Source organism: Mesorhizobium sp. M0816 (assembly GCF_040320005.1).
In the GTDB taxonomy this organism is placed as follows: Bacteria; Pseudomonadota; Alphaproteobacteria; order Rhizobiales; family Rhizobiaceae; genus Mesorhizobium.
The window spans coordinates 229074-459262 of the sequence record NZ_JAMYOT010000002.1 but is presented as its reverse complement, the minus strand read 5'-3'; the positions used below and the strand labels follow the sequence as shown (position 1 = coordinate 459262).

Below are 230189 nucleotides of genomic sequence, written 5' to 3'. Positions count from 1 at the left end.
GGAGCGTGGTGTGACGGTTTCGCTCTATGTCGAGGATATGTTTTCGACCGGGTATGATCTGGCCAACCGCGCCGTCTTTGCCGAATTTGCGCCGGAGGATGCCAAGGTGGTCGGCATCGCGCTTCGCGCCGAAAAGAAGCTCGTCGACAAGATCACCAAGGGCGCCCGCATGCACGCCTGAGTCGTCGGCCACTAGGTCGGCCACTGGGAAACAAACTGAGCCTGTCGGCGGCTGTCGTTGTGCCAGACTGTTTTGGCTTGCCCGCAGGCGACAATTGCCGCATTGGTGAGGGACCGCCTTGCTTCCCGTCCGGCCTGAAATTGAATGCTCCCCCAAGACAAGACGAAAGCGCGACATCGCCGGCGGCGATCCTGTGCATGCTTTCCGTCTATGTGTTTTTCACCTTCCTCGACACCAGCAGCAAGTACCTTGTGCTGGCCGGCGTCTCGGCGCTGATCGTCGCCTGGACCCGCTTCGCGGTCCATGTGCTGATCGTCGGCGTCTTTCTGCACGGATGGCGTGAGCCGCTGCGCTTTCGTCCCGCCAACCTGCCGGCGCATCTCACGCGCGGTCTGCTCCTGTTCGGATCGACGATATGCAACATTCTCGCGCTGCGGACGCTGCAGCTGGCGGAAACCACCTCGATCTACTTCTTCGGCCCGATGGTGATCACCGCGCTTGCCGGTCCGTTGCTAGGGGAATGGGCCGGCTGGCGGCGTTGGCTGGCGATCATGAGCGGCTTTGTCGGCGTCCTCATCATCACCCGGCCGGGCATCGGGGTTTTTGGCGTCGGCCATCTCTTTGCGCTCGGCTCGATGCTATCGAACAGTTTCTACGTCATCATGACGCGCCGCATGTCGGCTACGGAAACCTCGGAAAGCCTCATCCTGTTTTCGGCGCTGGCGCCGGCCGTGCTGCTGCTGCCGACACTGCCGTTTTCGCCTTCGCTGCCGCAGGATGGCTGGCACTGGTTCATATTGCTGATGCTTGGCGTCTTCGGCGCCATCGGTCATTGGCTTCTTGTGCAGGCCTATCGCCTTGCCACCACCACGGCCCTGGCTCCCTATCCCTATTCGCAGATGATCTGGATGATCATCTCCGGCCTGATCGTCTTCAACCAGTTTCCCGATCGCTGGACGCTGGTCGGTGCCACAGTCATCGTCGCCAGCGGCCTCTACATCGTTCACCGCGAGCACCGGCTTCGCTTGCGCAACCGCGCGACGCTGGACGCGGAGGCGGAAGCGCTGGCAAAAAAACTTTGATTTGCGCGGGATCGATGGCATAAGAGCCGGCCTTTAAACAGTTTAAATTGCTTCGGGAGCGCAGGCCGCTGGCACAGAAGATCAAGCTTTCCACCATCGCGGATGCGCTCGGCGTGTCCACGGCCACGGTCTCGCTGGCCTTGCGCGACAGCCCGCTGGTCGCCGGCGGCACCCGCGATCGCATCAAGGAACATGCCCGCGCCATCGGCTATATCTACAACCGCCGCGCCGCCAGCCTGCGCACCTCGCGCTCGGGTATTGTCGGCGTCGTCGTCCATGACATCATGAACCCGTTCTTTGCCGAGATATTGCGTTCGATCGAGAGCGAACTCGACCGCAGCCGGCAAACCTTCATCCTGTCGAACCACTACGACCAGCTCGAGAAACAACGCACCTTCATCGACACGCTTCTGCAACTCGGCGCCGACGGCGTCATCATGTCGCCGGCCATCGGCACGCCGCCCGAAGACATAATCATGGCCGAGGAGAACGGTCTCCCGGCAGTGCTGATTGCACGCACCGTCGAAGGTGCCGACGTGCCGGTGTTTCGCGGCGACGATGCCTATGGCACCGGGCTTGCTACCAATCATCTGATCTCGCTTGGCCACAAGCGCATCGCAATGATCGGCGGTACCGACCAGACCTCGACCGGCCGCGACCGCTATCAGGGATATGTCAACGCCATGGAGGCGGCAGGGCTTGAGGTCAGGCCGTCCTGGCGCATCGCCGGCCCGCGCACCAAGCAGGCCGGCTTCGAGGCTGCCGGGCAGTTCCTGGCGCTGAAGGACAGGCCGACCGCGGCCTGCTGCTGGAATGACCTCGTCGCCATCGGCCTGATGAACGGCATCGCGCGCGCTGGTCTGGTGCCGGGCATCGACATCTCCGTTACCGGCTATGACGACCTCGAGGAGGCGGCGATCGCGACGCCTGCGCTAACCACCGTCTGGAACGGCCAGCGCGAGGTTGGCCGCCGCGCCGCCAGCGCGCTGCTCGACAAACTCAACGGACAGACGGTGCGGCCGTCGCAGGAACTGATCAAGCCGGAACTGCATGTGCGCCAGTCGACCGGCAAACCGGTGGAACGTGCATGACAAAAACCAAACAGCAAGCTGTCGCCATTCTGGTGCCGGGCCAGTTCAACGATCATGCGGTCGGCCGCATCGACGGGGTGTTCAGCCGCGTCCGGATCGAACGCGCCGATCCGTCGCTGGTCACCGACGAGATGCGCCTTACGGTGCGCGGCATAGCCGCCTTTGGCGGCATAAGCGCCGCGTTAATGGACGCGCTGCCAAAGCTCGAGATTATCGCCAATTTCGGCGTCGGCTATGATTCGGTCGATGTCCGCCACGCCGCACAGCGCGGCATCATGGTCACCAACACACCGGATGTGCTGACCGAAGAGGTCGCCGATACGGCGCTCGGCCTGTTGATCAATACCATCCGCGAACTGCCGCGCGCCGAGGCCTGGCTACGCCACGGAAGCTGGCTGCGCAACGGCAACTATCCGCTGAGCCGGCTGACCTTGCGCGGGCGCCATGTCGGTATCTTTGGCATGGGCCGCATCGGCCTCGCCATTGCCCGCCGGCTCGACGCTTTTGGGCTGCCCATTGCCTATCACAACCGGCGCCGCGTCGAAGGCCTGTCCTATGACTATCACCCGACGCTGAAAGGTCTCGCCGAGGCGGTCGACACACTGATCTCGGTGGCGCCCGGCGGGGCTTCGACGGAAAAGGCCGTCAATGCCGAAATTCTCTCGGCTCTTGGGCCGAACGGCGTCTTTGTCAACATCGGCCGGGGCAGCACGGTCGACGAACCAGCCCTTGCCGCCGCACTTGCCAGCGGCAGCATCGCCGCTGCCGGGCTAGACGTCTTTGCCGACGAGCCGAATGTGCCAGCGGCGTTGCTTGCCGCGCCCAACACCTCGCTTTTGCCGCATGTCGGCTCAGCCTCGCAGCACACCCGCCGCGCCATGGCGGACCTGTGCGTCGACAATCTGGTCTCGTGGTTTTCGCAGCGAAAGGCGCTGACGCCGGTGCCGGAGACGGCAGACGTTGAAGCGCGAGTTTAAGCTGCGGTCCGCCACATTTATTAACGCCGGCTTAACGCTTTGGAAACATTCTGCATACTTCGTTAGGCATGTAACCTGAACTGCGCAGCGGTTTTGGGCAACATGCAGGAGAGCAGGATTTGAAGCGCCGCGTGAGCCTCTTTAGACGCGATGCGCTTCTAGGATGCGGAGAAACAGGATGAAAACGCTTCCTGCATTGATTGTGGCAGCGGCGCTTTTCGGCGGCTTTCAGCTGTTTCACGGCGGCACCGGCGAAAGCCGTGCGGCCAATGAGGCAGTGCCTTCCAGCAATTATCGGCTGACCGCCAACGGCGACGAGGCGGATTGCGCGGTCAGGCGCGGCGCCGAAGTCTCGGCCGGCCTGTCGCTGCTGACCGTCGCTTCGAATTGCCGTCGGCTTCTGCCCGGCATCGAGCGGGCGAAATTCTGGCGTGAGCAGGAGGACGGCACGGTGTCCCTCAGCGCCAATGGCAGCGATCCGATCGTCACGTTCGCGGTTGCCGACGGCGATGGCTATGAATCCTACGCGCCGGCGCTGCCGCTGCTATCGCTAGCGGCCAGACCATGAGCAGAACAAGCCGCCGGATGTTAGAAACAGCTAATGACAGGACCGGCTAGAGGCCATCGCAAGTTGACTGCGACCGCATGCCCGTCAAACTGGGGAGCCGTGCTAAAGATCGCTCCGGTTGAATAGCGCCTGCTGTTGCGAGGTCCCATTGACTAAACAACTATCGGAGTTCGACATCGGCTTGCTGCTGACACTCGACGCGCTATTGAAGCACCAGAACGTCACCCACGCAGCGACGGGATTGAACATCACCCAATCTGCCTTGTCGGCCCGCCTGATGCGGCTGCGTCAGTTGTTGAACGACCCACTCTTCACCACCGCGGCGTCCGGACGGGGGATGACCCCGACGCCTCACGCCTTGGCACTTGAGGCCGAGCTCACGCGGCTGCTCGAACGGTTGAGCGATTTCGTGAATACTGCCCATCTGTTCGACCCTGCGACAAGCAAACGTGTCTATCGCATTGCCGCAACGGACAATCCGGCGGCAATCTTGGCTCCGGACCTCATTCCGCAGTTTAAATCCCAAGCTCCCAACGCAAAGGTCGCCTTTACGGTGCCCAACAAGCCGAGGATCGTGGAGCACCTGGAGCAAGGCGACGTCGATCTCTTCATCGGAGCCGCAGAAGACGGTTCGGGTGGTCTGATCGGACAAAAACTGTTCGAAGAGGAATTCGTCACGGCCCAGCGGCCCGGCCATCCACGCGGCAAGGGACCAATTACCCTGGACGAATTCTGTGCCCTCGACCATCTGCTCATTTCGACGAGCGGCGGGCACTTTGCAGGAATGATCGACGACGCGCTTGCCGAGATTGGCCGCGAGCGCAACGTCACGGTCTCCATCCAGAGCTACGCCCTGGCCCCGCTCGTTCTAGCGAACAGCGATCTGATCTGCACCCTGCCCCGGCGCTTTCTGAAGCGCTTCGCTGAGGTCCTCGATCTGTTCGAAGCCCCCTTGGAGCTCTCGCCGTTCGCCATGAACCTGTTCTGGCACCCGCGGATGCGGAGTGACCCGGCCCACATATGGCTGCGCAAACTGGTGATGCAGAGCGCTCGTAATAGTCACGAAGAGTAGCGGCCGGACGCCACGCAACCGTTCCGGCCACCACATGTCGCGCAATCAGAACTTCTGAAGCAGGTAATCGCCGACCTTGTCGGCAGCGGGATCGAACAGCGTATCGAGCCGCGAGTTCAGCACGTAGATGACGTCGCCCATGATCGCCGCGGCCGTTGGCATCGACATGACGCTGCGCTCCTGCTGGACGATCGTTGCCGATGTCCACCCGTCGGTGGAAACCAGTTCGACGGTGCGATCGACGCCAAGGTTCTGCACGACGACGAGATGCTGGTCATCGATCAGCTGAATGCCGTCGGCACCCGTCAGGGCCTCGGGCAGTTTCACTAGCTCGACCTCGCTGGGGTCGGCGATGCTGACCCGAAACAGCTCACCCGTATTGTATTTGCCCACGAGCAGATAGCCGTCCTTGTGCCAGGCGATGCCATTCAGGTTGAAGCCACCGCCATCCTTGAAGCGCGGGTCCTGCGCAAAGATCGTCGCCTTGCCCGCTGTATCGATCCGGTAGACGATCGGGGCAAAGCTGTCGGTCACATAAGCGTTTCCGCCGGCGTCGAGCGCGATATCATTGGCAAAATGCGTGCCTTCGCTGAGGCTGCCGAGGTCATGATAGGCAAGAGGCTGGCCGGTCGTGGCATCATATGTGGCCACGCCCGCAAGCTTGCCCTGGCTCGCCGCATTGGTGCGATCGCCGACGCCCGGATCGGAGTTCGTCACCCAGAGCGTATTGCGCTTGTCGTCGACGAGCAGGCCCGCGGTGGAAATCAGTTTCGCGTCGTGGACGAACACCGTGTACTTCCCGGCTTCGTCGACCTTGCCAACCAGGCCATGACGCACCGAGCCGACCATGAAGGTGTCCTGCTTGGCCGACCACGTAATGCTTTCCGGATAACTCTGGTCGGAGGTAAACGAAATTCCATGAGCCGTGCTGTCGGCCATCGATGGCGATACAAGATTGAAAAAAGCTATAGCGGCGACGCCAGCCATTAGAGAGCGAGAGATCATGATTGGTTCCTTTCGATCGGTTGATGTCACCGCTCTAGAACCCCGCGCGCCCCTCGAGAAATCGCCTTTCATGATGAGACCGATCGATAGTGTTCATGGGTTTGGCGCTTGCTGAAATCCAAATCCATCCCATCGCCCGACCTGCCATGAACGGGCTCGATGCCACCAATCCGCGAGATCGATTGGCGCGTTGGTGCGCAAGCCAGCATGTTCTGATTCCAACATCGGCAGACGGCCAATTGGGTTGACTGGGCAGATGTTCAACGATGAGACAGAAAAAATGCTCAATTTATATTTTCATGCCACGCCGAATTCCATGAAGGTGGCGGTGCTGCTGCAAGAACTGGAATTGCCCTTCGACATCTCGCCGGTCGATATCTTCAAGGGCGAACAGCACACGCCGGAATTCAGGGAGGTCAATCCAAACGGCAAGGTTCCGGCGATGGTGGACGGGGATGTGACGATATTCGACTCTCATGCCATCCTCCTCTACCTCGCCGAGAAGCACGGAAAATTCATTCCCGCCGAACTGAAGAACAGGGCTGTCATGCTGTCATGGCTGCAGTTCGTGGCAACGGGCCTGTCGCCGTTTTCCGGCCAGGCGATCCACTTCCTTCACTATGCGCCGGAAGATATCGCCTATGCGAAAAATCGTTACGTGAAGGAGCTTGAGCGCCACTACGCGGTTCTGGACCGTCGCCTCGGGGAGGCCCGATATCTGGCAGGCGACGAGTACACGATCGCAGACATGGCACTTTGGGGTTGGGCCGCCTCCGCCGGATATGTATTCGGCGCCAAAGGTCTTGGCGACTATCCCAATGTCATGCACTTCATGAATGAAGTGACCAAGCGCCCTGCTGTCCAGCGCGCCTTGGATATGAAGGCGAAGCATGCCTTCAAGACGGAGCTCGATACCGAAACACGTCGCGCCATGTTCCCGCAAAACGAGACAGCTGCCCTATGAACTGTGCCACCGGCAGTTTCTGCTGTCGGCGGTTTATTGAGCGCCTTCTGTTGGCCGGCCGAGTGCAACGTCAGCGTCGGGTGACCTCTGCGATTGACCTATTCCGCGGCTGCGCGCGCACCCGATTTCGCCGCCTGATGCAGGCGCACCGCATCGCCGAATGCGCGAAATATCTTTACCGAGATACTGTCCGATTTGACCCAGTATTCGGGATGCCACTGGACGCCGACGGCGAAAGCCCGTGCATCGCGCACCGAAACCGCCTCGACAGTGCCGTCGGCGGCGACCGCTTCGACCTGCAACTTTGGGCCAAGCCGGTCGATGGCCTGGCGATGCACCGAATTGACCATGATGTCGCCGGCGCCGAAGACCCCGGCCAGGCAGCTGCCGGGTTTTATTGACACGCTCTGGCGGATGGCGAAGCGTTCGTCCTGTTTGTCGCTTGCCGGCGCACGATGATCGAGCGAACCGGCGCGTTCCTGGATTTCGGTGGCCAGCGTGCCACCCAGCGCCACATTCATCTCCTGGATGCCGCGGCAGATGGCGAGCAATGGCACCCCGCGCTCCACCGCCCGGCGGATCAGCGGCAACGTCGTCGCGTCGCGGGCGGAGTCGTAAGGACCATTGGCTTCGCTGGCGTCACCGCCATAGAGCGAGGGATGGACGTTCGATTTGGAACCGGTGACCATGACGCCGTCGACGGCGGAAAGCAGTTCGTCGAAGTCGAGCCGGTCGCCGAAGGATGGTACCAGCAGCGGGAACACGCCTGCACCCGAAAGCGCCGCTTCAAGATATTGCTGTGGCGTGGCATGCCAGGTGTAATTGTCGAACTGGCGGACGTCGGTCGATATTGCGACGAGCGGCTGGTGCATTGGTCCGGATCCCATCGGGTGCAACGAATTATCTGCCTGCAAAATAGGCGATCCGAAGGCGCATTTCCATGGCAAGTTTCGGCGTGTCGCGTAGGCCAGTTAATCGACCTTAGACTATAGTTGCAAGATCTGCCCCAACGCCGTGAATTTCCCCGAAATGCGCCGCTCAAACCGGGCTGCCGTGCTGGACTCGACTCCTTGCCTGTGTATTGTCGGCTCGAAGCCGATCCGGGCGCCGAAGTGTCCCGAATGTCGGTCAGTGGATCCAAAAGGGAGGAACTTCATGGATCGTCGTTCGTTCATCCGCAAGGCCGGCACCGCCGGCGTTGGCGCCGCGGCCGCTGCCGCGACACTTGCCGCCCCGGCCATCGCTCAGTCCAATCCGAAAGTGACCTGGCGGCTGGCGTCGTCCTTCCCGAAGTCGCTCGATACGATCTATGGTGGCGCCGAAGTGTTTTCCAAGATGCTGTCGGAGGCGACCGACGGCAACTTCCAGGTCCAGGTCTTCGCCGCCGGCGAACTCGTTCCCGGCCTGCAGGCCGCCGATGCCACCACTGCCGGCACCGTCGAGGCCTGCCACACGGTGGCATACTATTACTGGGGCAAGGACCCGACCTGGGCGCTGGGAGCGGCGGTTCCGTTTTCGCTCAACGCGCGCGGCATAAACGCCTGGCACTATCATGGTGGCGGCATCGATCTGTTCAACGAGTTCCTGGCGACGCAGGGTCTGTTTGGGCTGCCGGGCGGCAATACCGGCGTGCAGATGGGCGGCTGGTTCCGCAAGGAGATCAAAACGGTCGCCGACCTTTCCGGCCTCAAGATGCGTATCGGTGGTTTTGCCGGCAAAGTGGTGCAAAGGCTCGGCGTGGTTCCTCAGCAGATCGCCGGTGGCGACATTTATCCGGCGCTGGAAAAAGGCACGATCGATGCCGCCGAATGGGTCGGCCCCTATGACGACGAGAAGCTCGGCTTCTACAAGGTTGCGCCCTATTACTACTATCCCGGCTGGTGGGAAGGTGGACCGACTGTCCATCTGATGTTCAACAAGGCGAAATACGACGAACTTTCGCCGGCTTACAAGTCGCTGGTGCATACTGCCGCTCAAGCGGCCGACGCCAACATGCTGCAGAAATACGACTATCTCAATCCGGCGGCGGTTAAGCGGCTGGTTGCCGGCGGTGCCAAGTTGAGCCCGTTCAGCCAGGAGATCATGGCCGCCTGTTTCGAAAAGGCCAACGAAGTCTATGCCGAGATGGAAGCCTCGAACGCGCCGTTCAAGAAGATCTGGGATTCGATCAAGGCGTTCCGCAAGGAGCATTATCTCTGGGCGCAGGTGGCCGAGTACAACTATGACACCTTCATGATGGTCCAGCAGCGCAACAGCAAGCTCTAGAACATTCTGCGACGCCGAGTGGCTCCACTCGGCGTCGCAGAATGGGCTAAAACAAAGCGGATGCCCGGTTTTATTTGAATGCATTCCGCTCCAGGAAGACGTGGTTCTTGTCAAAGAACCCTGAGCACGCCCCGTGTTCCTTCCTGTCAGCCTCGGACGCACTGACTTCCACCGGTATTCCCGCCCGGAGCATGGCAATCGAACACTGTCGACTTGATGCGGCCACGCATCAGTTGCTGGACCTCACCCGGTTGTAGGCCGGCGTCGGCATAGGTGGCGGGGTCGCCTTTCCCCGGCTTCATCAGCCCGGCTTTATCAGATTGAGGATGAAGCCATCGATGCGACGCAGAACCGCGAAGCCTGGCGGTGGCAACTGGCCCGATGGATCAGCTCTGAGGCACTACCAGGACTTTGACCTCACCTGGCGCCGGCGGGTTGGCAATGATCGCCACCGCCTCGTCGAGGCTGACTTGTCGTGATATCAGCCGATCTACTTCGATCGCCCCCGAGGCGATAAGATCGGCGGCCCGGCGATGGGTAAAGGGGTTGAGGAAGGAACCCAGGACCTTCAACTCACGGAATAGGAGATCGAACGGTTCGAACGCCACTTTCATGCCTTGCGGCATCACGCCGACGACGACGACGGTGCCGCCCGCTTTGGCCAGCCGCATCGCCTGCTCAACAGTGTCTTTCACGCCGGCGCATTCGAACACCACGTCGACGCCGCCCGGCATCAAACCCGACCGGCCGACGATCGCATCGATGACATCGAAGGCGCTGGGATCGAGCGTCGCCGTTGCGCCAAATTGCTCGGCAAGAGCCCGCCGCGAGGCCTGACGGGTCGACAAGATAATGGTCGTCGCACCGGCGAGCTTTGCCAGCTGAACGGTGAGCAGGCCGATCACGCCGCCGCCGAGCACCGCGACCGACGAGCCTGGTTTGATCGCGGCAAGGTCCACGCCATGCAGGCAGCAGCCGAGCGGCTCGCAGAAAGCACCATGCGTAGGCTTCAGATCGCCTGGCAAGACGAAGGCCTGTTTCTGTGGCAGGACAAGATATTCGGCAAAGCCGCCATCGCAATGGATGCCGATGGCGCGTAGATTGCCGCAGAGATTGACCCGGCCGGCCTGACAATGCTCGCATCGGCCACAGGCAATGTTGGGATCGCCGGTGACGCGGTCGCCGACGGAAAAGCCGGATACGCCAGGTCCGACCCCCTCGACGATGCCGGAGAATTCATGCCCGAGCGTCACCGGCGGCGTGCACGGGAATTCACCATGGAAAAGATGCCTGTCGGTGCCGCAGACGCCGCACGCCTCGATGCGCACCAGCAGATCGTTCGGCCCGGCGGTCGGTTTCTCGGCCTCGCACACGGCGAGGCTGCCCACTCGGCCCAACCGAACCGCCTTCATGGCTGCCGGGCCTTCCTCAGTTGAAACTCGGTGGTTGCGACAGATCGATCGCCGGCGCCGCCGGTTTCGCGGGCGGCTTTTCGTCGAAGCTCGGCGGCTGCGACAAATCCGGTGTGGAAGGTGAGGCCGGGGCAGTGCCGCCGTTGGCCGGCGGCGTGCCAAGCGGCGACAAGCCGATGCCAGGCGTTTCCGGCACCTGGTAGTTGATGGTGCCAGGATCGACGACAGTGCCTTTGTAGTGCATCACCATCTGCGGGAAGGCGATGGTCAGGCCGATCATGATCACCTGGATGCAGACGAAGGGCACTGCGCCCCAATAGATCTGCCCTGTGGTGACGGGCGCGATCTGCTTGCCGGTGAGTCGGTCGAGATAGGGCACGCGCGCGGCGACCGAGCGCAGATAAAACAGCGCGAAACCGAAGGGCGGATGCATGAAGGAGGTCTGCATGTTGACGCCCAAAAGCACGCCAAACCAGATCAGGTCGATGCCGAGTTTGTCAGCCGCTGGCGCCAAAAGCGGCACGATGATGAAGGCAAGCTCGAAAAAGTCGAGGAAGAAGGCGAGCACGAAGACGAGGATGTTGACGCCAATCAGGAAACCGACTTCACCGCCCGGCAGCGACGTCAACAGGTGCTCGACCCAGATGTGGCCATTGACGCCGTAGAAGGTCAGCGAGAACACCCGCGCGCCGATCAGGATGAACAGAACGAAGGACGACAGCCTGGTCGTCGAGGCCAGCGCCTGCTTGACCACGTCGAGCGACAGCCGCCCCTTCATCGCCGCCATTGCCAGCGCGCCGACGGCGCCCATGGCGCCGCCTTCCGTCGGCGTGGCGATGCCAAGGAAGATGGTGCCCAGCACCAGGAAGATCAGCGCCAGCGGCGGGATCAGCACGATGATCACCTGCTGTGCCAGTCTGGACATCAGGCTGATCTTCAGGCGCTGGTCGACGATCGCCACGACATAGATGAAGATGACGCCGATGGTGGCGCCGAGGATATCGGCGTTGCCGCCATGGTTCGGCGCAAGGTAGCGATACGCCGCATAGGAAACCACCACCGCCGCCAGCAGCGCCGCCAGCAGCGACAGCACGCCGTGGCCGAGCGTGCGGGCCTCCAGCGGCAGGGCCGGCATCGACTTCGGCCGGAAGATCGACATGAGCAGAATGTAGAGCATGTAGATGCCGGTCAAAATGAGCCCGGGGATCAGCGCTCCCTTATACATATCGCCGACCGAGCGGCCGAGCTGGTCGGCCAGGACGATCAGCACCAGTGACGGCGGGATGATCTGGGCGAGCGTCCCGGACGCGGCAATGACGCCGGATGCCAGCCGCCGGTCGTAGCCGTAGCGCAGCATGATCGGCAGCGAAATCAGACCCATGGCAATGACGGAGGCCGCCACCACGCCGGTCGTCGCGGCGAGCAGCGCGCCGACGAAAATCACGGCATAGGCGAGGCCACCACGGACAGGTCCGAACAACTGGCCGATCGTGTCGAGCAGGTCTTCGGCCATGCCGGATCGTTCGAGCACGATGCCCATGAAGGTGAAGAACGGGATCGCCAGCAGCGTATCGTTCGACATCACCCGGCTGCCATAGAAATTATCCGGCAACGCGTGCAGCAACGGCCAGGCGAGATTGATCGAGCCGCCCGAATAGGGCGACAGAAGCACGCCGATGAAGAAGAACATCAGGCCGTTGGCGGCGAGCGAGAAGGCGACGGGATAGCCGATCAGCAGGAAGACGACCAGCGAGGCGAACATGATCGGCGCCATGTTCTGGGCGATGAACTCGATCACGAGCGCACCTCTTCGACGAGCGCCTTGGCTTCTAGCTCGGCCTGCTCATGCACCGATATGAACGGAGTGGGATCGTCCATCTGACCGCGCATGATGGCGATTTTCTTGATGATTTCTGAAATGCCCTGCAGCGCGAGCAGAAAAAAGCCGACCAGCAGGATCGCCTTCGCCGGCCAGATGATCAGCCCGCCGGAATTGTTCGACATCTCCCCGCTGCGATACGACAGCGACACATAGGGAACGAAATAGACCACCATCAACGTCACGAACGGCATCAGGAAGAAGACGTGACCGAAAAGGTCGATCCAGTGCTGCACGCGGCGCGAGAACATGCCGTAGACGATATCGATGCGGATATGGTCGTTCTGCTTCAGCGTGTAGGCGGCGGCCAGCATGAAGGCGGCGCCGAACAGATACCATTGCAATTCCAGCCAGGCGTTCGAGGACATGTCGAACACCTTGCGGATGACGGCGTTGGCGGCGCTTACCAGGATCGCCAGCAGGATCAGCCACGAAACCCATTTGCCGATGAATTCGTTCAAACGGTCAATGGTTCTGGAAAGAGCGAGAAGCCCTGCCATGCATTCCTCCCTTGTGTCAGAGCGCGGCGGTTCCCTGTCCGTCGCGTCGCTGTGGACCAACGGTATGCAGTGCGTGGTCCGGCGGGTCAACACGGGACAGCCCGCATAAACACAGTTGTGAGATGACGGGCGGCAAAATGCTGCCGCATCCTTTGCATGTCCAAGGACATGCGGCGCTTTCACCCAAGCAAAGTCGGGTGCGGCTCAGGCGATCTTCTGTTGGTCGCGGCCGGCGCCGATCAGCACAAGCATGGCGACGAGGAACAGGTACATCCAGCCGTCCCGCCATTCGAGCGGAAAATAGCCGGCCCATAGCGATTCGGCCATGCCGAAAGCGGCGGCGCCCAGTGCCGCCCGCAAAGGCGAAAGATAGCCGCCCACTGCGGTCACGAACAGGATTTTCAACCCGTAGACCAACCCTGTGCCGAAGCTGATGTTACCGTAGTAGAAGGCGGCGAGCACGCCAGCCAGTGCCGCGCAAAGGCCGCCGAAAAGCACCGCACGCCGAAACACCGCACGGACATCGACGCCGCACATCGCAGCCGCCTTGGGATCGTCGGATACGGCGCGCCAGCTCCGGCCGAAGCTCGAATATGCGAAGCCCCAAGCAGCCAGCGCTATGGCCGCCAGTACGGCGGCGCAATCGAGCAATTGGATCAGCGTCAACGTCGCCTTGAAGCTGGCATTCTGCGCGAAGACGATGGTCTGGGCCAGCATTGGCGGCAACCATAGGTCATGGGTATCGGCGGCGATGCGGCTGGCTTCCGACAAGACCAGCAATATGCCGAGCGTCGTCACCACGATGGCGTTGGGCGAGCGGTCGGCCAGCGGTTCGAAGATACTTCGCGACAGGACATGGCTGAGCAGCGCCGCATAAAGGAATGCCGCAGCTACGCCGAGCGCGACCGATGCAAACAGCGTCAGCCACAGCGCCTGATAGCCGAACGCCGCGGTGAGGATCATCGTATGCCCGCAAAAGGCGAACAGCGCGCCATAGGCAAGATTGGTACGGTGCAGGATGCCGTTGGTCAGCACGTAGCCGAAGGCAAGCAATGCGTAGAGCGCGCCCGAATGCAGCCCGTTCAGAACCTGCTGGAAGAAATAGAGCATGCAAGACCCTCTATGCATGCCCCGCAATCGGGGCAGAGGTTTGGGACGAACGATATTCTCAGTACGGCGATCGCCTCAGTGACGAGCGTTGCACCCGGAATCTAACTTGTCAAACGCGAGTTATCAGTTAGATTCGCCATATGACAGTATCCTGGACTCCGCACCGCTTTACCGGTGGCATGCTGGCGCTCGATACGGCGAACACCGTCGTTTTGCGGAACGATCCGGAGAAAACTTTCGACCGTTTCGACGATCCGGCCGAGATCGCCCGCTTTGCCGAAGCGGCGAGTGCCTTTCGCGCCGCCGAGCTCGGCGGCAGGCGGCTCGTAGCGCCGGCGCCTGAAAAGATCGCACCGGTGGTGCTGTCGATTCGCGAGACGACCGATCGGCTGTTTCGCGGCGCGGTATCGAAAGGTGCGATCGACACCGCCGATATGCCTGAATTCCTGGAAGCCTGCGCCGACGGCCTCGCCCATGGCCACACCGAAATCGGCACGCCTGGAAAACCGTTCGGTGATCCGGCAACGCCGATCGCCTTCGAGGCGGCGCTCGCGGTCTCGGCGCTGTCGCTGCTGCGTAGCGACACCATCGCCAGGCTGCGGATATGTCCGAACTGCAGCTGGCTGTTTGTCGACAAAAGCCGCAATTCCAGCCGCCTCTGGTGCGACATGGCGGTGTGCGGCAACCGCCAGAAGGCAAACCGACACTATCGCCGCCGGACCGCGGCCAGGGAGGTCACCAATGTCTAGAAGATTCTCACGCGCGATGATTGTCGTCGCGGCGTTGTTCGCGGCGGCCGCGCTCGGCGCCTGCCGTGATTCCGGCAAGGACCAGCTGTTCGCCATTTCCGGGAAGCTGTTCGAGTTCAACTACCGGCTGGGTATCGCCACCTATGTCATCACCCTCAATCCGCTGCGGCCGGTGGGTGAGGGGCAGGTCGCTGTGGTCTCCTTCCAGAACCCGGCCGGTGGTGATCCGATCATCGTCACCCAGAAAATATGGCCGAAGCTGCCGCATGTGACGCTCACCAGCCCGCCGCTTACCTGCGTTGTCAAGGACAAGCCCTATGCGGTGTCGATCCGCATCGAGGATTCCAGCGGCAAGTTGCTGCAGAGTTTCGCGACCACTCTGACGTCCTCGCTCGACCAGTCGGTCCTGCCCGACCGGCCTCTGGTGGTCGGGCCAGTCTACGAGCTCAACAAGGACTTGGCCGGCCATGTCGACGGCAAGCTGCCCGGTGAACCGAAGCCCAGTTGCCCAAAGGCTGCATGATGCATCACCAGCGGCACTGACCGCCGCCGGAATTTTTCATGCTCGGCCATCCTCCCCGACAGGCGTTTCGTGGCGCCACACGGCCGCGCACGGATCGTTTGTTGCGGACCGCCTGGCACCTTCGATTTTGTTTGACCTCCCCGGCAAGGGAAGAAAGACTGTGGGCACTCGACTCCGACGTTGGCCGCGCACCACCAGGCGCGGCCTCCGCACAGGAAATGCCTGATGACGCTGCACAATGTCGCGCTCGACGACAAGTTCGACCTGGCAAAGGAGCGCATCTTCCTGTCGGGTGCCCAGGCAGTCATCCGCATGCTTCTGATGCAGCGCGAGCGCGACCGCCGGGCTGGCCTGAACACCGCCGGTTTCGTCTCCGGCTATCGCGGCTCGCCGCTCGGCGGCCTCGACATGCAGCTGTGGAAGGCCAGGAACCAGCTCGCGCAGTCGGACATCGTCTTCCAGCCCGGTCTCAACGAGGAGCTCGCCGCCACCGCCTGCTGGGGCTCGCAGCAGGCCGAATTGCTGGGCGAGGGTACCCATGACGGCGTTTTTTCGGTCTGGTACGGCAAGGGTCCGGGCGTCGACCGCTCCGGCGACGTGTTCCGCCACGCCAATCTCGCCGGGTCGTCGAAACATGGCGGCGTGCTGGCCCTGATGGGTGACGACCACATGGCCGAATCCTCGACCAACGCGCATGCCACCGAGTTCCTGTTCGTCGACACCATGGTGCCGATCCTTAATCCGGCCGGCGTCCAGGAGATCATCGACTACGGCCTCTACGGCTTTGCCATGTCGCGTTTTGCCGGCACCTGGGCGGCGATCAAATGCGTCAAGGACAACATCGAATCGACGGCCTCGGTCGATGCCGCGCTCGAACGGCTGAACATCATCGTGCCGGACTTCGACATACCGCCCGGCGGCCTCAATATCCGTAACGAGATCGACATGCTCGGCCAGGAGGAGCGGCTGCATGAACACAAGCGCGCCGCCGCTTCGGCCTTCATCCACGCCAATGGGCTGAACCGGATCGTCTATTCGGGCGGCAGCAGCGCCAAGCTTGGCATCGTCACCATCGGCAAGAGTTATCTCGATGTTCGCCAGGCGCTGGAGGATATCGGCATCGACGAAGCGGCCGCCAGTCGCATCGGTATCAGGCTGTTCAAGGTCGGCTGCCCGTGGCCGCTCGACCTGCAGCACATCGCCGACTTTGCTCGCGGCCTCGATACCATCGTCGTCGTCGAGGAGAAACGCTCGCTGATCGAGGTGCAACTGCGCGAGAACCTTTACGGCACCGCGACGCAGCCGATCATCGTCGGCAAGAAGGACGAGCGCGGCGACTGGCTGTTCCCGGCCAAGGGCGCGCTCGACCCCAACGATATTGCCATCGCGCTCGGCGAGAGGATTTTGCGAACGATCGGCCCGTCGGAAGAAATCGCCGCGCGGGTGGCGAAGTTGCGCCAGTTCCAGGCGATGCTGGCCGACACGTCAGACATCGCCTCGCGCACGCCCTTCTTCTGCTCCGGCTGCCCACACAATTCCTCGACCAAGGTGCCGGACGGCTCGCTCGCCGCCGCCGGAATCGGCTGTCATTTCATGGCGCTGTGGATGGACCGCAACACCGTCGGCTTCACCGCCATGGGCGGCGAGGGCGCGCAGTGGGTCGGCCAGGCGCCGTTCTCGAAGCGCGAGCACATCTTCCAGAATCTGGGCGATGGCACTTACAACCACTCGGGTGTGCTGGCGATCCGCTTCGCGCTGTCGACCGACGCCAACATCACCTACAAGATCCTCTACAATGACGCCGTCGCGATGACCGGCGGGCAACCGCACGAGGGCGGCCTGACGGTGGACATGATCGCAAGGCAGGTGCGCGCCGAGGGCGTGGAGCGCATCGCCATCGTCACCGACGAGCCGGACAAATATACCGGCAAGGTGGAATTTCCCGCCGGCGCCACCATCCATCACCGCGACGACCTCGATCTCGTCCAGCGCGAGTTGCGTTCGGTCAAAGGCGTCTCGGTGCTGCTCTACGACCAGACCTGCGCCGCCGAGAAGCGTCGCCGCCGCAAGCGCGGCACCTTCCCCGATCCCGACAAGCGTATCTTCATCAACGAGCTGGTCTGCGAAGGCTGCGGCGATTGCGGCGTGCAGTCGAATTGCGTCTCGATCCAGCCGGTCGAGACCGAATTCGGCCGCAAGCGCAAGATCGACCAGTCGAGTTGCAACAAGGACTTCTCGTGCGTCAACGGTTTCTGCCCCTCCTTCGTCACCGTCCACGGCGCCAAAATCAGGAAAGCCGAAGGCATAGCCGGCGCGGCCGACCCGCTCGCGGGGGTGCCGGCGCCGGCGCAATTTACGCTCGGTGAACAAGGCTGGGCGGCGATCATCGACGGTGTCGGCGGCACCGGCGTCGTCACAATAGGCGCGGTGCTCGGCATGGCCGCGCACTTGGAAGGCAAGGGCTGCGGCATGATCGACATGGCCGGCCTCGCCCAGAAGGGCGGCTCGGTGTTCACCCATGTCCGCATCGCCCGCACGCCGGACGACATCCACGCCATTCGGCTATCGGCCGGCAAGGCCGATCTCGTGCTCGGCTGCGATCTCGTCGTTTCGGGTGCCAAGAAGGTGTTGGCCGCGGTGCGCGAAGGCCATACCATCTTCCTCGCCAACACTGCCGAGATCATGCCGGGCGAGTTCGCCCGTTCGGCCGATTTCTCGCTGCCCGTCGAGCGGCTGAAGAAAGCGATAAGAACGGCCGCGGGCGACGACAGGACGCATTTCTTCGACGCTACCCGCACCGCCACCGCGCTGTTCGGCAGCTCGCTTGGCGCCAACATGTTCATGCTCGGCTTCGCCTTCCAGCACGGCGGCTTGCCGCTGTCGGCGGAGGCGGTCGAGAAGGCGATCGAGCTCAACGGCGAGGCGATAGCGATGAATATCGCGGCATTTCGCTGGGGCCGCCGCGCCGCCCACCAGCCGGATTTCGTGCGCAGCCTTCTTGCCCAGCCGGGCAAGGCCACGCAGCATGCCGCCATTGCCGAGACGCTGGACGATATCATTGCTCGCCGCGTCGCCTTCCTGACCGCCTATCAGAACGCCGCCTATGGCAAGCGCTATGCCGACAGACTGGCGGCGCTGCGCAAGGCCGAAACCAATGCTGTGCCCGGGTCGACCGTGGTGACCGAGGCTGCCGCAAAGAACCTGTTCAAGCTGATGGCGATCAAGGACGAATACGAGGTGGCGCGGCTTTATACGGACGGCTCCTTTGCCGCAGAGATCGCAAAGCAGTTCCAGAGCTACGGCAAGCTTGAATTCCATCTCGCACCGCCGATCATGGGCAGGCGCGGCAGTGACGGCAAGCCGAAGAAATCGAGCTTTGGCCCGTGGACGATGAACGGGTTCCGCCTGCTGGCGGCGATGAAGGGCCTGCGCGGCACCGCTTTCGACCTGTTCGGCTACAGCGCCGAGAGGCGTATGGAGCGGCAGCTTCTTGCCCTCTATGAAGCCGACCTGGAGCTTGTCGCCGGCGCGCTGGCGCCGGGCAAGATCGAGGTTGCTGCCGCGCTTGTTTCGGTGCCGGCGCTCATCCGCGGCTTTGGCCACGTCAAGCAGGCCAGTGCCGAAAAAGCCGCCGGCGAACGCCAGCGTCTGCTCGACCGCCTCTCGACGGCGCCGCTGCGGCCGCAACTTCAAGCCGCCGAATAATTCAGCGCTGTGATACGCCTTGTTTACCTGAACTGTAGTTTCCCTGCTTCCGCTGCGTCACCAATGAATGCCAATAGAGCCAGAACCGCTGCTCTAAACCTTTCTTAAGGCCAATGTGACACTGCTGGGTTCCCCAGGGTTGGGATCCAGGCGTGAATCTGAGACGAAAAAACGAGATTCCGGTCGACGTTTACATTCCGTTCGTGGAAACGCTGTTTCGCGACGGGTTCACGCTGTCGATCGGCCTTGTTGCGCAGACGCTCCTCGTCATTCTGGTCTATTGGAAGACCATGGACTTGGCGTATCTTCTAGTTGCCGCTGGGCTCATCATTGTCGGTACTCTGCGCCTTCGCAACATCCGAAAATACGGGCGACTTCCTTCCCCGACGACGTGGGAAGAAGCCCATGATCGCGAAAACGATTACATAATTTTCGGTTCGATGCATGGTTTCATGCTTGGCGCGTTCTGTTTCGTCAGTATCTATCTGGCAAATGACAGCCACGACAACTATGCCGAAATAGCCTCTGTCTGCGTCACTCTGGCATCGGTCACGTCGATTGCCGGCCGCAATTATGGGTCGCCGCGCATGGTTATGATTTTTATCATAACCACCACATGGCCCATATCGCTTGGCTTTATCCTGCGCGGCGATATCTACCACATCATCCTCGGTCTGATGTCGGCCCCTTTTCTGTTTGCGATCAAGCGGTTCGCCGACATCGTCCGCGAAGTCCTGTTTACCGCCCTGTCGGAGGAAAAGAAGGCGAACCGCATCGCGCAGCGTTTCAACCGCGCGCTCAACACCATGTCGCATGGCCTTGTCATGCTTGGTCCCGACGGCCGGGTGGCGGTGGCCAATGCCGAAGCCGCGCACCTGATGTCGCTCAAATCGGCCGATGCGCTGCTAGGCCGCTCGATCCACGGTCTGCTGATGCGCGGCGCTGCAGGCGGCATGCTGGCGCCGAAAGATTGCCGTTACATCGAAGCCCAGCTGACGCGTGCGTTGCGCGAGGGCCGCGACCGCAAGGTCCTGGTCTCGCTCACCAACGGCCAGCACTATGAATTTTCGGCGCGCGAAGGCAGCCAGGAACTGGGCGTCGTCACTTTCGAGGATGTGACCGCCCGGGTCGAGGCGGAAGACAAGATCCGCTTCATGGCGCGCTACGACAGTCTCACCGGCCTGCCCAACCGCGCCTACTTCCACGAGTTGGTGGTGGAAGCCATGGCCTCAGGGGATCCCGAGCGTCTCTGCGGGCTGGTGGTGCTCGATCTCGATGATTTCAAGAGCGTCAACGACACGCTCGGCCATCCGGTCGGCGACGGATTGATCTACGCCGTTGCCGAGCGGCTGGCGGCAGTCGCTGGGCCAGGCATCACCGTTAGCCGCTTTGGCGGCGACGAGTTCATGATCTTCTTCGAGCGCATCGAGGATGAAAGCCACCTGACCGGCCAGGTTGATGAGATCTTTGTCAATCTACAGGGCGAGGTCGATGTCGCCGGCCACGGATTACGCATCCAGGCCAGCGGCGGCGCGGTGCTGTCGCGGGTCAAGGATACCGACGTTGACGCCATGATCGTCAAAGCCGACCTTGCACTCTACAAGGCCAAGGAGCTTGGCAAGAACGGTTGGCGGCTGTTCGAGGCCTCCATGGATGCTGCCTTCCGCAGCCGTCAGCTGATGAAGGCGGACCTGCGCAGCGCCGTGGAAAACAAAGAATTGCGGGTGGTCTATCAGCCGATCGTGGCGATGAGCACGATGCGTATCGCCAGTTGCGAAGCGCTGTGCCGCTGGGATCATCCCGATCTCGGGCCGATTTCCCCCGGTATCTTTATTCCGCTGGCGGAGGAAATGGGGATTATTTCCGACATCAGCACCTTCGTCCTGCATGCGGCCTGCACGGAATGCGCCAAATGGCCGGCCCAGACCAGCGTGTCGGTCAATCTCTCGGCCAAGGATTTCCGCAACCGTGATGTCATCCAGAAGGTTCGCGACGCGCTGGCTGAATCCGGTCTCTCCGCCGGACGTCTGGAGATCGAGGTCACCGAGACGGCGCTGCTCGACGACAAGTCGCTGACACGCCAATATATCGAGGAGTTGAAGCGGCTCGGCGTGCGCATTGCGCTCGACGATTTCGGTACCGGGTATTCGAGCCTCAGCTATCTCCACAAACTGCCGCTCGACAAAATCAAGATCGACCGCTCGTTCCTGATGGATGTCACTCAGAACAGCCGGTCGCTCGAATTGCTCAAGGGCATCGTCAACCTGTCACGGCCGCTGGGACTTTCGGTTACCGTCGAAGGTGTCGAGACCTTCGAACAGCTCAAGATCCTGGCATTGCAGGTCAAGCCGGACCTGGTCCAGGGCTTTCTGTTCGGGTCGGCACTCAGCGCGTCCGGCATCGAGACGATGTCGAGCACCGTCTGGCCCTTCGCCAAGGACATCCAGACGGCAAGGAAGGCGCCGCGGCGCTGACTTCGCGCTGAAAGACCGCGTATTTTAGTATAATTTTATTAATTGTTAACCTTAATGACCGGTAAACGAGCTCCTACTTATTTTCATCTTTACATCTCATGACCCGTCCGTAGTGTCGGCTGGTGGCGGTAATCGCGGGGAATAGAGTTCATGTGTGCCCAGTTGAGTTCGCTCGGCCATGCGGCGGGCGCTGGTGGGAAAGATGCGTCCGAGACCATGTCCAGCTTCGCGCAACATGTTTATGCGCTGCTTGACCGGACGGAGTACCGACGCTGTGAAAGCGGCGAGGACTTCGAAAGCATTTACAGGCTGCGCTACAATTCCTATCGGATGAACGATCTCGTGCCCGAGAATGCGTCCCGTCAGGTCCATGACGAGTTTGACGAACTGCCCAATTGCCATACGTTCGGAATCTACATCGAGGGGCGGCTGGTCAGCACAATGCGCCTGCATAACGTGTCTGCTGATAACGCCACATCACCAGCGCTCAGCGTCTACAAGGACTTGTTGATGCCGCGTCTGGCGGCCGGCGAAGTCTTTATCGACCCGAGCCGTTTTGCCGTGGACGCCGAATGGTCACGGCTTTACCCGCAGATCCCGTATGTGACGCTGCGCCTTGCGGGCATGGCTTGCTTCCATTTCGGCGCGCCTTATTGCATATCCATGATCCGCGAGGACCATGCGGCTTTCTACAAGCGCATCTATCGGGCGCGACCGATCGGCGATGCGCGGCCCTATGCCGGCGTGATCAACTGTTTCGCGCTGCTTTATCAAGCCGATGTCCTGGCGATCAAGAATGAAACCTACGCTCGCTTTCCGTTCTTCCGTTCGACGCCAATGGAGCAGCGCATGTTGTTCGATACGCCCGGTGCCGGCGAACTCGCCCCGCTGACCATCCTGCCCACCGCCAAGTATTTTCGCGAAGCCGCCTGAACGAGCCCATGGAGCCTTCCGGTCGCTTCGGCGTTCTGGGCAAGGGTGCTGGTGGTAGGTCGGCATCGCCGGCGTCCGCCAAGCATCGCTTCGATAGCGATCCGATCAAAGGAACCGATATGACCATTTCCACGCTCGCCCTTACCCCGCTTATCTCGCTGATTGCAGGCGTGCTGATCCTGGTGATGCCGCGGCTGCTCAATTATATCGTCGCCCTTTATCTGATCGTTGTCGGCCTGCTCGGTCTGTTCCCGCATCTCGCCGGCTAACGACATTGGCAATAGCGGACCTGCCGTCCATTGTGATTGGTATCGCCGCGCTCCGCTCCGCCTCGTTTTCAGGCTCGGGTCAGTCATAACCGCTGCGCATGTTGCGCCACATCATTGACGCAGCGATTTCCAGTTTCGCTTGAGACAGTTGGCTGCGGCGATGCGGCAATAGCGCCATTGCCCTTAACGCGGCTTTTCGCTATGTGCCTGAAAGATGTCTTCGAAGGGGTATTCCTATGGCTGAACACACGCCGACCGGTCCTGTCGAACTGGGCGCGAAGATGGACTATGCCGAGCACGACCGCACCTATGCCGGCTTTGTGATGCTGGCCAAATATGGGTCGCTATTTTGCGCCGCCGTGCTTCTGGCCATGGCGTTCGGCTTCTTTGTGGGCGGCTTCTTCTCGGGGACTATCCTGTTCGTGCTGATCCTGGCCGTCGGCGCCTTTATTCTCCGATAGACTCCTCCAACCTTTGTCGAGGGCGCCGCCGGTGGCCGGCCGGCGTCTTGGGTAACGGGTTCCGGCCGAAAGGATCATGCGGTGGGACAGACGGTTTTCATCCCTCGTGAGCTCGACGCGAACGAGCCGCGCGTCGCGGCCTCGCCCGACACGGTGAAACGGCTGGCGGCGCTGGGTTTCGGCGTGGTCGTCGAAGCCGGCGCAGGCACTGCTTCGCGCATTCCCGACGAGGAGTTTGCCAAGGCCGGCGCCGCGATCGGCAAGGCCGGCGATGTTTCCAGGGCTGATGTCGTGCTGAAGGTGCGCCGGCCGAGCGATGCCGAGCTGAAAGCCTATCGGCCGGGCACTGCCGTCATTGCCATCATGGATCCATATGGCAACGATGCTGCCGTCGCCGCGCTGGCCAAGGTTGGTGTTACTGCCTTTTCCATGGAGTTCATGCCGCGCATCACCCGTGCCCAGTCGATGGACGTCCTGTCCAGCCAGGCGAACCTCGCCGGCTATCAGGCAGTGGTCGACGCGGCTGCCGAATATGACCGGGCACTGCCGATGATGATGACGGCCGCCGGCACGGTACCGGCGGCGAAGGCCTTCATCATGGGCGTCGGCGTCGCCGGTCTGCAGGCCATCGCCACCGCGCGCCGCCTCGGCGCCGTGGTCACCGCCACCGATGTGCGCCCGGCCGCCAAGGAGCAGGTTGCCTCGCTCGGCGCAAAATTCCTGGCGGTCGAGGACGAGGAGTTCAAGGCGGCCGAGACGGCCGGCGGCTACGCCAAGGAAATGTCAAAGGAGTATCAGGCCAAGCAGGCGGCGTTGACCGCCGAGCACATCGCCAAGCAGGACATCGTCATCACCACCGCGCTGATCCCCGGCCGTCCGGCGCCGAAGCTGGTCTCGGCGGCGATGGTCGCCTCGATGAAACCCGGCTCTGTGATCGTCGACCTCGCGGTCGAGCGCGGCGGCAATGTCGAGGGCGCCGAAGCCGGCAAGGTGGTGACCACGGCCAACGGGGTAAAGATCGTCGGCCATCTCAACGTTCCCGGTCGCGTCGCCGCCTCCGCTTCGCTTCTCTATGCCAGGAACCTCTATGCCTTCCTCGAGACGCTGGTCGACAAGGCGGCGAAGACGCTTGCCATCAACCACGACGACGAACTGGTCAAGGCGACGATGCTGACCGATGCTGGCAAGATCGTGCATCCGGCTTTCGCAAAGGCTGAGCAGGAGCCGCCAAAGGGCCAATATGTCGAACCACCGGCCATTCCGGCCAGGACGATGGTTGCCGAGGCTTCGGCGAAGCCGGCTGCGAAGAAAACGGCCGCTTCGAGGAAGCCCAAGACCACCGGAGGGATCGCGTGATGGACCAGACCCTGCAGAAAGCCCTCGACCAGCTCGACGAGGCGACAGCTGCCGTGCGGCTCGCGGTGCAGAACCTGGCGGCCGCGCCCGGCACCGAGGCGGCGGGTGACGCCGCTCACGCGCTGTCCGGCGGTGCCATCGATCCCTTCGTCTTTCGCTTCGCCATCTTTGTCCTGGCGATCTTCGTCGGCTACTACGTCGTGTGGTCCGTCACGCCGGCACTGCACACGCCGCTGATGGCGGTCACCAACGCCATTTCCTCCGTCATCGTCGTCGGCGCGCTGCTGGCCGTCGGCATCTCGGCCTCAGGGCTTGCCACCGGCTTCGGCTTCGTTGCGCTGATGCTGGTATCGGTCAACATCTTCGGCGGTTTCCTCGTCACCCAGCGCATGCTGGCCATGTACAAGAAGAAGGAAAAGTAGGCCGCTATGAACGCCAACTTCGCCTCCTTTCTCTATCTGGTCTCCGGCATACTGTTCATCCTGGCATTGCGCGGCCTGTCGCATCCGACCACCAGCCGCCAGGGCAACATGTACGGCATGATCGGCATGGGCATCGCCATCGCCACGACGCTGGCGCTGGCGACCCCTTCGGCCGGGCGCTTCGGCCTCATAGTGCTCGGGCTGCTGATAGGCGGCTCGGCCGGTGCGGTCACGGCACGGCGCATTGCCATGACCTCGATGCCGCAGCTGGTCGCCGCCTTCCACTCGCTGGTCGGTCTTGCCGCGGTCATGGTGGCGGCCGCCGCCATCTATGCACCGGAAAGCTTCGGCATCGGCACCGTCGCCGATATTCATGCCCAGGCACTGATCGAGATGAGCCTCGGCGTTGCCATAGGTGCCATCACCTTCACCGGCTCGGTCATCGCCTTTTTGAAGCTCGACGGCCGCATGTCGGGCAAGCCGATCATGATCGGTGGCCGCCACTTCATCAACGCGGCCCTGGGCATTGCGCTGATCGTGCTGATCGTGCTGCTCGTCACCGCCGAGTCCAAGGTGGTGTTCTGGCTGATCGTTGCCGCCTCGCTGGTGCTGGGTGTGCTTCTCATCATCCCGATCGGTGGCGCCGATATGCCGGTGGTCGTGTCGATGCTGAATTCCTATTCGGGCTGGGCCGCGGCCGCCCTGGGCTTCACGCTCGGCAATCTGGCGCTGATCATCACCGGCGCGCTGGTCGGCTCGTCGGGCGCCATCCTGTCTTACATCATGTGCAAAGGCATGAACCGGAGCTTCATCTCGGTCATCCTCGGCGGCTTCGGCGGCGAGACATCAGCCATTGCCAACGACGGCATCGAGCGCACGGTCAAGCAGGGCTCGGCCGAGGATGCCGCCTATCTGATGATGAATGCGCAAAAGGTCATCATCGTGCCGGGCTACGGCATGGCCGTCGCCCAGGCGCAGCACGCGCTGCGCGAGATGGCCGACAAGCTCAAGGCCAACGGCGTCGACGTCAAATACGCCATCCACCCGGTTGCCGGCCGCATGCCCGGGCACATGAACGTGCTCTTGGCCGAAGCCAACGTGCCTTATGACGAAGTGTTCGAGCTGGAGGACATCAACTCTGAGTTCGCGCAGGCCGACGTCGCCTATGTCATCGGGGCCAATGACGTCACCAATCCCTCGGCTCGTGACGACAAGTCCTCACCTATCTACGGCATGCCAATTCTCGACGTCGACAAGGCGCGCACCTGCCTGTTCGTCAAGCGCTCGCTCGGCTCCGGCTATGCCGGCATCGACAACACGCTGTTCTACAAGGACGGCACCATGATGCTGCTCGGCGACGCCAAGAAGATGACCGAGGAGATCGTCAAAGCGATGGATCACTGAAACGGCGTCGCTGCCAACTCACTGCCGATCGTCGAATACAGCCAGGCTCCGCGCCGGGCTTTTTCTTGGCTGTTACCGGTTCTGAAGCTACGATGCCGACCCGTCGTCTTGCTAACGGAGTCATCGTGGAGGTGCTGGTGCCCGACCCTGGTTCTGCTGCATCGCCGGCCGCCGATCTGACCGCAGCAGAGAAGGCGCCACGCAAGCGCAGCCAGGCGGTAGTGGTCGTGCACGGCATGGGCGAGCAGCGGCCCATGGACACGTTGAGGGAGTTTGTCCAGGCCGTATGGAGCCACGATCCGGCCCGGGCACCGTTCTATGCCCATGTCCCCGATCCGGCCGACCCGATGGGTGCGAAGATCAACCAGAGCTGGATCACGCCCGACAGCCGGACCAATTCGCACGAACTCCGCCGGATCACCACGCCCTATGATGTCGATGGCCGCCGCACCGATTTCTACGAGCTTTACTGGGCCGACATCACCCAGGGCACGACCCGAAGCCGCCTTGCTGCCTGGGTGACGACCCTGCTCTGGCGCAAGCCGGCCGATATTCCGCGCGATGTGCTCAAACTCTATGTCGTCACGCTTTTGGCCACCATCGTCGTCCTCGGCGCGGCGCTGGCGCTCGCAACGTCGACCTGGCAAGGCTACATCTCCTGGACGACCGGTGTGCTTGTCACGGTTCTGGCGTCGTTCGTCATCTGGTCGGTGGACCAGTTTGGCTTGCCTTATTTCGGCGACGTCGCCGCCTATGTGCGGGCCGAAGCGGCAACGGTCGAGAAGCGGGCGCTGGTCCGCGAGCGTGGCCTCAAGCTGCTGAAGCGTCTCATGATGGACGATGCCTATGACCGCATCGTGCTGGTCTCGCACAGCCTCGGGTCGATCATCGCCTATGATCTGTTGCAGATATTGTGGGCCGATTTCAGGCCTAGAAAGTTGGAAGCCATTCGCGACAAAGCGAGGCTGAAGGCGATCCACGCCGTCGACAAGGCGACGCTGGCCGCCGATGCCTCCGCTTGGCCCGACAGCCTCGATGACCTCCCCGCATTCCGGCGCAGCCAATGGGAGCTCTACCGGCAGCTTCGCGTCGGCGACGCCGATCATCCGCTGCCGTGGAAGATCAGCGATTTCGTCACGCTCGGCAGTCCGCTGACCCACAGCGAGTTTCTAGTGACCTACAACCTCGCCGAACTCAGGCGCGGCATCGCCGAGCGCCTGTTTTCGGCATGCCCGCCGATCGCCGACAGGGCGGCGGGCGGGACCATGCTCTACCAGGAAGGGCGCAGCCATTCCGGCAAGCCGCAGCGGGCGGTGCATCATGGCGCGGTGTTTGCCGCGACGCGCTGGACCAATATTTTCGACAGGGGCAATGGCTGGCTGACCGGCGACCCGATTTCAGGGCGGATGACGGAAAATTTTGGTCCCGGCGTGGAAAACATCCAGGTCGAGCTGCGCGGCTCGGGCGGCCGCGTCTTCACGCACAGGCTCTACTGGTCGCTGACGGCGAGCGGCGTCGAGGTCAACGCGCCGGCCGGCGTACAGCCGCGCTCGCACCTTGCCGTGCTGCGCGATGCGGTCGATCTCGGCCGCAAACTGGAAGCTGAGCTGTAGGCGGCGAGCAGCGCACGACAATGCCGCGGCGGCAGTTCAAAGCAAGGTCCCCTTCGGGCGTAATCTTCCCGAAGCGGACCGAGTTCGCTTAGTCACCGATCAACGACTGGTCAGGAAAATCGCTTCCTCGTCGTCGCGCTGCCTGCCGCCAAGTGCTGCAGCCGCGCTGGCAATGAAGGCCCCGACGACCAGCGACAGCGCGCCAATCAGCGAGAAGGTGGCGCCTGCCTTTCTGGCGGTGTCGGCCGCCTGCTGGGCCTTGACCTTGGCGTCCTGCGCTCTGGCGATTACCGCATCGACGCGAGCGGTGGCATCCGCTTCGGACAGGCCTGTGCGGGCGGCCACCAGCCGCGACAGATAGGTCTTGTCGTCGGCCGATATTTCGCCTGCTGCGGCACTCGCGATCAGAATGCGCGATGCCTGCGCCGTTGCCGCGGCGTCGCTCTCCGGATTGGCGGCAGCGAGCCTTGCCGGATCGGCCGGGCGGAACAGCGTATCGACGAAATACGATGTGGCGTTGTCAGTCGAGGCGCTACCCGCGTTTGCAGCAGCACCTGCCGAAGCGCCCATTGCCGCGCCCGATGCCACAGTCGAAGCAGCCTGGACACCGGTACCTATCGCGGCCGAAAGCGCCGTGCCGAGCACGCCGGCGACGAGCAGCGTCGCCAGCGCCCAGGCCAGGAAGCCGTGAGCGGTATCGCGGAAGAAGACTTCATCGGTGTGGATGCCGACCCATTTGGTGCGCAGGCGTCCGGCGAGGTAGCCGCCCAGGGCCGACGACAGCCACTGCACGACGATCAGCCAGACGGCGGTGGAAACGGCGAAAGTGGTGACTGACGCACCCGAGCCGGACCATGGCGACACCATGCTCAGCCCAAGCCCGGAGCCGAGCAGCATCAAGATGAAGGTAAGCGTCGACGCAGCAAAGGCGCCGGCGACGATTGGCCCCCAGCTGACAGCAGTGGAAGCGGATTCCGTCGGGGCGGAAACGTCGACAGCTGTTACGGTGGACTGCATCGAAGCCTCCCTACCGTGCGAACAGCATGATCAGAATAATGATCGGAATTGGGACTCCGAGAAGCCAGAGCAAAATGCCACGTCCCATGGATGCCTCCTGCGGCGATTGTGATCGACTACAATGCCTTGAAAGCCTTTCCGTTCCGGCGGTCCTGGTGATCTTTGTTGCGTTGCAGCAGTCGTATTGGTGCGCCTTGGCGCACCAATACACTTCATGCCTGCTGGCTGGGTATCTGGATGGCGGCTCAGATGTCCAGATTGGCGACCGACAGTGCGTTTTCCTGGATGAATTCGCGCCTTGGCTCGACCTCGTCGCCCATCAGCCGTGAAAACAAGCTGTCCGCATCAGTCGCGTCATTGACCTTGACCTGTAACAGCGAGCGCACATTCGGGTCGAGCGTCGTTTCCCAGAGCTGCTCGGCGTTCATTTCGCCAAGGCCCTTGTAGCGCTGCATGGTCAGGCCCTTGCGGCCGGTGGCAAACACGGCATTGAGCAGTGCCAGCGGCCCCGAAATGGTTTCCGAGACATCCTTGCGGCGCAGCACCGGCGGCTCGCCGTAGATTTCCGCCAGGCGCGGCGCATAGCGGTCGAGCTGGCGTGCGTCGGCGGAATTGATCAGCGCCAGGTCGAGATGCGCGAACTCCTTGACGCTGCGCACCGTTCGCTCGAAGACATAGCCGCCAATGCCCTCGTTCGAGGTCGACATGCGGCCGATCCAGCCGCGCTCGGTATCCTCGGCGATAATGTCGAGACGACGGGCAACACGCTCGGCCGTCTCGTTGGCGCGGCGGAGGTCGGTGAAGATCTCCGGGTTGAGCGCGCCGGCAATCGCTGCCTGCTCGACCACGCCTCTGTTATAGCGCGTGTGCAATCCGTTGATGAGCTGGCGGACAGCCAAGGCGTCGTCGATGGCACTGCGCAGGTCCTGCCCGGCCCGCACCTCGCCTGTGCTGAGCGCAAGCGACGCTTCTTCCAGCCCGGAGCCGATCAGGAATTCCTCGAAGGCGGCTTCGTCCTTGATGTATTGCGAGCTCTTCCCGCGCGTCACCTTGTAGAGCGGCGGCTGCGCGATGTAGAGATGACCGCGTTCGATCAGTTCCGGCATCTGGCGGAAGAAGAAGGTCAGCAGCAAGGTGCGGATGTGGGCGCCGTCGACATCGGCGTCGGTCATCAGGATGATCTTGTGGTAGCGCAGCTTGTCGGCGTTGAACTCGTCCTTGCCGATCGAGGTGCCGAGCGCGGTGATCAGCGTGCCGATCATGTCGGAGCCGAGCATGCGGTCGAAGCGGGCGCGCTCGACATTGAGGATCTTGCCGCGCAGCGGAAGAATGGCCTGGTTCTGGCGCGAACGGCCGCCCTTGGCCGAGCCGCCGGCGCTGTCGCCTTCGACGATAAAGATCTCGGATTTCGCCGGATCGCGCTCCTGGCAATCGGCCAGCTTGCCGGGCAGCGAGGTGACGCCGAGCGAACTCTTGCGGGTGATGTCGCGTGCCTTGCGCGCGGCTTCCCGCGCGGCAGCGGCCTGGATGACCTTCTCGATGACCGCCTTGCCCTCGGTCGGGTGCTCCTCGAGCCAGGTGCCGAGCGCTTCGTTGACAAGCCCTTCGACCACCGGGCGGACCTCGGACGACACCAGCTTGTCCTTGGTCTGCGAGGAGAATTTCGGGTCGGGAACCTTGACCGACAGCACCGCGGTCAGCCCTTCGCGGCAATCATCGCCGATCAGCGCCACTTTTTCCTTCTTGGTCAGGCCCGAGGAGTCGCCATAGCCGGTTATCTGGCGCGTCAGCGCACCGCGGAAGCCTGCCAGATGCGTGCCGCCGTCGCGTTGCGGGATGTTGTTGGTGAAGGCCAGCACGTTTTCATGGTAGCTGTCGTTCCACCACATGGCGACTTCGACCGTGATGCCGTCGCGCTCGGCGCGGATCGAGATCGGCTTGTCGAGCAACGGCTTCTTCGTCCGGTCGAGATATCGGACGAACTCTTCCAGCCCGCCATCGTAGTGCAGTTCATGGCGCACGATGTCGGCATGGCGGGCATCGGTCAAAACGATGCGCACGCCGGAGTTCAGGAAGGCGAGCTCGCGCAGCCGATGCTCCAGCGTACCGTAGTCGAATTCGACCATGGTGAAAGTCTCGGACGACGGCAAAAACGTGATTTCGCTGCCGCTGCGCCCTTCATAGGTGCCGGGGACCTTGTCTTGTTCATAACTGCCGGTGATGCGCAGCGGCGCGTCGGCATTGCCATGCGTGAAACTCATCTCGTAGATATGGCCGTTGCGGCGGATCTTCAGTTTCAGCCAGGCCGACAGGGCGTTAACGACCGACACGCCGACGCCGTGCAGGCCGCCTGAGACCTTGTAGGAGTTCTGGTCGAACTTGCCGCCGGCATGCAGCTGCGTCATGATCACTTCGGCCGCTGAAATGCCTTCGCCGGTGTGGATATCGGTCGGAATGCCGCGGCCATTGTCGATGACCGTCACCGATCCGTCCGGATTGAGCGTCACCGTCACCAGGTCAGCATGGCCGGCCAGTGCTTCGTCGATGGCGTTGTCGACCACCTCATACACCATGTGGTGCAGGCCCGAGCCGTCGTCGGTATCGCCGATATACATGCCCGGCCGCTTGCGAACGGCATCCAAGCCCTTCAAAACCTTGATGGAATCGGCGCCGTATTCGGCTTCAACGCCGTTGGCGATGTCGGTCTGGTCGCTCATGAAAACCTGTCTGATTGATGCCGTGTGCAGAGCGCGAAAAATCGGCTTCGAATCGCGCATTTCTAATGTCGTAGATATAGGCGCAAAAGGCGGTTTTTCCAAGGTTTGCAGGCATTTCGGAACGGAATGGCCATCGCGTGAGCCGGCTACCGGCGCCTGGCTTCGATCCTGGCCAGCCGCTCACGTAAAAACTTGATCATGAACTTGTGGCGCGGTGCCAACCGGCCGCTCCGGTCGAGCTCGAGCGTCATGTCGAGCGCCTTGGAAAGCACAGCCTTCGGGTCCTTTGCGACTTGGGCGTAGTCGATATAGGCGACCACCAGGTCGCGCTGCCAGGTGGCGTTGTCCGGATCGGACCGGGCAAGTTTCTGACGAATGGCCAGGCTGTCCTGAAGGGCTTGCCGGGCGCCCCTGACGTCGCGCTGCCTGAGGCGCACCGTGGCGACTTCGGACAGCGTTATCGACAAGTCCCGTTGCCAGTCGGAATTGGCGGGATCGAGCTTGGCCAGCCTCTGCGCAATCGCGTAGCTGTCCAGATAGGCTTTCAGCGCGCCTTTGTGGTCGCCCTGTATCGCCAGGACGCCGGCGACTTTCTCGATGCACACGGACAGGTCGCGCTGCCATTCGGTGTTGTTCGGGTCGCCGGCGGCGAGCACGCTGGCCTGCGAAAGTGCCTCACGATAAGCCGAAAGTGCCGCCGGCCAGTTCTGCTGGTCGCTTAGCGCATTGCCGATTTTGGCGTTGCCGACCGACAGGTCGCGCTTCAACTCGGTGTCGTCCGGATCGCGTTTCGCCAGTTGCTTGACGATCGCCAGACCTTCCTTGTAGGCCGCCAGCGCCCCGGCGGCGTCGCCGCGTTCGCGCAGCAGGTCGCCTATCGTATCGTGGCTGACCGAGACGTCACGCTGCCGGTCGGCGTCTCCCGGTTTGTCCGCCGCCAGCGCCAGCCGCACCTTCAGGCTCTCTTTATAGGCCGCCTGTGCGTTGTCCAGTTGGCCTGCGATATGGGCAAGGTGACCGATCTCATCGTAGGTGATGGTCAGGTCGCGCTGCAGTTCGGCACGGTCGGGCTCTCCGGCGGCGAGCTGCTTCTTGATCGACAGGCTTTCCTGGTAGACCTCTGCGGCGCCGGCCAGATCGCCTTGCGTCGCCAATACGTTGCCGATCTTGTCGTCGGCCATGGCGAGGTCGCCGAACCACTCCAGATTGTCCGGTTCTGCCTCGGTCAGGCCCTGCAGAATGGTCTTGGCGGTCTCATAATTCTGCAGCGCTGACGGCAGATTGCCTTGCGCCATCCGCACGTTGCCGAGCTTGACGTGGCTGACGGCGAAGTCGCGCTTCACGTTGGGATCGGTTTCATGATGCGACCGCCGCTCGAGATCGGCTTGCAGCGCCTCGAAGGCACGGCCGGCCGCATCGATATTGCCGACCGTGGTATAGAGCTTGCCGAGCTCGTCCAGCGTGCGGATCAAGCGGTCGGCGTCGTCGAGCGACAGCACCACCTGTCCGGCTTCGCCATAAAGCGCCAGCACGGATTCATAATCCTTGATGGCTGTGGCGTAGTCGAGGTCGGCGCGCGCGGCCCCGCCGGACAGATAGCGCGTTGCGGCCTCGGAGAGCGTGCGGCTGACGAAATTGGCCTTCAGCGCGTTGCGCGAGACATTGTCGATCTCGGCTGCTTCGGCGAGCTTTTTCCGCGCGGCATCGAACGCTCCCAGCGAAAGCTGCTCTTCGGCCTGCCGGCGCAACGCTGCCACCCGCAGATCGTCGGAGCCAAGGGTCTGCATTTCGCTCCGCACCTTGACGAAGGCGTCGGCTGCCTCACGCAGCCTGGTGTTCAGACTGTCTGCGGAGAGATGGCCGGCATCGGAACTGATCAACGCGCCATAGAGCGGCGCCAGCGGCATATCGGCGTCGCTGGCGATCTTTTCCACCTCGCCGCGCATCGCGGGCGTCACCTCGGCCATGGCAAGCAACAAGCGTTCGCGCTCCGGCAGTTTCTCCTGGGCTGTCGTGGCGAAGAACAGCTGCGGCAGGCCGCTCTCGACATAGGGCAATTGCTTGCCGCGCGAGAGGTCGTAGACCTCCTGTTGCACGAGCGTCAGTACGGAGCGTATCTCGAGCCCATCGGTGCTGAGATATTTCGTCAGCGCCGCGGTGAACGGCGAATTCTGGCCCGTCCCATCCGCTGCGGTCTCGCCCGGCGCCGCCGAAAAGGCAAACAGGATGTTTTCTGCCCGCCCGATGCGGCCAAGGCCCGGCCGGACCTTGTCGCTGACCTCTTTTACCAGCGCCGTTGCGCCGCGGCCTTCGCCGCCCGTAGCCGCAAACGGATCGCTGCGGCAGGCATCGAGCACGATCAGTCCGACCTTGCTGGTGGCGGCGACGGTCGCGCGGATCTCCTCCAGCGGCAGGCTGGTCCTTTCCAGCGTAGCGAGCGACGACGCGTCTGCATCGACCGGCAGGAGCCGATTCTCGCCGGCGATCTCGACGCCGTGGCCGGAGAAGAACACCAGTGCCACGTCGGCGCCTTTGGCATCCTCGCGGAAATCGTCGAGCGCCCGGCGCATGCGCCGCAGGTCGCGGTTGGTTTCGAGGAAGACCTCGAAACCAAGCTTCCTCAGCACCGTTTCCATAACCTCACCGTCATTGACGGGATTGGCGAGCGGCCGGATCAGCCGATAGTCGTTCTCGGCGATGACCAGCGCAACGCGCCGCTCCGCCACGGCAGCGGAGGCCGTCGAGAGGATCAGCAGCAAGGCAAACAGAAAACGCAAATCGAACCGCCCCGGCCCGGTCATTTGCCGGAGCATTCCATCTCTTTATGGCATGAGCAAGTTACGGCATCGGCAAGCCCGGCCGTTCGCGTTGTCAGCCGACCCGCATCGGCTTCAGCGCTTCGCTCCAGCGGAACAACTCGTCCAGCATGGTCCTGGCCCCGCCGAGCACCTGCTCGCTGGGCAAGAAGGCGCCGGTCTCGTCGAGCAGCTTCTGGTACATCGGCAGCGCCACGCCTTCCGGGATCGGCATGACGCCGACGGAGGTCAGCAACGGTTTGACCGCCTGCGCCGCCCGCAGGCCGCCGGAGACACCGCCGTAGCTGAGGATGGCGGCCGGCTTGTATCGCCATTCCCTGAGCAGGTAGTCGACCGCGTTGACGATCGCGGGGGCGGCGAAATAATTGTATTCCGGCGCCACGAAGACGAATGCGTCGGCGGCGTCGATTGCCTTCGACCAGGCTTTCGTGTGGCTGTTTTCGTATTTGCCCAGTCTCGGATGATGCGGCTCGTCCAGCACCGGCAGGTTGAAGGCCGCGATGTCGGTGAGCACCGGCTCGAATTTGCCGTGCTCGCGCGCAAAGCTCTCCAGCCAATTTGCGAAAACCGGCCCGGCGCGGCCCGGCCGCGTGCTGCCGATGATGACGTTCAACTGGTGCTTCAAGGCAGGCTCCCGCCGGTTAGTGGCATCTGTGGTGCTGCCACCTAAGACACGCAGCCGGACACAGCAAGCAGGCACTTTCCGGTGCCCCGGTCACATTCCAGAGAGCGGATGCTTCGCCTTGTCGTCCGGTCACATGGACGCCTGCCTTGCCCGCCACTACATTGAGGTGTCAGCGGAGCAAGCCATGGACAGTCAGCCCGTCCCCTTCGTCCCGCCGGCGCCGAAGCCGCGCACAGCGCCGCCCTCGACGCTGGAGATGATCCGCATCGTCTACCGCAATCCGCTCGAACTGTGGGGCGAGCCGACCTATAACGAGCCCTGGATTTCGGTGACCGGCGTCGGCGGGCCGCTGGTCATCGCCAACGATCCCGGCCTCATCCGCCATGTGCTCGTCGATAACGCCAAGAACTACAAGATGGCGACGGTGCGTCAGAAGATATTGCGGCCAATCCTGCGCGACGGCCTGCTGACCGCCGAAGGCGAAGTGTGGCGGCGTTCGCGCAAGGCGATGGCGCCGGTGTTCACGCCGCGCCACATCTTCGGCTTCGCCGAGCCGATGCTGAAACGCACGCTCGAATTCGTCACCCGTTACGAGCAAGGTGGCACGTCGGACATCGCCCACGACATGACGCTGCTCACCTTCGACATCCTGGCCGAGACACTGTTTTCGGGCGAGATATCGGGCGAGCCCGGTAGCTTCGCCAAGGAGATCGATCGCCTGTTCGAGACCATGGGCCGGGTCGATCCGCTCGACCTTTTGCGTGCGCCCGACTGGCTGCCGCGCCTGACCCGCATCCGCGGCCGCAAGACCATGGCCTACTTCCGCAAGATCGTAACCGACACGGTGCAGATGCGCGAGGCGCGGCTGAGGCGCGCTCCGGACACCGTGCCGCAGGATTTTCTCACGCTGCTGTTGAAGGCGGAGGGACCGGGCGGGCTGACCCGGGCCGAGGTCGAGGACAACATCATCACCTTCATCGGTGCCGGCCACGAGACTACGGCCAGGGCGCTCGGCTGGACGCTCTACTGCCTTGCCGAAGCGCCGTGGGAGCGCGAAAAGATCGAGCACGAGATCGATGCGGTGTTGGCGCGTGAGCCCGACCCGACGAAATGGCTCGACGCCATGCCGCTCACCCGCGCCGCCTTCGACGAGGCGCTCAGGCTCTATCCGCCGGCGCCGTCGATCAACCGCGAACCGATCGAGCCCGAAACCTGGAACGGCCTCTACATACCGCGACGTGCCGCGGTGCTGGTGATGCCGTGGGTCGTCCACCGCCATCGGAAATTGTGGGACCGGCCGGACGCTTTCATGCCGGAACGCTTCCATCCGGGAAACCGCGAAAAGATCGATCGTTTCCAGTATTTGCCGTTCGGCGCCGGCCCCCGCGTCTGCATCGGCGCCAGCTTCGCCATGCAGGAGGCGATCATCGCGTTGGCGATCATGCTGTCGCGCTACCGTTTCGACGCCACCGCGGAAACCCGCCCCTGGCCGGTGCAGAAGCTGACGACGCAGCCGCAAGGCGGCCTGCCGCTGCAGGTCACCCGGCGCGGCTCGTAGGCAACCGCACGTCCGCTCGTGTTATGCGGCGGACTTGCGTTGGAACTGGCCGGCGGCGCGGTAGCGCCAGAGATAGCTTGGCAGGATGGTTCCGATCGAACGCGGCTGGATACCGAGGCCGGCGAGCGTCCTGTTGTCCTTGACGGCGGCATCCGACACGACATTGTGCTGGCGCAACAGCAGGACCTGGTCCTTGGTCAACAACGGATTGGGCAGCAGCCCGAGAATTGATGCCTGGAGGTTCGCCAGCCACCATGGCACGGGCAGCAAAAACCGCTTGCGTTCGATGATGACAAGCAGCTCTTGCATGCATTCCTTGAAGGTAAGCACCTGCGGCCCGCCGAGTTCATAGATCCGGCCGCCCTGGACCTTGCCGTCGACCGAGTGCGCCACCGCTTCGGCGACGTCGCCGACATAGACCGGCTGGAATTTCGTCTGCCCGCCGCCGATCAGCGGCAGCACTGGGGAAAAACGGGCCATGTTGGCAAAGCGGTTGAAGAAACCGTCCTCCGGCCCGAAATTGATCGATGGCCGCAAGATCACGGCGTCTTGGACCGTCTCAAGAACGGCCTTTTCGCCGAGCGCCTTGGTACGCGCGTAGTCCGATTGCGCGTGGAGGTCCGCTCCCAGAGCCGAGATGTGGGTGAGGCCGGCGCCGACGGCGCGCGCCGCTTCGGCAATAGCGCGCGCGCCGAACTCGTGGACGGCAGTGAATTTCTGCCGGCCGGCCTCATGCGCGATCGCCACCAGATTCACGACATGGTCGGCGCCTTGCACGGCGCGGTCGACCGACCAGCGCACCCGGACATTGGCCTGCACCGGCTGGATCTGCCCGACATTGCCAAGCGGCTGCAGGTGCCCGGCGAGATCGGGCCGACGGCAGGCGACCCGGATGCGGTAGCCGCGCTTGGCCAGCGCCCGCACGACATGACGACCGACAAAGCCGGAGCCGCCGAACACGACGACGAGCTTTGGGGTCTGCAGGATTTCGGTCATGGCTGGCTCCGGCGGGCTATCCAGATGGCTTGATTGAAGCCGTTTCATAGTCGGTTTCGCGCCAAAGGCAAAGGGCGACCATAGGTCGCCCGGCACTGTTGAAGCATGATTTTCCGGATCCGTTCGAAACGGCAGAAAACCCGCCGACGTAACGCCATTCGGGACAGGAACCTTTGTTCCGGCCGGCGATTTTAGATGTATGATTTGATTCCGAATGGAGGATATTGCCGATGACGACAAAACGCGTTGCGATCTTCGCTCTGGCTTTCGCAACAGGCTGCAGCATTGGTGCCTCGGCATTCGCGGCAAATCGGCATCACCACCAAGCTCAACCCGAACGCTACGTTCCTGCCAACGGCGACATCATCGACATTCTGTTCGGTGGCCCGCGCTACTATGACAACCACCTGTTCACGACGGCCGCCGAACCCTGCTCCTACAACAGGGTAGGACCGGACGCGAATGCGGTGAACGTCATCAACGATCATCATTGCGGGAAGTAGGCTCGCGCTGCCGGATCGGCCGGCCTCGTCAGCCGCTCATCGGACAAACGAATTTCTTCAGGACGAATAGCGCGCGGCGAATTCGGAAATGCGTTGCACCACGGCTTTCGGCGCGCTTATACCGCGCGCCGCCGCCTTCTCCGCGGCCTCGGCCCGGGCACGTCCCGGCACATGCACGCCATAGCGCCGCCGCAGCCGGTCGAGCTGGTCCTTCATCCGTTTCTCGAAGTCCGGATCGAGCAGCTTGGGCTCGACGGCGAGCACGAACAGGCCGGTCCCCGGACTGTCCGGCCCGCCGCTGAACCATGGCGCATCGAGCGACCAGTTGGCGCCCGACAGGCCCGCAGCCAGCACCTCGACCATCAGCGCGATGTTGGCGCCGCGCTGGCCGCCGAAGGCAAGCATGGCGCCCTTCATGGCAGCTGCCGGGTCCGTGGTCGGATTGCCGCTGGCATCCAGTGCCCAGCCTTCGGGTATCTTCTTGCCGTCCTCGACCGCCTTGCGGATGTTGACGAAGGCGGTGGCGCTCGACGACTGGTCGATGACCAGCGCCGCCCCGTCCGCGGCGGGTGCCGCAAAGGACATCGGGTTGGTGCAGTAGACCGGCTTGACGGAGCCCGAGCCGGCAAGCACGGCCGGGCCGTTGGTGGCGGCGAACGACACCAATCCCTGCGCGGCCAGCCGTCCGGTGAAATAGCCGAGCGCGCCGCACGTATAGGCATTCTTCTGCGAAAAGATGGCGACGCCGAACAGCCGCGCCGCCTTGGCGAGGTCATCGATCGTGCGGTCGAAACCGGTATGCGCTAAGCCGCCGCGCGCATCGGAGAGATAGACCGCGAGCGCCGGCCTGGTGATCACCGGATCGGCGTTGCCGTCGATACGGCCGGCCTCCAGTGCTTCAAGATAATCGATAAAGTGCGACAGCCCGACGATCGACAGTCCTTCCGCCTCGGCCGCGACGATCGAGGCAGCCAGCGACTGCGCCGCCTCTTCGTTGGCGCCGGCGCCAAGTGCGGCCATCCGGCACAGCCCTGTCGCCTGGTCGAGACTGAGTTGCATTGTGATTGCCATGGATATCTGAGAGGGAATGGGTGAATGGTGAATGGTGAGTGGGATTTAGCCGGTAACACTACGGGCTACTCACTACCGACCATTCACCATTCACCATTCACCTAACCAATCTTGTTCGGAATCCGCGCCTCGATCTTGCCCAGGGTGAAGACGAGGATGCCGGTGATCGCCATATAGATCAACGCCAGGAGCAGCAAGGGTTCATAGGTGAGGTAGGTATCCTGACGCACCTTTGAAGAGACGGCGAATATATCGATCACGCTGATGGTCGCCACCAGCGGCGTCGATTTCAGCTGCAGCACGGTTTCGCCCGTCAGTGTCGGCAGCGCGCGGTAGAAGGCCTGCGGCAGCCAGATTCGCTGGAAAATCCTCCAGCGGCTCATGCCGAAGGCGCGGGCGGCTTCCAATTGGCCTTTCGGCACGCCGGCGAAAGCGCCTCGCATCACCTCGCCCTCATAACCGGCGAAGGACAGCGTCAGCCCGAGGACGCCATAGGGCCATGCCTGCCTCAGATAGGGCCACATCCAAGACTCGCGAATCCATGGATATTGTGGAAACAGCGAGCCCAGCCCGTAATAGAGCAACCAGAGCTGCAGCAGCAGCGGCGTCCCTCTGATGACGGTGCAGAAGACCTTGGCGGGTGCCGCGAACCAGAACGAGCCGGCAGCCTGCGCCAGACCGAGCGGCACGGCGAGCAGGAAACCCAGCGTGCAAGTGACGGCAAGAATCCACAGCGCGCGCCAGATGCCGAGCAGTCCTATCCCATAATATTTCGGCAGCCAGTCCCAGCGCATGAAGACGGCCGCCGCCAAAACCAGCCCCAGCGCGATCAGGATCAGCACGATACGATGCGGCTTCAGCCACAGCGAAGCGCGTGCGGCTATCTCGACGGCCGCCGCTTCGCCAGTCATCGCCGGGTCAGCCATCACCGGGCCTCCTTGAGCGACGGCATGCCGCGGCGGGCCCATGTCTCGATACGGCCGATGATCAGATTCGAAACCAGCGTCAACAGAAGGTAGATCGCGCCGGCGGCGATAAAGAATGTCAGATAGGCTTTGGTGACGCCGGCCGCCTGCCGTGTCGCCAATGTCAGCTCGAAAAAGCCGACGACCGCCAGCAGGGCGGTGTCCTTGGTGGCGATCAGCCAGAGATTGGCAAGGCCGGGTATGGCGAACGGCAGCATCGCCGGCAGCGTGATGCGCCGCAGCAGCAGGCCGGGAGACATGCCATAGGCGCGCGCGGCTTCGATCTGGCCCTGCGGAATGGCAAGAATCGCGCCGCGGATCACCTCGGTCGAATAGGCGCCCTGGACGAAGCCGAGCACGGCAATGCCGGCCGCCAGCCCGCTAATGTCCATGCGCTGATAGCCCATTGCCGTCAGCATCTGATTGATCAGGTCGGTGCCGGCGTAATAGAGCAGAAGGATCAGCACCAGCTCCGGCACGGCGCGCACGACGGTCGTATAGACTGCCAGGAGATCGCGCACCACCGGACCACCATACAGCTTGCCGGAGGCGCCGCCGATGCCGATCAAAAGGCCGAGACCGGTGGCGCCGACCGCGATCTCGATCGTATGGAGCAGCCCGACGATGAGCGTTCCACCCCAGCCCGGCGGCACGGGCGAGAGAAGCGCGATGGCAGAGGCGGCCCAAGCCGGAACAAATGCGTCGATCAGCGTCGCCCTCGAATTGCTGGCGCTAAAACCGCCGGCGATCTCCGCCCGCGGAAGCTCGCGTCGATGGATTTCGACGAACCACGCGGCTCTATCGGGGCCGCGTGGTTAATCGCTCATGGATGAGGCCGTCAGTTCGACTGCGTGTCGGCACCGTAAATGTCGAAGTCGAAGTACTTCTTCGAAATCTCGTCATATTTGCCGTTGGCGCGGATGGCCTTGATGCCGGCGTTGATCTTTTCCTTCAACTCGGAGTCTTCCTTGCGGACGCCGGCGCCGACGCCGGGCCCGAGAATGGCCAGATCCGGCGCGACCATCCCTTTCAGATCGCAGCATTGCTTGCCCTGGTCCGATTTCAGGAAGGCGTCGAGGGCGATGGAATCGGCCTGCACCGCGTCGACCCGGCCGGCGGCAAGATCCTGGTTGGCCTCGTCCTGGGTCTGGTATTCCTTGATTTCCGCCGCGTCGGCGAAGTGCTTCTTGGCGTAGTCGGCGTGTACGGTCGAGACTTGGACGCCGATGATCTTGCCCTTGAGGTCCTCCGGTGTTGAGCCGAACTTCTGGTCCTTCGGCCCGATGATCGCAGTCGGGGTGTTGTAATATTTGTCCGAGAAGGCGATCGTCTTCTCGCGCTCGGCGGTGATCGACATCGAGGCGGCGATAAGATCGATCTTCTTGGTCGTCAGCGCCGGAATGATGCCGTCCCAGGCGACGGGGGTGATGACGCAGTCGAGCTTCTCCTCGGCGCAGACGGCATCGATGAATTCGATCTCCCAGCCGACCCATTTGCCGGAAGCGTCCGGCGAGGCGAAGGGCGGATAGGGTTCGGCGGCGACGCCGATCTTGACCGGATCGGCCTTGGCCACGCCCATCGCGGCAACGCCGAGCAGCAGCGCTGCGGCAAAGGTCTTGAGAATAATCTTCATCGTCATGACTCCCAGTTTTGTTGTTGTTCCCGGTTTTCGTCCGCCCACAGTTTAACTGATGTTGCGGATGAACTGCTTCAGCCTTTCGGATTTCGGCGCGCCGAAGATCTGTTCCGGCGGCCCTTCTTCCTCGACCAGCCCGTTGTGGAGGTAGACGACATGCGTCGCGACCTCGCGGGCAAACTTCATCTCATGGGTGACCAGCACCATAGTGCGGCCTTCGCGCGCCAGGTCGCCGATCACCTTCAGCACCTCGCCGACCAGCTCCGGATCGAGCGCCGAGGTCGGCTCGTCGAACAGCATGACGCGCGGGTTGATGGCCAACGCCCTGGCAATCGCGGCGCGCTGCTGTTGGCCGCCTGACAGATAGGCGGGATAGACGTCGCGTTTTTCGGCCAGGCCGACGCGGGCGAGCAATTGTTCCGCCTCGCCGATCGCCACATCGCGCTTGACGCCGAGCACATGCACGGGAACCTCGATGACGTTCTCGATCAACGTCATGTGGCTCCACAGATTGAAGTTCTGGAAGACCATGCCGAGCTTGGAGCGGATGCGTTCGATCTGCTTGCGGTCGGCGGGCACGGTGTGGCCGTAGCTGTCGGCCTTCAGCTTTATCTCTTCGCCATTGACCCGGATGATGCCGCTGGTCGGGTTCTCCAGGCAGTTGATGCAGCGCAGCAGCGTCGATTTGCCCGAGCCGCTGCCGCCGATGATGGCGATCACCTCGCCATCGCGCGCCGACAGCGAAACGCCCTTCAATACATGCAGCTTGCCGAAACTCTTGTGCAGGTTCTCGACGTGGATGGCTTCGGCAGCGCCGTTCTGCGCCGTATGCTTCAGGGCGGTGGCCGGCGCCGTCATCGTCGCGGCGCCCCGCGGAGCAGCCGAGGCAGTGCTTGCTGGAATTTTTTACCCATTACCCGTCACTGGACAGCGTTCCGATTCTCAAGATGGACCGTTCCGCTTGCCTCCGTCAACCGCAGTTTTTGGACCATTGATCACGGCCTGCCGAGTGGCTATTGGCAGGAGGGGCGCGTTTCAGGAGAACTTAGTGGGCAAAGCATACGGGTCGCAGTCGATGGCCGGGCCGCTGCAGCGCGTGCTGATGCGCTCCGCCGCCAGCGCCATGCGTCGGGCCGAAGCGCTGGAGTGGCACTATGGCCCCGGCTTCGATCCACAAAAAGCGGCAGCCCAGCATGATGCACTGGCCAGGCTGATTTCTGTCTCAGGCGCCGAAATCGAATGGCTGAGCGACGCCGATGACGGGCTTGCCGATTCGGTCTTTACCCACGATCCGTCACTGATGACCGACCATGGCGCGGTCATCCTTGCCATGGGCAAGGCGCTGCGCCGGCCAGAGCCCGGCCTGCACGAGACAGCCTACCGGCGGATGGGCATCCCCATCCTCGGCCGTATCGAGGCTCCCGGCCAGGTCGAGGGCGGTGACTGCGTGTGGGTGGATGCAAACACGCTGGCCGTCGGCCGCGGCGTGCGCACCAATCAGCACGGCATCCAGCAGCTCTCCAACCTGCTTTCACCCAAGGGCATCCAGGTCTATGGCTTCGACCTGCCGCTCTGGCAGGGCGAGGAGGCCTGCCTGCATCTGATGTCGGTGATCAGCCCGCTCGCAGACGATCTGGCGCTGGTCTATGCGCCCCTCCTGCCGGTCGCCTTCCACCAGATGCTGCGCGAACGCGGCATTCGGCTGGTCGAGGGCGACGCCGACGAATTCTTCGCCTCGAATGGGCTCAGCCTGAACGTGCTGCCGACCGCGCCGCGCCAGGTTATCGCCGTTGCCGGTTTTCCGAAGACGGCGGCTGCCATGCAAGCCGCCGGCTGTACGGTCTCGACATTCGAGGCCGATGCGCTGTGCATTGCCTGCGAGGGCGGCCCTACCTGCCTCACGCGCCCGGTGCTAAGACAATGACGACCATCGGCGAAGCGCTCATCACCTTGCTCGAAGCGCACGGCGTCGACACCGTCTTCGGCATTCCCGGCGTACACACGGTCGAGCTCTATCGCGGGCTTGCGCGATCGAAGATCCGTCACGTCACGCCGCGCCACGAGCAGGGCGCCGGCTTCATGGCTGACGGCTATGCGCGCGCCAGCGGCAGGCCGGGTATCGCCTTCGTCATCACCGGGCCGGGGCTGACCAACACCATCACCGCCATGGGTCAGGCGCGCGCCGATTCGGTGCCGATGCTGGTAATCTCGGGCGTCAACGCCACACCGACGCTGGGCAAAGGCCTTGGCCATCTGCATGAACTGCCGGACCAGCGCGGCATGATGGAGAAGGTGGCGCTGTTTTCGCACCGTGTCACCGAGGCCGGCGAACTGCCCGGCGTGCTAGCCCGCGCCTTTGCGCTGTTCTCATCCTCGCGTCCGGGTCCGGTGCATATTGAGATCCCGACCGATGTCATGACCATGCCGGCCAACGGCATCGTGCCGCTGCTGCGGAATTCAGCGCCGCCCGGGCCGGATGTGGCGGCGATTGCCGAGGCGGCAAGGCTGTGCGCGTCTGCCCGCCGGCCGCTTATCCTGGCCGGCGGCGGCGCCAAAGCGGCCGAAGCGCCGTTGCAGCGCCTTGCCGAGAGGTTGGGAGCGCCGGTCGTCCAGACCGCCAATGCGCGCGGCCTGCTCTATCGTCATCCACTTGGCGTGCCGGCCAGCCCCAGCCTGAAGGCGGTGCGTGCGCTGATCGCCGATGCCGACCTGGTCATTGCCGCCGGCACCGAATTCGGTCCGACCGACTATGATGGCTATGGCGACGGCGGTTTTGTCCTGCCCGCCAACCTGATCCGCATCGACATCGGCGCCGACCAGCTTGCCCGCCGGCCTGCGCGGATTTCGATCCAGGCCGATTGCGGAGCGGCGCTCAAGGCGCTGCTTGCCGAAATCGGCACGCACGAGACGCCATTGGATGATGGTTCAGCCCGCGCCGCCGCGACGCGGCAGGCGGCCTTTGCCGAGATTGGCCCGGCCATGCAGGCGCAACTGCGCGCCGTCGAGACGATCCGCGATGCGCTGCCTGGCGCGATCATCGTCGGCGATTCGACCCAGCCGGTCTACGCCGCCAACCTCTATTACGATCACGACCGGCCGGGCGGCTGGTTCAACGCGGCCACCGGCTTCGGCGCGCTCGGCTATGGCCCGCCGGCGGCGATCGGTGCCGTCCTTGCCAGGCCTGAGGCGCCGGTCGTTTGCCTCACCGGCGACGGCGGCTTCCAGTTCACCCTGCCGGAACTGGGCGCCGCGCTCGACGCTGCGGCGCCGGTGATCTTCACAGTCTGGAACAATCGTGGCTACCGCGAGATCGAAACCTCGATGCTCGACGTCGGCGTCGAGCCGGTCGGCGTCTCCCCGGCACCGCCGGATTTCTGCAAATTGGCCGAAGCCTACGGCATTGCCGCCGAGCGGATTTCCGGCACCGGCGGCTTGGCGGACGCGCTTGGGCGCGCGCGGGCGACTGGACGACCTTACGTCATCGAGATTTCGGTTGAGTGATCGCGCGAAAGGCGCGACCTTCCGCATCGGCGGCGCGCAATGACGGAGCGGTCGAATATGACGGAAACACTGGACGGCAGACATATCGTGGTGACCGGCGGCACCGGTGCCCTTGGCGGCGCGGTCGTAGGAAAACTGCTGGAGCAGGGCGCGATCTGCCATGTGCCCAATGCCCACGCTGCCGCGCCTGCGCATTTTCCCTTTCCGGCGCATGACCGCGTCAGGCTGGCGCACAATGTCGACCTTGCCGACCCTGCCAAGGTCGACGCCTTCTATGCCAGCGTTCCAGATTTATGGGCATCGGTGCATCTTGCCGGCGGCTTCACCGCGGCGCCGGTCGAGAAGATCGAACCCGCCTCCTTCGCCGAGATGATGGACACCAATGCCCGCACCACCTTTCTGTGCTGCCGCGCGGCGATACGCTCGATGCTGGGATCTTCCGTGCCGGGCCGCATCGTCAATGTCACCGCGCGAGCCGGGCTCGATCCGCGGCGCGGCTCCGGCAAGGTGGCCTACGCCGCCGCCAAGGCGGCAGTCGCCGCGATGACCGTGGCGATAGCCGAAGAGCTGAAGGGCAACGGCATCCTGGTCAACGCCGTGGCGCCTTCGACGCTCGACACGCCGGCCAACCGGGCTGACATGCCGAACGCAGATTTCAGTAGATGGGTCAGCCTTGAAGCGGCGGCCGAGGCCATTGCCTACCTTGCCTCGCCGGCCAACATGGCGATCAGCGGCACGCTGGTGCCACTCTACGGCCGGGCCTGAGCCTGCGATCCGTCGCAAGCAAAGGTCACAAGCAAAAGCCCCGCCGGATCGTTCCGGCGAGGCTTTTTGTTTCGTTTATAACCCGCGCGAGGCGCGGTGTTGGCTTAGCTGCCCTGCTTCTTCAGCGCGGCACCCAAAATATCGCCCAGCGAAGCGCCGGAATCGGTTGAGCCGTACTGAGCGACCGCTTCCTTCTCTTCGGCGATTTCCAGCGCCTTGATCGAGACCTGCAGCTTGCGGGTCTTCTTGTCGAAGGCGATGACGCGGGCGTCGACCTTCTGGCCGACGGTGAAGCGCTCGGGGCGCTGCTCGTCGCGGTCACGGCTGAGGTCGGAGCGCTTGATGAAGGTCTCGATGCCGCTGTCGACCAGCCGCACTTCCAGACCGCCATCCTTCACGCCGATAACCTCGCAGGTGACGACTGCGTTCTTGCGCAGTTCGCCTGACGTCGCTGCTTCGCCGACCGTGTCCTTGGCCAGCTGCTTGATGCCGAGCGAGATGCGCTCCTTGTCGATGTCGACGTCGAGCACCTGCGCCTTGACCATGTCACCGCGATTGTACTCCTCGATCACCTGCTCGCCCGGACGGGTCCAGTCGAGGTCGGAAAGGTGGACCATGCCGTCGACGTCGCCTTCGAGGCCGATGAACAGGCCGAACTCGGTCTTGTTCTTGACCTCGCCTTCGACCTGGCTGCCGACCGGATGGCTGCGCGCGAAGGCCTCCCACGGGTTCTCCAGCGTCTGCTTGAGGCCGAGCGAGATACGGCGCTTGGCCGGATCGACTTCGAGCACCACCACGTCGACTTCCTGCGTCGTCGACAGGATCTTGCCGGGATGCACGTTCTTCTTGGTCCACGACATTTCCGAAACGTGGATGAGGCCTTCGATGCCCGGCTCCAGCTCGACGAATGCGCCGTAGTCGGTGATGTTGGTGACGGTACCCTTGATCTTCTTGCCGATCGGGAACTTGGTGCCGATCTCGGACCACGGATCGCTCTCGAGCTGCTTCATGCCGAGCGAGATGCGGTGGGTTTCCTGGTTGATGCGGATGATCTGCACCTTGACCGTCTGGCCGATGTTGAGGATTTCGGTCGGATGATTGACGCGGCGCCAGGCCATGTCGGTGACGTGCAGCAGGCCATCGATGCCGCCGAGGTCGACGAACGCACCATAGTCGGTGATGTTCTTGACGACGCCTTCGACTACTTGGCCTTCTTCGAGGTTCTGCACGATTTCCGAACGCTGTTCGGCGCGGCTTTCCTCGAGCACGGTGCGGCGCGACACCACGATGTTGCCGCGGCGGCGATCCATCTTGAGGATCTCGAAGGGCTGCGGGTTGTGCATCAGCGGCGAGACGTCGCGGATCGGGCGGATGTCAACCTGGCTGCGCGGCAGGAAGGCCACAGCGCCGTCGAGGTCGACGGTGAAGCCGCCCTTGACCTGGTTGAAGATGACGCCTTCGACGCGTTCGCCCTTGGTGAACTTCTCTTCGAGACGGACCCAGCTCTCTTCGCGGCGGGCCTTCTCACGCGACAGCATGGCTTCGCCAAGCGCATTTTCGATACGCTCGACATAGACCTCGACCGTGTCGCCGACCTTGAGCGTCGTGTCCTTGCCCTTGACGCCGAATTCCTTCAGCGGCACGCGGCCTTCGACCTTGAGGCCGACGTCGATGATGGCCATGTCCTTCTCAATGGCGGTGATGATGCCCTTGACGACCTGGCCTTCGCCGGAATGGCCGGCGGAAAATGATTCTTCGAGCAGGCTCGCGAAATCATCGCGAGTGGGATTTGCAACTGACATAGTTTCTCCTGGAATGCCCCGCAATCTGTCGCGGGGCGGGCGCCGTGGGTTAGCGTTGCGTTGGCCTGCCGGCGTTCCGGGCAAAAAGCCCTTGGCCGCCCTTGAGCGGCAATTCCGGCGCATGAAGAATGCTGGCAGGCTGGTTCATACCCGATATGGGAAGTCTTTTTGTCGCCGGCAATCGGCGGCGGCAGGAAAACCCGGCTCAGGCTTCGTTTCTCTTGGCCAGGACATCGTCGATGATCGCCTGAGCTGCCAGAAACGCGGCCTCTATAGCCATTTCCGACGTGTCGAGCAAGTGCGCATCGGCCGCCGGCTTCAAGGGCGAGTCCATGCGGCCCATGTCGCGCTCGTCGCGGCGCACGATATCGGCAAGGATTTCATCGAAATTGGCAGTGCCGCCGATGCTCTCGATTTCATCCAGCCGCCGCTTTGCCCGCACCTCGGCACTGGCCGTGACATAGAGTTTTACGTCGGCATCGGGACAGACGACGGTGCCGATGTCGCGGCCGTCGAGCACCGCGCCAGGCGGTGTTCTTGCGAAGTCACGCTGTTTCTCGACCAGGATGCGCCGCACCGACGGGATCACTGCCACTTTCGAAGCCGCCTCGCCAACGGCGTGTGCCGAAAGCACTGCGCGGTCGAGCTTTGCCAGATCGACCTGCCGGGCCGCGGTTTCGGCGGCCGAAACATTGTCGAGCGGCAGGCCGAGCCGGAGCAGCGAATGCGCCACCGCGCGATAGGTAAGGCCGGTGTCGAGCAGGTTCAGCCGGTAGTGATCGGCCAGCCGCCGGGCAAGGGTGCCCTTTCCGGCGCCGGCAGGGCCGTCGATGGCTATTGTGAAGGTCGGGATCATGGACGACAACAAGCCGAGAACCGGCCTCATTGCAATATGGCACTATGCGGTTTGAACCCATCAACGCGAAATGGGCCGCGCAAATGCCCTAAGCAGATAGAATACCCATCCCAGCACATGGCTGAAAAAATATACGCTAAGGATCGCATAGCCACCAACTACGATAAATATCGCATTTGAGGGTATGTCGGCTTTGATTAAGTCAAGCACCCAGCCGAAATGCAGGCCGTATGCGCAACCTATCGGTCCACATGAGGACCCTATGCTTGGGATGGTAAGCCCGACCCAAGATGCCCCGATCAAACCGAAGCACACGAGTGAATAGTTCCGTCCATTGATCATCTTGGCGACGGACATCGCCTTTGCGATGGTCAAAACGACACCTGCTACTATCGCCAGTAAAATCGAGGCAAGAATATTCATGGCTCTCCCCAATGCTCGCTTGAGCTTGAAGCGCCAGCCTTAAAGAACAATTGAGTTGATAACCAAATTTGGCGACAATCTGGAGTTTTAGGAAATCTCCGCGCCCAGCCCCTTCATCAGTCCCATGAATTCCGGAAAGCTCGTTGCGATCATCGCCTGATCGTCGATGGTCACCGGTTTTTCCGTTGCCAGCCCCATCACCAGAAAGCTCATGGCGATGCGGTGATCGAGATGGGTCTGGACGATGGTGCCCTGTCCGTTGGGATGCTGGCCGAGGCCCTTGCCGCCGGGTTTTCCGCGCACGACAAGCGAGGCCTCGCCTTCGCTGCAGTCCACGCCGTTGAGCTTCAGCCCTTCGGCCACTGCCGACAGCCGGTCGGATTCCTTCACGCGCAGCTCTTCCAGCCCGAGCATCAGCGTTTCGCCCTCGGCGAAGCTGGCCGCCACGGCAAGCACCGGATACTCGTCGATCATCGTCGGCGCCCGTTCCGGCGGTACGGTGACGCCTTTCAGCTCGGAGTAACGCACACGCAGATCGGCAACATCCTCGCCGCCTTCGTTGCGCGGATCGATTATGTCGATGCGCGCGCCCATTTCCTGCAGCGTCAACAGAAGTCCAGTGCGGGTCGGGTTCATCAGCACGTTTTCGATGGTAATGTCCGAGCCCGGCACGATCAGCGCCGCCACCAGCGGAAAGCCGGCCGAGGAGGGGTCGCCCGGCACCGCGATCGTCTGTCCCGTGAGCTTGCCCTGGCCTTCGATGAAAATATGGCGCACGCCGCGCTCGTCGGTCTCGACCGACAGATTGGCGCCGAACCCCTTGAGCATCTTTTCGGTGTGGTCGCGCGTCATAACCGGCTCGATGACGGTGGTGATGCCCGGCGTGTTCAGCCCAGCCAGCAGCACCGCCGACTTGACCTGCGCCGATGCCATCGGCACGCGGTAGGTGATCGGCGCGGCGTGCTTGGGCCCGTGCAGCGCGATCGGCATGCGGTCGCCGGGCGTCGCCTTCAGCACCTGCACGCCCATCTGGCGGAGCGGTTCGAGCACCCGGCCCATCGGCCGGCCCGACAGCGAGGCGTCGCCGATGAAGGTGGTTTCCATGTCATAGGTGCCGACCAGGCCCATGGTGAGGCGTGAGCCCGTGCCGGCATTGCCGAAATCGAGCGGGCCTACCGGCTGCAGCAGCGCGCCGTTGCCGGTACCGCGGATCACCCACTCAGCGCCATGCTTCTCGATATGGGCGCCCATGGCCTTCATGGCAGCGCCCGTACGCATCACGTCCTCGCCTTCCAGCAGCCCGGTGATGCGGGTTTCGCCGGAGGCCAGGCCACCGAACATGAACGAGCGGTGCGAGATCGACTTGTCGCCCGGCACCCGTGCCGCGCCTGAAAGGCCAGATGATTTGCGGGCGGTGGCCTGCTTCGGGGCGGCAGTGTGCGACATGGTTCTTTCCTGGAAACGCCGGCGGCCGGCCATTTTCTGCTGGTTTGCGGGGTCTCCTATCATGGCGTACCGAAATGGTCATCCCCTTGGTATGAAGGCCTTCGAATTCAAGCTTTTTGGGACGCCGGCTTTTCGCTTTGACAGCGCCGTAAACTCTGGTTAAGGGGACCAAACTTTCATCGACGAGGCTTGCTGTGGCAAAACCCGAACTTGGCACCAAACGCATCGACCCGGAGACGGGTCGAAAATTCTATGACTTGAACAAGGACCCAATCGTCTCGCCTTATACGGGCAAGAGCTATCCGCGCTCCTATTTCGAGGAAGGCAAGATCGCCGCCCTCGAGGAGGAAGAGGAAGTTGCCGAGAAGGAAGTGGACGCCGAGGAGGAAGAGGGCGTCGAGGTTGTCTCGCTCGAAGAGGCGGACGAGGACGCGAAGGCCGACGAGCTTCCCGATCTCGGCGATGACGAAGACGACGTTGACCTTGGCGATGACGAGGATGACACGTTCCTCGCCGACGAGGAGGAAGAAGACGACGACGTTGCCGACATGATCGGCGTCGGCGAAGACGACGACGAAGTCTGAGCGAACCGCATTCGCCGGCTTTCGCGGCGCTGCCTAGAAAAAGCGGTTCTTGAAGGCTTGATATTGACTGAAGGCGGGGTTAGAAGCCGCCTTCACTAACGGCGCGGTCTAGAACCCGCGCCGGATCTCTTCGCCGGAAACGGCGCCGGTGAACTGCCGGAGTGGGGCCATAGCTCAGTTGGGAGAGCGCTTGAATGGCATTCAAGAGGTCGTCGGTTCGATTCCGATTGGCTCCACCAGTTCTCTCCGCGAAAATCAGCAGAACGGCCGCCCGCCCGTCCGGGCTGGCCGCCGCTTATCGCAGAACCTAGCTGAGACTAGTTAATCGGCCGCCCGGCTTGGGCTCGCCGATCCATTCAGAAGTAATGGGCCCGTGCCCGGTCAGTGCATGTTTCTGGCTGTGGTTTGAACCGCGAGCACCGGTCTGGACCAGGCAGCGGGCTGAAATGACGGCTGAGCAAAACTCCGTTACTTGTTGCAGTTCTGCATATCCGACGTCATGGCGCCGCTGGGGGTATTGTTGTCGGTATCGCTGCTCGCCGTATCCTTACAGCGGTCCTCCATACCGTTTGTTTGCGGCGTGGTAGCGTTCGTTGCGTTCGGATCGATCGTGTTCGGGGTAGTTGCGCTGCCGGTCCCGGTGTTGCCGCCGGAAGTGCCTGTGTTGACGCCGGTATTGGGGTCATTACCGGTCCCGGAGCCCATGGATTGTGCCATGGCAGATGTGGCCAGGCCGATAGCAAGTAGGGATGCAGAGAGAATTTTCATCATCTTAGTGTCTCCATCGAGTTGCATCGCTGGATCGCGATCTATACCAACGAGAGTTTTTTCGAGATGTTCCGTTGGGCAGAAATATTGATCGATACAATCATTATGAATCTTTGTTGCTCGTCGTTTCGTGAATGCGGCTGCGAAATTCCTGCCGCATAGCGGCAATTTCGTCTGGAACCAAATCGAGCATGCCGCGTTCTTGCGCTTGCGGGGAGTTGTGTCGGCCGCAGGGGACAGTTTCACCAGGACATTCAAGAAATCCGTGAGCTGGGAGGGGCGCTGTGAGCGTGCTTGCATCCACAAGGCAGTTGGACCACCGTCAAGTACTGAACGCGCTGAAGGCTTTTCGGAGCGGTGATTTCTCCGTTCGTATCGACAATGTCTACGCCGGCCTTGATTCCGAGATCGCCGACACCTTCAACGAAATCGTCGAACTCAACGATCAGGTCACGCGCGAGTTCGAACGCCTCAGCAAGGTCGTCGGCAAGGATGGCCGGATCGGCGAACGCGGCCGTGTCCGCAACGCCACCGGCAGCTGGGAATCGAGCGTCCGTTCTGTCAACGATCTGATCGAGGACATGGTTCAGCCGACGGCCGAAGTGGCGCGCGTCATCGGCGCGGTCGCCAAAGGCGACCTGTCGCAGACGATGATGGTCGAAATCGACGGCCGGCAGCTGCGCGGCGAGTTTCTGCGCATCGGCAAGATCGTCAACACCATGGTCGGGCAACTGGCCTCCTTCGCCTCGGAAGTGACGCGCGTGGCGCGCGAGGTCGGCACCGAAGGCAAGCTCGGCGGCCAGGCCCGCGTGAAAGGTGTGGCCGGGACCTGGAAGGACCTGACCGACAACGTCAACGCGATGGCGACGAACCTGACCGGGCAGGTGCGCAACATCGCCGAGGTGACGACCGCCGTCGCTTCCGGCGACCTGTCGAAGAAGATTACCGTCGACGTGAAAGGCGAAATCCTCGAACTCAAGAACACCATCAACACGATGGTCGACCAGCTGAATTCCTTTGCCTCGGAGGTGACGCGCGTCGCGCGCGAAGTCGGTACAGAAGGCAAGCTCGGCGGCCAGGCGCGCGTCGAAGGTGTCGGCGGCACCTGGAAGGACCTGACCGACAACGTCAACCTGATGGCCGAGAACCTGACCGGCCAGGTGCGCAATATAGCCGAGGTGACGACGGCTGTGGCGCTGGGCGACCTGTCGAAGAAGATCACCGTCGACGTCAAGGGCGAGATCCTCGAGCTGAAATCGACGATCAACACCATGGTCGACCAGCTGAACTCCTTTGCCGGCGAAGTGACGCGTGTCGCCCGCGAGGTCGGCACCGAGGGCAAGCTCGGCGGCCAGGCGCAGGTGCGCGGCGTTGCCGGCACCTGGAAGGACCTGACCGACAACGTCAATTCGATGGCCGAGAACCTGACCGGCCAGGTGCGCAACATCGCCGAGGTGACGACTGCGGTCGCTTCGGGCGACTTGTCGAAGAAGATCACCGTCGCCGTGCAGGGCGAAATCCTCGAGCTCAAGGACACCATCAACACGATGGTCGATCAATTGAACTCCTTCGCCTCCGAAGTGACGCGCGTCGCCCGCGAGGTCGGCACCGAGGGCAAGCTCGGCGGCCAGGCCGAAGTGAAGGGCGTCGGCGGCACCTGGAAGGACCTGACCGACAACGTCAATCTGATGGCCGCCAACCTGACCGGCCAGGTCCGCAACATCGCCGAGGTGACGACCGCCGTCGCCCGCGGCGACCTGTCGAAAAAGATCACCGTCGACGTCAAGGGCGAAATCCTGGAGCTCAAGGACACCGTCAACACGATGGTCGACCAGCTGAACTCCTTCGCCTCCGAAGTGACGCGTGTGGCGCGCGAAGTGGGTTCGGAAGGCAAGCTCGGCGGCCAGGCGCATGTCGAGGGTGTCGGCGGCACCTGGAAGGACCTGACCGACAACGTCAACGCCATGGCCGGCAATCTGACCGTGCAGTTGCGCGACGTCTCCAAGGTGGCGACGGCAATTGCGACCGGCGATTTGACCCAGAAGATCACCGTCGATGCGCTGGGCGAGATCCTGCAGATCAAGGACGTCATCAATACGATGGTCGACCAGCTGAATTCCTTCGCCTCCGAGGTGACGCGCGTGGCGCGCGAGGTCGGTTCGGACGGCAAGCTCGGCGGCCAGGCGCAGGTGCGCGGCGTTGCCGGCACCTGGAAGGACTTGACCGACAATGTCAATGCGATGGCTGCCAACCTGACCGGCCAGGTGCGCAACATCGCCGAGGTGACGACGGCAGTGGCGCTGGGCGACCTGTCGAAGAAGATCACGGTCGATGTGCGCGGCGAGATCCTCGAGCTCAAGGACACTATCAATACGATGGTCGACCAGCTGAATTCCTTCGCCTCCGAGGTGACGCGCGTGGCGCGCGAGGTCGGCACCGAGGGCAAGCTCGGCGGCCAGGCGCAGGTGCGCGGCGTTGCCGGCACCTGGAAGGATCTGACCGACAATGTGAATTCGATGGCCGAGAACCTGACCGGCCAGGTCCGTAACATCGCCGAGGTGACCACCGCTGTGGCGCGCGGCGACCTGTCGAAGAAGATCACCGTCGACGTCAAGGGCGAGATCCTGGAGCTGAAATCGACGATCAACACCATGGTCGACCAGCTGAACTCCTTTGCCGGCGAAGTGACGCGTGTCGCCCGCGAGGTCGGCACCGAGGGCAAGCTCGGCGGCCAGGCGCGGGTCGAGGGCGTCGCCGGTACCTGGAAGGACCTGACCGACAACGTCAACCTGATGGCGACGAACCTGACCAACCAGGTGCGCGGCATCGCCGATGTCGTGACCGCGGTCGCGCAAGGCAATCTCAAGCGCAAGCTGACGGTCGATGCCAAGGGCGAGATCGCCTCGCTCGCCGACACCATCAACGGCATGATCGAGACGCTGGCGACCTTCGCCGACCAGGTGACCAACGTCGCCCGCGAAGTGGGCATCGAAGGCAAGCTCGGCGGCCAGGCCCGGGTGCCCGGCGCTGCCGGCCTTTGGCGCGACCTGACCGACAACGTCAATCAGCTCGCGGCCAACCTGACCACTCAGGTGCGCGCCATCGCCGAGGTGTCGACGGCGGTGACCAAGGGCGATCTGACCCGCTCGATCAGCGTCCAGGCCTCCGGCGAGGTGGCGGCGCTGAAAGACAACATCAACGAGATGATCCGCAATTTGAAGGACCAGACGCTGAAGAATGCCGAGCAGGACTGGCTGAAGACCAATCTCGCCCGCTTCTCGCGCATGCTGCAGGGCGAGCGCGACCTGGCCACGATCTCGCGCCTCATCATGTCCGAACTCGCCCCGCTGGTGAATGCGCAATATGGCGTGTTCTATGTGACCAACCGCGACGAGGATGAATTCTATCTGGAGCTCGCCGCCTCCTATGGCGCCGAAAGCAAGGCGGAAATCAAGCAACGCCTCGATCTGCGTGAAGGGCTTGTCGGGCAGAGTGCCGCCGACAAGCGCGCCATCATGCTGGACAATGTGCCGCCGAATTTCCTGCGCGTTACCTCCGGCCTTGGCAATGCCGCGCCGGCGAACGTGATCATTCTTCCGGCTCTGTTCGAGGACGAGGTGAAGGCCGTCATCGAACTCGCCTCGTTCAGCGAATTCCGCGACACGCACCAGTCGTTCCTCAACCAGCTGATGGAATCCGTCGGCATCGTTCTCAACACCATCGCCGCCACCATGCGCACCGAAGGCCTGCTCAAGCAGTCGCAGCTGCTGACCTCGGAATTGCAGGCGCGTCAGACCGAACTGACCAAGAAGCAGGAGGAGCTGCACGCCACCAATGAGGAGCTGCAGGAAAAGGCGCAGCTGCTCGAGAACGAAAAGAAGCAGGTGGAGAACAAGAACCTGGAAATCGAGATGGCGCGGCGGGCGCTGGAGGAGAAGGCCGAGCAGCTGGCGCTTACCTCGAAATACAAGTCGGAATTCCTCGCCAATATGAGCCACGAACTGCGCACGCCGCTGAACTCGCTGCTCATCCTTTCAAACCTGCTCGCAACCAACCAGCAGGGCAATCTCAACGACAAGCAGGTCGAGTTCGCGCGCACCATCAATTCGGCCGGCACCGACCTTTTGAGCCTCATCAACGACATCCTCGATCTGTCGAAGATCGAATCGGGCACCGTCTCGATCGATATCAACGATATGCCCGTGGTGCATCTTCGCCAGCATATGGAGCGAACCTTCCGGCAGCTGGCGACCGACAAGGGGCTTGGCTTCACCATCAATGTCGACCGCGAGCTTCCGGAAACCGTCCGCACCGACGAGAAGCGGTTGCAGCAAATCGTGCTCAACCTTTTGTCGAACGCGTTCAAGTTCACCTCGCAAGGCGAGGTCCGCTTGAATTTCCGGGCCGAAACGACGGGCCGTCACAACGGCTCGGCGCAACCGATGGAGGCGCTCGCGATCGTGGTCAGCGATACCGGCATCGGTATTCCGCAAGACAAGCAGAAGCTGATTTTCGAGGCCTTCCAGCAGGCCGACGGCACCACCAGCCGCAAATATGGCGGCACCGGGCTTGGGCTCTCGATCAGCCGGGAGATTGCCCGGCTGCTCGGCGGCGAATTGCGGGTCGAGAGCACGCCGGGCAAGGGTTCGACGTTCACTCTGGTCATTCCATTCGACGGACCCCGGATGGCCTTGGCCCCGCAAGCGGCGTTGCTGCCGGCGATGGAGGTGGCCGCGACGACAGCGCAGCCGAGCCCGCCGTCCTCCGAATTGCTCGATGACCGCGACATGATCTCGTCTGAAGATCGGGTCGTGCTGATCGTCGAGGACGACCCGACCTTCGGCGGTTTGCTGCTCGGCCTTGCACGTTCGGCCGGGCTGAAAGGCGTCCTGTCGACCGCGGGCTCCGGCACGCTGGCTTTGGCACGCAAGCTGGTTCCCGACGCGATTACGCTCGATCTCGGACTATCGGATATCGACGGCTGGGTGTTGTTCGATCTGCTTCGCCATGACCCGAAAACCAAGGACATTCCCGTTCATGTCATCTCGGGCGCCGAAGACATCGAGGTGCTTGCCCGCAAGGGTGCATCCAGCATTTCAACCAAGCCCGTATCGTCGGACGAACTGATGAAGGTCTTCCAGGATATTCATTCCAGAAAGCTCCGCGTCCAGAGCCGCGTCCTGATTGCCGATCCCGATCCCGAGCGCCGCCTTTCGCTGATCGAGGCGATCCGCGACGGCGTCACCTCGGTTACGGCGATCGGCCGCGTCGCGGCGAATGCGGACGAAATCGGCATCGCCAACTATGATGCCGTTGTGCTCGGCTTTGGCCGCTCGGCCAAGGACAACGCCCAGATGCTGGATGAGATTGCCGTCCTGTTCGGGCAGTCGGTGTCGCGACTGCTGTTCTTTGCGCCTCATCCGGAAGCGCTGCAACAGTCGCTCGCCTTGCATCCGGCATTGGCGGATGTTCCGCGGGCGGAGAATTTCGCGCAGCTGGCTCTCCTGATGTCGGCAACACTCCCCGGGCGAGGCCACGAAAACGATGGTGCGGCAGCCGAACAGCCGGACAAATTCGACCTCGCCGGCGCAAAGGTCCTCATCGTCGACGACGACATCCGCAACATCTATTCGCTTACTAGCGTTCTCGAGACCTATGACATCCAGGTGCTGCATGCGGAGCGCGGCCGGGAAGGTATCGCGCTTCTGGAGCAGAGCCCGGACATCGATGCGGCACTGATCGATATCATGATGCCGGAAATGGATGGCTACGAGACGATGCGGCAGATCCGCAGCATGCCGGCGATCGCCCATATCCCATTGATCTCGGTCACAGCCAAGGCAATGAAGGGCGACCGGCAGAAGTGCCTCGACGCCGGCGCCTCCGACTACATCGCCAAGCCTGTCGACCTCGATCTGCTGTTGGCATTGCTGCGTGTCTGGATCGGCCGTTCGCGATCCCGTGTCCATGGTCCGGAAAAGACGCTCATGGCAGTGAACTGACGGCCGCTCGATGCAGAAGCTGTCGAGAAACGGAGCAAGGAAGCTGGAGGTCATGGCGCCGGCAGCGGGGCCGGCAAAGGCGCGCATCCTGGCCGTGGATGACGACGAGCGCAATCTGCTGGCGATCGGCGAGGTTCTGGCCCCTATCGGTGAAGTCGTCTGCGTGCAGTCGGGCGAAGAGGCGTTGCGCGCACTGCTGAAGGAGGATTTCGCAGTCATCCTGCTGGACGTGCTGATGCCCCGGCTGGATGGCTACGAGACCGCGGGATTGATCCGCCAGCGCGAGCAATCCAGGCGAACGCCGATAATTTTTCTCACCGCCATCAACAAGGAAGACGCGCACATGCTGCGCGGCTACGACGCCGGCGCGGTGGATTACGTGTTCAAGCCTTTCGACCCGGCCATGCTGCGTTCCAAGGTTGCCGTGTTCGTCGAACTTCATGAGAAGACGCTCGAAATCCAGCAAAAGGCGGCTGCCGAGCAACGGCTGCTGGCCCAGGCACTGCAGGCGCAGAAGGAAAAGCTCGAGGCCGAGCGGGCGCTGCGCAGCGCACAGGAGCGGCAGCATGCCATTTTGAGCTCTCTTCCGGTCTGCTTCCACGCAAGGGCGGCGGAGCCGCCGTTCGGCGCCAGCTTTGTCACCGAAGGGGTCGAACGCCTGACCGGCTTTCCTGCGGAACGGCTGACCGCCGATCCAGGCTTCGGCCTGAGCCGCGTTCATCCCGACGATCTGCCGAGAGTGAGGGAGGTCCTGCTCGCAGCCAAGGCCACCGGCTCCTACACCTGCGAATTCCGCTGGCAATGCGCCGACGGCAATTACCGGATTTTTCTCGACCAGGGCGTCCTGTCGAATGGCTCCGACGGCCGGAACCCCGAGATCCTCGGCACATTGCTGGACGTTACCGAGCGGCGCGAGCTTGAGGACCAGCTGCTGCAGTCGCAGCGCCTCGACGCGATCGGCAAGCTTACCGGCGGCCTGGCGCATGATTTCAACAATCTGCTTGCCGCAATTCTCAGCGGATTGGGATTGCTCGAGCGCCATGCCGAGTTCGACGGACAGACCAGGCAGGTTCTGGAACTGACACGCCGGTCGGCAAAACAAGGCGCCGAGCTCGTCAACCGCATGCTTGCCTTCTCGCGCCGCCAGACGCTGCGGCCGCAGGCCGTGCGCCTCGCCGCGCTCGGCGATACAATGAACGGGTTGGTGGCCCCGGTCCTGGGCGGCCTGATCCGTTTCGATTGGCTTGTCGACGACACTGTGTGGCCGGCGCATGTCGATGCCAGCCAGCTGGAGCTCGCGCTGATGAACCTGGTCTTCAACGCGCGCGATGCCATGCCGTCCGGCGGCACGATAATCGTGGAGGCGCAAAATCGAACGCTAGGCAGTGCAGCCGAGGATATTTCGGCGGGCGACTATGTCGTGGTCACGGTCAAGGACACGGGGTCGGGCATACCGGCTGACATTCTCGCCAAGGTCGTAGAACCGTTCTTCACCACAAAACCGGTCGGCAAAGGCACTGGCCTCGGTCTGAGCACGGTGCATGGTTTCGTCAAGCAATCGGGCGGCACGCTTCGCATTGAAAGCACCGTCGGCAGTGGAACATCCGTCCAGCTCTGGCTGCCGCGTTCAATCGAGCGCCCGGTGGAAATCGCCGAGAAGTCCGATGCCGACGACAGCGTCGGGAATGCCGGCGAGGACTATCCATCGGTCCTGCTGATCGACGACAGCAATGTACTACGGGAACTGACGGCGCAATCGCTTCGCCAACACGGCTTTGCGGTTACCTGTGCCGGGGGCGGTGCCGAAGCGCTGGCGATGATCGAGCGGGCGCCGTACGATTTCGATGTCATCGTCACCGATTTTGCCATGCCGCTCGTCTCGGGCCTGGAGGTCATTCGGTTCGCCCGGAATCTGCGGTCCGATTGGCCGGCGGTGATGATAACGGGATATGCCGATGCCGACGCGATCGCCGACCGGCCCCCCGACGTGCCGCTGCTCGGCAAACCGCTGCGCGAAAAGGACCTGATGGAGAGCATTCTTGCGGCGGCCGCGCGCGCCGGCTCGCAGAAAGCCAGGCAGGCCCAGCCGGTGAAAGGCGGGTACCGGTTTTCGACCTGAAGAGACAAGCCTTATCGAATCGAAACGGTACGTTCCGTATCCTCGATCGTCCGCGACATCCAGCCTGTGCGCAACACGGAGCGCCGGCCATGGCGCGCTCGACGGGCTGTGATGCGGTTGATAAGCCCTCTCCGCAAGGAGAGTCGAGACATGACCGTTGCGATCGAGATGGGCCAGACGAGCGCAGGCGCCCCGGCGGCGCTGGATCTTGAGGAACTGCTGGCGACGCGGCTTCTGGTGCAGGGCAATTCGGGCTCCGGCAAGTCCCACCTGCTGCGCCGGCTCTTGGAGCAGAGCGCGCCCTGGGTGCAGCAGACCATCATCGACCCCGAAGGCGACTTCGTGACGCTGGGCGACCGTTTTGGCCATCTGGTGATCGACGCCGAGGAGCATACCGAGCGCGGCCTGCAGAGCGCCGGCGAGCGGGCGCGCATCCACCGCGTCTCCACGGTGCTCAATCTCGAGGGGCTCGACGCCGAGAACCAGATGCGGCGCGCCGCCGCCTTCCTCGGCGGGCTTTTCGAGGTCGCCCGCGACCACTGGTACCCGATGCTGGTGGTGGTGGACGAGGCGCAGCTGTTCGCGCCGGCCGTCGCCGGCGAGGTTTCGGACGAGGCGCGCAAGCTCTCGCTCGGCGCCATGACCAATCTGATGTGCCGTGGCCGCAAACGCGGGCTGGCCGGGATCATCGCCACCCAGCGGCTGGCCAAGCTTGCCAAGAACGTCGCCGCCGAGGCTTCCAATTTCCTCATGGGCCGGACTTTTCTCGATATCGACATGGCGCGCGCCGCCGACCTTCTCGGCATGGAGCGGCGCCAGGCCGAGGCCTTTCGCGACCTCGAGCGCGGGCAATTCATGGCGCTCGGCCCGGCGCTGTCGCGCCGTCCGCTCGGCTTGCGCATCGGCCCGACAGATACAAGCCCGCGCAACGCGACCCCGCGCCTGATGCCGCTGCCGGAATCGGCGTTGGAGGATGCCCGTGCGATCATCCTGGCGGCCCCGCCGCCGGAAACCGTCCGGCCGCAGCGCCGCTCGTCGCCGGATCTACTCGATCAGCTGATGGCGGCGAAGTCGGCGGCGCTGGAAATCCGCCCGGAAGCAGCGGAGGCGCAAATCAGCGCCGAGGATTTGGCGGAGCGGCGCGAGCGCGTCGACCGGGTGCTGCGCGCCGTGCTGGCGCAACCCGATGCCGGCTTCCGGGTCATCGGCGTGCTTTATCAGGAGTTCGTGGTCCGCTGCCGCATCGAGGGCCTCGCCTCGGTCGTGCCGGACCTGCCCGAGTTCCGCCGCATGCTGACCCGCGCCCGCGCCGGCCTCGGCTCCGACATGGCGGGCGACGACGCCTGGCAGGACGTCTCGGCGCGCGCCTCGCTGCTGCCCGAGGACATGCAAGGCGTGTTCATGATGATCGCTCGCGCCGCCAAGGAGGGCTGGCCCTGCCCGAGCGACGCGGCAATCGCCCGCGCCTACGGCTCGCACTCGCTGCGCCGCGCCCGGCGCCTGCTGACCTATATCGAGGAGCAGGGGCTGATCGTATGCCAGCTCGACGGAGCCGGCCGGCGGACGGTGACGCTGGTGGAGCTCGCCTGGGCAACGGCACCGGGGGATCCCAATGCGGAGGAGGCGGAGCAGGGGAGTTTGGTGTGATGGGGGGACGAACTCACACTGAGAAAGCACCGCTCATCAGGCAGGGGCTAAGTCTGTTTTGCGCCATATCCGGACCTTGCCAGTGATGCCGTGAATGTTAAGTCTCGGCTCCGATGCGGACGTTCCGCCCGAGTTCGAAGACTGACCGCGACCGTTCTGCGGCCTTCGCATCGATAGCGCCAATGAGCGGCGTCCCACATCCCACTCCTTGTGTCCATTGGGAGGGGTCGTTGTGGACCAAGCCCTACTACCCAGGCTTGTGACGAAGCCGATCCAGCGCGTCTCGAAGTGCATTGGCGGCATCGCCACGCTCGTCAGGGGACATCAGCTCCGGTTCAAGTTCCAACCTGAAGTGCGGCAGCTCGGTTCGAACAGCACGACGAGCGGCCGCCAGATTGGCCTTCAGATCGATGACGCGGTAGGTGGCGACGGGATAGGCGATCCCCTTGACCTGGACTTGCCCCAGTTCCTCACAGTCGATTGCGTCCTTCACTTGCGCAAACGTCTCGTAGGAAATGAGGATGGCCCCCGGCGGCGCCTCCTGCTCCAGGCGCGAGGCGAGATTCACGGCGCCGCCGATTATCGTGTAGTCCATCCGGTCCTCGCTGCCGAAGTTACCGACGGTGCAGTAGTCGGTATGGATGCCGATGCGACAGCGCAGCGGTGTTTCGATCCCCATGTCCCGCCAGACTTCGGCAAGCTCGCTAATCCGCTTTTGCATTGCAAGTGCCATCTGCGCGCAAGCCAGCGCGTCCTCCTTGACGCCGCGAGTCTCGGGATCGCCGAAAAACATCAGGATCGCGTCGCCGACATATTTGTCGATCGTCGCGCCGTGATCCGAAGCAATTTTCGACATTTCCGTCAGATAGTGATTGAGGAGTTGGGTGAGATCCTCGGATTCCATTTTGTCAGTGGTCTCGGTAAAGCCGGCGATATCGGAGAAGCATATTGTCAGTTTCTTCCGCTGGCTGGCGATCCTGACCTCCTGGCGGCCGGTGAATATCGAGCGATACACCTGGGGCGCCAGATACTTCGCCAGCTTGCTGGAAAGCGCCTCCAGAACCACGGATTTCTCGGCGAGGTTCTCCTCCCTTTGCTTCAGCTCAGTGATGTCCGAATAGACGGCGACCGTGCCGCCGGCGCTGATCCGCCGCTCGCTGACCATGACCCATCGCCCGTCGCCTCGCCTCTGCACCCAAGGTTCGCCAGGGTTGCGGTGCCGCGAGAGGCGCTCGGCGACCCACTCCTCGACCCGCCCCTCGGCGTCCCTGATGTAGCCGCGCTCAGCGGATCGGCGAATGATTTGCTCGAATGTCGTGCCGGGCGTCAGTTCGGTCTCCAGACCGGTGTAGAGCAATTCGCGGTAGCGGCTGTTGCTGAGGACGAGCCGGTCCTCCCAGTCGTACAGAGCGAATCCTTCGGAGATGCTTTCGATGGCATCGATGAGCCGCTGACGAGCTTCCGCAACGTCGCGCAGGTTCTTTTCCTCGACCTCGACAGCAGTATCCCGGAAGAGTCTCAGCGCTTCGGCCATGCGCCCGATTTCGTCGCTGCCCGCGGCTGGCAGCGGCGCACGAAGATTGCCCCCCGCAATCGCGAGCATGCCTTGGCTCACGGCCCCCAGTCGGGCGAGGAGGCTGCGGTCGACATAGAGCCAGACAACCAGAACCGAACTCAGGAGGCTGAGAAAGGCGGAGCCGAGTACAACCGCGGTGCCGTAGCGCTGGACGAGCGCGGCTTCGCGACCGGACGCAGCGATCTCCTGATCTGCCGTGGCGACCAGGCGATCGACGCCAGCGGTGAGATTGCGCGACAGTCGATTGTTCTCGGCCAGAAGCCTTTCGCCCTGTGCCAGGACAGCAAACTCGTCCTCCCGCACCTTGGGGATGCTGTCCTCGCCGTCGGTCAAACCCCTGAACTCGTCAACACGCTGCCGGAAGCGGGTCCGCAGCTTTTCGTCGATCTCCGTGGAAACCTTTTCAAGAGCAGTGAGCGAACGGCGTAGCGGAAAAAGGATCAACGCCAGGTCGCCCGGCGTCGGCGCGTTCGCGACCTTCACCAGCGCGTCGTTGACCGCCGAGATCTCCAGCTGCGCCTTCTGCTGGGGAATGTAAGCCGCAATCGCCTGGACCAGGTCGGCCATCGCCGCTGCGCGTCGATCGGGCGACAGCGACGTGTCGGCCGCGACCGCCCGCCATTGCGGGAGCCTGGAATCCATTACTAGGATGCCGGTGGCCACAAGGCGCTGGCTTCCGGTCGTCGTCGCGGCGAGGCGGTTCAGGAGCTCCTCCTTGCGGGCGACCACGTCGAGCCGGGCGACAACAAGAGAGTCGAGCTCCTTCAGGTTGCGCCTCAGAACAATCGCGGCTTCCTCGATCTCGGCCAAAGGCACTGTGCCCAACGTGGCATCCCGGAGGTCCGTGCGCAGGGCCTCGAGGCGGGACATCTCGAGCGCGACGGCAGCCGAGACCTCGCTGTGCTGAGCCCTGCTTGTCGCTGCCAGCACCGATGGCGCGGCAGCAGCGACCCGTTCGGCCTGGCGCGACAGCTGGAGGGAGGCGAGCGCCGACGGCACTCGATCCGTGGTAATTCGGTCCACGACGTCGCCAACCTGGAGGAAGGCATAAAGCGCCGCAGCGGTTGCCAGCACCGCAAGGGCGCTGATCCCGAAAAAGGCGAGCAACAGCCGGCCGCGTATGCCGAGGCGTTCAAGCTCGGCGAGTCGGAACAGTCCGGCCACACTGGTCTGCATCAGACTAGACATCTCAGCCGGCACGCCGGCGATCAGCGAACCCTATTCAACCGGCACGTACTCTCCGCCGCGCCAGACGTACCAAACCCAACTCTGCTTCGTGAGGTCGCCCTTGTCGTCGAAATCGACCCGGCCGATGACGGTGTCGAATTCCTGTTCGTGCAGTGCCGCAATGATGGCCTTCTGCTCCAGCGAACCTGCCTTCGAGACTGCCTGGGCCCAAACCTGGACCGCGCAGTAGCTCAACAGCGTGTAGCCCGCGGGTTCGAAATTCTCCGCACGGAACTGCTCAACGACCGCGGCCGCTTCGGGGCTTCGCCTCGGGTCCGCCGGGAACGTGAAGAGGGTCCCCTCCGCCGCGGGGCCGGCGATCAGGGCAAATTCCTCGGTCGCCAAAGCATCTCCGGATATGAGCTGAACCGTGTAGCCACTGTCGTGTGCAGCGCGAGCAATCAGCGCAACCTCGGCATGATACCCACCCACATATAAGGCGGAGACGCCGGCGGTCTGCAACGTAGCGACCTCGGCCGAATAGTCGTCCTTCCCGGGAATGTATGCGTCGTAAACGGCCTCAGTCACGCCCCGCTTGTTCAGCTGCTTCCTGGTCTCGTCGGCGAGACCCTTCCCATAGGTCGAATTGTCGTGGAGGATCGCAATCTTCTTGTTGCCCCAGCGATCGGCAAGGTAGTTGCCGGCGATGAAACCTTGCGCGTCGTCGCGGCCAATGGTGCGAAAGACATTGGCACGGCCCTGTTCGGTCAGCTGCGGATTGGTCGAGCCTGGGGATATCTCAACGACGCCTGCCTCCTCGTACACTTTTGATGCGGGGATCGAGGCCCCGGAGCAATAATGCCCGACGACGAGCACGACCCCGTCAGCCACCAGCTTCTTGGCGGCCGCCACAGCTTGCTCGGGATCGCAGAAGTCGTCGACCGAGATGAGCCTCACCTTCTGGCCGAGCACGCCGCCCGCCGTGTTGACGTCGGCCACTGCCATCTCCGCGCCGCGCTGTCCCTGCTCGCCGATCCAGGCGAGCCGTCCCGTCATCGCAGCCGAGACGCCGATCAGCACCTCCGCCCGCGCGGAGCTGAACACGGCCGCGAGAACTAAGATCGCTATGGCGATGATGCGGTGCATGTGTGCACCCCCTTAACTGTAGCTTACGCCAATCCCGTCAAAGCCGACAGCCCCTTCGGCAAGCGCGACTGTCTCGGGCTGCTATTGCAGCGCACACCCAATTTGGCGAAGCAAGCATACACTGGAATGGCGTGTCATAACTTCGTTCGCTGAGGTCGGAATCGCGCGCCAAATCCGGACGTTACCACTGACCGGAGTGAGCGTCGTGATTGGGTCAAAGCAGCCCCCGCCTCAGCTTCCCCCTATCTCTCCTCCACAATCCGCAAATAGGCCGCCGTCACAAACAGCACGATTAACCCAAACAATATCCACCACGCCCCTTCCGGCATCTGCAAAATCGTCAGCAGCGTCGTCAGCGCGGTAGGGATCAGCGCCGTTGATTGTGCCGGTGCAGCCGCCGCGGCCGCCGAAGATCGAGGTGCCGCCGACGACGGCGGCGGCCACCCAAGGCAGCACCAGCGGGTCGGCGAGCGACGGCCTTGATCAGGCCGATGTAGTGCAGTGCCGACGAGCACGCTCGAGATAACGTAGAGCGCGGTGATCACCTGCCAGCAGCGTACGCCGGACAGGCGCGTTGCCCGTTCGTTGTCGCCGACCGCCCCAGCACCACCGCCGCGACGCTGGCCGTCGCGTCCAATTCCTCAGGCGGCGCCTGGACGCCGGCTTTGTTTCCGTGAATCTCGCGATGCCGCATTGCACAATCGTCTCGCCTGCGCAAAATGCGGCATGATCCGCAAATCCCTCACTGTCCTGGTGATCGATGAGAACCACATCCGCGCTTCGATAATCGAAGCGGGATTGCGGGAGGCCGGGCATCAGCAGGTCACGGTCATCCATGACGTCGCCGGCATAGCGCGGCGGATAGCCGAGATCGAACCCGACGTGATCGTCATCGATCTCGAAAATCCCAATCGCGACATGCTCGAAAACATGTTCCAGCTGTCGCGCTTGGTGAAGCGGCCGATCGCCATGTTCGTCGACCGCTCGGATCAGGCTTCGATCGAAGCAGCGGTGGAAGCCGGAGTGTCGGCCTATGTCGTCGACGGCCTGCGTCAGGAGCGGGTCAAGCCGATCCTCGACATGGCAATCAGCCGCTTCAATGCGTTTTCGCGCATGGCGCGCGAACTGGAAGAAGCCCGCAGCGAATTGGAAAGCCGCAAGGTGATCGATCGCGCAAAGGGCATCCTGATGAAGTCGCGCGGCCTGTCGGAGGACGCGGCGTATACGCTGCTGCGCAAGACCGCCATGAACCAGAACCGCAAGATCGCCGAGATCGCCCAGAGCCTGGTAACGGCGGCAGGCCTGCTGGATCCCGAGGAGAGTTGAGAATGGCGGCCGAGCACCGGATCAATGCTGGCTTCATGCCGCTCTTCGACAGCGCTGTCCTTGTCGCGGCGAAGGAAATCGGCTTCGCCCTGCGTGAAGGCATCGACCTGACGCTCAACCGGGAAACATCCTGGGCCAACATCCGCGACCGCATCGCCATCGGCCATTTCGATCTGGCGCACATGCTGGGGCCGATGCCGATCGCCTGCAATCTGGGGCTGACGCCGCTCGCCTCCGATACCGTCGTGCCGTTTTCGCTCGGCCTCGGCGGCAATTGCGTGACGGTTTCGAACGCGGTCTGGGCCGGCATGGCCGCGCACGGCGCCCAACCCGATCTCGATCCGGCGCGGGCCGGCAAGGCGTTGGGAGCGCTGATTCGTGAGCGGGCGAATGGCGGCGGCGATCCGCTTCGCTTCGCCGTCGTCCATCCGCACTCCGGGCACAATTACGAATTGCGCTACTGGCTCGCCGCCTGTGGCATCGACCCGTCGCGTGAAATCGAGATCGTCATCGTGCCGCCCCCCTTCATGGCCGACGCACTCGCCGCCGGCAGGATCGACGGCTACTGCGTCGGCGAACCCTGGAACAGCGCCTCGGTCGTCGCGGGCACCGGCCATATCGCCACGGTCAAGGCGGCCATCTGGAAGACCAGCCCCGAGAAAGTCGTCGGCGTGCGCAAGGCATGGGCGGAAAGAGAGCCGGACGCGCTTTCAGCCCTGCTGCGTGCGCTTCATCACGCGGCGCGCTGGTGCCAGGATCCGGCAAACCGTGACGAACTCGCGGCCCTTATGGCGCAGCCGGCCTTCCTCGGGCTTGCGCCGGCGCTGCAGATGCCGATCCTCAGCGGGCATCTGGCGCTCGGCGGCGGCGCCGAACTGAGTGTCGGCGACTTCTTTCTGCCCTTCAACAAGGCGGCGAACTTCCCGTGGAAGAGCCATGCGCTGTGGTTCTACACGCAGATGGTGCGCTGGGGGCATGTCGCGCACACGCCGGAAAACCTCGCTATTGCCCGCGACTGCTACCGCCCCGATCTCTACCGCTCGGCGTTGAAGCCGCTTGGCGTAGCGCTTCCCGGTGCCAATGCCAAGGTCGAGGGCGCGCTGAAGGCCGCGACTCCGGTCGGTTCGGCGGGGGCAAGCCTGGTGCTCGGTCCCGATGGTTTCTTCGATGGCCAGATCTTCGATCCCGACGAGATCGACGCCTACATTGCCGGCCAGAAATTGGCGCGCGCCGAAGTCTGATCATTTCGGCGGCATTCTTGTGCGCTGCACAAAAAATGTGCGTGCAACTGCGCTAATGAACAATCTTTGGCTTGCTCGCCCAGCGGGCCGGCGCGCCGACGATTTTGGCATGTCGTTGATCTCGTTGATGTTTGTCATCCATTCCGAAACTGGCACGGTTCCTGCGTTGCAATAGGCAGACTCTTCTCGGGTCACGGAATAGGCGTCCAATGGCGGGCGCTACAGGCAACGCTGCCGCTCAGGTCAACACGCGATCCCGGATGGACGGACGCGCGCGGCCTGGCCGGCGGCTTTTTTGTTTTGGTCGAACACGCAATCGACGGCGCCGATCCCAAGCCGCGCCCAACCGGAGATGACGATGACGAAAAGCACCAATAGCCATTCCGCCCAAACGGCGATCAGCCGCCGCGATTTCCTGAGGATCAGCGCGGCCACCGCGGCAACGCTGGCCGCGGCGCGTGCGCTGCTGCCCTCCGGCGCCTATGCGGCGCCCGCCGCGCCGGAAGTCACCGGCGCCAAGCTCGGCTTCATAGCGCTGACCGATGCGGCGCCGCTGATGATTGCCAAGGAGAAAGGCCTGTTCAAGAAATTCGGCATGCCCGACGTCGAGGTGCTCAAGCAGGCCTCCTGGGGGGCGACGCGCGATAATCTGGTGCTCGGCGGCGAAGCCAACGGCATTGACGGCGCCCATATCCTGACGCCGATGCCTTATCTGATGCACACCGGCAAGGTGACTCAAAACAAGCAGCCGCTGCCGATGGCGATCGTGGCCCGGCTCAACTACGACTGCCAGGGCATTTCTGTCGCCCAGGAATATGCCGGCACCGGTGTCGGCCTCGACGCCTCCAAGCTGAAGGACGCCTTCGCTGCGAAAAAGGCCGCAGGCAAGGAGGTGAAGGCCGCCATGACCTTCCCGGGCGGCACGCACGATCTTTGGCTGCGCTACTGGCTGGCTGCCGGCGGCATCGATCCCGACAAGGACGTCTCGACCATCGTCGTGCCGCCGCCGCAGATGGTCGCCAACATGAAGGTCGGCAACATGGACGTGTTCTGTGTCGGCGAGCCGTGGAACGAGCAGCTCGTCCACCAGGGCGTCGGCTTCACCGCCGCCACCACCGGCGAACTGTGGAAGGGCCATCCGGAAAAGGCGCTCGGCCTGCGCGCCGCCTTCATCGACAAGTACCCGAACTCCACCAAGGCGATCCTGATGGCCGTCATGGAAGCCCAGCAATGGTGCGAAGCCAAGGAAAACAAGGACGAGATGGCCGCCATCATCGGCAAGCGGCAATGGATGAACGTGCCGACTGCCGACATCATCGGCCGCCTCAAGGGCGACATCAATTACGGCAATGGCCGCGTCGCCAACGGCACCGATCTCTACATGAAGTTCTGGCAGGGCGGCGTGTCCTATCCCTTCAAGAGCCACGACAGCTGGTTCCTCGCCGAAAACATCCGCTGGGGCAAGTTCGCGCCGACCACCGACATCAAGGCGCTGGTCGCCCAGGTCAATCGCGAGGATCTGTGGCGAGAAGCGGCCAAGGATCTTGGTGTCGCCGCGGCCGATATCCCGGCGTCTTCATCGCGCGGCGTCGAGACCTTCTTCGACGGCAAGGTCTTCGATCCGGAGAACCCGTCCGCCTATCTCGACAGCCTGAAGATCAAGGCATCGGCCTGAACGGTGCAAACGGCGCTCGCGCCGTTTGTCGCCACAAGCGCAACGGCGCCGCTTGTCGCCAAATGCCAAAGGAACGTTCGAGAAATGTCTATCCAAGCCATCGAGGACCGCAAGGTGAAGCCGTTCCCCGCGCCTGCCAAGCCCGCCGAAATCATCGCCTTCACCGCCAGGGCGCGGCGCCGCTTCGACCCGGCCGCGATCGCAGGCAAGCTGGCCAGCACGCTGGTGCCGCCGGTCATCGTCATCACCATTATGCTCGTCGTCTGGCAGGTCGCCTGTTCGTCGCCCACAGCCAGCCTGCCACCGCCAAGCCAAGTTTGGAACGAGGCCTATGACCTGATCGCCCATCCGTTCTTCAACAATGGCCCGCAGGACATTGGACTCGCCTGGCGGGTGCTGATCTCGCTGCAGCGCGTCGCCATCGGCTTTGGCCTTGCGGCTGTCGTTGGCGTCGCGCTCGGCGCGCTGGTTGGCCAGTCGATCTGGGCGATGCGCGGTCTCGATCCGGTGTTCCAGATCCTGCGCACGGTACCGCCGCTCGCCTGGCTGCCGCTGTCGCTGGCGGCGTTCCGCGATTCCAGCCCGTCGGCGATCTTCGTCATCTTCATCACCTCGATCTGGCCGGTGATCATCAACACCGCCGTCGGCGTCCGTAACATTCCAGAGGACTATCGCAACGTCTCCCGCATCCTCAGGCTCAACCAGCTCGAATTCTTCGTGAAGATCATGGTGCCGGCCGCGGCACCTTACATCTTCACCGGCCTGCGCATCGGCATCGGCCTGTCGTGGCTGGCCATCGTCGCCGCCGAAATGCTGACCGGCGGCGTCGGCATCGGCTTCTTCATCTGGGATGCCTGGAACTCGTCGCGGCTGCCCGACATCATTGTCGCGCTCGCCTATATCGGCGTCACCGGTTTCTGCCTCGACCGCCTGGTCGCGGCGGTCGGCGCCTTCGTCACCCGCGGCACAACGGCAAAGTGAGGAGAGGGACGATGACGGCCTATCTGAAACTCGACCATATCGACAAATCCTTCGCCCGCGGCAGCCAGGTCAGCGACGTGCTGAAGGACATCCGGCTGACCATCGACAAAGGCGAATTCGTCTCGATCATCGGCCATTCCGGCTGCGGCAAGTCGACCTTGCTCAACCTGATCGCCGGCCTGACCAAGGTCTCGGCCGGCGCGGTTCTGTTGGATGACAAGGAGGTCGATAGTCCCGGCCCGGAACGCGCCGTGGTGTTCCAGGACCACAGCCTGCTGCCATGGCTCACCGTCTACGAAAACATCAATTTGGCAGTCACGAAGGTCTTTGGCCGGAGCAAGAGCCGGGCCGAGCGGCATGAATGGATCATCCGCAATCTCGATCTCGTTCAGATGGCGCATGCCAAGGACAAACGTCCGGCCGAGATTTCGGGCGGCATGAAGCAGCGCGTCGGCATCGCCCGGGCGCTGGCCATGGAGCCGAAGATCCTGCTGCTCGACGAGCCGTTCGGGGCGCTCGACGCGCTGACGCGCGCGCATCTGCAGGACGCGGTGATGGATATCCATTCGAGGCTCGGCTCGACGACGATCATGATCACCCATGATGTCGACGAGGCGGTGCTGTTGTCCGACCGCATCGTCATGATGACCAACGGCCCGGCGGCCACCATCGGCGAGGTTCTTGCCGTGCCGCTGGCCCGGCCGCGCCGGCGCATCGAGCTTTCCTCCGACCGCACCTTCCTGCGCTGCCGCGAGGCGGTGCTGAAATTCCTCTACGAACGCCACCGCTTCGTCGAAGCCGCGGAGTAAGGCCATAACGGGAAAACTCGTCATCATCATTGGCAATCTGCATCGGCAATGGGCAATCTACCGCATTGCACAAATATTATGCTGCTGTGCAAGGCATTTTGACTAATCTTTGATCCGCTGCCGAGCTTGGTCAAAAGTCGCGCGGCTGCGGTTCATATTGATTTCATTCGATAATTAAGAGCGCTGTCGAATTGGCACGCTTCCTGCTTTCCAAAATGTAGGGTCCGCAAGGGCCAAGTGAAACGGCGTCCAATGGCGGGCGCCACAGGCAAAGCTGCCGCTCAGGTCCACACGCGCTCCCGGAACCCCGGACGCGAAGACCTGGCCGGCGGCTTTTTTGTTTTGACGCAATCGACGGCGCTGGTCCCAAGCGGCGCCCAACCGGAGACGACGATGACGAAACGGATTGGAACTGGCGCTTCCCTCGCGGACTTCACGCGCCGCGATTTTCTGGCCGTCAGCGCGCTGACGGCGGCGCTGTTCACCGCCGCGCTCCTCCTCTTTCCCGCCGGCGCCAAGACTGACGGCAAGGGTCTCGAAGTGACCGCGCAAAGGTCGGTTTCAACCAGTTCGCCGATGCTGCGCCGCTGACAGTCGCGAACGAACAGACAAGGGCGGTGCCTCCCACGCCGCAAACCGGAGCCAGAAAATGACCGCAAATCTCCCAGCCGCGCCCAGCCAGGACAGCGCTCCCCGGCAGGCGCTTGCCATGTCCACCATCGCCTTCACCGTCTGCTTCGCGGTGTGGACGATCTTTTCAATCATCGGCGTGCGCATAAAGCAGGAGCTGGGGCTGAACGAGACGGAGTTCGGCCTGCTCGTCGGCACGCCGATCCTCACCGGCTCGCTCGTGCGTATGGTGCTCGGTGTCTGGACCGACCGTTTTGGCGGACGGCTGGTATACACCGCGACCATGCTTGCGGCGGCGGTCGCGACCTTTCTGCTCGCTTTTGCGCACACCTACGGGCAGATGCTGGTCGCCGCACTAGGCGTTGGGCTCGCCGGCGGTTCCTTCGCCGTCGGTGTCGCCTATGTCTCGCGCTTCTTCCCGGCCGGCAAGCAGGGTACGGCGCTTGGCATTTTCGGTGTCGGCAATGTCGGCGCCGCGGTCACCAAGTTCCTGGCACCGTTCGTGCTTCTCTCCTGGGGCTGGCAGTCGGTCGCGCTGATCTGGGCGGCAGCACTCGTCGTCATGGCCGCCGTCTTCTGGTTCACGACCGGCGACGATCCAGTCATCCGCGAGCGCCGCGCCGGCAAGGCAGCGCCCGCGAGAAGCTTCTTGCAGGAATTCGCGCCGCTCAAGAACCTGCAGGTCTGGCGCTTCGCCTTCTATTATTTCTTCGCCTTCGGTGCATTCGTGGCGCTCTCGCTGTGGCTGCCCCGCTACCTGATCGGCGTCTACGGCTTCGGGCTTGCGACCGCCGGCATGATCGGGGCGGCCTATTCAATTCCGGCAAGTATTTTCCGCGCCTATGGCGGCGTGCTTTCCGACCGGATCGGCGCCCGGACCGTGCTCTACTGCACCTTCGCTGTCAGTGCCGTCGCGACTCTCGTTCTGTCTCTCCCCTCGGCAGACTACGTCGTGCGCGGTATCAGCGGGCCGATCGCCTTCCATTTCGAGATCGGCCCGCTGGCCTTCATAGCCGTTGCCTGTGTGCTCGGCTTCTTCATGAGCCTCGGCAAGGCCGCCGTCTACAAGCACATCCCGGCTTACTATCCGCAGAGTGTCGGCGCGGTCGGCGGCGTTGTCGGCATGATTGGCGGGCTCGGCGGCTTTATCCTGCCAATCGCCTTCGGCGTGCTCAACGACCTCACCGGCGTCTGGTCGAGCTGCTTCATGCTGCTCTTCGTCATCGTCGCCACCTGCTTTGCCTGGATGCATTCTTCCATCCGGCGGATGGAGCGCACGGCGTCTGACGAAGCTTCAGGCCTTTCCTACGCGGCTGAGTGAGACCGGAGTGGATCAGGACATGACCGAGAAACTCGTTATCATTGGCAACGGCATGGCCCCCGGGCGCATGCTGGAGCACCTCCTGGAAAAGGCGCCTGGGCGCTACCAGGTCACCATCTTCAACGCCGAGCCGCGCGTGAACTACGACCGCATCATGCTCTCGCCGGTTCTGTCGGGCGAAAAGGCCTATGAGGAGATCATCATCCATGGCGACGGCTGGTACATCAAGCACGGCATCACCCTCTACAAGGGCCACAAGATCGTCGCCATCGACCGGCAGGCAAAGACCGTCACCTCCGATCATGGCGTGACCGAGCCCTACGACAAGCTCGTCATCGCCACCGGCTCGGTGCCGTTTATCATTCCGGTGCCAGGCCATGATCTGCCCGGCGTGCTCACGTATCGCGATCTCGATGACGTCCGGGCGATGATGCTTGCCGCCCAGTCGCGGGCCAAGGCGGTGGTCATCGGCGGCGGCCTGCTCGGCCTGGAAGCGGCTGCGGGTCTGAACGCGCAAGGGATGGACGTCACCGTGCTGCACGTCATGCCGACGCTGATGGAGCGTCAGCTCGATCCGGCCGCCGGATATCTCCTGCAGCGCGCCGTCGAGCAGCGCGGCATCAAGGTCATCACCAAGGCCAACACCCAGGCGATCACCGGCAACGGCAAGGTGGAGCGGGTGGAGCTTGCCGACGGCACAGTCATTCCCGCAACGCTCGTCGTCATGGCGGTGGGCATCAGGCCGAATGCGGCGCTGGCGAAGGAAGCCGGCATTGCGGTCAATCGCGGCATCGTCGTCGACGCCGGCATGCGCAGCAACGATCCCGATATCTACGCAATCGGCGAATGCGCCGAGGTCAACGGCCAGGTCTACGGGCTGGTCGCGCCGCTTTACGAGATGGCGCGCGTCGCCGCCAGCCATCTGGCCGGCAATGAGGCGGCGGCTTTCGTCCACATGGACACGCCGACCAAGCTCAAGGTCACCGGCATCGAGCTGTTCTCGCTCGGCGACTTCGCCGAGGGCGATGACCGCCAGGAGATCGTGCTGCGCGATGCCGCGGCCGGCGTCTACAAGCGCCTGGTACTCAAGGACGACCGCATCATCGGCACCGTGCTCTATGGCGAGACGGCGGACGGCGCCTGGTTCAACGACCTCAAGAAGAAGCAGACCGACATATCCGAGATGCGCGATACGCTCATCTTCGGCCAGTCCTACCAGGGAGGCGCCCCACTGGACCCTATGGCGGCCGTTGCAGCCTTGCCGGATGATGCGGAAATCTGCGGTTGCAACGGCGTATGCAAGGGAAAGATCACCGGCGCGATCACGGCCAGGGGCTTGACCTCGCTCGACGACGTGCGCGCCCACACCAAGGCGTCGGCGTCCTGCGGCTCCTGCACCGGGCTGGTCGAAAAGCTGATGGTGCTGACCATCGGCGACAAATACAACCCCGCGGCGGTCCAGCCGATGTGCAGCTGCACCGCGCTTGGCCATGACGAGGTCCGCCGGCTGATCAAGGCCAAGGGCTTGAAGACCATTCCCGCCGTCATGCAGGAACTGGAGTGGAAGACCTCCTGCGGCTGCGCCAAATGCCGGCCGGCGCTCAACTATTATCTCGTCTGCGACTGGCCCGACGAATACGCCGACGATTACCAGTCGCGCTTCATCAACGAGCGCGTCCACGCCAACATCCAAAAGGACGGCACCTATTCGGTAGTGCCGCGCATGTGGGGTGGCGTCACCAACGCCGCCGAATTGCGCGCGATCGCCGACGTCGTCGACAAGTTCGAGATCCCGATGGTCAAGGTCACCGGCGGCCAGCGCATCGACATGCTCGGCATCCGCAAGGAAGACCTGCCGGCGGTATGGGCCGATCTCGGCCAGGCTGGCTTCGTCTCCGGCCACGCCTACGCCAAGGGACTGCGCACGGTGAAGACCTGCGTCGGCTCGGACTGGTGCCGCTTCGGCACGCAGGATTCGACCGGCTTGGGCATCCGTATCGAAAAATTCATGTGGGGCTCGTGGACCCCGGCCAAGGTCAAGATGGCGGTGTCGGGCTGCCCGCGAAACTGTGCCGAGGCGACCTGCAAGGATGTCGGCGTGATCTGCGTCGATAGCGGCTACGAGATCCATTTCGCCGGCGCCGCCGGTCTCGACATCAAGGGCACCGAAGTGCTCGGCCTGGTCAAGACCGAGGACGAGGCGCTGGAGCATATCGTGGCGTTGACGCAGATGTATCGCGAGCAGGGCCGCTATCTCGAGCGTATCTACAAATGGGCCAAGCGCGTCGGCATAGCTGAGATCAAGCGTCAGATCATGGACGATGGCGAGAAGCGCAAAGCCTATTTCGACCGCTTCGTCTTTTCGCAGAAATTCGCCCAGGTCGACCCATGGTCGGAACGTGCTTCCGGCAAGGACAAGCATGAATTCCGGCCGATGGCTTCGGTCGGCTTTGCCCAGGCGGCGGAGTAGGCGCGTGTTCCCGAAAAGTGGAATGCGTTTTCGGACAAGAACACGCGCAAAAGAGGAATAGCCACATGAACTGGGTATCGATAGGCACGCTCTCGGACATTCCGCGTCGCGGCGCGCGCTGCGTCGCCACGCCCGAAGGCAAGATCGCCGTCTTCCGCACGGCCGACGATCAAGTCTTCGCCATCGACGACCATTGCCCGCACAAAGGTGGGCCGCTCAGCCAGGGCATCGTCCATGGCACGGCGGTGACCTGTCCCTTGCACAATTGGGTGATCTCGCTGGAGACAGGCAAGGCGCTCGGCGCGGACGAGGGCGCGGTGCGCACCATTGCGGTGCGGATCGACGGCGAGCGGCTGTTCATTGCGCTGGAAGCGCTGGCCAGCCGCGCGGCGTGAACCATGCAGATTGATGAAGCGCGCGAGGTGAGGACCACCTGCCCCTATTGCGGGGTGGGTTGCGGCGTGCTGGCGAAGGTCGCCGCGGACGGTGAACTAACCGTTCGTGGCGACCCGGACCACCCGGCGAATTTCGGCCGGCTCTGCTCCAAAGGCTCGGCGCTGGCTGAGACCATCGACCTCGACGGCAGGTTGCTATACCCGGAGATCCGCGGTCGCCGCACCGACTGGGACGAAGCGCTCGACCTTGTCGCTTCGACCTTCTCGCAAACCATTGCCGAACACGGCCCCGGTTCGGTCGCCTTTTATGTTTCCGGCCAGTTGCTGACCGAGGACTATTACGTCGCCAACAAGCTGATGAAAGGCTTTATCGGCTCGGCCAATATCGACACCAATTCGCGCCTGTGCATGGCCTCGTCGGTCGCCGGCCACCGCCGCGCCTTTGGCTCGGACACCGTTCCGGGAAATTACGAGGATCTGGAACTTGCCGACCTGATCGTGCTGGTCGGCTCCAATCTCGCCTGGTGCCATCCGGTACTCTACCAGCGCATTGCCGCTGCCCGGGAAAAGCGGCCCGAGATGAAGGTGGTGCTGATCGACCCTCGCCGCACGATGACCTCAGACATCGCCGACATGCATCTGGCGATCGCGCCCGATGGCGACGTCGCTTTGTTCACCGGGCTGCTCGCCTATCTCGGCCAGCACAACGCGCTGGACCGCACCTATATCACGGCGCACACGACCGGCTTCGGGCAAGCGCTTTTCGCCGCCTCGGCGCTCGATCTTGCCGGCATCGCGGCTGCCACGGGTCTCAGTGAGGACGAACTGGCCCGCTTCTACAGCCTGTTTGCCGCGACGGCGAAGACGGTGACCGTCTACAGCCAGGGCGTGAACCAGTCGTCTTCGGGCACCGACAAGGTCAACGCCATCATCAACTGCCATCTAGCCACCGGCCGCATAGGCAAGCCCGGCGCCGGGCCGTTCTCGGTGACCGGCCAGCCCAACGCCATGGGCGGCCGTGAGGTCGGCGGCATGGCCAACATGCTGGCCGCCCACATGGAGATCGAAAACCCCGAGCACCGCGAACGCGTGCAGCGCTTCTGGAATGCCCCAACCGTCGCCGAAAAACCCGGCCTGAAAGCGGTCGAGATGTTCCAAGCGGTGGCCGACGGACGCATCAAGGCGCTGTGGATCATGGCCACCAACCCGGTCGATTCGATGCCGGACGCCGATGCCGTCGAGGCGGCGATCAGGGCCTGCCCGTTTGTTGTGGTCTCGGACGTGCTGGGCGAGACCGACACGGTCCGCCACGCCCATGTCCGGCTGCCGGCCACCGCATGGGGCGAAAAGGATGGCACCGTCACCAATTCGGAGCGCCGCATCTCGCGCCAGCGGGCTTTTTTGGCCAGGCCCGGCGAGGCAAGGCCAGATTGGTGGATCATCGCTGAAGTCGCCAAGCGGATGGGCTTCGGCGAGGCTTTTTCGCATGTGTCGCCGGCCGACATCTTCGCCGAGCACGCGGCGCTGTCGGGCTTCGAGAATGATGGCGTTCGCGATTTTGATATAGGCGCGTACGCCGGGATTGATGCACGGACGTATGAGGAGTTGGCGCCATTCCAATGGCCAGCGCCGAGCCAAGGCACCCCCCTCTGGCCTGCCGGCCATCTCCCCCTCAAGGGGAGAGATTGGATGTCGCCACCGGTTTCGCCAATCGTTGCCATTGCTGAAAAGGCGGTGCCGGCAAAGCCGCCAATCTCCCCCCTTGAGGGGGAGATGGCCGGCAGGCCAGAGGGGGGTGTTCAGGCTGGACATAGCTCAGCCAGCACCCGCTTCTTCGCCAACGGCAATTTCTACACGCCCGACGGCAAGGCGCGCTTCATTGCCATCCGCCCAGCCGCACAAACCCGCACCAACCCGGACTACCCGCTCGTCCTCAACACCGGGCGCGTCCGCGACCATTGGCACACCATGACGCGGACCGGCAAGAGCCCGCGCCTGTCGCAGCACATGGCCGAACCGTTCGTCGAAATCCACCCGGCGGATGCGCAGCACTATGGTATCGGCGATGCCGACATCGTGCGCGTCTCGACTGGCCATGGCGAGGTGCTGGTCCGCGCGCTGGTGACGGTGCGCCAACGCCAAGGCTCTGTATTCGTTCCGATGCACTGGACCGATCAGATCTCCGCCCGCGCGCGTGTCGATGCACTGGTCCCGCCGACGACCGATGCGATTTCAGGTCAGCCGGCCTCGAAGAACGTTGCCGCCCGCCTCGAACGCTTCGCTGCCGCAGCCTTCGGTTTCGCGGTGCTTGCCGAACGGCCCGCCTCGATCGACGCCGATTATTGGAGCCTCGCCCGCTGCCCCGCCGGCTGGCGCCTCGAAATTGCGCTGCAGGACAGCCGCGACTGGACCGGGTTTGCCGCCTCGCTGTTCGGCCTCGAAGGCGAGACGCTCGCCTATCACGACATCGCCGGCGGGCACCATCGCTTCGCCCGTTTCGCGGGCAGTCGGCTGGTCGGCTCGCTCTATCTGGCGCCTACCCCGGTGGCGGTGTCGCGCGGCTGGGCGGTCGAACAACTTGGTGCTGACCATGCCGATCGGCAGGCGCGGTTGGCGATTGTCGCCGGGCGGCCGGGCGGCAACAGCGTCGACCGCGGTGCCATCGTCTGCGCCTGTTTCGGGGTCGGTGTCAACCAGATCGCGGAAGCGGTACGCGGCGGCTGTACCAGCGTCGCGGCAATCGGCGCCGTCCTTCACGCCGGCACCAATTGCGGCTCTTGCCGCGCCGAGATCAAGACCATTATCGACGGGCGGCGTCTGCAAGCTGCGGAGTGATGCGCGGAGGAACTCTGCCGCGCCGCTGCATGAGCTTACTAGCAATTTACAAACCATGGGCTACCAACGTTCTGACTTCGATTCGCTCGGAACGGGAGCCCCATGAGCAAAGCCCTGACCTCATTCGCGCTTGCCGCCGTGCTGACGGCCTTGCTGATGGCGCTCAGCCTGGCGGTGGCCAGGCATGGCTATCCCTATGGCGCGATCGGCGCCAAGCGCTTGAGCGACGTCGCCGATGCGGGGACGTTCATTCCGCTCGCGGCGATCTATTTTTTCAGCGCACTGCTGATGATGGTTCTGCCGATCAGGCTCGCTGGCATCGTCCTGACACATGCCGCCGATGCGATCTTCTGGACGGTCATCGTGTTGTTTGCGCTCATCGTTGGATGTCTCGCCGCGAGATTTGCTTTCGGTCAGCGCGATGTGCTCTCCGCACTGCTGAACTGGCGCTTCCTGTTTGTCGCAGCCGTCGTCGGGTGCCATCTGTTCATCAACGAGCTGCGCCGCAACATCTTGTTGAGAAGCCTGTTCTTCGTCGTCTTCGCCGCAGCGACACTGGCCTGCCTGTTTTGGTCCTTCACCGTCTGAGCATGTGCGACCGTCGGCAGGCGGCTTAATTCTTGTCGACCGGCTTCGAACGCATTCGCGAAACGGTCTCACGCTCGGCCCGCTTCGAACGCATCGGCGGCAGGCCGCGGTCGATCAGGTCCATGTCTTCCAGCACCATGTCGCCCATCCGCTTGAAGGCGATGTCAAGCGCGCCGGCCCGGTGGGCGGAGCGCAGGAACCCCGGCAATGTACGGACCGGGTGATCCTGGGCCAGAGGCTCCTCAGGAAAAACATCGCTGGCGGCGACGATATGGCCGCTGCGGACGGCGTCCATCAGTGCCGGGAAATCGACCACGCCGGCTCGGCTGAGCAGGATGAAAGCGGCTCCCTTGCGCATCCTGGCAAACGCCTCGGCACCAAGGAAACCCTGGTTTTCGCTGGTCACCGAAGCGACGACGAAGATGAAATCGCTGTTCGACAGAACGTCGTCGAGAGAGGCCGGCTCGACGCCGTTTTCGATAAGGATCGACGGCGGCAGCCACGGGTCGAAGACTTTTGTCCGCGTGCGAAAGCCTGACAGCAGCCGGTTGAGCGCACGGCCAAGATCGCCGAAGCCGATAATGCCGACATCCGCGCCGGAAAGAAGCCGCGCCGTCCGGTTGCCGTCGCCGCCCCACAGCTCCTTGCCGTGACGGAAAGCGAGATCGGCGTCGACGATGCCGCGGGCGAGGTTGAGCGCCATGGCAAGGCCGAGCTCGGCCACCGGCTCGGCAAACACCAGCCCGGTGGTGACGACATGGATGCCGCGCGAAAACAGCGCCTCGTACGGCATGTTGTCGATAAGGTTGCTCTCGACATTGAAGACGCAGCGCAGCGCCTTCATTTTCTCCAGCGTCTCCGGCGTGATCGGCGGCTGGCCGACGATGTAGCGGGTTTCGGCAAGCACATCAGCCGGCAAGGCTGCGACATCTTCGGGCGATGTTTCGACGATGCGGTATTTCGATCGAAATTTCGCCAGCGCAGCCGGCGTGAAGATCAGGTCGAGCGTGCGCGGTTCGGGTGCGCTGATCACCAGCGGCAAGGCGCTGTCGGACATGATACTTTACCTCCCGTGCGATCCGCGTCGCATCACACCAGAATCGTCTTTTCCCGCCCCCGACACCTATCACATGCCTGTCGAGAAGGAGAAGTTTGCCTTCTTCGGCCTTGCGGTGCGTCGGTCGGTGGTCCAGATAGACGGCGATCGAAGGACGACAAGGAAGACAGCAACATGATCCCGTTTCGAAAGAACCTCATCGATGGCGAGTGGGTAGGCGATGCCGGCTCCCGCAACATCAACCCGTCCAATCTCGACGACGTGGTCGGCGAATATGCATCGGGGGGCGCGGAGCACGCCCGGCAGGCCATCGCGGCGGCGAAAGCGGCATTTCCGGCATGGTCCCGATCGGGCCTGCTGGCACGCCATGCGGTGCTGAGGAAGACGTCGGACGAGATCACCGCGCGGAAAGATGAAATCGGCCAGGCGTTGGCGCGCGAGGAAGGCAAGACGCTGGTCGAGGGCATCGGCGAGACTGTGCGGGCCGCCCAGATATTCGACTTCTTCGCCGGCGAGACGCTGCGCCTGTCGGGCGAGCTGGTGCCGAGCGTGCGGCCCGGCGTCGGCGTCGAGATCACCCGCGAAGCGGTCGGTGTCGTCGGCATCATCACGCCATGGAATTTCCCGATCGCCATCCCGGCTTGGAAAATCGCTCCGGCGCTGGCCTACGGCAACACCATCGTCTTCAAGCCGGCGGAACTCGTTCCGGAGAGCGCCTGGACTATTGTCGACATCCTGCACCGCGCCGGCCTGCCCAAGGGCGTGCTCAACCTGGTCATGGGCAAAGGTTCGGTGGTCGGCCAGGCGATGCTCGATAGCCCCGACCTCAACGCCATCACCTTCACCGGCTCGGTCGGCACCGGCAAGCGCGTCGCCGCCGCCAGCGTCGAGCACATGCGCAAGTTCCAGCTCGAAATGGGCGGCAAGAACCCGCTTGTCGTGCTCGACGATGCCGACCTTGCCGTCGCCGTCGAATGCGCAATCAACGGTGCCTACTTCTCGACCGGCCAGCGCTGCACGGCGTCGTCCCGCCTGGTGGTGACGGACGGCATCCACGACCGCTTCGTCGAGGCGCTCAAGGACCGCATGGCCAAGTTGGTCGTCGGCGACGCTCTCGATGCCAAGACGCAGATCGGGCCGGTTGTCGACCAGAGCCAGCTCAAACAGGACGAGGACTATATCGCCATCGGACGTCAGGAAGGTGCCGATCTCGCCTTCGGCGGCGAGCGGCTCGATCGCGAAACCCGCGGCTTCTATTTGCAGCCTGCGCTGTTCACCGAAACCACCAACGCCATGCGCATCTCGCGCGAGGAGATTTTCGGCCCGGTCGCCAACGTCATCCGCGTCAAGGATTATGACGAGGCGCTGGCGGTGGCCAACGACACGCCGTTCGGGCTGACGTCCGGCATCTGCACCTCGAGCCTCAAGCATGCCACGCACTTCAAGCGCAATTCGGAAGCCGGCATGGTCATGGTCAACCTGCCGACGGCCGGCGTCGACTTCCACGTGCCTTTCGGCGGGCGCAAGGGATCGAGCTACGGCCCGCGCGAGCAGGGCCGCTATGCCGCAGAGTTCTACACCATGGTGAAGACCGCTTACACGTTTGCCGGCTAAGAAAAGGCGGCAGACCAGCCAGGCAGGCGAGCAAATCGATGACATCTGAGAATACGGACCTGACCTGGCTCAATCCGCCGCCGCACCACGCCTTCGGCAACAATACGGTGCATGTACGGACCGGCAAGGAGACCGACTTCTGGCGCGAGACGTTCTACGGCTTCTGGCGCGACAATGGCCATTTCCTCTATCGTGAGGTCGAGGGCGATTTCAGCGCCGAAGTCACGGTCAAGGGGCACTATGAGGTGCTTTACGATCAGGCCGGGCTTATGGTCCGCCTGAGCGAGACGCGCTGGATCAAGGCCGGCATCGAATACACCGACGGGCTGATGTATTTTTCCGTCGTCGTCACCAACGATGCCTCCGACTGGTCGCTGGCCAGCATTCCCGCCGACCCCGGCGGGGTCAGGATCCGCCTGACCCGCCATGCCGAGACGATCCGCGTCCAGTATCGCGACGCATCTGGCAAGCACTGGAAACCGGTGCGGCTTGCCTATTTCCCCCCGTCGAAAACGGTCGATGTCGGCATGATGTGCTGTTCGCCGCAGCGCGAGGGCTTCGAAGTGACATTCAGCGACTTTTCGATCGGCCCGCCGATCTCGCGGGAGCTTCACGACTGAGGCGCCGCGATCCGGTCGGGCGGTTTGCGTCCGGCCCCGCCTCAGTAGGTCGCCCGGCCGCCGGAGACGTCGAAGACGGCCGCCGTCGTGAACGAGCATTCCTCGGACGCGATCCAGCAAATCAGCGCCGCCACCTCCTCGACCTCGCCGAACCGCGCCATCGGTATTTTGGACAGCATGAAGTCGATGTGTTGCTGGCTCATCTGCTGGAAGATCGCGGTGCGCACGGCCGCCGGCGTGACGCAGTTCACCGTTACTTTGGTCTTGGCCAGTTCCTTGCCGAGCGATTTGGTCATGCCGATCACCGCCGCCTTCGAGGTGCTGTAGGCCGAGGCGTTCGGGTTACCTTCCTTGCCGGCAATCGAGGCGATGTTGATGATCCTGCCGTAATTGCGTTCGAGCATATGCGGGACCAGCGCCTTGTTGCAGAAGAAGACTCCGTTGATGTTGATGTCGGTGACCCGGCGCCAATCCTCCACCGAATACTCCCAGGTCGTCATGTTCGGCCCGGTGATGGCAGCACTGGTGACAAGGACATCGACCGCGCCAAGCGCTTCGATCGTCTCTCCGGCGGCGGCTTCGACCGCTATGGGGTCGGCGACGTCTAAGGTGACGCTGTGCAGGCCTGGAACAATGGCCTTGGCCTGCTCGATCTGGGCGGCATCGCGATCCCAGACCGAAACACGCCCGCCTTCGTCAGTGATCCTTTGCGCGACGGCCAGGCCGATGCCTGAGGCGCCGCCGGTGATAACAGCAGATCGTCCGGCAAATCGTCCCGCGAAACTCATCGGCATGTGGTCTTCCTCCCAATCGGCGGCGAATGTGAAGTCAACGGAGGACAAGTTCAAGCGCGGACTTGCAACCTCAGAACAGCTTATGATGGGCCAGCACCGGTCAATTGTACGGCACTGCCTTCTGGCCAAATCGTCTCGCCCGGTATGGAGAGAACGGCTGGAACGACGCGCCCGGTTGGCATCCGGGTGACAGGCGGCGCCGGATGGGTTATATTGCACTGCACAATGCGAGCGCCTGCAGGCGAGGCTCCCATCGATCCGACGAATCGGCCCACGAGCGGCCCATGAAATCGGCATTGAGCTGCAAGGACGGAAAACCGCTATCGAGATGAAGATTCCAAAATCTCTGTTGATCGATCCGGACAAGAACACGGTCTATGGCAGCTTTGCCGTTGCCGTCTCGATCTGGGCGTTCTCCTACTCGACCATTTTCGGCCAGGCCATGATCCTGGCTTATTATGCGGTCTGGCTACCGCTCATCCTGGTCGACTACCGCAAGATATTAAGGCACGCTTCCAGCGCCTGGCTTCCGCTGGCCTTTGCAACCTATGTCTGCTTCTCGGTGTTCTGGTCGGCGGCTCCCGGCACCACGGCAAGAACGGCCGTCCAATATTGCTCCCATATCGCCTGCGCCTACATTGCCGCGCGCACCGTCAGCGTCCGGACCTTGACCATAGGCGCCCTGATCGGGATTTTCGTCGTCCTGCTCTACTCGCTCAAGGTCGCAAGTTATTCCTACGACGTTCTCGACGGGACGTATAATTTCGTCGGCGCTTTCAGCTCCAAGAACCAGATCGGCTTTGTCGCATCGCTCGGCATTTATTTCTGCGTTGTCTACCTCGCCTTTCTCAGGCGCGGACGCATAAGCTTTTTGTTGATTGTACCGATCGTCCTTCTGTCGGGCTATCTGCTGGTCGTGTCGCATTCGGCCACTTCGATGGCGTCGACCCCGGCGGTTCTCGCTCTGGTCGCCCTGCTTTCCATCGGCAAGCTGCTTTCGCTCCGCCATCGCCGGGTGATTTTCATAATCGGTGCGGGCGGGCTGGTCGCCTGCACCGTGATTGCGCTGAATCTCGGGCTGATGGACGTTGTCCTTGGCCTTTTCGGCAAGGATTCGACGCTCACCGGACGAACCTACCTCTGGCAACAGGGCTGGAATGCCGCGCAGCAATCGCCCATCCTCGGCGTCGGCTACGCGGCTTATTGGGTGCAGGGCTTCTCCGAGGCCGAGCGGCTGTGGAACGAATTCTATATCGCCGCGCGAAGCGGCTTCCACTTCCACAACACCTACATCGAGACCTTGGTGGAACTCGGCTTCGTCGGCGCGACACTGCTTTCGCTGATCATCCTGCGCACGCTCTGGGGTCACGTCTCGGCGCTGATATTCAGGACATGGCAAGCCGACTCCGTGATTCTTGCCGGCGTCATGGTGCTTCTGTTCATCCGATCCTTCGTCGAGGTCGAGACCCTCAATCCCTACATCATGGGATCGTTCCTGCTGTACTACAGCTACTTCAAGCTGGTGAGGGTGCCGGCCGTCGCTCCTTCCCGGTGGAGCGCCGTGAACCATCTCGAGGAACCGGACGCCGTGCGAGGCTAGAGCGGGCGGATCCAGGCGGTTCGTTGCCCGAAGGCCGCCTTGTTTTCTGACCCATAACATCCCAAACGCAAAAACCCCGCAGACCGCTGCCTGCGGGGTTGGTGCTTTGCTCCGGTGGAAAGAAGCTACTGGATGGCCAGGGGCGCCGGTTTGACCTTGATCACGTCCCCTGGCAGCACCGGCGTGTCTTCATCGGCGGTGATTTCGCTGGTCTTGCTGTCGACCACCCGCACCAGGGAAAATGACAAGGCCGCTGGTTCGTTGTTGCCGTAGAATTGCGGCATGGGGCTGCCCGACAAGGCTTCGGACATCAAGGCCTTTTCCATATTCAGCTTCAGCGTCACCTCGTTGAGATCGGCTTCCGTCTGTTGCCGGTCGGTCGCGAGGCTGGAGTTCTGGGTGTTCTCCAGATCGATGGCGTCCTGGGTGGCCTTGCTGATCGACTGCTTGGCCGTGAGAATCGCCGTTTCGTAATCCAGGATCTGGCCCTCAAGGTCGGCGATGGTTTGCTGCGAGTTCAAAACCCGCGTGTTGACGACCAGGCCCTTTTGCGCCAGCGAGCCGATGCCGTTGAGCTGCTCCTTCGCCAGATCGACCTGCTTCTGCTGGTTGACGATCTTTTTCTGCAGCGAATCGATCTCGCTCTGCAGCAGCGCCTTCAAATCGTCGAGCGCCTGCAAGCGCAGCTTGAGTTTCTTCTGGTCGGCCGCCAGGATCGCCGTCTCATCGGCAACGATGCTGGGCAGCTTCGGATCGTCGGCCACCTCTTTCGGCACCACGAATGTCGGCTTGTCCGCTAGTTCCGCTTCGATGCGGGCGCGCTTGACGGTCAGCCTGACCAATTGGTCTTGTAGTACGTCGAAATTGCCCTTGGCATTGATCAGGTCGCGGTCGTAGCGCTGTCCGCTCTCCGGGTTCCGCCGGGCTCCGCCGGCAATGCTCATCGCTTTCAGCACGGACAACCCAGGCACACAAGGATACTGGCCGGGCGATTGCACCTCGCCAGAGATGTAGAATGGCCGGTACTGCGCCATTTCGACGGAAGCCTCCGGCTTGTCGGCCAGAGCGAGCTTGCGCTGCAGCGCCTCACCGAGCGATGCCGCGATCTCCGAAGTCGTCTTGCCGGATGCGGGCATCTCGCCGACGAAGGGAACCGACAAGGTTCCAGCGGGGCCGACCGTGTATTCTCCATTGATGGCCGACCAGTCACGGAACGTGCCTTCGACGGTCTGCCATTCCGCCACGCGGATGGTCAGCTTGTCCTGTGCTCCTAGGCGATAGTCGTCGGCGAAGGCAAACTGTGGCAGGGCTAGCGACAGCGTCAGGCCGGTGGCCATTGTAAGGCAAGTCGTCAAAAGCCGTACTCGCCGCATGCGTCTGGAGAGAATGCCGGTGCAAAAGATATCGATTATATCTGCTTTCAACTGAGCGTTTCCGATCTGGTTTGCCCCGCCCGATGAGCTGCCGATGCCTGAGTTAGGGGCCTGAGTTCTGGGCCCGAATTCTGGACAGTCGCTCCTCGATGCACGGCCAGCAAGCGGCCGTCAGTAGCAGCCTCGCGACATCCAGACCGCAGGTACGGTCTTGATGATGATGCGGATGTCTTCGAACATCGACCAGTTCTCGACATAGTGCCTGTCGAATGCGACGCGGCTGTCATACGAAACATCGTTGCGTCCGCTGACCTGCCAGAGCCCGGTGAGGCCGGGGCGCGATTTCAGGTAATAGACGGCCGAATTGCCATAGATCTCCAGCTCATCGCGCACCACGGGACGAGGCCCGACCAGGCTCATATCCCCCTGCAGGATGTTGATGATCTGCGGCAACTCATCGAGGCTGAGCTTCCTCAGCACCGCTCCGACGCGCGTGATCCGCGGGTCGTTCTTCAACTTGCGGGTCGCTATCCATTCGGCGTTGGCCTCCGGATTCGCGGCGAGATAGGCAGCAAGCACCCGCTCGCCGTCTGGAACCATGGTGCGGAACTTGAGGCACGGAAAAATCCGTCCTCCGCGGCCGATCCGGCTGTGACCATAGAAAATCGGCCCGCCATCGGAAAACCTGACAAGCAGCGCTATCATCACGAACAGCGGGCTGAGAGCGACCAGGCCGATCAGCGAACCGGCAATATCGAAGCTGCGTTTGAGCAGGCCGCCAATCGGTGGCGGAAAATCGACGCCGGCCTGCGAAAAATCCGCGTCGGCCGGCTTGGCTACGTCCCTCATGCGTAAACTCCATACGTTGAACGGATGGTTTACCGCACGATACCAAAAAAATGTTGCAGCGCAACACACAATTTCCCAGACGGCTGTAATAGTCGCGTCATGAACTGACTAAATAATAAACTCGTCCTGCACAAAATTTCGCCTTTATGTCACAAAAGAGACAGATTATGGGCAATTTTGGAAAAGCTAGTCCAATTTTGGGGCTGATTTTAGGCGAATCGCTCTTTATACCCTGCAGTGGAGCTTCGCCGTCATTTAGAATTTCAAAGAAACGACTGATGTTATGACAAATTACTAGTCAATATTGTAAATCTTACTGGAGCTGGTCGATATCCGGCAATCAGTGGTGATGCCAATGTGTGCATTGCACCATGGCAGAGTCGATCCCGAGGATTCGTTCAAAATTATTCCGCAGCTGCCCTTGCCGCCTATTGCGCGGCTCAATAGAGTTGCAAATTGTTTCTGTCGGACTATGGACAGATTGGGCTAGGCCGGAAGCAACCGGCCAGAAGCGGGCAACCTAAATAAGCTCGCAGAGTTTAAGGGAGGTGCTCGGGGTGGGCTTGTCGACATTTTTTCCCGAGCCGGTTGATGGGCTATCGGGTATGTCACTGCCAAAGTTCATTATCGGAATGTGTTTTGCGCTGGCGATCGTGATCGTCTGGTCCTATTTGGGCGGCGCCTCGCTCGGTACGACGCTGTTTCGCGTCATCGGCTGTGCCATAGTCATCCAACTGGGTTATTTTCTGCTGGTCTTTGCCATGGTCGCCAGAAATGCCCCGACCCCGGCCGACAAAATTCGCGACGCTGAACGAAAGCTGAGTTCGAACGAAGCGGCCGAAGGCGAGAAACTCAGCGCCAGGAGAGGCCTTCACTGATTTCGGGCCTGGCCGCGGTCTGCGATGTCCATGTGACCTGTGGTTAAGCTCGCCGGTCCTCTGACGAATTGCTCGCCTCAACAACACCGGCAGTCGGCATTCCTGTTCTTTCAATTCCTTGACACTGCGGGCCTCGACGACACTGCGGGCCTCGACGCGCTCGCTCCGCCCCGCCGCCGTCCGGTCGGCGAGGATCAGCAACTGGTTTCTGCCAGTCGAGCGCTCTGATGGAGCGTGTAGGAACGGCTCTGCCAAGCGGCGCATTTCTGGAGCCATCCCGATTGAGGCTCGCCGCCTGCCCAACCGGGCCATGACACCCAGCAAAATGAAAAACTGGACGGCGCCGATGATTTTGGCGATGCTTGCTTCGCACTTGCAGCATATGCGTTTGGGCCGATGCATTTCAGAATGGGCGGTGGGGCATTGAGCGGACGGGGCGAGGAAATCCGCAACGACTTCTGCAATCGAGAGGCATGTCCATGACATCATTCCAGGTCTGCGTGATCATCGCCGCCCGCAATGCGGCGCGGACAATCCCGGCTGCCATTGCATCGGCATTACGCGAGCCTGAGGTTGCGGAAGTTGTCGTCGTCGACGACGCGTCTACCGACGATACCGCGAAAGTCGCCCACGCGGCCGGCGACGGCACGGGCCGCCTTTCCGTCATCCGCTTCGACGTCAATCGCGGCCCATCCTTTGCACGCAACGCCGCGATAGCCGGTTCCAGGTCGCCGTTCATCAGCATTCTGGACGCTGATGATTTCTTTTTCGAAGGCAGGTTTCACCGACTGTTCGCCAGCACCGATTGGGATTTCGCCGCAGACAACATCATGCTTGTCAGGGATGACGCGGCAACCGACGTTTCGAAAATCGTTGCTCCACCGTTCTCGCCCGAGCCGGAATTCCTCGATTTCGAGGGTTTCATCGACGCCAACATCTCCAGGCGCCGTGTGCAACGCGGGGAACTGGGCTTCCTCAAGCCAGTGATCAGCCGCGCCTTTCTCGATCGGCATGGGCTGCGCTACGACGAGAAGCTGCGCCTGGGTGAAGACTATGAACTCTATGCGCGCGCGGTTGCCCATGGCGCGCGCTTCAAGGTCATCAAATCCTGTGGCTACGGCGCGATCGTGCGCGCCGATTCGCTGAGCGGACGGCACAAGACCCAGGACCTGAAGCATCTGGCCGATGCCGACCTGGCACTGCTTGCGATCGACAGTTTGCCGGAGGCATCGAAGGCTGCGCTGAGAAGGCACGAGCGGCACATCCGCGACAAATACCGGTTGCGGAAGTTTTTAGACGTGAAGGCTGAGCGCGGGCTGGCGCCGGCCGCGGCCTACGCCTTGGCCGGCTCGTCCAACCTCACAGCCGTCGTCCGCGGCGTCGCCTCCGATAAGCTGGATGCGCTGTTTCGCCGCGCCGGCCTCGCCGCGAAGCGTCAGCATGTGCCGCCGCTGCGCTTCCTCATGGCCGGAACCAGCACGGCCAGCGAAAGCTAGGCCCGTCAACGTGCGACGGCGGTAGCTACTCCCTTACCCTTCGGTCGGCTCGGACCGTTTCAACGAGATTCATGAGTTTACGATCTAGGTGGTTGCCTATCCGCGCAGGGAATGGCAATCTATGTTGCGGTGCAGCAATTTTGGACGGCCAACCGAACTGGCCCGAGACATACCCTGTCGGAGGAGCTGGACGATGCAAGAAATGTCTTTTGAATGTGGACGGGCACTAAGGCCGTTCACCAGCTCGACGATGATGGGGCGCTGACTGCATGGCCTCGATCTTTCGCTTCCGATCGAGAGATCCGGCGCGCGACACGCAGACCGACACCTCGCGCCTCGATCGGTTGGCAAAGCTGCTGGACCAGATCTCGGCCGAAGTCGAGGCGGAGAAGAGCGGCCTTGAGAACCGCTACAGGACGACGGCTACCAATGCCGCCTTTCTGGTCGAGGCGATGGAGAACGGAGCGGTCTCCTCTCGCAGGTCTTCCGAAGTCGGCGAACTGACCAGGTCGATCCTGAATTGCGAGCGGCGCATCGCAGCGCTGTCGCGCCAGATGCAGATGATGAAGGATCTCCGTCATTCGCTGGATGAACTCTTCGAGGAGAAGCGGCAGAACGGTCCCGACATAAGGACCGATTTTGTGAAGCCCGCCGATTCCGGCACAGGCTGAGCGAACACTCCGGGTCGGCGCAATGGTTTTAGGCACAACACGGAGCTTGGGAGCGACAGAGGTCAAGATCAGGTTGTTTCGTCACGGTTCGAACGATCGCTTTGGGGGCGCACAGCACAAGGTGAGTTTGATATGAATACAGATCCTAAAAGCACGTCCGCCCCGGCAACCCGCGGCACCCCGTTCACGCGCCCGATCCCAGGCAAGCTGCAGCGGCTCCGTTCAGACGGCGCGTTTCTGCTGGTCGTTCTCGGCAGCATGGTTGCGGGCCTGGTCCCCGTGCGCGCCCAGGATCTCCCAACCGCGCCGTCCTTTGTCGATGATTTCACCAGCCTCAGTCGCGCGCGCTGGTACATTTCCGACGGCTGGACGAACGGCAAGCATCAGAACTGCACCTGGTCCAAAAGCCTGATCGGGCTTTCCGACGGCATGCTGACGCTCGGTTTCGAGAAGCGCAAGCTGAAGGATCGCGAATTCGCCTGCGCCGAGATCCAGACCAAGCAGCGCTTCGGCTACGGCACTTACGAGGCGCGGATGAAGACCGACACGGGCTCCGGCGTCAACGCGGCATTCTTCAGCTTCGTCGGCGATGCCGACAAGCAGCCGCATGATGAAATCGACTTCGAGGTGCTGACCAAGGACACGTCCAAGGTTCAGGTCAACGCCTACATAGCCGGCAAAGGCAAGAACGAGAAACTGGTCGACGTCGCTGGCGGCACCGACAAGGCCTTCAACGACTACGCCTTCGTCTGGGAAAAGGACCGGCTGCGCTGGTACGTCAACGGCAAGCTTGTCCACGAGATCACCGATCCGGCGAAGCTGCCCACCCATTCGCAAAGGATTTATTTCAGCCTGTGGGGCAGCGATACGATGAAGGGCTGGATGGGGCCGTTCTCCGATCCCGGCCGCAAGCTCACCATGCAGGTGGATCGCGTTGCATTCACCGCACTTGGCCAGCCCTGCCAATTCCCCGAATCGCTGGCATGCAACACAAACTAGAAGCGCATCTGAACCGGCCGGGCCGAAGGTGGTCGGAAAACCGAAGCTCGAACAGGCCCGAAGCCTTGAACAGGAATGAAACCGAATGAATTTGACTGTCTTTGGAATCGGCTATGTCGGTCTTGTACAGGCGGCGGTGCTTGCCGAAGTCGGCCATCAGGTGGTCTGTGTCGACATCGATGCAAAAAAGGTCGAACGGCTCAACCAGGGCCATGTCCCGATCTTCGAGCCCGGGCTCGAAAATATGGTCAAGGAGAACCATGCCGCCGGCCGCATCAAGTTCACCACCGACGCCGCCGCGGCGATCAAGCATGGCCAGATTCAGATGATCGCCGTCGGCACGCCGCCGGGCGAGGATGGTTCGGCAGACCTCAAATATGTGCTGGCCGTCGCCGAGGCCATCGGCCGTGAGATGGACGAGCCCAAGATCGTCGTCGGCAAGTCGACCGTGCCCGTCGGCACCTGCGAAAGGATAAAGGCCAGGATCGCCGCAACGCTGAAGGCGCGCGGGCGCGAGGATCTGGCTTTCGACGTCGCCTCCAATCCGGAATTCCTCAAGGAAGGGTCCGCTGTGAGCGACTGCATGAAGCCCGACCGCATCATCGTCGGCACCAGCAACGAGGACACCGAGGCGGTGATGCGCGAGCTCTACGCGCCTTTCAACCGCAACCACGAAAAGATGATCGTGATGGACGTGCGCAGTGCCGAGTTCACCAAATATGCGGCCAATTGCATGCTGGCGACCAAGATCAGCTTCATGAACGAAATGGCCAACCTAGCCGAGCAACTGGGTGCCGACATCGAGGAGGTCCGCAAGGGCATCGGCAGCGACCCGCGGATCGGCTACCACTTCATCTATCCGGGCCTCGGCTATGGCGGCTCATGCTTCCCGAAGGATGTGCGTGCCCTGATCAAGACCGCCGAGGCCGTCAAGTTCGACGCCAAGCTGCTGCGTGCCGTCGAGGAGCGCAACAACCAGCAGAAGTCGGTCCTGTTCGAGAAGGTGGACCGCTATTTCAAGGGCAATCTCAAAGGCAAGACATTTGCGCTGTGGGGCTTGGCCTTCAAACCCAATACCGACGACATGCGCGAGGCCCCGGCCCGCACGCTGATGGAAGCGCTCTGGGCCGCTGGTGCCAATGTGCAGGCCTATGATCCGGAGGCGATGCAGGAATGCCAGGCGATCTACGGGCTGCGCGACGACCTGCAACTGTGCGGCACCAAGGAGGCCGCGCTGCGAGGCGCCGATGCGCTCTTGATCGTGACCGAGTGGAAAAGCTTCAGCGCGCCGTCTTTCGATGCGCTGAAGAACGCGCTGACCACGCCCGTCATCTTCGACGGACGCAATCTCTACGACCCCAAGGTCATCGCCCGCCACGGCATCGAATACCACAGCATCGGCAGAATGGCGGCGTGACGCTAGGGCGGTCCAGCAAGGAGCCAGGTCCATGAAAGTTCTGTTTGCGGGCGGCAACGGCTACACGCCGCAGTTCAGCGGTGGCGTTCAGTCGAGCACGCATCATCTGGTCGAGCAGCTGCGCGAGCACGGTCATGACGCCTCGGTTCTGGCGGCGCTGTTCGGTGACGGCATGTTCGGCTTCAAGGCGCGCGCCAAGATGAAGCTGCTTCGCCAGCGAGCGGTCATCGACAGCTATCCCGGCTATCCGGTCGTGCGGGCATGGTTTCCCTGGGAGGCGGCGCGCTTCGCGGTCGAACGGCTCGATCCCGATGTCGCCGTCGTGCAGTGCCACAAATCGGTGCCGATCGGAAAGGCGCTGCAGGCGCTCGGCGTGCCGCTGGTGGTCTATCTGCGGAACGTCGAATTCCACGAACTGGCCGGCGACCTGCGCGAATTGCATTCGGCGCTTTATATCGCCAACTCCGAATTCACTGCGCGCACCTATAAGGAAAGGTTCGGCATCGATTCGACCGTGATCCCGCCGACCATCAATCCCGGGCTCTACAGCACGCCGACCACCGGTGAATTCGTCACGCTGATCAATCCTTACAATGAAAAAGGGTTCGAACTCGCCGTGCGCATCGCCGGCCAATGCCCAGAAATTCCGTTCCTGTTCGTCGAAAGCTGGAAGCTCGACGACGACCATCGGGCGCAGATCGAACAGATCATCGCCCCGCTGCGCAACGTCAGGCTGGAAAGCCGCACCAGCGACATGAAGACCGTCTATGGCCGCACCAAGATTCTGCTGGCGCCCAGCAAATGGGAAGAAGCCTGGGGGCGGGTGGCATCCGAGGCCCATTGCAGCGGCATTCCAGTCGTCGGGTCCCGTCGCGGCGGCCTGCCGGAAGCGATTGGCGCCGGCGGCGTGGTGCTCGACTATGATGCACCGCTCGACGACTGGGTCGCCGCGGTCAGGCGACTATGGAGCGACAAGGCCGAGTACGATCGGCTGTCGGCGGCGGCGCAGCTGTTTTCGGAGCGGCCCCAAATGAACCCCGACAGCCAGTTCGCGACTTTTCTCGGCGTTCTCGACCGCGCCAGGCAAGGCGCGCTGGAGCGTGCCGCCTGATGCATTTCGTCCAAAGCCATGCACGTTGCCCAAAAGCCGGCTCTCGCGCCTGACCGGGGTGGGAGCTGCCTTGGGACAAAGACACGCACAACACCAGACGCTTGAGGCGCCTCGCACGGTGGCGACGGGCGTCAGCCCTCATCCGCGCGAGCAGATCGCCGACCGGCCTCGAAAGATCGTCCATCCGATGAAGATTTGCTTCGTAGTTGATAAGTTCCCCTCTTTGTCGGAGACCTTCGTCCTCGACCAGATAGAAGGGTGCCTCGAGCGCGGCATGCAAGTCGGCGTCGTCTGCAACGAGACGTCCTTCGGCAAGGACAGCAACATCGACGATCGCCGCTGGCAGGCTCTCCCTGGCAAGGTCGTCTGCTGGTGGGGCGGGCTGGGGCGCTTTCGCCCGACGCTCAGGAGATGGTCGGGCAGGTTCTGGGATAAGCTCTCGACCGCTATCGACATCGCTTTTGCGCGCAAATTGCAGAACGCCGATGTGATCGTCGCGCATTTCGGCAATAACGGCATGCGCGTCGCCCGCGCCATGAAACGAGGCCGGATTTCCGCTCCGCTGGTGACCATATTCCACGGCCGCGATGTCGGCGAACCGCTGCATGACAACACGCTCACGCGCTACAAGGTTGTCTTCGACAAGGGCGTTCTCCAGCTCCCGGTGAACGCGTTTTTCCGCGACGCCCTGATCGGCGTCGGAGCACCCCCGGCGCAAGTCATGGTTCACCATATGGGCGTGCGGCTCGGTGAGATCGGCTACCATTGGCGTTCCTGGGACCGGGACACGCTGTCCTTCATCTCGGTCTGCCGGCTGACCGAAAAGAAGGGCATCGAATTCGCCCTTCGCGCCCTCGCCAGCCTGCCGCGGCGCGACTGGGTCTATTCGGTGATTGGCGGCGGCGAATTGCTGGAAGAGTTGAAGAAGCTCGCCGCAAATCTCGGCATTGCCGACCGGGTGACTTTCCTCGGGCCGCGTCCGCACGCCGAGGTCAAGCAGTGCCTGCGCGATGCCCACGTATTCCTGCTGCCCAGCGTTGCCGCGCGAGACGGCGATCTCGAGGGTATTCCGGTGGCGCTGATGGAGGCTATGGCCGCCGGGCTGATCGTCGTCAGCACCTATCACTCGGGCATTCCCGAACTGATCGAGGATCAGGAGACAGGCTTCCTCGCACCGGAGCGAGACGTTGCGGCGTTGGCCCGCAAGCTTGTCTGGGTGGCCGAGAACCCGGACAAATGCGAGCGCATCGCACGTGCGGCGCGCCGCAAGATCGAGCAGGATTTCAACGCGGACGTACTCAACGAACGTTTTGCGCAGATCGTTGCCCAGCTGGCCGAAGCCAGGCAGCCGGCATGAACGCCAACCCGCCCCCCCAGTTCGGTCGCGTCGCCCTGCGCGGCGGCGTGGTGACGATCGGCGCGCAAGGCTTCAAGATGGCGATCCAGTTTCTCTCCGTCATCGTGCTTGCGCGTCTGCTCGTGCCCGAGGATTTCGGCCTGGTGGCTTCCGTCGGGCCGATCGTGGCCTTTGTCGGGCTGCTTCAAAACCTTGGCCTGCAGCAGGCCGTGGTCCAGCGCAAGGATATCAGCACCGAGCAGCTCAACCAGGTATTCTGGATCAGTGCGCTGGTGGGGCTGGGCAGTGCCGTGGTGGTTGCATGCCTGGCGCCCGCCATCGCTGCCTTCTATGGCGATCAACGCATGGTCGGGATCACCATCGGCTCTGCCTTGCCGCTGCTGCTTGGCAGCCTCGCCGCGGTGCCGCTGGCGCTGATGAACCGTCACTTGCGCTTTGGCCAGCTCGCGCTGAACGACGTGATAACCGCTGCTGCCGGACTTGCGACTACCGCAATCGCCGCCTATGCGGGGCTGGGCTACTGGTCGCTGGTCATCGGCCCTGCGGTATCGGCTGTTGTCGCGCTGGCCGCGGCATGGCAGGTGGCGCGCTGGACGCCGTCGCGGCCGGACCTGAAGGTCGATACCGACATATTGTCCTTCGGCGCCAATCTGACCGGCTTCAATCTGGCCAACTTCTTCTCGCGCAATCTCGACAACATCCTGATCGGAAAATATTCGGGCGCGATCGAGCTCGGCTATTATGACCGCGCCTACAAGCTCCTGCTGTTTCCGCTGCAGAACATCAACCAGCCGCTGACACGCGTGATGGTGCCGCTGCTGAGCCGCATCCATGAGGACAAGGCGCGGTTTCGCGACATCTATGTGCGAACCAATTGGATGCTGGCGGCCATCACTATGCCCGGCATCGCGGCGCTGACGCTGACGTCGGACCAGGTCGTCGGGCTTCTCTTCGGCGAGCGCTGGACAGCGGTGGCGCCGATCTTCGCCTGGCTGGGCATCGCCAGCCTGATCCAGTCCGTCTCGAGCACCACCGGCTGGATCTTCATCTGCCAGGGCAAGACCAAGACCATGTTCCACTGGGGCATCTACTCGTCGCTGACGACGGTCGCCGCCTTCATCATCGGCCTGCACTGGGGCGCCGTCGGTGTCGCGGCGGCCTATGCGATCAGCGGCTATGTGCTGCGCGTCCCGGTGCTTGCCGTTCTTGTCCACCGGGTCGGCCCGGTGACCGCAGCCGACTTCCTGGTCATGCAGGGACTTTTCATCGCGTCGTCGCTGCTTGCCTGGTCCGTGTACCGCGAGTTGCCGGCATCGCTGACCGGCCAGTCAGACCTGCTCGCGGTGGTCCTGGCGGTTGCCCTCAATTATTCGATCGGCCTGGTCCTCATGCTTGCCCTTCGCCAGTCGCGCAGCGCCCTGTTCACCACGCTTTCCAGCGCCATGCGCAACGCCCGCTAGGCCGGCAATCACCGGCCTCAAAAGCTCACCTGCCGACATCGCCGACGCATGCTCCTCAAGCACTGCCTGAAGGCTCGTCCTGCGATAGAGGTCGAGATTGGCGGTAAGTCTGCCGAGCTTCTCGCTCGCTTCCTCGGGCGTCACCGTGTCGATGTCGAGCAGCAGGTCGGCGACGCCGATCCGCTTGGCGAGTTCCTTGGTCTTGAATTCATAGGCGATCGGCAGCACCGGCGTGCCGACGCAGAGCGACATGATCATCATGTGCATGCGCGTTGCGACAACGAAGTCGAAGCCTTTCACCAGTGCCATCAGTTGCTCCGGCGTGTGGAACGAAGCGTCCACGCTGACATGCTTGGCGATCTCCGGATCGAGTTCGGCAACGATAGCCCGCGCCGTCTTGGAATCATCATGGGCGTATTCCGGCACGCCCTGGCAGGTGGAGACGAAGGTGACCTCCTTGGCGTGGTCCCTGACCAGGATGGTCGCGATCGCGCGGATCGAGTCGATGTAGCGGCGCATGCCGCCCTCGCCGTCGCTGACATAGTTCCAGTGACGGACGGAAATGGCGACGCGGCCGGTGACGGTCGCCGACTGGCCGGAGGCCAGAATTTTTCCGATCCTGTCGGTGTCGGCCAGGGCAAAGACGGCGTCGGCCACGACGTGGCATTTGCCGGGGTCTTTCACCATGTCCACAATGTGGCCTCGCGAACGTTCGTCGCGCAGCAGGATGAGCGGGCTCCGATCGAAGATTGGGCTCAACTCCTGGCGATTGTAACTTTTGTTGAACGGGCCGAGCGATTGCGTGAAGAAGACGGGGTCCTTGCCCAGAATCGCGTCGATCCGGAATTGATTGAGTCGCCGTTCCAGATTGTAAGTCTCGACAAGATAGGTTCCGCCTGTCGTGACCACGAGGTCGGCGTCTTTGTAGATCTCGAGACCACGGCGATTGCTTGAGCTGAACAAACGCCCGAGAACGCCGCGGATGCCGAACCGCCGCAGGGCATTGAGGACGAGCCGATTGTAGATCGGCTTGAACAGGTTCTTCAGCCCGCTGCCGTATTTGTAGCGGAACAGCGATTCCGACAGCAGCTTGTGGAATTCGAGATCAGGATACTCTTTCTTCGTGTAGAGCCTCGCCGCCACCTCCGGCTGGCTGTCGAAGACGTAGAACTGGATATCGTCTTGCACGATCGTCTTGAAAACATGGCGGATCGCCAGGAGAATCGCTGCATCCCCGGTATTCAGGCAGACGGTGTTTTCAACCGCGATCTTCATGGAATGACCTCATTTCGTGAGTAGTCCCGTGCTTCCATCGACGGGTGCGAAGGGGCGGATTGCAGGCGGGTTGGCCGAAAATGCTGCACGCCAAGGATGGTCCTCGCGTCGTGATTATTGGCGCGCAGCCCGATGGCAGGCCAACGCGCGGTCCATGTGGCCCAAGCAGAGCGAGATTAACCCATCGATTTTGCAGTGCAACAAAAAACGGGGATCTTTGCTACGCTGCAACCAAAAATGTTGCGATGCAGCAAGAGCTGTACTAGCATTGTCGCGGGCGGGCCAACAGCGGTCGAGTTTTCATGCTGCATGTCTTGTACTTGGTACACGACGTCTCCGACCCGGCAGTGCGCCGGCGGATCATAATGCTCAAGGCAGGCGGCGCCCAGGTTACGCTGGCGGGCTTTCGTCGTACGGCAAGCGCAGTTGCTGATGTCGAGGGCTTGCAGCCGATCGATCTCGGCCCGACTCGTGATGGCCGATTCGCCCAACGTCTGGCCGCGATCATGAAGGCAGTCGTCTCGACCGGCTCGAAGCTGGGCTCAATGCCACGGCCCGACCTCATTATCGCGCGCAATCTGGAAATGCTGGCGCTTGCCCGCCGCGCCAGGTCGGCTTTCCAGGCAACGGTGCCGATCGTCTACGAGTGCCTGGATATCCATCGCCTGCTGCTTCGCGACGATCCGCTGGGCTGGGCGATGCGCGGCGCAGAACGCTTCCTGGCCAGGGATGTGAAGCTTCTGGTGACCAGCTCTCCGGCCTTCATCGCCAACTATTTCAAGCCGTTCGGACAGATTGCCGCCCCGGTCGAACTGCTCGAAAACAAGTATTTCGAGCCAGCCGCGGCCTCGCTGGATGACCGCGCGGCGCCGGAGAACCCCGTAGCGCCGCCTTGGCGGATCGGCTGGTTCGGGGCGCTTCGCTGCCGTCGCTCCCTGGAGCTTCTGGCCGAATTTTCGCGCCGCCTCGACGGCCGCTTTGAAATCGTCCTCAGGGGGCGCCCGGCGCTGTCCGAATTTCCCGATTTCCACGGTTTCGTCGAATCGGAACCCTGGCTCTCGTTTGGCGGGCCCTATCGCAATCCCGAGGATATGGCGGCGATCTATCGCGAGGTCCACTTTTCCTGGGCCATCGACTTTTTTGAGCAGGGCCTGAACTCCGAATGGCTGCTGCCCAATCGGCTCTATGAGGGCTGCCGCTTCGGAGCCGTGCCGATTTCGATGGGAGCCACCGAAACCGGCCGGTTCCTCGACCGGCAAGGCATAGGGGTTCTTTTGCCAGAAGCCACGCCCGAGGCGCTCGAAGCCGCCGTCGGCACGATGGAGCAGCATCGGTTCGGGACATTGAGGGCGCGTGTTCTCGCCCGCAATCCGCGCATCTGGAGCTACGACCGCGCCGATTGCCGGGCGCTCGTCGAAAAGCTCCGCGGGCTGACTGCGGCTCCCGGTCCATATGCTGCCGAAGCATTGGCATAGAAGGACTGCCGATGACGCAAACCGAAATTCCATCCTGCATGATCGTGGTTCCGTGCCTGAACGAAGCGGCCCATATCGGCGCGTTGCTTCGAGAGCTCCGCCCTGCGGCCGAGAGGCTGGGCGCCGTGATCATCGTTGCCGATGGCGGCAGCACGGACGGCACCAGGACGATCGTCGCGGACATCGCCGCAAAAGATCAGCGGGTGATCCTGCTGCACAATGAAAAGCGCTTGCAGAGCGCGGCAATCAATCTCGCCGTCGCCAGGTTCGGGGAAGGCGTCGACTATCTCATTCGCATCGACGCGCATGGCGGCTATCCAGCGGATTATTGCGACCGGCTGGTCGAAGAAGCGCAAGCCACCGGTGCGGATTCGGTCGTCGTCTCAATGCTGACCAGCGGCAGCGGCATGGTTCAGAAAGCAGCGGCAGCGGCGCAGAACTCCAGGCTCGGCACCGGCGGCTCCAAGCACCGGCATCTTTCGGCGGGGGAATGGGTCGATCATGGCCACCACGCACTGATACGGATATCGGCCTTCACCGCGGTCGGCGGCTATGACGAAACCTTCAGCCACAATGAGGATGCCGAACTCGACTATCGGCTCCGCCAGGCCGGCTACCGCATCTGGATGACCGGCAAGACGCAAATGGTCTACTACCCGCGCTCCTCGCTGAAGGGCCTCTATTTTCAATATCTCGGCTATGGCCGTGGCCGGGCGAAGAACGTTCTCAAGCACCGCATGATCCCGAAGATCCGGCAGATGGTGCCGCTTCTAGTGTTCCCCGTGGTTCTTCTCGCCGCCTTTTCCTTCGTCCACTGGCTGGCGGCCGTGCCGCTTTTGCTATGGGCGTCGGTCTGCCTCGGCTACGGCTTTTGGACCGCCGTCAGCCAGCGCAAAGCCGACATTGCGCTTGCCGGGGTCTCGGCAATGGTCATGCATTTCGGCTGGTCGGTCGGTTTCTGGCTGCAACTGCTCGCACCGCGACCGCAGCGCGGGGTAGCGTGATGGACCCGGTCAGGAAAAATCGAAGCATCGATATCTGCGTCTGCACATTCCGCCGGCCGGAGCTTGCCGACACGCTTCGCTCCATAGCGGCCATGGACATGCCCGCGGGGTTCGACGTCGGTATCGTCATCGCCGACAACGACGATACGCCGACGGCCGAAACGCTGGTCGCCAAGCTGGCGGGGGAGTTGAAGCTGCCGGTGACCTACCGGCACGCCCCGGCCCGCAACATCTCGATCGCGCGCAACGCTTGCCTCGATACCAGTGCGGCGGATTTCGTCGCCTTTATCGACGACGACGAGACGGCCACCGCTGGCTGGCTTGCCGAACTGGTGGCGACGGCGGAAGCAACAGGTGCTGCGACGGTGCTTGGGCCGGTGCAAGCCCGTTACCTGCCGGATGCGCCCGCCTGGATGCGCAAAGGCGATTTCCACTCGACCTTGCCGGTCTGGGTGAGCGGCGAAATCCGCACCGGCTACACCTGCAACGTCCTGCTCAGGATTGGCGCTGAGAGCCTGCGCGGCCGGCGCTTCAGCCTGGCACGTGGCCAGACCGGCGGCGAAGATACGGAATTCTTCGACCAGATGGTCAAGGCCGGCGGCCGCATCGCCTTTTCGCCGGAGGCTTGGGTCGACGAAGCGGTGCCACCTGCCAGGGCGGCATTCGACTGGCTCGGCCGCCGCCGGTTCCGCGTTGGGCAGACGCACGGTCATCTTCTGGGGCGCAACGCACACGGCCTTGCCCGGCTCAAGCAGGTCGGCATTGCCGCGGCAAAGGCCGCCTACAGTTTCCTGTCGGCAATTCCGGTCGCCATCGACCCCGTACGCCGGAACCGCAGCCTGCTTCGCGGCATTATGCATGTCGGCGTCGTCAGCGGCCTCGTCGGGGTTCGTGAAATCCGCCAATACGGCCTGTCTTCGCCGCAGCAAGGGGGCAAGCGTGCAGCCTGACGTGAGCTTCGTGATTGCCGCCTACAATGCCGAGGCGACCATCGATCGGGCGATTGCCAGTGCCGTCGCCCAGCGCAATATCAGCGTCGAGGTCATCGTCGTCGACGACAAGTCGCGCGACCGGACGCTCGACCTGGCGAGATCCTACCCCGAAGACATCGTACGCGTTGTCGCGCTTGAGCAAAACCGTGGCCCCGGCGGCGCCAGGAATGCCGGCCTTGAGCTTGCCCGCGGCAGGTGGGTCGCGGTCCTAGATTCGGACGACGCGGTCTATCCCGGGCGAATCTGCACCATGATCGAACGCGCGGAGAAAGCGGGCGCCGAGATCGCGGTCGATAATCTGCAGGTCGTTCGCGAGGATGGCGTTGCCGAAGAGACGATGTTCCCGGCCGACTATCTGGAAGGCCTCGGTGAAATCTCGCTGGCGGATTTCATCGGCGGCAATGTCCTCTTCGAATCGAGGTTCAATCTCGGCTACCTCAAGCCGATCTTCCAGCGCCGGTTCCTGAACGAGAACGGGCTGCATTACGATGAAAGCCTGATCATTGGCGAAGACTATATCCTCCTGGCCAGTGCTCTGGCCAAGGGGGGCAAATGCGTGGTCGAGCCGACGACGGGCTATATCTACCACATTCGCACCGGCTCCATCTCCCGGGTGCTCGAACTTCATCACGTCGAGGCGATGCGCAGGGCCGATGCCACCTTCGCCGCGACCCATTCCATGGATGCTGCGGCCGAGGCGGCGTTCGCCAGGCGCGCTCGCAGCCTGCGCCGGGCGGCATCATTCCTGTCGCTGGTCCAGCACATCAAGGCGCGGTCCCCGCTCAAGGCGATATGGACGGCGCTCAGCGATCCGGCGGCGGTTCGGCATATGAGCATGCCGATCGCCGTCCGGCTGCGAAGGGTAGCGGCACAGTTTGCCGTGGTGGCGGGGAGGTGAAGGGCTGCAGGTGAATGAAGACAGTTTCGCCGCCTGCGACAGGGTTGAAATCGATCTCCTCAGAAGGAACATGCAATGAAAAAAGTCAGGAAGGCAGTCATACCGGTGGCGGGGCTCGGAACGCGGTTCCTGCCGGCGACCAAGTCCATGCCGAAGGAAATGCTGCCGGTGGTCGACAGGCCTGTCGTGCAATATGCGGTTGACGAGGCGTTCGAGGCCGGCATCGAGCACATCGTCTTCGTCACCGGCCGCAACAAGGCGGTGATCGAGGACTATTTCGACCTGCATCCTGAACTGATCGGAACCCTGGAGCAGAGCGGCAAGAAGGCGCAACTCGAATCGCTTGAAAGCCTGCTTCCCGTCGCCGGCGCGACGAGCTTCATCCGCCAGCAGTCGCCGCAAGGCCTCGGCCATGCCGTCTGGTGCGCGCGCGAAGTCATCGGTGACGAGCCCTTCGCATTGCTTTTGCCGGACATGGTGTCCTTCGGCGGGCGCGGGTGTCTCGCCGAGGTCGCCGATCTTTATGCGCAGACTGGCGCAAACGTTATCGCCGTCGAGCGTTGCGATCCGACCGAGACCAGCAAATACGGCATTGTCGGGCGCGGCGCTGATGTCGGCACGGGCTTCGAGGTGACGGCCATGGTCGAAAAGCCGGCTCCTGCCAACGCGCCATCGAACTTCTACATCAACGGCCGCTACATCCTGCAGCCCGAGATATTCTCGTTGCTGGCCAGCCAGCAGCGCGGCGCCGGCAACGAGATACAACTGACCGACGCAATGGTGCGTCTCGCACAGACCCAGGCCTTCTTCGCCCAGCCTTTCGACGGCCGCATGTTCGACTGCGGTTCGAAGGAGGGCTTCATTCAGGCCAATGTCGCTTTCGCGCTGGCGCGGGAGGACATGAAGGGCCCGATCTTCGAGATGCTGCAGGAATTCGTCCGGTCGCATCAGCGTCGGGAAGAAGCCGCATAATGTCCATTTTTTCGAGGCATTGTGGGTGCGGCTGATGACGCAGGACAGGCCGTTGCGCCGCGCGTAACGCGCACTGTCCGGCGCAAGGTTTGCACCCTATGTCCCGACCTTCGAGGCGGTAGCGCCTGCAAACTAGAATTGGACCGAAGATGAACTATGCCAATTTTCCTGTCGACAAGAGGACGCCATTGCCGGCTTCAAATGCGGCAAACGCCGAAGACTTCATCGACATCGAGCGCCTGCTTGGCATGGCCGCGCGGCAGGCGAAAGTGGTTGCCGCCTGCGCCGTCATCGGTCTCTTTCTTGGCGTGCTCTACTTGCAGACGACGCCTCCTACCTATGTGGCGACGAGCAGCGTGCTGATCGACGAAGGATTGAACAAGGTCGTCGACGACATTTCGGCGGCGTCGGTCAGCATGCAGACCGACTCCGCCGTTCTGAGCCAGATCGAAATTCTGCAGTCGGCCAGGCTGGCGGGGGTGGTCGTCGACAAGCTGAAGCTCGATCAGAACGACGCTTTCATGAACCCTCCGACATCGGCCCTGTCGAAGGTTTCTGGCTTTGTGCGCGGTATCATCCAGTCTGTCCGCCCCAAGCGCGCCGCTAGCACAACCGATGTCACTCAGCTTGATGCTGCGACGCGTGACGCGATCACCGCATCGTCGTCGCCCCGCGACTACGCAATCTTCAAACTGCAGAACCAACTCGACGCCGAGCGGATCGGCCGAAGCTTTGTCATCAGCATCTCCTTCCAGGCGACGGATCCGGCGCTTGCGACCGCCATCACCAAGGCCTATGCCGACGCCTATCTCGCCGATCAGCTCGATGCCAGCTTCGACGCCACCGAGCGGGCGGCGGTCTGGCTGCAAGGCCGGCTGACCGAGCTTCGTGAGAGCTCCCAGTCGGCTGCACTAGCGGTCGAAAAGTTCAGGGCCGAACACGGATTGGCCGTCAATGACGGCCAGCTGATCAGCGACAAGCAATTGTCCGATCTCAACACCCAGCTGATCGTCGCGCAGGCCGATACCGCACGTGCCGGCGCCCGCTATCAGCAGTACAAGTCGATCGTCGAAAGCGGCTCGGACAATGCATTCAAGGACGCCGCGATATCGAACGACCAGCCGAGCAGCTCCGTCATCACGACGCTGAAGAACCGCTATCTCGCCGTCGCCAAGCGGCAGCAGGACGTCGAAGCCAATTTCGGCCCGCAACATCCGCAGGCCGTCGCGCTCGCCAAGGAGAAGGCCGACATATCGGCGCAGATTTTCGGCGAGCTGAAGCAACTGACCGAAAGCTACCGCAACGAATACGAGGTCGCTCTGGCGCGCGAAACCGCGCTCCGCGCAAATGTCGCCTTGGCGGCTGGCAAGAGCTCCATCGACAACCAGTCGCAGGTCAAGCTGCGTGAGCTGGACCAAAAGGCGACGGCGCTGTCGACGCTCTACCAGACGTTCCTGAACCGCTATGAGGAGGCCGCCCAGCAGCAATCCTTCCCGGTCGGCAAGATCCGGGTCATCTCGGACGCGACGATGCCGCAGTCGGCCGCAACCCCGCGAACGGCCATCGTGCTGGGGCTTTCGCTGGCGCTTGGCATAATGATAGGGGCAGGGGTTGGTGGTCTGAATGAATTCAGGGAACGCTTCTTCAGGACCGGCGAGGATGTGCGCGACCGTGTCGGCCTCAAATTCCTCGGCTATCTCCCGGTCATCGGCAAGGCTGGCAAGGATGAGCAACGCAATGGCGGTCAGCCTGACGTCAAAGTCGTTGAATCCAAGACCGCCAAGTCCTCCAAATCCCAGCCCTCCAAAACATTGTCGGCAGCTGAAAAACGTGCGCGGATGCGGGTAACCGTCGATGCACCGGCATCGATGTTCTCAGAGACGCTGCGCAACGCAAAGATCGCCTTCGACGTCGTGATGGAGGGCCAGGGCAGCCGGGTCATCGGCGTGGTCTCGGTGCTTCCCGGCGAAGGCAAGTCGACGGTGGCGGCCAATCTTGCCGGGTTGCTTGCCGTCAACGGATCGAAAACGCTGCTGATCGACGGCGACCTGCGCAATCCCGGCCTCAGCCGCAGCCTCGGCATGGAGGCCGAACAGGGCCTGATGGAAGCTGTGGTGAGCGGGCAGACATGGCAGTCGGTCGGCAAGATCGACCGGCAGACCAAGCTGGCTATCATCCCGGCCGTCCTGCGTGGCCAGTTTTCGCATACCAGCGAGCTTCTGTCTTCAGCCGGCATGCGGCGTTTCATCGATAACGCCAAGGAAACCTTCGAATACATCATCGTCGATCTGCCGCCGCTCGGGCCTGTCGTCGACGCCAAGGCCTTCGCTCCGCTTGTCGACGGCTTCGTGCTGGTCACCGAGTGGGGACGCACGCCGCGTGCGATGGTGCAATCCATGCTCAGCTCGGAGCCCTACATCGCCAAGAAGATCATTGGCGCGGTGCTGAACAAGGTCGAACTGAAGAAGCTGGCCAAATATGGCGCGATCGGCGGCTCGGAAAAATTCTTCGACAAATATTCGAGCTACTATCTGGAAAAATCGGAAGCGCGCACCAAGGCAGCCGCCTGAGCGACGACATCGCGCTCAGGAAAATATCAACCTGGCGCGGTTGTTGACGATCCTGAGGGCGGTCAGCTGGCCGGTTTGGAAGGCGCCGGTGTCTATGCCAAGCCGGCGTCCCTCGAGCTTCGGAGTGTCGACCGGCGTATGTCCGTGCACGACATAGCGGTCGAGAAGATGCGCTGCTTCGAAGAACTCCGAGCGGATGTTGAGCAGGTCGTCCTCGTCTTGTGTGGCTAGGTCGATGCCCGGCCTGATGCCGGCATGAACGAATACGAATTTCGCCGAACAGACCATGACCGGCAGCGCACGCATGAAACTGACGTGGTCGGCGGGGATGATCTCCCGAATGCGCCTGTCGACCTCCTCGTTTGAACCGTAGAGATCGGCCATGCGCTCCGGGTCGACGCCGTAGGAAAACAGCGTTTGCAGGCCGCCTATTGCCAGCCACGACTCTCTCGAAATGATCCCGTCGAGATAGTTCAGCATCACGACTTCGTGGTTGCCGGCGAGGCAGATGCGCTGGAAGCCTTGGAGCGGCGGCGCCAGCAGATGATCGAGCACACGCGCCGACTGGGGTCCACGATCGACGTAGTCGCCAAGCATGATGATGAGCTTGCGCCCTTCGAAGGGCGCCGAATCGAGCAGGATCTTCTGCTCCAGGGCGCGGAGTTCCTTGTAGCAGCCATGCACGTCGCCGATCGCATAGACGACTGCGCCCCGCATATCGATCTCCAGCCGCTGGCGTGCCGCGGCCTGGGGCTTTCTCGATCGCTGGAACAGGGTCACGTATGGCATCTCGCATGGCTGTGGGTGCGTCTCGATTCCGAAACAACATGACGACACCGCGCGTGGATACCACGTCCGGCGCCGGTCGTTCCATACCGGAGCTTCGGACGCAACTCGGCTTCGGCGCCCCTTACAGGCCGATGCCGCGCCGGTTCAGCGCGGCGGTGATCTCGTCGAGGATGGCCGGGTCGTCAATCGTTGCCGGCATGGCCCATTCCTCCTTGTCGGCGATCTTCTGCATGGTGCCGCGCAGGATCTTGCCGGAGCGCGTCTTCGGCAGGCGCTTGATCGTCACCACCGTCTTGAAGGCAGCGACCGGGCCGATCCGTTCGCGCACCAGGGTGACAACCTCATTTTCGATGATGCCGGCGTCGCGGTCGACGCCGGCATTCAGCACGACGAAGCCGAGTGGAACCTGGCCTTTCATAGCATCGGCAATACCGACGACGGCGCATTCGGCGACGTCGGGATGCGCGGCCAGAACCTCCTCCATGGCGCCGGTCGATAGCCGGTGGCCGGCGACATTGATGATGTCGTCGGTGCGAGCCATGACATAGAGATAGCCGTCCTCGTCCATCATGCCGGCATCCGCGGTTTTGTAGAAGCCGGGGAACTCGTCGAGATAGGCTTGGCGAAACCGCTCGTCGGCATTCCACAGCGTCGGCAGGCAGCCGGGGGGCAACGGCAATCTCACCACGACATTGCCAAGCGTACCACGCTTGACCTCATGCCCGGCATCGTCGAGCACGCGGATGTCATAACCGGGCATCGGCACGCCGGGCGAGCCGTATTTGACCGGCAGCAGGCCCAGTCCGGCGGGGTTGATGGTCATCGGCGAGCCGGTCTCGGTCTGCCACCAATGGTCGATCACCGGCACGGTCAATTTCTGCTCCGCCCATTTGATGGTTTCCGGATCGGCGCGCTGGCCGGCGAGGAACAGCGTCCGGAATTTGGACAGGTCGTATTTCGGGACGAATTCGCCCTTCGGGTCCTGTCCTTTGATGGCGCGAAAGGCGGTTGGCGCGGTGAACAGCGCGACGACGCCATGCTCGGCGATCACACGCCAATAGGTGCCGGCATCGGGCGTGCCGACCGGCTTGCCCTCGAACAGGATCGTTGTGCAGCCATGCAGCAGCGGGCCGTAGACGATATAGGAATGGCCGACCACCCAGCCGACATCGGAAGCCGCCCAGAACACTTCGCCCGGTTTGACGCCGAACTCGTTTTCCATCGACCATTTCAGCGCGACCATATGGCCGCCATTGTCGCGCACGATGCCCTTCGGCTGGCCGGTCGTGCCCGACGTGTAGATGATGTAGAGCGGATCGGTGGCAAGCACCGGAACACAGTCGACATTGGCACCCGCGGCCCGCTCCCGCGCCACCGCGTCGGCATAGTCGATATCGTGGTTTTCCCTGAGTTCGCAGCGCAGTTGCTCGCGCTGCAGGATAAGGCAGCTTCCCGGCTTGTGCCGCGACATCTCGATCGCCTTGTCGAGCAGCGGCTTATAGGCAACGACGCGCCCTGGCTCCAGGCCGCAGGAAGCGGAGATGATCAGCTTCGGCTTGGCGTCGTCGATGCGGGTGGCGAGCTCATGCGAGGCAAAGCCGCCGAAGACCACCGAATGCACGGCGCCGATCCGCGCGCAGGCGAGCATGGCGAAGGCTGCTTCCGGTACCATCGGCATGTAGATGATGACGCGATCGCCTTTTTGGATGCCACGATTCTTCAGCACCGAGGTCAGTGCGACCACCTCGCGCTTCAACTCGGCATAGGTGAATTTCCTGATTGTGCCCGAAATCGCGCTGTCATGAATAAGCGCGATTTGGTCGGCGCGGCCGCCCGCCACATGACGATCGACGGCATTGAAGCAGGTGTTGCACGAGGCGCCAATGAACCACCTGCCATAGACGCCGGCATTGGCGTCGAACACCGTCTCGAAGGGCGAGAACCAGTCGATTGCGCCGGCGGCATCGGCCCAGAATTTTTCCGGGTCGCGTTTCCAGCCGTCATAGACCTCGTGGTAGCGTGACGCCATCCAGCTTCCTCCCCAGGAATGTTTGCTGTCCTTGAAATAGCGTATGCTGGTTTGTGTAACCATGTATTTGTGCGTTTCGTTTGCTGTCGTTCTAACTTGGCCGCAAGTGCGGGTCATGGTGGTCTGGGGGCCGGTATCGTTCGAATTTTCGGCATTAGGGGCAGGGCGCGATGAAATTGCGATATGAGCTTGGGTTTGCCGCGGTTGCGACGCTGGCGGTGGTGCTCGCTTCAGCTGCTCAGGCAGGCGACGCGGCGGCCCGGCGCGTCATCGGCTTTTCGCCAGACGGCAACTACTTCGCCTTCGAACAGTACGGCACGCTCGATGCCGGTGCTTCGGATTCGGGCTGGTCGGAGATCGACATCATCGACACGCGGACCGATGAGTTCGTCGGCGGCAAGCCGATCGTCATCGCCGACGAGACGGAGGATTCGACATTGACGCTTGCGCAGGCGAGGGCACAGGCCGCCGAACTGGCGGCGCCCTTGCTGGCCAAATATGCCATCGCGCCGCGCGGCGAGCGGACTGCCTTGGACAGGTTCACCTTTCCCGACGACATGGTCGCCTACAATGACATTGCGCGCCTCGAGCAGGTTTCGCAAAAATGGCTTTCGCCGGCATATGACGAGCTTGGCACCATCCAGCTCGAGCAGATCCGTGCCGACAGCACGGCGGATTGTTCAGCGAGTTTCGACGCGACGCAGCAAGGCGAAACGACCGGCAAGGCGCTCGGCTTTCGCCTGACGCTGCAGGGTCAGGACGGCAAGCCGATCAAGCTGCTGCATGAGGACAAGGCGGTGCCCGGTTCGAGGAATTGCCCGACTTCCTACAGCCTGTCGGAATCTTACGCATTCACCCCCGATGGAAAACCGGGCGTGCTTGCGGTGCTCGTGCAACGCTTCAGCCAGGGATTTGAAGGGCGCGACCGCCGTTTCATCGCCGTGACTGGCCAGGCGCACTGAGGCAACGCGCTGAGACGTAGTCCGCTACCCGAGTTTGTTGTCCCTAAAGCGGGAGGGCAGCGAGCATAAGTCCGACCCCGCCGACGATCAGCAAGGCGGCTGCCAGCACCTTTCCATGGCGCTCGAAACCCGTCGGCGCCCGATCCCAATTGTAACGCATGCTCGAGCTCCCCAAACCCGCAGATTCTCTATCTTACGCAGGGTGAGGAGGGCAACTGTCTGGCGATGCGCGGCGTTGCCGATACCGGTCTTGTCACCGACTATTTCTGGGGCATTCTCCGCCGCTACATGCCCCAGCGCAGCGCGGCCGTATGTACCGGTGAATCCCACCAAACAGCCGCCTCGTCGTCGAGCATGCTCAGCGTGATCGAACAGCCGGCCATGTCGAGCGAGGTCACATAGGACCCGACCAGCGACCGGATCACCGTCACGCCGTGCTTCTCGAAGATTTTGCGGGCGCTGTTGTACATCAGATAAAGCTCCATCAACGGTGTGCCGCCAAAGCCGTTGACGAAGAGTAGCGCCTGGCCTCTGGCACCGTCGCCCAGGTCACCCAGGATTGCGGTACAGATCTCCTCGGCGATAGCATCGGCGCTTTTCAATGTGTCGCGCCGCCTCCCAGGCTCGCCGTGGATGCCGACCCCGAACTCCATCTCGCCGTCGCCGATATCGAAGGTCGGCTTGCCCGCCGCCGGCACGGTGCAACTGGTCAGCGCCACGCCCATCGAGCGCGTCGCCCCGTTGACGCGCTCGCCGAGCGCCTTCAACGGCTCCAGTGCCATGCCTTGTTCGGCCGCCGCGCCGACGATTTTCTCGACCACCAGCGTGCCGGCGACGCCGCGCCGGCCGGTGGTGTAGGACGAGTTTTCGACCGCAACGTCGTCATTGGTCACGATTTGCATCACGCCTTCCGACATTTCAGCGGCCATGTCGAAATTCATCACGTCGCCCTCGTAGTTCTTGACGATGAACAGGCAGCCGGCGCCCGTATTGACGACCTCGGCCGCCGCCATCATCTGGTCAGGCGTTGGCGAGGTGAATACCTGGCCGGGGCAGGCCGCATCCAGCATGCCGTGCCCGACGAACCCGCCATGTAGCGGCTCGTGACCCGAGCCGCCGCCGGAGATCAGCGCCACCTTGCCCGGTGTGAGCAGCTTGCGGCGGACAAATTTGTGTTCCTCGCCAAGCGCCAGGATATCGGCATGCGCGGCAACGAAGCCGTCGAGGCTCTCGGTCAGCACCGTATCGACCGAATTCAAAAATTTCTTCATGGTCGTCCTCCCGAAATAGCCAGCGTCAGCTGCCCTTGCCGGCGATGCTGGTGATCTTCTGGATGAAATCGTTGACCGCCCGGTCGAGCGCCGCGTTCTGCTTGTCGTCGCCGAAATCGGGAACGATCAGCGAGACATGGCGTGTCTTGCGCAAGCCTGCGGCCAGCGACATCTTTCCCGGATGCGCCCGATGGTAGGCCTCAAGGAAATGATCGCGTTCGGCCGGGCTGAAATGGCAGACGGAGAAGATAGCCGGCAAATGCTTCGACGGGATCGGCGTCGAATAGGCCGGGCTGGAAATCTGCGTGACGAAGCTGCGATGCTTGCCCAGCGCATCAGCGAGGCGCTGGCGCATGCCGGACGGGCGCTGGTCGATCACCTGCGACAGGATCGTCTTGTAGGCGCGGATCGCCTCTTCGGGGCCGGATTGCGACGCCTTGTCTGCCATACCGGGGCCTAGATCGAAACGTCCGCGATGGCCGCCTTGGCTATCGCGAGTTGGGCGGGAGCGACGGAGAGGTCACGCAGGCCGGTTTCGAGCAGCGCCGGGATCGAGGCGGGGTCGCCGCCGGCATCGCCACACAGGCTGACCGGGATATTATGCTCGCGGCCGAAGGCGGCAACCGAGGCGATCAGCCGGAGCACGGCCGGGTGCCTGACGGAATTCAGATGTGCGACCGACGCATTGTCGCGCGCGGCGGCCATCACGTATTGGGTCAAATCATTCGAACCGATCGAGAAGAAGGCGGCCTTGGCGAATGCCTCCGGTGCGATGGCCACCGACGGCACCTCGACCATAATGCCAAGCGGCGGCATTTTGTGCGCGATGCCGCGCGCCAAAAGGTCAGCCTGCTCCTCAGCGAACAGCGCGGTGGCGTGTTCATACTCTTCCGGAACGGCGATCATCGGGAACATCACCTTCAGATTGCCGTGCATGGCGGCACGTAGCAAGGCGCGGATCTGCACACGAAAGACCTCCGGACGCATCAGCGACAGCCTGATCCCGCGCAGGCCAAGGAATGGATTACCTTCCTCGACGGTCAGGCCCCGCACAGGTTTATCGCCGCCCGCATCGACAGTACGGATCGTCACCGGCCTGTCGCCTGCCCATTCCAGCACTCTACGGTAGGCGCGATATTGCGTCTCCTCGTCCGGCAGCGTCTTGCCGAACAGGAATTCGGTCCGCATCAGCCCGACACCGTCGCACGCCGCAGCATCGATGCGGTCGACATCGGACGGATCGGCAATATTCACCTGCACGTGGATCGCTATGCCGGTCTTCGTTGCTGCCGGCCTTGTCAAATAGGCTGCCGCTTTGTCGCGATGCGCCGCGAAAGACGATGACGATCGCCGGAATGCGTCGATCTCCGCTTTCGAAGGCGCCAATACGATGCCGCCATGTTCGGCATCGAGCAGTGCGATTCCGGCAGGGTGAGCCGGCGAAGCACCGGGCCCGGCTACCCCACGCGCTACGAGCCCCAACCCCACCACCATTGGCACGCCGCGTGAGCGTGCCAGCATTGCGACATGACTTGCGGCACTTCCGGCCGTAAGTGCTATGCCGCCGCCGGCACTCCAGTCGGTTTCGAGGAAGCGCGTCGGTGCGATATCCTCGCCGTAGAAGATCGCACCTGCCGGCGCGGCAATGTCGCCGCCCCCGGCAAGCGCGCGTTGCACCTGGTCGCGTATGTCGCGCATGTCGGCCGCGCGCGCCCGGAAATAGTCCTGCTCGGATGTTTCATAGCCGGCTATCTCGGCGTCGAGCGCTTTTCGCCAAGCCACATCAGCAGCCATGCCCTCGGCAATTCGCGCAAAGGCCGGGCCGGTCAGCGCGTCGTCCTCCAGCATGGCGAGCTGGAATTCGAGGATCCCGGCCGCCTCGCTGTCGCTGGTTTCGATCAATGTCGCGAGCCGGCCTGCGGCAATGGAGATGGCGGCCTCAAGCGCCGCCTTCTCGTCCGCGGCAGTCGCCTTGCGGACATAACGCACAGCAGCCTGGTCCAGATCGAACAGCGGCCCCTCGGCATAGCCGGCCGATGCCGAAATGCCCTGCAGCCTAAGCGGTTCGGGCATGGTCCTTGCCTTCGTCGAAATCGCGCCGCACCAGCTCGACCAGTGCGCCGACCGCCTCGCCGGCACCATCCCCTTTGGCTCTGATATGCAGGACAGTGCCTTTCGGCGCTTTCGCCGCCATCACCTTGACGATGCTCTTGGCGTCGAACCATGGCCCGTTGGCGGCGAGCGCAATCTCGACGTCGGCCGAAAACGTCTTGGCAAGCTTGGTGAACTTCACCGAAGGACGCGCATGCAGTCCCACCTCATGGGTGATCAGGACGCTGGCTTCGGCTGCTGCGGACATGCTTGTCAAAATTCCCGTTCGTTCACGACGGCGACAATTCGTGCGCCGTCGCCACCACTTCCCTGAGCGAGGCGCCGCCGGAAGCCTCGGTCGCCGCCATCACCGCGCCTTCGACGATCGGCGCATTGCAGACGATGATCTTCTGGGCGCGTGGTTCGCCGATCATCTCGACCGCCATCTCGCTATTGGTCTCGGCACCGCCGAGATCGACGAGGATCGCGACCCCCGCCTCCGACCAGGCCTTGTCGATGGCGCCCATGATCGCCTCGACATTGGTTCCCAGCCCGCCATGGCCGTTTCCGCCGCACCATGCAAGCGGCACTTCGTTGCCGACCATCTGCCGCACCATGTCGGCGGTGCCTTCGGCGACCAGCGGCGAATGCGATACGATGACGATGCCGACATTGCTCATGCGCGCCTCTCGATTGCCTCGGCTACGGCTCGCACCAGAAGCGCAGTCGAGCGTGCGCCGGCATCCATATGACCGATCGAACGGTCGCCAAGGAATGAGGCGCGCCCACGCAGCGCCTTCATCGGCACGGTCGCGTCGGCCGCGTTGTCGGCGATCTCGACGATGTCCGCTGCCGTCTTTCCCTGCAGCAGGGCCTCATGCACCGGCTGCAGCACGTCGAGCATGGTTTTTTGCCCGGCCTGCGACTTGCCTCTGGCGGCAACCGCTTCGATCGCCTTGCCGAAGGCCGCCGCCAGGTCGGCGCGACCCGGCGCGGCGGAAATCTCCTTGCCGAGCGCCATGAACAGCGTGCCGAACAAGGGACCGGAAGCTCCGCCGACGGTCATCACCAGTTTGGTGCCGATCGCCTTCAGCGCCTCGGGCAACGGCTTTGCCGCAAACGCGCCGGCCTCGGCCCGCACTGCCTCGAAGCCGCGTTTCATGTTGAGCCCATGGTCGCCGTCGCCGATGGCCTGGTCGAGACTGGTCAGCTCTTCGGCATGTGCGGCGATCGTGTTTGCCGCCGCCTCGATCAGCCTGGAAATATCCGCTGCCGCCATATCACCCATGCTCCTGGCCCCTGCGCTGCCGGCAGTACGAGAAAATTGCATATCCGGCAATTGAAGCATTCTTTTCCCCAGTCAAGCGGGTTCGAGCAACGCAGCGAGGGCAGTGAAGACCTCGGCGACGGCAAAGGCGCCGGGGTCGACCACGCCGTCGAGCTGGCTGCCAATATAGGCGGACCGCCCGGCCTTGGCCCTGCGCATGGCAGCGGTGGCCTCGGCTCCGCGTTGCGCCGCGACCGCCGCATCTTCCAGACTCCCCCTATCCAGCGCCCTCAAGGCGGGTTCCAGGGCATCGATCATCGTGCGATCGCCGACCCTCGCTCCACCATAGAAGGACATCCGATCGAGGCCGGCGAGAAGCGCCTTGGGAAGCGTTTCGCCAGACTCCAGCGCCTGCGCGGCGGCGGTGAAGAAGATCGACAACAGCACGCCGCTAGAGCCGCCCATGCTGGCGCTCAGGATGTCGCCGACGGCGGCGAGCGTTGCGGCAGGGTCAGCGAGCGGCAGTGTCGCAATGCGGCCAAGCACGCTGCGCGCACCGGCCGCCACAGTCGATCCGGTGTCACCGTCTCCCGCCTTGGCATCCAGTCCGTTCAACGCGCCTTCAAGCGAGATCAGCCGTTCGCAGACCGCGACAACCAACCGGTCGGTGCGTGCGTCCTTGCTGGCTTTCGACGCGTTGTTCGGGCCGGCGGCTTTGGCCATCGGCACGACGCTGGCTTGGCGAACGGCTCTTGCCGGCAGCCAGGCGTGAGGGCCTACCGGCGCCCGCAACGCCGCTTCGCGCGACGCATCGAGCCGGATCAGCGACAGGGAAAAGCCGTTCATGTTGAGCGCGGTCATAAGCTGCCCGGGCCCGATTGTCAGCGTCACCTTTTGTGCCAGCGGTGAAGCCAATACCGCATTGGCGACAAGCAACATTTCCAGCGGTGGCACCGAACCGAGATTATTGATCAGCAAGGCGTAGTCGCTGACCGGATCGAGCCGCGCGGCAAGGCGCTCCGACATGATCGCAACCAGCCTTTCGGCACTTTGCACCGCAATCCGCTCAACGCCCGGTTCGCCATGGATGCCGAGGCCGAGTTCAGCGTCGTTGGCGCCAAATCTTTCGTCATGGCTCTGGCCGGGGATCGAGCACGATGACAGCGATATGCCGAGTGAAACGATATCCGCCACCGCGGCCCGCGCCGCAGCGGCAACCGTCGCCAGATCGTTGCCGGCTTCCGAGAGGTGGCCGGCGATCTTGTGCACGAACAAGGTGCCGGCAACGCCACGCGGCTGGGCAATATCAGGCAGGGCAATGTCGTCCGCGACGATCACCATCTCGACGGGGAAGCCTTCGACGCGCGCCTTCTCGGCGGCCAAGCCGAAGTTGAGGCGATCGCCGGTATAGTTCTTGACGATCAGCAGGCACCCGGCGGGACCGGTCACTGCGCGGATGGCGGCCAATACCGCTTCCACGCTCGGCGAAGCAAAGATCTCGCCCGAAACCGCCGCCGTCAGCATGCCAATGCCGACAAAGCCGGCATGGGCAGGTTCGTGCCCGGCCCCGCCGCCGGAAATGACCGCGACCTTGGTCTTATCCCAGTCCGCGCGGAGAATGACCTTGATCTCGGGATAGCCGTCGAGGCGAGCGAGATCGCCGGCGCCGGTCGTACCGAGGAAGCCGTCCAGGGCCTCAGTTACGATCGTATCCCTGCGATTGAAAAAATGCTTCATCGAATTGGTCCAGTCCGGTGCCCGAAATTGCCGGTTGAAAGGTGCCAGGAAAACACTCGCGCAGCACTCACATCAGCCGTCGCCCATCGGCGCCGAAATACAGCGGCGAGCGATAGCGGATCATGATCTTGTCGCCCTGCGCCAGGTCGGTGTCGGGGTCGGTTAGCGTCACCAGCTTCCTGGTCCCCACCGTCACATGCAGATGGTTCTGGTCGCCGAGATGCTCGACCCAATCGACGACGCCGTCGGCATGGCCGTTCGCCGCCTTCTCGATCGAAAGATGTTCGGTACGAGCACCGATCGTCTTTGTTCCCGCCGGCGCGCCACCATCCGGCAGCAGTCCGACCGGCAACAAATTGATTGCCGGTTGGCCGAGCCTTGCGGCGACGTGAAGGTTTGCCGGCTCAGAATAGATCGTGCGCGGGGAACCGACCTGCACCAGCACGCCGTCGGCGAGAATGCCGATGCGGTCGGCCATGGTCATCGCTTCGATCTGGTCGTGCGTGACGTAGAGCATTGTGGCGCCGAGTTCCGCCTGGATGCGCTTCAGCTCGAGCCTGAGATCGGCGCGCAGCTTGGCGTCGAGCGACGACAGCGGCTCGTCCATCAGGTAGATCGACGGCTTGCGCACCAAAGCGCGGCCGATGGCGACGCGCTGCATCTCGCCGCCAGAGAGTTTGGTCGAGCGATTATTCAGCTTGTGGTGGATGCGCACCATCTTGGCCACGTCCTCGACGCGGCGGCGGATCTGATCCTCCGGCATTTTCCGTGCTGGCGAGCGCAGCGGAAAGGCGAGGTTGTCGTAAACCGACAGATGCGGATAGAGCGAATATTGCTGGAACACGAAAGCGGTGTCGCGCTCGGCCGGCGACAGCGTCGTCGTGTCGTGGCCGGCAATATGGATCGAGCCCGCTTCCGGACGCTCCAGCCCGGCGATCAGCCTGAGCGTCGTCGTCTTGCCGGCGCCGGTCGGCCCGAGCAGTACGACGAATTCCCCGTCGGCGATATGCAGGTCGAGATTGTCGACGGCGACATGCTCGCCAAAAGCCTTGGTCACGCTTTTGATGTGAACGTCAGCCATGATGTGCTCTCCCCTGGGAGGCCGAGTCATGGATTTCGGTGCGCACCGCACGGCCGGATCCTTTTGCGAACAGCGACAGCCGCGCGCTGCTCAGCGCCAGGCCCACATGATCGCCCGGATTGAGCCGGATTTCGGCCGGCACCCTGGCCTTGATGATGCCGTCTGCTGTCTCCACCGCCACGATCTGAGTGGTGCCGAGATATTCCGTGCCGTAAATGGCACCGCGCAGCTTCGAAGCGTCGTCGAAGCGGATGTGCTCCGGTCGGATGCCAAGCGCCATCTCGGCCGGCGCGACGTCCTCGCGGATCTCCGGCACGGCCACCTTCGCGCCTTGCACAACAATTTCCCTGGCGCCCTTTGAAAGCCCGCCGCCGAAGCCGAGGAAATTCATCGGCGGCGAGCCGATGAAGTCGGCGACGAACATCGTCGCCGGCCGGTCGTAGATCTCGCGCGGCGTGCCGAACTGCTCGATGACGCCGTGGTTCATCACCGCGATCTTGTCGGCCATCGACATCGCTTCCATCTGGTCATGCGTGACATAGACGGTGGTGGCGTGGATGCGGTTGTGCAGTTCTCGCAATTCATGGACCATCAGGTCGCGGAATTCGGTGTCGAGCGTGCCGAGCGGCTCATCCATCAGGAAACATTTTGGCCGCCGTACGATGGCGCGGCCGAGCGCCACGCGCTGGCGATCGCCGCCGGCAAGCCCGGAGACCGATTTGTTGAGCAGATGGTCGATCCGCAAAAGCTTCGCCGTCTCCTCCACTCGGCTCCGGATTTCAGCGCCTGGCATGCCTTGCGCCAGCAGTGGAAAGCCGATGTTCTTCTGCACATTCATGTGCGGATAGAGCGCGAACAGCTGGAAGACGAAGGCGATGTCGCGCTCGCGGGCACGCCGCATGGTGACGTCCTCGCCGCCAAGCAGGATCTTGCCGCCGGTCGGCAGTTCGAGCCCGGCGATCATGCGCAACGTCGTCGTCTTGCCGCAGCCGGACGGCCCCAGCATGACGAAGAATTCGCCGTCCTCGACGACGAAGTTGGAATCCTGCACGGCGACGAAATCGCCGAATGCCTTCCTCAGATGTTCGACCCTGATCTCGGCCATCGTCTACTCCGGAAATTTCGAGACGATGATGAACATCGCCGTGCCCGCAAGCATGGTGATGAAGGAATAGGTGTAGAGCACCAGTGCGAAGGGCTGGAACAGCATCAGGAAGCCGATGGCGATGATCGCGGTGGCGACGTTTTCCATCAGCCCGCGCCTGGCCCAGACGGGCCAGCGCGATTTGCGTTTTGCGGTCATGCTCATTTACGCACCGCGCCAAAGGTGATGCCGCGCAGCAATTGCTTGCGAAGCAGGATGGTGAAGACCAGGATCGGCACCAGGAAGATCGTCGTGCCGGCCGCGACCGCCGGCCAGTCCTGACCGCCTTCGCCGATGATGGTCGGGATGAAGGGCGGCGCGGTCTGCGCCGTGCCCGAGGTCAGTAGCGCAGCGAACGCATATTCGTTCCAGGCAAAGATCAGGCAGAAGATGGCGGTTGCGGCAATACCGGTGGTCGCCTGCGGCAGTACCGTGCGCCAGAACGCCTGCAGCCTGGTGTAGCCGTCGATCATCGCCGCTTCTTCATATTCGCGCGGGATCTCGTCGATGAAGCCTTTCAGCAGCCACACCGCCAAGGACACGTTGACCGCCGTATAAAGCAGGATCATGCCGAGAGCCGTGTCCGACAGGCCAAGCTCCCGGTACATCAGGTAGATCGGGATGGCGACGGCGATCGGCGGCATCATCCGCGTCGACAGGATGAAGAACAGAAGGTCGTCGGCGAGCGGCACCTTGAAGCGCGAAAAACCATAGGCCGACAGCGTGCCGAGGAACACCGCGCAAAACGTCGAGCCGAACGCGATGATCAGCGAATTGACGAAGCGCGGCATGAAGTTGGACGGGCCGGCGATCACCATGTTGCGCTTGCGCACCGTCTCGTCGCACAGGCCCGTCGCCGGTCCCAGCGAGTTGATGTATTCCGGTGTTTGCCGAGTCCGGGTCGAGAACAGGTTGCAGTAGCCCTCGAGGCTGGGCTGGAACAGGATCTTCGGCGGATAGGCGATCGAATCCGGCGGCGTCTTGAAGCTGGTGGCGAAGATCCACAGCAGCGGCACGATCGAGATCAGCGCGTAGGCGACGATGATCGTGCCGGCGACGCGCTTCGACGTGGCCGACGGCGCGACAACGGAATGGGCTGACGTCAGGCTCATCTCTGCTTCACCTTGTTGAGCGCCTTGACGTAGATGTTTGCGAGGCCAAACACTGCGACGAACAGGATGATGGCGAAGGCCGAGGAATAGCCCGTCCGCCAGCTTTCGAAGGCCTGCCGCTTCAGCGTGATCGAGGCCACTTCGGTGGTTGATCCCGGCCCGCCGCCGGTGAGCAAATTGACCATGTCGAACATCTTGAAGTTCTCGATGCCGCGAAACAGCACCGCCAGCATGATGAAGGGCAGCGCCATCGGCAGCGTGATCGACCAGAACTGCCGCCAGTTGGAGGCGCGGTCGACCTCGGCCGCTTCGTAGATGTATTCGGGGATCGAGCGCAGGCCAGCGAGGCAGATCAGCATCACGTAAGGCGTCCACATCCAGGTGTCGACGATGATGATCGACCATGGCGCCAGTGACACGTTGGAGAGCATGCTGATTTCGGTTGCCGGAATGCCGGTGACGAACGAAACGGCGTAGGCGAACAGCCCGATCTGCGGCTCGTAGAGGAAGCGCCAGAAATTACCGACCACCGCCGGCGACAGCATCATCGGCACCAGGATGATTGTCGTCCAGAAGGCGTGGCCGCGAAACTTGCGGTCGATCAGCCAAGCCAGCGTGAAGCCGATCAGCGTCTGCAGCAGGATGGTCCAGAACACGAAATGCGCCGTCGTCTGCATGGCGATCCAGATGTCCTGGTCGGCGAGGATGCGCTTGTAGTTTGCCAGCCCAAGGTTCTTCACAACCTCGTTGGGCCGATTGGCGCGAAAATTGGTGAAGGACAGATAGATTGCCCAGAACAGCGGAAAGATGTTGATAGCTAAAAGCAACAGGATCGTCGGCGAGATGAACAGCCAGGCGAGGCCCTTGTCGCTGATGCCCCGGACCTTGCGGGCCAACGGCTCGGGCGTAGCCCGGGCAACGCTGTCCGCCGTCCGATTGAGCATGGTCAGTCCTGCTTCGGTCACTTGGCTCGTCTCGACAATGGAATTTATCTGAACTGTGTCCCGTGCCAAGTGGCACGGGACGGTTCGGTCATGGGCTCGGGAGGAGCCGTTTACATCTTGCCATCGTCCTGGAAGACCTCGGTCCAGTCCTTGACGAGGCCGTCGAGCGCATCCTTGGCCGAGCCTTGCCCGGCAACGACATAGTCGTGGAAGCGCTTCTGCGATGCCTGCAACAGCGGGGCATAGCTCGGCTCGGCCCAGAAGTCCTTCACGATGGCCATCGAGTCGAGGAAGGTCTGCGCGTAGGGCTGGCTGGCCGGGAAGGCCGGGTCCTTGACGACCGCGTTGAGGCAGGAATAGCCGCCGAGCGACCACCATTTGGACTGCACGTCCTTGTTGGCGAACCATTTGATGTATTTGAGCGCGGCTTCCTGCTTGTCGGAATAGGAGACCACCGAGATGCCCTGGCCGCCGAGCTGGGCGAACTGGTCCCCGTCCGGACCTTTGGGATTGACGAAATAGCCGATCTTGTCGCCGCCGACATTCTCGTCCTTCTGCAGGCCTGGCCAGGTGAAGGCGAAGTTCATGTGCATCGCCACCTGGCCGGATTTGAACGCATCGACGCCTTCGCCCATGTAGCTGTTCGAGGCGCCGGGAGGGGTGCAGCAATCGTAGAGGGCTTTGTAGAACTCCAGGCCCTTCACCGATTTATCGGAGTTGACGAAGCCTTCCATCTCGTAGGGCTTTTTCGGGTTTTCGTACTGGAAGCCGAAGCTGTAGAGGACGTCCATGGCGCCCATGGTGATGCCTTCCGAGCCGCGCTCGGTGTAGATCGACGCGCCATAGACGGTCTTGCCGTCGATGTCGCGCTTCTGGAAGAATTCGGCGATCTGCTTCAATTGGTCGAAGGTCGTCGGCGGGCCGAGATCCCAGCCGTACTTTTCCTTGAATTCCTTCTGCAGCTCCGGCTTGGAGAACCAGTCCTTGCGGTAAGTCCAACCGACGACGTCACCCATGGCCGGCAGCGCCCAGTAATTCGGCGAGTTCTTCGGCCATTCCGAATAGCCGACGACGGTCGCCGGCACGAAATCGTCCATGCTGATCTTCTCCTTGTCGAAGAAGTCGTTCAGCTTGACGTAATGGCCGTTCTCGGCGGCACCGCCGATCCACTGGCTGTCGCCGATGATGAGGTCGCACAGCTTGCCGTGCGAATTCAGCTCGTTGAGAAAGCGATCGGCATAGTTGGTCCACGGCACGAATTCGAATTTCATGCCGATGCCGGTTTCCTTGGTGAAGTCCTTGGACAATTCCACAAGCGCGTTGGCCGGGTCCCAGGCTGCCCAGCAAAGCGTCAGATCTTCTGCCTGCGCGACATTCGAAACGGCTGTCGACGCAAAGAGTGTCGATGCCAGTCCCAACGCCAATTTCAAGGTCGATTTCATGCCTTCCTCCCATTTGCGAAACGCGTCCGGATGACGGTTTCAAGAGCCCGCTAAACCCCTCCTCGGGGGCCCAAACACAACGACGCGGCGGCGCACCGGATGTTTAGTAATTTGTTTAGTGATGCAATTTTTACTAAACAAGGCAAGCGAATTCGTTGCTGCATCGCAGCATGCTGGATAGGAAAGCAACGTGAGAAGTTGCGGCGACCTGCCTAGGTCACCGTCTTGTTGCTGACGGCCACCGGACGGATCACTGGGGCCGGCGGCAGCAGCGCGCGGATATCGGCGAAGGGGAAGACTGGCTCGAAGCGGAAGGCCTCGGCGAACGATCCGGCTGGGCCGTTGCACTGGCCGGCGCGAAAGGCGTTCTGCGTGCGCGCCGCGTCGACGAAACGCTCGGGATCCTGCGACTGGTGCGCCCGGATCGCCTCCGCCTTGAGATCGAAATGCCTGGAGGTATCGACGTAGTGCGTTGGCGAAAACCCGGTGCCGCCGAACGTGTCGGCATGTAGCACCGGCACCGAGAATGACGCTGCGATGCGCACGCCATCCGACAGCGCGCGGTGGTCGCCATGATAGTCGTTCGGCGCATGCGTTATCACCAGATCCGGCCCTATCTCGCCGATCAGTGCTTTGAGCGCCCCGATCAGCGCGGCATCCGCGACCAGCCCGCCATCGGGAAAGTCGAGGAAGCGCGGCGTCACGCCAAGCAGGCCGGCCGCCGCCGTCGCCTCCTTGCGGCGCGTGCGGGCCAGCGCTGACGGATCGCCGTAGCCGCCCCTGGTGCCATCCGTGGCTATGGCAAAAAAGAGTTCTGCGCCTTGCGCGGCATAGGCCGCCATCGTACCGAACATGAAGATCTCGATGTCGTCCGAATGCGCGCCAAGCGCCAATATCTTCACTCTCATCTCTCCCGGAAATGGAAAAACGTGCCCAACGGAATTCTGCTCGCGCTCATCGCCTATGCAAGCTATTCGTGCAGCGACGCGGTTGTCAAAAGCCTGGGCGGGCAGTTCAACGTCTTCGAGATCGGCTTCTTCTCGACATTGTTTGCCGGCTGCTTTCTGCTCTTTGCCAGGCCGGCAGGCGAGCGCTGGCTCGATTTCTGGCGCACCAACCGGCCCTGGGCGGTACAGGCCCGGGCCTGGGCCGGCATCGCCTCGGGCGTGCTCAGCGTCTATGCCTTCACCACCATCCCGCTGGCGGAAGTCTATGCGCTCATCTTTCTGGCGCCGCTGTTCGTCACTATCCTGGCCACGCTGGTCCTCAAGGAAAAGGTCGGCCCATGGCGATGGCTGGCGGTCGTCGCCGGCTTTGCCGGGGTCATGCTGGTCGTCAGGCCTGGTTTTCGCGAGTTGCAGCTTGGCCATCTGGCGGCGTTCATCATCGCCTTCCTGGCCGCCACCAATGTCATCCTGATGCGTTCGCTCGCCGCGCAGGAAAAGCGCACAACGATGCTCGGCGTGCTGATCGGCTACGGCCTGCTCTTCAACGGCGTCGGTGCGGCGGCTACCTCGTTCTCGCTGCCGGATGGCAGGCAATGGGCCTGGCTGGTGCTGGCCGGCGCCTTTACCGCCGGCGGCCAGCTGCTGCATCTGCTGGCGGTCAAATACGCGCCGGCCAACCGCATCGCGCCGACGCATTACTCGCAGATCGTCTGGGCGGTGGTTCTAGGTGCGCTGTTCTTCAGGGAATATCCGGATTTTCTGTCGCTGGTCGGCTTGGCCGTGGTCGGCGGTTCCGGCCTGCTAACGATGGTGCGCGAGGAGGTGCGGCTCGGCACGGTGCGCTGGAACCCGTTTTTGCGGACCAGGCTTTGAGTCGGCGCCGAGGTTGCGCCGCGACCGCCACCGCTGATATGCGGTCGCTGCCAACTGGCTGCACAGCATAGCACAATGACGACAAAACCCTTGCCGGACCTGCCGGTCTCCGTTGTCTTGCCGGCGCTCAATGAAACGCTGAGCCATGGTAACAGCGCCGTGCTGGTGGCGCCGCCCGGTGCCGGCAAGACGACGCTGGTTCCACTGGCGCTGCTCGACGCTGAATGGCTCGGCGGCGGAAAGATCATCCTGCTCGAGCCTCGCCGCCTCGCCGCCCGCGCTGCCGCCCGCCGCATGGCCGAATTGCTCGGCCAAGAGCCCGGCGAAACCGTCGGCTATGCCATGCGCATGGAAAACCGCAGTTCCGCAAAGACCAGGATTCTCGTCGTCACCGAAGGCGTGCTGTCCCGCATGATCCTCGACGACCCGGAACTGCCTGGTGTCGCGGCGGTGCTATTCGACGAGTTCCACGAACGCTCGCTCGACGGCGATTTCGGGTTGGCGCTGGCGCTCGACGTGCAGGGTGCGCTGAGGCTCGAACTCAGATTGCTGGTGATGTCGGCAACGCTCGACGGCGCGCGTGTCGCAAAATTGCTGTCCGGCGCGCCGGTGATCGAGAGCGCAGGCCGCGCCTTCCCGGTCGACATCCGCTATGACGAGCGGCCGGCCGGCGTCACCATCGAGGACGCCATGGCCAAGGCGATCCGCTCGGCGCTTGCCGGGGAGGAGGGCAGCGTGCTCGCTTTCCTGCCCGGCCAGCGCGAGATCGAGCGCACCGCCGAGCGGCTGGCGGGCAAGGTCGGCGCCGATACCGACATCGTGCCGCTCTATGGTATGCTCGACAACAAGGCGCAGGACGCGGCGATCAAGCCGGCGCCGCTCGGCCGCCGCAAGGTCGTGCTGGCGACGTCGATCGCCGAAACCTCCATCACCATCGACGGCGTGCGCGTCGTCATCGATTCCGGCCTGTCGCGGCTGCCGCGCTATGAGCCAGCGAGCGGCCTGACGCGGCTGGAGACGGTACGTGCTTCCCGCGCTTCCGCCGACCAGCGCGCCGGCCGTGCCGGGCGCACGCAGCCGGGCGTCGCCATCCGGTTGTGGCGGGCCGAGCAGACGGCGGCCCTGCCGGCCTTCACGCCGCCGGAAATCCTCGAGGCCGATCTTTCCGGCCTGTTGCTCGATAGCGCGGCGTTCGGCGTCGCCGATCCGACCAGCCTGTCCTTCCTCGACCCCCCGCCGGCTTCGGCGCTCACCGAGGCGAGGGTACTGCTACGTGCGCTCGATGCTGTCGATGCGGCAGGACGCCTGACGGATGCCGGTGCCGCGATGCGCAGGCTGGCGCTACCGGTGCGGCTCGCCCACATGGTCGCCGAGGCGGCAAGGACCGGAGAGGCGCTCGAGGCGGCGATGCTCGCCGTATTATTGACCGAGCGTGGCCTTGGCGGCGATGGTGCCGATCTCGAACGGCGGCTGCTGCGCTTTCGCGCCGAAAGATCGCCGCGCGCCACCGCCGCCCGGCAGCTGGCTGAGAGGCTGGCAAAGCAGGCTTCACCCTCCCCCTTGAGGGGAGGGTCGGCGAGCGAGCCGAGCGCAGCGAGACGAGGGAGACGGGGCGGGGTCGTCGATGGCGTGCCCGAACCGACCCCACCCCGATCCGCCACGCGGATCGACGCGCCGGGGCGAGCCACGGGTCTCGCCCGTCCTTCCGACCCCCTCAAGGGGGAGGGCAGCACAGCCGGCGCTCTCCTCATCCATGCCTGGCCGGATCGGGTCGCCAAAGCGCGCGGCGAGCGTGGCCGCTTCGTGCTTGCCAACGGCTCGGGCGCCATGCTCGACCCCTCCGATCCGCTGGCCGGCGAGACCTGGCTCGTCGTCGCCGACCTGCAGGGCAAGGCGCAGAACGCCCGCATCACCGCAGCGGCAGCCATCGATGAGGCCGACATCCGCACTGCCCTGGCGGAAAAGATCGAGACCCGCCGCGAGGTGAGCTTCGACCGCGACAGGCGCGCGGTGCGGGTGCGCGAAACGGTTCGCCTCGGCGCCATCACGCTGTCCGAACGCATGCTGCCGGCGCCGACCGGTGCCGACGCGGATCGCGCCATCCTCGACGCCTTGCGCGAACACGGCCTAGCCCTGTTGCCGTGGAACAGGGAGGCGGAGACGTTGCGGCAGCGGCTCGGCTGGCTGCATCGCGGCCTCGGCGCGCCATGGCCCGATGTCTCCGACGCCGCGCTCGTCGAGCGCCTCGACGACTGGCTGCTGCCGTTCCTTTCCGGCGCGGCATCCTTTGCGGCAATCGATCCCAGCGTGCTTTCGCAAGGCCTGATGACGCTGGTGCCGCACGAATTGCAGCGCAAGATCGACACATTGGCGCCGACCCATTTCGACGCGCCGTCGGGCAGCCGGCTGCCGATCCGCTATGACGGCGAATGGCCGGTGCTGGCGATCCGCGTGCAGGAACTGTTCGGCTTCGACCGGCATCCGGCGATCGCCAACGGCACTGTGCCGCTGACGCTCGAATTGCTGTCGCCGGCTCACCGGCCGATCCAGACGACGCGCGACCTGCCCGGCTTCTGGCGCGGCTCCTGGGCCGATGTGCGGGCAGAGATGCGCGGCCGCTATCCCAGGCATGTCTGGCCGGAGAACCCGCTTCTCGCCGCCGCCACCAGCCGCGCCAAGCCGCGCGGTACCTGATGCTTCCAGACTGTCATTCCGAACCGAGGGCCGGCTTCGGCGGTTTTCGGAAAAGACCTCCGGCTGTTTCCCCTCTATAATCACTTGCCATGATAAACATCCTGCACGCACCCGACTTCCAGCAAAGCCAGCGGCTGCGCCTCAACACGCTGATCAGGTTGCGCTGGCTTGCCATCGTCGGCCAGAGCCTGACCGTGCTTGTCGTCGCTTACGGGCTGAAATTTCCGCTGCCGGTCAGCATGTGTTTTGCGCTGATCGCCTGTTCGGCCTGGATGAACCTTTTGCTGACCTTCCGCTATCCGGCGGCGCATCGGCTTACCCCGTTCTCGGCCTTCGCCATCCTGACCTTCGACAGCCTGCAGCTTGCCGGCCTGCTCTACATGACCGGCGGACTCACCAATCCGTTTTCGCTGCTGATGACCGTGCCCGTCGTCGTCTCGGCGACGTCGCTGCCGCTGCGGCTGACCGCCATGCTCGGCGCGCTGGTGATCGTGGCGGCGACGCTGCTGGTCTTTTACCACCTGCCGCTGCCATGGCATGAGGGCGCGCCATTGGCGATGCCGTTCATCTATGTCGCAGGCATGTGGATGGCGGTGTTCTGCTCCATCGCCTTTACCGCGATCTATGCCTTCCGGGTGGCCGAGGAGGCGCGGCTGCTTGCCAACGCGCTTGCCGCCACGGAATTGGTGTTGCAGCGAGAGCAGCATCTCTCTGCCCTCGACGGCCTCGCCGCGGCCGCCGCGCACGAGCTCGGCACACCGCTCGCCACCATCACACTGGTCGCCAAGGAAATGGAGAAGGCGCTTGGCGAAGATCCGAAATACGGCGAGGACGTGAAGCTGCTGCGTTCGCAGAGCGAGCGCTGCCGCGAAATCCTGAAGCGCCTGACCAGCCTGTCCTCCGAGAGCGAGGTGCACCTCTCGCGCCTGCCGCTGACCTCGCTGGTCGAGGAGGTGACGGCGCCGCACCGCGATTTCGGCATTTCGATCAAGCTTCGGCCGGGCGAGCGCATCGGCCCGGAACCGGTGGGCCGGCGCAATCCCGGCGTCATTTACGGCCTCGGCAATCTGGTCGAGAACGCGGTCGACTTCGCCCGCAACAGCGTGACAGTGCGCTGGAACTGGAATGAAGCCGCCGTCAGCTTCTCGATCATCGACGACGGGCCGGGCTTTCCACCGGAGATCATCGACCGTATCGGCGAACCCTATATGTCGACACGACAAGGCACCGAAGCCGGCGGCGGCCTCGGCCTCGGCCTATTCATCGCCAAGACCTTGCTCGAACGCTCCGGCGCGACGCTCGATTTCCGCAATTCAAGCGAGCCCGGCGAGGGCGCTATCGTGCAGATATCGTGGCCGCGCAGCGTCTTCCTCAATCCCGAGCAGGCTTCGGCCACCATGTTCGACACGGCCTAAATTGGACAATAGCGTTGCGAAACTATATTTGCGTAAAAATCAGGCAGCAGGATTTTCAGCACGATGAGTACTGACGAAACGATTGGCGCAATGGTCGAAGGCGAGGATACCTCGCTGCTGATCGTAGACGACGACAAGCCGTTCCTGACGCGGCTTGCCCGCGCCATGGAAACCAGGGGTTTCGTGGTCGAGACGGCGGAGAGCGTCGAGGAGGCGGTTGCCAAAGCGCGCGCCAATCCGCCGGCCTATGCGGTGGTCGACATGCGGCTGGCCGACGGCAACGGCCTCGACGTCGTCGCCGCGATTCGCGAGAAGCGCGACGATGCCCGCGCCATCATCCTCACCGGCTACGGCAACATCGCCACTGCGGTGACGGCGGTAAAGCTCGGCGCCATCGACTATCTGTCGAAGCCGGCCGATGCCGACGATATTTTTGCCGCCCTGACCCGCACCGCGGGCGAACGCGCAGCGCCGCCAGAAAATCCGATGTCGGCCGATCGCGTGCGCTGGGAACACATCCAGCGCGTCTACGAAATGTGCGACCGCAACGTCTCGGAAACCGCACGCCGCCTGAACATGCATCGCCGCACGCTGCAACGCATCCTCGCCAAGCGCGCGCCGCGCTAAAGGGCTCTCATTACAGGCTTGCCCGGCCAGCGCTGTTTGCGCATCATCGCTTGGCGGTGTCGGACCTTGCTACTGATACGACGGAGGCGACATGCAGGACGAAAAGCGGCTGGTCTCCATGCTGCGCGAATTCCTCGACAGCGAGGCGGCCGGCGGCCTCGTCCTGATGGCTGCGGCGGCCTTGGCCCTGATCGTCGCCAATTCGCCGCTGGGCGAGGCTTATTTCTCCGCCCTCCATGCCTATCTCGGACCGCTCAGCGTCTCGCACTGGATCAATGACGGCCTGATGGCGGTGTTCTTCCTGCTGGTCGGCCTCGAGATCAAGCGCGAAATGCTTGACGGCCAGCTGTCGACCTGGCCGCGCCGCGTGCTGCCCGGCATCGCCGCCGCCGGCGGCATGGCAGCGCCGGCACTGGTCTACGTCGCCATCAACCACAACAATCCAGCCGCTCTGTCTGGCTGGGCGATCCCAACCGCCACCGATATCGCCTTTGCGCTCGGCGTGCTGTCGCTGCTCGGCAGGCGCGTCCCGGGCTCGCTGAAGATATTCCTCACCGCGCTCGCCATCATCGACGATCTCGGCGCGGTGCTCATCATCGCGGTGTTCTATACCAGCGGCCTCTCGCTCGCCTATCTCGGCGCCGCCTTCGCCGTGATCGCGCTGCTGGTGGTGCTCAACCGCATGCGGGTGCTGACGCTGCTGCCGTACATCTTGCTCGGCATCGTTCTGTGGGTTTTGGTGCTCAAATCGGGCGTCCATGCGACGCTCGCCGGCGTCGCGCTGGCCCTCACCATACCGCTGAAGATATCGCCGGGCAGCGGCCATGATCTCGACCATTCGCCGCTGCACCGGCTCGAACACGGCCTGCACAAAGTCGTCGCCTTTTTCGTCATCCCGATTTTCGGCTTTGCCAACGCCGGCGTCTCGCTCGCCGGTCTCAGCGCTGCCGCCCTGGCCGAGCCGCTGACGCTCGGCGTCGCCGCCGGCCTCGTCTTGGGCAAGCTGGTCGGCGTGTTCGGGTCTTCCGCGCTTGCCATCCGGCTTGGCTTCGCCGATCTGCCGGCCAATGCCGGCTGGCTGCACATGGTCGGCATTTCGCTGCTCTGTGGCATCGGTTTTACCATCAGCCTGTTCATCGGCCTGCTCGCCTTCGCCAGCGACGCCGCCCTGCAGGACGCGGTCAAGGTCGGCATCCTCGCTGGCTCCTTTATCGCCGCGCTCCTAGGCGCCGCTGTGCTGCTGGTGGCGCCGGCCGGAGGCGAGGCGGAGGAGGCGGAAGAATAGGCGTCTCCTCGCGGGCGCTACCCGTGAGCGACCATGACGTGGCGGACGGCCGTATAGTCCTCCAGCGCGTAGAGCGACATGTCCTTGCCGTAGCCGGATTGTTTCAACCCGCCATGCGGCATCTCGTTGGTCAGCATGAAATGGGTATTGATCCAGGTGCAGCCATATTGCAGCCGGGCCGCCGTCGCCATGGCGCGCGAAACATCCTTGGTCCACACCGACGACGCCAGGCCATAGTCAGAGTCATTGGCCCAGTCCACCGCTTCGTCGACTTCGGAAAAGCGGGTGACCGAGACCACCGGACCGAACACTTCGCGGCGCACGATCTCGTCCTCCTGCAGCGCGCCGGCGACGACGGTCGGCTGGTAGAAGAAGCCGGAGCCCTCGCCCGGCTTGCCGCCCGTGGTGATCTCGATGTGCTTGAGCTCAGAGGCGCGCTCGACGAAGCTCGAGACGCGGTCGCGCTGGCGACGCGAGATCAGCGGGCCGATCTCGTTTTCGGTATCGTCAGGACGATCATACTTGATGGTCGAGACGGCAGCGGAGAGGTCGGCGACGAGCTTGTCGTAGATCTTCTTGCCAGCGTAGATGCGGCAGGCGGCGGTGCAGTCCTGGCCGGCATTGTAATAGCCGAAGGCGCGCAGGCCGTTGACCACCGCGCCGAGATCGGCGTCGTCGAAGACGATGACCGGCGCCTTGCCGCCGAGCTCGAGATGCGTGCGCTTGACCGATTTGGCGGCAGCCTGCAGCACCTTCTTGCCGGTGGCGACGTCGCCGGTGATCGAGATCATGTTGACCTTCGGGTGGTTGATCAGCGTGTTGCCGACGCTGTCGCCGCGACCGAGCACGACGTTGACGACGCCTTCCGGCAGGATCTCGGCAAGGATTTTCGCCAGCTTCAGCGCGGTCAGCGGCGTCTGTTCCGACGGCTTGAAGACGACGGTGTTGCCGCCGGCAATCGCCGGCGCCAGCTTCCAGGCCATCATCATCAGCGGATAGTTCCACGGCGCGATCGACGCGACAACGCCGATGGCGTCGCGGCGGACCATCGAGGTGTGGCCGGGAATGTATTCGCCTGCGACCTGGCCGGGCATCGAGCGGACCGCGCCGGCAAAGAAGCGGTAGCAGTCGACGATCGCCGGGATCTCGTCATTGAGCACGGCATTGATCGGCTTGCCACAGTTCAGCGCCTCGAGCGCCGCGAAATCCTGTGCAGCAGCCTCGATGCGATCGGCGATCTTCAGGAGATAGCCGGCGCGCTGCGCCGGTGTTGTGCGGGACCAGGTGACGAAGGCTTTTTCGGCAGCAAGCACGGCCGCCTCGATCTGCGCTGGGCTGGCCTCAGGCAGATTGAGGATGGTCGCCCCGGTCTTCGGGTTGAGGATCGGCTCCTCGGTCTCGGTGCCTTTTTCGAATTTCGAGCCGATCAGCATCTGCGTGTCCATGGAAGTCTCTCCCTTATGAACGAGATCATTTGCCCGAACCGGCGATCTGGTCGCCGTCGCGGGTCAGGTAATAGGCAGCGAGGATGGGGAGCAGCGTCACCAGCACTACCACCATCGCCACGACATTGGTGACCGGACGCTGGCGCGGACGGATCAATTCTTCGAGCATCCAGATCGGCACCGTCTGCTGCTGGCCGGCGGTGAAGGTGGTGACGATGACCTCGTCGAAGGACAGCGCAAAGGCAAGCATGCCGCCGGCCAGCAGCGCGGTTGCGATGTTGGGCAGCACGACATGCCGAAAGGTCTGGAAACCATCGGCGCCGAGATCCATCGACGCCTCGATCATCGAGCCGGACGTGCGGCGGAAACGGGCGACCGCATTGTTGTAGACGACGACCACGCAGAAAGTGGCGTGGCCGAGCACGATCGTCCAGAACGAGAACGGGATTTCGGCCAGCGCGAAGGCCGAGCGCAGCGCGATGCCGGTGATGATGCCGGGCAGCGCGATCGGCAGGATGACCAGCAGCGAGATGGTTTCGCGGCCGAAGAATTTTGTGCGGGACACGGCGGCTGCGCATAGCGTGCCGAGGATCAGAGCGATGGCAGTCGAGATCGCCGCGACCCGCACAGACAATGACAGCGCCTGCCAGACGTCGGGGCGGTTCCAGGTGACGGCGAACCATTGCGTGGTCAGGCCCGGCGGCGGCCAGACGAAGCTCTTCTCCTCGGTGGTGAAGGCATAGACGAAGATCAGCAGGATCGGCAGGTGCAGAAAGAGCAGGCCGCCGGTGGCAGCGAGCTTCAGGCCGATCGGCGCGGATGGGCCAAGGTCAGAGCGCATCGAAAGCCCCCATGCGCTTGGCGCCCCAGAGATAGAAGCCCATGATGACGATGGGCACCACGGTAAAGGCGGCGGCGAGCGGGATGTTGCCGGCGGTGCCTTGCTGCGAATAGACGGCCTGGCCGATGAACAGCCGCGAGGTGCCGATGATCTGAGGAATGATGTAGTCGCCGAGCGTCAGCGAGAAGGTGAAGATCGAGCCGGCAACGATGCCGGGCAGCGCCAGCGGGAACAGCACGTTGCCGAAGGTCTGGCCGGGCGAGGCGCCGAGATCGGACGAAGCCTCGACCAAATTGCCCGGCACGCGCTCGAGTGCGGCCTGCACCGGCAGGATCATGAATGGCAGCCAGACATAGACGAAGACGATGAAGGTGCCGGTTGAGGAGACCGACAATGAGTTGCCGCCAACGATCGGCAGCGATAGCCAGGCATCAAGCAGCCAGAGAAGATGCAATTTGGCCAGCAGCCATGTCAGGATGCCTTCCTTGGCCAGGATCAGCTTCCAGGCATAGATCTTGACCAGGTAGCTTGACCACAGCGGCAGCATGACGCCGAGATAAAACAGCGCCTTCCAACGGCCGCGCGCATAGCGCGCCGCGTAATAGGCGATGGGAAAGGCGATGACCGCCGCAGCCAGCGTCACCAGCGCCGCCATCGTCACCGTGCGCAGGATGATGTCGAGATTGGCGGCCTGCAGCAGGTCGCCATAAGTCTTCAGCGTGAACTCGCGGTTGATGAGGCCGGAGAACTCATCGATCGAAAAGAAGCTCTGCAAAAGCAGCGCAAACAGCGAGCCGATATAGACGATGCCGAGCCAAAGAACCGGGGGTAGCAGCATCAGGAGCAGCAAGAATTGCGGCCGGCGCCAGAAGAGATCGGAGAGCCCGCCGCGTACGCCGCCACTACCCGGCAGGATGGCGGGGGCCGTGGCCCGCGGCATGGCAGCGTCCAGGCTCATCCTAGCTCGTCCATCAGATGCAAATGCTCGCGGTTGAAGGTGAGCACCACCGCCTCGCCTTCCCGGGGCAAGGCAGCACCCGCCGGCACGATGGCATGCAGCCGGAAGCCCTCTGCATCGAGCGCCAGTCTTGTCGTGGCGCCGAGATAGTTGGTCGAGACCAGGCGGGCGGCAACCCCTTCGCCGTTGGCCCGGCCAATACGGATGGATTCGGGCCGCAGGCTGCCCCAGCGATGCTGGCCGGCATAGCGCTGGACGAAATCCGGCGGCAGCACGTTGGACGAGCCGACGAAATCGGCGACGAAGCGGGTCTTGGGGCGCTGGTAGATGTCTTCCGGCGTGCCGATCTGCATGATCTTGCCGTCATTGAAGACGGCCACGCGGTCGGCCATCGACAGCGCTTCGCCCTGGTCGTGGGTGACGAACACGAAGGTGATGCCGAGCGCCTTCTGCAGCGATTTCAACTCCTCCTGCATGTTTTCGCGAAGCTTGAGGTCGAGGGCGCCGAGCGGCTCGTCGAGCAACAGCACCTTGGGCTGGTTGACCAGCGCACGGGCGAGCGCGACGCGCTGGCGCTGGCCGCCGGAAAGCTGGCCAGGGCGACGGGCGCCGTAGCCGGGAAGCCGCACCAGCGCCAGCGCTTCTTCCGCCGCCTTTTGCCGCTCCGGTCTGCCGACGCCCTTGACCATCAGCCCATAGGCGACGTTGTCGAGCACGTTGAGATGCGGGAACAGCGCATAATCCTGGAACACGGTGTTGACGTTGCGGCGATAGGGCGGCACGCCCTCGGCGCGTTCGCCGAAGATCGAGATCGAGCCCGCCGTCGGCTGCTCGAAACCGGCGATGAGGCGCAGGCACGTCGTCTTGCCCGAGCCGGAAGGCCCGAGCATGGCGAAGAACTCGCCCGACACGATGTCGAGATCGACCGCGTCGACGGCACGCACGCTGCCGAAATGGCGAGAGACGTTTTGGAAGGAAACGGCGGAGGTCATGGGGCTGTCCTGATCTGTCAGGCTCATCAAATTTTCATGCGGTTGCGCCGCCCCTCATCGGCCTGCCGGCACCTTCTCCCCGTATAGTGGACGGGGAGAAGGGAGGCGCTCCAACGCTGGCGACCCCCCGTTCTTCACGGGGAGAGAGTAAGGGTGAGGGGCAGCGCCGAGCTTCGTAGGTGAGGCGAACTCACCGCCCGCCGATGACGCCGATATAGTCCGACACCCAGCGGTAATAGGGCACGCACTGGTCGTTCTGGGTGGCGCATTTCGAGACCGGCGTCTTCCAGAACTTGATCTTGTCGAAATTGTCGTACCCGTTGGTCTTGCAGCCTTCTTCGCCGAGCAGTTCGTTGCCCTTGCAGGCGGCGGGCACCACCGGCAGCGAGCCGAACCAGGCGGAGACGTCGCCCTGCACTTTTGGCGACAGCGAATGCTCCATCCACATGTAGGCGCAGTTCGGGTGGGCAGCATCGGCCTCCATCATCGTGGTATCGGCCCAGCCGGTGACGCCCTCCTCGGGGATAGTCGAGGCGACCGGCTTCTTGGCCGCGATCAGCGTGTTGACCTGGTAGGGCCAAGAACCGGAGGCGACGACGCCTTCGTTCTGGAAATCGTCGACCTGGATGGCGGCGTCGTGCCAATAGCGTCCGACCAGCGTACGCTGGACCCGCAACAGGTCGAGCGCCGCCTTGTACTGATCCTCGGTCAGTTCGTACGGATCCTTGATGCCGAGCTCCGGCTTGTGAGCCATCAGGTAATTGGCGGCGTCGGCGATGTGGATCGGCCCGTCATAGGCTTGGACGCGGCCCTTGTTCGACTTGCCGTCGGGAAGCTTCAATTCCTCGAAGACCACGTTCCAGCTCTTCGGCGCCTCCTTGAACACTTCGGTGTTGTACATCAGCACGTTCGGCCCCCACTGATAGGGGACGCCGTAATGGACTCCGCCGACGGTGAACCAGGGCGCATCCTTCAGCCGGTCGTCGACCGTCTTCCAGCTAGGGATGAGGTCGGTGTTGATCGGCTGGACGCGCTTGCCGGCGACGAGACGCAGCGAGGCATCGCCCGAGGCGGTGACCAGGTCGAAACCGCCCTCGTTCATCAGCGAGACCATCTCGTCGGAGGTGTTAGCGGTCTTGACGTTGACCTTGCAGCCGGTTTCCTTCTCGAAGGACGTGACCCAATCATAGCCCTTGTCGGTTTCGCCGCGCTCGATATAGCCCGGCCAGGCGACGATATTGACCTCTCCTTCGCCTTTGCCGAGGTCCTTGACCTGGGCGATGGCCTGGCCGGAGAAGCTCAGCGCGACCGTCAAGGCAGTGCATGATTTCAGCAATGAATTCATCGTCGATCTCCCATTTTTGCATGACCTTGAAACCAGTTTCGGGTTTCGGAAGAAGATCATGCGCCCGTTCAAAAACGTTGGATGCGCGGCTCTGAAGGGCCGTGCTCCTCGCATCGGCCCGAAAATCGGAATCGATTTTCGGAAAGCCCGATGCGAAAACTAAAAGTCTTAGAGCGTACTATGTGCGTCCAATTGGACGCACGTCGCTCTAACGGCAGCTTTGTTCCCTGACCGAAAAGTGCTGCGAAATTTCCGGTTTCGCAAATTCATTTATTAGAAAGCCGATATCGGTTTTTCCGATACATCAGCGGCCGATCTTCTCGGGCCGTTGGCGCACCATGCGCTGCGACTGGGCAAGTCCGATGAAGTCGCGAGCCGCCTGCGGCAGGCCGGAGCCGCGCCGCCAGACCATGCCGACCTGGACGACTGGTAACGACCCCGAAATATCGCGCGATTCGATGCGGTCGCCTTCCAGCGACCATGGCCGGTAGACGAGGTCGGGCAGCAGCGCCACGCCGGCGCCGGTAGCGACGAGGCTGCGCACCGCTTCGACCGAGCGGGTGCGGAAGGCGACATGCGGCTTGGCGCCGATTGCCGTCAGCAGCTTTCCGGTATTCTCCTCGATCTCGTCGACGGTCAGCATGATCAGCGGTTCCGAGGCGATGTCGCCGATGCCGATGATGTCGGCACCGGCCAAGGGGTGGCCGAGCGGCAGCCACAGCCGGTAGGCCGAGACTTCGAGGATTTCGGACTGCAGCGCGGTGCGGTCGCGCAGGTTCGAGGTGACCATGACGGCAATGTCGAGCTTGCCGCCAATTAACAGGTGCTCGAGATAGTCGCCATTGTCCTCGATCGCCGAGACCTCGACACCCGGATAGGCGCGGCGGTAGCGGGCAAGAAGATCGGAAAGCACATAGCCGGCGACCAGCGAGGTGACGCCAAGTTGCAGCCGCCCGCTTGCCGCGGCCTGTTCGCCGAAGAAGGCGCGGCGCGCATCGGAAACGTCGGCCAGGATCTTTCTCGCATGGCGCAGGAACTGGTGGCCTTTGTGGGTGATGTTCAAGCCGCGCGGGTGGCGCTCGAACAGCTCGACGCCGAGATCGTGCTCCAGCTCCTTGATCGCCTCGGTGACCGAGGATTGCGAGATCGACAGGTTCTGGGCGGCGCCCGACACTGTGCCCTGCTCGGCGACGGCGATGAAGAACTGCAATTGGCGGATGGTGAAAGCCATGGCCGGACTAAACACGGCAGAGGCGGCGCTGGGAAGTGGGTGCTGGCGCAGATCTCCCGATAGAGCTCCCGATAGAGCTCAGCCCTCGCTTCCGCCATCGGCAATGCTGAGCCGTGCGCCGGCCTGGGCAAGGGCGGCGGCGATGTCGTGCGGCGGCGGACGGTCGGTCGCGAGTTCGGAAAAGCCGCCGAAGCCGCAGACCTGAACAAGGCCCTGGCGGCCGAATTTGCTATGGTCGGTGACGACAAGCGAACGCTGGCCGCGCGACAGCACCATGCGGGCGAATTCGGCCTCTTCCAGATCATAGTCCATGACGCCGGTGACGGCATCGACCGCACCGGTCGATATCACTGCATGGCTGACGGAAAAGCGGCTGACGAATTCGATGGCCGAGACGCCGAAGGCAGCACCGGAATCGCTGCGCAGCTCGCCGCCGGCCATGTAGACCTTATTGCCGTTGACGGTGGCCAATGTGCGGGCGATGTCGGAGGAGTTGGTGACGACCGTCAGCCGCCGGTGGCCGAGCAGTTCCCGGGCCAGGAAAGAGGTGGTGGTGCCGGTGTCGAGCATGATCGATTCGCCGTCGCGGATGGTGGCGGCGACCATGCGCGCTATTGCCCGCTTGGCATCGGCGTTCTCGCGCATGCGCCGCTCGAACGGCGCTTCGCCGGCAATCGACGGCAGGCCGACGGCGCCGTGCATCTTGAGGATGGAACCGTCGCTGGTCAGTGGCTTGACGTCGCGGCGTACTGTCTCCAGCGAGACGCCCAGCCGGTCGGCCAGGCTCGCAATGGTCACGGTGCCTTCCTCCTTGAGGAGGCGCAGGATTTCGCCATGCCGCTTCGAGTGGACCATCGGTTCCATCCGGTCGGATTGTTGCACCGCTGACCGTTTCTACGGCATAAATGCCACTAACTCCAAGGAATTTAGCAAAATTCGGGCAAAAAACCAGAAAATACCACAATTTCGCGTTGACAACACCTCCAGCGTGGCGCGACATTATCGCTGTGACAGGCTCGGAACGGAGGACGACGGCTGAGCCGCACGAAAAATCGCTTGCCCGAACGCCCGGGAGATCGTCGGGTGCAAGGGTACCGAAATTCAGGATCCGCGGGGGCGGATGCCGGCGTCGAAGAACCCGGCACAAAGGGGCTCGTCGGTGCGGTGCGGGATACCGATCCCGAGATCTGCACCGACGAGATCTTCGCGTTGCCTCCATTCCTCCGTCCGATTGTCATCGCTGGCCAGCCGTGACATGCGTGGAAAATTGACCCAATGTTGGACGAGATCGTGACTGTCGAAGACCGCATCCGTGCGCTGCCTTGCTGGACCGGCAGCATCGACATCGCGCCGCTGCCGGGCGGGCTGAGCAATGCCAATTATCTGGTCAAGGACGCGGCCGGGCGGCACGTCGTGCGGCTCGGCCAGGACTATCCGTTCCACCATGTCTTTCGCGAGCGCGAGATGATGACGGCGCGGGCAGCGCACGCGGCAGGCTTCGCTCCGGCCGTCCACTACACTGGACCCGGCGTCATGGTGACGGAGTATCTCGGCGCCAAGGCCTATGTCGCGCAGGACGTGCGCGCCGATCTCGGCCGCGTTGCCGCGTTGCTGCGCGGTTTCCACCGGGAGATGCCCGGTCATGTCTCCGGCGCCGGCTTCATGTTCTGGGTATTCCATGTCATTCGCGACTATGCGCGCACGCTGGAGGAAGGCCGCAGCCGCAAGCTGGGCGAACTGCCGCGCCTGCTGACGCTGGCGAACGAGCTCGAGCGCGCGCAAAAGCTGCTGCCGATCGTCTTCGGCCATAATGACCTCTTGCCGGCTAACATAATCGACGACGGTCACAGGCTGTGGCTCATCGATTTCGAATATGCAGGCTTCAACACCGCGATGTTCGACCTTGCCGGCGCGGCGTCGAATGCAGGCATGAGCGACGAGGAGTCCTTCGCCTTCCTGACCGCCTATTTCATGAAGGAGCCGGACCCGGCGATACGGCGCTCGCATGCCGCCATGCAATGCGCGTCGCTGCTGCGTGAGGCGATGTGGGGCATGGTTTCCGAGCTTTACCTCGACGCGCCCGGTGTCGACTACGCCGCCTACGCCGACGAAAACCTGGCGCGGCTCGAAGCCGCCCTGGAAAACTACAGGACAAAATACGGGACGCGGACATGACCTTGCCCGCCCAGGCCGGCATCGTCGTCATCGGCGGTGGCATCATCGGCTGTTCGACGGCCTATCATCTGGCGCGCGACCACAAGGCCGAAATCGTGCTGCTCGAACAGGGCAAACTGACCTCGGGTTCGACCTGGCATGCTGCCGGGCTGGTCGGCCAGCTACGCTCGTCGGCGTCGATCACGCGCGTGCTCAAATATTCGGTCGATCTCTACAAGGGGCTGGAAGCCGAAACCGGCCTGGCCACCGGCTGGAAGATGACAGGCTGCCTGCGCCTCGCCACCAATGCCGACCGCTGGACCGAGTATAAGAGGCTGGCGACGACGGCAAAGAGCTTCGGCATGGATATGCATTTGCTGTCGCCGGCCGAGGTCAAGGAAATGTGGCCGCTGCTGGAAACCGGCGACCTCGTCGGCGCTTCCTGGCTGCCGAGCGACGGTCAGGCAAGCCCTTCCGATATCACCCAGTCGCTGGCCAAGGGCGCGCGCATGCATGGCGCAAAATTGTTCGAGGAGGTGCGGGTCACCGGCTTCGAAATGACGAACGGCCGGATCGTCAAGGTAAGGACGAACAAGGGCGATATCGCCTGCGACAAGGTGGTGAACTGCGCCGGGCAATGGGCGCGGCAGGTGGGTGCGCTGGCCGGCATCAACGTGCCGCTGCAGCCCGTGAAGCACCAATACATCATCACCGAAAGGATCGACGGCTTGGCGGGTGACGCGCCGACGATCCGCGACCCCGACCGCCGCACCTATTTCAAGGAGGAGGTCGGCGGGTTGGTGATGGGAGGCTATGAGCCGAACCCGCAGGCCTGGACGACCGATCTGCCCGGTGGTGATGTGCCGGACGATTGGGAGTTCCGGCTGTTCGACGATGATTACGATCATTTCGAGCAGCATATGGGCCAGGCGATCGAGCGTGTCCCGGCGCTCGCCAATGTCGGCGTCAAGCAGATGATCAATGGACCGGAGAGCTTCACGCCGGACGGCAATTTCATCCTCGGCGTGGCGCCGGAATGCCCGAATATGTTCGTCGGCGCCGGTTTCAACGCCTTCGGCATTGCATCCGGCGGCGGCGCCGGCTGGGTGCTGGCGCAATGGGTCGTCGACGGCGAGGCGCCGCTCGATCTGTGGGTGGTCGACATCCGCCGCTTCTCCGATCTCCACCGCGACCGGCAATGGGTCCGCGACCGCACGCTGGAAGCCTATGGCAAGCACTACACGATCGGCTTCCCGCATGAGGAATATGTCAGCGGCCGGCCGCGCATCGTCTCGCCTTTGTACGAGCGGCTGCAAAAACATCGCGCCGTGTTCGGCTCGAAACTTGGCTGGGAGCGGCCGAACTGGTTCGCGCCGGAAGGCATCGAGCCGAAGGACGTCTATTCGATGGGCCGGCAGAACTGGTTCCCGGCGGTTGGCGACGAGCACCGCCACGTGCGCGAAAAGATCGGTATTTTCGACCAGTCGTCTTTCGCCAAATACGAAATGACCGGAGCCGACGCGCTGAAGGCGCTGGACTGGATCTGCGCCAACGACGTCGCCAAGCCGGTCGGCCGGCTGACCTACACGCAGCTCCTCAATACGCGCGGCGGCATCGAGGCCGATTTGACCGTGGCGAGGCTCGGTGAGGAAAAATTCTACGTGGTCACCGGCACCGGTTTCCGCACGCATGATTTCTCCTGGATTGCCGATCATATCGGCAGGGAGTTCGACGTGATGCTGACCGACGTCACGGAGGATTTCGGCACATTGTCGCTGATGGGGCCGCGCGCCCGTGACGTGCTGTCAGCGGTGACCGATGCCGACGTCTCGAATGCCGCCTTTCCATTCGGCCATGTTCGCGAGATCGCCATTGCCGGCCACGCCATCCGGGCACTGCGCGTCACCTATGTCGGCGAACTCGGCTGGGAACTGCATGTACCGATCGCGGCGACCGGCGAGGTCTTCGATGCGCTGATGGCGGCGGGCGAAATATTCGACATTCGGCCGGTCGGCTACCGGGCGCTGGAATCGCTGCGGCTGGAAAAAGGCTACCGCGCCTGGGGCGCCGACATCACGCCCAACGACACGCCGCAGGAGGCCGGCCTCGGCTGGGCGGTGAAGCTCAGGAAGAACACCGATTTCCTCGGCCGGCGGGCTCTGGAAAAGCTCGACGGCGCGGCGCTCGGGAAACGCTTTGCCGGCTTCACTGTCGATGATCCGGACGTCGTGCTGCTCGGGCGCGAGACCATCCTGCGCAACGGCGAGGCGGTCGGTTATCTCACCAGCGGCGGCTATGGCTACACCATCGGCAAGAACATCGGCTACGGCTATGTGCGCAATGCCGATGGCGTCAACGATGATTTCCTCACTTCCGGCAACTACGAGCTGGTGGTGGCAATGGAACGGACGCCGGCTAAGATACACCTCGAGCCGCTTTACGATCCGGCAGGAGCAAAGGTGAAGGCGTAGAGCCTTCCGGTTTCAGCCTCAGTTCACGATGAGCACCAGCCCCCGGCTCGGCACGGTATCGGCCTCGCCTGGCATCGAAACATAGGGCGGCGTCTCTTCGGCGCGCGTGACGGTGCCTTGCGCCTCGAGCTCGGCGATCCGCGCGGCAAACCCGGCATCCCACAGCGTGTTCTTCACTGTCAGCACGATCACCCCGCCCGGCCGGCAGATGCGGATCAGCTCGTCCAGACCCTCGGCCCCGACATGGCCGGACGTGAAGACGCCGGCTGAGATGATCCCGGCATAGGCGTCGTCCACGAAGGGCAGCGGTCCGCCAAGCGCCAGGCAGTGAAGCGCCGAATAGACGCCCTTGCGCGCGGCTTGCGCCAGCATGCCTTCCGAGATGTCGAGCGCCTCGACCTGCGGATAACCGGTAATGGCAAGCCATTCGCCGATGAGCCCGGTGCCCGCGCCGGCATCGAGCAGAGGAGCGGCGCCGCGCGCCAGATGGCGGGCCAGCAAGGCAAGGCAGATGGTGGGATGGCGATAGCCAGCCGCCGACATGTCGGCGTCATAGGTGCCTGCCCAACTGTCGTAGAGCGCCGCGACGTCTTCCGGCCGCTTCGCCGCATAGGCTGCGGCGAGTGCGCTCTGCTGATTGCTGTCCGTCATCGCTTTCCGTCGCCTGGTATCGATCCGCAACGCGATCATAGCCAAACGGCGAAAACTGTGGAACCGTCGTCGTCCCAATAACACGGGGAAAGGAGCGAAATCCATGGCGGACGACCGGGCGCGCGCCGCACTTGCGGCCATTCCGATGCTGGCCGGCTATGACGGCCCTCTGGAACGGCTCGGCGGTCTCACCAACCTCGTCTTCAGGGGTAAGGATTTCTGCCTGCGTATCCCCGGCAAGGGTACCGAGGAATACATCAACCGCGCCAACGAGGCAGTGGCGGCGCGGGAAGCGGCGAAGGCCGGCGTCAGTCCCGATGTGCTGCATGTCGATGCCGAGACCGGCGTGTTGGTGACCCGCTTCGTTGCCGGTGCCGAGACGATGTCACCGGAAAAGTTCAAGACTCGGCCGGGCAGCCCGGCACGCGCCGGCAAGGCCTTTCGCAAACTGCACACATCCGGCGCGGTGTTCCCCTTCCGCTTCGAGCTGTTTGCGATGATCGACGATTATCTGAAAGTGCTGTCAACCAAGGACGTCGCCCTGCCTGCCGGCTACCACGATGTGGTCCGCGAGGCGGAGGCAGTGCGCTCAGCACTTGCGGCTCAACCTCTGCCGATCGTCGCCTGCCACTGCGACCCGCTCTGCGAAAACTTTCTCGATACGGGCGACAGGATGTGGATCGTCGACTGGGAATATTCCGGCATGAACGATCCGCTCTGGGATCTCGGCGACCTCAGCGTCGAAGGGCAATTCGACGCCGCGCAGGACGAGGAGATGACGCTGGCCTATTTCGGCGGCGAGCCGAGACCGGCGGAGCGCGCTCGCATCGTCATCTACAAGGCGATGTGCGACCTGCTGTGGACGCTGTGGGGACTGATCCAGCTTGCCAACAAAAATCCGGCCGACGACTTTCGCGCCTATGCCGACGGCCGGTTTGCGCGCTGCAAGGCACTGATGGAGACGCCGGAATTTTCGCGGCATCTTGCGGCGATGCGCCGGGGTTAATTCACACCCTTCAGCACGTTTTCCGGCGGCACGGTGTCGACCACCTTCTGGCGGTGGAAGATGAACAGGCCGGCCAGCACGACGATGGCCGAGCCGACCAGGATGCGCGGCCCAGGCACATCGCCGAAGAAGGCCAGGCCGAAGACCACTGCCCACAACAGCAGGCTGTAATGCAGCGGCGCCAAGGTCGAGGCAGGGGCAAGCTTCAACGCCCGGGTGATCATCAGGTGCGCGCCGCAGGAGACGACGCCGAGAAGCAGCATGGCGCCGAAATCGAGCGATGACGGCGTCTTCCAACTGCCTATGGTCAACGCAGCGCCGACCAGCAGCGTGCCGATGGTTTGCCAGGTGACCAGCGAGGTGTCGCTGGTGCCGCGCAGCCGCCGATTGAGGATGATGGCGAAGGCAAATGAAATGCTGCCGGCGAGCGCGAACATCGACGACAGCGAGAACGCGGCCGACGACGGCTTCAGCATGATCAGCACGCCGCAGAAACCGACCAGGATAGCCGCCCAGCGGCGCCAGCCGACCCTTTCGCCGAGCAGGAAGTGCGACAGCGCCGCGACATAGATCGGCCCGGCCATGTAAAAACTCATCACATCGGCGAGCGGCAGATAGACGACCGCCGCGTAGAACAGCGCCGTGTCGAGCGTCGTCATCACCACGCGAAGCAGCTGCAGCTCCGGCCGCTCCATGCGAAACAGCTTGGCCGCACCCTGATGTGCAATCATCGGCCCGAGTATGAAAAACGCCCCGATCGAGCGGATCAGCACGACCTGGCCGACGGAAAAACTGGCGACCAGCCACTTGCCCATCGCGTCGTTCAGCGCAAACAGGAAGTCGCCGGCGAGCATCAGCAGGATACCGGCCAGCAGCACGTTCATGATCGTTGAGTACTGGGCTGCGGGCTGCGCCATTCCGTTACCGGTTCCTCGCCGTGGGGTACGGTGACCCGCGTCGTAGTCGCAAGCTGCGGCCATGACGAGGCGAAAATCGAGAATTCGGTAAGACCAGCGCCGGAAATCGGCTGGACTAATGCATGTCGCGCAAAAGTGTGCAGCGGTTTTGCGATAACGACACGCTTAAAAACAAGACCTTAAAGCGCGTCGCGTGGGTCCGTTCAAACGCGACGCGCTTTAAGCGTGGCGCCGGTTCACCGTGCCCGGCCTTCCGGCGATCGAAAGCCGCGTGTCCTGCCGGCTGCGCTCGGCCACCACCTTGCCCCTGGCGATGACGCAGAGACGCTCTGGGCGCAGCCGCAGCGCCTCGACTGGGTTGCCGGCATCGAGAACGACCAGGCTGGCACGCTTGCCGACCGCCAGGCCAAGGTGGTCGAGGCCCATGATGGCGGCATTGCCGTTGGTGACCATATCGAAGCAGCGCGCCATCTCGGCCGGGCTCGACATCTGCGCGACATGCAGGCCCATGAAGGCGACGTCGAGCATGTCTGCGGTGCCCAGCGAATACCAGGGGTCGAGCACGCAATCCTGGCCCCAGCCGACGCGGATGCCTTGCGCCAGCATCTCCTTGACCCGCGTCAGTCCGCGGCGCTTGGGAAAGGTGTCGTGGCGCCCCTGCAGCATGATGTTGATCAGCGGATTGGGGATCGCCGAAACGCCGGCCTCGGCAATCAGCGGCAATAGCTTCGAAACGTAGTAATTATCCATCGAATGCATCGATGTCAGGTGCGAGCCGGCCACTCTGCCCTGCAACCCGAGCCGCTGCGTCTCATAGGCAAGCTGCTCGATGTGGCGCGACAGCGGATCGTCGGTCTCGTCGCAATGCAAGTCGACCATCAGGCCGCGCTTCGCCGCGATTTCGCAGAGCTCGGTGACGGAGCGCGTGCCGTCGGCCATTGTGCGCTCGAAATGCGGAATGCCGCCGACGACATCGACGCCTATGTCGAGCGCCCGGATGGTGTTGTCGCGCGCCGTCGGCGAGCGGTAAAACCCGTCCTGCGGGAAGGCGACCAGCTGCAGGTCGATATAGGGGCCAACCGTCTTCTTCACGTCGAGCAGCGCCTCGACCGCCAGCAGGCGGTCGTCACAAACATCGACATGGGTGCGGATGGCGAGCAGGCCCATAGACACCGCCCAGTCGCAATAGGCGAGCGCACGGTCGCGCACCGCTTCGTGGGTCAGAAGCGGCTTCAACTCGCCCCAAAGCGAGATGCCTTCGAGCAGCGTGCCCGAGACATTGATGCGCGGAATGCCGAGCGAAAGCGTGGCATCCATATGGAAATGCGGATCGACGAAGGGCGGCGAGACCAGATTGCCATAGGCATCGATCGCCGTGCCGGCGCTGACGTTCAGCTCGGGCTCTATCGCTGCGATCGTTTCGCCGACGATGCCGATATCCGCGATCCTGCCGTCGGGCAGCGTCCCGCCGCGCACCACAAGGTCAAAATCCATCTAGCGCCACCTCGTTCAAAAAAGCCGTTTCTTTCCATGCAGCGTGCTGCCGCAAGGCGGAACCTTCAGGCGCGGCCCTTCCCTCTTGTGGGAGAAGGTAGCCGCGAAGCGGCCGGATGAGGGGTGTTCCAGCTTGGCGCCGACGACACTCCGTCCAGCACCCCTCAACCGTCTTGGCGCTGCGCGCCAATCCACCTTCTCCCACAAGGGGAGAAGGAAAAGCCTCTATTCCGGCACGTACCGCACCGCCCCCTTGGCGGCACTTGTCGCCATCGCCGCATAGGCGCGCAAGGCCGTCGTCACCTTGCGCTTGCGCTTTTCTTCGGGCTTCCAGGCAGCCGTTCCCCTGGCCTCCATCGCGGCGCGACGGGCGATGAGTTCGGCGTCGTCGACAGCAAGCCTGATGGTGCGGTTGGGGATATCGATTTCGATCGTGTCGCCTTCCCTGACCAGCCCGATCAGACCGCCTTCCGCGGCTTCCGGCGAGACATGGCCGATCGACAGGCCGGAGGTGCCGCCGGAAAAACGACCGTCGGTGATCAGTGCGCAGGCTTTGCCGAGGCCTTTCGACTTCAAATAGCTGGTCGGGTAGAGCATTTCCTGCATGCCGGGTCCGCCGCGTGGCCCTTCATAGCGGATGACGACGACATCGCCGGCCTTGATCTCGTTCGACAGGATCGCCTTGACGCTGGCGTCCTGGCTTTCGAACACTCTTGCCGGACCGGTGAATTTCAGGATCGATTCATCGACGCCCGCCGTCTTCACGATGCAGCCATCGAGTGCCAGATTGCCTTTCAGCACGGCAAGGCCGCCATCCCTGGAGAAAGGATGTTCGGCCGAGCGGATGACGCCCTTCTCGCGGTCGAGATCGAGATCGTCCCAGCGGCGGTCCTGGCTGAACGCGACTTGCGTCGGCACGCCGCCGGGTGCCGCCAGGAAGAAATCGCGGACATTCTGGCTGGTGGTGCGCGAAATATCCCAATGATCGAGCGCTTCGCCAAGGCTTGCGGTGTGCACCGTCGGCAGGTCGCGGTTGATCAGCCCGGCGCTATCCAACTGGCCGAGGATGGCCATGATGCCGCCGGCGCGGTGGACATCCTCCATATGGACGTCTGCCTTGGCCGGGGCCACCTTGCATAGCACTGGCACCCGCCGCGACAGCCGGTCGATGTCCTCCATGGTGAAATCGACCTCGCCCTCATGTGCCGCGGCAAGGATGTGCAGCACGGTGTTGGTCGAACCGCCCATGGCGATGTCGAGTGTCATGGCGTTCTCGAAGGCGCCCTTCGAGGCGATGCTGCGCGGCAGCGCGGTGTCGTCGTCCTGCTCGTAATAGCGCTGGGCAAGATCGACGATCAGGTGGCCGGCCTCGACGAACAAGCGCTTGCGGTCAGCATGCGTCGCCAGCGTCGAACCATTGCCGGGCAAGGACAGGCCGAGCGCCTCGGTCAGGCAGTTCATCGAATTGGCGGTGAACATGCCGGAGCAGGAACCGCAGGTCGGACAGGCCGAGCGTTCGATGGTCCTGACGTCCTCGTCGGACACCTTGTCGTCGGCGGCCGCGACCATAGCGTCGACCAGATCAAGCGCCTGGCTCTTGCCGGCGAGCACCACCTTGCCGGCCTCCATCGGCCCGCCGGAGACGAAGACGGTCGGGATGTTGAGGCGCAGCGACGCCATCAGCATGCCGGGCGTGATCTTGTCGCAATTCGAGATGCAGACCATCGCGTCGGCGCAGTGCGCGTTGACCATGTATTCGACCGAGTCGGCGATCAATTCGCGCGACGGCAGCGAATAGAGCATGCCGTCATGGCCCATGGCGATGCCGTCATCGACCGCAATGGTGTTGAACTCCTTGGCGACGCCGCCGGCTTTTTCGATCTCGCGGGCAACCAGCTGGCCGAGATCCTTCAAATGGACATGGCCCGGCACGAATTGGGTGAAGGAATTGACCACGGCAATGATCGGCTTGCCGAAATCCGAATCCTTCATGCCGGTAGCGCGCCACAGGCCGCGGGCGCCGGCCATGTTGCGGCCATGGGTGGTGGTGCGGGAACGGTAGGCGGGCATTGAACTGTCCTTGCTGTCTGCGTCGCGCCCAAAGGTGCGGAAAACCGGAATTGAGCCGCAGGCCTTATAGACGGCACACTCTGGTCTGGCCACAATTTTGCGCTGCGCCAGGGTGCGGAACGAGCGGCCAGCCAAAGACGCAGCCGGTCCAGGCCGTAAAAAAGTCAGAAGTGCTGTCGGATCGTGTTTTGCTCGAGCGTCCTTGAGCAGACGGCGGGACCGGGCATCAATTGCCAGCCGGCCGTTTTGCGAGTGAAACAAGCCAAAACCAGCCCGAGGAGCAAGAGAATGCAAAAGATCACCCCCTGCCTGTGGTTCGACGACCAGGCCGAGGAGGCCATGAACCATTACATCTCCATCTTCAAGAATTCGAAGGTGCTGAGCGTGATGCGCTGGCCCAAGGGCAGCGGCGATAATGAGGGCAAGGTGCTGATGGTCTCATTCGAGCTCGACGGCGTTCAGTTCCAGGCGCTCAACGGCGGCCCGCAATTCAAGTTCACCCAGGCAGTCTCGCTCTCCATCGACTGCAAGACGCAGGAAGAGGTCGACTATTTCTGGGACAGGCTCATCGCGGGCGGTGGCCAGCCCAGCCAGTGCAGCTGGCTGAAGGACAAATTCGGCCTCTCCTGGCAGGTCGTTCCCGAACAGCTGCCCAGGCTGCTGCTGGACCCCGACACGGAAAAGGCCGGCCGCGTGATGCAGGCGATGATGCAGATGAGCAAGATCGACATCGCCAAGATCGAAGAGGCAGCGAAAGGGTGAACGAACGCGATCTTTCCTTCTCCCCCTGTGGGAGAAGGTGGATCGGCGCGAAGCGCCGAGACGGTTGAGGGGTGCTGGACGGAATGAGACGTTGGTGTTTCCTGGAACACCCCTCATCCGTCGCCTTCGGCGACACCTTCTCCCACAAAGGGAGAAGGGAAGGGGCGCATCAAGCCGCTCTGTCGCGGACCTGATAATCCTTGACCGCGGTGAAGCGGATCGCCTTCCAGCGCTCGGCCTCGTAGTTGAGCGAGAAGGCGTGCTGGGCGAGGAACACCGGATCGTTGTCGAGATCGCGCGCGATGTCGCCGCGATGCGCCTCGATGAAGCGCTGGAGTTCGGCCCTGTCGTCGGCCGATATCCAGCGGCAGACGGAAAAGCGCGACATCTCGAAATCGACCGGCAGTGTGTATTCGAAGTTTAGCCGCTCCTTCAAGACGTCGAGCTGCAGGGCGCCGACGACGCCGACGATGGCTGGCGAGCCGTCCTCCGGCGAGAACAATTGCACGACGCCTTCCTCGGCCATCTGGTGCAGCGCTTCCTTGAGCTTCTTGGCTTTCATGGCATCGCCGAGGCGAACGCGGCGCAGGATTTCAGGCGCGAAATTCGGCACGCCGCGAAACAGGATCTCCTCGCCTTCGGTCAGCGTGTCGCCGATGCGCAGCGTGCCGTGGTTGGGGATGCCGACGACATCGCCGGCGAACGCCTCGTCGGCCGTGACGCGGGTGCGGGCGAAGAAGAATTGCGGTGCCGACAGGCTCATCGGTTTTCCCGTGCGCACCAGCTTGGCCTTCATGCCGCGCTCGAGCTTGCCGGAGCAGACGCGGACGAAAGCGATGCGGTCGCGATGGTTGGGGTCCATATTGGCCTGGATCTTGAAGACGAAGGAGGTCATCTTGTCCTCGGTCGCCTCGACCTTGCGGCTGTCGGCCTCCTGCGCGCGCGGCGGCGGCCCGTAGGCGCCGAGCGCCTCGATCAGGTCGCGCACGCCGTAATTGCGCAGCGCCGAACCGAAATAGACCGGCGTCAAATGGCCCTCGCGGAAGGCATCGAGGTCGAGCGGGCGACAGGCCGCGCGCGCCAGCTCCAGCTCCTCGATGAAGGCCTCCCGCTCGTTCTCCGGCAACAGGCCGGCAACGCGGTTGGAATCGGGTCCATTGACCGGCGTGCGCTCCTTTTCGGCGTCGCCCTTGCGCACCGCGTTCAGCGCCAGATGGTAGGTCCCGGAAAAGGTCTTGCCGCGGCCGATCGGCCAGGTGATCGGCGCTGTATCCAGTGCCAGCTTCTGCTCGATCTCGTCGAGGATGTCGAATGGGTCTCGGCTTTCGCGGTCCATTTTGTTGACGAAGGTGATGATCGGGATGTCGCGCAGCCGGCAGACCTCGAACAGTTTCAGCGTGCGCGGCTCGATGCCCTTGGCGGCGTCGATCACCATGACCGCGCTGTCGACCGCCGACAGCGTGCGATAGGTGTCGTCGGCGAAATCCTCGTGGCCGGGCGTGTCGAGCAGGTTGAAGACGGTGTCCTCGTATTCGAAGGTCATCACCGAGGTGACCACCGAAATGCCGCGCTCGCGTTCGATCTTCATCCAGTCCGAGCGGGTCTGGATGCGGTCCTTCTTGGCCTTGACCTCGCCGGCAAGCTGGATGGCGCCGCCGAACAAAAGCAGTTTTTCGGTGAGCGTCGTCTTGCCGGCGTCGGGGTGGGCAATGATCGCGAAAGTGCGGCGGCGCGATACCGCTTGTTCGATGTCTTCAGCCAATTTCATGGAATCCTGTCTGTGGCGCGGGCTTCTAGCAGCGCTTTTCCGGCCTGTCGAACGGAAACACCGCTGATACCCCGGCAGCAGGTTCAGTCTCTGACGATAGCCGCCTGCGTGACCGAGCCAGCGTCATCCAGGCGCATAACCAGCCATTCAGAGTCGATCGAAAAAAATCCTCTTTCCGAACCAAGAATATAAACCAGACTCCAGTCCTCGAAATAGTCCATCTTCGGCGGCTCGCCGAGCATGGCAACAACTTCTGCCCGCGATTTCCCAACCAACGCCCCGGTCAGCACCAAACCGTCAGCAATGCGATGGCGCTTATGCAAAGGATCCAGCCAGTTGTCGTCCTGCCACCAAGATCGAACGATCGGCAGCGGGCCGAAGAAGACGGCATAGACAATGGCGGCTCCGGCTGCAGCAAAAACCAGCCCTTTTATCCAGCGGCGCAAATGACCCTCATGTGATTGAGCTGAACGTTTCCAGTGAGGCGATCGTCATCGACCCGCTTCGAGAGCGGTCCCGGCAACGCTCTTGGCAAGTCTGTAGCATGGTGCCAATGAGGGCAAGAAGTCCTGGGCGTTTGAAGGTACACGGCCGCGAGCAAGGACATCATCGTCATTGGATCCGGCATCATTGGCGCCTCCATCGCTTGGCACCGGCAGAGCTAAGCTGTCGACCTCTCCGGCTGCCGCAGCCGCCGGTTCACGTCCCGACGTCAGGCCGATTCGGTCGCTCGGCTCTCGAAGGCCACCTCCGGAATCCACTCGGCAATTGCGGCGCCGATCCTGTCGGCATGGTCCTCCTGCAGATAATGCGAGCCGGGTCCGAGATCGATCAACCGGCAGTTCTTCAGGCCGGCCGCGAATTCCCGTGCCGCCTGCGGCGAGACGAGGGCGCCCGGGTCACCGCAGAAAAGCAGCTTCGGGTAGGAGGAAGCCCGGAGCGCCCGATGGTCGTGCTCGCTGATGGCAGCGACATCGGCGGGCTGGCCTTCAATCGGCAGGTCGCGCGGCAGCCGCAGGATCGGCTTGCGCGATTGCGGCGTCGGGAATGGTGCCCGGTAGGAGGCCATTTCCTCATCGCTCATCGTGCGCAGCACCGCAGCCGGCAGTACCTTTTCGACGAAGACGTTGTCTTCCAGGACAAGCTTCTCACCGACGCCAGGCGTGCGCATTGCCTTGAACAATTCGCGCGCCTGCGGACGCTGGTGAAAATCGTCCCAACTCTCGAAGGGGCGGATGAATTCCATGAAGGCGAGGCCGAGGATCCGCTGCGGCCGCCGTGCGGCGAGATGGAAGGCGAGTGCGGTGCCCCAGTCCTGCGCGACGACCACCACGTCGGTGATGCCAAGCGTCTCGATGAAGGCGTCGAGATAGCGGACGTGGTCGAAGAAGCGATAGTCGATGTCCGGCTTGCCGGATTGGCCATAGCCGATCAGGTCGGGCGCAATGCAGCGGCCGAACGGCGCCACATGCGGGATGATGTCGCGCCAGATGTAGGACGACGTCGGGTTGCCGTGCAGGAAGAGTACCGTCGGGCCAGCCGTGCCTGCCTCGACATAGGAGATGGTGGAATCGAGCACCGCGACTTGCGAGCGTGGCAACATTGTGCGGGATTGCTGCTTTTCGAGTTTCGGGTTCATCGGATCAGCTCCTTTTTGCGAAGACTGTTTTGAAGACGATATTCTTGAAACGCTCGAGCGGTTCGGGACTGCGCTCCACCTTCATGCGCAGCATCGCGCCTTGCCAGGAACTCAACAGGAAATCGGCGAGGTCCTCGGCATCGAACGCGTCGGTGATGTCGCCAGCCGCCTGGCCCTCGGCGATGCATTCGGCAAAGGGCTTACGCCAGCGTTCGAAAATGGCGACGAGTTGCAGCCTCAGCGCCTCGCTGTGAGCCGCCGTCTCGAGGCTGAGATTGCCGATCATGCAGCCCCGTGCCCAATCATGCGCCTCCAGCTTCGACGTGATGATTTCGAGATAGCGGCGCAAGCGCCCGACCGGGGGCGTGCCGTCCCGAGCAAGGGCCTGCTCCGCCAAACCGCTCACATAGGCGAAATAGCGGTCCAGCACCTCGCCGGTGAACGCCTCCTTGGATGCAAAATGATTGGTGAAGGACCCCGGACGGGCATCGGCCGCGGCGACGATGTCGCGTACGCCAGCGGCCGAATAGCCGGAACTCCAGATGGTTTTGAAACCGGCGTCGAGAAGTTTTTCGCGAAGTGAATGTCTAGGCATGCCGGTACAATACGTACGTACGTATTAAAGTCAAGAGGCACATTTGATACGGCGCGCTCTTGGCAGAACCCACGGGCAATGGCATCGCAGTGGTGGCGTTGGAACGAGGAGTGAAGCATGACAGCGGCGAAACAAGTCATCGTCATCGGCGCCGGCATCATCGGCGCCTCCATCGCCTGGCACCTGACCAGGGCCGGAGCAAAGGTGACGGTCATTGCCGGCTGCGGCGTCGGCGGCGTCGCGACACCGAATTCCTTTGCCTGGATCAATGCCAGCTGGGGTAATCCGCAGCCTTACTTCCGACTACGGACTCGATCGATGGCCGAATGGACGCGATTGGCGAACGAGGTGCCCGGCATCCCGTTGCAATGGTGCGGTGGCTTATGCTGGGACCTGCCACGTCCCGAACTTGAGGCCTATGCGGCCGAGCACTCCGCATGGGGCTACGGCATCGAGCGTGTCGACCGTGCCGGAGCGGCGCGCATCGAGCCAAATCTGACCGAGCTTCCCGATTTCGCCCTTTATGTCGCCGAGGAAGGCGTTGCCGAGCCGGTCGCCGCCACGCAAGCACTGCTGGCCGACGCCGAACGGCGCGGCGCGCGAATTGTAGCCGGGACGACCGTCACCGCTCTGGTGCAAGCCAACGGCAGGATTGCCGGCGTCGATACATCCGGCGGGCGGATTGCTGCCGACGAGGTGGTGATCGTGGCCGGAGCCGGCTCTCCGGCACTAGCGGCAACAGCCGGGATAGAACTGCCGATCGAGACGCCGCCCGGCCTGATCGTGCATTCGCGCCCCTACGAAAAGCTGCTCAACGGCCTGGTGATCGGCGACCGACTGCATATGCGCCAGACGGCGGAAGGCCGCGTCGTCGCCGGCTCGGATTTCGGCGGCGCCGATCCCGGCGTGGATGCCGCGGCCACCGCCCGCGACCTGTTTGCGGCGATGAAGGCGATGCTGCGCGGCGCGGATGGGCTGGAACTCGATTTCCACACCATTGGCTACCGGCCGACCCCGGTCGATGGCTTTCCGATCATAGGCCGCGCCGAAGGCACGAGCGACGTCTACGTCGCGGTCATGCATTCCGGCATCACGCTGGCGCCGGCCGTCGGCCTGTTCGCCGCCCGCGAAATCCTCGACGGCGAGCGCGATCCGCTGCTTGATCCCTACGGGCTGGCGCGGTTTACTCAATAACCGGGCGGGCGGCGAAAGCCGCCGGCCAGCGGGTCGATTGCCCTGGCGATCCCGAGCAGGCGCGACTCCGACCAGCGTTTGCCAACAAGCTGTAGTCCGATGGGCAGGCCATTGCTGTCCTGTCCGCAGGGCAGCGACAGTGCCGGATGGCCGCTGTAGTTGAACACCGCGCCATAGGCCGGCAGCATCCAGTAGCTTTGCTTCTCGCCGTCGACCTCGATCGGCGTTCCCGGCTCGCAATGCGGGAAGGCGGTGACCATGGCGACCGGGCACAGCAAGGCGTCGCAGCCGTCGAAGAACCGTTCCCATGCCAGGATGGAGCGGTCGCGGCGGGCGAGCACCTCGAACCAGCGCGAGACCGGCGTCGGCTTCTCCGGTGGTTCGGGCTGCGCCGCCTCCAGCATCATGCCGATCAGCGCACCGCCTTGCTCCAGGTCGTCGTGCAGGTCGAGCTTCGGCAATTCGGCCTCGACGATGGCGCCCGCAGCCTGAAGCTCTTTTGCCAGACTTTCGACCGCCGCGCTGATCTCGCCGGCCACCGGAAAGCCCGGAAAGGACGGCGCGACGGCAATCCGCAAATTTCTGAGATCCAGCTCCGGCATGGTTTCGACCGGTACCGGCGCAAGGTCGGTATCGCTTCCATCCGGCCCGGCAATGAGGCCGTAGATCAGTGCCAGGTCCTCGACGCTGCGCGCCATCGGTCCGAGGCAGGAGATCAGCCTCACGCTGCGCGGCGCCCCGCCTGGATCGGGGAAGGCGCCGGCGAGCGAGACGCGGTGCTCGGTCGGCTTGAGGCCGTAGACGCCGCAAAAGAATGCGGGCAGCCGGATCGAATCCTGCATGTCGGTGCCGACCTCGAACGGCGTCATTCCGGTGCCGAGCGCCGCCGCCGCACCGCCACTGGAGCCGCCGGCGGTGCGCTGGAGATTCCAGGGATTGCCGGTGCGGCCAAACAGCGGATTGCTCGACTGCCAGTCACCGAGCATTGTCGCCACGTTCGTCTTGCCCACCAGTATGCCGCCTGCCGCCTTCAGCCAGGCAACGACCGGACTGTCTGCCCTCGGGGCATAGTCGGCGAAAGCCGGGAAGCCGACAGTGGTTCTCATGCCCGCGGTTTCATGCGTGTCCTTCAGTGTGAACGGCACGCCGTGTAGCGGCCCAAGGGCCTCGCCGCGCGCCTGGGCTTCGTCGGCCTTGCCAGCGCGTTGCCGCGCACCGTCCCGATCGAGGGTTACGACTGCGTTGACCGCCTCATTGTGCCTGTCAATTTGCGTCAGATGCGCGTCCAGCGCTTCCACAGCGGAAATCTTGCGGTCGCGAATGGCGGCAGCCAGTTCTGTCGTCGGGGAAAAGACGATATCCATCGTGGATGCTCCGGGCTATCGCGCCGCGCTCCTCAAAATGGCGGATTGCGGCGCGGCTTCAAGCCTGGCTCGACATTTCGACGATGGCGGCGCTTGATCGGGATTGCGCTGCCGGGATCCGTTGAGCGTTGGCGCCGTCCAGCGGCCTCGCCGCGCTCGGTACCTCTACGGCCTACCGTCCTCTGTTATGCGTCCGCTCATAGAGCTCACGGATGATGCCGCTTGCCGTGGTCTCGAACAGAAACGGCAAGAAAGCATGAATGAGCGCGGCAAAGGCCGCCATGAACAATCTCGACGAGAACCATGCGGCGAAAGCCATATGGCCGAAATAGCTCTCGCCGACCGTGGCCGGATGAGAGGTGAAAAGTCTTGCGAGCCGTGCCGTCATGTCGATCCCTCCTGCCGGCATGAAGAGCCGGCGATGAGTATACTGGCATGGGTGTTCGGTTCATCGGTCTCAAATTGTCCTTGTGAAAGGCTGAATTTTGGGACAAACATCCCACATGGCGCCGGAAATCGACGAAATAGACCGGAGATTGCTGGCCGAGCTGCAACGCGACGGCACGCTGTCCGTCGACCAGCTCTCGGCAAGAATATCGCTGTCGCGCAATGCTTGCTGGCGCCGGGTCAAGCGGCTGGAGGAAGACGGCGTCATCACCGGCCGGGTGGCGCTGGTCGACGCCGACAAGCTTGGGCTCGGCCTTTCGGTGTTCATCCTGATCCGCACCTCCAACCACGATCCGGACTGGCTGCAAAGATTCCGAGCGGCGGTGACCGGCTTTGCCGAGATCACCGGCGCTTACCGCATGTCCGGCGATCTCGACTATGTCCTGCGCGCCCGCGTCGCCGATGTGAAGGCCTATGACCGGCTCTATCAACGGCTGATCGCCAAGGTGGCACTATCGGACGTTTCGGCCTCCTTCGTCATGGAGGAGATCAAGGAGACCACGGTCGTTCCGATGGAACTGCGCTGAAGCGGAACTGTGCTGAAAGAAAGCCGTTGATAGCATTGCCGCCGAGTTGACTGAACCGGCGTTCGCGACGATAGGATCAGCCTCATGCGCGCAGCACTTTATCCCACCTCCGTCATCGGTCCGGCTGTCGGCTTCGTCAGGCTGCCGCATGGCGAGGGATTGCCGCTTCCTGCCTATGAGAGCTCGGGCGCCGCCGGCATGGACCTGCGCGCCGCCGTCCCGGACGACAGGCCGCTCTTGATTCTGCCGGGAAAGCGCGCGCTGGTGCCGACCGGGCTGATCCTGGAAATTCCGGAGGGCGTCGAGGGCCAGGTCCGGCCGCGTTCCGGCCTCGCCTTCAAGCACGGGCTCACCTGCCTCAACACGCCGGGCACCATCGACAGCGACTATCGCGGCGAGGTCAAGGTGCTGCTGATCAATCTCGGCGACGAGGATTTCGCGGTGACGCGCGGCATGCGGATCGCCCAGATCGTCTTCGCCCCGGTGACGCAGGCGACCGTCGAGGAGCGCACATTGGCTGGCGGCACAACGCGCGGCTCGGGCGGCTTCGGATCGACCGGCACGGCCTGATGAAAATACCCAAGCTCGTCATCTTCGATTGCGACGGGGTTCTGGTCGACACCGAGAACTTGGCCAATCGGCGCCTCGCCGAGTGGCTGACCGCGGCCGGCTTTCCGGCCAGCTTCGAATATTGCCGCAAGAATTTCTCCGGCCGCAGCATGGTCTCGGTGCAGAAGGAAGTCGAGGCGACCGGCGTCAGCCTCGGCGCCGATTTCGTCGAGCGTTGGAACGCCGGCCTGCCGGACCTGTTCGCGCATGGCGTCGAGGCCATCCCCTACGTTCGCGAGTTCATCGAAACCGTGCACGCCGCCGGCATCGCCACCTGTGTCGCCTCGTCGGCACGGGTGTCCAAAATGCACATCACGCTCGGCCAGACCGGACTGCTGCCGCTGTTCGAGCATGCGCTGTTCAGCTCGACCATGGTCGCGCACGGCAAGCCGTTCCCCGACCTCTTCCTGCATGCGGCAGCGACGATGGGCTTCGCGCCCGCCGACTGCATCGTCATTGAGGACAGCGTCGCCGGCACGGCAGCCGGCATCGCCGCTGGCATGCGCGTCTATTCCTACCACGGCGACCCGCTTTCCGACCGCGACGGGCTGATCGAAGCCGGCGGCATCCTGTTCGACGACATGCGTAAACTGGCCGGGCTGGTGCCAATCCACTGATCGCCTTTGCGCAAGCTGCATGCGCGCCCGATCTCAGACCGGGCGCGGCGCCCCAAGTAGTCGGTCGACCGTGTCGCGTATGAGACTGCGCAGATTGGCCGGCCTGTCGAGATGACTGACGACAAGCAGGCCGTCGGCCGCCACTGTTAGCGCGTCTGCGGTGCGGTCCGGATCGGGATTTGCGTCAGCGATCAGCAGATCCCTGAGGATGCCCCACTTCCAGTGACGATGCTTATCGATTGCCTGGCGAACCGGGCTCCTCGCGTCGGGGTATTCGGCAGCGGCGTTCTGGAACGGGCAGCCGCGGTAGCCCGGCTGATCCGCCGCGTCGGCAATAAGATCGAATACCGCAAGGATCATCAGGCGAGGTGGCCGCCGGCCAAGGCTCGCGATTGCCGCCCGTCCTCCCTTGCTGAGCTCCTCGATATAGGCGCGGACGAGATCGTCCTTGGCCGCGAAGTGATGATAGAACGTCGCCTTCGCAACGCCGGCCTCGGCGATGATGCGGTCGATGCCGACGGCACGGACCCCCTCCAGAGAAAACAGCGCGGTCGCCGTATCGACGATGCGGCGGCGCGCAAGGCTTTCGGGACGATCGTTGATTCGGGCTGTGGACATGCCTTGACCGTATAGCAGACAGGTCTGTATACATCCACATGTAGACAGACAGGTCTACCTGTTAACAGAGGGTCCAGCGAACATGGCTTCGATAGTCAGGGAAATCATCGTAGATGCTTCACCGGAAAGCGTATGGGCGACGGTCGGCGACTTCGCCGGCGGCGCCCAACGGATAGCCCCAGGCGTTTTCGTCGACTGCCGGGTTGATAAGGGCGACGTGCGGGCCCTTACTTTCGCCGACGGCAAGATTGTGCGAGAGCGGCTCATCGCCCGCGACGAGCAGAGCCGGCGGATCGTGTGGGGATGGCTCGGCGACGAGGTCACCCACGATAATACCTCCATGCAGGTCTTTGCCGAGCGCGAGGGCCGGAGCCGCCTGGTCTGGATCCACGACACTCTGCCCGACGAACTCGGCGCGTGGCTCGCAGCCGCCATGGATCAGCTGGTGCCGGTTTTCCAGCAGACCCTGGCGAGCCAAGCCAAGCCAACATAGTGAGGCAACGCCAGGGGTTTCCTCTTGGTCGCAAAATGCTCTAGCTTGCGCGCGCCCGACATAACGAGCGCGCGCGCATGACCTTCTCCCTGCTTCGTTTCATCTTTGCCTGCCTGCTGCTGCCCTGTCTTTGGACGACGGCCGGCGCGGAGGCGGTCAGCTTCCCGGAGCTCGGCAGCGCTGTCCCCGGCCACGGCGATGTCACCTATCTCGATCTCGCCAGGATGGTCATTCCCGATCTGGCGGCGGACAAGGACGGCTTTTTCCGGGGTTCGATGCCGATCGAGATGCGCCACATCGCTGGACCGGACTACGACGGCTCGCCGCCGGCGACGTCGGGTCTTTCCAGCGGCGACGTGCTCGACATCAAGGCCGGCGGCAAGGACCGGCTGGCGATGCTGCTCGACCTCGGCGACTCGCCTGACAGCGCCGAGGGTTATGCAGTGCTGGCACTCTACGACATCACCGGCAAGCCGGCCTTGCTCGACGCGGTCAATGTTGCCGTCGACCGCAGCACCTACTTTCGCGATCCGGGCAAGCTGTCGATCGGGCCCGGCGATGACGTCATCATCACCACGAGCACGCATTTCAATTCGAGCCAGGGCTATGTGATCGCGCCGCTGGTCATGGTCCGCAACGACAGGTTCGAGCTGATCGACATGATCTATACGTTCGACGAAAACCTCTGCACCAACCGAAGGACGCAGAATGCGGCCTTCCAGGCGATTGCCGACGGCCAGCCCTATGCAGCCATCAAGGTTACGGTGACCGACGCGACAGTGCCGGGCGATGAAAGCTGCGACGGCCAGCCGCCGCCAGAGGCGTCTTCACGCGACATTTCCGTCACCTATCATTGGGGCAAAAACGCTTCGCGTTACGTCAAGGATTCCGATGCGCTGGACCGATTGGCAGGAGAGAACGCCAAACGCTTCTGAGCCAACCGCATTTGTTTGCCCGGCGCGTTCCGCCGGGCTAGAATTTCCTTCATAATCCGCACCGGAGGGGAGCATCCATGGATAAGGGCAAGATTTTTCGCGACCTGCATACATCGATCTTCGTCATGGCCAATTCATGGGACGTCGGCACGACCAAGCTCTTGGCCTCATTCGGCTTCAAGGCGCTGGCCACGACCAGCGCCGGCTTTGCCTTTTCGCGCGGCCTGCCGGACGGCGCGGTGACATTCGAGGCGATGATCCATCATTGCCGTGAAGTGTCGGCGGCGACCGGGCTGCCGGTTTCGGCGGACCTCGAAAAGGGCAAGGGCGACAGCGCGACAAGTGCCGGCGAGACCATCTTCGCCGCCGAGGCGGCTGGCCTCGCTGGCTGCTCGATCGAGGACCATACCGGCGAGCCCGCCAAGCCGATCTATGATTTTTCGCATGCCGTCGATCGCGTCGCGGCGGCGGCGGAAGCGGCACGGGCACTGAAACGCGATTTCGTCTTCACCGCGCGGGCCGAGAATTTCCTGTGGGGCAAGCCCGATCTCGACGACACGATCAAGCGGCTGCAGGCCTTCGAGAAAGCCGGTGCCGACGTGCTCTATGCACCGGGCCTGGGCGACATCGAGATGGTGCGAACCGTCTGCTCGGCGCTGACCAAGCCCGTGAACGTCATGGCTAGGCCCGGCTTCACCATCGCCGATCTTGCCATGGCTGGGGTAAAGCGCATCTCGCTCGGCCCATGGCTGACCAATTTTGCTTTCGGCATGCTGGAGACCGCGGCGCGCGAGATCCAGCAGGATGGCACCTTCGGCTTCACCCGCGCCGCCATGCCGTTCGGCAAGCTGCAGGCGCTGTTTGCCAAATCTTCCGCCTAGGCGGGGCCCGGCGAATGACGCTCACCGTCGTCGACATGCACACCGGCGGCGAGCCGCTGCGGATCGTCACCGGCGGCTACCCCGACATTCCCAAGGGCACGATCCTCGAAAAGCGTGCCTATGTGCGCGACCATCTCGATCATCTCAGAAAGATCCTGATGTTCGAGCCGCGCGGCCATTACGACATGTATGGCGCGCTGCTGGTGGAGCCCGACCTGCCGGGCGCCGACCTCGCGGTGCTGTTCATGCACAATGAGGGCTATTCGACGATGTGCGGCCACGCCATCGTCGCGCTCGGCCGCTACGCCGTCGACGAGCGGCTGGTGGCGCCACGCGAGCCGATGACGACCGTCAATGTCGAGGCGCCATGCGGGCTGATTTCGGCTGCGGTCGAGGTAAGGGACGGCAAGGCCGGCGCGGTGTCCTTCGAAAGCGTGCCGGCGTTTCTGTTCGCCGGCAACCAGCGGATCGAGCTGCCGGGCTATGGTCCGGTCGGCTTCGACATCGCCTATGGCGGCGCCTTCTATGCACTGGCCGACTGCCGCCAGTTCGGGCTGGAATTCGGCCAGAACCGGGTGCGCGATTTCGTCGATGCAGCGACCGCGCTGACCAATAAGCTCAAGGCCGAATTGCCGCTGTCGCATCCCGACCATGCCGATCTCGCCTTTCTCTACGGCACCATCCTGACCGACGGACAGGATGCGTTCTCCGATACGCCGACCAAAAACATCTGCGTTTTCGCCGAGGCGGAGGTCGACCGTTCGCCGACCGGCTCCGGCGTCACCGCGCGGCTGGCGGCCATGCACGCCAAGGGCCAAATCGAGATTGGCCGGACGCGGCTGTTCGAGAGCATCGCCGGCTCGCGCTTTTCCGGCGCCGTCGTACGCACGGCCACAGCCGGGCCGCATGACGCCATCATCGCCCGCGTCGGCGGCCGCGCCTATTACTCAGGGCGGGCCGAATTCATCGTCGAGGACGACGACGAACTGGGCAGGGGTTTTCTGCTGAGATAGCTCCCTTCCCGTGCCGAGATCGCCTTGTGCAGGTGCACCATCATGGCGGCGGCGAACAGCGGCGTCAGAAGATTGAGTAGCGGCACGGCGAGGAAAGCGGCGACCACCAGCCCGGCCAGGAACACGGTGATGGAGTGCTTTCTGCGCAGCGCCTTGGCCTCGGCCTCCGGGCGAAAGCGCATGGCGGCGAATTCGAAGAACTCGCGTCCGAGCAGATACCCATTGACGATGAAGAAAGCGGCGATGTTCACGCCCGGCACCAAGAGCAGCAGCAGGGCGACGATGTTGCCGAGGATAACGACGCCGAAAAATCGGATCGCCAGCACCAGCGAGCGCAACGCCGGCACGGCGCGGCCGGGCGGGTCGTTTGGATAATCCGTGCGCTCGACCACTTCGGCGACGTCGTCGAGGAACAGGCCGGCGATGATCGCCGTCACCGGCGCGATGAGCAGCGCCAAGCCCAGCGCAAGGCCGATGCCGGCGACGACGGCGCCCAGCCATCCGGCCCAGGAGGGTAGGGCGGGCAGCCATGCATCGATCCACGGCCAGGCCAGCCATTCGAACAAGCTCTTGATCCCGAACCAAAGCGCCGCCAGCGCCAGCAAGGTCAGCCCCAGCGTCTTCAGGAACACAGAACGGAATTCGGGCGAGAACAGCCGGCTCAAGGCGGCACGGGCGGCGTCGAGGATCACGGCGTTTCCAATTCCATGTCAAACGAGGCCCATGGGCGATATTTCGGGATAGGCGGAGACAGGTCGCGAGACAAGCGCAAACCGCGCGATACGAAGCATGCGTTCTGCCCGGATTTATAACTCGCGGCCTAGGCAAAGCCGCATCAAACCGCTAGACCCGCCCGCGCCCGGCGTGGCAGAAAGCCGGTGGGTTTTTGGCGGAGACATGAATTGATGCCGGACTATGACGTGCTTTGTGTCGGAAATGCCATCGTCGACATCATCGCCCAGTGCGACGAGGCGTTCCTGGAGACCAACGGCATCATCAAGGGCGCGATGAATTTGATCGACACGAGGCGCGCCGAACTGCTCTACAGCCGCATGGGCCCGGCCATCGAAGCCTCGGGCGGCAGCGCCGGCAACACGGCGGCGGGCGTTGCCAGCTTCGGCGGCCGCGCCGCCTTCTTCGGCAAGGTCTCGAACGACGCGCTCGGCGAAATCTACGCGCACGACATCCATGCCCAGGGCGTCGCCTTCGACACCAGGCCGCTCAGCGGCGAGCCACCGACGGCGCGCTCGATGATCTTCGTCACGCCGGACGGCGAGCGCTCGATGAACACCTATCTCGGCGCCTGCGTCGAGCTCGGCCCGGAGGACGTCGAGGCCGACAAGGCGTCGGGCGCCGCCGTCACTTATTTCGAGGGCTATCTGTGGGACCCGCCGCGCGCCAAGGAAGCGATCCGGCAGACGGCTAAGCTCGCCCACGCCGCCGGGCGCGAAGTGTCGATGACATTGTCGGACTCGTTCTGCGTCGACCGCTACCGCGACGAGTTCCTCGATCTCATGCGCTCCGGCACCGTCGACATCGTCTTTGCCAATAGCCACGAGATCAAGTCGCTCTACCAGACCGCTTCCTTCGACGAGGCGCTGGCGCGGATCCGCAAGGACTGCAAGATCGCCGCCGTCACCCGCTCGGAAAAGGGCTCGGTCATCGTGCGCGGCGACGAGACCGTCACCATCAATGCGACCAGGATCCGCGAGCTGGTCGACACCACCGGCGCCGGCGACCTCTACGCCGCCGGCTTCCTCTATGGCTACACGCAAGGCCGCAGCCTGAAGCAGTGCGGCGATCTCGGCTCGCTGGCTGCCGGGCTGGTCATCCAGCAAATCGGCCCAAGGCCGAGGCAGAACCTGCGCCGCGAGGCCGAGCAGGCGGGGTTGTTGTAGGAGCGCCTCTCCCTTCTCCCCTTGTGGGAGAAGGTGGATCGGCGCGCAGCGCCGAGACGGTTGAGGGGTGCTGGACGGATCGCCGTCGGTGCCAAGCTGGAGCACCCCTCATCCGACCGAGCTTCGCTCGGCCACCTTCTCCCACAGGGGGAGAAGGAAAGAGGTGCTGCCGCTACGCGCTCCTCAAGCCCCCGCGCTATACGCCGCGATCGCCGCCATATTGACGATGTCGCTGTCCTTGGCATTCAGCGAGACGATCTGAACCGGCTTGTTCAGGCCGACCAGCAGCGGGCCGATGACGGTCGAGCCGCCGAGCTCCTGCAGCATCTTGGTCGAGATGGAGGCCGAGTGGAAGGCCGGCATGATCAGCACATTGGCCGGGCCGGTCAGCCTGATGAACGGATACTGCGCCATGGCGCGGGCGTTGAGCGCCACGTCGGCGGCCATCTCGCCGTCATACTCGAAATCGACGCGGCGCTTGTCGAGGATGCGCACCGCTTCCTGGACGCGCTCGGAGCGTTCGCCCTGCGGATGGCCGAAGGTCGAATAGGCGAGCATGGCGAGCCTCGGCTCGTAGCCCATGCGGCGGGCGAAGCCGGCGGCCTCCTCGGCGATGTCGGCGATCTCGACGGCATCAGGCATGTCGTGCACCGCGGTGTCGGCAACGAGGACGGTGCGACCCCGCGCGAGCACGATCGACACGCCGATGACGCAGTGGCCGGGCCTTGCGTCGATGACGCGGCGGATGTCGTCGAGCGCCGTCGAATAGTTACGGGTAACGCCGGTGACGATGCCGTCGGCATCGCCCAGCGCCACCATGCAGGCGGCGAAATGGTTGCGGTCGTTGTTGATCAGCCGCTGGCAGTCGCGGAACAGAAAGCCTTTGCGCTGCATGCGCTCGTAGAGATAGTCGGTGTAGACCGAGTTGCGCCGCGACAGCCGCGCATTGATGATCTCGATGCCTTGCTTGCCGAGATCGATGCCGGCATTCCTGGCGTTTTCCTTGATGATGTCGTCGCGGCCGAGCAGGATGGCGGTGCCGAGCCGCTGGTTCACATAGGAGACGGCGGCGCGCATCACCTGCTCCTCCTCGCCCTCGGCAAAGACGATGCGCTTGGGCTGGCGGCGGACGCGGTCGTAGATGCGCTGCAGCGTCGAGGCGATCGGGTCGCGGCGGGCGGAAAGCTCCTGCGCGTAGCGGTCGAGATCGAGGATCGGCTTGCGCGCGACGCCGGAGTCCATCGCCGCTTTGGCCACCGCGATCGGAATGGCCGAGATCAGGCGCGGGTCGAACGGCACCGGGATGATGTAGTTGGGGCCGAATTTCGGCCGCATGCCCTGATAGGCGGCGGCGACGTCGTCGGGCACGTCCTGGCGCGCCAGTTCGGCGAGCGCTTTGGCCGCGGCGATCTTCATGTCGTCATTGATGGTGGTCGCCCGCACATCGAGCGCGCCGCGGAAGATGTAGGGGAAGCCAAGCACGTTGTTGACCTGGTTGGGATAGTCGGACCGTCCCGTCGCCATGATGGCGTCGGTGCGGATCTCGGCGACCTCCTCAGGCGTGATCTCGGGGTCGGGATTGGCCATGGCGAAGATGATCGGGTTCTTGGCCATCGACTGCACCATCCTGGTGGTCAGCGTGCCCTTGGCCGAGAGGCCGAGGAACACGTCGGCGCCGTCCAGCGCCTCGGCCAGCGAGCGCGCGCCGGTTTTCACGGCGTGCGCCGACTTCCACTGGTTCATGCCTTCGGTGCGACCCTGGAAGACGACGCCCTTGGTGTCGCACAGGATGATATTTTCTGGCGCAAAGCCCATCGCCTTCATCAATTCGATGCAGGCGATGCCGGCAGCGCCGGCGCCGTTGCAGACCATTTTCGTGGTCTTCATGTCGCGGCCGGTGATTTCCAGCGCGTTGATCAGGCCGGCGGCCGAGATGATGGCGGTGCCGTGCTGGTCGTCATGGAAGACCGGGATGTCCATCAGCTCGCGCAGCCGCTGCTCGATGATGAAGCATTCCGGCGCCTTGATGTCCTCGAGGTTGATGCCGCCGAAGGAGGGGCCGAGAAAGCGCACGCAGTTGATGAATTCGTCGGCATCCTCGGTGTCGACCTCGAGGTCGATGGAATCGACATCGGCGAAGCGCTTGAACAGCACCGCCTTGCCTTCCATCACCGGCTTCGAGGCCAGCGCGCCGAGATTGCCGAGGCCGAGGATAGCGGTGCCGTTGGAGATGACGGCGACCATGTTGCCGCGAACCGTGTAGTCGAAGGCGCGGCTCGGGTCCTCGGCGATGGCGAGAACCGGCACCGCGACGCCCGGCGAATAGGCGAGGCTGAGATCGCGCTGCGTCGCCATCGGTTTTGTGGCGACGATCTCCAGCTTGCCCGGACGGCCCATGGCGTGGAATTCCAACGCCTCCTGGGCGCTGACGGAGGGCCCGTTGCTTTCGGTTTTCTTGGCCATGGTACTTTTGGTTTCCTCGCCCGTACGGCACCGCTTGAGATGGGTGCGCATGCTTTCTTTTGTGGAAGGTTCGGGATTAAGGCTACACTTCGCCGCTGTAAACCGCCAAGCATGGCTTGGAAAATTTTGGAAGCAGCTTCTTGAACGACGAGACGCCCATTCGAAGCGACGATGCCACGCCGGCCTTCGCGCCGGCGACGCCGATGATGGAGCAGTATATCGAGATCAAGGCGGCGAACCCGGATTCGCTGCTGTTCTACCGCATGGGCGATTTCTACGAGCTGTTCTTCGACGACGCCGAGAAGGCAAGCCGGGCGCTCGGCATCGTGCTGACCAAGCGCGGCAAGCATCAGGGGCTCGACATCCCGATGTGCGGCGTGCCGGTGCATGCCGCCGACGATTATCTGCAGAAGCTGATCGGCCAGGGGTTCCGCGTCGCTGTCTGCGAGCAGATCGAGGATCCGGCGGAGGCCAGGAAGCGCGGCGGCAAATCGGTGGTGCGCCGCGACGTGGTGCGGCTGGTAACGCCCGGCACCATCACCGAGGACAAATTGCTGGCGCCGTCGGAATCGAGTTTTCTGATGGCGCTGGGACGGGTCAAGGGTGGGGCAGAGCACGCTTTCGCCTTGGCCTGGATCGAGATCTCGACCGGTGTCTTCCGCGTCGCCGAGACCACCGCCGACCGGCTGCTCGCCGACGTCTTCCGTGTCGATCCGCGCGAGCTGATCGTCGCCGAGCCGGTGTTTTACGACCCGGAGCTGAAACCGGTGTTCGACGTGCTCGGCCGCGTCGCCAGCCCGCAGCCGCCGTCACTGTTCGATTCGGCTTCGGCCGCCGGCCGCATCGCCCGCTTCTTCGAGGTGGCAACGCCGGATAGTTTCGGCACGTTTTCGCGCGCCGAGCTGTCGGCGATCTCAGGCGTCATCGCCTATGTCGAAAAGACGCAGAAGGCCGAGCGGCCGCCGCTGTCGCGGCCGGAGCGCGAGGAGCAGGGCTCGACGCTGTTCATCGACCCGGCGACGCGCGCCAATCTGGAGCTGCTGCGCACGCTGTCCGGCAGCCGCGACGGGTCGCTGTTCAAGGCGATCGACCGCACGGTGACCGGTGGCGGCGCAAGGCTGCTCGCCGACCGCTTGACGGCGCCGCTGACCGACCCGGCGGCCATCGCCGCAAGGCTGGACTCGGTGTCGTTCTTCCGCTCCGAAACGCGCCTCTGCCAGGCAGTGCGGGCAAGCCTGAAGAGCGTCGCCGACATGCCGCGGGCGCTGTCCAGGCTGGCGCTCAACCGCGGCGGCCCGCGCGACCTCGGCGCGCTGCGCGCCGGTTTCGAAGCGGCCGGCGCCATCGCCGAACTGTTCGGCCAAACCGCATTGCCGGCCGAACTGACCGCGGCGTTGGGAGCTATCAAGGCACTGCCCAGTGATCTGGCGACGCATCTGGCACAGGCGCTCAGCGACGAGCTGCCGTTGCTCAGGCGCGACGGCGGCTTTGTCCGCGGCGGCTACCACGCCGAACTCGACGAGATGCGGGCACTGCGCGACGAGTCGCGAAAGGTGATCGCCGGGCTGGAGCGTTCGCTGATCGACGAGACCGGCATCCGCTCGCTGAAGATCAGGCACAACAATGTGCTGGGCTATTATATCGAAGTCACCGCTAACCACCATGCGCTGATGACCGGCAGCGACGGCGCCAAGGCGCGCTTCATCCATCGCCAGACCATGGCCAACGCCATGCGCTTCACCACCACGGAACTCGCCGAACTGGAAACCAAGATCGCCAACGCCGCCGACCGGGCGCTGGCGATCGAGCTTGCCGCTTTCGAGGCGCTGACGGCGGAAGTGGTCGGCCAGGCCGACACGATCCGTGCCGGCGCCGAAGCGCTCGCCGTGCTCGACGTTTCGGCCGCACTTGCCTTGCTTTCCGAGAGCGAGGCCTGGTGCCGGCCGCTGGTCGATGCGAGCCTTGCCTTCGAGATTTCGGGTGGACGTCATCCGGTGGTCGAACAGGCGCTGCGGCGTTCCGGCGAAGGCCCGTTCGTCGCCAATGATTGCGATCTGTCGCCGCAAGGCGATGCCAAGGCCGGCGCGATCTGGCTGCTGACCGGCCCCAATATGGGCGGCAAATCGACCTTCCTCAGGCAAAACGCGCTGATCGCCATCCTCGCCCAGACCGGCTCCTTCGTGCCGGCGGCATCAGCCCATATCGGCGTCGTCGACCGGCTGTTTTCGCGGGTCGGCGCCTCCGACGATCTGGCGCGCGGCCGCTCCACCTTCATGGTCGAGATGGTCGAGACGGCGGCGATCCTCAACCAGGCAGGCGAACGCGCACTGGTCATCCTCGACGAGATCGGCCGCGGCACCGCCACTTTCGACGGCCTGTCGATCGCCTGGGCGGCGGTCGAATATTTGCACGAGAAAAACCGCTGCCGGGCGATCTTCGCCACGCATTTCCACGAGATGACGGCGCTGGCCGGAAAATTGCCGCGGCTCTCCAACGTCACCATGCGGGTCAAGGAATGGGAGGGCGACGTGGTCTTCCTGCACGAGGTCGGCAAGGGTGCGGTCGACCGTTCCTACGGCGTCCAAGTAGCGCGGCTGGCCGGCCTGCCAGAGGCCGTCGTCGGCCGGGCCAAGGAAGTGCTGCACCAGCTTGAAGCAGGCGAGGTCTCGGGCAAGGCCAACCGTCTGGTCGACGACCTGCCGCTGTTTTCCGTGGCAGCGAAGCGGGAGGCGTCGAAGCCGGTGAAGAGTGATGGGCTGGGTTTGGCGCTAGCGGAGATCAATCCCGACGAGATGACGCCAAGGGAAGCGCTGGAGGCGCTGTACCGGCTGAAGGGGATGGCTGGGAAGTAGTGCTCGTCCGATAGCGCTCTACGGCACCCCCCTCTGTCCTGCCGGACAGAGGGGGTGTGACGGAACGCTGCTTTGGCTTGCCTTCCGCCCCACCCCTCAAATCATCGCCAGGCCCGACTTCCGCCTCGGCGGTGGGAAGGCGCGGTCAATTTCGGCGAAATCTTCGCTCGTGAGCTCGATCTCCAACGCCGCGACATTCTACCGGAATGGCGATGACGCCCTCCAGCGCCATCACCCATGCAAGTGCGATCTGCGCCGGCGTCGCACCGTGGCGGGCGGCGATGGCATCTAACCTGGCGTTGCGCGCCAATACCCCCTGATCGACCGGCGAATAGGCCATCAGCGGCATGCCGCGTTGCCGGCTCCACGGGGCGAGGTCGAACTCGACGCCGCGCTGCGACAGATTGTAGAGCACCTGGTTGGTCTGGACGTTGCCGCCGGCCGGCAACCGGACCAGCTCCTCCATCTCGCCGGTATCGAAATTGCTGACGCCCCAATGGCGGATCTTGCCGGCCGCCTTCAACGCTTCGAACGCCTCTACCGTTTCCATCAAAGGAACGCTGCCCGGCCAATGCAAGAGATAGAGATCGATGCGGTCGGTGGCGAGATGCCTCAGGCTGTTCTCGCATGCCCGTTTCACGCCGGCGCGCGAGGCATTGGACGGCAGCACCTTGGAGACCAGGAAAACCTCGTCGCGGCGCCCGGCGATGGCCTCCGCCACCACCTCCTCGGCACCGCCGCTGGCATACATTTCGGCGGTGTCGATCAGCGTCATGCCGAGATCCAGCCCGAGCTTCAGGGCATTGGCCTCGTCGCCACGGCGGCGGCCGTCTTCGCCCATCTTCCAGGTGCCCTGGCCGAGCACCGGCACAGCTTCGCCGCAGGGCAGGGTGGTCGTTCTTATCGTCGATGGCATGGCATGCTCCAGTCCGAGGCCCGGATAGCACCATAGCCGCCAAGGCAAATCCAGGTGAAGCAGAAATCCAGGTGAAGCCTCTCGCCCGGATTCCCCGACAGCGTGACGCCTACTTCACCGGATGGGCGGTGAGCCAGTCCTGCATCTGCTTGATCTCGGCTTGCTGCGCGGCGATCACTGCTTCCGCCAGCTTGCGGATTTCCGGGTCCTTGCCATTGGCGAGCTCGATCTTGGCCATGTCGATGGCCGCCTGGTGATGCGGGATCATGCCGCGGGCGAAATCGACATCGGCATTGCCGGAATATTCGATTGCCATCATGTCGGTATGCATCTTGTCCATCACCGCCTTGTAGCCCTCGCTCGAGGGGCTCTGCGCGCCCATTGCGCCCATCTCGTGCTTCATCTCCTCGGCTTGTGCCGGAACGCTTTCGAGGAAAACGGCAAGCAGCATTCCCGCCGCCATCATCAGCAGCACGATCTTCTTGGCCAACGTCATTCGTCGTCTCCTTTTTTGAACAGGGTCTATCTGGAAGTTTTACTCAGAGTTTCAACGTCCTGAGCCGCAATGCGTTGGCGATCACCGAAACCGAAGACAGGCTCATCGCCGCCGCCGCAATCATCGGCGACAGCAGCGTGCCGGTGAGCGGATAAAGCACGCCGGCAGCAACCGGCACACCAAGCACATTGTAGAGGAAAGCAAAAAACAGGTTCTGGCGGATGTTGCGGATCGTCGCGCGGGCCAGCGTCCTCGCCCTGACGATGCCGTTGAGATCGCCCTTGACCAGCGTAATTCCCGCACTTTCGACCGCAACATCGGCGCCTGTGCCCATGGCGATGCCGACATCGGCGGCGGCCAGCGCTGGCGCATCGTTGACGCCGTCGCCGGCCATGGCGACGCCGGCGCCGTTTGCACGCAATTCCTCGACCAGCGCGTTCTTCTGCTCGGGCAAGAGCCCGGCACGCACCGCGTCGATGCCGAGCTTGGCGGCGATGGCCTTGGCGGTGCGCTCATTGTCGCCGGTCGCCATGACGATCTTCAGCCCGCTGTCATGCAGCGCCTTGATCGCCTCGGCGGTGGTCGCCTTGATCGGGTCGGCAACGGCGACGAGACCGGCGAGCTTGCCTGCGACAGCGACGAACATCACGGTCTTGCCATCGGCCTGCAGCGCCTCGGCGCTGGCCAGGACCGAAGCCGTCTCGATGCCGAGATCGACCATCATCGCGGCATTGCCGAGCGCTACCTTCTGCCCCGAGACCGTGCCGGAAACGCCCTTGCCGGTGACGGCCTCGAAACCGCCGGCGTCGGGGACCTTCACGCCGCGTTCGCGGGCGCCTTCGACGATCGCCTCGGCCAGCGGATGCTCCGAGCCTTTTTCCAGACCGGCGGCGAGCGCCAGCAGCTCGTCTTGTGCCATGCCTTCGACCGCGATGACGTCGGTCAGTTTGGGCCGGCCTTCGGTCAGCGTTCCCGTCTTGTCGACGATCAGCGTATCGACCGAGGCAAAGCGCTCGAGCGCCGCCGCTTCCTTGATCAGCACGCCGGCATGCGCGCCGCGCCCGGTGGCGGTCATGATCGACATTGGCGTGGCAAGGCCGAGCGCACAGGGGCAGGCGATGATCAGCACCGAGACCGCCGAGACGATGGCAAACACCAGGCTGGGTTCCGGTCCGACGATCGCCCAGGCGACAAACGCAATGATGGCAATCAGAACGACGGCCGGGACGAAGTAGAACGAGACGCGGTCGGCCAACCCCTGGATCGGCGCGCGTGAACGCTGCGCCTTGGCGACCAGCTCGACGATGCGCGCCAGCGTCGTCTCGGCGCCGATCTTTTCGGCGCGCATGATCAGCGAACCGTTCTTGTTGAGCGTGCCGCCGGTGAGGTTGTCGCCTTCGGTCTTTTCGACCGGCAGCGGCTCGCCTGTGATCATCGATTCGTCGATGGACGAGCGCCCTTCGAGCACAATGCCGTCGACCGGCACGGCGTCACCGGGGCGGATGCGCAGGCGGTCGCCGGCCTTGACGGTTTCGAGCGGCACGTCGTTTTCGGAACCGTCCGCGCCGATCTGCCGCGCCGTCTTCGGCGCCAGGTCGAGCAGCGCGCGGATCGCCGAGCCGGTTTTCTCGCGGGCGCGCAATTCCAGCACCTGGCCAAGGAACACCAGCGCGACGATCACCGCCGCCGCCTCGAAATAGACCGGCACGGTGCCGTCATGGCCGCGGAACTGGTGCGGAAAGAGGCCTGGAAACAGCGTGGCGACGACGCTGTAGAGATAGGCGGCACCGACGCCGAGCGAAATCAGCGTCCACATATTGGGGCTGCGGTTGAGGACCGAGTTCCAGCCGCGATGGAAGAACGGGAATGCCGCCCACAGCACCACCGGGCTGGCCAGCGCCAGCTCCAGCCAGACCTTCGCGCGGTCGTCGATGAAGGCCTGGAACGTCAGGCCGAGCATCGGCGCCATGGCGATGACCAGCAACGGCACGGACAGCACCGCGCTCACCCAAAAGCGCCTGGTGAAGTCGACCAGTTCGGGGTTAGGTCCCTCGTCGCCGGTCGGCACGCCCATCGGCTCCAGCGCCATGCCGCAGATCGGGCAGGAGCCGGGCTTGTCGCGGATGATTTCCGGATGCATCGGGCAGGTGTATTGCGTGCCCTTGGGCATCGGCTGCGGCGCCGGCCTGTCGCCGAGATATTTTGCCGGCTCGGTTTCGAACTTCGCCTGGCAAGCGGCCGAGCAGAAATAGAAGCCCCGGCCCTCGTGCCGCAAAAAGTGCTTGGCCGTGGCACGGTCGACGCTCATGCCGCAGACGGGATCGGTTGCGGTCAGGTATTTTTCCGGTTCGGCGACGAATTTCGAACGGCAGCTTTCGCTGCAGAAATGATAGCGATGGCCGTCATGCTCGGCCGTTGGCTTGCCGGCAGCCGGATCGACGGTCATGCCGCAGACCGGATCGCGGACGACGGCGTCCGCAGCAGAGGAGACGCCTTTTGGCGAGCAGCAGCTGCCATGGGCGTGATGATGGTGATCGGAATGCGTCATGCCGAAAGCCCCTGTATTTCGATGTTGCGGCGGAAGTAGTGCTTCCAGTAACTGGAAGGTCAAGGGCTGATTTCGATTTTTCGTGGCCAGGCCCAAACTGCACCGGCCGCGGGCATGAGACGATCGTCCCGTTCCACGGCTGCGGAGAACGCGTCCGTCCGCCCCATACCCAGCGCCGCGAAAACGCGCTATAGACGCCGCCGAAACGGCGAGGCCGAACGGCATTTATGGCAAGAATATCCCTGAAGCTCGAGGAACTGATCGACGGCGAAGCCTTGCGCCGCGAGATGACCGAACTGACCGAGGCGTCGGCAGGCGACGGCTCCGGCAAGGCCGCGCGCAGCGGCGTTCTCAAGCTTCTCAAAAGCCGGCTCGCTGACGGCCGCACGGTCGCCGAACGCATGCTGATGGACGATGGCAGCGGTACCGCCTGCGCCGCCCGGCTGTCGCATCTGATGGATGAGATCATCCGCGCGCTCTACGACTTCGCCGCCACCCATGTCTATCGCGTCAAAAACCCGTCATCGGCCGAGCGCATGGCGGTCGTGGCCGTCGGCGGCTATGGCCGTGGCACGCTGGCGCCCGGGTCCGACATCGACCTGCTGTTCCTCCTGCCCTACAAGCAGACGCCATGGGGCGAGCAGATCGTCGAATACATGCTCTACATGCTGTGGGATCTCGGGCTGAAGGTCGGCCACGCCACCCGCAACATCGACGAGTGCCTCAGGCTGTCGCGCACCGACATCACCATCCGCACCTCGATCCTGGAGGCGCGCTTCCTGTGGGGCGAGCAAAAGCTCTATGACGAGCTTTTGCAACGCTTCGACCACGAGGTGGTGCGCACCACCGGCCCCGAATATGTCCAGGCCAAGCTCGCCGAACGCGACGAGCGCCACGCCAAGGCCGGCGAGAGCCGTTACCTGGTCGAACCCAACGTCAAGGACGGCAAGGGCGGCCTGCGCGACCTGCAGACGCTGTTCTGGATCGCCAAATATTTCTACCGCGTGCGCACCGGCGAGGAACTGGTCGACAAGGGCGTCTTCACCGACGCCGAATACAGGGAATTCCAGAAGGCCGAGGATTTCCTATGGGCGGTGCGCTGCCACATGCATTTCCTCACCGGCAAGGCCGAGGAGCGGCTGCATTTCGACATCCAGCGCGACATTGCCGAGCGGCTGGGCTACACCACCCATCCCGGCCTGTCGGCGGTCGAACGCTTCATGAAGCACTACTTCCTCGTCGCCAAGGATGTCGGCGACCTAACCCGCATTTTCTGCGCCGCGCTCGAGGAGGAGCAGGCCAAGCATGTGCCGGGCTTCAACCGCATTTTCCTCACCTTTTCGCGCCGCAAGCGCAAGCTCGCCGGCACGGCCGATTTCATCGTCGACAACCACCGCATCAACATTGCCGACGACGAGGTGTTCGAGCGCGATCCGGTTAATCTCCTCAGGCTGTTCTGGTTCGCCGACAAGCACGGCCTGGAATTTCACCCCGATGCGCTGAAGCTTTTGACCCGTTCGCTCGGCCTCGTCGGCAAGGCACTGCGGCGCGACGAGGAAGCCAACCGGCTGTTCCTCGACATCTTGACCTCGGACCGCAACGCCGAGCTCAATCTACGGCGCATGAACGAGGCCGGACTGCTGGCCAAGCTGATCCCGGACTTCGGCAAGATCGTCGCCATGATGCAGTTCTCGATGTACCACCACTACACGGTGGACGAGCACCTCATCCGCTGCATCGGGGTGCTGGCCGAGATCGAGCGCGGCGACGGGGAAAAGATCCATCCACTCGCCCACTCGCTGATGCCGGGGCTGAAGAAGAGCCGCGAGGCGCTCTATGTCGCCGTGCTGCTGCACGACATCGCCAAGGGCAGGCCGGAGGACCATTCGCAAGCCGGCGCCAGGATCGCCCGGCGCATCTGCCCGCATATGGGGCTCTCGCCGGCCGACACCGAAACGGTCGCCTGGCTGGTCGAGAACCACCTCGTCATGTCGATGACGGCGCAGACCCGCGATCTCAACGACCGCAAGACGATCGAGGATTTTGCCGCCATCGTGCAGTCGGTCGAACGGCTGAAGATGCTGCTTGTGCTTACCGTCTGCGATATCCGCGGCGTCGGGCCTGGGGTCTGGAACGGCTGGAAGGGCCAGCTGCTGCGTACGCTCTATTACGAGACCGAGCTTTTGTTGACCGGCGGGTTTTCGGAGGTGTCGCGCGCCAAACGGACGGCGGCGGCGCGCGAACAACTGGCCGAGGCGCTTGCCGACTGGCCGGAAAAGGCCCGCAAGCGTTATGTCGGCCAGCACTACGAGAACTATCTGCTGGCGGTCGATCTTCCCGACCAGCTCCGCCATGCCGAATTCATCCGCGAGGCCGATCACGCCGGCAAGAAGCTCGCCACCATGGTGAAAACCCACCAGTTCGAGGCGGTGACCGAGATCACGGTGCTGGCGCAGGACCATCCGCGCCTGCTCTCGGTGATTGCCGGCGCCTGTGCCGCGGCCGGCGGCAACATCGTAGACGCGCAGATCTTCACCACCTCGGATGGTCGGGCGCTCGACACCATCCTGATCTCGAGGGAGTTCGACCTCGACGAGGACGAGCGCCGCCGTGCCGAGCGCGTCGGCCGGCTGATCGAGGACGTGCTGTCGGGCAAGAGCTGGCTGCCCGAAATGATCGAGAAGCGGACCAAGCCGCGGCGCGGCGCCAAGGTTTTCCGTATTCCGCCACGCGCCGAGATCCGCAACACGCTGTCGAACCGTTTCTCGGTGATCGAGGTCGAGGGGCTGGACAGGCCGGGCCTTCTGTCGGAGATCACCGGCATGTTGTCGGACCTGTCGCTCGACATCGCCTCGGCCCACATCACCACCTTCGGCGAAAAAGTCATCGACACGTTCTACGTCACCGATCTCACCGGCCAGAAGATCGACAGCCCGTCGCGTACGGCGACCATCCGCAACAGGCTGATCGCGGTGCTCGAGGGCACGGCGTCCGAGCGCGGCAAGACCAAAACGGCCGCCGAGTGACTGTTACCTTCCATTTGCCCCAATCGCACAGGCAGTCTTCAAGCGCATGAGCCTTGTCAAGAAATTCGCCACGGTCGCTTCCGGCACGCTGATGAGCCGCGCCCTCGGTTTCGGCCGCGAGATGCTGATGGCTGCCGCACTCGGCACCGGGCCGATCGCCGACGCCTTCAACGCCGCCTTCCAGTTTCCCAACACCTTTCGCCGGCTGTTCGCCGAAGGCGCCTTCAATGCCGCCTTCGTGCCGCTGTTCGCCAAGGAGATCGAGACACACGGCACCGACGGCGCCAAGCGCTTTTCCGAAGAGGTGTTCGGCGTCTTGTTCACGGCGCTTCTGGCGCTGACCATCGCCATGGAACTGGCGATGCCGCTGATCGTGCGCTACCTGGTGGCGCCGGGCTTTGCCGACACGCCGGGAAAATTCGAGACGACGGTGGCGCTGGCGACCGTCATGTTCCCCTACTTGATCTGCATGTCGCTCGGCGCCATGATGGCCGGGATGCTGAATTCGCTGCGCCGCTATTTCGCCGCTGCGGTGGCGCCGGTGTTCCTCAACGTCATCCTTATCGCCGTGCTTGCCTATGCCTGGTACAAGGGTTCGGACGCCGGCACCGTTGGTTTCGGCCTGGCCTGGGGCGTGCTGGCGGCCGGCCTGGTGCAGCTGGCGATCGTCTGGGCGGCGGTGCGCCATGCCGGCATTTCGATCGGCTTCCGGCGGCCGAAGATGACGCCGAACGTCAAGCGGCTGCTGATCCTGGCGCTGCCGGCGGCGATCACCGGCGGCATCACCCAGATCAACCAGCTGATCGGCACGGCGATCGCATCGGCGCAGGACAGCGCGGTGTCGTCGCTGGCCTATGCCGACCGCGTCTACCAGCTGCCGCTGGGCGTCGTCGGCGTCGCCGTCGCCATCGTGCTTTTGCCGGAACTGTCGCGGGCACTGAAATCAGGCAATCTGGTCGAGGCCGCCAATCTGCAGAACCGCTCGGTCGAGTTTACCCTTTTCATGACCTTGCCGGCGGCGGCCGCGCTGCTGGTTATGTCCGAGCCGATCGTGCGGCTGGTCTATGAGCGCGGCGCCTTTGCCGCCAACAATTCGACGCCGACGGTCGCGGCAATCCTGGCGATCTTCGGCCTCGGCCTGCCGGCCTTCGTGCTGATCAAGGCGTTCACCCCAGGCTATTTCGCCCGCGAGGACACGCGCACGCCAATGATTTTCGCCGCCATCTCGGTGGCGGTTAACATTACGACGGCGCTGACGCTGTTTCCGACCATGGGCGCGCCCGGCATTGCCGTTGCCTCCGCTGTCGCAGGCTGGGTCAATGCGGCGATGCTGCTCGCCGTGCTGATCCGGCGCGGCCATTGGGGCCGCGACGTGCCGCTCATGAAACGCATCCCGCGGCTGGTGCTGTCGGCGGCGGTGATGGCCGCGGCGCTCTATTTTGCCGAGCACTGGTTCGCCGCAAGTCTCGGCTCCGGCTCGCCGCTGGTGATCAAGGCGGTAACCCTGCTTGCGCTCGTCGCCGGCGGGGCGCTGCTTTACTTCGTCACCGCCTTCGCCACCGGCGGCGCCGATTTCGGCATGATCCGCCGCAATATCGGGCGCAAGGGCTCCCAGCCGGTCAAGCAACAGTCTCCAGATCCGTGAAGCGGAATTCGTCCGCCGTCGAAAGCATCGGAACGGCGTAGTAGCGCGCACAGGCGTAGTGGAAACAGTCGGCCATGTTGAGGCGGCCAGCGTTGTTGCGAAACCGCGACGCAGCCTCGACTGACAGAGATGCTGCGTCAGAGGAAGGCGGAAGCTCCCGCAAGGTGATTCCACGCTCTTCGAGAAAACGGCTGACTATCTTGAAGCTTGTGGCGACCGGTACGGCCAGCTTTTCCGATCGCGAAAGCGCCATCGCGGCTTCCCAAACCGCGATCGCCGACGTGAACGGAGCCGACGCTTTCATGACCGCCTGCGCGCAGCGCGGGGCTTCGGTCTCGTTGCTCAGTATGGCAACGATAGCGGCAGCATCGATGAACATCAGTCTTCGCCGGACAATTCGTCGTAGACCGAGCGCGGCAGCGGCTTGCGCGCCTGCTCGCTCAGCTCAATACCGAACTCGGCCCGGAGCCGTGCCGCCGTCTCCAGCGGCGTCTCGCGATTGCGTCGGCGCTCCAAGGCTTCGCGCATGGCGATCACGATTGCCTCGGTGATCCCGACACCTTCAAGCCTGGCAAAAGCCCGCGTCAGGCTGTCCGCTTCCTTGTTGTTGATGTTGATCGTCATTGTTTTGCTTCCGCTGTGTAGCAAATATTATGTAGCTATCTACATCAGTCCGTCAATGTGGCCCTAAGCCAAATCGAAGCGATTGCCGAGGCGAGCTATTTTGTTCTTGCTTTGTGCCGGCAGCTATGCTAGTAACTTCGGTATGGGTGCTCATTGGCGCCGAAGACCCGCCGCAAGGCGGGTTTTTGTTTCTGGTCGGCGTCATCCCCTTCAAACAGCCTCCTGCGGCGTCTTGCTCGGCCGACGCCAAAGCCTGCGCGCCCAGTCAATACCCCTCTTGATCGCCTCCTCGCTCTCGTCCATAAGCGCGCCGTCGCAAGACTTTCGCCGCGCGCGAAACGGCCCTCCACAAGCCAGGGAAACACTATGACCGACCTCAACCAGCCCGCCTTCAAGCCGCTCGTGTTTTCCGGCGTCCAGCCAACCGGCAATCTGCATCTCGGCAATTATCTCGGCGCCATCAAGAAATTCGTCGCCCTGCAGGACACTTCCGACTGCATCTATTGCGTCGTCGACCTGCATTCGCTGACCGCGCAGCTCGTCTATGAGGACCTTCAGGACCAGACGCGTTCGATCACCGCGGCGTTTCTCGCCTCCGGCATCGACCCGACCAAGCACATCGTCTTCAACCAGTCGCGGGTGATGCAGCACGCCGAGCTTGCCTGGATCTTCAACTGCGTGGCGCGCATCGGTTGGATGAACCGCATGACGCAGTTCAAGGACAAGGCCGGCAAGGACCGCGAGAACGCCTCGCTCGGCCTGCTTGCCTATCCCTCCCTGATGGCCGCCGACATCCTTGTCTACCGCGCCACCCACGTGCCGGTCGGCGACGACCAGAAGCAGCATCTGGAGCTGACCCGCGACATTGCGCAGAAATTCAACAACGACTTTTCAGACCGCATCGCGGCGCTTGGTGTCGGCGTCGAGATGCAGGTCGGCGAAGAGACGGTGAACGGCTATTTCCCACTGACCGAGCCGGTCATCGGCGGCCCGGCGGCGCGCATCATGTCGCTGCGCGATGGTTCGAAGAAGATGTCGAAGTCCGACCCGTCGGACCTGTCGCGCATCAATCTGACCGATGATGCCGATGCCATCTCGAAGAAGATCCGCAAGGCCAAGACCGACCCGGAGGCTTTGCCCGGCGAACTGGACGGGCTTGCCGGTCGGCCGGAAGCGGAAAACCTCGTCGGCATCTATGCCGGCCTCGCCGAAATCTCGAAAGAGGCCGTCCTGAAGGAATTCGGCGGCCAGCAGTTTTCGGTGTTCAAGCCGGCGCTGGCCGATCTCGCCGTGGAAAAGCTGGCGCCGATCGCCGGCGAGATGCGCCGCATCTCCGCTGACCGCGCCTATGTCGACGCGGTGCTGCGGGATGGCGGCGAGCGTGCCGGCACATTGGCCGAAGCGACCATGAAGACCGTGCGCGACATTATCGGCCTGCTGCAAGACTAATGCATGTCGCGCAAAAGTGTGCAGCGGTTTTGCGATAACGACATGCATAAAACAAGAACCTGAAGCGCGTCGCTGGTCGAACGCGACGCGCTTTAAGCTGCACCAGCATTGCCACAGCCGCCGGTCGCTTGCGGGCGGGCTGTGGCGGTGGCAGATTGCGACCGAAACCATCGAACAGGGTGAATATGGTCTCCAAACGCCTCAGCCGCGAAGCCGGTCATCGCCGCAAGTTCCTGGCGATCATCGACGACACGCCCGAATGCGAGCGCGCCGTCGCCTACGCCTCGAAGCGGGCGCAAAGCACGGGCGGCGTACTGGTGCTGCTCTATGTCATCGAGCCGGATGATTTCCAGCACTGGCTGGGCGTCGAGAAGATCATGCGCGAGGAGGCGACCGCCACGGCGCGCGCGGCACTGGACAGCTACGCCAACAAGGTGCGCCAGAAGCTCGGCATCGAGCCGGAACTGGTGGTGCGCGAAGGCAAGCCGACCGAAGAGATCCACAAGCTGATCGAGGAAGACCAAGACATCGCCATCCTGGTGCTGGCGGCAGGCGCCGGCAAGGAAGGGCCTGGGCCGCTGGTCGGCGCGGTCGCCGGCAAGGGCGCCGCCTTTCCGATTCCCGTCACGGTGGTGCCGCAGAACCTGTCGGACGAAGAGATCGACAGCCTCGCCTGAGATGTGCTGATATTCAGGTGAGGCCGGCCTGCAAATGGCAGCTTCCTGCGCTTCCGGTGCTCACGTACCAAAAGTACGCTCCGCTCCGGTTCACGGAAACCACCATTTTCGGCTCGGCCTGACCTGAATCTCAACACATCTCCAATCGTTTCAGCGAACTAGCAAAACATTCCGCCAGCCAGCCGTTCCCCCCCGAGGCCTTTCCCTTGAATGTCGGGCGGATAAAGCCTAATTAGAATAATTCCAAACTAGCTGCCCCAAACGGGCACGGAGACGGCCATGTTCATCCAGACCGAGTCGACGCCAAATCCGGCGACGCTGAAATTCCTGCCCGGCAAGGAAGTGCTGCAAGAAGGCACCGCCGATTTCCGCGATGCCGACAGTGCCGCGACGGCTTCGCCGCTGGCCGGCCGCCTGTTTGAGATCCCCGGCGTCACCGGCGTCTTCTTCGGCTATGATTTCGTCACCGTGACCAAGGACGGCCCCGACTGGCAGCATCTGAAGCCGGCTATCCTCGGCGCCATCATGGAGCACTTCATGTCCGGCGCCCCGGTGATGGCCAAGGCCGGCCCCGCCGCCGAGACCAGCCAGACCGGCGAATTCTACGACAAGGCCGACGAGGAGCTGGTCGTCACCATCAAGGAGTTGCTCGACACGCGGGTGCGCCCGGCGGTGGCCCAGGATGGCGGCGACATCACCTTCCGCGGCTTCGAGAACGGCACCGTGTTCCTGCACATGAAGGGCGCCTGCGCCGGCTGCCCGTCGTCGACGGCGACGCTGAAGCACGGCATCCAGAACCTGCTCCGGCACTTTGTACCGGAAGTGCAGCATGTCGAACAGGTCTCCTGACGCGACGTTCCATCGTCAACATCGATAGACAACAAAAAACCGGGCCAAAGTGCCCGGTTTTCTGTTTGCGACGTCTGTGTTGTTGCCTAGACGGTCCGCGTATAAGGGTTTTATATCACAATGACCTTGGCGCCGACCGAGGTGCGGTCGTAGAGGTCGATAATGTCCTGGTTCATCAGCCGGATGCAGCCCGACGACATCGCCTTGCCGATCGAATTCCATTCCGGGCTGCCATGCAGGCGATAACCCATGTCGCCACCCTTGTTGAACAGGTACATAGCGCGCGCGCCGAGCGGGTTCTTCAACCCCGGCTCCATGCCACCGGCAAACTTGGCCAACTCCGGCTGGCGCTTGATCATCTGCGAAGGCGGTGTCCAGGTTGGCCATTCGCGCTTCAGTGCGATATGGGCGGTGCCGTGCCATTCGAAACCCTCACGGCCGACGCCGATGCCGTAGCGCATCGCCTCGCCGTCGCCCATGACGAAGTAGAGGAACTTGTTCTGCGTATCGACGATAATGGTGCCCGGCTTTTCCTTGGTGTCGTAGTCGACGATCTGCCGGCGGTATTTGAACGGCACCTTTTCGATCGGAACGCGCGGCAGGTGATAGCCGGCGTCGGTCACCGCGCCGTAGTTGTTGGTGAAGATCTGCGAGCCGATGGTGCTGCAACCGGCGACAGCCGTCGACAGCGCCAGGGCCGCGACGATTGCAAGTGACTTCATGCGCATGAAAAGGTCCGATGCCTGCCCAAACAACAGCGGCTCGAGTCGGCCGCTTTTTCATCTTCATTCATGCTGGCATTTGCTTTGCTTGCCAAGCGGGCGATGCCTATATCCATGGGCTTGCGTGCCGGTAAACCAGCGACTATGGCATTTCGGCAACAGCCCCCGCAGGATTATGTTGCAAAATCAATGGGCCAGGAACAAGAACCAGGAGACGAGGACATCACCCATGAATGTCGGTTACGCTGCCCGGCGCTCTGGCCTGCGGCCAAGACCATCCGTTGCTACGAGGAGATCGGCCTGAGACGCGGCCGCTGCGGGGGAAAGTCCAGACGGGCCGAGTTCAATAAAGGACGCCGCGAAGCACGGTCCAAGCCAGAAGCCCGAACGTGCCGATCACCACCAATGCACCAAGGACCGTGCCGATCGTTTCAGGCAGTGACGTAGGCCGCACCAAACACGGCAAAGATAATTGCCCCAAGCACCGCCCAGGCTCTGATAGCCGGGCGGATTTCCTCCGGCGTCGCTGATTTCCGGTCGTCATCTTCCGTCATCTAATGCTCCTCGTAAAACACCGTAGCCGACATTGAAAGCGCAAGCTGCCGGCGCTCCCAAGAGCCGCAGTGGACTCTTTTGCGCAAAAGTTTAGGAACGTGCGCAGTTCGCGAGCAAGCGTTACCAGCCTTCGACACTCCGCAAAGCGCGGGCGGCGGTCACGATCCCGGTGGGCGATACCGGATCGACTTGGCTTTCCCAAGGGCTTCCATCGTCTCTTCGACACTTAGCAGCACGGTGGTCTCGTAAGAGCTGAGCGCGCCTCCCGCACCGATGGCGAGCATGACGGATGCCATGGACACGTTGTCCGGCGCCTCCCACAGGTTCCAGCCATCGTACTCTCCGAAGGCATACCAGAACCCGTGCAGCTTTCCGCCGACCGACTCGATGTAGGAACGGGCAGCCTCGCGTCTATCCTCGGGATTATCCATCAAGCGCGCCCAGGTTTCGGGCCTGTAGCTGAATCGCGTGAGATACATCGGCATGGTTCGTCTCCTCCCAGAGCTGCCCCCACCAAGACAGTTAAGCGCCCCAATCCGGGAGAACGCGAGTCGTTTCCGAGGCGTAGTACCGCTGGCTTAGTTGCGGGGCCGCTAATAGACCTGTTTCAATTGCCTTTCCCAAGGGGAGTAAGGTCAATGGCCGCATATCTTATTGCTGATGTAGACATAACCGACGCCGCCGTTTTCGAGGAATACCGCCGGGATGTGCCGGCAACCGAAGCCCGCTATGGGGGGAGGTACATCGCTCGCGGCGGAGCCACCAAAGTGCTGGAGGGCGATTGGGAACCTCATCGCCTCGTCATTGTCGAATTCCCGGACATGGCGTCCCTCCTGGCATGGTACGACTCTCCAGAATACGGCCGCCTCAAAGCCATCCGCGAACGCTGCGCAAAGACGAGAATTATTGCTCTGGAGGGCATGATGCCGGTTAGCTAAAGGTGCTCGAGGCCGAAATGGACGAGGCGCTGGGCGCTTCGAAGAGCGAACGCACACCGGAGCGGCTTGGCTACCGCTCGGGTTATTATGGCCGCACCCTTGTCACCCGTGTCGGCAAGCTTGAGCTGCGGGTTCGGCAGGACCGGGGCGGCGGCATTGTTCTGGTCGCGCTGGTCGCCTGGATTTTGTGGGCAAAAACCGGACTTGGCTGGGTTCGTCGGCATGGGCTTAATTTTGGCTGGCGTATTGGTTCTCAACCTACTGTCCAAAACAAGCGCCCATTGATCAGCTAAATTAGCTGCTGCCAGATGCAAGCGGCCCACCTTGTGGAAAGGTGGAGTATTGCGAAATAATCGACTCAAAAAGTCGAAACGTACGCTAACAATATTTCGTCAGAGGGAAAGGGCTTTGCGCTCTATGAAGGGGATCGCCATTCCCCTACGGCTTGGTAACGCTGGCGGGTAGTGGCCTTTCTAGTTCTGCCTTCCCTTCAGAACGCCTTCAACGAGGTCATTGAACTCCTCGACGCTCAGACTGCACAGGGCCTCGGCCGCGCCTAAATGGCAGAATTTAAATTCCACGAATTTCTTGTCATTGTTTGGGTCGAACTTGATGAAGAACCGAAACGACCAAGCGCCGCGAAGGGGCACATAAACGTAACTCAAGTCTATGGCCATGAAGTGCCGTTTGACGCTTTTCCAAAACCGCATCGCTGGATTCCCCCAATGACCCCCTCTTTCATACCAGCGCAGGCGCAATTCGCCAGCGGGTTTGTCAACCATAGAATCGCCCCGCATAAGGCGATTATGTACTTTACAAACAGGGAGGTCTGAAGACGCGGGTAGCCCCATCTTCGGGGTCGATCACCAACACAACGTTTTCTGGGTTTTGCCAAGGCAGCGACATCACGTAGGCCGCAAAGTCGTCTTCGGAGAAATGGTTGAAGCCGCCGCCAGCTACAAACATTTGCGGATGCTTGCTGCCGCCAAAGCTAGCCTCGACGCTGTTAAGTTGTTGGAAGGGGCCGGCGCGCTCCGCTAGCCACTCCTGTATGCGCTCGAAAAGAACGGGCTGACCGTTCGGGCTCGAACAATCTTCAGCAATAGATGTACAAAGCACCACACCGCTGACGACGCTCATCGTGCCTTCTTGCCCTTCGGCTTTTGCTTGTGGTCAGCCGGGGTACGCGCCAGCTTGCCCATTAGGGCATCGGCATCGGATTTCCCTTCGTCCGCTTCGATTTCGCGCGCCTTTTCGATGAAAGCCGCCGACTGAGAACGATTGTCCGTCTTCATTTGCTTTCGGGCTTTTTCAGATCGAGCTGCGGGCTTTTTGCTTCTGGTTTGCATATCTTGAGCTTGTGTCCTCCAATGTTTCCCGACAATGGCAAGAGCCCTAGGCTTTTGGCGCTGCCGCCATTGTCGAACGTATGAAACTCATCGGCGCGATAATGGATGGCTGTGGCTAGATGGATCGCATCCGGAGTAGAAAGTGTCTTCCCGGCGTGGGCTGCGGCATTTGCCGAATAGTGGTCACGTAGATCATGCGAAAGCCCGGCAACTTTGATGTCCATTCCCAATTGCGTCATCCGCTTTATCAGGTCGGTGAAGCTGCTGCCAACGCCGACCGGTATCCTGGATTGCAGCACTTCGACCCGCGTCAGGACGGAAGTGACCAGCTTTACCTCGCGTCGTTTATGACGGGCGATTACCTCGCGCACGCCATCCATTTCGCCAGACTTCCGGTTCTCATCGTTGAGCCACGCGAGGAAAAGGCAGGTATCCCAATAGTAGATCGGACTAGCGCCAGCCATCGCGAAGCTCCCGGACAAAGGCTTCAGAACTCAAGCCGCCAGTCGCGTCCGGGGCGCGGCCTCTCAGATCTTCCCAATCGGGCAGATCGGATTCGGGGGGGTAGGCTTCGATGCTTGTTACCTCAATCTGGTGCGGGAAGTCGGTTCGCGCACGATAGAGAAGTGTGCCAAAGACCTCCACTTTGCGGCCAACCGCAGAGACGGCTTCGTCATATAAGCGAGCCGGAAAATGGCAGGTTACCTTCTTTGGCCCAACGTCGGGATAGATTTGGAACGTGTTGACCCCTAGGTGAAGGTTGATCTGTTCAAGGTTCCCCTGAAGAAACCCTTCACATTCCTCATCGACCGCAAGAGCGGCGTCAACGCGGCTGACGATCTGCGGCGTAAGGTCGATGCGACTATCGTCGAAAAGCAACGTCGCGCTTTTGACGGTCGCCCCAACCGGGCGTGCTAGGTTCCGGAGGTCCCCGAGCAATTCAGCATCAAGGTCAAGCAGGTCGCCGCCGCTCGCCAACGCTGCAGAAATCCGGTTCAGACTATCAATCACGATTAGGCCGGTAGGCGGCTTACCCGGCAATGGATGTGGACCGAGAGTGACGCGAACCGGACTATTGTAGGACAGCTCGGCGATACGAAAATAGCTGGCCGTCTTGCCCGCGTTTGCATCGCGATCAAGCCGATTGAGCGTGGCGTTTAGGTTCTGGAGTTCGGACAGAAACGCGGCGAGCCGCACTTGTCCGTCATCCTCGGGCAAGCCCTCAATGACAAGCGTAATGTGGTCTTCAGTAGCCATCAATCGCACCACCACATGAACGGACTTGGAGCTTACCCGGCGAACGAGTCCCGGTATTTCAAACGCTTTCCAACGATGCCAGCCATGGCCTTTACCGTCCTGTTGTTGTCATCGACGCCAAGCGCAATGCGGTTACTGTAGCGGAAATCGAACTCGGCAAGGTAGCGGTGCAAATGCTGCTCACCGCAATGCTGATAGATGCCTTTCATGCCACGTTTGAAGATGCTGTAATAGCCTTCGACGGTGTTCGTATGAATGGTCTTTTCGCCTTCGTAGCGGACGTATTCATCCTTGGAATGCGTGACGACATCGTGAGAGGCAAATTCCTGGCCCACGCGGCGATACATGCCAGCTTCGTCGGTCATGAGCGCACTCTCGCGCGCGATGTTGGCTCGAACTAGCGGCATGACAGTGCCAATGCGGGCGGTATCGACGTGGAAGGAACGGGCGCGGCCACCACGTTCCACCAGCGTTACGACAGAGTTCTTGTGAGCGCCACCGCCGCGCCTTACCGGAGCGCCTTTCAGGCGACCGATGTACGTTTCGTCAACTTCGACATGCTTGCCTTCGCCGCCCATCGGAGAAAGGACGCCATCGCGCATTGCCTCACGCAAGCGATGGAACATGAACCATGCGGTCTTGTACTGGACCTGCAACGTCCGGTGCAGTTGGTGAGCGCTGATACCCTTCTTGCTGGACGCGAGAAGGTGCGCCGCCTGCCACCACTTGTGCAGCGGAACGTGGCTGCTTTCGAACACGGTGCCGACCTTCACGGTGAACTGCTTCTTGCATTCCAAGCAGCGACGAAGACCGGTGCGAGCGGTTGCGCCAGTGACGCGGGTAATGCGCGTCTGTTCGCAGTTGCCGCACTTGGGGCAGACTGGACCTTCCGGCCAAACAATCGCTTCCAGCCGCTCAAAAGCAGCTTCTTCGTTGTGGAAGTGTGGTTCGGAAAGGACGCTCATAACCCGGAATCCTAGTGTGGATTCAACGTATCAGGCATCGCCGTGTTTGTAAAGTACATAATCGCCCCGCATAAAACAGTTCAAACCGTGAACAAAATCTGGCATGGTGTCCGCCATGCCCATCATTTCCCCGATTCCCCTCAACCCGCTCATCGACGGCCGCCAGTCGGAGCGTGCCATGCTGGTCAGGCGTGGCGTGCAGCGGCTGCTCAGGGATATGGGCGCGCATGTCTTGCCCGAACTGTCGCTGGCCACCGGCCGGCGCGCCGATCTCGTCGCGCTGACCCGCCAGGGCGACATCTGGATCATCGAGATCAAATCCTCGATCGAGGATTTCAGGGTCGACCGCAAATGGCCGGACTACCGGCTGCATTCCGACCGGTTCTTCTTCGCCACCCATCCCGGCGTACCCCAGGAGATCTTTCCGGAGGAGTGCGGCTTCATTCTCTCCGACGGCTACGGTGCCGAGATTTTGCGCGATGCGCCCGAGCACCGCATGGCAGCGGCGACGCGCAAGGCGCTGATGCTGCGGATCGCACGCGCCGGTGCGTCGCGGCTGCTCGCGGCCGAGCTTGCCGGCGTGTCGGTGCCGGCGCTGGACGGCGAGAGCGAGTAGGGGTTTTGCTCTCCGTGATCATGGAGGCTGCGCCGTCCCGGCCGTGCGGCCACCTTCTCCCCGAGGGGAGAAGAGGCTGAGATCAACGCCGGCGATCTCCTCTCCCCTCGCGGAGAGGTCGGATTGCCCGAATTGCCTTTCGCAATTCGGTTGGCAATCCGGGTGAGGGGGCATCTTCCCAAATGCGATAGCCCTGTTCCACAAGCTGGTGCCCCGATACCACATAGGGCTCCATCTCCTTGCCCCATTTGGCGTGCGCGTCGATCTTGCCGATCCTGGCGAAGAACGCCTCCAACTGGCGAGGCTTTCGACCTGGTGATGTGACCCGACCGTCGCTTCCCGCGCGTCGATCGATCCGGTCATGATCTGGAACTTGAGGTCGTCGAGACCGGCCTGCGAGCCGATCTCGCGTTCCCATTCTTCAACAGAGCACGGTCTGCTTGTGGCCGAATTTTGCGTCGATCTGCCATCTGGCACTGAACATCGCCGCCTCCTTATTCGTCCCAGGCCTGCACGACCGTCTGCCGTGCGATCTGGCCGTTCTTCAGCTCCAGCATCGCCGCGCAGAACACCTTGGTCCCGTCCGGATAGGAGCAGGCCTGGGTGAAGGCGAGATTGTTGCCGTCGGCGATGGTGGTGTCGACCTTGTGGGTCATCGCCCGGCTGCAGATGTCGTCCCAGAACGTGGTGATCGCTGCGCGCCCGCGGATTTCGCGCGGCTTGCTCGGCGGGTTGTTGCGGTCGATCACCCGCACCAATGCGTCGTCGGCATAGAAGCTCGCCAGCAATTTTCCATCACGGCCCTCAATCGCCTTCTTGATCGCAGCGCCGTCTATCGTCTGTGTCTTGGTCAGCATTTTTTCCTCCATAGGCCCGTCTTCACCGGGCGTTCAATTGATCAGAACCGCCCGGCGCTCATAGACGGGCAGGTGGTTCACTGCGACTTCGCCTTGACGGCCGCGAACACCTCGTCGGACTGCTTCTTGAAAGTGGCGAGATCGACCTGGCTGCCGTTGAGCATCGTCGACCAGTGGCGCACGATCGCCGCCATCGCCACCGCCTCCTTGATCTCCTCGTCGCTGGCGCCATTGAGCTTGGCCGCCTGCGTGTGGAAATAGATGCAGTACTGGCAGGGGATCTGCGAGGCGACGGCGAGGCCCATCAATTCCTTGGTCTTGCCGTCGAGCGCGGTGTTCGGGTTGAGCTGCACGCCCTTGATCTCGGCCCAGGCGCCGGCAACGGCGACGTCCGGCAGCGTCTTGAACATGTCCGGTACCGAGCCGAGCGTTGCCTGGATGTCCTTGTAGGCAGCCGTCGCCGAGGCGTCTTCGGCCTTGGCAGGAACTATCGCCAACAGCGCGCCAACGCCTGCCGCCAGCACCAGTGATTTGAGTGTCAACTTCAGCATTTTATTCCTCCCTTCGCAGCGCCTTTCCCGGCGATATCCGCCTGGCCTGCATGGGACGAAGTGATAGCGCTTACGCATGCCCGGCCGCTTCGCCCGAAAGCGCCATGGCTCCTATGGCCCGTGCGGGCCAGCGTGCCGGGCCGAGAACGCCGCCGCCCGCGACGGCAGGTCCAGCTTGAGCAGAATATTGGCGACGTGACGCTTGACGGTGTGTTCGCTCAACCCGAGTTCGGCGGCGATCACGGCATTGCTCTTGCCATCGGCGATGAGGTTCACCACCTCGCTTTCGCGCGCCGTCAGTGCGGCCGGCTCGGCAGCAGCCTTGGCCTTCGGCCGGCAGGCCGGCTCCAGATGCTGTTCCGAGGTCGCCTGCACCAGCGCCAGCGGCTCATCCAGCTCGTCAAGCGCGATGCGCCCGGCGTCGTTGAAATGAAGGCCTGAACCGGCGGCGAGGTCGGCGACCAGCCGCGAAGCGAGGATGTCGCCGCGCCCGGCATGCGCGGCAAGCTGCATCGTCACGCGCGCCGTCAACCCCGTCGGCTGCCCACGCAACTCGACCTCGCCGACATGCACGCCCTGCGCGCTGGCGACGCCGATCTCCTGCGCCGTATCGCGCAGCGCCGCCGCGCAGCGTACGGCCCGCGCCGGGCCGTCGAAGCGCGCCATCATCAGCTCGCCATGCGTGCCGGCCGGGCGGCCGCCATGGCGCCCGACCAGCAGCCGCCATATTTCCTGAAAACGCTGGCTGCGCTCGCTCCACATGCGGTCGCCAAGCCGCGCCGTGTCGTAGATCCGGGTGACCAGCAGTGCAGCCAGCACGCGCTCGGCCTCGGCAACGGCGCGCGCTCCGGTCAGGAATTCCTCGATCAGATCGGCCACCCGGTCGACATCGCCGGTCCAGATCGGGTGGTCGCGCCCGGCCACCTCGACCAGCCGCGAATTCGGGATCTTCCTTGCCAGGAAGCGGCTGGCCTCCGGGTCGACGCGCGCATCGTTGCGGCGATGGATGAGCAGCGTCGGTGCGCTGATCGCCGCCAGCACACCGCGCACGTCGATAGCCGCATTCATGCGGGCCAGGGCGATTGCCGCGGTCGGGCTCGCCGACAGCCGCTCGAAGCGCGCCCACCATGTGGCGAAACGCGGATCGTCGACGCGGCCGGGCGCGAAATGCGGCAGGGTGGCGCCGGTGCCCCATGCGGTCTCCGCCGTCGCGATGAACGCCTCCAGGCGCTCCGGCGGCATCACCCATTTGTGGAAATGCGCATAGCCGCCATAAAGCGCCAGCGCCCGCGTCCGCTCCGGGTAGATGGCGGCGAACAGCATTGCCATCGGCGCGCCTTCCGAAGCGCCGAGCAAGGCGGCGCGGCCGCTGCCGGTCGCATCCATCACCGCGCGCACATCGTCCATGCGGGTTTCGAGGCTGGGCAGGTGGTGGACATCGACGCGGTCGGACAGACCGGTGCCGCGCTTGTCGAACAGGATCAGCCGTGAGAACGCGGAAAGCCGCTTCAACAGCCGGGTGTAGCCCTCGTCTTCCCAGTGCAGGTCGAGATTGGAAATGAAACCCGGCACGAAGACGAGATCGAGCGATCCCTGGCCGACCACCTGATAGGCGATCCGCACGTCGCCACTGAGCGCGTATCGAGTTTCGATCGGCCTCACGAGTTGTCCGCCCGACCCGACGATTTCTTATCGCCGGACCATAGCAGAGGCGCGCAGCTTGCGGCAGATGAAACTTTAGAGAGCGTGAATGTGGGCCCGCGGCGCCTACTTCTGTGACGCGGCGGTTGTCTCGGTGTTCGCTCCGCCAGCGCTGAAACCTGCGCCCTCCGGCGCGCCCGGCCGCTTGATCCTGGGCGCTGCCGCGACGACAAGCTCGTTGAACCCATCGCCGCCGCTGTCAAGCATCTCGAACAATTGCCGGCGCATCCTCGGCTCCCAGAACTTGTTGATGTGCTCGGCGACGCCGGCAATGCCTTGCTCGCGCGGCTTTGAGTGGAAAAAGGCGGCGATCTGGTTGGCCATGCGAACCAGCTTTTCGCTGGTGCTCATGAGGTGGCCCTCGTCATGCGACATGCTTGGCAACTCCGGAAACCACTCGGTCAGGATGGGTGAAAATATCGAAATCGTCGCCGCGCACCAGCGCCACCAGCGTCATGCCGGAATCGTCCGCGGTGCGGATGGCAAGTGCGGTCGGCGCCGAGACGGCAATGATGAAGGCAGCGCCGATCGCCGCGGTCTTCTGCACCATCTCGACCGAAACGCGCGACGTCACGACGACGGCCCCCGACCTGCCGTCGATACCGGCTTTGGCCAGCGCGCCAGCCAGCTTGTCCAGCGCGTTATGGCGGCCGACATCCTCGCGCGCCATGACGATGCCCTTGCCGGGAAGGTAAAAACCGGCGGCGTGGACGGCACCGGTCTCGGCGTGCAGCGGCTGCAGCTTCGACAAAAGCTTGACCGAGCGGACGATGTCATCGGCCTGAAGTGTAAGTTGCGACGCACCGACCGGGTTTACCGAGCGCATTGCCTCTTCGATCGATTCGATGCCGCACAGCCCGCAGCCGACCGGGCCGGCCAGGCGTCTGCGACGCGTTTCGAAGCGGGTGTTGGCCTGGTCCTTCAGCCGGATCTGGATATCGATGCCGGCGCCGTGATCCTCGACCTCGATCGCTTCGATTTCGTCCGGCGAGGCAATGATGTCTTCGGTCAGCGAGAAGCCGAGCGCGAAATCCTCGAAATCAGCCGGGCTTGCCATCATCACTGCATGCGTGGTGCCGGCAAAGGAGAACGCTACCGGCGTCTCTTCCGGCACCATGCGGTTCGCGGCCGCAGTGCCGCCGGCGCGGCGCGCGAGGCGCGAGATCTGCGCAATGGCTTTGCGGGGCGCGGTCAAGGACTACTCCGCCGCTTCCAACTTAGCGATGCGGCGGCTTTGCTTTGCCTGCTCGTCATAGTCGCGCTGCCATTCCGACGGGCCGTTGGATGCACCCACCTGCACCGCGGTCACCTTGTATTCCGGGCAGTTGGTCGCCCAGTCGGAGAAGTCGGTGGTGATGACGTTAGCCTGGGTGTCGGGATGGTGGAAGGTCGTATAGACGACGCCCGGCGACACCCGCTCGGTGATCAGCGCGCGCAGCGTCGTCTCGCCGGAGCGGCTGGTCAGCCGCACCCAGTCGCCGTCGCGCAGGCCGCGATTTTCGGCATCGTGCGGATGGATCTCCAGCCGGTCCTCGCTATGCCAGACCACATTGTCGGTGCGTCGGGTCTGCGCGCCGACATTGTATTGCGACAGGATGCGGCCGGTGGTCAGCAGCAGCGGGAAGCGCGGTCCGGTCCTTTCGTCGGTCGCCACATATTCGGTGCGGATGAACTTGCCCTTGCCGCGCACGAAGCCGCCGATATGCATGATCGGCGTGCCTTCCGGCGACTTCTCGTTGCAGGGCCACTGCACCGAGCCCACCCGGTCGAGAAGGTCGAAGGAAACGCCGGCGAAACTTGGGGTTGTCTTGGCGATCTCGTCCATGATCTGGGACGGATGCGTGTAGTTCCAGCCGAGGCCGAGCGCCTTGGCGAGCTCCTGCGTCGTTTCCCAGTCGGCATAGCCGCATTTCGGCTCCATCACCTTGCGCACCATGTTGATGCGGCGCTCGGCATTGGTGAAGGTGCCGTCCTTCTCGAGGAACGTCGAGCCGGGCAGGAACACATGCGCGTAGTTGGCCGTCTCGTTGAGGAAGAGGTCGTGCACGACGACGCATTCCATCGCGGCGAGACCGGCGGCGACATGCTTGGTGTCGGGGTCCGACTGCAGGATGTCCTCGCCCTGCACATAGAGCCCCTTGAACGAGCCGTCGACGGCCGCATCCAGCATATTGGGGATGCGCAGGCCGGGCTCGTCGTCGAGCTTGACGCCCCACAGGCTCTCATAGATGGCGCGCACCGCGTCGCCTGAAATATGGCGATAGCCGGGAAGCTCGTGCGGGAACGAGCCCATGTCGCAGGAGCCCTGCACATTGTTCTGGCCGCGCAGCGGATTCACGCCGACGCCCGGCCGGCCGATATTGCCGGTCGCCATGGCGAGGTTGGCAATGGCGATGACGGTGGTCGAGCCCTGGCTGTGCTCGGTCACGCCGAGGCCGTAATAGATCGCGCCGTTACCGCCGCGGGCGTAGAGCCGCGCCGCGCCGCGTATGTCGTCGGGATCGACATTTGCAAGCTGGCCGACCACTTCCGGGCTATTTTCCGGCAGCGCCACGAACGATGCCCAGTCCTGGAACTCGTCCCAGTCGCAGCGCTCGCGGATGAAGGCCTCGTCGAACAGGCCCTCGGTGACGATGACATGGGCAAGTGCGGTCAGCATGGCGACGTTGGTGCCCGGCTTCAGCGGCAGATGGAACTGCGCCTCGACGTGGGCCGAGCGCACGATGTCGGTGCGGCGCGGATCGAGCACGATCAGCTTGGCGCCCTCGCGCATGCGCTTCTTCATGCGCGAGGCGAACACCGGATGCGCATCGGTCGGATTGGCGCCGATCAGCAGGATCACGTCCGTCTGCTCGATCGAATCGAAGTCCTGCGTGCCGGCGGAGGTGCCGAAGGTCTGGCCGAGACCATAGCCGGTCGGCGAATGGCAGACGCGGGCGCAGGTATCGACATTGTTGTTGCGGAAGCCCTGCCGGACAAGCTTCTGGACGAGGTAGGTCTCCTCGTTGGTGCAGCGCGAGGAGGTGATGCCGCCGATCGAGGTGCGGCCGTACTGGTATTGGATGCGGCGGAATTCATTCGCCGTATGGGTGAGCGCCTCTTCCCACGACACTTCGCGCCACGGATCGCTGACCTTCTCGCGGATCATTGGTTTCAGGACACGGTCCTTGTGCGTCGCGTAGCCATAGGCGAAGCGGCCCTTGACGCAGGAGTGGCCGTGGTTGGCCTTGCCTGCCTTGTAGGGCATCATGCGGATGACCTCGTCGCCCTTGACCTCGGCCTTGAACGAGCAGCCGACGCCGCAATAGGCGCAGGTGGTGACGGTCGAGCGCTCGGGAAGGCCTTTCGCCAGCACGGTCTTTTCCCTCAGCGCATCGGTCGGGCAGGCCTGCACGCAGGCCCCGCACGACACGCATTCGGAATCGACGAACGCCTCGTGCATGCCGGCCGAGACCCTGGATTCGAAGCCGCGGCCCTCGATGGTCAGCGCGAACGTGCCCTGCACCTCCTCACAGGCTCGCACGCAGCGCGAGCAGACGATGCACTGCGTCGGATCGTAGGTGAAATACGGGTTCGATTCGTCGCGGGCGATGTAATCGATGGTCAGCGAGCCATGGCCGGGCGCCACGCCGTTTTCCTGCTTGACGTGGTTGCGGCCGTCCACGCCATAGCGGTTCTCGGTCAGGCCGACCGTCCTGACGACCTTGTCGAACTCGCTGGCGCCAGTGCCGGCCTTCTCGCCCCACGCGGCAGGATGGTCGGAGACGTAGAGTTCCATCACGCCGCGGCGAATGGCGTCTAGCCGGTCGCTCTGCGTATGCACGACCATGCCTTCGCCGACCGGCGTCGTACACGAGGCCGGCGTGCCGCCGCGCCCGTCGATCTCGACGAGGCAGACCCGGCAGGAGCCGAACGAGTCCAGCATGTCGGTGGCGCAGAGTTTCGGGATTTCGACGCCCGCTTCCATCGAAGCGCGCATGATCGAGGTCCCCGCCGGCACCGTCACCGACTTGCCGTCGACCGTCAGCGTTACCTTTTGTTCCGCTTCAGAGGCGGGTGTGCCGTAGTCGATTTCCTGGACCAGCGATTTGATGTCGAATGCCGCGTTCATACCTGTCCGCTCCTATTCCGCTGCTTCGGCGACCGGCGTCGGCCGAAAGTCGTCCGGGAAATGGTTGAGTGCACTCATCACTGGATATGGGGTGAAGCCGCCGAGAGCGCAAAGCGAGCCGAACTTCATCGTGTTGCAAAGGTCGGTGACCAGCGCGATCTGCTTTTCCGGTTCGACGTTCTGGGCGAGCCGGTCCAGCACCTCGACACCGCGCGTCGAGCCGATGCGGCACGGCGTGCACTTGCCGCAGCTCTCGATGGCGCAGAATTCCATGGCAAAGCGTGCCTGCTTCAGCATGTCGGCGCTGTCGTCGAAAACGACGATGCCGGCATGGCCGATCAGCCCGTCCTTGGCGGCAAACGCTTCGTAGTCGAACGGCGTGTCGAACAGCGCGCGCGGGAAATAGGCGCCGAGCGGGCCACCCACCTGCACCGCTTTGACCGGGCGTCCCGTCGCCGTGCCGCCGCCGATATCGTCGACGATCTCGCCCAGCGTCATGCCGAACGCCGCCTCGTAGAGACCGGGATACTTGACGTTGCCGGCAATCTGGATCGGGATGGTGCCGCGCGAACGGCCCATGCCGAAATCCTTGTAGAAGGCAGCGCCCTTGTCCATGATCACCGGCACCGAGGCCAGCGAGATGACGTTGTTGATCACTGTCGGCTTGCCGAACAGGCCCTTGTGCGCCGGCAGCGGCGGCTTGGCCCGCACCTGTCCGCGCTTGCCTTCGAGGCTGTCGAGCAGGGCGGTTTCCTCGCCGCAGACATAGGCGCCGGCGCCGACGCGCACTTCCATGTCGAATGAATTGGCCGAGCCGAGCACATTGACGCCGAGCACGCCGGCCTTGCGGGCGATCTCGACGGCCTTCTGCATAACCGCCACCGCGTGCGGATATTCGGAGCGGATATAGATAAAGCCCTTGGTCGCGCCGGTGGCGATGCCGGCGATCGCCATGCCTTCGATCAGCACGAAGGGGTCGCCTTCCATGATCATGCGGTCGGCGAACGTGCCGGAATCGCCTTCATCGGCATTGCAGACGATGTATTTGCGGTCGGCCGACGTATCGAGCACAGTTTTCCATTTGATGCCGGTCGGGAAGCCGGCGCCGCCACGACCGCGCAGCCCGGACTCGGTCACCTGCTTGACGACCTCGGCCGGCGTCATCGCCACTGCATTCTGCAGGCCCTTCAGCCCGCCATGCGCCTTGTAGTGATCGAGCGACAGCGGATCGGTGACGCCGCAGCGCGCAAAGGTCAGCCGCGTCTGCCTGGCAAGGAACGGGATCTTGTCCGGTGCGCCCAGCCAGCGCTTGTGGTGGCCGCCGGTGAGGAAGCCGCAGTCGAACAGGCCTTTGACGTCGGAGGGCTTCACCGGCCCATAGGCGACGCGGCCATTAGCTGTTGCCACTTCGACCATCGGCTCGAGGAAATAGGCGCCCCGCGAGCCGTTGCGCACGATCTTGGCCTCGATGCCGCGCTCGGCCAGTTCCGCCCGAATCGCCTTGGCGACCTTTTCCGCACCGAGCGCCAGCGCGCCGGAATCGCCGGGAATATAGATACGCGGGATCATGAGCGCACCTCGGCAACGATCTCGTTGAGCTTTTCGTCGTCGAGCCGACCGATCACCTCCCCGTCCAGCATCGCCGACGGCGAGCAGGCGCAAAGGCCGAGGCAATAGACCGGCTCCAGCGTCACCGAACCGTCACGGGTTGTCTCGTGGAAGCCTATGCCCAGCAATGATTTGAGCTTGGCGGCGATCGCATCCGAACCCATCGACTGGCAGGCTTCCGCCTGGCAGAGCTTCAGCACATGGCGGCCAGCCGGCTGGCTGCGATAATCGTGATAGAAGGTCACGACGCCGTGCACCTCGGCCCTGGAAATGTTCAGCGCCTCGGCGATGACCGGCAGCGCGTCCTGCGGCACATAACCGAACTCTTCCTGGATACCGTGCAGGATCGGCAGCAGCGGGCCTTCGAGGCCTTTCAGCTCGTGGATGATCGCCGCGGTGCGCGATGCGATCTCGGTACTTGCAGGCTGCATCGTCATGCAGCGCCCTCCCTGGTCGTGGCGGTCTTCCGCTAAGTGGTTAGGAAATCAGAGGAAACCCGCTAAATCAATAAAGCCGATCCGTTGCTCGATAGAAATTTTCTATCGTTCGCGGTCACCAGCCTTGTCTAGCCTAGCGGCGGGCGCGGAAATCGTCCGCCAGCGCCATTGCCTCGTCCAACAGCGCCGAGACCAGTGGCGTGTGCGGTTCGCGCCGTGCCGCCACCAGCCCGACGGTGTGGCTGGCATCCGGCTCGACGATCGGGATAGCCCGGATCGGCTCGGAAAAGCCGAACGTTTCCGCAAGGTTAAGCGGCATGATGGACGACCATTTGCCGGTGCGGATATGCGAAAACAGCACGATCATCGAGTTGGATTCCAATGTCGGCCGCACCTGCACGCCGGCTTCGGCCAGATGCTGGTCGATGATGCGGCGGTTCTGCATGTCGGGCGTCAGCAGGCAGAGCGGCAGCTGACTGAGTTCCGCCCATGTCACTTTGTCGCGGTCGAAATAGGGGTTCCCGACGGCGGTGATCAGCTGGTAGCGCTCGTCGTAGAGCGGCACGCTGGTGACGCGTCCGAGCGGCTCGTTGTCGAGATAGGTGATACCGGCGTCGATGTCGAAATTGCCGAGCAGCGACAGCACCTCGATCGAGGTCCGCGACAGCACCGAGAAGGTGACGCCGGGATGCTTTGCCCGAAACGGCGTCGTCAATCGCGCCACCATGGCGAGCGCCGTCGGGATCGCCGCGATGCGGATGCGCCCCGACAGGCCGTGGCGCGCCGCCCGCATCTCCTCGCGCATGGTCCTGCTGTCGCCGACGATGCGGCGGGCCCACACCAACACCTGCTTGCCTTCCGGAGTCAATCCCTGGAAGCGCGAGCCGCGCAGCACCAGCATCACGCCGAGCTGGCCTTCCAGCTGCTTGATGCCGGCCGAAAGCGTCGGTTGGGTGACGCCGCACACCTCCGCCGCCCGGCCGAAATGTTCTTCCCTGGCAAGTGCTATGAAGAATTCCAGCTTATCGATCATGCCGTCGGGAGCCTGTCACGGACGCTGTGTCCGATTGTAGCGCGCAACGTCGTGGAAATCGCCTTCGGCCGCAAGCCGCGTGTGTAAATCGTCCGCATCCACATCTTTCAGCCGGCTTACTGTTTCCCGCGATGGAATGCGGCGCTATGTGAATGAGACGGGGTCGTGGACTGGACACGACGGGAGACCGAACATGCTGGGCTGGTTCCGCAAGCTGCTGCCGCGCGAAGATCGCTTCTTCGACCTGTTCGAGCGGCATTCCCGCACCGTGGTCGGCGGCGCCGAGGCACTGCAGCAGCTTTTGCAGGGCAACGACATCGACCGCTGGTGTCAGACGATCATCGATCTCGAGGACGAAGCCGATCAGATCACCGCGGAAGTGCTGCTGGCCGTGCGCCGCTCCTTCATCACGCCCTTCGACCGCGGCGACATCAAGGACCTGATCCAGTCGATGGATGATGCCATCGATATGATGCACAAGACCGTCAAGACGGTAAAGCTGTTCGAAAAGAAGGAATTCGATCCGCTGATGCAGGAAATGGGGGGCGTCATCGTCGAGGCCGCCAAGTTGGTGGCCGAGGCGATCCCGCTGCTCGGCAAGGTCGGGGCGCATACGGTGCGCCTCAACGCCATCGCCGAGGAAGTCATGCGCGCCGAAGGCCGGGCCGACGACCTGCACGAACAGGGCCTGAAGGACCTGTTCAAGCGGCACGGCCGCAGCGATCCTATGGCCTATCTGATCGGCAGCGAGATCTACGGCCAGCTGGAAAAGGTGGTCGACCGCTTCGAGGACGTCGCCAACGAAATCAGCGGCATCGTCATCGAGAACGTATAGTGGAAGCCGCGATAGCCTTTCCGGTGCTGGTCGGCCTTGTCGTCGTCGCGCTGTTCTTCGATTTCCTCAACGGCCTGCACGATGCCGCCAACTCTATCGCCACCATCGTCTCCACCCGGGTGCTGCGGCCGCATTATGCGGTGTTCTGGGCGGCCTTCTTCAATTTCATCGCCTTCATGTTCTTCGGTCTCCACGTAGCGGAGACGCTCGGAACCGGCATCATCGACGCCAGCATCGTCACGCCGGCAGTGGTCTTCGCAGCACTTGTCGGCGCCATCGTCTGGAATATCGTCACCTGGCTCGTCGGAATTCCGTCCAGCAGCTCGCACGCTCTGATCGGCGGTTTGGTCGGCGCCGGCGTTGCCAAGGCAGGCACCGGTGCCATCGTCTGGACCGGGTTGGGCAAAACGACGGCGGCCATCGTGCTATCGCCGGCGGCAGGTTTTCTGCTGGCGCTCGTCCTGATCCTCGCGGTCTCCTGGCTGTTCGTGCGGCGGACGCCGTTCGCCGTCGACAGCACCTTCCGCGTCATGCAGTTCTTTTCCGCCTCGCTCTATTCGCTCGGCCATGGCGGCAACGACGCGCAGAAGACTATGGGCATCATCGCCGTGCTGCTCTATTCGCAAGGCATGCTCGGCGCGAATTTTTACGTGCCGCTGTGGGTCGTCATCACCTGTCAGTCGGCGCTGGCGCTGGGCACGTTGCTCGGCGGCTGGCGCATCGTCCACACCATGGGCTCGAAGATCACCCGGCTGAACCCGATGCAGGGTTTCTGCGCCGAGACCGGCGGAGCGGTCACCCTGTTCGCCGCCACCTGGCTCGGTATTCCTGTATCGACCACGCACACGATCACCGGCGCCATCATCGGCGTCGGCGCCGCCCGCCGCGTCTCCGCCGTTCGCTGGGGCATTGCCGGTAACATCGTGGTGGCATGGATCGTCACCCTGCCGGCAACCGCGGCGATCGCGGCTCTCACCTACCTCGCGGTCGGCCTGGCATGGTGACAGCACCGTAGCACTGCGCGGCAGGCGATGCGCCGTATCTACCTATCCACAAGGTTCAGGATGTTGCCGTCCGGATCCTTGAACCATGCGACCTTCATGCCCTGACCGACATGAACATCGCCCTCCAGCGTCAGGCCTGGCATGTCGTAATGCTCGAAGGTCACGCCCTTCGATTTCAATGCCTCAACGATCTTGCCGAGTTCGTCGCCGACCGTCCATGTCACAGCCGTCGCCTTGTTGGTCCCAGCGAAGTTCGAACGGTAGACGTTGATGCTGGTGTCGCCGCTTTTATAGACGATCAGTTCGCCACCTTCATTGTGCACCTCTTTCAGGCCAAGGACCCCTTCGTAGAATGCCTTGGCCTTGGCCAGGTCCTTCACGGCGAGATTGGCCGTCGCGTTGCTGTTTGCGAGCATGATTCGTCTCCTTCCCTGGCTGTCATTCCATGCTCATGAAATAGGCTGCGTTGACGATTTGGCGACGGCTGCTCCCACTGGAAATGCCGTCATATGCTCGCTGCCTCCCCGATACGCCGCTGCAATTGGTGGTCCATCGCTTGGTTCTGTTCCGGAACTGCATTATCTGGAGCGGAAAAGTAGAGGAAAAACTCATGCCCGCCGCCAATGAAAACGTGACCAAGGAAATCGTTATCGAGCGCCTGAAGACGGTCAATGGGCCGGATTTCACCGGCAATATCGTCGACCTCGGCCTGGTTTCCGAGATTTTCATTGCCGATGCCAAGGTGTTCTTTTCGATCACCGTTCCCGCTGCCCGTGCCCAGGAGATGGAACCGCTGCGTGCGGCGGCCGAACGTGTCGTCAAGGCGATCCCCGGTGTTGCCGGCGCCGTGGTCGCGCTGACGGCGGAAAAGAAGGGCGGTGGCATGGAGGCGCCGGTTCCGCAAAGACCGGCTCAGAGGCCCGCTCCGCCGGCCGCACCTGCGCGTCCCGCGCCGCAGGCGCCCGCCTCGCACAGCCAGGGCAAGCGCGGCGTACCCGGCATCGAAGCGATCATCGCCGTCGCTTCCGGCAAGGGCGGCGTCGGCAAGTCGACCACCGCCGTCAATATCGCCCTTGGGCTTGCCGCCAACGGGCTGCGGGTCGGGGTGCTCGATGCCGACATTTATGGCCCTTCCATGCCGCGTCTGCTCAACATTCGTGGCAGGCCTCAGACCGTCGACGGCAAGATCCTGAAGCCGATGCAGAATTATGGCCTCAAGGTCATGTCGATGGGCTTCCTCGTCGATGAGGAGACGCCGATGATCTGGCGCGGGCCGATGGTGATGTCGGCATTGACGCAGATGCTGCGCGAGGTCGAATGGGGACCGCTTGATGTGCTCGTCGTCGACATGCCGCCCGGCACCGGCGATGCCCAGCTGACCATGGCCCAACAGGTGCCGCTGGCCGGCGCCGTCATCGTCTCGACGCCACAGGACCTGGCCCTGATCGATGCGCGCAAAGGCCTCAACATGTTCAGAAAGGTCGACGTGCCGCTATTGGGTATCGTCGAAAACATGAGCTATTTTCTCGCCCCCGATACGGGAAAACGCTACGACATCTTCGGCCATGGCGGCGCCCGCCGCGAGGCCGAGCGTCTCGGCGTCACCTTCCTTGGCGAAGTGCCGCTCGAGATGGGCATCCGCGAAAGCTCCGATGCCGGCACGCCAGTGGTGGTCTCCAAGCCGGATGGCGCTGAGGCGAAAATCTATCGCGACATCGCCGCCAAGGTCTGGGACCGCGTCAATGAAGAGCGCGGCGCGGCCGAGGCTGCAGTGCCGAGCATCGTGTTCGAGTGATGCGGATGTCCCTCCCCAAGTGGGCCCCTTGAGGGGGAGGGTGGCCGGAAGGGTCAGGTAGGGTCCGCGGCGACGCGCTCCAACTTTTCCGGGATAGCGGGCTGACAAACCACGATCCCGTCTAGCGCGGAGGCAGATGTATGTCTTTCGTACCAAAGAGCGGATTCGGATGGCGCGTGCCCCTTGCCTGCTCCCGCGCGTTGTCATATCGATTTGTCATACAAATACGGAGACCACGATGGCAGGCGCCCCCACCCACAAGAAAAAATTTCGCTCGCAGGAGTGGTTCGACAATCCCGACAATCCGGGCATGACGGCACTCTATCTGGAGCGCTACCTGAATTACGGGCTGACGCGGGCCGAACTGATGTCCGGCAAGCCGCTGATCGGCATCGCCCAGACCGGCTCCGACCTGTCGCCCTGCAACCGCCATCACATCGAACTGGCCAAGCGCGTGCGCGAAGGCATCGTCTCGATGGGTGGCATCCCTTTCGAGTTCCCTTGCCACCCGATCCAGGAGACCGGCAAGCGGCCGACTGCTGCACTTGACCGCAACCTTGCCTATCTCAGCCTGGTAGAGGTGCTCTACGGCTATCCGCTCGACGGCGTGGTGCTCACCATCGGCTGCGACAAGACGACGCCGGCCATGCTGATGGCCGCGGCCACCGTCAACATTCCGGCTATCGCGCTTTCGGTCGGCCCGATGCTCAACGGCTGGCACAAGGGCAAGCGCACCGGCTCCGGCACCATCGTCTGGGAATCGCGCCAGCGCCTGTCGGCCGGCGAGATTGGCTATGACGAGTTCATGGATATCGTTGCCTCCTCGGCGCCGTCGACCGGCTATTGCAACACGATGGGTACCGCCACCACGATGAATTCGCTGGCCGAGGCGCTCGGCATGCAATTGCCGGGCTCGGCCGCTATCCCCGCCCCCTATCGCGAGCGCGGCCAGATCGCCTACGAGACCGGAAAGCGCATCGTCGACATGGTGCATGAGGATCTGAAGCCCTCCGACATCATGACCCGTAAGGCCTTCGAGAACGCCATCGTCGTCAACTCGGCGATCGGCGGCTCGACCAATGCGCCGATCCACCTCAACGCCATCGCCCGCCATCTCGGCGTGCCGCTCGACAATGACGATTGGCAGAAGGTCGGCCTCAACATACCGCTCATCGTCAATCTGCAGCCGACGGGCGAATATCTCGGCGAGGACTATCACCATGCCGGCGGCGTGCCGGCCGTGGTCGCCGAACTGATGAAGGGCGGCCTGCTGCCCTATCCGGAAGCCATGACAGCTAACGGCAAGACCATCGGCGACAATTGCAGCGGCGCCGTCAACGAGAACATCGACGTCATCCGCACGGTTGCCGAGCCGCTGAAAGCCAATGCCGGCTTCATCAATCTCAAGGGCAATCTGTTCGATTCGGCGATCATGAAGACCAGCGGCATCTCGCCCGAATTCCGCGAGCGCTATCTGTCGAACCCGAAGGACCCCGAAGCCTTCGAGGGCAACGCCATGGTCTTCGACGGCCCCGAGGACTATCACGCCCGCATCGACGACCCGGCACAGGGAATTGACGAGCACACCATCCTGTTCATGCGCGGAGCCGGCCCGATCGGCTATCCCGGCGGCGCCGAAGTCGTCAACATGCAGCCGCCTGCCTATCTGATCAAAAAGGGCATCCACGCGCTGGCCTGTATCGGCGACGGTCGCCAGTCGGGCACGTCGGGCTCGCCGTCGATCCTCAACGCCTCGCCGGAAGCCGCCATCGGCGGCGGCCTGGCGCTGCTGAAGACCGGCGACCGCGTCCGCATCGACCTGCGCAAGGGCACCGCCGACATCCTCGTCAGCGACGACGAGATCACGCGGCGCCGCGCCGAGCTGCAAAACAATGGCGGCTATCAGTATCCGAAGCACCAGACGCCCTGGCAGGAAATCCAGCGCGGCATGGTCGACCAGTTTTCCGAAGGCATGGTGCTGAAGCCGGCGGTGAAATACCAGGATGTGGCTCATACAAGCGGCGTGCCGAGGGACAATCACTGACCAGGGTCCGTCGCACGAGCCAGCCGCCGGTGCAGGCAATTTGCCGAGGTCAGCGCCAGGAGGGGTAGGGGTGGGGGTACATCGTAGAGCGAAAGCCTCGGCTTTCCACCTGCGATAGCCTGCCGTTAATGGGCAGAAATGCCCGGCACAGGGTTGGACGCGGTCATTTGTCAACAGCGATTGCTCCCGCGAGAACGGCAATGCTTGACAAGCGGGCGTGACAAATCCACGATCATCACAAGGGGTGCATCGCGACGACCCCGTGAGGCGTCAGCCCAACGTTCGCGTCCAAGCTTCTCTTTCAAGGAGGTGGACGCCATGCCGTCAACAACCGCTATCACTGTATCGCAACTGTCCCGTCTGATTGGGCTGCCGGGTGCACCCGCAATCATCGACGTCCGCATCGACGATGACTACAACGCCGATCCGCGCCTGCTGCCGGGGTCGGATCGTCGTGATTTCAGGAGTGTCTCGAACTGGGCTGCCGACTTCGTCGGCAGGCAAGTGACAGTCGTCTGCCAACAGGGAAAAAAGCTCTCGCAAGGCGTGGCCGCATGGCTACGGCAGGAGGGCGTTGCCGCCGAATCGCTCGATGGCGGGTTTGAAGCATGGCGCGATGCCAAGGGCCTTCTCGTTCACGCCGATAAGATACCGCCCGCCGATGCCAAGGGCCGCACCGTTTGGGTCACGCGTACGCGCCCGAAGGTCGATCGCATCGCCTGCCCCTGGCTGATCCGGCGCTTCATCGATCCTCACGCGGTCTTTCTCTTCGTCGAGCCGGCCGAAGTGGCGGCCGTCGCCGATCGCTTTCAGGCCATCCCTTTCGACATCGAGAACGTGTTCTGGAGCCACCGCGGCGAACGCTGCACCTTCGACACCATGATCGAGGAGTTCGGGCTCAAATCCGAAGCGCTCGATCGCCTGGCCACGATCATACGCGCTGCCGATACTGCGAGCCTCGATCTTGTTCCACAGGCGGCCGGGTTCCTGGCCGCCTCGCTTGGCCTGTCACGGATGTTTCGCGACGATCTGGAGCAGCTCGAGGCCGGCATGCTGCTTTACGATGCGTTCTTCCGCTGGTGCCGCGATGCCACCGAGGAGACGCATAACTGGCCGGTCGCCGGCGCAGTCAGTCTCGGCGCAGGCAAACCATCGTGAGCGCCGTCTTTTCGAAAAAGCCGGCGGAGATCCAGGAGCCCGCTGTGCCGAGCTTCCGGCAGGCCGTGAAGGTCTGGGCGAAAATCGGCGTGCTCAGCTTTGGCGGCCCGGCCGGGCAGATCGCGCTCATGCACAAGGAACTGGTCGAGGAACGGCGCTGGATCGGGGAACAGCGCTTTCTGCATGCGTTGAACTACTGCATGCTGCTGCCCGGCCCCGAGGCTCAGCAGCTTGCCATCTATATCGGCTGGCTGCTGCACAAAACAGTCGGCGGCCTTGTTGCCGGCATTCTCTTCGTTGTGCCGGGCGCGCTTGTTATGCTCGTCTTGAGCAGCCTCTATGCGCTCTACGGCGACATACCCTTCGTCGAGGCGCTGTTTTTCGGGGTCAAAGCGACGGTGCTCGCCATTGTCATCGAGGCGGTGATCCGGATCGGGCGACGTGCGCTGAAGAACCGGATCATGGTGTCGATCGCACTCGCCGCCTTCATCGCCATCTACGCGCTAAACGTGCCGTTCCCGCTGATCGTCCTGCTTGCCGGCCTGACAGGCTGGATCGGCAACCGCATTGCACCGGCATTTTTTTCCGGCACATCGCAGGGCAAAGGCGATGTTCCCGACATTAAGGGCGCGGTCGATCTGATGTTCGAGCGCGGCGAACTGACCCACGTCAAGCCGACGCGATGGCATGCGCCGCGCATTTTGGCGATCTGGCTGCCGATCTGGCTCGGGCCTGTTCTGCTGATCTGGGCTTTCACCGGCTCGGCCAGCGTGTGGACACAAATCGGTGGGTTCTTCAGTCTCATGGCGGTCGTCACCTTTGGTGGCGCCTATGCCGTGCTTGCCTATGTCGCGCAGGCAGCGGTCGAGTCCTTCGGCTGGCTCGCACCCGGTGAAATGGTCGACGGCCTTGGGCTGGCCGAAACCACGCCGGGCCCGCTGATCCTGGTCTTGCAGTTCGTCGGTTACATTGCCGCCTTCCGCCACTCCGGCGCGCTCGCCCCGCTGCTTGCCGGCGCGCTTGGGGCACTGCTCACACTGTGGGTGACGTTTACGCCGTGCTTCTTGTGGATATTCCTCGGCGCGCCCTACATCGAAGCGCTGCGCGGCAACAGGGCGCTGTCGGCGGCGCTCGGCGCGATCACCGCTGCGGTCGTCGGCGTCATCATGAATCTCGCTCTATGGTTCGGCTTGCACGTCATCTTCGGCGAAGTGCGCAATGTCGGGCTTGGAATGGACGTGCCGGTGCTTTCATCGATAGACTGGCGCGCTGCGCTGCTTTCCTGTGCCTCGATGATCGCCATTCTGAAGCTGAAGATCGGTATGCTGCCGACGCTTGCCGGATCGGCGCTGGCCGGTGTCTTGTTGCTGGCGGCAAGCGGGTAACGCTCAGCCGCCCATTCTGCCGCGCGGCAGCTTGATCATATCGCCGAAGCGGGCGCGCAATTTGTCGTCGACCGGCTTTGGCACATGGCGCGGGAAGCGTTCGGCAAGCACGCGTTTCTTCTCGATGATCGCCCGCTGCAGGATATCGGGCCTGCCTTTCTCATTCCATTCCTTCGGCGAAAAGCGGTCGCCGACGGCCGGATAGAAATATTCGGTCTGCATCAGCCGCAGCGTCTGCTCGTTGCCGAGATAATGGCCCGGGCCCTTCAGGCAGACATCGGCAATCGTGTCGATCGACAGCGACTCGTCCGTCACTTCGATGCCGCGCACGCAGCGCAGGCAGTGGCCGAGCATGTCGTTGTCGATGATCAGGCTCTCAAGGCAAAAGCCGAGCAGCGAGGCGTGCATGCCGGCCGATTCGTAAACCAAGTTGAGGCCGGCAAGACCGGCCATCACGTCGGTTATGCCCTTTTCGTAGCCGGACTGAATATCAGGCAGTTTCGAATCTGTCATGCCGGCGGCCGAACCGCCCGGCAGGTCGTAAAATTGCGCCATCTGCGCGCAGGCCGCGGTCAGCACCGCCTGCTCGGCCGAACCGCCCGACATGGCGCCGGTCCGGAGATCCGAGACAAACGGCCAAGTACCGAAAATCGCCGGATGGCCTGGCTTGATGGCGTTGACGTAGATGAGGCCGACGAGCACTTCGGCGACCGCCTGCACCACGGCGCCAGCAATCGCCGCCGGTGCCGTCGCACCCGCCTGTCCTGCCGACAGCAGCAGGATCGGAATGCCGCCCTCGACGCAGGCTTCGAGAACGCCACAGGCGTCCTCGGCAAACTTCATCGGCGGCACGACGAAGCAGTTCGAATTGGAGACGAAAGGCCGCGCGCGAAAATTCTCTTCGCCGCCCGCGATCGCATAGAGCATGTCGAGCGCCGGCTTGACGTTCTCACGCACGGTAAACGAGGTGCCGACATGCTTCGACGTGCCCATGACGCAGGCGTAGAGCGTGTTGAAATCCATATCGAGCGGGTCGGGAATGTCGCGCGGCACCATCGGCCGCTGGAAGAAATGGATGTTGTCGAGCCCTTCGACTAGGCGCGCGGCATCATAAATGTCCTGCAGCAGCGACTCGCGATACTCACGCTTTTCGACATCGACAAGATGCACCGCAGCACCGGCAGTGCCGTAGTGCACACGCTTGCCCTGGATCACCATGTCGTGCTTCGGATCCTGGCCGTGGAGGGTGAAATGCCGCGCCGCGTTCTTGATGGTGTCGAGCACAAGGCCGCGAGGAAAGCGCAGGCGGCCGTCCTCACTGAAGGTCGCGCCGGCTTTGGTCAGCGCCTCGATGCAGGAGGGGATGGCGTTGGCGAAGCCGACCGTCTCAAGAAGGGTAAGCACGGCCTCGTGGATACGTTCGCAATCGCTGCCGCTGAGCGGGCTGTAGCTTCCGCCTTCGAGGCCGGCACGCACCGGCTTGACGTCGTCGGCAAGCGGTGCCGCCCGCATGGCGCGGCGCGCCTCGCGCCCGCCGGACCGCCGCGAACGCTGGTCTGCGGACACGTCCTGCTTCTCATGGGCCATTGGCATGAAGGCACTCCAACTTTAGCTGCGGAGCGGGCGCGGCGGTTGGTCCACCATCGGCCTGCTTCGTCCCCTCTATACAGCGACTATGCCGCCGGCATTGGCACAGCCTATGTGCCAGCCGGTCCCGTCGCATATGCCAAGGAGCTAAAGAACCGGAGCCGCACTACATGCGCCAGGCTCCGGTCGGGGAAGGGAGATCAGGCCGCTGCCGGCCTGCGTCCAGCTGCCGTCGCCAGTTCGCGGATGCCGGGTTCGATGTGCTGCAACGCGATCGAGGAAATGCCCAAGCGCATGAAACGCGATGGCTTTTCGGTGCGGTCGAAGAAGCGGTCGCCAGGCTCGATGATGACGCTCCGTGAGGCCGCGGCCTCCGCCAGCCCGCGCGAATCGGTGCCGCGCGGCCCCTCGAGCCAGAGCGACGTGCCGCCGGCCGAATCGGTCGAGCGCCACTCCGGCAGGAAGGCGGAAATCGCATGGACCAGACGCTTGCGCCTCTCGTCGAAGGCGCTCGACAGCCGCCGCACCAGCGCCTCGTGATGGCCGAGCGACAGGAACAATGCGACGGCGCGCTGGTTGTTCGCCGGCGGATGGCGCAGCATGAAGCGGCGTAGCGCCCGAAGCTCGGAGATCAGCCCGGCCGAGGCGACGATGTAGCCGAGCCTGAGGCCGGGAGCCAGCGTCTTCGACATCGAGCCGACATAGACGACGCGGCCGGAGCGATCGAGGCTCTTCAGCGCCTGCTGCGGCGCCTCGTCCAGGAGCTGGCTGTCATATCCGTCCTCGATGATGATCTGGTTGTGCCGGTTGGCGCGCGCCAAAAGCTCCTGCCGCCGCTCTGCCGACAGCGGCACCATGGTCGGGCAATGGTGGCTGGGCGTGACGAAGACGAAGCCGGAATCATTGGGAATGGCCGAGGTTACGATGCCGGAGTGGTCGACCGGAACCGGCTGGATCTCGGCGCCGGCCAGCCGGAAGATCGAACGTGCATCGGGATAGCCCGGGTCCTCCATCGCCACCTTTGAGCCCTTGGTCATCAACAGCGTCGCCAGCATGTAAAGCGCGTTCTGCGCGCCCAACGTCACGATGATCTCGTCCGGATTGGCGAAGATGCCGCGTCGCGGCAGCAGCCGTGCCTGGATCTGCTCGATCAGGAGCGGATCGTCGCGGTCGACCATGTCGGATGCCCAGTTGCGGATTTCGAGCACCGCCAACGCCATGCGGTTGCACTCGCGCCATTCGGCGGTCGGGAACAGCGCCGGGTCGAATTGGCCATAGACGAAGGGGTATGACGACTTGATCCAGTTGTCGTGCTTGGCCGGCGGCGGCATGTCGCTCGCCGCGATCTGCCGACGCGCCTTCCAGTCGATCTCGTTGGCCTGGTCGGGCGCCTTCTGATGCGGCTTGGCCGGCGTCGCCAGCACTTCGGGATTGACGAAATGGCCGCGGCGCTCGCGCGCCACCAGGAAGCCCTGATCGACCAGCTGCTGGAAGGCCAGCACCACGGTGCCGCGCGCCACGCCGAGTTTTTCGGCAAGAATCCGGCAGGACGGAAGCGGCATGGAAGCCGCGATCTGCCGGTCGAGGATGGCGGCGACGATCGCCTGGCGGATCTGCGCCTGCAGGGTCTGACCGGATTCCGCCGAAATCCGGAACAGGCCGGACCATATGGCCGTGTCGTTTCGCTGTGGCATGGGAGATGTTCCTCGATGGCCAGCTTTTTTCACTTGGCTGGACCAGTCGAATGTACCGGTGGCACAAGGTGTTGCGCCAATCAATTTTTCTGATCGCTGGGATTTATGCCAGTGATCCTTTGAGCCGGCCCACGCTGCGCTGCGGCATCGCTGCGCATTGAAACAGATGGAATTCGACCCGATAGTTTGCCGCGACGACACGCGCCGGAAACATCCGGCCTGATAAGATGCATCTCAAGAGACCGGAGCGAAGCAGTGGATCAATCGTCCTTTCAAAAGCAGCTCGACGCATTGCGCGATCATCGTGCGGCCAAATCGGGCTCGATGCGCGAGGTTTTCGCTGCCGATCCGCAGCGCTTCGAGAGATTCTCCGCCAGTGACGGCGACCTGCTGCTCGACTGGTCGAAATGCGCGGTCGATGCGCGGACTATGGAGTTGCTGGAGAAGCTGGCTGAGGCCGCTGACCTCGAAGGCCGGCGCGACGCGATGTTTGCCGGCAAGAAGATCAACGTCACTGAAGGCCGTGCCGTGCTGCACACGGCGCTGCGCAACCTGACCGGCAAGGGCATCGTGCTCGACGGCCAGGACGTGAAGGCGGAAGTCCTTGCCGTACTCGACGCGATGGGTGCCTTCGCCGACGCGGTGCGTTCCGGCAAGGCGGCCGGCGCGACCGGCAAGAAAATCACCGACATCGTCAACATCGGCATCGGCGGCTCCGATCTCGGCCCGGCCATGGCGACGCTGGCGCTGGCGCCCTATCATGACGGGCCGCGCGCGCATTACGTATCCAATATCGACGGTGCCCATATCCACGACACGCTGAAGGGTCTTTCCGCCGAAACCACCCTGTTCATCATCGCCTCCAAGACCTTCACCACGGTCGAGACGATGACCAATGCCGAAACCGCGCGCAGATGGGTCGAGAAAGCGCTCGGCAAGGAAGCGGTCGGCAAGCATTTCGCCGCCGTCTCGACGGCGCTCGACCTGGTCGCCAAATTCGGCATCGCGCCCGATCGCGTCTTCGGCTTCTGGGACTGGGTCGGCGGCCGCTATTCCGTCTGGGGTGCGATCGGTCTGCCGGTGATGATCGCCATCGGCCCGAAGGATTTTCGCGCCTTTCTCGACGGCGCCCATGAGATGGACGAGCAGTTCCGCACCGCGCCGCTGGCGGAGAACCTGCCGGCGCTGATGGGGCTGATTGGCTGGTGGCACCGCGTGATCTGCAAATACCCCGCTCGCGCCGTCATCCCCTACGATCAGCGTCTGTCCAGGCTGCCGGCCTATCTGCAGCAGCTCGACATGGAATCGAACGGCAAGAGCGTCACCCTGGACGGCGGCGCTGTAACGACGCCGACCGGCCCGCTGGTCTGGGGCGAGCCCGGCACCAATGGCCAGCATGCCTTCTTCCAGTTGCTGCATCAGGGCACCGATTTCATTCCGGTCGAATTCCTCGCCGCTGCCGTCGGCCACGAACCGGAGCTGAAGCATCACCACGACCTTCTGCTTGCCAATTGCCTGGCGCAGTCGGAAGCCTTCATGAAGGGCCGCACGCTTGAGGAAGCCCGCGCGCAGATGCTGGCGAAAGGCATGAAGCCCGCCGATGTCGACAGGATTGCTCCGCACCGCGTCTTCTCCGGCGACCGCCCCTCGGTGACGATTCTCTACAGAAAGCTCGACCCGCATACATTCGGACGGCTGATTGCGCTTTACGAACACCGCGTCTTTGTCGAAGGCACGCTGTTCAACATCAACTCCTTCGACCAATGGGGCGTCGAACTCGGCAAGGAACTGGCGACCGGGCTGCTGCCCGTCGTTGAAGGCAAGGAGAACGCCGCAAAGCGGGATGCCTCGACTGCCGGACTGGTGGAATACATTCACCGCTTGCGCGGCCTGGAGTGAAAAGCTTGGCGGACATCAAGGGAATATTGTTCGACAAGGACGGCACGCTCGTAGATTTCAACGCGACATGGCTGGGCATCGCCGACTTCATGGCGATGGATGCGGCCGAAGGCGATCGCTGGAGGGCAGACAGGCTGCTTGCGGCGGCGGGCTTCGACTTCGCTACCAAGCGCTTCAAGCCGGATTCAATTTTTGCCTCCGGCACCAACATGGACGTCGTCGAGCTGTGGTTTCCGCGACTGTCCGACGAGGACCAGATGCTTGCCGTCGCCCGTTTCAATGCCATCACTTCGGCGCAAGGATCGGCGATGGCCGTGGCGCTGCCGGGTGTGGTCGAGACGCTTGGGCTGCTTCACAGAAAATCCTACCGGCTTGGCGTCGCCACCAACGACTCGACCAGCGGCGCGGAAAAAACTTTGGTCACGCTGGGCGTCGCGCAGCTTTTCGAAGCCGCCTATGGTTACGACGCGGTGGCCAATCCAAAACCGGCGCCGGATACGATCCTTGCCTTTTCGGATCTGACAGGGCTCAGGCCGGCGACGATCGCAATGGTCGGCGACAATCGTCACGATCTGGAGATGGCGCGCGCCGGCGGCTGCGGCCTGGCGATTGGCGTACTGTCCGGCACCGGCACACGTGAATCGCTGTCCCAGATCGCCGACGTCATCCTGGATTCGGTGGCCGATCTGCCCGATTTTCTTGCGGCGCGGGTCAGCGAGACAGTCTAGACTCGCAGCTAGCTGGTCCGAACGAGAACACGCCGCTCGGTTTCATCGCCGCATTCCTGCCTTCGCCGACATCCGGCACCTCGTATTCGGCCAGCAGGCGAAGCCGCGAGCGGGGCAGATAGGCGCGGCCCGGATCGCCGATCAGCACGGCGATGCCGGCTGCAAGGCAGCGGTCGAGGAAAGAAAGGGCCCGGCCGGCAAGATCATGGGCGTAAAACAGGTCGCCGACCACCACGACATCCACCGGTGGCGGCGGACCGCTGGTGATGTCTTCGCCAATGATCATGATAGCGACGCCGTTCGCAGTCGCGTTGAGGCCGAGCGCAACCACACCATTGCGATCGATCTCGGCCGCGACGACCGCGCTTGCCCCGGCTTTTGCCGCTGCAATGCCGACGAGACCCGAACCGGCGCCGAGGTCGAGTACGCGACGGCCGGCCACGGTCTCCGGCCGGTCGAATATGTAGCGGGCGAGCACCGCGCCGCCGGCCCAGACATAGGCCCAGTACGGTGGCTCCGGTTCAGGTCCGTCTTTTTCGGTCGCATGTTGGTTCCATTCGAGAAGCCGCCTGAGCCCGCTTCCCGGATGGGCGGTGTAAAGCCGAATTTCGGGAAGCGCGGGCACGGGGGCGATCCGCATGTTCGCCCGGATGAACTCTGCCGGGTCTGGGCGCGAACCTATACTCACGGCGTTGGCGCCGGCGATGCAATCGCTCAAGCTGCGCCTAGCCCCGCAACGCCCGTCGCAGGATCTTGCCGACCGGTGTCTTCGGCAGCTCGGTGCGGAACTCAATATACCTGGGACGCTTGTAGCCGGTCAGGTTCTCGCGGCAATAAGCCGTCAGCATGTCGGCGGTCAGTGCCGGGTCCTTCTTGACGACGAACAGCTTCGGCACTTCACCCGAATGCTCGTCCGGCACGCCGATCGCCGCCACTTCGAGTACGCCTGGATGCTGCGCCACCACTTCCTCGAGTTCGTTCGGATAGACGTTGAAGCCGGAAACCAGGATCATGTCCTTCTTGCGGTCGACGATCTTGGTGTAGCCAAGCTCGTCCATGAAGCCCATGTCGCCCGATTTGAAGAAGCCGTCCTCGGTCATCACCTTGGCGGTCTCGTCCGGCCGGTTCCAGTAGCCGGCCATCACCTGCGGTCCGCGGATGCAGATTTCGCCGACTTCGCCGAGCGGCAAATTGTTGCCGTCGTCGTCGCGGATGGCGATCTCGGTCGAGGGCAGCGGCAGGCCGATCGTGCCGGTGTAAACGCCGTCGCTGAATTTGTTGATGGTTGCCCCCGGCGAGGTCTCGGTGAGCCCGTAGGCCTCGCTGATCGGGCAGCCGGTCAGCGCCTTCCAGCGTTCGGCGATGGCCCTCTGCACCGGCATGCCGCCACCCAGCGTCAGGATCAGCGGCTTGAAATCGAGCTTGCGAAAATCCTCATTATTGAGCAGCGCATTGAACAGCGTGTTGAGGCCCGGAAAGATGTGGATCGGGTATTTCTGCAGCTCCTTGACAAAGCCGGGAATGTCGCGCGGATTGGGGATGAGGACATTCTGCGCGCCTTGCTGCATGCCTACCAGCACGTTCGCCGTCAGCGCAAAAATGTGATAGAGCGGCAGCGCGCAGAGGAAGTTCAGATGCGCTGGCTTCGGCTTGACGGTAAAAGCGTCTTCGGCCCACAGCGCGTTCTGCGCGACGTTCGCCAAAATGTTGCTGTGCAAAAGCATCGCGCCCTTGGAGATGCCGGTCGTGCCGCCAGTGTATTGCAGGAAGGCGATGTCGTCGGCCGCGACCTTTGCGGGCCTGAAGGCCATGCCGGTGCCGGCCTTCAGCGCGGCGTTGAACTTGACATGGCCGGGCAGCGACCATGCCGGCACCATCTTCTTGACGCGGCGTACAACGAAGTTGACGATCGTTCCCTTGAGCCCGCCGAGCATGTCGCCCATCGAGGCGACCACGACATGCTTGACCGCGGTCCTGGCGATCACCGCCTGCAGGGTACAGGCAAAATTTTCGAGGATGACAATGGCTTGAGCGCCGGAATCCTTGAGCTGGTGCTCCAGCTCGCGCGGCGTGTAGAGCGGATTGATGTTGACCACGACATAGCCGGCGCGAAGCACTGCCATAATCGCCACCGGATATTGCAGCACATTCGGCATCATCAGGGCGACGCGCGCGCCCTTCTGCAGCCCCGTTGATTGCAGATAGGCGCCGAAGGCGGCCGACTGTCGCTCGAGGTCGGCATAGGTGATCGATTTGCCCATGCAGACGAAGGCCGGCCGATTCGCAAACTGCTTGCACACGGCGACGAGAAAGTCGCCGATCGAGCTGGAGGGCAGGTCGCCAATCTCGGCCGGCACGATCTTTGGGTAACTCTGGAGCCACGGTTTTTCAGGCAGGCCAGCGGCCAGTGCGGTGATCGCCCTCGGTAATCTCTTGGCCGGACCTGCCGGCGGTCGTGGCGCTGTCGGCACTGCCTTCGCCGCCGGCTTGGCGGCAGATTTTGCAGCAGGCGCAGTCTTGCCGGTTGCCGGTTTAGCAGCCGTTCCAGCCGTGGTCTTCGCCGCCGGCTTCGCGCTTGCCTTCGCGGTAGCCGTCGGCTTGGCGGCGGCCGCTTTTGGCTTGACCGCTTTCGATGTTGCCTCGGCCTTTGCTTTCGCCGCGTTGGTTGTCTTTGCCGGTTTTGCCACCTGTCGCTCCCTCAATCGTTCTTATTGTTTCGGCATGCTTGCGCGCCACCACCGCCCTGATCAACAAAGATATCCCACCGCTTGCCGCAATATCCGGAACCTGGGAAAATCCGGCACGCTGCCCATCTATCTATGTATTGCCACAAGCGGCGGCCGTGCAAGCCTCGCCACCTGGAGTGCGGTAAGACTTGCCGTCAAACCTCTTGGCCGCGACCGGTTTTCGGACGCGCATCTCTTGAACCGAACGGCTCGATTCCCCCAATCGGCGGCATTGCCGATCAACAAAAAATTGAAGTCGCTAATAATGTCGTGATCTGCGGATTCGGCTCGTTTTTTCCACAATTTGCCGCGTGCCGGAATTTTTTTCTGCTTCCCGTGGGTTAGGCAAACAGGCAGTTCCAAAGCTAGAAAAACGGTGCTTATATGCGGCCTTCGCGAGCCTGACAGAGGGGCTTGGAAGAACATCAGGGAGTGCTCAATGAAAAAGAAACTGACTTTTGCAGCCGCGTTGCTGGCTGCAAGCGTCCTCGGCGGCATGGCCAATGCAAAACAACTGGTCTATTGCTCGGAGGCTTCGCCGGCCGGCTTCGACCCGTCGCCATGGAGCGGCGGCAACGACTTCGACGCCTCGTCGCGCACCATCTATTCGCGCCTGGTCGAGTTCGAGCATGGCAAGACTACCATCTCGCCCGGCCTGGCCGAGAGCTGGACGGTTTCCGACGACGGTCTCGAATACACCTTCAACCTTCGCCCGGGTGTGAAATTCCAGACGACCGATTATTTCACGCCGACGCGCGACCTCAACGCCGACGACGTGATCTTTTCCTTCGAACGCCAGTGGAAGAAAGAAAGCCCGTGGTACAGCTATCTGGAAGGCACCGGCTGGGAATATTTCACCGGCATGGGCTTCCCCGATCTCCTGAAGGAAATCGTCAAGGTCGACGACCTGACGGTGAAATTCGTGCTGAACAAGCCTGAAGTCGCGTTCCTGCCGGACCTCGGCATGGATTTCGCCTCGATCGTTTCCAAGGAATATGCCGACCAGCTCGACAAGGCCGGCACCAGGCAGCAGTTCACCCAGAAGCCGGTCGGCACTGGTCCGTTCCAGTTCGTCGACTATCAGGTCGATGCGGTCGTGCGCTATGCAGCATGGGACGGCTACTATGGCGGCCGCCAGAAGATCGATGATCTGATCTTCGCCATCACGCCCGACCCCGCCGTGCGCGCGCAGAAGCTGAAGGCGGGCGAATGCGATATCATGTCATACCCGGCGCCGGCCGACATTGCCGGACTGCAGGCCGACGCGAACCTCAAGGTCGACGAGCAGGAAGGCCTGAACATCGGCTACATGGCTTACAACACGACGCAGCCGCCCTTCGACAAGGTCGAGGTCCGCAAGGCCCTCAACATGGCGGTAAACAAGAAGGCGATCATCGACGCGGTCTATCAGGGCGCCGGTGCGCCGGCCATCAACCCGATCCCGCCGACCATGTGGTCCTATAACAAGGACATCAAGGACGATCCCTATGATCCGGAGGCGGCCAAGAAGATGCTGGCCGATGCAGGCGTCAAGGATCTGTCGATGAAGATCTGGGCTATGCCGGTCAGCCGCCCCTACAACCCGAACGCCCAGCGCGTCGCCGAGTTGATCCAGGCCGATTATGCCGCCGTCGGGGTCAAGGCGGAGATCGTCAGTTACGAATGGACCGAGTATCGCCAGCGCGGCAAGGCTAAGGATCGCGATGGCGCCTTCCAACTGGGCTGGACCGGTGACAATGGCGATCCGGACAACTTCTTTTTCCTGCTCGGTTGCGATGCCATCGGCCAGTCCAATTATGCGATCTGGTGCAACCAGGAATTCGAAGCCCTGCTGAAAAAAGGCAAGGCGACGACGGACGTCGCCGAGCGCACCAAGATCTACGAGGAAGCTCAGGTGGTGTTCAAGCGTGAGGCTCCGTGGCTGACCATCGCCCACTCCAAGGTCTTCATGCCGATGAACAAGAAGGTGTCGGGCTTCGTTATGGACCCGCTCGGCATTCATCGGTTTGACGGCGTCGACGTCACCGAATAAGTCCTGAGAAATTGAACGGCGGCGCTGGACTTCCCGCGCCGCCGTTCTATGAAGCAAGATGCTCCGTTATCTCCTCCACAAGCTCGCTTTGATCATCCCGACCGTGTTCGGCATATCGCTGGCGGCGTTTGCTTTCGTCCGGCTTCTGCCCGGCGATCCTATCCTGGCCCTGGCGGGCGAGCGCGGCGTCAGCCCCGAGCGGTACGCCCAGCTCATCGAGCAGTTTGGCTACAACCGGCCCTATGTCATCCAATACCTGGAATATATCGGCAGGGTCCTGACCGGCGATTTCGGCATATCTATTGCCACCAAGCGGCCAGTGCTCGGCGAATTCCAGGCGCTGTTTCCAGCCACGCTGGAACTGGCGACAGTGGCGTTGATCATCGCCGTCCTGCTCGGCATTCCTGCCGGTATCTTCGCCGCGGTCAAGCGCGGCTCGTGGTTCGACCAGGCGACGATGGGTGTCGCGCTGACCGGCTATTCGATGCCGATCTTCTGGTGGGGGTTGCTGCTCATTATCTTCTTCTCCGGCTATCTCGGCTGGACGCCGGTTTCCGGCCGCATCGGCCTGCAGTATTTCTTCAGGCCGACGACCGGGTTCATGCTCATCGACAGCCTGATCTCCGGCAGGAGCGGCGCTTTCAAATCTGCCGTCAGCCATTTGATCCTGCCGTCGATCGTGCTGGCGACGATCCCGCTTGCCGTCATAGCGCGCCAGACGCGCTCGGCGATGCTCGAGGTGCTGGGCGAGGACTATGTCCGCACCGCGCGCGCCAAGGGCCTGGCGCCGCGCCGCGTCATCGGTCTGCACGCTTTTCGCAACGCGCTGATCCCGGTGGTCACCACCATTGGACTGCAGGTCGGCACCTTGATGGCGGGCGCCATTCTGACCGAGACCATTTTTTCCTGGCCGGGCATCGGCAAATGGATGATCGATGCCATCGGCAAGCGCGACTATGTCGTCGTCCAGAGCGGATTGCTGATCATCGCGCTGATCGTCATGGCGGTGAACCTGATCGTCGACGTGCTCTACGCCGTCATCAATCCGCGCATCCGGGTGCAGTGAGATGACCGACGAATCCGCCGCCGAAGCTACCGCCGCCTCCATCCCGACAGGCGGCAGGCAACGGGCTTTCGCCGAGTTCTGGCACTACTTCTCGATGAACACCGGCGCGGTCATCGGCCTTGTCGTGTTTTCGGCGCTGGTGCTGGTGGCGATCTTTGCGCCGTTCGTCGCCCCACATTCGCCCGACGAGCAGTTTCGCGATGCGCTGCTGGCACCCCCTGCCTGGCAGGAAGGCGGCAAATCGATGTTCCTGCTCGGCACCGACGCGGTCGGCCGCGACATGCTTTCACGGTTGATCTTCGGGGCGCGTTTCTCGCTGTTCATCGGTCTGGTGGTCGTTGTCTTCTCGCTCACCAGCGGCATCGTGCTTGGCGTGCTCGCCGGCTATTTCCGCGGCTGGGTCGACACGCTGATCATGCGCATCATGGATATCATCCTGGCCTTCCCGTCGCTGCTTCTGGCGCTGGTGCTGGTGGCGATCCTCGGCCCCGGCCTTTTCAATGCCATGCTGGCGATCGCGCTGGTGCTGCAGCCGCATTTTGCGCGCCTCACCCGCGCCGCCGTGATGGCCGAAAAGAACCGCGAATATGTCATCTCCGCCAAGGTGGCTGGTGCCGGTCATCTTCGCTTGATGGTGAGGACGATCCTGCCGAACTGCCTGGCACCGCTGATCGTGCAGGCGACGTTGTCCTTCTCCAACGCTATTCTCGAGGCTGCGGCGCTCGGCTTCCTCGGTGTCGGTGCGCAGCCGCCGACGCCGGAATGGGGCACGATGCTCGCCTCGGCGCGCGAGTTCATCCTGCGCGCGCCTTGGGTGGTGACCTTCCCCGGCCTTGCTATCCTGATCACTGTGCTTGCCATCAATCTGATCGGCGATGGCTTGCGCGATGCCTTCGATCCCAAGCTGAAGAGGTCATAATCCAATGCCTCTTCTCGAGATCAAGAACCTGACCGTTTCCTTCGACACCGCCGCTGGACCATTCATGGCGGTACAAGGCATCGACCTGTCGGTCGAACCGCGCGAGGTGCTGGCGATCGTCGGCGAATCCGGTTCGGGCAAGTCGGTGGCGATGCTGGCGGTGATGGGGCTTTTGCCCAATACCGCGACGGTGAGGGCCGACCGCATGGCCTTCGACGGCATCGACCTGCTCAAGCTCGGCCCATCCGAGCGGCGCAAGATCGTCGGCAAGGACATTTCGATGATCTTCCAGGAGCCGGTCGCCAGCCTCAACCCGTGCTTCACCGTCGGCTTCCAGATCGAGGAGGTGCTGCGCTTCCATATGGGCATGGACCGCGCCCAGCGCCGGGCGCGTGCCATCGAATTGATGAAGTTGGTCGGCATCGCCGACCCCGAGGAACGGCTGGGCTCCTTCCCGCACCAGATGTCGGGTGGTCAGTGTCAGCGCGTCATGATCGCCATCGCCATCGCCTGTAATCCCAAGCTTTTGATCGCCGACGAGCCAACCACGGCGCTCGACGTCACCATCCAGAAGCAGATCCTCGATCTGCTGGTCGGCCTGCAGGCCAAATATGGCATGGGCCTGATCATGATCACCCACAATATGGGGGTGGTTGCCGAGACCGCCGACCGTGTCATCGTCCAGTACAAGGGCCGCAAGATGGAAGAGGCCGACGTGCTGTCGCTGTTCGAGTCCCCCAAGAGCAACTACACGCGCGCGCTCCTGTCGGCGCTGCCCGAAAACGCCGTCGGCGACCGGTTGCCTACTGTTTCCGACATGCTGTTCGAGCCAGCCCCATCTGTAGTCGCAGCCCGGTCCGCAGGAGGAACCGCCTCATGAGCGTGACGGTAGTCGAAGGCAAGAACATCGTGCGCGACTATCATGTCGGTGGCGGGCTTTTCCGCCCCTCCCGTACGGTTCATGCGGTCAAGGGTGTTTCGTTCAGCGTCGACAAGGGCAAGACGCTGGCCATCGTCGGCGAGAGCGGCTGCGGCAAGTCAACACTCGCCCGCATCATCACCCTGATCGACCCGGCGACCTCCGGCGAGCTTTTCATCGACGGCAAGAAGGTAGACATCGGCAGGAACGGCCTGTCGAAGGAAATGCGCCGCAAGGTCCAGATCGTCTTCCAGAACCCTTATGGTTCGCTCAATCCACGCCAGAAGATCGGCGACGTGCTTGGCGAGCCGCTGCTCATCAACACCGACAACACGGCCGACGAGCGGCGCGATCTTGCCATGAAGATGCTAGAGAAGGTCGGTCTCGGCCCCGAGCACTTTAATCGCTACCCGCATATGTTTTCGGGCGGCCAGCGCCAGCGGATCGCCATCGCCCGCGCGCTGATGCTCAACCCCAGCCTTCTGGTGCTGGACGAGCCGGTCTCGGCACTTGATCTTTCGGTGCAGGCGCAGGTGCTGAACCTGCTCGCCGACCTGCAGGACGAGTTTCAGCTAACCTATGTTTTCATCAGCCACGACCTGTCGGTGGTGCGCTACATCGCCGACGACGTGATGGTGATGTACTTCGGCGAAGCGGTCGAATACGGCTCGCGCGACGAGGTCTTCGCCGACCCCAAGCACAGCTACACCAGGACGCTGTTCGCGGCGACGCCGCGTGCCGACGTTGCCAGCATCAAGGCACGGTTGGCGAAGAAGAAGGCCGCCTGATCCGGCGAGGTTTGCCGGCCGGCTACCGCTTCTCGATCCCCGGAATGCCGGAGATCTGCTCGGCGAGAAAGTCGACCAGCAGCCGCACCCGGGCAATGCCCGCACGCTCCGGAACGATCAGCATGCTCAGCGGGACGGGAGGCGGAAAATAGCCCGGCAGGACCACTTCCAGCCGGTCGGCCGCCAGAAGATCGTCGACAAGCCAGTGGTGGGCGGGTGCGATGCCGCGTCCGGCGACAAGGGCTTCGCGCGCAGCAAGCCCATGGTCGACCAGAAATCTGCCGCCAAAGGGCACCGCAAAGGTCTCGCCGCCCGGCCCCTGCAAGGTGAGCGTGTCGCTTCCCGCGATGTTCGACATCCGGATGCCTTCATGGCCAGGCAGATCCTGCGGGACAGCCGGTCTGCCCCGCGCCGCCAGATAGGCCGTCGCCGCCACCAGCAGACGCCGGGACTGGCCGAGCGCCCGCAGTTTCATTGAGCTGTCGGTGAGCGGGCCGAGGCGAAGCGCGATGTCGACGCCCTCCCGCACAAGGTTGATGCGCTCGTCGGTAAGGCTGAGATCGATGCCGATGTAGGGATAGCGGTCCTGAAAGGCGAAGATCAGCCGGCTGACATGTAAGACCCCGAGCGCCGCCGTGCAGGATATCCGGATCGTGCCGGCCGACGCGCCGCGCGCGCCCCGCGCCTCATCGCCGGCCTGCTCAACGAGGCGTAGGATCTGGACGCTGTCGGCATAGTAACGGCTGCCTTCATCGGTCATCGTGACACGCCGGGTGGTCCTGCCGAGCAAGGGCACGCCGACGGCCTCCTCGAGCTCCCTTAGATGCCGCGTGACCGTCGATTGCCCAACTCCGAGTTCGCGTGCCACTGCCGAGAGGCTGCCGCGCTCGGCGACGCGAACAAAGGTGCGAATACGCTCGAGCGTGACGTCAGATCTATCCATTATTCGGCATAATCTTATGCATTGTCTACATATAGCGGATCAGGCAACGGCTGGCTACCTTTGGTGTCTATCGTCCTTCTTCGGAGTTGACCCATGAAAGTCCTGCTTGTTTTTGCTCATCCTGAACCGCGTTCGCTCAACGGCGCGCTGCGTGACGTCGCCATCAGGGAACTCGAGGCCCAGGGCCACGAGGTGCGGGTGTCGGACCTCTATGCCGATGGCTGGAAAGCCGAGGTGGACCGTGCCGACTTTCCGTCGTGGCCGCCTGAAGCACGCTTCCTGCCGGCCGGCGCCTCCAAAAAAGCTTTTGGGAGCGGCACTCTGACCGAAGACGTCAAAGTGGAGATCGACAAGCTGCTATGGGCCGATACCCTGATCCTCCAGTTCCCGCTGTGGTGGTACGCCATGCCGGCGATCCTCAAGGGCTGGGTCGATCGCGTGTACGCTTACGGCTTCGCCTATGGCGTTGGCGAGCACAGCGACAAGCGGTGGGGTGACCGCTTTGGTGAGGGAACGCTCGCCGGCAAGCGCGCAATGCTGATCGTGACCACCGGCGGCTGGGAGGAGCATTATTCCGCCCGCGGCGTCAACGGCCCGATCGACGACCTGCTGTTCCCGATCAATCACGGGATTCTATACTATCCGGGCTACGACGTGCTTCCGCCGTTCGTGGTTTACAGGGTGGACCGTTTCGGGGAGGCGGATTTCGAGCCTGTCGCGGAGCGACTGCGCGAAAGGATGCGAACGCTCGAGACAATCCGGCCCATTCGTTATCGGCAGCAGAATGGCGGCGATTACTTGATCCCAAGCATGCAATTGCGCCCCGGCTTGGAGAACCCGGGTGCGACCGCCTTTGCGCTTCACGAGGATCGCGCCGGCGCCGCCGCCCAGTCCGATCAGGACAGCCGGGCGATGATGGTGCGCAGCGCCTCGCCGAAGCGCCGGACTTCCTCGATCGTATTGTAATGCACCAGCGAGGCGCGCACGGCGCCGCTGTCCATGCTGAGGTTGAGCCGCTTCATCAGACGCGGCGCATACATGTGGCCGTCGCGAACGCCGATCTGCATCTCGGCCATTTCCTCGACGATCCTCTGCGGCGACAGCGTGCCGACATTGAAGCAGAAGGTCGGCACGCGCTCGCTGAGGCGTGCCTCTTCGGCCACGCCGTAGATCGTCGCGCCGCAATCTTTGAGCACCGCCAGCATTTCGCGCGCCAGCACCTGTTCGTAGTCGCGGATGGCATTCATGCCGGCGACGATGTTGTCGCGGCGCGACCGGTTATTCTCTGACAAGAAATTGCGGCCGATCGATTCGAGGTAGCGCACCGCGGCATCCATGCCGGAGACGTTCTCGTAAATGAAGGTACCGGCCTCGATTTTGTAGGGCGGCTCGTCGGGGATGAAATCTTCGCGGAAGGTCGGCAGGCGCTTCAGAGTTTCGAAGCGGCCCCACAGGAAGCCCATATGCGGCGAGAAATTCTTGTAGCCGGAGCAGACCAGATAGTCGCAATCCCAGGCCTGCACATCGATCAGCCCGTGCGGCCCGTAATGCACGCAGTCGAGGAACACTTCGGCGCCTGCCGCATGCGCAATCCCAGCCACGGAGGCAACGTCGACAATCGAGCCGATCGAATGCGCCGTTACCGTGCAGGCGACGAGCCGGGTGTGCTCTGAGACCAGCGGGCGCAAATCGTCGACATGCAGATTGCCGTCCTCGCGCATCCGCCACCATTTGAACTTGGCGCCGGCGGGCGCCAGCGCCAGCCACGTCGCGATATTGGCATCGTGATCCATGTCGGTGATGACGATCTCGTCACGCTCCCCGTTTGGGCGCTCGGAAAGCATCTGGCCGATGCCGAGGCTGACCAGGCGGATGAACGAAGTGGCGTTCATGCCGAAACAGATCTCCGCCGGGTCGGTGGCGTTGATCAGCAAGGCCACGCTTTCGCGAGCGCCGGCGACGGCTTGGTCGACGGTGACGCTGCGGCCATAGCGGCCGCCGCGCTGCACATTATGCGCGACCAAATGGTTGGTGACCGCATCGAGCACGCTTTGCGGGATCTGCGCGCCGGCGGCATTGTCCATGAAGACGAAGTCCCCGGCTTGCTGCAAGGCGGGAAACATGGCGCGGATCGTCTCGACCGGGAAAGCTGCGGCATCGCCGGTTTTCGAAATCTGATGCTGGTTCAAGGTCGTCTCCTGCGAGGTGCGCTGACAGATTCAGCGGGTCTTTTCGGTTTGAAAGCGGCGTTCAAGGAGGCTGACGAGACGGACCATCGGCCAGAGAAAGATGAGATAGACCAGCGCCGCGCCGATCAGCGGTGAAGGATTGGCATAGAGCGATTGCGCGTTGGTCGCTTCCTTCAGCAGTTCGGGCAGCGCCACGGTGGAAGCGAGCGAAGTATCCTTGAACATCGAAACGCAATTGCTGGTCATTGGCGGAATGACGACGCGGATCGCCTGCGGCAGCACTACCTTGCGCAAGGTCAGCAAGAACGGCAGGCCGAGCGCCTGCGCCGCCTCGAACTGGCCGCGCGGAATGCTCTCTATACCGGAGCGGAACACCTCGGCCGAATAGGCCGCCATGATGATGGCGAAGGCCATCACCGCGGACGTCCACGATGACAGGCGAATACCGAGGAACGGCAGCGCATAGTAGATCAGGATCAGCACGACCAGCACCGGCATCGCCCGGAAAATGTCAATGTAGCCGACAGCCAGCAGCCGAAGCGGCTTTGGCGCATAGAGCCGCACCAGGCTGATCGCGAGGCCGACGGGAATACCGATGCCGATGCTCATGATTCCGAGCAGCAGGGTGTTCAGGAAACCGCGCAGCAGCGCCGGCAGGCTGGAGACCATGACGTCGGCGTTGAAGAAGGTGTCCAGCAGCGACATCGCAGCATTTCCGAAACGTTTGGCGTCCCGCGACGCTCGAGCCCGAGCCCGAAATCCGAAATCGTGCCGGCATCGAAAGCCGGCACGACATTTAAGCGCGAACTGCCGCTCAGGCCTTCGGCATAGGCATTTCCTTGACGGTCGAGGAATCGGCAGGTGCGTCGCTGCCGAACCACTTCTTGTGGATCGCGGCCAGCGTGCCGTCCTTCTTCATCGCGGTCAGCGCGTCGTTCAGCTTGCCGAGCAGCGGGTGGTCTTTGGTCATCATCAGACCGTACTGCTCGCCGGTCTTGATGCGCTCTTTTACGGCGAGATCCTTCATCCTGGTGAAAGAATATTCCAGGCCCGGAATATCGCTGACCGCCGCATCGACGCGGCCGGAGCTGAGATCGAGCAGCAAATTCTGCTGCGTGTCGTAGCCCTTGACGTCACTGAACCCGTCCGCTTCCTGGTGGGCCGTGACCCAGGCTTCGCCGGTCGAGCCGGACAGCACGCCGACGATCTTGCCCTTGAGGTCGGCCTCGGCCTTGATCGGGCTGTCGGCCTTCGCGGCGATGCCCATGTCGGAATCATAGTAGGGCTGCGTGAACGACTGAGACTTCAGCCGCTCCGGCGTGATGGTGATCGACGAGATGGCGACGTCGATGCGCTTCGAGGTGGTGGCGGCGAACAGCGCCTGGAAACCGAGATCGGCGATATCAGTGGTCATGCCGATACGCTTTGCCGCCTCATTGATGATGTCGACTTCGAAACCCTCGAACGTGCCGCTCTCGTTCTTGTATTCAAAAGGCGGATTGGTCGGATAGGCGCCGACATTCAGCGTGCCTTCGGCGTAGGCCGGGCCGCCAGCGATGCCGATGGCAGCAGCAAGAAGCAGCAGGTTGCGACGGGTGAAGTTCATTTTCGTTCCCTCTGGTTGTGATCGGACGGGTCTGGCCCCGCACGGTTTTGATGCGCCAAGTGACGGGACTGCCGGAAAGCCCTCCCGGCACGGCAGTCGCAAGACATTGGATGCTATCCAAAGTACCGCGCTTTTCAAGGCGAAAGTTTTAAGCTTAAAAAATTGCCACGTGTTGCCGTCACTCCGGAATAACCGCCGTGGCCTGGATCTCAACCTTGGCGCGATCCTCGACCAGCGCCATCACCTGCATGGCGGCCATCGCCGGGAAATGCCGGCCGATCACCTCGCGATAGACCTCTCCGATCCCCTTGAGATTGGCCAAATATTCCGCCTTGTCGGTAAAGTACCAGGTCATCGAGGTGATATGTTCCGGCTTGGCGTCGGCCTCGGCGAGCACAGCAACAATATTGGCCAGCGTCTGCCGCACCTGGCCGACAAGATCATCGGTCTCGAAGCGGCCCTGTCCGTTCCAGCCGACCTGCCCGCCGACGAAGACAAGCTGCCCACGCGCGGCGACGCCATTGGCGTAGCCGACGGGTTTCGCCCAGCCTTCCGGCTGCAGGATGGTGTGCATGTCAAAACCTCCCAATGCTCAAATCCGGTCGCTCAAAACTCGAAGACAATAATTTTCACGCAAACTCCTGTCTCAGGCCGCTCCCATCACTTGCCGTGCAATCACCACCTTCTGCACGTCGGACGCTCCCTCGTAGATGCGCAGCGCCCGGATCTCGCGATACAGGCTTTCGACGATATGGCCCTTGCGGACGCCGTCGCCGCCATGCAGCTGCACAGCCTTGTCGATCACCTCCTGCGCTTTGTCGGTAGCGAACAGCTTGGCCATGGCGGCTTCGCGGGTAACCCGAGCCGCGCCCATGTCCTTGGTCCAGGCGGCACGATAGACCAGCAACGCGGCGGCATCGACATCCAGCGCCATGTCGGCGATGTGGCCCTGCACCATCTGCAGCTCGGCCATCGGCGCACCGAACAGCCTGCGCTCGGCCACTCTTGTGATGCTTTCGTCCAGCGCGCGCCGGGCAAAGCCGAGCGCCGCTGCGCCGACGGTCGAACGGAACACGTCGAGCACGGACATGGCGATGCGAAAACCGTCACCGGGTTTGCCGATCAGCGCCGAGGCTGGAATGCGTGCATTGTCGAAGGACAGCCGGGCGAGCGGGTGCGGCGCGATCACCTCCAGCCGCTCGGCAACGATCAGCCCCTCGGTTTCGGAAGGCACGACAAAGGCGGAAAGCCCCTTGGCGCCGGGCGCTTCGCCGGTGCGGGCAAAGACAGCATAAAAGTCAGCGATACCGCCGTTGGAGATCCAGGTCTTTTCGCCGGACAAGAGATAGCTGTCGCGGTCACGCGTGGCCGTCATTTCCATATTGGCGACGTCCGAGCCCGAGCGCGGCTCCGACAGCGCGAAAGCCGAAATCGCCTTGCCGGCCCGTGTCTTCGCCAGCCAGTGCTGCTGGTCGGGCGTGCCGAACAGGCTGAGTGCGCCGGTGCCGAGCCCTTGCATGGCGAAGGCGAAATCGGCCAGCCCGTCATGCCGGGCCAGCGTCTCGCGCGTGAGGCAGAGCGTGCGCACGTCGAGTGCTGCAGGGCTGTCAGTATCGAGCGCCGTCGGCTTCAGCCAGCCGTCCTGGCCGAGCTTGGCCACCAGCTCGCGGCAGGCCGCGTCGACATCGTCATGCGCGACCGGCAGGTTCTTGGCGCACCATGCCTCCAGCCGCTCCGCCAGATCGCGGTGGCGATCCTCGAAGAACGGCCAGGAGAGGAAGGAACGGTCAGGCATTGCTGCCTCCACAATTCTCCGGCCCTGGCGCTCCACGGCGCCCCCCTCTGTCCTGCTGGACATCTCCCCCTCTAGGGGGGAGATTGGCGGCTTCGCTGCCACGGCTCTCCCTGCGATATTGGAGATTGGCGAAAGCGGGCCTGATATCCAATCTCCCCCCTTGAGGGGGAGATGGCCGGCAGGCCAGAGGGGGGTGCTGTCCCGCCAGCGTGGAAGCGATCATCTCAATTTCCCTCGAACACCGGCTTCTCCTTGGCCACGAAAGCCGTGTACGCCCGCTCGAAATCGCGGGTCTGCATGCAGATCGCCTGCGCCTGCGCTTCCGCTTCGATCGCCTGGTCGAGACCCATCGACCATTCCTGGTTCAGCTGCGTCTTGGTCATGCCATGGGCGAAGGTCGGGCCGGAAACGATGCGCGCGGCCATGTCGAGCGCGTCGGCCTCAAGCGTTGCGGTATCGACCAGCCGGTTGTAGAAGCCCCAGCGCTCGCCTTCCTCGGCACTCATCGTGCGGCCGGTATAGAGCAGCTCGGCGGCCCGGCCCTGGCCAATGATGCGCGGCAGGATCGCGCAGGCCCCCATGTCGCAGCCGGCAAGGCCGACGCGGGTGAACAGGAATGCTGTCTTGGCCTGGGGCGTGGCGATGCGGATATCGGAGGCCATGGCGATAATCGCGCCGGCGCCGACCGCCACGCCATCGACCGCCGCAATAATCGGCTTGCCGCAATTCAGCATCGCCTTGACGAAATCGCCCGTCATGCGGGTGAAGGCGAGCAGCGCCTTCATGTCCATCTTGACCAGTGGGCCGATGATTTCGTGGACATCGCCGCCCGAGCAGAAATTGCCGCCATTGGGCAGGACCACCACAGCATCGACATCATCGGCGTAGACAAGGTCGCGAAATATGTCGCGCAATTCGGCATAGCTGTCGAAGGTCAGCGGGTTCTTGCGCTCCGGTCGATCGAGCCGGATCTTTGCGATCTTGCCTTCGACCTGCCAGAGGAAATGCTTCGGCTTGCGGCCGGCCAGCTTCGTCATTCCCGTCCCTCCCAATTGCTGCGGAAGGAGGTCAGCATGCCGGTCAGCCGGCGCGCCTCATCCTCGCTCACATTGCCCAGCAACTCGCCGACCCATTTCTCATGCGCGGCGGCGATCACGGCGAAAATCTTCGATCCCTCTTCTGTCAGCCGCACCATCGAGGTGCGGCGGTCGCCATTGCGTCGGGCCCGCATCACCAACCCTTCCGAGACCAGCCGGTCGATGATGCCGGTGACATTGCCGTTGGACACCAGCAGGAAGCGCGAAAGATCGCTCATCAGCATGCCCTCCGGCGCGCGGTAGAGCGCGGCCATCACGTCGAAGCGTGGCAGCGTTGTGTTGAACTCTTGCCGCAGTCGTTCGCGCAGCTCGGCCTCGATGGTGCGCGAGGCGCGCAGCAGGCGTATCCACAGCCGCAGGCGGTCCTTGCCGGGTCCGGAAGGGGCGGGCAGGGGACCGGCTACCATGTCTCACCTCCGGAGATCGAAATCGTCTGCCCGGTAATCGACCGGGCGGCGTCGCCACACAGATAAAGTACCGCGGCCGCAATTTCTTCCGGCTGGATGAAGCGGCCTTGCGGGTTGGTCGCGGCTAGGCTTGTCCGTGCCTGCTCGGACGAGCGGCCGGTCGTTTGGACGATGCGCTGGACGGTGCTCTCCAGCATCTCGGTTTCGACAAACCCTGGGCACACGGCATTCACTGTTATGCCGGACTTGGCGGTCTCGACGGCGAGTGCCCGCATCAGGCCGACGACGCCATGCTTGGCGGCAACGTAAGCTGCGACATAGGGATAGCCTTTCAGTCCGGCGGTGGAAGCGACGAAGATGATACGGCCAGTCTTGCGCACTGCCATGCCGGCCAACGCCGGCTTCACCGTCAGGAACGTACCGGTCAAGTTGACGTCGAGCGTGCGCTGCCAGTCTGCCAGCGAGGTCCGCTGCGCCGGGGCACTGCCGGACATGCCGGCATTGGCAACGACGATGTCGAACGCTCCGCGTGCCGCTTCCGCGGCCTCGTAGAGCGACGCCATCGACGTCTCGTCGGTGACGTCGGCGGCAATGGCGAAGATGGACTTGTTCTCCGCGGCGACCTCGGCAAGCGGCTCCACGCGCCGGCCGCAGATGGTCACGTCAACGCCCGCGCCGGCCAGCGCCAGCGCGATCGCGCGGCCGACGCCGGAGCCGCCGCCGGTGACCAGCGCATGACGCCCCGAAATCGTCGCCGCGGCACTCATACTTTCAACCCCGCTGCCGCTTCGCGTTCGGCCAGCCGGTAGAGCTGGTCGCGGCCGGGCAGATAGGGATCCGGCCATTTGACGCCGCGATCGCCAAGCATGACGGCCGCGTGCAGCGTCCAATACGGATCGGCAAGATGCGGCCTAGCCAGTGCGACGAGATCGGCGCGGCCCGCCATCAGGATCGAGTTGACGTGGTCCGGCTCATAGATATTGCCGACCGCCATCGTCGCCATGCCGACCTCGTTGCGGATGCGATCGGAAAACGGCGTCTGGAACATGCGGCCATAGACCGGTCTTGCCACGGCCGAAGTCTGGCCGGCCGATACGTCGCAGATGTCTACGCCGGCCTCATGCAGCAGCCGCGCGATCTCTACGGCATCGGCCGGCGTCACGCCTTCGATGCCCAGCCAGTCATTGGCGGAGATGCGCATCGAGATCGGCTTCTCGGCCGGCCACGCGGCGCGCACCGCATGAAAGATTTCCAAGGGGTAGCGCATGCGGTTTTCCAGCGAGCCGCCATAGGAGTCGGTGCGCCGGTTGGTCAAGGGCGTGATGAAGGAGGACAGGAGATAGCCGTGCGCGGCGTGGATTTCGAGCATGTCGAAGCCGCAGCGCGCCGCCATCTCGGCCGAAGCGACAAACTGGTCGCGCACCATATCCATGTCGGCGCGGTCCATCGCCTTAGGCACCTGGTTTTCCCGCGACCACGGCACGGAAGACGCTGCCATGACGGGCCAATTGCCTAAGGGCAGCGGCACGTCGGTTCCCTGCCAGCCGAGCCTGGTCGACCCCTTGGCACCGGAATGGCCGATCTGGGCGCAGATCTTGGCCTCGGTTTCGGCATGGACGAACTCGACCAGCCGCTTCCAGGCGACCTCATGCTCGGGCGCATAGAAACCGGGGCAGCCAGGCGTGATGCGGCCCTCCGCGCTGACGCAGGTCATCTCGATGTAGAGGAGACCGGCGCCGCCCTTGGCCCGTTCGGCGTAATGGGCGAAATGCCAATCGGTCGGACAGCCGTCGACCGCTTTGTACTGCGCCATCGGCGAGACGACGACGCGGTTCTGCAGCGCCATGCCGCGCAGCCGGAACGGCGCGAACATCGGCGCGCGACGCAGATTGTTGCCCCCGGCGCCGGCCTGGCGCTGGAACCACTCCTCGGCGCCGGCCAGCCATTCGGCATCGCGCAGCCGCAAATTCTCGTGACTGATGCGTTGCGAACGCGTCAGCAGCGAATAGTTGAACTGCACCGGATCGAGGCCAAGATAGCGCTCGACCTCCTCGAACCATTCGAGCGAATTGCGCGCCGCCGACTGCAGCTTCAGCACTTCGGTGCGGCGGGCGTCCTCATATTTGCTAAAGGCGGCCTCGAGGTCTGGCTCGGACTCGAGATAGTCGGCCAGCGCCACCGCGCTTTCCAGCGCCAGCTTGGTGCCGGA

General features: G+C 63.2%; 199 protein-coding genes, 1 tRNA gene and 5 pseudogenes (2 of these 205 cut by a window edge). 101 read left to right on the top strand and 104 right to left on the bottom strand.

The genetic code is table 11. The features are described from left to right. The 6 genes from NKI17_RS04300 to NKI17_RS04275 all read left to right on the top strand — a co-directional run. Positions 1 to 181, top strand: the 3' portion of a protein-coding gene (locus NKI17_RS04300; protein ID WP_352620712.1) for a DUF2000 family protein. Its footprint begins 227 nt before the window's first position; only the last 181 of its 408 coding nucleotides appear in the window; the start codon falls outside the window, past its left edge; it ends in the stop codon at positions 179 to 181. 197 nt (positions 182 to 378) lie between these two features. Next, positions 379 to 1263 carry a DMT family transporter gene (locus NKI17_RS04295; RefSeq protein WP_352620714.1) on the top strand — a complete coding sequence of 295 codons (885 nt, stop codon included), beginning with the start codon at positions 379 to 381 and terminating at the stop codon, positions 1261 to 1263. Positions 1264 to 1331: 68 nt separating this feature from the next. Further along, positions 1332 to 2354, top strand: coding sequence for a LacI family DNA-binding transcriptional regulator (locus tag NKI17_RS04290; protein ID WP_023676245.1), 1023 nt, complete (start codon positions 1332 to 1334; stop codon positions 2352 to 2354). Then, positions 2351 to 3331, top strand: a complete 981-nt coding sequence (locus NKI17_RS04285; RefSeq protein ID WP_352905434.1) for a 2-hydroxyacid dehydrogenase — start codon at positions 2351 to 2353, stop codon at positions 3329 to 3331. The genes NKI17_RS04290 and NKI17_RS04285 overlap by 4 nt, the downstream gene beginning before the upstream one ends. Before the next feature lie 178 nt (positions 3332 to 3509). Beyond that, entirely contained in the window at positions 3510 to 3899 is a 390-nt protein-coding gene (locus NKI17_RS04280) for a hypothetical protein (RefSeq protein WP_352578566.1), read from the top strand. Positions 3900 to 4047: 148 nt separating this feature from the next. Continuing rightward, entirely contained in the window at positions 4048 to 4971 is a 924-nt protein-coding gene (locus tag NKI17_RS04275) for a LysR substrate-binding domain-containing protein (RefSeq protein ID WP_352578567.1), read from the top strand. Between the two features lie 45 nt (positions 4972 to 5016). Here the strand turns inward: NKI17_RS04275 and NKI17_RS04270 are convergent, their stop codons facing one another. Then, on the bottom strand, positions 5017 to 5976 hold the full coding sequence (locus NKI17_RS04270) for a hypothetical protein (protein WP_352578568.1): 960 nt from the start codon (positions 5974 to 5976) through the stop codon (positions 5017 to 5019). Positions 5977 to 6232: 256 nt separating this feature from the next. Between NKI17_RS04270 and NKI17_RS04265 the strand changes: the two genes are divergently transcribed. Further along, positions 6233 to 6940, top strand: a complete 708-nt coding sequence (locus NKI17_RS04265) for a glutathione S-transferase family protein (protein ID WP_352578569.1) — start codon at positions 6233 to 6235, stop codon at positions 6938 to 6940. 98 nt (positions 6941 to 7038) lie between these two features. On the opposite strand, the gene NKI17_RS04260 is transcribed toward NKI17_RS04265, so the two are convergent. Next, the gene (locus NKI17_RS04260) at positions 7039 to 7812 is read right to left on the bottom strand and encodes a gamma-glutamyl-gamma-aminobutyrate hydrolase family protein (RefSeq protein WP_352578570.1); all 774 of its coding nucleotides are present in this window, start codon (positions 7810 to 7812) and stop codon (positions 7039 to 7041) included. A gap of 283 nt (positions 7813 to 8095) precedes the next feature. Here NKI17_RS04260 and NKI17_RS04255 point away from each other — a divergent pair, with 283 nt between their 5' ends. Further along, positions 8096 to 9205, top strand: a complete 1110-nt coding sequence (locus NKI17_RS04255) for a TRAP transporter substrate-binding protein (protein ID WP_352492671.1) — start codon at positions 8096 to 8098, stop codon at positions 9203 to 9205. Positions 9206 to 9591: 386 nt separating this feature from the next. Here NKI17_RS04255 and NKI17_RS04250 read toward each other — a convergent pair whose 3' ends face one another. From NKI17_RS04250 to NKI17_RS04235, 4 genes are all read right to left on the bottom strand, one after another. Continuing rightward, positions 9592 to 10617, bottom strand: a complete 1026-nt coding sequence (locus NKI17_RS04250; RefSeq protein ID WP_352905433.1) for a zinc-dependent alcohol dehydrogenase family protein — start codon at positions 10615 to 10617, stop codon at positions 9592 to 9594. A 16-nt stretch (positions 10618 to 10633) separates the two neighbouring features. Continuing rightward, the gene (locus NKI17_RS04245; protein ID WP_352620745.1) at positions 10634 to 12412 is read right to left on the bottom strand and encodes a TRAP transporter large permease; all 1779 of its coding nucleotides are present in this window, start codon (positions 12410 to 12412) and stop codon (positions 10634 to 10636) included. Then, the gene (locus NKI17_RS04240) at positions 12412 to 12996 is read right to left on the bottom strand and encodes a TRAP transporter small permease subunit (protein ID WP_023676252.1); all 585 of its coding nucleotides are present in this window, start codon (positions 12994 to 12996) and stop codon (positions 12412 to 12414) included. Before NKI17_RS04240 ends, NKI17_RS04245 begins: the two co-directional genes overlap by 1 nt. Positions 12997 to 13200: 204 nt before the next feature. After that, positions 13201 to 14106 (bottom strand): branched-chain amino acid ABC transporter permease, encoded by a 906-nt coding sequence (locus NKI17_RS04235; protein ID WP_023676253.1) that lies wholly within the window; start codon positions 14104 to 14106, stop codon positions 13201 to 13203. A 140-nt stretch (positions 14107 to 14246) separates the two neighbouring features. Here NKI17_RS04235 and NKI17_RS04230 point away from each other — a divergent pair, with 140 nt between their 5' ends. The 11 genes from NKI17_RS04230 (at position 14247) to NKI17_RS04180 (ending at position 28015) form a co-directional block, all read left to right on the top strand. Then, entirely contained in the window at positions 14247 to 14855 is a 609-nt protein-coding gene (locus NKI17_RS04230; RefSeq protein WP_023676254.1) for a CGNR zinc finger domain-containing protein, read from the top strand. After that, positions 14848 to 15378, top strand: a complete 531-nt coding sequence (locus tag NKI17_RS04225) for a hypothetical protein (RefSeq protein WP_352452209.1) — start codon at positions 14848 to 14850, stop codon at positions 15376 to 15378. The genes NKI17_RS04230 and NKI17_RS04225 overlap by 8 nt, the downstream gene beginning before the upstream one ends. 225 nt (positions 15379 to 15603) lie before the next feature. Next, positions 15604 to 19083 carry an indolepyruvate ferredoxin oxidoreductase family protein gene (locus NKI17_RS04220; RefSeq protein ID WP_352905432.1) on the top strand — a complete coding sequence of 1160 codons (3480 nt, stop codon included), beginning with the start codon at positions 15604 to 15606 and terminating at the stop codon, positions 19081 to 19083. Positions 19084 to 19235: 152 nt separating this feature from the next. Then, the gene (locus NKI17_RS04215) at positions 19236 to 21557 is read left to right on the top strand and encodes a putative bifunctional diguanylate cyclase/phosphodiesterase (protein WP_352620723.1); all 2322 of its coding nucleotides are present in this window, start codon (positions 19236 to 19238) and stop codon (positions 21555 to 21557) included. A gap of 150 nt (positions 21558 to 21707) precedes the next feature. Further along, positions 21708 to 22490, top strand: coding sequence for an N-acyl amino acid synthase FeeM domain-containing protein (locus NKI17_RS04210; protein WP_023676258.1), 783 nt, complete (start codon positions 21708 to 21710; stop codon positions 22488 to 22490). 119 nt (positions 22491 to 22609) lie between these two features. Further along, positions 22610 to 22759: a DUF3096 domain-containing protein gene (locus NKI17_RS04205; RefSeq protein WP_013528205.1), complete on the top strand. Its 150-nt coding sequence runs from the start codon at positions 22610 to 22612 to the stop codon at positions 22757 to 22759. A gap of 236 nt (positions 22760 to 22995) precedes the next feature. Next, a complete protein-coding gene (locus NKI17_RS04200) occupies positions 22996 to 23220 on the top strand; it encodes an aa3-type cytochrome c oxidase subunit IV (protein WP_352522521.1) in 225 nt (74 codons plus the stop codon). Positions 23221 to 23301: 81 nt separating this feature from the next. Next, entirely contained in the window at positions 23302 to 24576 is a 1275-nt protein-coding gene (locus tag NKI17_RS04195) for a Re/Si-specific NAD(P)(+) transhydrogenase subunit alpha (protein WP_352578573.1), read from the top strand. Next, on the top strand, positions 24576 to 24998 hold the full coding sequence (locus NKI17_RS04190) for an NAD(P) transhydrogenase subunit alpha part 2 (protein ID WP_502894421.1): 423 nt from the start codon (positions 24576 to 24578) through the stop codon (positions 24996 to 24998). Before NKI17_RS04195 ends, NKI17_RS04190 begins: the two co-directional genes overlap by 1 nt. 6 nt (positions 24999 to 25004) lie before the next feature. Then, entirely contained in the window at positions 25005 to 26402 is a 1398-nt protein-coding gene (locus tag NKI17_RS04185) for an NAD(P)(+) transhydrogenase (Re/Si-specific) subunit beta (RefSeq protein ID WP_352454727.1), read from the top strand. 92 nt (positions 26403 to 26494) lie between these two features. After that, positions 26495 to 28015 carry a hypothetical protein gene (locus NKI17_RS04180; protein ID WP_352905431.1) on the top strand — a complete coding sequence of 507 codons (1521 nt, stop codon included), beginning with the start codon at positions 26495 to 26497 and terminating at the stop codon, positions 28013 to 28015. Positions 28016 to 28114: 99 nt separating this feature from the next. Here the strand turns inward: NKI17_RS04180 and NKI17_RS04175 are convergent, their stop codons facing one another. From NKI17_RS04175 to NKI17_RS04160, 4 genes are all read right to left on the bottom strand, one after another. Next, positions 28115 to 29032 (bottom strand): hypothetical protein, encoded by a 918-nt coding sequence (locus NKI17_RS04175; RefSeq protein ID WP_352568378.1) that lies wholly within the window; start codon positions 29030 to 29032, stop codon positions 28115 to 28117. 245 nt (positions 29033 to 29277) lie between these two features. Then, positions 29278 to 31749, bottom strand: coding sequence for a DNA topoisomerase (ATP-hydrolyzing) subunit B (gene gyrB, locus NKI17_RS04170; protein ID WP_352568377.1), 2472 nt, complete (start codon positions 31747 to 31749; stop codon positions 29278 to 29280). Between the two features lie 146 nt (positions 31750 to 31895). After that, positions 31896 to 34562 (bottom strand): caspase family protein, encoded by a 2667-nt coding sequence (locus NKI17_RS04165; protein ID WP_352905430.1) that lies wholly within the window; start codon positions 34560 to 34562, stop codon positions 31896 to 31898. Between the two features lie 58 nt (positions 34563 to 34620). Then, complete coding sequence (locus NKI17_RS04160; RefSeq protein ID WP_023676267.1) at positions 34621 to 35190, bottom strand: NADPH-dependent FMN reductase; 570 nt, start codon at positions 35188 to 35190, stop codon at positions 34621 to 34623. A gap of 184 nt (positions 35191 to 35374) precedes the next feature. Between NKI17_RS04160 and NKI17_RS04155 the strand changes: the two genes are divergently transcribed. Then, positions 35375 to 36748 carry a cytochrome P450 gene (locus NKI17_RS04155; RefSeq protein ID WP_352645393.1) on the top strand — a complete coding sequence of 458 codons (1374 nt, stop codon included), beginning with the start codon at positions 35375 to 35377 and terminating at the stop codon, positions 36746 to 36748. 21 nt (positions 36749 to 36769) lie between these two features. Here the strand turns inward: NKI17_RS04155 and NKI17_RS04150 are convergent, their stop codons facing one another. Then, the gene (locus NKI17_RS04150) at positions 36770 to 37744 is read right to left on the bottom strand and encodes a complex I NDUFA9 subunit family protein (RefSeq protein WP_023676268.1); all 975 of its coding nucleotides are present in this window, start codon (positions 37742 to 37744) and stop codon (positions 36770 to 36772) included. A 230-nt stretch (positions 37745 to 37974) separates the two neighbouring features. On the opposite strand from NKI17_RS04150, the gene NKI17_RS04145 reads away from it, so the two are divergent. After that, a complete protein-coding gene (locus tag NKI17_RS04145; protein WP_352614391.1) occupies positions 37975 to 38247 on the top strand; it encodes a hypothetical protein in 273 nt (90 codons plus the stop codon). A 57-nt stretch (positions 38248 to 38304) separates the two neighbouring features. On the opposite strand, the gene NKI17_RS04140 is transcribed toward NKI17_RS04145, so the two are convergent. From NKI17_RS04140 to NKI17_RS04120, 5 genes are all read right to left on the bottom strand, one after another. Then, entirely contained in the window at positions 38305 to 39306 is a 1002-nt protein-coding gene (locus tag NKI17_RS04140) for an Ldh family oxidoreductase (RefSeq protein ID WP_352905429.1), read from the bottom strand. A gap of 113 nt (positions 39307 to 39419) precedes the next feature. Further along, on the bottom strand, positions 39420 to 40244 hold the full coding sequence (locus NKI17_RS04135) for an ABC transporter permease (protein WP_502894420.1): 825 nt from the start codon (positions 40242 to 40244) through the stop codon (positions 39420 to 39422). Next, a complete protein-coding gene (locus NKI17_RS04130; protein WP_352578586.1) occupies positions 40244 to 40909 on the bottom strand; it encodes an ABC transporter permease in 666 nt (221 codons plus the stop codon). Before NKI17_RS04130 ends, NKI17_RS04135 begins: the two co-directional genes overlap by 1 nt. A gap of 212 nt (positions 40910 to 41121) precedes the next feature. After that, positions 41122 to 41916, bottom strand: coding sequence for a transporter substrate-binding domain-containing protein (locus NKI17_RS04125; protein WP_352568373.1), 795 nt, complete (start codon positions 41914 to 41916; stop codon positions 41122 to 41124). Between the two features lie 51 nt (positions 41917 to 41967). Next, a complete protein-coding gene (locus NKI17_RS04120; protein WP_352839943.1) occupies positions 41968 to 42777 on the bottom strand; it encodes an ABC transporter ATP-binding protein in 810 nt (269 codons plus the stop codon). Positions 42778 to 42994: 217 nt separating this feature from the next. Between NKI17_RS04120 and NKI17_RS04115 the strand changes: the two genes are divergently transcribed. From NKI17_RS04115 to NKI17_RS04105, 3 genes are read left to right on the top strand one after another with little or no spacing between them, the layout of a single operon-like run. After that, positions 42995 to 43843 (top strand): dimethylarginine dimethylaminohydrolase family protein, encoded by an 849-nt coding sequence (locus NKI17_RS04115; RefSeq protein WP_352840036.1) that lies wholly within the window; start codon positions 42995 to 42997, stop codon positions 43841 to 43843. Further along, complete coding sequence (locus NKI17_RS04110; RefSeq protein WP_352905428.1) at positions 43840 to 45420, top strand: 5-guanidino-2-oxopentanoate decarboxylase; 1581 nt, start codon at positions 43840 to 43842, stop codon at positions 45418 to 45420. Before NKI17_RS04115 ends, NKI17_RS04110 begins: the two co-directional genes overlap by 4 nt. A 57-nt stretch (positions 45421 to 45477) precedes the next feature. Continuing rightward, positions 45478 to 46185, top strand: a complete 708-nt coding sequence (locus NKI17_RS04105) for an SDR family NAD(P)-dependent oxidoreductase (RefSeq protein ID WP_023676277.1) — start codon at positions 45478 to 45480, stop codon at positions 46183 to 46185. Between the two features lie 104 nt (positions 46186 to 46289). On the opposite strand, the gene rpsA is transcribed toward NKI17_RS04105, so the two are convergent. From rpsA to aroA, 4 genes are all read right to left on the bottom strand, one after another. Beyond that, positions 46290 to 47987 (bottom strand): 30S ribosomal protein S1, encoded by a 1698-nt coding sequence (gene rpsA / locus NKI17_RS04100; RefSeq protein ID WP_023676278.1) that lies wholly within the window; start codon positions 47985 to 47987, stop codon positions 46290 to 46292. Between the two features lie 205 nt (positions 47988 to 48192). Beyond that, positions 48193 to 48843: a (d)CMP kinase gene (cmk, locus tag NKI17_RS04095; RefSeq protein ID WP_352568370.1), complete on the bottom strand. Its 651-nt coding sequence runs from the start codon at positions 48841 to 48843 to the stop codon at positions 48193 to 48195. A 60-nt stretch (positions 48844 to 48903) separates the two neighbouring features. Beyond that, positions 48904 to 49266 carry a hypothetical protein gene (locus NKI17_RS04090; RefSeq protein WP_352568369.1) on the bottom strand — a complete coding sequence of 121 codons (363 nt, stop codon included), beginning with the start codon at positions 49264 to 49266 and terminating at the stop codon, positions 48904 to 48906. Positions 49267 to 49353: 87 nt separating this feature from the next. Further along, positions 49354 to 50712, bottom strand: coding sequence for a 3-phosphoshikimate 1-carboxyvinyltransferase (aroA, locus tag NKI17_RS04085; RefSeq protein WP_352568368.1), 1359 nt, complete (start codon positions 50710 to 50712; stop codon positions 49354 to 49356). A gap of 194 nt (positions 50713 to 50906) precedes the next feature. Between aroA and NKI17_RS04080 the strand changes: the two genes are divergently transcribed. Both NKI17_RS04080 and NKI17_RS04075 read left to right on the top strand, forming a co-directional pair. Further along, positions 50907 to 51296: a TIGR02300 family protein gene (locus tag NKI17_RS04080; RefSeq protein WP_023676282.1), complete on the top strand. Its 390-nt coding sequence runs from the start codon at positions 50907 to 50909 to the stop codon at positions 51294 to 51296. Between the two features lie 163 nt (positions 51297 to 51459). Further along, positions 51460 to 51535: transfer RNA gene (locus NKI17_RS04075), tRNA-Ala, on the top strand. Positions 51536 to 51764: 229 nt separating this feature from the next. On the opposite strand, the gene NKI17_RS04070 is transcribed toward NKI17_RS04075, so the two are convergent. Further along, positions 51765 to 52310: a hypothetical protein gene (locus NKI17_RS04070; protein ID WP_352568367.1), complete on the bottom strand. Its 546-nt coding sequence runs from the start codon at positions 52308 to 52310 to the stop codon at positions 51765 to 51767. Between the two features lie 44 nt (positions 52311 to 52354). Between NKI17_RS04070 and NKI17_RS04065 the strand changes: the two genes are divergently transcribed. The 3 genes from NKI17_RS04065 (at position 52355) to NKI17_RS04055 (ending at position 61832) form a co-directional block, all read left to right on the top strand. Continuing rightward, positions 52355 to 58066 (top strand): HAMP domain-containing protein, encoded by a 5712-nt coding sequence (locus NKI17_RS04065; RefSeq protein ID WP_352568563.1) that lies wholly within the window; start codon positions 52355 to 52357, stop codon positions 58064 to 58066. 52 nt (positions 58067 to 58118) lie between these two features. Beyond that, positions 58119 to 60185, top strand: a complete 2067-nt coding sequence (locus NKI17_RS04060; protein WP_352568366.1) for a PAS domain-containing hybrid sensor histidine kinase/response regulator — start codon at positions 58119 to 58121, stop codon at positions 60183 to 60185. A 150-nt stretch (positions 60186 to 60335) separates the two neighbouring features. Continuing rightward, positions 60336 to 61832, top strand: coding sequence for a helicase HerA domain-containing protein (locus NKI17_RS04055; RefSeq protein ID WP_352568365.1), 1497 nt, complete (start codon positions 60336 to 60338; stop codon positions 61830 to 61832). Positions 61833 to 62079: 247 nt separating this feature from the next. Here NKI17_RS04055 and NKI17_RS04050 read toward each other — a convergent pair whose 3' ends face one another. The 3 genes and pseudogenes from NKI17_RS04050 to NKI17_RS04040 all read right to left on the bottom strand — a co-directional run. Beyond that, positions 62080 to 64596, bottom strand: coding sequence for an adenylate/guanylate cyclase domain-containing protein (locus tag NKI17_RS04050; protein WP_502894419.1), 2517 nt, complete (start codon positions 64594 to 64596; stop codon positions 62080 to 62082). 30 nt (positions 64597 to 64626) lie between these two features. Next, positions 64627 to 65721 (bottom strand): branched-chain amino acid ABC transporter substrate-binding protein, encoded by a 1095-nt coding sequence (locus tag NKI17_RS04045; protein WP_352448431.1) that lies wholly within the window; start codon positions 65719 to 65721, stop codon positions 64627 to 64629. A gap of 242 nt (positions 65722 to 65963) precedes the next feature. After that, positions 65964 to 66320 (bottom strand): annotated as a pseudogene (locus tag NKI17_RS04040) (ABC transporter permease subunit); the annotation flags it as partial. A 127-nt stretch (positions 66321 to 66447) separates the two neighbouring features. Here NKI17_RS04040 and NKI17_RS04035 point away from each other — a divergent pair. Together NKI17_RS04035 and NKI17_RS04030 are read left to right on the top strand one after the other, a co-directional pair. Then, positions 66448 to 67047, top strand: a complete 600-nt coding sequence (locus NKI17_RS04035) for an ANTAR domain-containing response regulator (protein ID WP_352568364.1) — start codon at positions 66448 to 66450, stop codon at positions 67045 to 67047. A gap of 2 nt (positions 67048 to 67049) precedes the next feature. After that, a complete protein-coding gene (locus NKI17_RS04030) occupies positions 67050 to 68288 on the top strand; it encodes a CmpA/NrtA family ABC transporter substrate-binding protein (RefSeq protein ID WP_352577826.1) in 1239 nt (412 codons plus the stop codon). Positions 68289 to 68531: 243 nt separating this feature from the next. Here NKI17_RS04030 and NKI17_RS04025 read toward each other — a convergent pair whose 3' ends face one another. Then, positions 68532 to 68660 carry a hypothetical protein gene (locus NKI17_RS04025; protein ID WP_352448433.1) on the bottom strand — a complete coding sequence of 43 codons (129 nt, stop codon included), beginning with the start codon at positions 68658 to 68660 and terminating at the stop codon, positions 68532 to 68534. Here NKI17_RS04025 and NKI17_RS04020 point away from each other — a divergent pair. The 9 genes from NKI17_RS04020 (at position 68647) to NKI17_RS03980 (ending at position 79992) form a co-directional block, all read left to right on the top strand. Continuing rightward, on the top strand, positions 68647 to 69963 hold the full coding sequence (locus NKI17_RS04020; RefSeq protein ID WP_352795622.1) for a CmpA/NrtA family ABC transporter substrate-binding protein: 1317 nt from the start codon (positions 68647 to 68649) through the stop codon (positions 69961 to 69963). The genes NKI17_RS04025 and NKI17_RS04020 overlap by 14 nt on opposite strands. Before the next feature lie 84 nt (positions 69964 to 70047). Next, positions 70048 to 70944 (top strand): nitrate ABC transporter permease, encoded by an 897-nt coding sequence (gene ntrB, locus NKI17_RS04015; RefSeq protein ID WP_352577824.1) that lies wholly within the window; start codon positions 70048 to 70050, stop codon positions 70942 to 70944. Between the two features lie 11 nt (positions 70945 to 70955). Then, entirely contained in the window at positions 70956 to 71753 is a 798-nt protein-coding gene (locus tag NKI17_RS04010) for an ABC transporter ATP-binding protein (protein ID WP_352905427.1), read from the top strand. Positions 71754 to 72005: 252 nt separating this feature from the next. Next, entirely contained in the window at positions 72006 to 72344 is a 339-nt protein-coding gene (locus NKI17_RS04005) for a hypothetical protein (RefSeq protein ID WP_352568359.1), read from the top strand. Between the two features lie 58 nt (positions 72345 to 72402). After that, positions 72403 to 73704: an MFS transporter gene (locus NKI17_RS04000; RefSeq protein ID WP_352568357.1), complete on the top strand. Its 1302-nt coding sequence runs from the start codon at positions 72403 to 72405 to the stop codon at positions 73702 to 73704. Between the two features lie 19 nt (positions 73705 to 73723). Further along, positions 73724 to 76174, top strand: a complete 2451-nt coding sequence (nirB, locus tag NKI17_RS03995; protein ID WP_023676296.1) for a nitrite reductase large subunit NirB — start codon at positions 73724 to 73726, stop codon at positions 76172 to 76174. Between the two features lie 65 nt (positions 76175 to 76239). Next, the gene (nirD, locus tag NKI17_RS03990; protein WP_023676297.1) at positions 76240 to 76569 is read left to right on the top strand and encodes a nitrite reductase small subunit NirD; all 330 of its coding nucleotides are present in this window, start codon (positions 76240 to 76242) and stop codon (positions 76567 to 76569) included. A gap of 3 nt (positions 76570 to 76572) precedes the next feature. Beyond that, positions 76573 to 79404, top strand: coding sequence for a nitrate reductase (locus NKI17_RS03985; protein WP_352568356.1), 2832 nt, complete (start codon positions 76573 to 76575; stop codon positions 79402 to 79404). A 102-nt stretch (positions 79405 to 79506) separates the two neighbouring features. Further along, positions 79507 to 79992 (top strand): hypothetical protein, encoded by a 486-nt coding sequence (locus NKI17_RS03980; protein ID WP_352568354.1) that lies wholly within the window; start codon positions 79507 to 79509, stop codon positions 79990 to 79992. Positions 79993 to 80017: 25 nt separating this feature from the next. Here the strand turns inward: NKI17_RS03980 and NKI17_RS03975 are convergent, their stop codons facing one another. Further along, on the bottom strand, positions 80018 to 81049 hold the full coding sequence (locus NKI17_RS03975) for a hydroxyacid dehydrogenase (RefSeq protein ID WP_352568353.1): 1032 nt from the start codon (positions 81047 to 81049) through the stop codon (positions 80018 to 80020). A gap of 177 nt (positions 81050 to 81226) precedes the next feature. Between NKI17_RS03975 and NKI17_RS03970 the strand changes: the two genes are divergently transcribed. Both NKI17_RS03970 and NKI17_RS03965 read left to right on the top strand, forming a co-directional pair. After that, positions 81227 to 82663 (top strand): aldehyde dehydrogenase family protein, encoded by a 1437-nt coding sequence (locus tag NKI17_RS03970; protein ID WP_352568562.1) that lies wholly within the window; start codon positions 81227 to 81229, stop codon positions 82661 to 82663. A gap of 38 nt (positions 82664 to 82701) precedes the next feature. Then, the gene (locus NKI17_RS03965) at positions 82702 to 83283 is read left to right on the top strand and encodes a DUF1349 domain-containing protein (protein WP_352568352.1); all 582 of its coding nucleotides are present in this window, start codon (positions 82702 to 82704) and stop codon (positions 83281 to 83283) included. Between the two features lie 41 nt (positions 83284 to 83324). Here NKI17_RS03965 and NKI17_RS03960 read toward each other — a convergent pair whose 3' ends face one another. Then, the gene (locus NKI17_RS03960) at positions 83325 to 84077 is read right to left on the bottom strand and encodes an SDR family NAD(P)-dependent oxidoreductase (protein WP_023676304.1); all 753 of its coding nucleotides are present in this window, start codon (positions 84075 to 84077) and stop codon (positions 83325 to 83327) included. Between the two features lie 328 nt (positions 84078 to 84405). Here NKI17_RS03960 and NKI17_RS03955 point away from each other — a divergent pair, with 328 nt between their 5' ends. Further along, positions 84406 to 85677: an O-antigen ligase family protein gene (locus NKI17_RS03955; RefSeq protein WP_352577819.1), complete on the top strand. Its 1272-nt coding sequence runs from the start codon at positions 84406 to 84408 to the stop codon at positions 85675 to 85677. Between the two features lie 125 nt (positions 85678 to 85802). On the opposite strand, the gene NKI17_RS03950 is transcribed toward NKI17_RS03955, so the two are convergent. Together NKI17_RS03950 and NKI17_RS03945 are read right to left on the bottom strand one after the other, a co-directional pair. Continuing rightward, on the bottom strand, positions 85803 to 87014 hold the full coding sequence (locus NKI17_RS03950; RefSeq protein ID WP_352795712.1) for a polysaccharide biosynthesis/export family protein: 1212 nt from the start codon (positions 87012 to 87014) through the stop codon (positions 85803 to 85805). 207 nt (positions 87015 to 87221) lie between these two features. After that, positions 87222 to 87899: a sugar transferase gene (locus tag NKI17_RS03945; RefSeq protein WP_023717993.1), complete on the bottom strand. Its 678-nt coding sequence runs from the start codon at positions 87897 to 87899 to the stop codon at positions 87222 to 87224. A gap of 548 nt (positions 87900 to 88447) precedes the next feature. Between NKI17_RS03945 and NKI17_RS03940 the strand changes: the two genes are divergently transcribed. From NKI17_RS03940 to NKI17_RS03905, 8 genes are all read left to right on the top strand, one after another. After that, positions 88448 to 88777 carry an exopolysaccharide production repressor protein gene (locus tag NKI17_RS03940; RefSeq protein WP_245274682.1) on the top strand — a complete coding sequence of 110 codons (330 nt, stop codon included), beginning with the start codon at positions 88448 to 88450 and terminating at the stop codon, positions 88775 to 88777. Between the two features lie 473 nt (positions 88778 to 89250). Continuing rightward, on the top strand, positions 89251 to 90273 hold the full coding sequence (locus tag NKI17_RS03935; RefSeq protein WP_023676309.1) for a glycosyltransferase family 2 protein: 1023 nt from the start codon (positions 89251 to 89253) through the stop codon (positions 90271 to 90273). 269 nt (positions 90274 to 90542) lie between these two features. Continuing rightward, entirely contained in the window at positions 90543 to 90944 is a 402-nt protein-coding gene (locus NKI17_RS03930; RefSeq protein ID WP_352577818.1) for a hypothetical protein, read from the top strand. A 132-nt stretch (positions 90945 to 91076) separates the two neighbouring features. After that, positions 91077 to 91943, top strand: coding sequence for an endo-1,3-1,4-beta-glycanase ExoK (gene exoK, locus NKI17_RS03925; RefSeq protein WP_502894416.1), 867 nt, complete (start codon positions 91077 to 91079; stop codon positions 91941 to 91943). 85 nt (positions 91944 to 92028) lie between these two features. Next, positions 92029 to 93360, top strand: coding sequence for a UDP-glucose dehydrogenase family protein (locus tag NKI17_RS03920; protein ID WP_352448451.1), 1332 nt, complete (start codon positions 92029 to 92031; stop codon positions 93358 to 93360). Positions 93361 to 93391: 31 nt separating this feature from the next. Continuing rightward, positions 93392 to 94471, top strand: a complete 1080-nt coding sequence (locus NKI17_RS03915) for a glycosyltransferase (protein WP_352568351.1) — start codon at positions 93392 to 93394, stop codon at positions 94469 to 94471. Between the two features lie 70 nt (positions 94472 to 94541). Further along, the gene (locus NKI17_RS03910) at positions 94542 to 95828 is read left to right on the top strand and encodes a glycosyltransferase (protein ID WP_352568350.1); all 1287 of its coding nucleotides are present in this window, start codon (positions 94542 to 94544) and stop codon (positions 95826 to 95828) included. Continuing rightward, positions 95825 to 97288: a lipopolysaccharide biosynthesis protein gene (locus NKI17_RS03905; protein WP_352568349.1), complete on the top strand. Its 1464-nt coding sequence runs from the start codon at positions 95825 to 95827 to the stop codon at positions 97286 to 97288. The genes NKI17_RS03910 and NKI17_RS03905 overlap by 4 nt, the downstream gene beginning before the upstream one ends. A gap of 222 nt (positions 97289 to 97510) precedes the next feature. On the opposite strand, the pseudogene NKI17_RS03900 reads toward NKI17_RS03905, so the two are convergent. After that, a pseudogene (locus NKI17_RS03900) lies at positions 97511 to 98563 on the bottom strand (polysaccharide pyruvyl transferase family protein); the annotation flags it as partial. A gap of 302 nt (positions 98564 to 98865) precedes the next feature. On the opposite strand from NKI17_RS03900, the gene NKI17_RS03895 reads away from it, so the two are divergent. The 6 genes from NKI17_RS03895 to NKI17_RS03870 all read left to right on the top strand — a co-directional run bounded on the left by NKI17_RS03895 (position 98866) and on the right by NKI17_RS03870 (position 106474). Further along, entirely contained in the window at positions 98866 to 100038 is a 1173-nt protein-coding gene (locus NKI17_RS03895; protein WP_352905426.1) for a glycosyltransferase family protein, read from the top strand. Positions 100039 to 100049: 11 nt separating this feature from the next. Continuing rightward, positions 100050 to 101042, top strand: a complete 993-nt coding sequence (locus NKI17_RS03890; protein WP_352634984.1) for a glycosyltransferase family 2 protein — start codon at positions 100050 to 100052, stop codon at positions 101040 to 101042. Further along, on the top strand, positions 101042 to 101992 hold the full coding sequence (locus tag NKI17_RS03885; RefSeq protein ID WP_352577813.1) for a glycosyltransferase family 2 protein: 951 nt from the start codon (positions 101042 to 101044) through the stop codon (positions 101990 to 101992). Before NKI17_RS03890 ends, NKI17_RS03885 begins: the two co-directional genes overlap by 1 nt. Further along, a complete protein-coding gene (locus tag NKI17_RS03880) occupies positions 101982 to 102932 on the top strand; it encodes a glycosyltransferase family 2 protein (RefSeq protein WP_352634985.1) in 951 nt (316 codons plus the stop codon). Before NKI17_RS03885 ends, NKI17_RS03880 begins: the two co-directional genes overlap by 11 nt. 75 nt (positions 102933 to 103007) lie before the next feature. After that, positions 103008 to 103904 (top strand): UTP--glucose-1-phosphate uridylyltransferase, encoded by an 897-nt coding sequence (locus NKI17_RS03875; protein ID WP_023676320.1) that lies wholly within the window; start codon positions 103008 to 103010, stop codon positions 103902 to 103904. A 149-nt stretch (positions 103905 to 104053) separates the two neighbouring features. Continuing rightward, positions 104054 to 106474, top strand: a complete 2421-nt coding sequence (locus NKI17_RS03870; protein WP_352905425.1) for a polysaccharide biosynthesis tyrosine autokinase — start codon at positions 104054 to 104056, stop codon at positions 106472 to 106474. Between the two features lie 15 nt (positions 106475 to 106489). On the opposite strand, the gene NKI17_RS03865 is transcribed toward NKI17_RS03870, so the two are convergent. Beyond that, entirely contained in the window at positions 106490 to 107263 is a 774-nt protein-coding gene (locus tag NKI17_RS03865) for a metallophosphoesterase family protein (protein ID WP_352905424.1), read from the bottom strand. Positions 107264 to 107384: 121 nt separating this feature from the next. Then, positions 107385 to 109292 (bottom strand): propionyl-CoA synthetase, encoded by a 1908-nt coding sequence (locus tag NKI17_RS03860; RefSeq protein WP_352905423.1) that lies wholly within the window; start codon positions 109290 to 109292, stop codon positions 107385 to 107387. A gap of 170 nt (positions 109293 to 109462) precedes the next feature. Here NKI17_RS03860 and NKI17_RS03855 point away from each other — a divergent pair, with 170 nt between their 5' ends. Continuing rightward, on the top strand, positions 109463 to 110254 hold the full coding sequence (locus tag NKI17_RS03855; RefSeq protein WP_352839976.1) for a DUF2259 domain-containing protein: 792 nt from the start codon (positions 109463 to 109465) through the stop codon (positions 110252 to 110254). 284 nt (positions 110255 to 110538) lie between these two features. On the opposite strand, the gene dhaK is transcribed toward NKI17_RS03855, so the two are convergent. From dhaK to NKI17_RS03785, 14 genes are all read right to left on the bottom strand, one after another. Then, positions 110539 to 111525, bottom strand: coding sequence for a dihydroxyacetone kinase subunit DhaK (gene dhaK, locus NKI17_RS03850; RefSeq protein WP_352681376.1), 987 nt, complete (start codon positions 111523 to 111525; stop codon positions 110539 to 110541). 25 nt (positions 111526 to 111550) lie between these two features. Next, positions 111551 to 111973, bottom strand: coding sequence for a hypothetical protein (locus NKI17_RS03845; RefSeq protein WP_023676327.1), 423 nt, complete (start codon positions 111971 to 111973; stop codon positions 111551 to 111553). 8 nt (positions 111974 to 111981) lie between these two features. Then, positions 111982 to 113598 carry a phosphoenolpyruvate--protein phosphotransferase gene (ptsP, locus tag NKI17_RS03840; RefSeq protein WP_352905422.1) on the bottom strand — a complete coding sequence of 539 codons (1617 nt, stop codon included), beginning with the start codon at positions 113596 to 113598 and terminating at the stop codon, positions 111982 to 111984. Next, positions 113582 to 113884, bottom strand: coding sequence for an HPr family phosphocarrier protein (locus NKI17_RS03835; RefSeq protein WP_023676329.1), 303 nt, complete (start codon positions 113882 to 113884; stop codon positions 113582 to 113584). Before NKI17_RS03835 ends, ptsP begins: the two co-directional genes overlap by 17 nt. Positions 113885 to 113906: 22 nt before the next feature. Continuing rightward, complete coding sequence (gene dhaM, locus NKI17_RS03830; protein WP_352448466.1) at positions 113907 to 114296, bottom strand: dihydroxyacetone kinase phosphoryl donor subunit DhaM; 390 nt, start codon at positions 114294 to 114296, stop codon at positions 113907 to 113909. Next, complete coding sequence (gene dhaL / locus NKI17_RS03825) at positions 114293 to 114895, bottom strand: dihydroxyacetone kinase subunit DhaL (RefSeq protein WP_023676330.1); 603 nt, start codon at positions 114893 to 114895, stop codon at positions 114293 to 114295. Before dhaL ends, dhaM begins: the two co-directional genes overlap by 4 nt. Before the next feature lie 81 nt (positions 114896 to 114976). Next, complete coding sequence (locus NKI17_RS03820) at positions 114977 to 116620, bottom strand: dihydroxyacetone kinase subunit DhaK (protein WP_352591120.1); 1644 nt, start codon at positions 116618 to 116620, stop codon at positions 114977 to 114979. Between the two features lie 67 nt (positions 116621 to 116687). Further along, complete coding sequence (locus NKI17_RS03815) at positions 116688 to 117701, bottom strand: ABC transporter ATP-binding protein (protein WP_352591123.1); 1014 nt, start codon at positions 117699 to 117701, stop codon at positions 116688 to 116690. Beyond that, complete coding sequence (locus tag NKI17_RS03810; protein ID WP_352591126.1) at positions 117694 to 118806, bottom strand: ABC transporter ATP-binding protein; 1113 nt, start codon at positions 118804 to 118806, stop codon at positions 117694 to 117696. Before NKI17_RS03810 ends, NKI17_RS03815 begins: the two co-directional genes overlap by 8 nt. A gap of 3 nt (positions 118807 to 118809) precedes the next feature. Then, a complete protein-coding gene (locus tag NKI17_RS03805; protein WP_023676334.1) occupies positions 118810 to 119010 on the bottom strand; it encodes a hypothetical protein in 201 nt (66 codons plus the stop codon). Then, positions 119007 to 119957, bottom strand: a complete 951-nt coding sequence (locus NKI17_RS03800; protein WP_023676335.1) for a carbohydrate ABC transporter permease — start codon at positions 119955 to 119957, stop codon at positions 119007 to 119009. Before NKI17_RS03800 ends, NKI17_RS03805 begins: the two co-directional genes overlap by 4 nt. Next, positions 119954 to 120901 carry a carbohydrate ABC transporter permease gene (locus NKI17_RS03795; RefSeq protein WP_031211681.1) on the bottom strand — a complete coding sequence of 316 codons (948 nt, stop codon included), beginning with the start codon at positions 120899 to 120901 and terminating at the stop codon, positions 119954 to 119956. Before NKI17_RS03795 ends, NKI17_RS03800 begins: the two co-directional genes overlap by 4 nt. 110 nt (positions 120902 to 121011) lie before the next feature. Continuing rightward, positions 121012 to 122343 carry an ABC transporter substrate-binding protein gene (locus NKI17_RS03790; RefSeq protein WP_352454682.1) on the bottom strand — a complete coding sequence of 444 codons (1332 nt, stop codon included), beginning with the start codon at positions 122341 to 122343 and terminating at the stop codon, positions 121012 to 121014. Between the two features lie 212 nt (positions 122344 to 122555). Then, complete coding sequence (locus NKI17_RS03785; RefSeq protein WP_352623303.1) at positions 122556 to 123245, bottom strand: PIG-L deacetylase family protein; 690 nt, start codon at positions 123243 to 123245, stop codon at positions 122556 to 122558. A gap of 27 nt (positions 123246 to 123272) precedes the next feature. Between NKI17_RS03785 and NKI17_RS03780 the strand changes: the two genes are divergently transcribed. From NKI17_RS03780 to nhaA, 5 genes are all read left to right on the top strand, one after another. Next, positions 123273 to 124163: a DMT family transporter gene (locus NKI17_RS03780; protein WP_352577799.1), complete on the top strand. Its 891-nt coding sequence runs from the start codon at positions 123273 to 123275 to the stop codon at positions 124161 to 124163. 75 nt (positions 124164 to 124238) lie between these two features. Further along, positions 124239 to 126857, top strand: coding sequence for an ATP-dependent helicase HrpB (gene hrpB / locus NKI17_RS03775; RefSeq protein WP_352577798.1), 2619 nt, complete (start codon positions 124239 to 124241; stop codon positions 126855 to 126857). A gap of 89 nt (positions 126858 to 126946) precedes the next feature. Then, positions 126947 to 128272, top strand: coding sequence for an ActS/PrrB/RegB family redox-sensitive histidine kinase (locus tag NKI17_RS03770; RefSeq protein WP_352448476.1), 1326 nt, complete (start codon positions 126947 to 126949; stop codon positions 128270 to 128272). Positions 128273 to 128335: 63 nt separating this feature from the next. Beyond that, the gene (locus NKI17_RS03765; protein ID WP_023676342.1) at positions 128336 to 128899 is read left to right on the top strand and encodes an ActR/PrrA/RegA family redox response regulator transcription factor; all 564 of its coding nucleotides are present in this window, start codon (positions 128336 to 128338) and stop codon (positions 128897 to 128899) included. A gap of 91 nt (positions 128900 to 128990) precedes the next feature. Continuing rightward, positions 128991 to 130184: a Na+/H+ antiporter NhaA gene (nhaA, locus tag NKI17_RS03760; protein ID WP_352905421.1), complete on the top strand. Its 1194-nt coding sequence runs from the start codon at positions 128991 to 128993 to the stop codon at positions 130182 to 130184. Between the two features lie 17 nt (positions 130185 to 130201). Here the strand turns inward: nhaA and NKI17_RS03755 are convergent, their stop codons facing one another. The 7 genes from NKI17_RS03755 to NKI17_RS03725 form a co-directional block, all read right to left on the bottom strand. Further along, positions 130202 to 131629 carry a gamma-aminobutyraldehyde dehydrogenase gene (locus tag NKI17_RS03755; RefSeq protein ID WP_352568331.1) on the bottom strand — a complete coding sequence of 476 codons (1428 nt, stop codon included), beginning with the start codon at positions 131627 to 131629 and terminating at the stop codon, positions 130202 to 130204. A 25-nt stretch (positions 131630 to 131654) separates the two neighbouring features. Then, entirely contained in the window at positions 131655 to 132470 is an 816-nt protein-coding gene (locus NKI17_RS03750) for an ABC transporter permease (RefSeq protein WP_352905420.1), read from the bottom strand. Then, the gene (locus NKI17_RS03745) at positions 132460 to 133410 is read right to left on the bottom strand and encodes an ABC transporter permease (protein ID WP_352454675.1); all 951 of its coding nucleotides are present in this window, start codon (positions 133408 to 133410) and stop codon (positions 132460 to 132462) included. Before NKI17_RS03745 ends, NKI17_RS03750 begins: the two co-directional genes overlap by 11 nt. A 14-nt stretch (positions 133411 to 133424) precedes the next feature. Continuing rightward, positions 133425 to 134420 carry an ABC transporter ATP-binding protein gene (locus NKI17_RS03740; protein ID WP_352905419.1) on the bottom strand — a complete coding sequence of 332 codons (996 nt, stop codon included), beginning with the start codon at positions 134418 to 134420 and terminating at the stop codon, positions 133425 to 133427. A 190-nt stretch (positions 134421 to 134610) separates the two neighbouring features. Then, positions 134611 to 135765 (bottom strand): ABC transporter substrate-binding protein, encoded by a 1155-nt coding sequence (locus NKI17_RS03735; RefSeq protein WP_352905418.1) that lies wholly within the window; start codon positions 135763 to 135765, stop codon positions 134611 to 134613. 304 nt (positions 135766 to 136069) lie between these two features. Beyond that, positions 136070 to 136996, bottom strand: a complete 927-nt coding sequence (locus NKI17_RS03730; protein ID WP_023676350.1) for a LysR family transcriptional regulator — start codon at positions 136994 to 136996, stop codon at positions 136070 to 136072. A gap of 78 nt (positions 136997 to 137074) precedes the next feature. Then, positions 137075 to 137851 carry a DeoR/GlpR family DNA-binding transcription regulator gene (locus NKI17_RS03725; RefSeq protein WP_352448483.1) on the bottom strand — a complete coding sequence of 259 codons (777 nt, stop codon included), beginning with the start codon at positions 137849 to 137851 and terminating at the stop codon, positions 137075 to 137077. Positions 137852 to 138286: 435 nt separating this feature from the next. Here NKI17_RS03725 and NKI17_RS03720 point away from each other — a divergent pair, with 435 nt between their 5' ends. Both NKI17_RS03720 and NKI17_RS03715 read left to right on the top strand, forming a co-directional pair. Then, positions 138287 to 139171 carry a phosphotransferase gene (locus NKI17_RS03720; protein WP_352591294.1) on the top strand — a complete coding sequence of 295 codons (885 nt, stop codon included), beginning with the start codon at positions 138287 to 138289 and terminating at the stop codon, positions 139169 to 139171. Next, the gene (locus NKI17_RS03715) at positions 139168 to 141621 is read left to right on the top strand and encodes a GcvT family protein (RefSeq protein ID WP_352905417.1); all 2454 of its coding nucleotides are present in this window, start codon (positions 139168 to 139170) and stop codon (positions 141619 to 141621) included. Before NKI17_RS03720 ends, NKI17_RS03715 begins: the two co-directional genes overlap by 4 nt. 18 nt (positions 141622 to 141639) lie before the next feature. Here NKI17_RS03715 and NKI17_RS03710 read toward each other — a convergent pair whose 3' ends face one another. Beyond that, the gene (locus NKI17_RS03710) at positions 141640 to 142272 is read right to left on the bottom strand and encodes a class I SAM-dependent DNA methyltransferase (protein WP_352454671.1); all 633 of its coding nucleotides are present in this window, start codon (positions 142270 to 142272) and stop codon (positions 141640 to 141642) included. A 103-nt stretch (positions 142273 to 142375) separates the two neighbouring features. Between NKI17_RS03710 and NKI17_RS03705 the strand changes: the two genes are divergently transcribed. Next, on the top strand, positions 142376 to 143278 hold the full coding sequence (locus tag NKI17_RS03705; protein WP_352839991.1) for a phosphotransferase: 903 nt from the start codon (positions 142376 to 142378) through the stop codon (positions 143276 to 143278). Here the strand turns inward: NKI17_RS03705 and NKI17_RS03700 are convergent. The 3 genes from NKI17_RS03700 to ilvD form a co-directional block, all read right to left on the bottom strand. Next, a complete protein-coding gene (locus NKI17_RS03700) occupies positions 143275 to 144195 on the bottom strand; it encodes a DMT family transporter (protein ID WP_352905416.1) in 921 nt (306 codons plus the stop codon). The two genes, NKI17_RS03705 and NKI17_RS03700, sit on opposite strands and share 4 nt — an antisense overlap. 219 nt (positions 144196 to 144414) lie before the next feature. Next, positions 144415 to 145689 (bottom strand): amidohydrolase family protein, encoded by a 1275-nt coding sequence (locus NKI17_RS03695; RefSeq protein WP_352905414.1) that lies wholly within the window; start codon positions 145687 to 145689, stop codon positions 144415 to 144417. Positions 145690 to 145914: 225 nt separating this feature from the next. Beyond that, entirely contained in the window at positions 145915 to 147759 is a 1845-nt protein-coding gene (gene ilvD / locus NKI17_RS03690; RefSeq protein WP_352905413.1) for a dihydroxy-acid dehydratase, read from the bottom strand. Between the two features lie 288 nt (positions 147760 to 148047). Here ilvD and NKI17_RS03685 point away from each other — a divergent pair, with 288 nt between their 5' ends. Further along, complete coding sequence (locus NKI17_RS03685) at positions 148048 to 148521, top strand: VOC family protein (protein WP_023676360.1); 474 nt, start codon at positions 148048 to 148050, stop codon at positions 148519 to 148521. Between the two features lie 169 nt (positions 148522 to 148690). Here NKI17_RS03685 and NKI17_RS03680 read toward each other — a convergent pair whose 3' ends face one another. The 4 genes from NKI17_RS03680 to NKI17_RS03665 form a co-directional block, all read right to left on the bottom strand. Further along, positions 148691 to 150289, bottom strand: a complete 1599-nt coding sequence (locus NKI17_RS03680; RefSeq protein ID WP_502893745.1) for a peptide chain release factor 3 — start codon at positions 150287 to 150289, stop codon at positions 148691 to 148693. An 83-nt stretch (positions 150290 to 150372) separates the two neighbouring features. After that, entirely contained in the window at positions 150373 to 150735 is a 363-nt protein-coding gene (locus tag NKI17_RS03675) for a hypothetical protein (protein ID WP_352905412.1), read from the bottom strand. A gap of 266 nt (positions 150736 to 151001) precedes the next feature. Next, positions 151002 to 151928 carry a haloalkane dehalogenase gene (locus NKI17_RS03670; protein WP_023676363.1) on the bottom strand — a complete coding sequence of 309 codons (927 nt, stop codon included), beginning with the start codon at positions 151926 to 151928 and terminating at the stop codon, positions 151002 to 151004. A gap of 4 nt (positions 151929 to 151932) precedes the next feature. Continuing rightward, a complete protein-coding gene (locus NKI17_RS03665; protein ID WP_352905411.1) occupies positions 151933 to 152523 on the bottom strand; it encodes a TetR/AcrR family transcriptional regulator in 591 nt (196 codons plus the stop codon). 117 nt (positions 152524 to 152640) lie between these two features. On the opposite strand from NKI17_RS03665, the gene NKI17_RS03660 reads away from it, so the two are divergent. Further along, entirely contained in the window at positions 152641 to 153717 is a 1077-nt protein-coding gene (locus NKI17_RS03660) for an NAD(P)/FAD-dependent oxidoreductase (RefSeq protein ID WP_023676365.1), read from the top strand. On the opposite strand, the gene NKI17_RS03655 is transcribed toward NKI17_RS03660, so the two are convergent. Next, on the bottom strand, positions 153711 to 155081 hold the full coding sequence (locus tag NKI17_RS03655; protein WP_023676366.1) for an amidase: 1371 nt from the start codon (positions 155079 to 155081) through the stop codon (positions 153711 to 153713). The two genes, NKI17_RS03660 and NKI17_RS03655, sit on opposite strands and share 7 nt — an antisense overlap. A 172-nt stretch (positions 155082 to 155253) precedes the next feature. Further along, positions 155254 to 155469 carry a DUF6356 family protein gene (locus NKI17_RS03650; RefSeq protein ID WP_023676367.1) on the bottom strand — a complete coding sequence of 72 codons (216 nt, stop codon included), beginning with the start codon at positions 155467 to 155469 and terminating at the stop codon, positions 155254 to 155256. 115 nt (positions 155470 to 155584) lie between these two features. On the opposite strand from NKI17_RS03650, the gene NKI17_RS03645 reads away from it, so the two are divergent. The 3 genes from NKI17_RS03645 (at position 155585) to NKI17_RS03635 (ending at position 157281) form a co-directional block, all read left to right on the top strand. Next, positions 155585 to 156055, top strand: coding sequence for an Lrp/AsnC family transcriptional regulator (locus NKI17_RS03645; protein WP_023676368.1), 471 nt, complete (start codon positions 155585 to 155587; stop codon positions 156053 to 156055). A gap of 84 nt (positions 156056 to 156139) precedes the next feature. After that, positions 156140 to 156625 (top strand): dUTP diphosphatase, encoded by a 486-nt coding sequence (gene dut, locus NKI17_RS03640; RefSeq protein WP_023676369.1) that lies wholly within the window; start codon positions 156140 to 156142, stop codon positions 156623 to 156625. Further along, positions 156625 to 157281: an HAD family hydrolase gene (locus NKI17_RS03635; protein WP_023676370.1), complete on the top strand. Its 657-nt coding sequence runs from the start codon at positions 156625 to 156627 to the stop codon at positions 157279 to 157281. Before dut ends, NKI17_RS03635 begins: the two co-directional genes overlap by 1 nt. A gap of 33 nt (positions 157282 to 157314) precedes the next feature. Here the strand turns inward: NKI17_RS03635 and NKI17_RS03630 are convergent, their stop codons facing one another. Continuing rightward, on the bottom strand, positions 157315 to 157899 hold the full coding sequence (locus NKI17_RS03630; RefSeq protein ID WP_352905410.1) for a TetR/AcrR family transcriptional regulator: 585 nt from the start codon (positions 157897 to 157899) through the stop codon (positions 157315 to 157317). An 82-nt stretch (positions 157900 to 157981) separates the two neighbouring features. On the opposite strand from NKI17_RS03630, the gene NKI17_RS03625 reads away from it, so the two are divergent. From NKI17_RS03625 to NKI17_RS03610, 4 genes are all read left to right on the top strand, one after another. Next, positions 157982 to 158392 carry an SRPBCC family protein gene (locus NKI17_RS03625; protein ID WP_352905408.1) on the top strand — a complete coding sequence of 137 codons (411 nt, stop codon included), beginning with the start codon at positions 157982 to 157984 and terminating at the stop codon, positions 158390 to 158392. Between the two features lie 77 nt (positions 158393 to 158469). Next, entirely contained in the window at positions 158470 to 159327 is an 858-nt protein-coding gene (locus tag NKI17_RS03620; RefSeq protein WP_352905407.1) for a hypothetical protein, read from the top strand. 77 nt (positions 159328 to 159404) lie between these two features. After that, on the top strand, positions 159405 to 160208 hold the full coding sequence (locus tag NKI17_RS03615; protein ID WP_023676373.1) for an isocitrate lyase/PEP mutase family protein: 804 nt from the start codon (positions 159405 to 159407) through the stop codon (positions 160206 to 160208). A gap of 14 nt (positions 160209 to 160222) precedes the next feature. Next, entirely contained in the window at positions 160223 to 161221 is a 999-nt protein-coding gene (locus tag NKI17_RS03610; RefSeq protein WP_352570220.1) for a proline racemase family protein, read from the top strand. Here NKI17_RS03610 and NKI17_RS03605 read toward each other — a convergent pair. Next, the gene (locus NKI17_RS03605; RefSeq protein ID WP_352570221.1) at positions 161152 to 161913 is read right to left on the bottom strand and encodes a sulfate transporter family protein; all 762 of its coding nucleotides are present in this window, start codon (positions 161911 to 161913) and stop codon (positions 161152 to 161154) included. The genes NKI17_RS03610 and NKI17_RS03605 overlap by 70 nt on opposite strands. A 213-nt stretch (positions 161914 to 162126) precedes the next feature. Between NKI17_RS03605 and NKI17_RS03600 the strand changes: the two genes are divergently transcribed. Further along, entirely contained in the window at positions 162127 to 163119 is a 993-nt protein-coding gene (locus NKI17_RS03600; RefSeq protein WP_352591197.1) for an adenosine kinase, read from the top strand. Between the two features lie 183 nt (positions 163120 to 163302). Here NKI17_RS03600 and NKI17_RS03595 read toward each other — a convergent pair whose 3' ends face one another. After that, a complete protein-coding gene (locus tag NKI17_RS03595; protein ID WP_352570223.1) occupies positions 163303 to 165582 on the bottom strand; it encodes an NADP-dependent malic enzyme in 2280 nt (759 codons plus the stop codon). A gap of 203 nt (positions 165583 to 165785) precedes the next feature. On the opposite strand from NKI17_RS03595, the gene mutS reads away from it, so the two are divergent. Beyond that, positions 165786 to 168434 carry a DNA mismatch repair protein MutS gene (gene mutS / locus NKI17_RS03590; protein WP_352905437.1) on the top strand — a complete coding sequence of 883 codons (2649 nt, stop codon included), beginning with the start codon at positions 165786 to 165788 and terminating at the stop codon, positions 168432 to 168434. A gap of 96 nt (positions 168435 to 168530) precedes the next feature. On the opposite strand, the pseudogene NKI17_RS03585 reads toward mutS, so the two are convergent. The 3 genes and pseudogenes from NKI17_RS03585 to NKI17_RS03575 form a co-directional block, all read right to left on the bottom strand. Further along, a pseudogene (locus NKI17_RS03585) lies at positions 168531 to 169350 on the bottom strand (aldo/keto reductase). 109 nt (positions 169351 to 169459) lie between these two features. Continuing rightward, positions 169460 to 169846 (bottom strand): CopM family metallochaperone, encoded by a 387-nt coding sequence (copM, locus tag NKI17_RS03580; RefSeq protein WP_352623209.1) that lies wholly within the window; start codon positions 169844 to 169846, stop codon positions 169460 to 169462. Positions 169847 to 169889: 43 nt separating this feature from the next. Beyond that, the gene (locus NKI17_RS03575; RefSeq protein ID WP_352623210.1) at positions 169890 to 172394 is read right to left on the bottom strand and encodes a heavy metal translocating P-type ATPase; all 2505 of its coding nucleotides are present in this window, start codon (positions 172392 to 172394) and stop codon (positions 169890 to 169892) included. Positions 172395 to 172621: 227 nt separating this feature from the next. On the opposite strand from NKI17_RS03575, the gene NKI17_RS03570 reads away from it, so the two are divergent. Next, positions 172622 to 175420: a [protein-PII] uridylyltransferase gene (locus tag NKI17_RS03570; protein WP_352577462.1), complete on the top strand. Its 2799-nt coding sequence runs from the start codon at positions 172622 to 172624 to the stop codon at positions 175418 to 175420. A 46-nt stretch (positions 175421 to 175466) separates the two neighbouring features. Continuing rightward, on the top strand, positions 175467 to 177065 hold the full coding sequence (gene murJ / locus NKI17_RS03565; RefSeq protein WP_352755992.1) for a murein biosynthesis integral membrane protein MurJ: 1599 nt from the start codon (positions 175467 to 175469) through the stop codon (positions 177063 to 177065). Here the strand turns inward: murJ and NKI17_RS03560 are convergent. Next, entirely contained in the window at positions 177040 to 177444 is a 405-nt protein-coding gene (locus tag NKI17_RS03560) for a type II toxin-antitoxin system VapC family toxin (protein ID WP_352614480.1), read from the bottom strand. The two genes, murJ and NKI17_RS03560, sit on opposite strands and share 26 nt — an antisense overlap. Continuing rightward, the gene (locus tag NKI17_RS03555; protein WP_023676383.1) at positions 177444 to 177689 is read right to left on the bottom strand and encodes a type II toxin-antitoxin system VapB family antitoxin; all 246 of its coding nucleotides are present in this window, start codon (positions 177687 to 177689) and stop codon (positions 177444 to 177446) included. The genes NKI17_RS03560 and NKI17_RS03555 overlap by 1 nt, the downstream gene beginning before the upstream one ends. 366 nt (positions 177690 to 178055) lie before the next feature. Between NKI17_RS03555 and trpS the strand changes: the two genes are divergently transcribed. From trpS to NKI17_RS03540, 3 genes are all read left to right on the top strand, one after another. Further along, positions 178056 to 179138: a tryptophan--tRNA ligase gene (gene trpS, locus NKI17_RS03550; protein ID WP_352905406.1), complete on the top strand. Its 1083-nt coding sequence runs from the start codon at positions 178056 to 178058 to the stop codon at positions 179136 to 179138. 185 nt (positions 179139 to 179323) lie between these two features. Next, on the top strand, positions 179324 to 179815 hold the full coding sequence (locus NKI17_RS03545; RefSeq protein WP_023717912.1) for a universal stress protein: 492 nt from the start codon (positions 179324 to 179326) through the stop codon (positions 179813 to 179815). 279 nt (positions 179816 to 180094) lie between these two features. After that, positions 180095 to 180664 carry a NifU family protein gene (locus NKI17_RS03540; RefSeq protein ID WP_352905405.1) on the top strand — a complete coding sequence of 190 codons (570 nt, stop codon included), beginning with the start codon at positions 180095 to 180097 and terminating at the stop codon, positions 180662 to 180664. A 110-nt stretch (positions 180665 to 180774) separates the two neighbouring features. Here the strand turns inward: NKI17_RS03540 and NKI17_RS03535 are convergent, their stop codons facing one another. From NKI17_RS03535 to NKI17_RS03525, 3 genes are all read right to left on the bottom strand, one after another. Then, entirely contained in the window at positions 180775 to 181392 is a 618-nt protein-coding gene (locus NKI17_RS03535) for a L,D-transpeptidase (protein WP_023676387.1), read from the bottom strand. A 425-nt stretch (positions 181393 to 181817) separates the two neighbouring features. Further along, on the bottom strand, positions 181818 to 181940 hold the full coding sequence (locus tag NKI17_RS03530; RefSeq protein WP_352905404.1) for a hypothetical protein: 123 nt from the start codon (positions 181938 to 181940) through the stop codon (positions 181818 to 181820). A gap of 159 nt (positions 181941 to 182099) precedes the next feature. Beyond that, a complete protein-coding gene (locus tag NKI17_RS03525; RefSeq protein ID WP_352476054.1) occupies positions 182100 to 182426 on the bottom strand; it encodes a GYD domain-containing protein in 327 nt (108 codons plus the stop codon). 153 nt (positions 182427 to 182579) lie between these two features. Between NKI17_RS03525 and NKI17_RS03520 the strand changes: the two genes are divergently transcribed. The 3 genes and pseudogenes from NKI17_RS03520 to NKI17_RS03510 all read left to right on the top strand — a co-directional run. Further along, positions 182580 to 182879 (top strand): DUF1330 domain-containing protein, encoded by a 300-nt coding sequence (locus tag NKI17_RS03520; RefSeq protein ID WP_023717905.1) that lies wholly within the window; start codon positions 182580 to 182582, stop codon positions 182877 to 182879. Further along, positions 182879 to 183031, top strand: a pseudogene (locus tag NKI17_RS03515) (transposase); the annotation flags it as partial. The gene NKI17_RS03520 and the pseudogene NKI17_RS03515, both read left to right, overlap by 1 nt. Further along, a pseudogene (locus NKI17_RS03510) lies at positions 183026 to 183164 on the top strand (DMT family transporter); the annotation flags it as partial. The pseudogenes NKI17_RS03515 and NKI17_RS03510, both read left to right, overlap by 6 nt. Before the next feature lie 188 nt (positions 183165 to 183352). On the opposite strand, the gene NKI17_RS03505 reads toward NKI17_RS03510, so the two are convergent. From NKI17_RS03505 to NKI17_RS03480, 6 genes are read right to left on the bottom strand one after another with little or no spacing between them, the layout of a single operon-like run. Continuing rightward, positions 183353 to 183661, bottom strand: a complete 309-nt coding sequence (locus NKI17_RS03505; RefSeq protein ID WP_352905402.1) for a hypothetical protein — start codon at positions 183659 to 183661, stop codon at positions 183353 to 183355. Positions 183662 to 183692: 31 nt separating this feature from the next. Continuing rightward, positions 183693 to 184019: a hypothetical protein gene (locus NKI17_RS03500; protein WP_352724954.1), complete on the bottom strand. Its 327-nt coding sequence runs from the start codon at positions 184017 to 184019 to the stop codon at positions 183693 to 183695. Next, positions 184016 to 184174 carry a hypothetical protein gene (locus NKI17_RS03495; protein ID WP_352724955.1) on the bottom strand — a complete coding sequence of 53 codons (159 nt, stop codon included), beginning with the start codon at positions 184172 to 184174 and terminating at the stop codon, positions 184016 to 184018. The genes NKI17_RS03500 and NKI17_RS03495 overlap by 4 nt, the downstream gene beginning before the upstream one ends. Continuing rightward, entirely contained in the window at positions 184171 to 184692 is a 522-nt protein-coding gene (locus NKI17_RS03490; RefSeq protein WP_352724956.1) for a type II toxin-antitoxin system VapC family toxin, read from the bottom strand. Before NKI17_RS03490 ends, NKI17_RS03495 begins: the two co-directional genes overlap by 4 nt. Continuing rightward, positions 184679 to 185485 carry a hypothetical protein gene (locus NKI17_RS03485; RefSeq protein WP_352724957.1) on the bottom strand — a complete coding sequence of 269 codons (807 nt, stop codon included), beginning with the start codon at positions 185483 to 185485 and terminating at the stop codon, positions 184679 to 184681. The genes NKI17_RS03490 and NKI17_RS03485 overlap by 14 nt, the downstream gene beginning before the upstream one ends. 32 nt (positions 185486 to 185517) lie before the next feature. Continuing rightward, on the bottom strand, positions 185518 to 186450 hold the full coding sequence (locus tag NKI17_RS03480) for an IS1595 family transposase (protein ID WP_352724958.1): 933 nt from the start codon (positions 186448 to 186450) through the stop codon (positions 185518 to 185520). A gap of 115 nt (positions 186451 to 186565) precedes the next feature. On the opposite strand from NKI17_RS03480, the gene NKI17_RS03475 reads away from it, so the two are divergent. Continuing rightward, a complete protein-coding gene (locus NKI17_RS03475; RefSeq protein ID WP_352905401.1) occupies positions 186566 to 187066 on the top strand; it encodes an MmcB family DNA repair protein in 501 nt (166 codons plus the stop codon). A gap of 494 nt (positions 187067 to 187560) precedes the next feature. Here the strand turns inward: NKI17_RS03475 and NKI17_RS03470 are convergent, their stop codons facing one another. The 9 genes from NKI17_RS03470 to NKI17_RS03430 all read right to left on the bottom strand — a co-directional run bounded on the left by NKI17_RS03470 (position 187561) and on the right by NKI17_RS03430 (position 197364). Then, on the bottom strand, positions 187561 to 187923 hold the full coding sequence (locus tag NKI17_RS03470) for a nuclear transport factor 2 family protein (RefSeq protein ID WP_352448516.1): 363 nt from the start codon (positions 187921 to 187923) through the stop codon (positions 187561 to 187563). 77 nt (positions 187924 to 188000) lie between these two features. Further along, the gene (locus tag NKI17_RS03465; RefSeq protein ID WP_352898999.1) at positions 188001 to 188474 is read right to left on the bottom strand and encodes a carboxymuconolactone decarboxylase family protein; all 474 of its coding nucleotides are present in this window, start codon (positions 188472 to 188474) and stop codon (positions 188001 to 188003) included. Between the two features lie 111 nt (positions 188475 to 188585). Then, positions 188586 to 190136, bottom strand: a complete 1551-nt coding sequence (locus NKI17_RS03460) for an alpha/beta fold hydrolase (protein WP_352905400.1) — start codon at positions 190134 to 190136, stop codon at positions 188586 to 188588. Between the two features lie 105 nt (positions 190137 to 190241). Then, on the bottom strand, positions 190242 to 190550 hold the full coding sequence (locus NKI17_RS03455; protein WP_352905399.1) for a formate dehydrogenase subunit delta: 309 nt from the start codon (positions 190548 to 190550) through the stop codon (positions 190242 to 190244). Beyond that, the gene (gene fdhD / locus NKI17_RS03450; RefSeq protein ID WP_352905398.1) at positions 190540 to 191370 is read right to left on the bottom strand and encodes a formate dehydrogenase accessory sulfurtransferase FdhD; all 831 of its coding nucleotides are present in this window, start codon (positions 191368 to 191370) and stop codon (positions 190540 to 190542) included. The genes NKI17_RS03455 and fdhD overlap by 11 nt, the downstream gene beginning before the upstream one ends. A gap of 3 nt (positions 191371 to 191373) precedes the next feature. Continuing rightward, entirely contained in the window at positions 191374 to 194286 is a 2913-nt protein-coding gene (gene fdhF, locus NKI17_RS03445) for a formate dehydrogenase subunit alpha (RefSeq protein ID WP_352905397.1), read from the bottom strand. A 12-nt stretch (positions 194287 to 194298) separates the two neighbouring features. Continuing rightward, the gene (locus NKI17_RS03440; RefSeq protein WP_352577475.1) at positions 194299 to 195855 is read right to left on the bottom strand and encodes a formate dehydrogenase beta subunit; all 1557 of its coding nucleotides are present in this window, start codon (positions 195853 to 195855) and stop codon (positions 194299 to 194301) included. Then, positions 195852 to 196331 carry a formate dehydrogenase subunit gamma gene (locus tag NKI17_RS03435; protein ID WP_352448523.1) on the bottom strand — a complete coding sequence of 160 codons (480 nt, stop codon included), beginning with the start codon at positions 196329 to 196331 and terminating at the stop codon, positions 195852 to 195854. Before NKI17_RS03435 ends, NKI17_RS03440 begins: the two co-directional genes overlap by 4 nt. A 133-nt stretch (positions 196332 to 196464) precedes the next feature. Then, on the bottom strand, positions 196465 to 197364 hold the full coding sequence (locus NKI17_RS03430) for a LysR family transcriptional regulator (RefSeq protein ID WP_023676806.1): 900 nt from the start codon (positions 197362 to 197364) through the stop codon (positions 196465 to 196467). Positions 197365 to 197557: 193 nt separating this feature from the next. Here NKI17_RS03430 and NKI17_RS03425 point away from each other — a divergent pair, with 193 nt between their 5' ends. Together NKI17_RS03425 and NKI17_RS03420 are read left to right on the top strand one after the other, a co-directional pair. After that, positions 197558 to 198199, top strand: coding sequence for a DUF47 domain-containing protein (locus tag NKI17_RS03425; protein WP_023676807.1), 642 nt, complete (start codon positions 197558 to 197560; stop codon positions 198197 to 198199). Next, on the top strand, positions 198199 to 199203 hold the full coding sequence (locus tag NKI17_RS03420; RefSeq protein ID WP_352577476.1) for an inorganic phosphate transporter: 1005 nt from the start codon (positions 198199 to 198201) through the stop codon (positions 199201 to 199203). Before NKI17_RS03425 ends, NKI17_RS03420 begins: the two co-directional genes overlap by 1 nt. 38 nt (positions 199204 to 199241) lie before the next feature. On the opposite strand, the gene NKI17_RS03415 is transcribed toward NKI17_RS03420, so the two are convergent. After that, positions 199242 to 199619 carry a VOC family protein gene (locus NKI17_RS03415; protein WP_023676809.1) on the bottom strand — a complete coding sequence of 126 codons (378 nt, stop codon included), beginning with the start codon at positions 199617 to 199619 and terminating at the stop codon, positions 199242 to 199244. A gap of 194 nt (positions 199620 to 199813) precedes the next feature. Here NKI17_RS03415 and NKI17_RS03410 point away from each other — a divergent pair, with 194 nt between their 5' ends. The 4 genes from NKI17_RS03410 (at position 199814) to chrA (ending at position 205585) form a co-directional block, all read left to right on the top strand. Beyond that, a complete protein-coding gene (locus NKI17_RS03410) occupies positions 199814 to 200998 on the top strand; it encodes an Mrp/NBP35 family ATP-binding protein (protein ID WP_352577477.1) in 1185 nt (394 codons plus the stop codon). Positions 200999 to 201236: 238 nt separating this feature from the next. Continuing rightward, entirely contained in the window at positions 201237 to 203042 is a 1806-nt protein-coding gene (locus NKI17_RS03405; protein WP_352905396.1) for an IlvD/Edd family dehydratase, read from the top strand. Positions 203043 to 203360: 318 nt separating this feature from the next. Continuing rightward, the gene (locus NKI17_RS03400) at positions 203361 to 204200 is read left to right on the top strand and encodes a chromate resistance protein ChrB domain-containing protein (protein ID WP_352577479.1); all 840 of its coding nucleotides are present in this window, start codon (positions 203361 to 203363) and stop codon (positions 204198 to 204200) included. Then, positions 204197 to 205585: a chromate efflux transporter gene (gene chrA / locus NKI17_RS03395; RefSeq protein WP_352905395.1), complete on the top strand. Its 1389-nt coding sequence runs from the start codon at positions 204197 to 204199 to the stop codon at positions 205583 to 205585. Before NKI17_RS03400 ends, chrA begins: the two co-directional genes overlap by 4 nt. Before the next feature lie 3 nt (positions 205586 to 205588). On the opposite strand, the gene NKI17_RS03390 is transcribed toward chrA, so the two are convergent. Together NKI17_RS03390 and pdxR are read right to left on the bottom strand one after the other, a co-directional pair. Then, positions 205589 to 207178, bottom strand: a complete 1590-nt coding sequence (locus NKI17_RS03390) for a trimethylamine methyltransferase family protein (protein ID WP_352455053.1) — start codon at positions 207176 to 207178, stop codon at positions 205589 to 205591. Positions 207179 to 207372: 194 nt separating this feature from the next. After that, entirely contained in the window at positions 207373 to 208866 is a 1494-nt protein-coding gene (pdxR, locus tag NKI17_RS03385; protein ID WP_023676815.1) for a MocR-like pyridoxine biosynthesis transcription factor PdxR, read from the bottom strand. A 255-nt stretch (positions 208867 to 209121) separates the two neighbouring features. Here pdxR and pgi point away from each other — a divergent pair, with 255 nt between their 5' ends. Then, positions 209122 to 210765 carry a glucose-6-phosphate isomerase gene (gene pgi, locus NKI17_RS03380; RefSeq protein ID WP_352635831.1) on the top strand — a complete coding sequence of 548 codons (1644 nt, stop codon included), beginning with the start codon at positions 209122 to 209124 and terminating at the stop codon, positions 210763 to 210765. A 5-nt stretch (positions 210766 to 210770) separates the two neighbouring features. Next, positions 210771 to 211493, top strand: a complete 723-nt coding sequence (locus NKI17_RS03375; protein WP_352635830.1) for an HAD family hydrolase — start codon at positions 210771 to 210773, stop codon at positions 211491 to 211493. Here the strand turns inward: NKI17_RS03375 and NKI17_RS03370 are convergent. Both NKI17_RS03370 and NKI17_RS03365 read right to left on the bottom strand, forming a co-directional pair. Then, the gene (locus NKI17_RS03370) at positions 211477 to 212133 is read right to left on the bottom strand and encodes a class I SAM-dependent methyltransferase (RefSeq protein WP_352570250.1); all 657 of its coding nucleotides are present in this window, start codon (positions 212131 to 212133) and stop codon (positions 211477 to 211479) included. The two genes, NKI17_RS03375 and NKI17_RS03370, sit on opposite strands and share 17 nt — an antisense overlap. 85 nt (positions 212134 to 212218) lie before the next feature. Then, on the bottom strand, positions 212219 to 213964 hold the full coding sequence (locus NKI17_RS03365) for a long-chain fatty acid--CoA ligase (protein ID WP_352635827.1): 1746 nt from the start codon (positions 213962 to 213964) through the stop codon (positions 212219 to 212221). 46 nt (positions 213965 to 214010) lie between these two features. On the opposite strand from NKI17_RS03365, the gene NKI17_RS03360 reads away from it, so the two are divergent. From NKI17_RS03360 to NKI17_RS03335, 6 genes are all read left to right on the top strand, one after another. Then, positions 214011 to 214493, top strand: a complete 483-nt coding sequence (locus tag NKI17_RS03360) for a hypothetical protein (RefSeq protein ID WP_352853866.1) — start codon at positions 214011 to 214013, stop codon at positions 214491 to 214493. A 165-nt stretch (positions 214494 to 214658) separates the two neighbouring features. Beyond that, on the top strand, positions 214659 to 216251 hold the full coding sequence (locus NKI17_RS03355) for an ABC transporter substrate-binding protein (RefSeq protein ID WP_352905394.1): 1593 nt from the start codon (positions 214659 to 214661) through the stop codon (positions 216249 to 216251). A gap of 58 nt (positions 216252 to 216309) precedes the next feature. Continuing rightward, the gene (locus NKI17_RS03350) at positions 216310 to 217317 is read left to right on the top strand and encodes an ABC transporter permease subunit (protein ID WP_023676822.1); all 1008 of its coding nucleotides are present in this window, start codon (positions 216310 to 216312) and stop codon (positions 217315 to 217317) included. A gap of 1 nt (position 217318) precedes the next feature. Next, a complete protein-coding gene (locus NKI17_RS03345) occupies positions 217319 to 218236 on the top strand; it encodes an ABC transporter permease subunit (RefSeq protein WP_023676823.1) in 918 nt (305 codons plus the stop codon). Between the two features lie 4 nt (positions 218237 to 218240). Continuing rightward, the gene (locus tag NKI17_RS03340; protein ID WP_023676824.1) at positions 218241 to 219116 is read left to right on the top strand and encodes an ABC transporter ATP-binding protein; all 876 of its coding nucleotides are present in this window, start codon (positions 218241 to 218243) and stop codon (positions 219114 to 219116) included. Continuing rightward, on the top strand, positions 219113 to 219943 hold the full coding sequence (locus NKI17_RS03335; protein WP_352905393.1) for a dipeptide ABC transporter ATP-binding protein: 831 nt from the start codon (positions 219113 to 219115) through the stop codon (positions 219941 to 219943). Before NKI17_RS03340 ends, NKI17_RS03335 begins: the two co-directional genes overlap by 4 nt. A gap of 22 nt (positions 219944 to 219965) precedes the next feature. Here NKI17_RS03335 and NKI17_RS03330 read toward each other — a convergent pair whose 3' ends face one another. Then, entirely contained in the window at positions 219966 to 220886 is a 921-nt protein-coding gene (locus tag NKI17_RS03330; protein ID WP_352905392.1) for a LysR family transcriptional regulator, read from the bottom strand. A 93-nt stretch (positions 220887 to 220979) separates the two neighbouring features. Here NKI17_RS03330 and NKI17_RS03325 point away from each other — a divergent pair, with 93 nt between their 5' ends. Next, positions 220980 to 221852, top strand: coding sequence for an NAD(P)H-dependent oxidoreductase (locus NKI17_RS03325; protein ID WP_352905391.1), 873 nt, complete (start codon positions 220980 to 220982; stop codon positions 221850 to 221852). Here NKI17_RS03325 and NKI17_RS03320 read toward each other — a convergent pair. From NKI17_RS03320 to NKI17_RS03280, 9 genes are all read right to left on the bottom strand, one after another. After that, on the bottom strand, positions 221783 to 223075 hold the full coding sequence (locus tag NKI17_RS03320) for a cysteine desulfurase-like protein (RefSeq protein WP_352577489.1): 1293 nt from the start codon (positions 223073 to 223075) through the stop codon (positions 221783 to 221785). The genes NKI17_RS03325 and NKI17_RS03320 overlap by 70 nt on opposite strands. A 30-nt stretch (positions 223076 to 223105) precedes the next feature. Beyond that, positions 223106 to 223780, bottom strand: a complete 675-nt coding sequence (locus NKI17_RS03315; RefSeq protein WP_292656040.1) for an amino acid ABC transporter permease — start codon at positions 223778 to 223780, stop codon at positions 223106 to 223108. A gap of 109 nt (positions 223781 to 223889) precedes the next feature. Then, a complete protein-coding gene (locus NKI17_RS03310) occupies positions 223890 to 224681 on the bottom strand; it encodes an ABC transporter substrate-binding protein (protein ID WP_352570264.1) in 792 nt (263 codons plus the stop codon). A 178-nt stretch (positions 224682 to 224859) separates the two neighbouring features. After that, entirely contained in the window at positions 224860 to 225255 is a 396-nt protein-coding gene (locus NKI17_RS03305; RefSeq protein WP_023676831.1) for a RidA family protein, read from the bottom strand. 72 nt (positions 225256 to 225327) lie between these two features. Then, complete coding sequence (locus NKI17_RS03300; RefSeq protein ID WP_352577490.1) at positions 225328 to 226476, bottom strand: acyl-CoA dehydrogenase family protein; 1149 nt, start codon at positions 226474 to 226476, stop codon at positions 225328 to 225330. A 224-nt stretch (positions 226477 to 226700) separates the two neighbouring features. Next, entirely contained in the window at positions 226701 to 227513 is an 813-nt protein-coding gene (locus tag NKI17_RS03295) for an enoyl-CoA hydratase family protein (protein ID WP_023676833.1), read from the bottom strand. Continuing rightward, positions 227510 to 227980, bottom strand: coding sequence for a MarR family winged helix-turn-helix transcriptional regulator (locus NKI17_RS03290; RefSeq protein ID WP_023676834.1), 471 nt, complete (start codon positions 227978 to 227980; stop codon positions 227510 to 227512). Before NKI17_RS03290 ends, NKI17_RS03295 begins: the two co-directional genes overlap by 4 nt. Beyond that, complete coding sequence (locus tag NKI17_RS03285) at positions 227974 to 228747, bottom strand: SDR family NAD(P)-dependent oxidoreductase (protein ID WP_023676835.1); 774 nt, start codon at positions 228745 to 228747, stop codon at positions 227974 to 227976. Before NKI17_RS03285 ends, NKI17_RS03290 begins: the two co-directional genes overlap by 7 nt. Then, on the bottom strand, positions 228744 to 230189 hold the 3' portion of the coding sequence (locus tag NKI17_RS03280; RefSeq protein ID WP_352570269.1) for a bifunctional salicylyl-CoA 5-hydroxylase/oxidoreductase. Its footprint extends 849 nt past the window's final position; only the last 1446 of its 2295 coding nucleotides appear in the window; its start codon lies beyond the right edge, outside the window; its stop codon occupies positions 228744 to 228746. Before NKI17_RS03280 ends, NKI17_RS03285 begins: the two co-directional genes overlap by 4 nt.

Coding starts and splice junctions, on each gene's coding strand:
- NKI17_RS04140 (WP_352905429.1), bottom strand. CDS start 39,306: ATGCAACTCAGTCTCGACCAGGCGACAGGGCTGTGCCGGATGGCCGCA.
- aroA (WP_352568368.1), bottom strand. CDS start 50,712: ATGTCGCACACTGCCGCCCCGAAGCAGGCCACCGCCCGCAAATCATCT.
- NKI17_RS04230 (WP_023676254.1), top strand. CDS start 14,247: ATGACAGTATCCTGGACTCCGCACCGCTTTACCGGTGGCATGCTGGCG.
- NKI17_RS03500 (WP_352724954.1), bottom strand. CDS start 184,019: ATGAGCGTCGTCAGCGGTGTGGTGCTTTGTACATCTATTGCTGAAGAT.
- trpS (WP_352905406.1), top strand. CDS start 178,056: ATGACCGACCTCAACCAGCCCGCCTTCAAGCCGCTCGTGTTTTCCGGC.
- NKI17_RS03890 (WP_352634984.1), top strand. CDS start 100,050: ATGACGCAAACCGAAATTCCATCCTGCATGATCGTGGTTCCGTGCCTG.
- NKI17_RS04135 (WP_502894420.1), bottom strand. CDS start 40,244: ATGGCTGACCCGGCGATGACTGGCGAAGCGGCGGCCGTCGAGATAGCC.
- NKI17_RS03705 (WP_352839991.1), top strand. CDS start 142,376: ATGGCGGACGACCGGGCGCGCGCCGCACTTGCGGCCATTCCGATGCTG.
- NKI17_RS03665 (WP_352905411.1), bottom strand. CDS start 152,523: ATGCCTAGACATTCACTTCGCGAAAAACTTCTCGACGCCGGTTTCAAA.
- NKI17_RS03810 (WP_352591126.1), bottom strand. CDS start 118,806: ATGGCCGAGATCAGGGTCGAACATCTGAGGAAGGCATTCGGCGATTTC.
- NKI17_RS03285 (WP_023676835.1), bottom strand. CDS start 228,747: ATGAGTGCCGCGGCGACGATTTCGGGGCGTCATGCGCTGGTCACCGGC.
- NKI17_RS03635 (WP_023676370.1), top strand. CDS start 156,625: ATGAAAATACCCAAGCTCGTCATCTTCGATTGCGACGGGGTTCTGGTC.
- NKI17_RS03905 (WP_352568349.1), top strand. CDS start 95,825: ATGAACGCCAACCCGCCCCCCCAGTTCGGTCGCGTCGCCCTGCGCGGC.
- NKI17_RS03895 (WP_352905426.1), top strand. CDS start 98,866: ATGCTGCATGTCTTGTACTTGGTACACGACGTCTCCGACCCGGCAGTG.
- hrpB (WP_352577798.1), top strand. CDS start 124,239: ATGACGACAAAACCCTTGCCGGACCTGCCGGTCTCCGTTGTCTTGCCG.
- pdxR (WP_023676815.1), bottom strand. CDS start 208,866: ATGCCACAGCGAAACGACACGGCCATATGGTCCGGCCTGTTCCGGATT.
- NKI17_RS04255 (WP_352492671.1), top strand. CDS start 8,096: ATGGATCGTCGTTCGTTCATCCGCAAGGCCGGCACCGCCGGCGTTGGC.
- NKI17_RS03620 (WP_352905407.1), top strand. CDS start 158,470: ATGACCTTCTCCCTGCTTCGTTTCATCTTTGCCTGCCTGCTGCTGCCC.
- NKI17_RS03400 (WP_352577479.1), top strand. CDS start 203,361: ATGCCGTCAACAACCGCTATCACTGTATCGCAACTGTCCCGTCTGATT.
- NKI17_RS03860 (WP_352905423.1), bottom strand. CDS start 109,292: ATGGCGTCACGCTACCACGAGGTCTATGACGGCTGGAAACGCGACCCG.
- NKI17_RS04090 (WP_352568369.1), bottom strand. CDS start 49,266: ATGAATATTCTTGCCTCGATTTTACTGGCGATAGTAGCAGGTGTCGTT.
- nirB (WP_023676296.1), top strand. CDS start 73,724: ATGACCGAGAAACTCGTTATCATTGGCAACGGCATGGCCCCCGGGCGC.
- NKI17_RS03805 (WP_023676334.1), bottom strand. CDS start 119,010: ATGAGCATGACCGCAAAACGCAAATCGCGCTGGCCCGTCTGGGCCAGG.
- NKI17_RS03935 (WP_023676309.1), top strand. CDS start 89,251: ATGTCCATGACATCATTCCAGGTCTGCGTGATCATCGCCGCCCGCAAT.
- NKI17_RS04110 (WP_352905428.1), top strand. CDS start 43,840: ATGACGACCATCGGCGAAGCGCTCATCACCTTGCTCGAAGCGCACGGC.
- NKI17_RS03685 (WP_023676360.1), top strand. CDS start 148,048: ATGCAAAAGATCACCCCCTGCCTGTGGTTCGACGACCAGGCCGAGGAG.
- dhaL (WP_023676330.1), bottom strand. CDS start 114,895: ATGGCGGCAGCGGATATTTCCAGGCTGATCGAGGCGGCGGCAAACACG.
- NKI17_RS03755 (WP_352568331.1), bottom strand. CDS start 131,629: ATGGACACGCAGATGCTGATCGGCTCGAAATTCGAAAAAGGCACCGAG.
- NKI17_RS04005 (WP_352568359.1), top strand. CDS start 72,006: ATGGCGGGCGCCACAGGCAAAGCTGCCGCTCAGGTCCACACGCGCTCC.
- NKI17_RS03800 (WP_023676335.1), bottom strand. CDS start 119,957: ATGAGCCTGACGTCAGCCCATTCCGTTGTCGCGCCGTCGGCCACGTCG.
- NKI17_RS03440 (WP_352577475.1), bottom strand. CDS start 195,855: ATGATCCCGCGTATCTATATTCCCGGCGATTCCGGCGCGCTGGCGCTC.
- NKI17_RS03435 (WP_352448523.1), bottom strand. CDS start 196,331: ATGACGATGCAGCCTGCAAGTACCGAGATCGCATCGCGCACCGCGGCG.
- NKI17_RS03300 (WP_352577490.1), bottom strand. CDS start 226,476: ATGCCTGACCGTTCCTTCCTCTCCTGGCCGTTCTTCGAGGATCGCCAC.
- NKI17_RS04175 (WP_352568378.1), bottom strand. CDS start 29,032: ATGCAGTCCACCGTAACAGCTGTCGACGTTTCCGCCCCGACGGAATCC.
- NKI17_RS03600 (WP_352591197.1), top strand. CDS start 162,127: ATGCCGGACTATGACGTGCTTTGTGTCGGAAATGCCATCGTCGACATC.
- cmk (WP_352568370.1), bottom strand. CDS start 48,843: ATGATCCCGACCTTCACAATAGCCATCGACGGCCCTGCCGGCGCCGGA.
- dhaK (WP_352681376.1), bottom strand. CDS start 111,525: ATGAAGAAATTTTTGAATTCGGTCGATACGGTGCTGACCGAGAGCCTC.
- NKI17_RS03870 (WP_352905425.1), top strand. CDS start 104,054: ATGAACTATGCCAATTTTCCTGTCGACAAGAGGACGCCATTGCCGGCT.
- NKI17_RS03815 (WP_352591123.1), bottom strand. CDS start 117,701: ATGGCTGACGTTCACATCAAAAGCGTGACCAAGGCTTTTGGCGAGCAT.
- NKI17_RS03425 (WP_023676807.1), top strand. CDS start 197,558: ATGCTGGGCTGGTTCCGCAAGCTGCTGCCGCGCGAAGATCGCTTCTTC.
- NKI17_RS04260 (WP_352578570.1), bottom strand. CDS start 7,812: ATGCACCAGCCGCTCGTCGCAATATCGACCGACGTCCGCCAGTTCGAC.
- NKI17_RS03625 (WP_352905408.1), top strand. CDS start 157,982: ATGGCTTCGATAGTCAGGGAAATCATCGTAGATGCTTCACCGGAAAGC.
- NKI17_RS03545 (WP_023717912.1), top strand. CDS start 179,324: ATGGTCTCCAAACGCCTCAGCCGCGAAGCCGGTCATCGCCGCAAGTTC.
- NKI17_RS03725 (WP_352448483.1), bottom strand. CDS start 137,851: ATGGTCCACTCGAAGCGGCATGGCGAAATCCTGCGCCTCCTCAAGGAG.
- NKI17_RS03525 (WP_352476054.1), bottom strand. CDS start 182,426: ATGCCGATGTATCTCACGCGATTCAGCTACAGGCCCGAAACCTGGGCG.
- NKI17_RS03950 (WP_352795712.1), bottom strand. CDS start 87,014: ATGGCCACCGGCCTGACGCTGTCGCTAGCCCTGCCACAGTTTGCCTTC.
- NKI17_RS03965 (WP_352568352.1), top strand. CDS start 82,702: ATGACATCTGAGAATACGGACCTGACCTGGCTCAATCCGCCGCCGCAC.
- NKI17_RS03885 (WP_352577813.1), top strand. CDS start 101,042: ATGGACCCGGTCAGGAAAAATCGAAGCATCGATATCTGCGTCTGCACA.
- NKI17_RS03370 (WP_352570250.1), bottom strand. CDS start 212,133: ATGCGGATCGCCCCCGTGCCCGCGCTTCCCGAAATTCGGCTTTACACC.
- NKI17_RS03540 (WP_352905405.1), top strand. CDS start 180,095: ATGTTCATCCAGACCGAGTCGACGCCAAATCCGGCGACGCTGAAATTC.
- NKI17_RS04220 (WP_352905432.1), top strand. CDS start 15,604: ATGACGCTGCACAATGTCGCGCTCGACGACAAGTTCGACCTGGCAAAG.
- NKI17_RS03615 (WP_023676373.1), top strand. CDS start 159,405: ATGGATAAGGGCAAGATTTTTCGCGACCTGCATACATCGATCTTCGTC.
- NKI17_RS03655 (WP_023676366.1), bottom strand. CDS start 155,081: ATGGATATCGTCTTTTCCCCGACGACAGAACTGGCTGCCGCCATTCGC.
- NKI17_RS03670 (WP_023676363.1), bottom strand. CDS start 151,928: ATGAACCCGAAACTCGAAAAGCAGCAATCCCGCACAATGTTGCCACGC.
- murJ (WP_352755992.1), top strand. CDS start 175,467: ATGAGCCTTGTCAAGAAATTCGCCACGGTCGCTTCCGGCACGCTGATG.
- dhaM (WP_352448466.1), bottom strand. CDS start 114,296: ATGAGCAATGTCGGCATCGTCATCGTATCGCATTCGCCGCTGGTCGCC.
- NKI17_RS03820 (WP_352591120.1), bottom strand. CDS start 116,620: ATGAAGCATTTTTTCAATCGCAGGGATACGATCGTAACTGAGGCCCTG.
- dut (WP_023676369.1), top strand. CDS start 156,140: ATGCGCGCAGCACTTTATCCCACCTCCGTCATCGGTCCGGCTGTCGGC.
- NKI17_RS04060 (WP_352568366.1), top strand. CDS start 58,119: ATGGCGCCGGCAGCGGGGCCGGCAAAGGCGCGCATCCTGGCCGTGGAT.
- NKI17_RS03470 (WP_352448516.1), bottom strand. CDS start 187,923: ATGCTGACCAAGACACAGACGATAGACGGCGCTGCGATCAAGAAGGCG.
- NKI17_RS03980 (WP_352568354.1), top strand. CDS start 79,507: ATGAGCAAAGCCCTGACCTCATTCGCGCTTGCCGCCGTGCTGACGGCC.
- NKI17_RS03405 (WP_352905396.1), top strand. CDS start 201,237: ATGGCAGGCGCCCCCACCCACAAGAAAAAATTTCGCTCGCAGGAGTGG.
- NKI17_RS03610 (WP_352570220.1), top strand. CDS start 160,223: ATGACGCTCACCGTCGTCGACATGCACACCGGCGGCGAGCCGCTGCGG.
- NKI17_RS03485 (WP_352724957.1), bottom strand. CDS start 185,485: ATGGCTACTGAAGACCACATTACGCTTGTCATTGAGGGCTTGCCCGAG.
- ilvD (WP_352905413.1), bottom strand. CDS start 147,759: ATGCCCGCCTACCGTTCCCGCACCACCACCCATGGCCGCAACATGGCC.
- NKI17_RS03295 (WP_023676833.1), bottom strand. CDS start 227,513: ATGACGAAGCTGGCCGGCCGCAAGCCGAAGCATTTCCTCTGGCAGGTC.
- NKI17_RS04150 (WP_023676268.1), bottom strand. CDS start 37,744: ATGACCGAAATCCTGCAGACCCCAAAGCTCGTCGTCGTGTTCGGCGGC.
- NKI17_RS03630 (WP_352905410.1), bottom strand. CDS start 157,899: ATGTCCACAGCCCGAATCAACGATCGTCCCGAAAGCCTTGCGCGCCGC.
- NKI17_RS03765 (WP_023676342.1), top strand. CDS start 128,336: ATGAGTACTGACGAAACGATTGGCGCAATGGTCGAAGGCGAGGATACC.
- NKI17_RS04265 (WP_352578569.1), top strand. CDS start 6,233: ATGTTCAACGATGAGACAGAAAAAATGCTCAATTTATATTTTCATGCC.
- NKI17_RS04280 (WP_352578566.1), top strand. CDS start 3,510: ATGAAAACGCTTCCTGCATTGATTGTGGCAGCGGCGCTTTTCGGCGGC.
- NKI17_RS03390 (WP_352455053.1), bottom strand. CDS start 207,178: ATGCCAATGGCCCATGAGAAGCAGGACGTGTCCGCAGACCAGCGTTCG.
- NKI17_RS04240 (WP_023676252.1), bottom strand. CDS start 12,996: ATGGCAGGGCTTCTCGCTCTTTCCAGAACCATTGACCGTTTGAACGAA.
- NKI17_RS04270 (WP_352578568.1), bottom strand. CDS start 5,976: ATGATCTCTCGCTCTCTAATGGCTGGCGTCGCCGCTATAGCTTTTTTC.
- NKI17_RS04185 (WP_352454727.1), top strand. CDS start 25,005: ATGAACGCCAACTTCGCCTCCTTTCTCTATCTGGTCTCCGGCATACTG.
- NKI17_RS03735 (WP_352905418.1), bottom strand. CDS start 135,765: ATGAATTCATTGCTGAAATCATGCACTGCCTTGACGGTCGCGCTGAGC.
- NKI17_RS03355 (WP_352905394.1), top strand. CDS start 214,659: ATGAAAAAGAAACTGACTTTTGCAGCCGCGTTGCTGGCTGCAAGCGTC.
- NKI17_RS03645 (WP_023676368.1), top strand. CDS start 155,585: ATGGCGCCGGAAATCGACGAAATAGACCGGAGATTGCTGGCCGAGCTG.
- NKI17_RS04200 (WP_352522521.1), top strand. CDS start 22,996: ATGGCTGAACACACGCCGACCGGTCCTGTCGAACTGGGCGCGAAGATG.
- rpsA (WP_023676278.1), bottom strand. CDS start 47,987: ATGTCAGTTGCAAATCCCACTCGCGATGATTTCGCGAGCCTGCTCGAA.
- NKI17_RS03855 (WP_352839976.1), top strand. CDS start 109,463: ATGAAATTGCGATATGAGCTTGGGTTTGCCGCGGTTGCGACGCTGGCG.
- NKI17_RS03740 (WP_352905419.1), bottom strand. CDS start 134,420: ATGACCTCCGCCGTTTCCTTCCAAAACGTCTCTCGCCATTTCGGCAGC.
- NKI17_RS03710 (WP_352454671.1), bottom strand. CDS start 142,272: ATGACGGACAGCAATCAGCAGAGCGCACTCGCCGCAGCCTATGCGGCG.
- NKI17_RS03660 (WP_023676365.1), top strand. CDS start 152,641: ATGACAGCGGCGAAACAAGTCATCGTCATCGGCGCCGGCATCATCGGC.
- NKI17_RS03750 (WP_352905420.1), bottom strand. CDS start 132,470: ATGCGCTCTGACCTTGGCCCATCCGCGCCGATCGGCCTGAAGCTCGCT.
- NKI17_RS03495 (WP_352724955.1), bottom strand. CDS start 184,174: ATGAAGACGGACAATCGTTCTCAGTCGGCGGCTTTCATCGAAAAGGCG.
- NKI17_RS04145 (WP_352614391.1), top strand. CDS start 37,975: ATGACGACAAAACGCGTTGCGATCTTCGCTCTGGCTTTCGCAACAGGC.
- NKI17_RS03505 (WP_352905402.1), bottom strand. CDS start 183,661: ATGGTTGACAAACCCGCTGGCGAATTGCGCCTGCGCTGGTATGAAAGA.
- NKI17_RS04190 (WP_502894421.1), top strand. CDS start 24,576: ATGGACCAGACCCTGCAGAAAGCCCTCGACCAGCTCGACGAGGCGACA.
- NKI17_RS03415 (WP_023676809.1), bottom strand. CDS start 199,619: ATGCTCGCAAACAGCAACGCGACGGCCAATCTCGCCGTGAAGGACCTG.
- NKI17_RS04105 (WP_023676277.1), top strand. CDS start 45,478: ATGACGGAAACACTGGACGGCAGACATATCGTGGTGACCGGCGGCACC.
- NKI17_RS03575 (WP_352623210.1), bottom strand. CDS start 172,394: ATGACGCATTCCGATCACCATCATCACGCCCATGGCAGCTGCTGCTCG.
- NKI17_RS03310 (WP_352570264.1), bottom strand. CDS start 224,681: ATGAACTTCACCCGTCGCAACCTGCTGCTTCTTGCTGCTGCCATCGGC.
- NKI17_RS03745 (WP_352454675.1), bottom strand. CDS start 133,410: ATGCCGCGGGCCACGGCCCCCGCCATCCTGCCGGGTAGTGGCGGCGTA.
- NKI17_RS04045 (WP_352448431.1), bottom strand. CDS start 65,721: ATGCACCGCATCATCGCCATAGCGATCTTAGTTCTCGCGGCCGTGTTC.
- NKI17_RS04000 (WP_352568357.1), top strand. CDS start 72,403: ATGACCGCAAATCTCCCAGCCGCGCCCAGCCAGGACAGCGCTCCCCGG.
- NKI17_RS04030 (WP_352577826.1), top strand. CDS start 67,050: ATGGCGGCCGAGCACCGGATCAATGCTGGCTTCATGCCGCTCTTCGAC.
- NKI17_RS03865 (WP_352905424.1), bottom strand. CDS start 107,263: ATGCCATACGTGACCCTGTTCCAGCGATCGAGAAAGCCCCAGGCCGCG.
- NKI17_RS03345 (WP_023676823.1), top strand. CDS start 217,319: ATGACCGACGAATCCGCCGCCGAAGCTACCGCCGCCTCCATCCCGACA.
- NKI17_RS03290 (WP_023676834.1), bottom strand. CDS start 227,980: ATGGTAGCCGGTCCCCTGCCCGCCCCTTCCGGACCCGGCAAGGACCGC.
- mutS (WP_352905437.1), top strand. CDS start 165,786: ATGATGGAGCAGTATATCGAGATCAAGGCGGCGAACCCGGATTCGCTG.
- NKI17_RS03680 (WP_502893745.1), bottom strand. CDS start 150,289: ATGAAATTGGCTGAAGACATCGAACAAGCGGTATCGCGCCGCCGCACT.
- NKI17_RS03350 (WP_023676822.1), top strand. CDS start 216,310: ATGCTCCGTTATCTCCTCCACAAGCTCGCTTTGATCATCCCGACCGTG.
- copM (WP_352623209.1), bottom strand. CDS start 169,846: ATGACGTTGGCCAAGAAGATCGTGCTGCTGATGATGGCGGCGGGAATG.
- NKI17_RS03410 (WP_352577477.1), top strand. CDS start 199,814: ATGCCCGCCGCCAATGAAAACGTGACCAAGGAAATCGTTATCGAGCGC.
- NKI17_RS04295 (WP_352620714.1), top strand. CDS start 379: ATGCTTTCCGTCTATGTGTTTTTCACCTTCCTCGACACCAGCAGCAAG.
- NKI17_RS03915 (WP_352568351.1), top strand. CDS start 93,392: ATGAAAGTTCTGTTTGCGGGCGGCAACGGCTACACGCCGCAGTTCAGC.
- NKI17_RS03730 (WP_023676350.1), bottom strand. CDS start 136,996: ATGGCTTTCACCATCCGCCAATTGCAGTTCTTCATCGCCGTCGCCGAG.
- NKI17_RS04250 (WP_352905433.1), bottom strand. CDS start 10,617: ATGAAGGCGGTTCGGTTGGGCCGAGTGGGCAGCCTCGCCGTGTGCGAG.
- NKI17_RS04180 (WP_352905431.1), top strand. CDS start 26,495: ATGCCGACCCGTCGTCTTGCTAACGGAGTCATCGTGGAGGTGCTGGTG.
- NKI17_RS03955 (WP_352577819.1), top strand. CDS start 84,406: ATGAAGATTCCAAAATCTCTGTTGATCGATCCGGACAAGAACACGGTC.
- NKI17_RS03945 (WP_023717993.1), bottom strand. CDS start 87,899: ATGAGGGACGTAGCCAAGCCGGCCGACGCGGATTTTTCGCAGGCCGGC.
- NKI17_RS04165 (WP_352905430.1), bottom strand. CDS start 34,562: ATGCTCCGGCAAATGACCGGGCCGGGGCGGTTCGATTTGCGTTTTCTG.
- NKI17_RS04050 (WP_502894419.1), bottom strand. CDS start 64,596: ATGTCTAGTCTGATGCAGACCAGTGTGGCCGGACTGTTCCGACTCGCC.
- NKI17_RS03930 (WP_352577818.1), top strand. CDS start 90,543: ATGGCCTCGATCTTTCGCTTCCGATCGAGAGATCCGGCGCGCGACACG.
- NKI17_RS03790 (WP_352454682.1), bottom strand. CDS start 122,343: ATGAAATCGACCTTGAAATTGGCGTTGGGACTGGCATCGACACTCTTT.
- NKI17_RS03595 (WP_352570223.1), bottom strand. CDS start 165,582: ATGGCCAAGAAAACCGAAAGCAACGGGCCCTCCGTCAGCGCCCAGGAG.
- NKI17_RS04210 (WP_023676258.1), top strand. CDS start 21,708: ATGTGTGCCCAGTTGAGTTCGCTCGGCCATGCGGCGGGCGCTGGTGGG.
- NKI17_RS04205 (WP_013528205.1), top strand. CDS start 22,610: ATGACCATTTCCACGCTCGCCCTTACCCCGCTTATCTCGCTGATTGCA.
- NKI17_RS03430 (WP_023676806.1), bottom strand. CDS start 197,364: ATGATCGATAAGCTGGAATTCTTCATAGCACTTGCCAGGGAAGAACAT.
- NKI17_RS04120 (WP_352839943.1), bottom strand. CDS start 42,777: ATGACGGCGCCGGCCACCGCCCTGAAGCATACGGCGCAGAACGGCGCT.
- nhaA (WP_352905421.1), top strand. CDS start 128,991: ATGCAGGACGAAAAGCGGCTGGTCTCCATGCTGCGCGAATTCCTCGAC.
- NKI17_RS04155 (WP_352645393.1), top strand. CDS start 35,375: ATGGACAGTCAGCCCGTCCCCTTCGTCCCGCCGGCGCCGAAGCCGCGC.
- NKI17_RS03520 (WP_023717905.1), top strand. CDS start 182,580: ATGGCCGCATATCTTATTGCTGATGTAGACATAACCGACGCCGCCGTT.
- NKI17_RS03340 (WP_023676824.1), top strand. CDS start 218,241: ATGCCTCTTCTCGAGATCAAGAACCTGACCGTTTCCTTCGACACCGCC.
- NKI17_RS03535 (WP_023676387.1), bottom strand. CDS start 181,392: ATGCGCATGAAGTCACTTGCAATCGTCGCGGCCCTGGCGCTGTCGACG.
- NKI17_RS03770 (WP_352448476.1), top strand. CDS start 126,947: ATGATAAACATCCTGCACGCACCCGACTTCCAGCAAAGCCAGCGGCTG.
- NKI17_RS03570 (WP_352577462.1), top strand. CDS start 172,622: ATGGCAAGAATATCCCTGAAGCTCGAGGAACTGATCGACGGCGAAGCC.
- NKI17_RS03650 (WP_023676367.1), bottom strand. CDS start 155,469: ATGACGGCACGGCTCGCAAGACTTTTCACCTCTCATCCGGCCACGGTC.
- NKI17_RS04225 (WP_352452209.1), top strand. CDS start 14,848: ATGTCTAGAAGATTCTCACGCGCGATGATTGTCGTCGCGGCGTTGTTC.
- NKI17_RS03560 (WP_352614480.1), bottom strand. CDS start 177,444: ATGTTCATCGATGCTGCCGCTATCGTTGCCATACTGAGCAACGAGACC.
- NKI17_RS03475 (WP_352905401.1), top strand. CDS start 186,566: ATGCCCATCATTTCCCCGATTCCCCTCAACCCGCTCATCGACGGCCGC.
- NKI17_RS03490 (WP_352724956.1), bottom strand. CDS start 184,692: ATGGCTGGCGCTAGTCCGATCTACTATTGGGATACCTGCCTTTTCCTC.
- gyrB (WP_352568377.1), bottom strand. CDS start 31,749: ATGAGCGACCAGACCGACATCGCCAACGGCGTTGAAGCCGAATACGGC.
- ntrB (WP_352577824.1), top strand. CDS start 70,048: ATGTCTATCCAAGCCATCGAGGACCGCAAGGTGAAGCCGTTCCCCGCG.
- NKI17_RS03875 (WP_023676320.1), top strand. CDS start 103,008: ATGAAAAAAGTCAGGAAGGCAGTCATACCGGTGGCGGGGCTCGGAACG.
- NKI17_RS04285 (WP_352905434.1), top strand. CDS start 2,351: ATGACAAAAACCAAACAGCAAGCTGTCGCCATTCTGGTGCCGGGCCAG.
- NKI17_RS03715 (WP_352905417.1), top strand. CDS start 139,168: ATGACCTTGCCCGCCCAGGCCGGCATCGTCGTCATCGGCGGTGGCATC.
- NKI17_RS03845 (WP_023676327.1), bottom strand. CDS start 111,973: ATGGCAGACAAGGCGTCGCAATCCGGCCCCGAAGAGGCGATCCGCGCC.
- NKI17_RS04115 (WP_352840036.1), top strand. CDS start 42,995: ATGGCCGGGCCGCTGCAGCGCGTGCTGATGCGCTCCGCCGCCAGCGCC.
- NKI17_RS04055 (WP_352568365.1), top strand. CDS start 60,336: ATGACCGTTGCGATCGAGATGGGCCAGACGAGCGCAGGCGCCCCGGCG.
- NKI17_RS04235 (WP_023676253.1), bottom strand. CDS start 14,106: ATGCTCTATTTCTTCCAGCAGGTTCTGAACGGGCTGCATTCGGGCGCG.
- NKI17_RS03555 (WP_023676383.1), bottom strand. CDS start 177,689: ATGACGATCAACATCAACAACAAGGAAGCGGACAGCCTGACGCGGGCT.
- NKI17_RS04010 (WP_352905427.1), top strand. CDS start 70,956: ATGACGGCCTATCTGAAACTCGACCATATCGACAAATCCTTCGCCCGC.
- NKI17_RS04125 (WP_352568373.1), bottom strand. CDS start 41,916: ATGAAGATTATTCTCAAGACCTTTGCCGCAGCGCTGCTGCTCGGCGTT.
- NKI17_RS03330 (WP_352905392.1), bottom strand. CDS start 220,886: ATGGATAGATCTGACGTCACGCTCGAGCGTATTCGCACCTTTGTTCGC.
- NKI17_RS04035 (WP_352568364.1), top strand. CDS start 66,448: ATGATCCGCAAATCCCTCACTGTCCTGGTGATCGATGAGAACCACATC.
- NKI17_RS03920 (WP_352448451.1), top strand. CDS start 92,029: ATGAATTTGACTGTCTTTGGAATCGGCTATGTCGGTCTTGTACAGGCG.
- NKI17_RS03695 (WP_352905414.1), bottom strand. CDS start 145,689: ATGGATTTTGACCTTGTGGTGCGCGGCGGGACGCTGCCCGACGGCAGG.
- NKI17_RS03795 (WP_031211681.1), bottom strand. CDS start 120,901: ATGCTCAATCGGACGGCGGACAGCGTTGCCCGGGCTACGCCCGAGCCG.
- NKI17_RS03700 (WP_352905416.1), bottom strand. CDS start 144,195: ATGGCGCAGCCCGCAGCCCAGTACTCAACGATCATGAACGTGCTGCTG.
- NKI17_RS03835 (WP_023676329.1), bottom strand. CDS start 113,884: ATGTCCGCAGCAGCCGAAGCCAGCGTCCTGATCACCCATGAGGTGGGA.
- NKI17_RS03960 (WP_023676304.1), bottom strand. CDS start 84,077: ATGCCGATGAGTTTCGCGGGACGATTTGCCGGACGATCTGCTGTTATC.
- NKI17_RS03305 (WP_023676831.1), bottom strand. CDS start 225,255: ATGCACACCATCCTGCAGCCGGAAGGCTGGGCGAAACCCGTCGGCTAC.
- ptsP (WP_352905422.1), bottom strand. CDS start 113,598: ATGCCCGAACCGCTTAGGCTGCAGGGCATTTCGGCATCGGCCGGCTAT.
- NKI17_RS03985 (WP_352568356.1), top strand. CDS start 76,573: ATGCAGATTGATGAAGCGCGCGAGGTGAGGACCACCTGCCCCTATTGC.
- NKI17_RS03465 (WP_352898999.1), bottom strand. CDS start 188,474: ATGCTGAAGTTGACACTCAAATCACTGGTGCTGGCGGCAGGCGTTGGC.
- NKI17_RS03530 (WP_352905404.1), bottom strand. CDS start 181,940: ATGACGGAAGATGACGACCGGAAATCAGCGACGCCGGAGGAAATCCGC.
- NKI17_RS03325 (WP_352905391.1), top strand. CDS start 220,980: ATGAAAGTCCTGCTTGTTTTTGCTCATCCTGAACCGCGTTCGCTCAAC.
- NKI17_RS04020 (WP_352795622.1), top strand. CDS start 68,647: ATGACGAAAAGCACCAATAGCCATTCCGCCCAAACGGCGATCAGCCGC.
- NKI17_RS03455 (WP_352905399.1), bottom strand. CDS start 190,550: ATGTCGCATGACGAGGGCCACCTCATGAGCACCAGCGAAAAGCTGGTT.
- NKI17_RS03975 (WP_352568353.1), bottom strand. CDS start 81,049: ATGTCCGACAGCGCCTTGCCGCTGGTGATCAGCGCACCCGAACCGCGC.
- NKI17_RS03315 (WP_292656040.1), bottom strand. CDS start 223,780: ATGTCGCTGCTGGACACCTTCTTCAACGCCGACGTCATGGTCTCCAGC.
- NKI17_RS03335 (WP_352905393.1), top strand. CDS start 219,113: ATGAGCGTGACGGTAGTCGAAGGCAAGAACATCGTGCGCGACTATCAT.
- nirD (WP_023676297.1), top strand. CDS start 76,240: ATGAACTGGGTATCGATAGGCACGCTCTCGGACATTCCGCGTCGCGGC.
- fdhF (WP_352905397.1), bottom strand. CDS start 194,286: ATGAACGCGGCATTCGACATCAAATCGCTGGTCCAGGAAATCGACTAC.
- NKI17_RS03480 (WP_352724958.1), bottom strand. CDS start 186,450: ATGAGCGTCCTTTCCGAACCACACTTCCACAACGAAGAAGCTGCTTTT.
- exoK (WP_502894416.1), top strand. CDS start 91,077: ATGAATACAGATCCTAAAAGCACGTCCGCCCCGGCAACCCGCGGCACC.